Origin of the sequence: Roseibium aggregatum IAM 12614, assembly GCF_000168975.1 — a bacterium.
GTDB lineage: Bacteria > Pseudomonadota > Alphaproteobacteria > Rhizobiales > Stappiaceae > Roseibium > Roseibium aggregatum.
Map to the genome: position 1 here is coordinate 230,687 of NZ_AAUW01000001.1, position 224,441 is coordinate 455,127.

The window sequence follows — 224,441 nt, forward strand, 5'->3', positions numbered from 1 at the left end:
ATTCTCGGCGCGCTGACCATCTGGACGCTGTGGTCGGTGACAGAGATCTTCACCAACCGCCTGCCACCGGAATGGGCGACCCGCAGTTCCTTCATCCGGATGCTGCTGGTGGGCCTGCTTCTGCAAGTGGTGCTGCAACGTTTCCGGTCCGGGTTGCTGCCGGAAAAATCTCCTCCGGTGAAGTTCCGGCAGGAATAGCTGGATGGCCCGTCAGGTCAGGCGAGCGGTGGAAACACCGCCGTCTTCTTGACGGTGCCATAGACGAAACTGGTATCGATCGACGCAATGCCGCCGATCGGATGAATGCGACTGCGAATGAAAGTCTCATAGGCTTCAAGATCCGACACGACCACACGAAGCTGATAATCCATCGCACCGGTCAGGACGTGGCATTCCAGAACCTCCTCGATGGTCTGTATCCGGCTTTCGAACCGGCGCACATCCTCCTCGTTGTGCCGCTCCAGCCGGATGCGGACAAAGACCGTGATCGGCAGTCCGTAGGCGGCAGCGTCCACATCCACTGAAAACCCCTTGATAGCCCCGGAGGCTTCCAGGTTCCGCAACCGGCGCAGGCAGGGTGAGGGTGACAGATTGACCGCCTCCGCCAGGTCTTGATTGGTCATGCGGCCATCCCGCTGCAGGGCGCGGATGATCTGGCGGTCTTTCGTGTCCATTTTGCTCTCGATTGGCAGATTCTGCTAATTTGATAACTACCACTGATAGATTTCGAAATCTATAGCCCTCGAAGTTGGATCATATTGCTCAGGCTGAAATCAGGGAGACAGCCATGAGTGCCTACAAGGGTTTTGCCAGCCGCGCGATCCACCTCGCTTACAATCCGCATGATAACGAGGGTTCGCTGACACCGCCGCTGCATCTGACCTCAACTTTCGTATTCGAGACGGCCGAGGCCGGGGGCGAGATGTTTGCCGGCGAGCGGGCAGGGCACATCTACAGCCGCATTTCCAACCCGACGCTGAATCTGCTGGAGCGCCGCATCGCGGATCTGGAAGGAGCGGAGGCAGGTCTCGCCCTGTCGTCCGGCATGGGCGCTATCACATCGACCCTTTGGACGCTCGTGGCACCGGGGGACGAGATCATCGTCGATGAAACCCTCTACGGCTGCACCTTTGTCTATATGCGCCATGGCCTGACCAAGTTCGGCATCAAGATCACCCATGTGGACCTGACCGACCCGGAAAACCTGCGCAGCGTCATTTCCGACAAGACCCGCGTTGTCTATTTCGAGACCCCGGCCAACCCGAACATGCGCCTTGTCGACATCAGCCACGTTTCGGAAATTGCCCATGAAGCTGGCGCCACGGTGATCGTCGACAACACCTATGCCACGCCCTATCTGACGCGCCCGATCGAACTCGGCGCCGACCTCGTTCTGCATTCGGCCACCAAGTATCTGGGCGGTCATGGCGACGTCGTCGCCGGTCTCGTTGCCGGACGGGCCGAACAGATCCAGGAAATCCGCCTTGTCGGCATGAAGGATATGACCGGCGCCGTGATGGCCCCGTTCAACGCCATGCTGATCCTGCGCGGCCTGAAGACTCTAGCCCTGCGCATGGACCGGCACTGTGCTTCTGCCCAGAAAGTCGCCGAGTGGCTGGAAGCCCACCCCGCGGTGTCAAAGGTCTATTTCCCGGGCCTTGAAAGCTATGAGCAGCACGAACTGGCAAAAAGGCAGATGAGCCAGCCGGGTGGCATGATCGCCTTCGAACTGAAGGGCGGTCTGGAAGCCGGTATTTCCATGATGAATGGCCTGAAGATGATCCAGCGGGCCGTGTCCCTGGGCGATGCCGAAACGCTGATCCAGCACCCGGCCTCCATGACCCATTCCACCTACACCCTGGAAGAACGCGCTGCCCACGGCATCAGCGACGGTCTCGTGCGCCTGTCCGTTGGGTTGGAAGACCTCGAAGACATCCTGGAAGACATGGCGCAGGCAATGCCGCAGGTTCCTGTTGCGGCGGCGGCCTGAACTCAGTCAACGCCCAAGTCTTTCCGCGGACCTCCAGATCCTCTCCTCCTCTCAACCTCATCCTGAGACAGCGCTTCGCGCTTCCTCAGGATGAGGGAGTTGGGGAGGCGAAGGAATGGTGAAGGAGAGGGAATGAGGGGGACGTGAGCTGAGGGCATGAGCAAGTGACAGGGTCGGCGGCCGGCCCAGATCACGGCGTCCGCGCGACGCCGGACTTGACGCGTCTCAGCGGAATGGAGCTTTCGATATTGGCGACACCCGGCACCTTGGTGAGTTTCCCGGTCAGGAAGGTCTCGAAGGCCGCGAGCCCGGTAGTTGCCACGCGCAGGAGATAGTCCCGGTTACCGGTCATCAGCCAGCAGTCGACGACTTCCGGAAACGCCTGAATGGCAGCTTCGAACTGGTCCAGCGTGACGTCGATCTGCTTGTCGAGTTGCACGGACACAAAAACCGAGACCTCGTAGCCGAGCTTCACCTCGTCGATCAGAGCGCAATATCCGGTCACGATGCCGCGCTCTTCCAGGTGCCGCAGGCGGCGGGCGGCCGGGGTCGCGCTCAGGCCGATACGCTCGGAAAGATCCTGAATCGATATTCTGCCATTCTGGCGCAGTTCTCGCAGGATCTGGATATCAAATGTGTCGAGCGTGTCGGAAATCGCCAAGAGAGGCTCCATTCTTGGTGGAAGTCACCAAGACTTAACCGAAAAGATTAGGAAATAGCAAGAAACCGGTTCTTGTCCGAAGCTAGAGTAACGTCGAGTACGCATTTAACGGGAACGCCTCCATGAGCACCGAGCACCTGAAGACCATCGAACAGCGCCTGCTGTGGCTGTCACACTGGATGATCCACCACGCCAACCACATCCGTCCGAAAGTGGATGGCATCAAGATCGGTGGGCATCAGGCAAGTTCGGCTTCCATGGTTTCCATCATGACGGCGCTCTATTTCTCGGTGCTGCGGCCGGAAGACCGGGTCGCGGTCAAGCCGCATGCCTCGCCGATCTTTCATGCGATCCAGTATCTGATGGGCAATCAGACGCGTGAGAAGATGGAAAACTTCCGGGGCTACGGCGGCGTCCAGTCCTATCCTTCGCGCACCAAGGATATCGATGATGTCGATTTCTCCACCGGTTCGGTTGGGCTCGGCGTCGCGATTACCTCCTTCGCCTCGCTGGTCCAGGACTACATCGCCGCCAAAAGCTGGTCCGGCGATAAACCGCTTGGCCGCATGATCGCGCTGGTCGGCGATGCTGAACTGGACGAAGGCAATGTCTACGAAGCCCTGCAGGAGGGCTGGAAGAACGACCTCAGGAACTGCTGGTGGATCATCGACTATAACCGTCAGTCGCTCGACGGCATTGTTCGCGAGGGGCTCTTCGACCGTGTCGAGAAGATCTTCGATGCCTTCGGCTGGCAGGTGGTCCGGATCAAATACGGTGCCTTGCAGCGCGCAGCCTTTGCCGAACCCGGTGGCGACAAGCTGCGCCAGTGGATCGACGATTGCTCCAATCAGGAATATTCCGCGCTCACCTTCATGGGGGGCGCCGTCTGGCGCAAACGCCTGATGGATGATCTGGGCGACCAGGGCGATGTCACCGCGCTGATCGACCGCCGCTCGGACGACGAACTGGCGGATCTCATGGAAAATCTCGGCGGCAACTGTACCGAGACCATGGCGGAGGCCTTTGGCGCCATCGATCATGACAAGCCGACCTGCTTCCTTGCCTACACCATCAAGGGCTGGGGCACGCCGATTGCAGGTCACAAGGACAATCACGGCGGCCTGATGAACAAGTCCCAGATGGCCGCGTGGCAAAAGCACATGGGTGTTGTCGAAGGAGAGGAATGGGAGCCGTTTGCGACCGTTCAGGACGTTGGCGCGCTGAAAGCGTTTCTGGATCAGGTACCCTTCTTTGCCAAAGGCACGCGCCGCTTCTCTGATGACAAGATCGCCGTGCCTGCCATCGAGATCGCCTCGGACCGGGATATTTCCACCCAGATGGCCTTCGGCAAGGTGCTGGACGACCTTTCCAAGGGCGACAGCAAGCTGGCAGAGCGCATCGTCACCACGTCGCCGGATGTCACCGGCACGACCAACCTCGGGCCCTGGGTTAACCGTCGCAAGCTCTTTGCCCGCAAGGCAATGGCCGACGCCTTCATCGAACACCGGATCCCGTCGACCGCGAAATGGGAGTTCACGCCGGAAGGCCAGCATATCGAACTTGGCATCGCCGAGATGAACCTGTTCCTACTGCTGGGAGCTGCCGGTCTTTCTCATTCGCTCTTCGGCGAACGGCTGATCCCCATCGGCACGGTCTATGATCCCTTCGTCTGCCGCGGCCTCGATGCCCTCAACTATGCCTGTTATCAGGATGCCCGCTTCATGATTGTCGGCACACCGTCAGGCGTCACCCTGTCGCCGGAAGGCGGTGCGCACCAGTCCATCGGCACGCCGCTGATCGGCATGAGCCAGGACGGACTGGCCGCATTCGAACCGGCCTTTGCCGACGAACTTGCCGTGATCATGGAGTGGGCCTTCGACTATCTGCAGCGGGATGGCGAGGGCGATCCGGATGAACGAACCTGGCTGCGCGACGAGACCGGCGGCTCGGTCTATCTGCGCCTGTCGACCAACCCGATCGAACAACCTGTCAAACGGGCGGACGATGCCTTCCGCCAGGGCGCCATCGACGGTGCCTACTGGCTGCGCAAACCGGGGCCCAATTGCGAAGTGGTGATTGCCTATCAGGGTGTCGTGGCTCCTGAAGCCATCAAGGCGGCAGGAGAACTCGCCGGCAACCGGCGCGATGTCGGCGTTCTGGCCGTCACCTCCGCCGACCGCCTCAACGCCGGATGGACAGCAGCACAAAGGGCACGGTCCCGCGGCAATGCAACGGCCAGATCTCATATCGAGCTGCTTCTGGGAGATCTGCCAAGCCACTGCAAGCTGATCACCGTGATCGACGGCCATCCCGCGACGCTCGCCTGGCTCGGTGGTGTCGCCGGTCACCAGACCATCCCGCTCGGTGTCGAACATTTCGGCCAGACGGGCACGATCGGCGATCTTTACCGGCACTTCGGCGTCGACGCGGCCTCGATCATAGAGAAGGTGAATGGACTGACCCCGGGGCGGCGGGTTTAGAGCGCTTGGTCAGTCACCGACGGCTGTATGATACCGAAGCCAGCGCCAGACTATGATGTCACCCCGGGCGACCGAAGGGAGACCCGGGGCCCACTCATTTCCAGAACGTGGGCGAATGACAATCACTTTTGAAAAGACGCGGGCTTCAGCAAGCGGCACTGCGAATGGACCCCGGATCAGCGCTTCGCTTGTCCGGGGTGACGCCGTAGCAAGGTGTTCAAAGTCATTCAGCGGACAGGCCGGGTAGCCGTCGCTGCAGCACCGGGACGGATTGTACCAGATTCAACTACACTCAGCCTCATCCTGAGGAAGCGCGCAAGCGCTGTCTCGAAGGATGGGCCGCTTGCTCCGAATAGCTGGCTTATCCTTTGAGAGAGGCCTATCGACCTTCCTCAGCACGAGGGTGAGAATTAATCCGCCCTCTCGAGATAAACCCGCTCCGCATTCCCACCTAGAACGGCCAGCCGTTCTGCTTCATCAAGGTCACTCAGCAACACATCGGTGATCCCGATCCAGTCCTCATAGGAGCAGGCGAGGGTAGAGACCGGCCAGTCGCTGCCCCAGATCAGACGGTGCGGACCAAAGGTGTCCAGCAGGTGGGCCACATAGGGGCGCAAGGTCTCTGTGGTCCAATCTGAGCCGGCTTCGGTCACGAGGCCAGAAAGCTTGCAGAAGGCTGAAGTTTCCCGCGCAATGGCGGCCATGTCCTCTGCCCAGCCGTTCATCCGGCCATCCGCGATATGCGGTTTGGAGCCATGGTCGACGACGATGCGCATGTCCGGATGTCGATCTGCGATTGTCAAAAGGTTCGGCAGATGCTGTGGCAGGGTGAGGGCATCGAAAACGAGGTCATGCTCGATAAGCGCTTGATATGCGGGCATAAGGTCCGGGCGCAGCATCCAGTCGGGATCTTCGATGTCCTGGATCATCGGCCTGAGCCCGACCAGCTTCGGGTTGCCAGCCAGATCGGCAATCTGGTCCGGCGCTTCTGCCGCCTCGAAATCCACCCAGCCGACAACGCCCTTGATGAAGTCGTTCTCATCGGCAAGGTCCAGCATATAGCGGGTTTCCGCCACGGTCGGCGCCGCCTGGACCAGGATCGTGCCCTCAATCCCGAACCGGTCAAGATACGGTGTGAGGTCGATCGGGCCGAAATCGCGATAGATCAGTTCGAGGTCCGGCGTCAGCCAGCCATAGTCGCCACGGTCAAGGGCCCAGAAATGCTGATGTGCATCCAGTCTCATGGTTCGATAATGCCCTTGGTCAGGATGATGTTGCCGTAAAGACGGGTTTCCCCTGTCTGAACCACGGCGAAGGCACTGCTGGCCGCTTCATAGAAGGCGTGACGCTCAAGCGTTTCGATCTGCGCAGGTTTGTCGGCGGTGCCGTCGATGATGGTCTGAAACTCGGCAACGATCTCGGGCACCGCATCGGGATCGCCGACCACCTGCATCGTCCTGGCGGGCGCCGGAACGAAAGTGTCGAGCGGCATTACCGACAGGATCGCCTTCAGCGTGTCGGTTGCCGATATGCCGTCGAGGCGAACACAATCGGGGCCGGAGCTTTCCGCCGGAAAGTTGGCGTCGACAATGGCAATCTCGTCGCCGTGGCCCATGGCTCTGAGGGCATAAAGCAGCGAAGGGCTCAGGATGGGGGGAAGGTTACGCAACATGGCTGGTCTCGCTCGGCAAGGGGGCATCGGGACGGATCAGCTTGGCGGACCTGAGGTCCGACCAGAGCGCTGCCGGAATATCGGTGTGTAGAAGCGCGATATTGGCTTCCACCTCGGCAGCGTTCACCGCGCCGGGGATGACGGTTTTCACGCTTGGATGCCCAAGCACGAATTGCAGGGCGGCCGCGATCAAAGGGACCGAGTGGTTCCGGCAAACCTCCTCGATCTTGCGCACGCGCTCCAGGATCTCCTCCGGCGCATCGGCATAATTGTATTTCGCACCGGGAACGGCGCCCGTTGCCAGAATGCCGGAATTATAGGGCCCGCCCAGAATGATGCCCACATCGCGCTGTTCGCAAAGCGGCAGGAAGCTCTCAAGGGCGTCCTGTTCGAGAAGCGTGTAGCGGCCGGCCAGCAGGAAACAGTCGAAATCGGCAAGGCCCAGCAGCTTCTGGCACACCTGCCATTCATTCACCCCGGCGCCGATGGCGGCAATCTCACCGGCCTCTTTCAACTCGGTCAGGGCCTTGTAGCCGCCAAGATCGAAGAGTTCGCGAACGCGTGCATCGCTTGCTTCCTGAGAGCCTTGAGAAAAGGCGCAGACATCATGCACGAAAAGGATGTCCGCATTGGCGACCTCCAGCCGCTGTCGGCTTGCCTCGTAGCTGCGCATGACGCCGTAGTAGCTGTAGTCGAAGACGATCCGTTTCTGCGGAACGTCGACAAAGGCTTCCGGTGTGACTTCATGCGGCTCGCAGTCCAGCAGCAGGCGACCGATCTTGGTCGAAAGCTGGATGTTGCCACGGCCGAAGCGTTTGATTGCAACACCGAAGCGCATTTCCGAACGGCCGAGGCCATACTGCGGTGCCGTATCAAAGTAGCGGATGCCGTTGTCAAAGGCCGCCTGCAACGCGGCCTGGGCATCGTCTTCAGAGACCTTGCGATAAAGATTGCCGAGCGGCGCGCCGCCGAAACCCATCTCCGTCAGGTCGATGGGTCTTGCGGTTCTGCCGTTCAGCCGCTGTGTTTTCAAGGCGGTCATGTGTTTCCTTTGGACATTTCCCCGGGGTCGGATTGATTTTGCGCCGCATGACCTGCGGTCTTGTGTCGGGCCGAAGGGCCAGGTGTCAGTCGAACAGATCCGGTCTGGTTTCGGCGAGCGGTTCCAGACGGCTGACAAGTTCACTCAGGTGCTTTTTCATGGCCTGTCGGGCCCGTTCCGGATCGCGGTCGCGGATCGCCTCGACGATGACCCGGTGTTCGTCATAGGCCTCAAAGGCACGGCCGCGCATGGGCAGCAGCAATTGCCGCGCCCGGTTCACCTGCACCCAGCCGGTGGCGGCAAGCGTGTTGAGTTTCGGATACCCGGTGAACGAGAAGATGAGCTCGTGCATATGCTCGTCCTCCCGATAAAACCCGGCTTCATCGTGGTCTTCCAGGCAAAGGGCCTGAAGGCGCATGTTGCGGTTCAACTCAAGAAGCTGTTCCTCGGTCCGCTCAGAGGCGACTTTTGATACCGCCGCCAGTTCAATCGCTTCCCGAAGAAACGCACCTTCACGAATTTCGGACATTGAAAACTTGGTGACGCGCGACCCTGACTGGGGAATGACCTCCACCAGACCTTCGCCGGCCAACCGGGTGATGGCTTCCGTCACGGGGGAGCGGGAGACGCCGAGCTGATCGCAGATGACCTGCTTCTTGAGCGGAGTTCCCGGCGGCAGGTCCATGGCGAGGATGGCGGTGCGCAGGGCCTCGTAGACACGCTGCGCCAGCGAACCGGACAGTTTGCCGATGTCGGGCAGGGTGATCTCGGGAAAGTCTTGTTCGCTGTTCAGGGACATTGTCAACTCGATTAGAATGCTAACATGTTAGTTGACACAGTTGCCCTGTCAAGCTAATCGTGAAGAAAGACCGGCCAGATCGGCATTCCTTCTCAGGCGTCCTGAGCGAAGTGAAAAGCCGATATTCGTCAAAAGGTTGCGTGAGCCCAAGTCATCTATTGATGGCAGGGTGGACCGACCAAGCCGGCCGTAGCGGGGAGACAGACGTGTTGCAACCACATGCCAATTCAATCCTTCTGAATGCCGATGACAACGTGGTCATCGCCCTTCAGGACATTGCGGCCGGCGCCAGCGTTTCCCACGTCGAAGGGCCCATTCCCGGACAGATCCTGCGCGGCCACAAGATTGCCTGCAAACCGATCTCGGCTGGCGAAAACGTCATCCGTTACGGCCAGATCATCGGCCAGGCGAAAGCTGACATCCGGCCGGGAGAGCATGTGCATGTGCATAACCTTGGCATGGGTGAGCACAGCCAGGACTATCAGCACGCCGAAGCCTCCGTTCCCCTGGAGCCGGTAACTGAAGAGCGCACCTTTCTCGGCTACCGCCGTCAGACGGGGCGCGCCGGTACGCGCAATTATATCGGGATCCTGACCTCGGTGAACTGCTCCGGTTCCGTCGCGAAGTTCATTGCGGAGGCTGCAGAAAAGTCCGGTTTGCTGGAAGAGTTTCCGAATGTGGATGGGATCGTTCCCATCGTTCACGGCACCGGTTGCGGCATGTCCGGCAAGGACGAAGGCTATGCAACCCTGTTCCGGACCCTTTCCGGTTATGCCCAGCATCCGAATTTCGCAGCCATCCTGCTGATTGGTCTCGGTTGCGAGGTCATGCAGATTGCCGACCTCATCGGTGACCGCAAGATCCGCCCGGATGGCGATCTGCGCTATATGACCATTCAGCAGACAGGCGGCACGCGCAAGACCATCGAGGCTGGGCTGAAGGAATTGCGGGCGCTTGCCGAACTTGCCAACAAGGCCGAGCGCACACCGGTGCCGGTCTCTGAAATCACCGTCGGCATGCAGTGCGGCGGTTCGGACGGATATTCCGGCATCACGGCCAATCCGGCCCTCGGGATCGCATCCGATCTTCTGGTCCGTCACGGCGGCACCACCATCCTGTCCGAAACGTCGGAGATCTACGGCGCGGAACATCTTCTCACCCGGCGAGCCGTGTCTGTCGATGTCGGCAGGAAGCTGATCGAGCGCGTGCGCTGGTGGGAAGACTACACAGCCCGCAATGGCGGCGAGATGGACAACAATCCGTCCCCAGGCAACAAGCGCGGCGGCTTGACGACTATCCTGGAAAAGTCGCTCGGTGCGGCTGCCAAGGGCGGCTCCGCGCCATTGGTTGACGTCTACAAGTTTGCGGAACCGATCGACAAGAAGGGCTTTGTCTTCATGGACAGCCCTGGCTTCGATCCGTGCTCGGTGACCGGCCAGATCGCCTCCGGTGCCAACATCATTGTCTTCACGACCGGGCGCGGTTCCGTCTCGGGTTACATGCCGACACCTTGCATCAAGCTTGCCACCAACAGCGAGATGTATGGCCGTATGTCGGAAGACATGGACATCAATTGCGGTGACATCATCTCCGAAAACGTCAGCCTGGAAGCCAAGGGTGAGGAGATCTTCGAAATGATCATTACCGTCGCCTCGGGCAAACAATCCAAGAGTGAGGAACTCGGCTTCGGCGGTGTTGAATTCGTGCCGTGGCAGATCGGTGCGGTGATGTAATCGCATCCATAAGATGTGAAAAAATACGCGGGCCTTCAGGAGGATTTCAGTGCGCTTGAAAGATAAAACAATTTTGGTGACAGCGGCCGGGCAGGGCATTGGCCGTGCAAGCGCGATTGCCTGCGCCAGAGAAGGCGCGAAGGTTTATGCGGCCGACATCAACGAGGAAGCGCTGTCGACGCTTCCCACGGGGTGCCCCGGTATCGAGATCCACAAACTGGACGTTTGCGACCGCGCGGCCATCGACGCCCTGGCAGCCGAATTGCCTGCGCTCGATGGCCTCTTCAATTGTGCGGGCTTTGTTCATAACGGCACGGTTCTTGACATCAGCGAAGACGACTGGGCCTTCAGCTTCGAGCTGAACGTCACCTCCATGTACCGCATGACCCAGGCTTTCCTGCCGGGTATGCGCGAACGGGCCAAGGCCACCGGAACCGCTTCGATCCTGAACATGGCGTCAATGGCATCGTCCATCAAAGGCTTTCCGATGCGCACCGCCTATGGTGCCACCAAGGCGGCCGTGATTGGCCTCACCAAGGGTGTCGCGGCAGACTTCGTGAAGGAAGGCATCCGCTGCAACGCGCTGTGCCCGGGCACCGTCGACACCCCGTCCTTGCGCGGACGCATCGCCTCTGCGCCTGATCCCGTGGAAGCGGAGAAAAACTTCATTGCCCGGCAGCCCATGGGCCGTCTGGCGACCGTCGACGACATGACGCCGATGGTCGTCTACCTGCTGTCTGACGAGAGCCGGTTCGTTTCCGGTCAGGCACTTCTGGTCGACGGAGGTGTCACCATCTGACGGTGGCCCCTTTGTCGCGGTTTGGGAGGATCGCGCCATGACAAATCTGGTGAGGATGACGGGGATCGAAAAACGCTTCCCCGGCGTGCATGCCCTCAAGAATGTCAGCTTCGACCTGAACAGCGGTGAAGTGCACGCGCTGATGGGAGAAAACGGCGCCGGCAAGTCGACGCTGATGAAGATCCTGTCCGGCATTTACCCAAAGGACGGCGGTGAACTGCTGGTCAACGGCCAGGCGGTCGAGATCGACGGCCCCAGAGCCGCGCAGGCGCTCGGCATCGGCATCATTCACCAGGAACTCAGCCTGATGAACGACCTGACGGTTGCCCAGAACATCTTCATCGGCCGGGAACCGCGCAAGCGTTTCGGCCGTCTGGACGAGGTGGCGCTCAATGCCGGGGCGCTTGAGATCTTCAAGTCGATGAACCTGAAGATGAACCCGAAGACGATTGTCGGCGAACTGACCATTGCGCGCCAGCAGATGGTCGAGATCGCCAAGGCGCTGTCCTACCGCTCCCGCGTTCTCATCATGGACGAGCCGACTGCCGCACTGAATGACGCGGAAATCGCCGAACTCTTCACCATCATCCGCCGCCTGAAGGCCGATGGTGTCGGTATCATCTACATCAGCCACAAGATGGACGAACTGAAGCAGATCGCCGACCGGGTGACGGTCATGCGCGATGGCGCCTATGTCGGAACGGTCGATGCGGCGGAAACGCCCGTTTCCAAGATCATTTCCATGATGGTTGGCCGGGAGTTGACCAGCGAAGCCATCGTCATCCCTGATCTGTCCAATGCGGAGACCGTGCTGGATGTGCGCGGGCTGAACCGGGGCCGCGAGATCCGCGATGTCAGCTTTTCCGTCAAGAAGGGCGAGATCCTGGGTTTCGCCGGGTTGATGGGCGCCGGGCGGACGGAAGTGGCGCGTGCCATTTTCGGCGCAGACCCGCGCGACAGCGGCGAAATCCGGGTTCACGGCACGCCCCGCTCGATATCGAAACCCTCCGACGCGGTGCGCGCAGGGATCGGGTATCTCTCCGAGGACCGCAAGCATTTTGGCCTTGCCACCGGCATGGATGTGCGCACCAACGTGGCGCTGGCCAGTCTGGACCGTTTTTCCAGCCGGTTCGGTGTCCTGCGTGAAGACGCCATGCGCCAGACTGCGCAGGACTATATCGCCAAGCTGGAAATCCGCACGCCGTCCGACAGGCAGGAAGTCCGGCTGCTCTCCGGCGGCAACCAGCAGAAGGTCGTCATCGCCAAATGGCTTTACCGGGATTGCGACATCCTGATCTTCGATGAGCCGACCCGTGGCATCGACGTCGGCGCCAAGTCGGAAATCTACAAACTGCTGAAAGCATTGGCGAATGAGGGCAGGGCGATCATCGTCATATCCTCGGAATTGCCTGAAATCATGCGGCTCAGCCATCGCATCGCCGTCATGTGCGAAGGGCGGCTGACCGGCATCCTGCCGGGAGGTGAAAGCACCACCCAGGAAGACATCATGCACCTGGCGACGCTTCGGGCGCCATCCATGCAGCCAGAAGGATACCAGCAATGACCGCCGTCAATCCGTCCTCTTCGCCGTCGCTCGTTGCACGTCTGATCGAGACCGGGGCGCACCAGAAATTGCTGGCCTTCGCCAGCCTGGTTCTTTTGCTGATCGGCTTCTCGATCGCATCGCCCAACTTCATGCAGACCTCCAACATGATCGCCATCCTTCAGGCGACCTCCGTCAATGGCGTGCTGGCGGTTGCGGCAACCCTGGTAATCATCACGGGCGGTATCGATCTGTCCGTTGGAACCTTGATGACATTCTGTGCGGTGATAGCAGGCGTCGTGCTGACAAATCTCGGCATGCCGTTGCCGCTTGGCGTGATTGCCGCCATTGCAACGGGGGCTCTCTGCGGCCTGTGTTCGGGCACCTTCATTGCAAAAATGAAAATCCCGCCCTTTATCGCGACACTCGGCATGATGCTGATCCTGAAAGGCCTGTCGCTGGTGATTTCCGGAACCCGGCCGATCTATTTCAACGACACGCCGGGCTTCGACCTGATTTCCCGCGGTTCGCTGATTGGTGACATTTTTCCGGCTCTGCCGATCCCGAACGGGGTTCTGATCCTGTTCCTGGTGGCCGGGGCCGCATCCTACATTCTCGGCCGCACGGTTCTTGGCCGCTATACCTTCGCGCTGGGCTCCAACGAAGAGGCGGTCCGCCTGTCCGGCGTCAACACCGATTTCTGGAAGATGTCGGTCTACGCCCTGGCTGGCTCCATCTGCGGCATCGCCGGCATCCTGATCGCATCGCGCCTCAACTCTGCCCAGCCTGCGCTCGGCCTGGGGTATGAGCTGGAAGCCATCGCGGCTGTCGTGATCGGTGGCACATCGCTGTCCGGCGGCCGCGGCACGGTTCTGGGCACCTTGATCGGAGCGCTGATCATGGCTGTCCTGACCAACGGTTTGCGCGTCCTGTCCGTCGCCCAGGAGTGGCAGACGGTGGTGACCGGCGCAATCATCATCCTGGCCGTTTACGCGGACATGGTGCGCAGGCGCAAAGCCTGAGTGAAACCACAAGAGGGCGACAATGCCCCGACTATCGGACCTTCCGTCCGTTTCTACCAAAGGAGAGGAATATGCTGAACAGACGTACTCTTATCGGAGCCGCAAGCGCAGCCGCTCTGATGCTTTCGGGTAACTTCGCCTTCGCCCAGGAGACCTACATTCCGCTGATCTCCAAGGGCTTCCAGCACCAGTTCTGGCAGGCCGTGAAGGCCGGTGCAGATCAGGCCGCCTCGGAAATGGGCGTTACGATCACCTTCGAAGGCCCGGACAACGAGACCATGGTCGACCGCCAGATCGACATGCTGGCCGCTGCGCTCGCCAAGAACCCGACGGCTATCGGCTTCGCGGCTCTCGACAGCCAGGCGGCCATTCCGCTGCTGAAGCAGGCTCAGGAAAAGGGCATCCCGGTCATCGCTTTTGACAGCGGTGTCGACAGTGACATTCCGGTGTCGACCGCATCCACCGACAACATCGCAGCCGCCGCTCTGGCCGCAGATAAGATGGCCGATCTGATCGGCGGAGCTGGCCAGGTCGCCGTCGTGGCACATGACCAGACCAGCCGAACCGGCATCGACCGCGTGGATGGTTTTGTCAACCAGATGAAGGCGAAGCACCCGGATATCGAGGTGGTGACCGTTCAGTACGGTGGCGGCGACCATCTGAAGTCGACCGAACTCACCAAGGCCATCCTGACGGCCAACCCGGACCTGAAGGGCATCTTCGGTGCCAATGAAGGCTCGGCCCTGGGTGTCGTCAACGGTGTCTCCGAAATGGGCAAGTCCGACGTCGTCATCATCGGTTATGACAGCGGCAAGGCCCAGAAGGATGCCATCCGCAATGGCGTCATGGCGGGTGCGATCACCCAGAACCCGGTCGGTATCGGCTACGAGACCGTGAAAGCGGCGCTTGAAGCCTCTCAGGGCAAGGAAGTTCCCGCCCACATCGATACCGGCTTCTACTACTACGACAAGTCCAACATTGACGATCCGAAGATCGCTGCTGTCTTGTACGACTGATCGATTTTGTCGTAACCAAACCCATCGAGCCCGGTTGCATCTGCGACCGGGCTCCAACCATGCAAGGACGATCCTTTATGAAATTGCTGAGATATGGCGCGCCGGGACAGGAAAAACCCGGTGTTCTCGATGCCGACAACCGTGTTCGTGACCTGTCTTCCGTTGTCGCGGATATTTCCGGCGATGCTCTGCTGCCTGAAAGCATTCAGCGCCTTCAGGGGCTTGATGTCGCTTCTCTGCCGCTGGTTGAAGGAACACCCCAGCAGGATCTGCGCGTCGGACCTTGTGTCGGCAACATTGGCAAGTTCATTTGCATCGGCCTCAACTACGCCGACCACGCTGCCGAATCCGGCATGGACGTTCCGCCGGAACCGGTGGTCTTCAACAAGTGGACCTCAGCCGTCGTTGGTCCCGATGATGACGTGAAGATCCCGCGCGGATCGCAGAAGACCGACTGGGAAGTCGAGCTCGGCGTCGTGATCGGCAAGGGTGGTGCCTATATCGAGGAAGCCGATGCGATGAGCCATGTCGCCGGCTTCTGCGTCGTCAACGATGTGTCCGAACGCGAATTCCAGATCGAACGCTCCGGCACCTGGGACAAGGGCAAGGGCTGCGATACCTTCGGCCCGATCGGCCCCTGGCTGGTGACGCCGGATGAAGTCGGCAACTTCGACGATCTCGGCATGTGGCTGGAAGTCGACGGCAAGCGCTACCAGAACGGTTCCACCAAGACCATGGTCTACCGCGTGCCCTTCCTGATTTCCTATCTCAGCCGCTTCATGAGCCTGCAGCCGGGAGACGTCATCTCCACCGGCACGCCTCCGGGCGTCGGCATGGGCCAGAAGCCGCCGGTCTATCTGAAGGGCGGCGAAGTCATGACACTGGGCGTCGACAAGCTGGGCAGCCAGACCCAGAAGGTCACCAAGGCCTGATCCCTCAGGCTTCACCACGTAGAGTTACGGCCGAATGCGGTAACGCGTTCGGCCGTCGGCGTATGTTGGCACGGCCCAGGTCAAAACGCCTGAAGCCGGGCAGGTGGCAGCCCGCTATTGTCCGGAAAGCCTGGACAACAGCACGGCAACGCTTTTGACCTGAAACTTCTTCAGGAGCCTTGCCCGCACGTCCTCGACAGTTCTGGGGGAAAGATTCAGCACGCGCCCCATTTCCTTGCTGGTCTGGCCCTGGGACAGGAGCAGCAGAACGTCGCGCTCGCGCGGTGTCAGTTTCGGACCCGCGGCTGCATTGTCGATCAGGGCGAAACTCAGGACGATCCGCGCCAGCGGTGTTTCCGGCGTCAGGGTGCGGGCCCGGAACCGGCACCAGATCGGCGTTCCATCGGAACGCCGCATCAGCCGTTCGTCCGTATAGGGCAGCGACCGGCGCAGGGGCTCCAGACCGATGTCGCGAATCTGGTGGAACTCCTGGTCCGTGCCGTAAAGCAGCCGGAAACTCTGGCCGATCAACTGATCCTTCTTGAACCCGAACATCTCCACGAATGTCTGGTTGCAGGCGCGGATGATGCGGTTCTCGGTCAGCGCAAGGCCCATGGGGGCATTTTCAAAAGCGAGTTGGTCGAGGTCTTCCATGGTTCACCGTGTTCCTACGGTATTGGCACCGTAGATTGACGGTAGCATAGTTCTCGCCTGATTTTCCAACGGGAGGTGGGACAGGATGGCGCTTGCAGACGATCTGATCCGTGAAATTGACGGAAGACGCGAAGATCTGATCGCGCTGACGCAGGACCTTCTGCGTATTCCCACGCTCAACCCTCCCGGCGAGAACTACCGGGAAATCTGCGACTATCTTCAGAAGCGACTGTCCAGGTCCGGTTTCGACATCGAACTGATCCGGGCCCACGGCACACCGGGCGACAGCGACAGATATCCGCGCTGGAACATCATCGCGCGCCGCGATGGCGACCGCCCCGGCGAATGCGTGCATTTCAACAGTCATATCGATGTGGTCGACGTTGGCCACGGCTGGACGAAAGATCCCTTCGGTGGAGAACTCATCGACGGCAAGATCTATGGCCGGGGTGCCTGCGACATGAAGGGCGGCCTTGCCGCCAGCATCGTCGCGGCCGAGGCTTTCCTGGCGGTCTGCCCGGATTTCGCCGGGGCCATCGAGATCAGCGGCACGGCGGACGAGGAATCAGGTGGCTACGGCGGCGTCGCCTATCTCGCAGGCAAGGGCTACTTCAGCCCGGACCGGGTTCAGCATGTCATCATTCCCGAACCGCTCAACAAGGACCGTATCTGCCTCGGTCACAGAGGCGTCTGGTGGGCGGAACTGGAAACCTTCGGGGAGATCGCCCATGGCTCGATGCCGTTCCTCGGTGATTGCGCCGTCCGGCACATGGGCGCGGTGATCGACGAAATGGAGCAGAGCCTGTTTCCGGCGCTTGCGCAAAAGCGAACCGAAATGCCTGTGGTCCCGGAAGGGGCCAAGCAGTCTACGCTCAACATCAATTCCATCCACGGTGGCCAGTCGGAAGGTGAAGCGGATTTCACCGGCCTTCCGAGCCCCTGCGTGCCGGACAGTTGCCGGATGGTGATCGACCGCCGGTTCCTGCTGGAGGAAAACATCGACGACGTGCAGGCGGAAGTTCTGGAAGTGCTGAAGACGGTCGAAGGCCGGCGCGACAAGTTCCGCTATGACCTGCGCGAATTGCACAGGGTGCTGCCGACCATGACGGAAAAGGACGCACCCGTCGTGCGGACCGTCGCCAAGGCGATTGCCGAGACCATGGGCCGTGAAGCGGAGTATGTCGTCAGTCCGGGCACATACGACCAGAAGCACATCGACCGCATCGGTAAACTGAAAAATTGCATCGCCTATGGCCCGGGCATTCTGGATCTGGCACATAAACCGGACGAATATGTGGGAGTGGATGACATGCTCGATTCTGCGAAGGTGATGGGCCGTTCGCTGATCGAGCTGTTGGCAAGGCCTTGCGAAAGCAGCCTCAATAAAGGGGGAAGTCATGCGTTTGCGTAAGTTTGGATTGGGTCTGGTCAGTGCTTTGGCACTGGCAGCGAGCATGGGAGTGGCCCATGCAAAGAGCGATATCGTGGTGGCCATGCAACTGGAACCGCCTCATCTGGACCCGACTGGTGCCGCTGCGGGCGCGATTGATTCCGTTCTTTATTCCAACGTCTTCGAAGGGCTGACCCGCTTCGGCCCCGATGGCTCGGTCAACCCGGGCCTTGCCGAAAGCTGGGAGATTTCCGAGGACGGCAAGACCTACACCTTCAAGCTGCATGAAGGCGTGAAATTTCATGATGGATCGGATCTGACGGCAGACGACGTCAAGTTCAGTCTGGATCGTGCACGCGCCGACGATAGCCAGAACGCGCAAAAGGCGCTGTTCACCGGCATCGAAACCGTCGAAGTGGTTGATCCGCTGACCGTGAAAGTGACGCTCAAGGAGCCGAACGGCAGTTTCCTGTTCAACATGGCCTGGGGCGATGCGGTTATCGTCGCGCCGGAATCCATCGGCGATATCAAGAGTAAGCCAATCGGCACGGGTGCCTTCAAGTTCACCAACTGGGTGCAGGGCGACCGTATCGATCTGGAAAAGAACGCCGATTACTGGGGTGAACCGGCGAAGCTCGACAAGGTCACCTTCAAGTTCATTTCCGATCCGACGGCGGCCTTTGCTGCCGTGATGGCGGAAGACGTCAATGCTTTTGTCGGTTTTCCGGCACCGGAAAACCTGCCGCAGTTCGAAGCCGATTCCCGCTTCCAGGTGCTGGTCGGCTCGACCGAAGGCGAGACCATTCTTGCCGCCAACAACAAGCTGCCGCCGCTCGACAACATCAAGGTGCGTGAGGCGATTGCCCATGCGGTTGACCGGCAGGCGATCATCGATGGCGCCATGTTCGGCTACGGCACGCCGATCGGCACCCATTTCGCGCCGCATAGTCCTGATTACGTCGATCTGACGGCGAACAGCCAGTACGATCCGGAACTTGCCAAGAAGCTGCTGGCCGAGGCCGGTTACGCGGAGGGGTTCACCACCACGCTCAAGCTGCCGCCGCCTTCCTACGCCCGCCGTGGCGGGGAGATCATCGCGGCACAGCTGCGCGCTGTCGGCATCGAAACCGAGATCAGCAATCTGGAATGGGCGCAGTGGCTGGAACAGGTGTTCAAGGGCAAGGATTTTGGCCTGACGATCGTCAGCCATACCGAGCCGATGGATATCGGCATCTATGCCCGGCCGGACTACTATTTCCAGTATGACAATGCGGACTTCCAGAAGCTCTTTGCCGATCTGACGGCGGAGGACGATCCGGAAAAACGGTCAGTCTTGTTGAAACAGGCCCAGGAGATGATCTCCAAGGATTACGTCAACACCTACCTGTTCCAGCTCGCGTTCCCGACCATCGCCGATGCCAAGATCAAGGGCCTCTGGGAAAACCAGCCGACCCAGGCAACGGACCTGACGGCGGTCTACTGGGAAGACTGATCCGAACTGCACAGAAGATGCCCGCGCCGGGTGTGCGGGCATCTTTCATCCCTCCTTTCCTTTTGACGGTATCTGACTGCCGATAGGCACGCGACGCGTTCATGCTGCAATATTTCCTGAAACGCCTTCTGTCTCTGGGGCTCAGCCTCGTGGCTGCGTCGGTGGTGATCTTCCTGGCTCTTGAAGTGGTGCCCGGTGACCCGGCATCCTACATGCTTGGCCTCAACGCTCAAGAAGACACGCTGGCCGCGCTGCGACAGGAGCTGGGCCTCGGCGGCAGTCTTTTTGAGCGCTACGCAACCTGGGCCGGGGGGCTTCTCGTCGGCGATTTCGGAACGTCTTACACCTACCGAACGCCGGTCGCCGGCATGATTGCCGACCGGCTCTGGGTGTCCTTGCCGCTGGCGCTTTATGCCCTGGTCCTGAGCACGTTGATTGCCTTTCCGGCCGGCATTTGGGCTGCCTCGCGCCGGGGCTCCCATGCCGATGGCGCCGTCATGGGTGTCACTCAGCTCGGCATTGCCATTCCCAATTTCTGGTTCGCGATGCTGATGGTGCTGGTCTTCGCCATCAATCTGCGCTGGTTTTCCGCCGGCGGGTTTCCGGGCTGGGACGCTGGCTTCTTCGTGGCCCTGAAGGCGCTGACCCTGCCGGCCATTGCACTCGCGCTGCCACAGGCAAGCATTCTGACACGGGTCATGCGCTCCAGCCTGCTCGACACGCTGGGAGAGGATTTCATCCGCACGGCCCGGGCCAAGGGGCTCAGCAAAGGGCAGGCGCTCTGGCGCCATGCAGTGCGCAACGCGCTCATTCCAGTGCTGACCATCCTCGGGCTGCAATTCTCCTTCCTGCTGGCGGGGGCCATCATCATTGAGAACGTCTTCTTCCTGCCGGGGCTCGGCAGACTGGTCTTCCAGTCAATCAGCGCGCGCGATCTGATCGTGGTCGAAAGCGTCGTGATGCTGCTGGTGTTTGCAGTGATCGTCGTCAACTTTACCGTCGACATGGCCTATGCTTGGGTCGATCCGAGATTGCGGAGGCGCCGTTGATGAGCCTCCTGTTCCACAGCCGCACCCTGCTTCCGGGCGCCGTTTTGACGCTTCTGTTCACGGCTGCCGCGCTGATCAGCCTCGTTTGGGTGCCGTATGACACGACGGTGGTGGATATCGCCAACCGGATGAAGCCGCCAAGCTGGCTGCATCCCTTCGGCACCGATCAGTTCGGGCGGGATATTCTCAGCATGATCATGGTGGGCGCGCGCACCTCCATCGCCGTTGCGCTGGTGGCCGTCGGCATCGGCATGGCCGTCGGTGTCCCGCTTGGTCTTGCCGCTGCTGCCAGAAAAGGTGGTCTGATGGACGAGATCATCATGCGCGCCAATGACCTGGTATTTGCGTTCCCGAGCCTTCTGATCGCGGTCATGATCACCGCCGTCTTCGGTGCATCGGCGCTCAACGCCATCATTGCCATCGGCATCTTCAACATCCCGGTGTTCGCGCGCCTGACGCGAGGCGCTGCACTGTCGCTCTGGAACCGGGAGTACATTCTGGCAGCTCGGGTGGCGGGCAAGGGCTCGGCGCGCATCTCGCTGGAACATATCCTGCCCAACGTCGCCAATCTCCTGATCGTTCAGGGCACGATCCAGTTCTCACTCGGCATTCTGGCCGAGGCCGGCCTCAGCTATGTCGGTCTTGGCGCGCAGCCTCCCACTGCAAGTTGGGGCCGTATGCTGGCCGACAGCCAGACAATGATATCGCTTGCGCCCCATCTGGCGCTGTTTCCGGGCCTTGCCATCCTGTTGACTGTCCTCGGTCTGAACCTGCTGGGCGATGGCCTGCGTGACAGTCTCGACCCGAAACTCAGGAGAGCCCGCACATGAGCCGCTCCGAAACCGGCCTCCTTTCGATACAGGACCTGTCGCTTTCCATTCATGGGCTGCCGATCCTGAAGAACGTTTCCATGGACGTGGCGCCGGGCCGCATTCTGGGCGTCATCGGCGAGAGCGGCTCGGGCAAGTCGATCACGGCCTTTTCCGTGCTGCAACTGTTGCCGGGAGGTGCGTCCTGCACTGGGTCGATCACCCTGTCCGGCAAGGACATCCTTTCGCTCAGCGAGGCCGAATTATGCGGTCTGCGCGGGAGGGACGTCGGCATGGTCTTCCAGGAGCCCATGACCGCGCTCAACCCGCTGAAGACCATTGGCGATCAGGTAGCCGAGACGATCCTGATCCACGAGCGTGTTTCGAAAGCCGAAGCGATGGTGCGGGCAGCCGATGCCCTGCGCCGGGCGGAGCTGCCGCAGGAGCGGTTCCCGCTCAGCCGGTATCCGCACGAACTCTCCGGCGGTCAGCGGCAGAGGGTGGTCATCGCCATGGCGATTGCGCTGCGGCCCAAACTCCTGATTGCCGATGAACCGACCACGGCGCTGGATGTCACCACCCAGGCACAGATCCTGGATCTTCTGAAGCGTCTTGTCGCCGAGGGCGGCATGGGCCTGGTGCTGATCAGTCACGATCTCGCCGTCGTGGCCGATCTTGCCGACGATCTGGTTATCATGCGCCAGGGCGAGGTGGTCGAAAGCGGCCCGGCGAAAGCGCTCTTCGGCAATCTGCAACACCCTTATTCGCGCGCACTGCTGGAAGCCTCGGCCCATGTGCCGGAACGCCGCCAGGAGGTGCTGGACCTGCCTCTGCTGCAGGTGCGCGAAGTCGTGCGCGATTATACCGGGCACACACATGGCTGGTGGGGCAAGACCACGCAGTTTCGAGCCGTTGACGGTGTCAGCTTCGAGATCCGCAAAGGCGAAAGCCTTGGTCTTGTCGGCGAATCCGGTTGCGGAAAATCCACGCTTACGCGGGCGATCCTCGGCCTTGAGGAGGTGCAGGGCGGCGAGATCCTGTTCGACGGCCTGCCGGTCTTCACCCATCACCATGCCAACCAGATCGTGCGCCGGCGCATGCAGGTGGTGTTCCAGGATCCCTATGGCAGCTTCAATCCGCGCTGGAAGGTGGACAGGCTGATCACCGAACCGTTCCATCTGCTTGCTAACCCGCCCAAGGGGGCCGAGCGCGACAGGGCCATTGCCGAAGCTCTTGAAAGCGTCGGATTGAGCGCGGCCGATGCCCAAAAGTACATTCACGAATTTTCCGGCGGCCAGCGGCAGCGCATCGCGATCGCGCGCGCCCTCATCATCAAGCCCGACCTGATCATTCTGGACGAAGCGGTCTCGGCGCTGGATGTGTCCGTCCGTGCCCAGGTGCTGGATCTTCTGGCGGACCTGGCCGGAAGATTTGGCCTGACATACCTCTTCATCAGCCACGATCTCAGCGTGGTCCGCTCGATCACCGACCGGGTGCTGGTGATGAAATCCGGCAAGATCGTTGAGGAAGGTCCGACGAACACCGTCTTCGACCGGCCCAGCCACCCATACACACAACAACTTGTTGCCGCCGCGCCGGTTCTGCCGGCCGGTATCGCTTGAGGGAGAAGCTCATGACACAGGAACTGGACCTTTGGTTCGATCCGGCCAAGTGCCTGATCGGCGGAAAATGGGTGGCCCCTGTGGGAGGCGGCGAACTGCCGCTGAACGATCCGTCGACCGGTGCACGCATCGGGGCGATTGCCCGCGGCGGGGCGGAGGATATTGAAGCTGCGGTCGAGGCGGCGGAAGCTGCCATGGCGGGGGAGTGGGGCCGGACAAACGCTGCCGAACGCGGCCGGTTTCTGTTTCGCCTGCGCGAACTGGTGCTGGAAAAGGTCGACCATCTGGCGCGGATCGAATCCATCGACGTCGGCAAGCCGCTGAAACAGGCACGCGCCGATGCCGTCGCACTTGCCCGCTATCTGGAATTTTATGGCGGGGCAGCCGACAAGCTTCACGGCGAAACCATTCCGTATCTCGACGGCTACACGGTCTACACCTTGCGCGAACCGCATGGCGTCACGGGACATATCGTGCCGTGGAATTACCCGATGCAGATCATCGGCCGATCTGTCGGCGCAGCCTTGGCAACGGGCAATGCCTGTGTGCTGAAACCGGCGGAAGATGCCTGCCTGACAGCGCTCGCCTTTGCGGATCTCGCCCGTCAGGCCGGTCTGCCGGAAGGGGCGTTGAATGTGGTTCCGGGGCTCGGGGCCGAAGCCGGTGCAGCCCTGACGGCTCATCCGCGCGTCCACCACATCTCCTTCACCGGGTCGGTCGCGACCGGCGTTCAGGTGCAGATGGCAGCGGCAAGAAATGTTGTGCCGGTCACGCTGGAACTCGGCGGCAAGTCGCCTCAGCTTGTGTTCGAGGATGCCGATCTCGACGCTGCCCTGCCGTTCCTTGTGAATGCGGGCATTCAGAACGCCGGGCAGACCTGCTCGGCGTCCTCACGCATACTGGTGCACAAGTCTGTCCTGGACCAGGTGACCGAACGCATGGCGGCTCGCTATGGGGCGCTGAAGGTCGGACCGGCACTCAACGATCTTGATGTCGGGCCGCTGATCTCGTCAAAGCAGAAGGGCATCGTCTCGAGTTTTCTGGACCGGGGCGCAGATCTTCAAAAGGTGGCGGAAGGTGCCCTGCAGGACGCTCCGGACGGCGGAAACTACGTCTGCCCGACCCTCTTTGCCGGCGTTTCACCCGGCCACGTGCTGGCGCGGGATGAGATCTTCGGTCCGGTGCAGGTGATCATTCCCTTTGACGACGAGGACGAAGCCATCGCCATTGCCAATGGCACGGACTACGGCCTCGTCGCGAGCCTTTGGACCCGCGACGGAGCGCGCCAGATGCGGCTCGCCAGGAAGATCCGCACCGGCCAGGTCTTCATCAACAACTACGGTGCCGGTGGCGGTGTCGAACTGCCGTTCGGCGGCATGGGCAAATCCGGCCACGGCCGGGAAAAAGGCTTCGAGGCACTCTACGGCTTCACCACGCTGAAGACCGTGGCAGCGTTTCACGGGTAATGGGCCGGGATGCTCCGGTTCGTTGCGCCAAAAGAACAATCGAATGTAGCTCCCCGGTCCCGGCTCGCGTTTCGCTTGGCCGGGATGACGCTGGAGAGCATGGAACCAAGATCGGGAGGTTTGCATGAGACTTGAAGGAAAGAAGGCGATTGTCACGGGCGGGGCCTCGGGCTTTGGCGCTGGGATCGTGCGCAAGTTCGCGGCAGAAGGCGCCAAGGTGATGGTCGCCGACCTGAACCTGGAGCTTGCCGAGGAAATTGCCGCTGAAGTCGGCGGTCTGGCCATCAAGGCGGACGTCTCCAGCAACGACAGTGTCAGCCACATGGCCGACGTTGCCTCGTCTCTTCTCGGCAGCGTTGACATTCTGGTCAACAATGCAGGCATCACGCATCTGCCGAAGCCGATGCAGGAGGTCACCGAAGAAGAGTTTGACCGGGTGATGGCGGTCAATTGCAAGTCGGTCTATCTGACGGCCAAGCACTTCGTTCCGGCCATGACGGAAGCCGGCAAGGGCGCAATCCTGAATGTTGCCTCCACCGCAGGCCTCAGCCCGCGTCCGCGGCTCAACTGGTACAACGCCTCCAAGGGGTGGATGATCACCGCGACGAAGACAATGGCCGTGGAACTGGCTCCTTCGGGTGTTCGGGTGAACGCAATCTGCCCAGTGGCCGGCGAGACGCCGCTCCTGAAAAGCTTCATGGGGGAAGACACGCCTGAAATACGGGCCAAGTTCCTGTCCACCATTCCCATCGGCCGCTTTTCCACGCCCGAAGACATGGGCAACGCCGCCTGTTTCCTGTGCTCGGACGAGGCAGGCATGATCACGGGCGTTGCGATGGAAGTCGACGGCGGTCGCTGCATCTGAGGATTGATCAGCCTCGGCCGGATCCTGTATCGGCATGTCCCAACAGACTTGCGCGACATCGAGACGGCTGAAGGAAGACAATATCATGAAGCGATACACCGGAGGCTGCCTGTGCGGAAACGTCAGGTTTGTGGCAGAGGGCGAACCGTATCGGGTCGGCCTTTGCCATTGTCTCGACTGCCGCAAGCATCACGGGGCTTTGTTTCACGCCTCGGCTGTGTTTCCGCAGGATGCCGTAACGGTTGAAGGCCAGACAGAGGCTTATCAGGGGCGGTCTTTCTGCCCGCGCTGCGGCTCGTCGGTCTTTTCCCAGTCCGGCGACGAAATGGAACTGCATCTGGGTGCGCTCGATGCCCCTGATCAGTTGACGCCGACCTATGAACTCTGGACCGTCCGCCGCGAAGCCTGGTTGCCGGAGTTTCCGATTTCCCGACACTACGAGCGTGACAGGGAAAACGAGGGCCGCGAGGAGTAGGGCGCGCTCCAGGTTCAAAGACTTCCGCGCAGCCCTCCGGTGTCTACCCGGGCGAGCATCGCGAGACCGGGTGTCTACGCATTTTCAGAGCGGCCGAGTTTTCAAGAAATACTGACGCGATCAAACCCGGGCTTGGTGCTGGTTGGATAGTGAGCAGGCGCAGATCCGGGGTGCGCTTGTCCTGGGTAACACCCTTTGAAACGACGAAGCCTGTAACTTTCGCGCATTATGATTTCCAGTTTATGCATCCGTGAATGACTGCGTCTCACGTGTTCGGCGGGATGCGGGAGCACCGGATTCGATCCTCTTTAGTGCCGCCGGAACGCTCTCAGACAAATTTTTCTCACGTTTAAATTCAGGCGAAAGACGCTGAAATCGCTTGCTAATTTTACGCATGAAATGAATGCATTCAAAAAAATGAAACGTTTCATATTGACGTCCCATTTCGACCGTGCTTTCAATTATCGAGCCTGATAGCGCCCTTGGAATGGCGTGAGAGGTGCAGCCTTTTTGGGAGGAAAATCATGAAGTTATTGAAAATCGCTGTTGCGGCAGCGACAGGCCTCGCTTTGCTCGGTGGAACCGCTCTCGCTGATGACAAGCCGGTGGTTGGCCTGATCATGAAATCGTTGGCCAACGAGTTCTTTCAGAACATGATGGTGGGTGCAGAAGAGCATCAGAAGCGCCGTGGCGACTATGAGCTCAAGGCCGTTGGCATGCAGAACGAGACCGACTTTGAATCCCAGATCAATGCGGTCGAGAACTTCATCACGCAGGGCGTCGACGCCATCGTGGTTGCGCCTGCCGACAGCCGCGCCATGGTCCGTCCGCTGAAAAAGGCGATGGAAGCCGGTATCGTCGTGGTGAACTTCGACGTGGCGCTTGATGAAGAAGCCAAGAAACAGCAGGGCGTTGAGCTGGCCTTCGTCGGACCGGACAACCGGGGCGGCGCCAAGCTTGCCGGCGACGCTCTCGGCAAGAAGCTGGGCGAGGGCGGCAACGTCGTCATCATCGAAGGCAACCCGGGTGCGGACAACGCCACGCAGCGCCGTCTGGGCTTTGAAGATTCCGTTGCCGAATACAAGCTCGACCTGCTCGACAGCCGGACCGCGCATTGGGAAACCGAAGAAGCCAACCAGGTCTTCGCCACCATGCTGACGGCTCATCCCGACATTCAGGGCGTGATGGCAGCCAATGATTCCATGGCCATCGGCGTTGTGAAGGCCCTGGAAAGCGCTGGCCGCACCGACATCGAAGTGGTCGGTTTCGACAATATTCCCGCTGTCGGTCCGATGATCGAAGACGGCCGGATGCTGGCAACCGTCGATCAGTTCGGCACCGACATGGCGGCCAATGCCATCGACATGGCGCTCGACGTCGTTTCGACCGGTGAACAGCTTCAGGGCTGGGTCAAGACCCCGATCGAATTGGTGACTGCGAAGTAAGCAGTCTCAAGAACGCTCCCGCCCGGTCAGCTTTAGGGCGGGAGCTGTTTATCCATCAAAAAAACGACTGGACGCACCATGGCAGCAGCATCGCTTGCCGCAGCGCCCGCCGCTGCACCGGACCGGGCTTTCCTGACGGTCGAGGGTCTGAAGAAGCATTTCGGTGGCGTCAAGGCGCTGGACGGGGTCAGCTTTTCGCTTGATGAAGGCGAGGTCCATGCGCTCGTTGGGGAAAACGGCGCGGGAAAATCGACCCTCATCAAGATCCTTTCCGGCGTGTTTCCCTACGATGCCGGGCAGATTGTCCTGGCGGGTGAGGCGTATCGGCCTTTGAGCCCGCATGACGCCAAGGATCACGGCGTCCAGGTGGTTCATCAGGAATTCAACCTGCTGGAACATCTCACCATCGCCGAAAACATCTCCATCGAGCAATTGCCGAAGAACAGCTTCGGTCTTCTGGACCGCAAGGAAATGAACCGGCGTGCCCGCAAGGCCCTGGATGCAATCGGCCTGACGGATGTGGACGTCACCGCGCCGGTGCGCTCTCTCGGGATTGCCCATCGCCAGCTTGTCGAAATTGCCCGGGCGCTTCAGTCTAAAAGCCGGATCCTGATCCTGGACGAACCGACAGCAACCCTGACGGAACGCGAGACCAAGCGTCTGTTCGACATCGTCGCCGGCATCAAGGCAGACGGCGTCACCGTTGTCTTCGTCTCCCACCATCTCGATGAAGTCTTCGCCATTTGCGACCGGGTCACGGTGTTTCGAAACGGCAAGACCATTGCGACCGATCTCATCAGCGAGACCACCCCGGAAGGGGTAGTGCAGCGGATGGTGGGGCGCAAACTGGCAGCCGAGCAGGAAGAACACCCCGATCGCCATGCCCTGGGCGAAAGTGCGCTGCGGCTGGAGAACCTTGTGACCGCCGCAAATCCCGGATCCACCGGAGTTTCGCTTGACCTGCGCTACGGCGAGATCGTCGGGATCTCCGGACTCGTCGGCGCTGGCCGCACGGAGATCCTGCGCGGCATCTTCGGCATCGATCCGCCGCAATCCGGCAAGATCTTTCGCGATGGTGCGGAAGTGCGTTTCAAGGGCCCGCGCGATGCCATCGCTGCCGGGATCGGATTTGTCACCGAAGACCGCAAGGACGAAGGCCTCATTCTGGGAATGCCCATTGCTGCGAATATCTCGCTGGCGAACATGGGGTCCGTTTCCCGTTCTGGGCTATTGAAGCTGGCGGAGGAAACGCGCCAGGCCGTTGCAAGCGCTGCCCGGCTCACCCTCAAATACGGCCGCACCTCGGACCCCGCCTCAAGCCTGTCCGGCGGCAACCAGCAAAAGGTTGTTCTGGCCAAATGGCTGGCGCGCAATCCGAAGGTTCTGCTGCTCGACGAGCCGACACGCGGTGTCGACGTTGGCGCCAAGGCGGAAATCTACGCCATCCTGAAGGACCTTGCCCGCGAAGGTGTGGCTCTGCTTGTGGTCTCTTCGGAAATGCCGGAGCTGATGACGCTGGCCGACCGCATTCTGGTGCTTGCCGAACATGAGATCCAGGGCGAAGTGAAACGCCCGGATTTCTCTGAAGAAAACATCCTGAAACTGGCCTACGGGCAAACGCCGGGCGCCGGGGAAAACGACAAATGACAACCGAAACCTTGAGTGAAACGGCTGCCGCAGCGCCGAAGTTCTCCATCCGGACGGTGCTGCACAATGCCGGGATCGGTCTGGCCCTCTTGGCGCTGATCGTCTTTTTCTCGCTCTTCACCGAGCACTTTCTGACGCCGAACAACATCACCAACATCCTGACCCAGATCACCATCAATCTGGTACTGGCCGTCGGCATGACGTTCGTGATCCTGATCGGCGGCATCGATCTGTCCGTCGGGTCTGTGATGGCCTTTGCTGCTGTTGTTGCCGGCAAGGCGATTACATTGCCCGGCTTCGGCCCGGCGGAAGCCATCGCGCTTGCTGTTGTCGCGGCCACGCTGACCGGCGTCTTCTGCGGCTTTCTGAACGGTGCCATCAGCGCCTACTGGTCGCTGCCGTCCTTCATCATCACGCTCGGCATGTTGAACATTGCCCGCGGCGCGGCACTGCAGGTGTCCGAAGCTCAGACGATCTATTCTTTCCCGTTCGCCTTCGAGGAATTCGGATCCGCCATGATCTACGGCGTGCCGGTGGTGTTCCTGGTGGCGCTGGTTCTGGTGTTCATCGCCTGGTTCGTGCTGAATTTCACGGTCTTCGGCCGCTTGATCTACGGCATCGGCAACAACGAGGAAGCCGTCCGGCTCGCCGGTCATTCGGTGGCCCGCTACAAGATTGCGGCCTTCACCATCTGCGGTCTGACGGCCGGTATTGCCGCCGTCGTCTATATGGCGCGTCTCAATATCTCCAGCCCGATTGCCGGTATCGGCTTTGAACTCAACGCCATTGCCGCCGTCATCATCGGGGGCACCAGCCTCAGCGGCGGGCGGGGATCTGTCATCGGCACGCTGCTGGGCGCCTTCATCATCGGTGTTCTCGCAAACGGTCTCATCCTGATCGGCCTCAGCGACTTCATGCGCCAGATGATCACCGGCGTCGTCATCATCGTTGCCGTCATCCTCGACTACTACCGTGCAAAGTACGCCGCCAAATGAAACGCACAGCCCTGTTGAACCGCCACCTGAGTGCGCTTGTTGCCTCTCTCGGGCATATGGACGAAATCGTGGTTGCCGATGCAGGCCTGCCCGTGCCTGCCGGGGTGAGTGTCATTGATCTGGCGGTCACGCCTGGCGTGCCCACCTTCCGGGAATTGCTTGCCGCGCTGCAATCCGAACTCGTGATCGAAGGGGCCGTCTGGGCTGAGGAAGCATCTGACGAACTTTCTTCCCTGATGCAGCGCGAAGTGGATTTCTGGGCGTCGGAAACAGGCAAGGAGATCACCGTTTCAAGGCTGTCGCACGAGGCTTTCAAGCACCGGACGCAAAAGGCCAGGGCCGTGATCCGCACCGGCGAGGTTACCCCCTACGCCAACATCATTCTTATCAGCGGAGTTGCGTTTTGACGTCCGTTACCGTTGTCGGCAGCATCAATATCGACCTCACCAGCTATCTCGACCGCTGGCCGAAGATCGGTGAGACCATCTCCGTTCGCGAAACCGTCACCTCGCTGGGCGGGAAAGGGGCAAATCAGGCCGTCGCCGCCGCCCGGTTGGGCGCAGATGTCAATTTCATCGGGTCCGTCGGCAAAGATGGTTTTGGTGCGGAAGCCGCAGCAGCTCTGCGGCCTGAAGGGGTTGCGACCCTGCTGGAGGAAATGCCGGAAACGGCAACCGGTCTCGCGTTCATCGATGTCGGCCCGGACGGGCAGAACGTTATCCGACTTTCCGCCGGGGCCAACGGCCGGTTGTCGCCGGATGCGGTTTCAAAATATGCAGATATCCTCCGCCAAAGCCGTGTGCTGCTGCTTCAGAACGAAATCAGCCTGGAAACATCGCTGGCAGCCGCGCGGCTAGCCCGCGAGGCTGGCGCGCTGGTGATCATGGACCCAGCACCCGCACCAGAGCCGGCCTGGCCCACTGACGTGCTGACTGCCTTCGACATTCTGACGCCAAACGCGGGCGAGGCTGGTGGCCTTTTGGGAACTGAACCTCGATCGCTGGCAGAGGCGCGCGAGGCAGCCGGTGCCTTGCAGAATCTCGGTTTGCGCGGTGCCATCGTCACCATGGGGGCGGACGGTGTGGCCTGGTCCGTCGACGGCAGCTCGGGCGCCTTGCCGGCCCCGAAGGTGCACAGCATCGATACGGTTGCCGCCGGCGATTGTTTCAATGGCGCATTTGCCGCCTGGATGGCTATAAACAAGCCGATAGAAGAGGCAATTGCATTCGCCATGCAGGCGGCAGCCCTGGCGACCACCCGCAAGGGAGCGGCTGCTTCACTGCCGCGTCTGGACGAGTTGGAGGCATTCCCCGTCCAGCGGATCGCCTGAATGAATTCAATTGCTTGATCCTGTCATCGAGGAGTGGTTCAAGGAAGGCATCGCCTGGGGCGCGGGGAGACACGCAAGACATGCCAACAATCAAAGACGTTGCACGCAAAGCCGGTGTGTCCGTTGGTACTGTCTCGCGCGTTCTGTCGAAAAATGAAACGGTCAAGCAGCCGCTGAAGGAACGCGTGCTCGCGGCGATGCGGGAGCTGGACTACAAACCCAACCTTGCCGCCCGGGCTCTGCGCACCAACAGCATCGACGTGATCGGCCTTGTGGTGCCGGATATCACCAACCCGTTCTTTTCCCAACTTGCCAAGAACATCGAAATGGAAGCCGCAAAACGGGGCCACTCCGTGATGTTGGCCAACTCTCATGATGATGCGGATGCCGAGCAGACGCAGATCACGGCTCTGCTCGACAGGGCCGTGTGCGGGGTTATCGTCGTGGCGACATCCGATGGCGGCCAGACACACAAGGCCGATGTCCCGATTGTCTCTCTCGACCGCCGGTTCGGACCCTATCCGCTTGTCGCGACCGATCATTTTGACGGTTCGGCGAAGATTGCCGATCATCTCGTCGGCCTCGGCCATCGCCGGATCGCCTATATCGCCGGCCCGCAATCCATGGAAGTCGCGCGCCAGAGGCAGGAGGGCTTCGTTGCCCGGATCAGGGCCCTGTCGACACCGGATGATCCGATCACGCTCACTGTTCACGAAGGCCATTTCGATTACGACAGCGGCGAGGACATCGGCCGGGAAATCCTGAAAGACACCTCAAGCGAGACCCGCCCCACCGCCATTGCCGCTGCCAGCGACCAGCAGGCCATCGGCGTCCTGCGCTGCGCCCGCGACCTGAAGATTGCCATTCCGGCGGATCTGTCCGTCACCGGGTTCGATGACATCGCACTGGCAGCTCTCGTCGTCCCGCGTCTCACCACCTTGCGTCAGCCCATCGAGCAACTGGCAAAATGTGCGGTTGAACGGATCTTTGCGGGTGAAGCGGCAGCCGACGAAGCCATCGCCGGGGAGATCGTGGTGCGGGAATCGACAGGGAAGGTCTCAGCCTCCTGACAGGCGATCGATGCGACCAGACCGCAGGGTTGCCAGACCCGATAGCCGGACTGAAGATCGTTGCATTTATTTATTTCAAGCTTGAAATTTTAGGCTTGAAATAAATACGTCCCTGTGGTTCGCTGAAGCATACCACAGCAGGGGAGTTTCGTATGCGGATTGCTTGTCTGGGCGGAGGACCTGCCGGTCTCTATTTCGCCATCTCGATGAAACTGCGAGACCCGTCCCACGAGATCGACGTGATCGAGCGCAACCGCGCCGACGATACGTTCGGCTGGGGCGTGGTGTTGTCCGACGAGACCTTGCAGAATCTTGCCGTCAACGACCCCGTGAGTGCCAAGGCCATCGGTGAGAACTTCGCCTATTGGGACGACATCGCCCTGCATATGCGCGGAGAGCGTCTTGTCTCCACCGGGCATGGTTTCTGCGGCATCGGTCGCATGAAATTGCTGCTGCTCCTTCAGGAGCGCGCCCGCGAGCTCGGCATCAACCTGAAATTCGAAACCGAGGTCGACAGCGCCGAGGACTACCGCAAGGACTACGATCTTGTGGTTGCCAGCGACGGTCTGAATTCCAAGACCCGGACTCTCTATCAGGACACCTTCAAGCCGGATATCGACCAGCGCCTGTGCCAGTTTGTCTGGCTCGGAACACATCAGAAATTTGCTGACGCCTTCACCTTCATCTTCGAGGAAACCGAGCACGGCTGGGTCTGGGCGCACGCCTACCAGTTCGACGACGAGACGGCGACCTTCATCGTCGAATGCACGCAGGAAACCTTCGATGCTTTCGGCTTCGGCCAGATGAGCCAGGAAGAAAGCATCCGGACCTGCGAGGAGATCTTCAAGGATCACCTTGGCGGCCATCCGCTGATGACCAATGCCAAACACATCCGGGGCTCCGCCTGGATCCGGTTCCCGCGCGTCCTTTGCGAGAAGTGGAGCCATGAGAATGTGGTGCTGCTTGGCGATGCCGCCGCAACCGCGCATTTCTCCATCGGTTCCGGCACCAAACTTGCTTTTGAATCGGCGATCGCTCTAGCGGAATATCTGCATACCGAGCCGGACATGGCCGCTGCCTTCAAGCGTTACGAGGAAGACCGGCGACTGGAAGTGCTTCGCCTCCAGTCGGCAGCACGCAACTCGCTGGAATGGTTCGAGCATGTCGAGCGGTATCTCCATCTCGATCCGGTCCAGTTCAACTACTCCATGTTGACCCGGTCCCAGCGCATCAGCCACGAAAACCTGCGGCTGCGCGACCCGAAGTGGCTGGAGTCTGCCGAACGCTGGTTCATGAGTCAGGCGGGCGTGTCGCCGAACTCGCCTGTGCGTGCACCGATGTTCACGCCGTTCAAGCTGCGTGAAATGGAGCTGAAGAACCGCATCGTCGTCTCGCCGATGGCCCAGTACAAGGCCGTTGATGGCGCACCGACCGACTGGCACATGGTCCATTACGCCGAGCGTGCCAAGGGCGGTGCAGGTCTCGTCTTTGTCGAGATGACCTGCGTCAGCGCCGAAGGCCGGATCACACCGGGTTGCCCGGGGCTCTATGCGCCCGAACACGAGGCGGCCTGGAAACGGCTGACCGATTTCGTGCATGCCGAAACCGACGCCAAGATCTGTTGCCAGATCGGCCATTCCGGCCGGAAGGGCTCAACGCGGATTGGCTGGGAAGGCATGGACAAGCCTCTTCATGACGGCAACTGGGACCTTGTTTCCGCATCCGCCATTCCCTGGTCGGAGGGCAACGCGGTGCCGCGCGAAATCACGCTGGCCGAGATGGACGAGATCAAGGCTCAGTTCGTCTCTGCTGCAGAAATGGCCGAGCGGGCCGGCTTCGACATGATCGAGCTGCATGCCGCCCACGGCTATCTGCTGTCGTCGTTCATTTCGCCGGTTTCCAACGCCCGGACGGATGAATACGGCGGATCGCTGGACAACCGGATGCGCTGGCCGCTGGAAGTCTTCAATGCCATGCGGGCCGTCTGGCCCGAGCACAAGCCGATGTCGGTGCGCATTTCCGCCTGCGACTGGGTGGGCGAGGAAGGCATCACGCCGGACGACGCGGTCGAGATCGCCCGCCGCTTCCGGGCTGCCGGTGTCGATCTGGTCGACGTTTCCGCCGGTCAGACAACGCCGAAGGCACGTCCGGTCTATGGCCGCATGTTCCAGACGCCGTTCTCCGACCGCATCCGCAACGAAGGCGGGCTGCCGACCATGGCTGTCGGCAACATCTATGAGGCAGACCACGCCAACTCGATCCTGATGGCAGGCCGTGCGGATCTTGTGGCCGTCGGCCGTCCGCATCTGGCGGATCCCTACTGGACGCTGCATGAGGCTGCCAAGATCGGTGACCGCAACGCCACGGATTGGCCGCTGCCCTATCTTGCCGGCCGCGACCAGATGTGGCGTCTGGCCGACCGGGAAGCGGAGATGCTGAAGGTATGAGCGTCGAAGGCCGCCATATCCTCGTGACCGGTGGCGGAAGCGGCGTCGGTGCCGCTTGTGCCCACCTCTTCGCCGACAAAGGCGCGAAGATCACCATTTTCGGCAGGACGGAAGCAAGCCTGGCTGAGCAGAAGCTGCCCTATCAGGTCTGCGATGTCACCGACGCGCAGGCCGTTCAGGCAGCCGTCGACGCAGCCCGGCAGATGAACGGCCCGGTGGATGTGGTGATCGCCAACGCCGGGGCTGCCAGCAGCAAGCCTTTTGCCCGTACCACGGCGGAAGATTTTCAGGCCATGCTGGCGGTCAATCTCTTCGGCGTGTCCAATGTCTGGCAGGCAGTCCTGCCAGACATGAAGGCAAACGGGTGGGGCCGGATGATCGCGATTGCCTCCACCGCCGGTCTGCGCGGTTATCCCTATGTGAGCGCCTATAGCGCCGCCAAACACGCGGTTGTCGGTCTGACACGCTCTCTGGCACGCGAGCTGGCCAGAACCGGCATCACGGTCAATGCCATTTGCCCGGGCTTCATCGAGACACCTCTGTTGCAGCGCTCCATCGACACGATCGTCGAAAAGACCGGCATGAGCCGGGAAGCTGCGGCGGACAGCCTGAAAGCGGATAATCCACAGGGACGGTTCATCCAGGTTTCGGAAGTTGCCGAAGCCGCTCTCTATCTGTGTTCTGATGGCGCTGTGTCCGTAAACGGTCACGCGCTGACACTTTCGGGAGGGGAACTGTGATGGCGGAAACTGCAGCAAAACAGGAAGCCTTGTCCAAGACGCGCCTGCGTCTGTGGCTAAAGCTTTTGAAATCCGTCAATGGCATTGAGGCCGAGATCCGCCGGAACCTGCGTGACCAGCATGGCACGACGCTGCCGCGGTTCGACGTCATGTCCGCGTTGGCCCGCTTTCCCGATGGCCTGAAAATGTCGGAATTGTCGACGTTTCTGAAGGTGTCAAACGGCAATGTCACCGGCATCGTCGACAAGCTGACTGAAGATGGCCTGGTTCTGCGCGTTGCCGTTCCGGGTGACCGGCGAGCCCAGGTGGCCCGGCTGACGCCCAAGGGCAAAGCCGCCTTCGAGGAACTGGCCGCCAATCATGAAACCTGGATCGACGAACTGCTCGAAGGCTGGGCAGCGGAAGATATCGCTGCGCTTTCGAGCCGGCTCGATCTGGTCCTGAAACGTCAAAGCCAAGAGGAGAGTGGCAATGCGAAGTGACGTGACGCATTTCAAATGTGAGATCGCGAACGGCATTGCGCGCATCGCGCTCGACCGGCCGGAACGAAAGAACCCGCTTACCTTCGAAAGCTACGCCGAATTGCGCGACTGGTTCCGGGATCTCGTTTATGCAGACGATGTTCATGTAGTGGTGATCCTGCCGAACGGAGGCAACTTCAGCTCCGGCGGTGATGTGCACGACATCATCGGCCCGCTGACGAAAATGAACATGAAGGAGCTCTTGGCCTTCACCCGCATGACGGGCGATCTGGTGAAAGCCATGCTCAATTGCGGCAAGCCGATCATTTCGGCGGTGGACGGCATCTGTGCCGGCGCCGGTGCGATCATGGCCATGGCCTCCGATCTGCGTGTTGCGACACCGGAGGCCAAGGTTGCCTTCCTGTTCAACAGGGTCGGCCTTGCCGGTTGCGACATGGGCGCCTGCGCGATCCTGCCACGGATCATCGGCCAGGGCCGGGCGGCGGAGCTGCTTTATCTCGGCCGTTCGATGAAGGCCGAGGAAGGTCATGCCTGGGGGTTCTTCAATGCGGTGGTCCCGGCGGATGAGCTGGACCAGGCAGCCATGGATATGGCCGGCCGCATTGTTTCCGGTCCGACCTTCGCCAATTCCATGACCAAGACCATGCTGGCACAGGAATGGTCCATGGGGCTGGATCAGGCCATCGAAGCGGAAGCACAGGCCCAGGCAATCTGCATGCAGGGCAATGACTTCCGCAGGGCTTACGAAGCTTTCGTCAAGAAAGAAAAGCCGGTGTTCGAGGGCGATTGATGTCGGATAAATCTTTTCTCCGCTGGCCGTTCTTCGAAGACCAGCACTGGAAACTTGCCGAGGATTTGGAGATATGGGCAGGTGCACATCTGGCTGATGTCGATCACACGGATACGGACGCAGCCTGCCGTCATCTGGTGACGGCCCTGGGCGACGCAGGGTTTTTGAAGCATAGCGGCGCGCCGGATGGCAAGCTGGATGTGCGCAGCCTCTGCCTCATCCGCGAAACGCTGGCCCGTCATGATGGTCTTGCCGACTTTGCCTTCGCCATGCAGGGCCTTGGCACCGGCGCCATCTCCCTGTTCGGCACGGACGAACAGAAAGCCGAGTGGCTGCCGCTCACGCGCAGCGGCAAGGCGATCTCCGCCTTCGCCTTGACCGAACCTCAATCCGGCTCGGACGTTGCAAACTCGACCATGACCGCCACCGACGATGGCGATGCCTATGTGCTCGACGGCGAAAAGACCTGGATTTCCAACGGCGGTATCGCCGATGTCTATACGCTCTTTGCAAGAACCGGCGAAGCACCCGGCGCAAAGGGCCTGTCCGCTTTCATCGTGACGCCAGACCTTAAGGGTTTCGAGGTCGTCGAACGACTGGAAACAATCGCGCCCCATCCGCTTGCCACGCTGCGTTTCACCGGCTGCCGCGTTCCCAAGAAGAACATGATCAGCACGCCGGGTGCAGGCTTCAGAATTGCCATGTCGGTTCTGGATATCTTCCGCTCGACAGTCGCCGCCGCTGCCCTGGGCTTTGCCCGCCGGGCGCTGGACGAGGCGCTTTCCCGGGTCACGACGCGTGAAATCCAGGGCTCGCCTCTGTTCGATCTGCAACTGGTGCAGGGGCATATCGCTGACATGGCGCTCGATGTCGATGCCGCAGCCCTTCTGATTTATCGCGCTGCCTGGACCAAGGATAGCGGCGCTCCTCGCGTGACGCGCGAAGCTGCCATGGCGAAACTCTTTGCCACCGATCAGGCGCAGAAAGTCATCGACAAGGCCGTGCAGCTTCACGGCGGCGACGGCGTCCGTTCGGGCACGCAGGTCGAAAAGCTCTACCGTGAAATCCGTGCCCTACGCATCTACGAGGGTGCGTCGGACGTCCAGAAAATCATCATCGCGCGCCAGACCCTTGGCGCCTTTCAGGGAGACTGATGCATGCTTGGTCCCTCCGCACATGTCGATACATTCACCCGGGACAACCTGCCACCGGAAGAGAGCTGGCCCGACTTCCTGCTGGATGATTTTCAGTATCCCGAACGTCTTAATGCAGGCGTGGAACTGACCGACAGGATGGTCGAGAAGGGGCTGGGAGATCACACCGCCCTGATCGGCAATGGCCGTCGCCGCACCTATAAGGAACTTGCGGACTGGACCAACCGCCTGGCCAATGCACTGACCGAGGATCTGGGTGTGAAACCGGGCAACCGGGTTCTGATCCGGTCCGCCAACAATCCGGCCATGGTCGCCTGTTGGCTCGCCGCCACCAAGGCCGGCGCGGTTGTCGTCAACACCATGCCCATGCTGCGCGCCGGTGAACTTTCCAAGATCGTCGACAAGGCCGAAATCGAGTTCGCACTCTGCGACACGCGCCTCATGGACGAGATGGTCACCTGCGCAAAGAACTCGTCCTTCCTGAAGAAGGTCGTCGGCTTCGATGGCACATCGAACCACGACGCGGAACTGGACCGGCTCGCGCTGGAAAAATCCGTGCTTTACGACGCCGTGCCGACTGGACGAGACGATGTCGCCCTCTTGGGGTTCACCTCCGGCTCCACCGGCACGCCCAAGGCGACGATGCACTTCCACCGGGATCTGCTGATCATTGCCGACGCCTATGCCAAAGAGGTTCTGGGCGTCACGCCGGATGATGTCTTTGTCGGCTCGCCCCCCTTGGCGTTCACATTTGGTCTGGGCGGACTTGCGATCTTCCCGCTGAGGTTCGGCGCTGCGGCAACGCTTCTGGAAGCTGCGACACCGCCGAACATGATCGAGATCATCGAGAAATATAAGGCAACCGTCTGCTTCACCGCGCCGACCGCTTACCGGGTGATGCTGCAGGCCATGGAGGAGGGCGCTGACCTTTCCTCGCTGCGTGCCGCGGTTTCCGCGGGCGAAACCCTGCCGGCTCCCGTTTATGAGGCATGGATGGCCAAAACGGGCAAGCCGATGCTGGACGGGATCGGCTCGACGGAGATGCTGCATATCTTCATCTCCAACCGCTTCGACGATCACAAACCTGCCTGTACCGGCAAGCCGGTGTCAGGATACGAAGTCAGAATTCTCGACCAGGACGGCAACGATGTTCCGCCCGGCGAAGTGGGGCGTCTTGCCGTGCGCGGCCCAACAGGGTGCCGCTATCTGGCAGACGACCGCCAGAGCCAGTACGTGATGGATGGCTGGAACATCACCGGTGACAGTTTCTCCATGAGCGAGGACGGCCATCTGCACTTTGCCGCCCGCAACGACGACATGATCATTTCCGCCGGCTACAACATCGCCGGCCCTGAAGTGGAGGCAGCGCTGCTTGCGCATCCGGCGGTTCAGGAATGTGCGGTCATCGGTGCACCCGATGAGGAGCGTGGCTCGATTGTTCAGGCCCATGTGGTTCTCGTGGCCGGACAGGAAGCGTCGGATGAGCTTTCCAAGATACTGAAAGACCACGTCAAAGCGACGATCGCCCCCTACAAGTATCCGCGGTCGATCATTTTTACGGATGCCTTGCCGAAAACGGAAACCGGCAAGATTCAGCGCTTCCGGTTGCGTCCGGACGCCTGACCAGATCCTCGCGTGGGGCACGCGGGAAAACAAGACGACAAGCCCCTTGCCGACCGTGCCGGAAAAACGAAGCACGGCGGTACAAACTATAAAAACCAACGGGAACAGATGGTCACAAGACCAAGAGGAGCAGCATATGAAATTTGTAACATTGGCGGCGGCAGCCGCGCTGGCAATCGGCCTTGGCAGTGCGAACGCGGAACCGGTCAAGGTCGGTATGATAACGACGCTGTCCGGTGGCGGCGCTGGCCTTGGCATCGACGTGCGCGACGGCTTCATGCTTGCGGTCAAGCAGGCAGGCAACAAGGATCTGGAAGTGGTGATCGAGGACGATCAGCAGAAACCGGACATCGCCGTGCAACTGGCCGACAAGATGATCCAGTCCGAAAAGGTCGATGTCCTGACCGGCATCATCTGGTCGAACCTGGCCATGGCCGTGGTGCCATCCGCAACCGCGCAGGGCAAGTTCTACCTGTCGCCGAACGCAGGCCCGTCCGCACTGGCCGGCAAGGGTTGCCACCCGAACTATTTCAACGTCGCCTGGCAGAACGACAATCTGCATGAAGCCGCCGGCGCCTATGCCAATTTCGAAGGCCTGAAAAACAGTTTCCTGCTTGCGCCGAACTACCCGGCCGGCCAGGACGCGCTGACCGGCTATAAGCGCATGTACAAGGGCGAATTGGCAGGCGAGATCTACACCAAACTGGGTCAGACCGACTATGCGGCCGAAATTGCCCAGATCCGTGCCTCTGGCGCCGACAGTGTCTACTTCTTCCTGCCGGGCGGCATGGGGATCTCCTTCCTGAAGCAGTACAAGGATTCCGGTGTTGACCTTCCGGTGATCGGACCTGCTTTCTCCTTCGATCAGGGCATCCTGCAGGCTGTTGGCGATGCGGCTCTCGGTGTCAAGAACACCAGCCAGTGGAGCAAGGACATCGACACTCCGGCCAACAAGGCCTTTGTCGAGAGCTTCCAGGCCGAATATGGCCGCCTGCCGTCGCTTTATGCCTCTCAGGGCTTCGACACGGCCAACCTTCTTCTGTCGGCCATGGCCAAGGCAGATGTAAAGGATGCCGATGCGTTCCGCGCCGCCCTGGAAGAAGCTGATTTCGCTTCCACCCGTGGCGGCTTCAAGTTTGGCCCCAACCATCATCCGATTCAGGACATCTACGTCCGCGAAGTGATCAAGGAAGGGGACGTCTACACCAACAAGATCATCGGCAAGGCGCTTACCAGCCACGCCGATGCCTACTGGTCCGAGTGCAGCATGTAAGGTATTGACCCAAACGCCGGTGCGGGAAGCTGCACCGGCAAAAGGGGCGGGGTACTCATGTCACTGATATTGCTCATAGAGCAGGTCCTCAACGGCCTGCAATTCGGCATCATGCTGTTTCTGATGGCTGCCGGGCTAACCTTGATCTTCGGCGTCATGGGGTTGATCAACCTTGCCCATGGTTCGCTTTACATGATCGGGGCTTTCTGTGCGGCGGCTGTCGCGGCTGCCACCGGATCATTTCTGTTGGGCCTCGTGGCGGCACTTGCCGGTGCCGCCATCGCGGGCGCCCTGGTCGAACTGCTGGTCATCCGCCGGCTTTATACCAAGGACCATCTGGATCAGGTGCTGGCGACTTTCGCGCTGATCCTGATCTTTTCCGAAGGCACGCGCTGGATCTTCGGCTCCTTTCCGCTGTTTCTGGATGTGCCTGACTTCCTGTCCGGCCCGGTCACGCTTCCCGGCGGAATTGAATATCCGCTTTACCGCTTGGCGTTGATCGCTGTCGGTCTTGCCGTCGCGCTAGGGCTCTGGCTGCTGATTTCCAGAACGCGTCTCGGCGTGCAGATCAGGGCAGGGGAGAATGACCGCGAGATGATCGCAGCCCTCGGCATCGATATTGCCCGGCTCTACACCATCGTCTTCGCCCTTGGCGCGGCGCTGGCAGGGCTGGCCGGTGCGCTGGTTGGCGCTATCCAGTCGGTGCAGGTCGGCATGGGGGAGCCGGTGCTGATCCTGGCCTTCGTCGTCATCGTCATCGGCGGTATCGGCTCCATCAAGGGCGCGCTTGTCGGCGCAATCCTTGTCGGGCTGACCGATACGCTCGGCGGTATCTTCCTGCCGGAGATCCTGAAGCTCTTTCTCGATCCGTCGACTGCCACCTCCGTTGGCTCCTCGCTCGCCTCCATGGCGATCTACATCCTCATGGCTGCGGTGCTGATCCTGCGTCCTGCCGGTCTGTTCGGAGCGCGCGCATGATCCGGGAACGTTATCTCAATGCGCTGACACTGGCGCTCTTCGTCGCGATCCCCTTCTGGGCGATCACGGCCGATGAACCCTTCACCATCACTCTTATGACGCGGGCCGTTGTCTTCGCCATCGCGGCCGTCGGCCTCAACATCGCACTCGGCCTTGGCGGACTGGTCAGTCTCGGCCATGCGGTCTTCTTCGGCCTGGGTGGCTACGCCATGGGCATTCTGGCCTACCATGCCCAGAACTACACCCCGCTCACAGAATGGCCTTTCCTGATCGAAGGCACGAAGTCCATGCCGTTGATCTGGCTTGTGGCGGTAATCGTGTCTTCCCTGGCAGCGCTGGTGATCGGCATCCTGTCTCTCAGGACGGCAGGGGTCTATTTCATCATGATCACCCTGGCCTTTGGCCAGATGTTCTTCTTCTTTGCCATTTCCTGGGCGGAATATGGCGGTGAGGACGGACTGTCGATCTACGTTCGAAACGGGTTTCCGGGTCTGAACACGCTGGATCCGATCCAGTTCTACGGTCTTTGCCTGGGGCTGCTCTGCCTTGTGCTGCTGTTTGCATGGCGGCTGTCGGGATCTCCCTTCGGCCTCGCTCTCAATGCTGCCAGGCAGGTGCCCGTTCGTGTGGAAACCGCGGGTCTGGATCCGGTTCGGCTCAAGCTTGTTGCCTTCGTCGTCTCCGGTGCCATCACCGGACTTGCCGGAGCTTTGTTTGCAGACCTGAACCGCTTCGTCAGCCCGACAATGTTCAGCTGGCAGACCAGCGGCGAGATCATGATCTTCATCATTATCGGTGGGGTCGGTCGTCTGTTCGGGCCTGTGGTCGGTGCGCTGGTCTTCGTTGCGCTGGAACACTGGCTCGGGGCCCTGAGCGATTTCTGGCACATCTATCTGGGACTGTTGCTTCTGGTCATCGTGCTCTTCGGCAAGGGCGGACTGATCGGAATGCTCTGCGGACGGGAGGCTGTTCATGACTGACGCTGTTCTGCAGACAAGCGGCATCTCCAAGAGCTTCGGTGCCTTGCGTGCCAGCCGTGACATTTCCATCGACCTGAAACCCGGAGAGATCCACGCGATCATCGGCCCCAACGGTGCCGGCAAGTCCACCCTGATTGGGCAGATCTGCGGGACATTGCGGCCGGACTCCGGTTCGGTCCACCTGCTCGGCAAGGACGTGACGCACCAGCCGACGCGGGCCCGGGCACGCGCAGGCCTGGGGCGAACGTTCCAGATCTCCTCGTTGGCCATGGAAGACACGGTTCTTCAGAACGTGCTGCTTGGTGCTCTGGGTGCCAGCGGCCGGCCCTGGCGGTTCTTCACAAATGTGGTCAAGGACACCTCCTTGCGCGAAACCGCAGAGGAAGCGCTTGCCCGTGTCGGCCTGATCGACCAGGCGCGCATGCGCACGGCCGAGCTCAGCCACGGCCAGCGCCGCCAGTTGGAAGTTGCCGTTGCGCTGACACAGAAGCCGCAGGCGCTCGTCATGGACGAGCCCATGGCGGGCATGGGTTCCGAAGGCTCCAAGCTGCTGACCGGCTTTCTCGATCAGCTCCGGCACGAAGCGCCGATCCTGCTCGTCGAGCACGACATGGACGCGGTCTTCTCGCTGGCCGACCGCATCAGCGTGCTGGTTTATGGCGAAGTAATTGCCACCGGCACGGTCGATGAAATCCGTGCCAATGCGGCCGTCAAGGAAGCTTACCTGGGAGACGAAGCATGAGCAGTCTTCTGACACTGTCCAATGTGACCGCCTCCTACGGCGCCAGCCAGGCGCTGTTTGGCGTCGATCTGGAAATCGGCGAAGGCGAAGTGCTGGCTCTGCTCGGCCGCAATGGCATGGGCAAGTCGACCACGGTCAAATGCATCTGCCGGATGCTTGCCGCGCAAGGCTCGCTGGTTTTCGACGGGCACGACCTTGCCCGACTGCCGAGCCACAAGGCGGCCAGGTTGGGCCTTGGTCTCGTGCCGGAAGGGCGGCGCTGTTTCGGGTCGTTGAGTGTTCAGGAAAACCTGACCGCGGCGGCTCGGCGCGGTGACTGGACCTTCGAGCGCGTGATCGCGATGTTTCCGCGGCTTGGCGAACGGCGCGGTCAGCGGGCGGGATCGCTCTCCGGCGGCGAGCAGCAGATGCTCGCCATTGGCCGTGCTCTGATGACCAATCCGAAGCTCTTGATCCTGGACGAAGCGACCGAGGGTCTGGCTCCGGTAATCCGCCAGGAAATCTGGGCCGTGATCCGCAAGTTGAAGGCGGAAACAGGCCTTGCGATTCTCGTCATCGACAAGTCGATCAAGGAACTGCGCCAGGTGTGCGACCGGGCGACGATCCTGGAACGCGGCACGTCCGTGTGGACGGGCGGCATCGACGCGCTGACGGACGACGTCACCGCCAAATACATCGGGGTTTGAGGAATGTTCCGGTTCGAGCAACCCATCTTGTTCAAGCATTGCGATCCGGCGGGCATCGTTTTCTATCCCCGCTATTTCGAGATGATGAGCGATTGCGTCGAAGCCTTTTTCGACAAGGTCGTCGAATGGCCCTTCAAGGACATTCATAAGGTGGGAGCCGTGCCGACCGCTGAAATCCGCACACGTTTCTTGGCTCCCAGCCGGTTGGGTGACCATCTGGTCTTCAACCTGAAACTGACCACGGTTGGCCGCACGAGTTGCGGCATAGAAATCTCTGCGGATTGCGAGGGCGAAGCGCGCTTCCAGACCGAGCTTACCCTCGTCAACGTGGATGGCGGCGGCAAGCCGCAAGCATGGCCGGAACAGGTCAAACAACGATTACTGGACCAGTCGGCGTTCGCCTGAAGGTGGATTGGTTCGCAGGCAGGAAACGATCAGCCTTGAGAGGGTCAATCCAGTCGGATTGATCATTGCTGATCCGGAAGACAAGGAAAGTCAGGATCGATGACGGTCAAAAGCATTCAACCCGACGGCTGGGCCCCGGCAAAAGGCTATGCAAACGGCATGCTGACAGCGGGCAAGACGCTCCACATCGGTGGTCAGATTGGCTGGAACAAGGACCAGGTCTTCGAGAGCCATGACTTCGTCGGCCAGATGGAACAGACGCTCGCCAACATCGTGGCCATCGTCGAGGCCGCTGGCGGCGCCGTGACCGACATTGCCCGCCTGACGTGGTTCATCACCGACAAGCGCGAATACCTCGCCCGCCAGAGGGAAGTCGGCGAAGCCTATCGCCGGGTGATGGGCCGGCATTTCCCGGCCATGTCCGTCGTCGTCGTCGCCGGTCTCATCGAAGACGAAGCACTGATTGAAATCGAGGCGACCGCCCAGGTCGGCTGACACTCAAAATATTCCTGATGGGGCAATCAGCAGCCCGGCACCCTGTGCCGGGCTTTTTGTTTTGGTGGCCGGTAAAGCAGGGCCGGCGTCTTTCCGAAAGAAACGCAGCGAAGATCTGGCATCGGATACAGAAATAATCGTGAGCCACGACTGCGTCTCCACCTGGCTTTGCAGCACCCCCATCCCGGCTCGTGCGTTGATCGGCCATTAGGGCAGTGCAGAGGTGAAACGGGTTCGTTGGAGCTGTGAATAATCGGTCACAATAAAAATGAAGAAGTGAAAACATGGACTTGAGGATGAGTTTACGTGGTCGGAAAATTATGTCTGACAAAGTATTTACAATGTCAGACAAAGTGCTAACGTTAGATACCAAACAAGCAGGGGCGACATCTGTCCATGGCGGAAAATGCAGAACAGCCTAAACTGGAAGCGGTCCCCGGATCGGCGCGAGAGCCGCTGGATGTGCCGCGTGCCCTGATCAGCCTGATCGAGCAGGAAGGTCTCAAGGTCGGGGATCGACTGCCGCCGGAACTGGAGCTGGTGCGCCGCCTCGGCTTTGGCCGGTCGACCATTCGCGAGACGCTCAAGACCTGGGAAAGCATGGGTGTTGTCAGCCGCAACAAAGGGGCTGGCACGCGGCTCATAGCGGAAATATCAACGAACACACTGCGTGTGGCCCTGACCATCAAACACGAGGCCGAAAGCCTCTTGCGCACGCAACAGGTTCGCCGGCCTCTGGAAATCGAGTCGGTGCGCATCGCAACGAGATCCGCAACACCCGAGCAGCGGCGCATTATCAATGCCCGTGCGGCCGAACTGTTGGCAGTTTACGAGGCTGGTGAGGACTGGCGCCCGGCAGACCATCGATTTCACAACGCCATTCACGATGCGACCGGCAATCCCCTGTTCAGCCAATTCATTGAACAGATCCAGAAAGCTTTTCACGACATTTACGATGCGCCGTTCGGCAAACCGCATCTCGGCCAGGACACCATTCCACTGCACCGCCCGCTTGCTGATGCAATCATCGCCGGCGACGAGGACAAGGCTGCGGAACTGACCGGGATGATCATCGACATGGTCTGTGCCGAAACCCAGAAGATTTCAGAGGAACACGATGGCTGACACTATGCCGGGTGGATATTCGATAGAGACACTGCTGACGGCAGCCGCCGAGAGCGGAGGCGCAGTGGCCCCGCCAATCGTACAGACGTCTCTCTTCACCTTCGAAAATTACCAGGCTTTCGAAGACCGTATGTCGGGTCGCTCGAATGAGCCGCTCTACACCCGGGTTCAAAACCCCACGGTGGCGGCTTTTGAAAAGCTGATGGCACAGGCGGAGGAAGGCGAGGCTGCGGTCGGTTTTGCCTCCGGCATGGCCGCGATTTCCTCAACCATTCTTGCCTTCGTCAAACCAGGCGACCGCATTGCCTGCATCGAACATGTCTATCCGGATGCCTACCGCCTGTTGGAGCGCATGTTGAGGCCCTTCGGTGTCGGCGTCAGCTATCACTCAGTCGAAGAGTTCCAGACAGATCCGGACCTGCTCAAGGGCGTGAAGCTCGCCTATCTGGAAAGTCCGACTTCCATCGTTTTCAAGACGCTGGATCTCGGGCTCGTTGCCTCTCATGCAAAGAAGCACGGCACGATAACGGTGGTCGACAATTCCTGGGCAACGCCGCTGTTCCAGCGCCCGCTGACCCTCGGCATCGATATTGTGCTGCATTCGGCTTCCAAATACCTGTCCGGCCATTCCGACACCGTTGCCGGTGTGGTGGTTGCCAGCCGGAACCTGATCGACGCCATCCGGGATCTGACACTGCCGTTGCTCGGCGGCAAGCTGGCGCCTTTCGAGGCCTTTCTGCTGACACGCGGCCTGCGCACGCTCGGGCCGCGGATGCGCCAGCATCAGGCAACCGCAAACCTCTTTGTCGACCGCTTGTCGAACCATCCGCATGTCAGTGTGGTGCATTCGCCCGGCCCGAACATCGTGCCCGGCCTGACCGGCCGCTCGGGCCTGTTGTCCGTTGCGCTGAACGACAACGTCGATATCCCGAACCTTGCCGACAGTTTGAAGCTGTTTCGCCTTGGGGTGAGCTGGGGTGGTTTCGAAAGCCTGATCCTGCCGACGCGGATCGGCCTCAACCAGGCGGGCGAGAAGAATTCAATGCAACGCTTTGGCGTCTCCGACCGGATCGTACGCCTCAGCCTGGGGTTGGAGGACCCCAACGATCTTTGGGCCGATTTCGATGCGGCCCTGAGCAAAAGCGCCCGGACATAAGACGGCGTATTTCAAACCAAACCTGAAAGAAGCGGAGTTGAACGATGAGGGGATTGATAGGAGCAATTAGCGCTTTGGCGTTTCTGGCCGGCTCGGCAGCGAGCGCGGAAACCCTGAAGCTGGTGGAAGTGATCACCAGCCCGGAGCGCACGGAAGTGCTGCAGAAGCAAGTGGATGCCTTCGAAGCTGCCAACCCGGGTACGGAAGTCGAAATCGTCTCGCTGCCCTGGGGCCAGGCCTTTGAAAAGCTGGCAACCATGGTTGCCGGTGGCGACATTCCGGACGTCGTTGAAATGCCGGACCGCTGGGCGGGCATCTACAAGGACCGGCTGGTTGACCTCAATGACAAGATCGCAGGCTGGGAATATGGCGGCACGCTGACCCAGAAGACCCTGGACATGGGCCGTCAGACCGATGGCAAGACCGCCCGGTTGATCCCGTACGGCTTCTATCTGCGCGCCATGTTCTACAATAAGAAACTGCTGGCGGAAGCCGGTGTTGAAAATCCGCCGAGCACGATGGCGGAATTCATGGATGCGGCCAAGGCCGTGTCCGAGCTGGACGGAAAATACGGATATTGTCTGCGTGGCGGACCTGGTGGGCTCAACGGCTGGATCATGATGGCCGCCACCATGAACGGAGACAACACCTTCTTTGACGCGGACGGCAAGAGCACGCTCAACCAGCCGGGCTCCGTCGAAGGCATCCAGTTCCTGATCGACATGTACCAGAATGGCTATGCCCCGAAGGATTCGGTGAGCTGGGGCTTCAACGAGATCGTGGCCGGCTTCTATTCGGGAACCTGCGCGTTCCTTGATCAGGACCCGGACGCTTTGATCGCGGTTGCCGAGCGTATGGCACCGGAAGACTTCGCAGTGGTGCCGATGCCTGTCGGTCCGGCCGGAAAAGCCTTCCCGACCATCGGTTTCGCCGGCTGGGCCATCTTCGACACGACCAGCAACGAAGATCTTTCGTGGAAGCTGATCTCGCATCTGTCCAGTCCGGAAGCCAACAAGGAATGGGCAAAGCGCGTTGGCGTTATCCCGATCCACGAAGGTGCCGAGCAGGATCCGTACTTCAAGACCGAGCAATTCAAAGGTTGGTTCGACACGCTGAACGGCGATCAGTACATCCCGACGGTGATGCCGACTTACCTTGAGCAGTTCGGTTACTTCGCGGATTCCATTGCTCTTGAATCCAGTCAGGAAGCCTTGCTCGGTGATCTCACCGCGCAGGAACTGGCCGATAAATGGGCAGAGTTCCTGACGGAAGAATATGGCCGCTGGAAAGCTGCGCAATGACCATGATCGACACTGTCGAGCCCGGGAAAAAATCCCGGGCTCGGCCCTCCTTTTACTTTCGCTATATGGTGGAGCCGTATCTCTACCTGACCCCGGCAATCGTGCTGATTGCCCTGGTGATGCTGGTGCCGCTGGTGATCGGCATTTCCTATGCCTTTCAGGCCGTCAACCTGCTGCGCCCGTTCCAGTCGGGCTGGGTCGGTTTGGCCAATTTCGAAGCGTTGTGGTCGGACCGGAAGTTCTGGCTGGCGCTCACCAACACCTTCTGGTGGACTCTCGGGTCGATTTTCTTCCAGTTCTTCCTGGGTCTTGGCCTTGCGATGCTTCTGAACACCCAGTTCCACGGCAAGCGCATTGTCCAGGCACTTGTGTTCCTGCCCTGGGCCGTTCCGACCTTTCTGTCGGCGCTCACCTGGGCCTGGCTCTTCAACCCGACCATCGGGCCGCTGCCGCACTGGCTGGCTGCGCTCGGCATCCTGTCCGAGCCGTTCAACATCCTGGGCGACAAGAACCTTGCCATGTGGGGGCCTGTGACCGCCAACGTCTGGTTCGGTATTCCGTTCTTTGCCATCACGCTGCTGGCGGCGCTGCAGTCCATTCCGGGCGAGCTCTACGAGGCTGCGGAAATCGACGGCGCGACCGCCTGGCAGTCCTTCACCAAGATTACCCTGCCGTTCCTGGCGCCGATGATCGCAATCACCGTCATGCTGAGGACGATCTGGATCGCGAACTTCGCCGATCTCATCTTCGTCATGACCGGCGGCGGACCTGCAAACTCGACGCAGATCCTGTCGACCTACATTTTCACAACCGCCTTCCGGAAACTCGATTTCGGCTATGCCTCCGCAATCGCGGTCGCGCTCCTGGGCCTGCTGCTGATCTATGCGGCAATCCTGCTGGTGCTGCGCCGGAAACTGGTCAAGATCTGAGGTGCTTCCATGAGTGCCCTTCGTAAAAGCTCGCCTCTGGCGGTCACGGGGAAATATCTGGCGCTTGGGTTTTACATCGCCTTTGCGCTGTTTCCGCTCTACTGGCTCGTCAAGATCGCGATCACGCCGGACAAGCTGATCTTCACCGAAGGAACGGCGCTGTTTCCGAGCGAGTTTACCTTCGAGAATTTCCAGACCGTTCTGATCGCGACGGACTTCCTGTCCTATTTCAAGAACAGCGTGATCGTTTCCGTCGGCACTGCGGCCATCACCACGGCCATCGCCGCGGCTGCCGGATACGCCTTCTCGCGGTTCGCGTTCCGCGGCAAACGCGTGATCATCGCCTTGATGCTGATCACCCAGATGTTTCCGCTGCTGATGATCATTGCGCCGATCTACAAGATCGTTGCCGCGGTCGGTCTGCTGAACTCGCTCACCAGCCTGATCATCGTCTACACGGCCTTCAACATCCCCTTTGCCACCTTCCTGATGCAGTCTTTCTTCGACGGCATTCCGAAGGACCTGGAAGAGGCCGGCATGATCGACGGCTGCACCCGTTTCGAAGCGCTGAGAAAGATCATCTTGCCGCTGACGCTGCCGGGGCTGGGTGCGACCCTCGGGTTCGTCTTCACCGCGGCGTGGAGCGAGCTGCTCTTCGCCCTCATGCTGATCAACTCCAACGACACGATGACCTTCCCGGTCGGGCTTCTGACGTTCGTTTCGAAGTTTTCTGTCGACTGGGGGCAGATGATGGCGGCCGGCGTGCTTGCCCTCGTGCCATCCTGCCTGTTCTTCATCTTCATCCAGCGCTATCTGGTCCAGGGGCTCACCTCTGGTGCCGTCAAAGGGTAGGAGACCCAGACCATGGCTCGTATTGAACTCAGGAACATCGCCAAGGCCTACGGTTCCGTCGAGGTGATGCGCGATATCAACCTCACCATCGATGATGGCGAATTCATCGTGCTGGTCGGCCCGTCCGGCTGCGGCAAGTCCACGTTGCTGCGCATGATCGCCGGACTTGAGCCGATTTCCGGCGGTGACTTCACCGTCGACGGCAAACGCATGAACGAAGTGCCGCCCCGCGACCGCGACATGGCCATGGTGTTCCAGTCCTATGCGCTTTACCCGCATATGGATGTTGCCAGGAACATGGGCTTCTCGCTGGAAATCCGCAAAGCGGCCAACGATGTGCGTGTGAGCAAGGTGCAGGAAGCGGCCAGGACACTTGGCCTGAGCAAGCTGACGGAACGCCTGCCGAAGCAGCTTTCAGGCGGACAGCGCCAGCGCGTTGCCATGGGCCGGGCCATCGTGCGCGACCCCAGCGCATTCCTGTTCGATGAACCGCTGTCCAACCTCGATGCCGCACTGCGTGTCGAGATGCGCCTGGAGATCGCCCGGCTGCACCAGCGGCTAAAGGCAACGATGATCTATGTGACCCACGATCAGGTGGAAGCCCTGACGCTGGCCGACCGGATCGTGGTCCTGAATGCCGGCGACATCCAGCAGGTCGGCACGCCGCTGGAGCTCTACGACACGCCGGCCAACAAGTTCGTTGCCCAGTTCATCGGGTCTCCGACCATGAACATCCTGGATATCGAACCGAAGGACGGCCGGCTTTCGCTGAAGAACGGCGCGAGCCTCGGTCTCGGTCTGACAAACGCTCAGGTGGGTGCGCGGGAGTTGGGGGTTCGTCCGGAGCATCTCAACATCGTTGGCCCGGAAGAGGCGCATATTTCAGGAACCGCCGAACTGGTCGAACACCTCGGCTCCGACACCAATATTCACGCCAATGTGCCGGGTATCGGTCAGGTGCTGGTACGCGAGCACGGTCATTTTGCGCTCAAATCCGGAGATCCGGTTGGCATCGCGCTGGATCTTGAAAAGGCACATCTGTTCGATGCGGACGGTCGCCGTCTGGCTGCCTGACGGCAAGTCTAGCTGACGCGTGCCAGACTATGGATCAGCGTTGCCGGCATCGCGGAGGTGTCGGCACATAGACCAGCAGAGCGAACGCCTCGATCAGCATTTTCTTGCCTCGACACTGTTCAGGGCTATTTCTGTTCAGCGGAAAAAACGTATTGAGAGCATGTGTTTATACCAGGCAGGTGAGGCGGGGGCTCCAGAGGTTGCTCGCCAGGCAACCACGACAATCTGGCGGACAAGACAGTCCAGGCCAGGGCAGAGGCAGTTGATCAGGCCATAAATGAGCCGGTCTTTTTCAAAAGGCAGCCGCAGAGGGCACTTCTGGCTCGTTTTGGCGGGACTTAAAGGTGTCGTAATGATACCTTTAAGCCGAAAATCCAGAAAAAATAACTCCAATATAATACCAATAGTCCTCCCAATGGTATGATTTCGTGGTCAAAAAATGATTTACACGAATTCAAACTAATAGGTCGACAAGTGGTATCAAATAGGTATTATATACGGCGAGCAGGAGGGCTGATGCTCTCCGGCGCATGTTGTTCTGTATCTGGCGGTAAAACAAAAACGTGAAAGGCAGCGGCAGGTCCCATTAGGGCGGGCCGGGCCAGGAAGCGGGATAGTCTCCAGCGCCGTGAGCGAACAACATGGAACGTCCAGCAATGGATGGAACTTTTCGGAGGTGTCTTATGAAACGCAATATTCTCGCTCTGGCGATGGCCAGCACTGCGCTCTTTACGTCCGCGGCTTTTGCCGAAGACGTCACGCTGACGATTGAAAGCTGGCGCAACGACGATCTGACGCTGTGGCAGGAAAAGATCATTCCGGCTTTCGAAGCCTCGCATCCCGGCATCAAGCTGAAATTCACCCCGTCCGCGCCGACGGAATACAATGCCGCGCTGAACTCCAAGCTCGATGCCGGCTCCGCGGGTGACCTGATCACCTGCCGCCCGTTCGACGCGTCCCTGGCGCTTTATGAGGCCGGACACCTGGCGGATCTGTCCGGCATGGACGCCATGGACAACTTCTCCGACGTGGCAAAGGCCGCGTGGCAGACCGATGACGCTTCGGCAAGCTTCTGCGTTCCGATGGCGGCCGTGATCCACGGCTTCATCTACAACAAGGACGCGTTCAGCGAGTTGGGCATCGAAGTCCCGACGACCGAGGAAGAGTTCTTCGCCGCACTCGACAAGATCAAGGAAGACGGCTCCTACATCCCGATGGCCATGGGCACCAATGACCAGTGGGAAGCAGCCACCATGGGCTACAACAACATCGGCCCGAACTATTGGAAGGGCGAGGAAGGCCGCAAGGCTCTGATCGCAGGCGAGCAGAAACTCACCGACGAGCAGTGGGTCGCTCCTTACGCCACGCTGGCAAAGTGGGCACCTTACCTGGGTGACGGTTATGAGGCACAGACCTATCCGGACAGCCAGAACCTGTTCACACTCGGCCGCGCTGCGATCTATCCGGCCGGTAGCTGGGAAATCTCCGGTTTCAATACGCAAGCCGATTTCGAAATGGGCGCTTTCAAGCCGCCGGTCCGCAATGCCGGCGATAAATGCTACATCTCCGATCACACCGATATCGGCATCGGCATGAACGCCAAGACCGAGCATCCCGAACAGGCCAAGGAATTCCTGGCATGGGTGGCGTCTCCGGAATTTGCCACCATCTTCGGCAACGCTCTGCCGGGCTTCTTCCCGCTGTCCAAGACACCTGTTGAGCTGGAAGATCCGCTGGCGAAGGAATTCGCAAGCTGGCGCGGCGAATGCGAAAGCACCATCCGGTCCACCTACCAGATCCTCTCTCGCGGTACGCCGAACCTTGAAAACGAAACCTGGGGTGCATCCGCTGCGGCCATCAAGGGCACGGAAACCCCAGAGGCTCTCGGTAAGAAGCTGCAGGACGGCCTGGCAAGCTGGTACGAGCCGCAGAAGTAATCTGCACAAATGACAAATGGTTCCCGGGGCGGCATTCGTATCGCCCGGGAACTTTATTCCCGGACAGGTTTTGGCTTGCCCCAGGAACGTCTGTATCCCGGACAGGCCAGAGGCTTGCCCCAGGAAAGTCTGTATCCCGGACAAGCCAGAGGCTTGCCCCAGGAAAGTCTGTATCCCGGACAAGCCAGAGGCTTGCCCCAGGAAAGTCTGTATCCCGGACAAGCCAAAGGCTTGCCCGGGGCATTTGACCGGAGCTTCTTATGAGCAGGCCTCGCTTCCGCTGGCATATCGTCGTGTTTCTGGCCCCGGCGGTCCTTGTCTACACGGCCGTGATGATCTTTCCCCTTTTCAACACGCTTCGCCTTGCCCTTTACAGCAAGGTCGATAAGGAGCGCGTCTTCGTGGGGTTGCAGAATTTCATCACGCTTCTTGGCGATCCGCTCTGGTCGGATCAGTTCTGGAACGCGCTGGGGAACAATTTCTGGTTCTTCCTCATTCATATGCTGGTTCAGAACCCCATCGGCATCGCCCTGGCGGCCATTCTGAGCCATCCGCGGCTTCGGTTCGCGGCCTTCTATCGCTCGGTGATCTTCATCCCGACGATCCTGTCCTTCGTGATTGTGGGTTTTGCGTGGAAGCTGATCCTGTCACCGATCTGGGGCATTGCGCCTACCATGCTGGATGCCGTCGGCCTGAAATCGCTGTTCGCACCCTGGCTCGGCAAGGAAGAATACGCATTGACCGCGCTGTCACTCATTTCGGTCTGGCAGTTCGTGGGCATTCCGATGATGCTCATCTACGCGGCGCTTCTGTCCATTCCCGAAGAGATCCTGGAAGCTGGCGAGATCGACGGCATCACCGGCATGTCGGCCTTCTGGAAAATCAAGCTGCCGCTGATCCTGCCGTCCATCGGTATCATTTCGATCCTGACCTTCGTCGGCAATTTCAACGCGTTTGACTTGATCTACACGGCGCAGGGGGCGCTGGCCGGACCGGATTTCTCGACCGATATTCTCGGTACCTTCATGTATCGCACGTTCTTCGGGTTCCAGCTTCAGCTGGGCGATCCCTACATGGGCTCGGCAATTGCCAGCGCCATGTTCGCGATCATCCTGATCGGCGTCTGTCTCTACCTCTTCGGCATCCAGACCCGGATGCGCAGATATCAGCTGTAAGGGAGGTCGTCACATGAACAAGGCGCGTACCAACCCGCTCAACACCGCCGCCATGCATGGCGCCCTGATCCTCTACACGCTGATCGCGCTGTTCCCGGTCTTCGTGATCCTGATCAACAGCTTCAAGTCGCGAAAGGCGATCTTCCGCGAACCGCTGGCGCTGCCTGATGCCGACAGCTTCTCGATGATCGGCTATCAGACGGTCATGAAGCAGGGGGATTTTTTCCTCTATTTCCAGAACTCCATGATCGTCACCGTGGTTTCGCTGACCTTCATCCTGCTCTTCGGGGCAATGGCGGCCTTCGCCCTCAGCGAATACCGCTTCAAGGGCAACATGCTGATGGGCCTTTATCTGGCGCTCGGCATCATGATCCCGATCCGGATCGGCACCGTGGCCATTCTGGAAATGATGGTCGCCACCGGCCTGGTCAATTCGCTGATGGCGCTGATCCTGGTCTATACGGCACAGGGTCTGCCGTTGGCTGTCTTCATCCTGAGCGAATTCATGCGGCAGGTCTCGGACGATCTGAAGAACGCCGGACGTATCGACGGACTGTCGGAATACACGATCTTCTTCCGCCTCGTGCTGCCGCTTGTGCGTCCGGCAATGGCGACGGTTGCCGTCTTCAACATGATCCCGATCTGGAACGATCTGTGGTTCCCGCTGATCCTGGCCCCGGCTGAAGAAACCAAGACGCTGACCCTGGGCAGTCAGGTGTTCATCGGCCAGTTCGTCACCGACTGGAACGCGGTCCTGTCCGCTCTTTCCATGGCGATCCTGCCGGTTCTCATTCTTTACGTCATCTTCTCGCGCCAGCTCATCCGCGGCATTACCTCGGGAGCAGTCAAATGATCCGGGTTCTGATCGTCGGCCTCGGCAACATGGGGCTTTCCCACGCCCTGGCGCACCACAAGCATGAAGATGCCGAGATAGTCGGCCTCGTCAACCGCTCCGGGCAGGTAACGCATCCGGACCTTGCCGGCTATCCGGTCTTCACGGATTACGCACAGGCGCTGGAAACGACCAAACCGGCTCTGGTGGTGATCTCCACCTATTCCGACACCCATGCGGACTACGCTGTCGCGGCGATGCAGGCAGGGGCCCATGTCTTTGTCGAAAAACCGCTTGCGACCACCGTGGCCGATGCCACGCGGGTGGTCGACTGCGCAAAGGAAACCGGCCGCAAGCTCGCGGTCGGCTATATCCTGCGGCATCACCCCTCCTGGGTTCGGTTGATCGAGGAGGCGAGGGAGCTTGGCGGGCCATATGTCTTCCGCATGAACCTCAATCAACAGAGCACCGGCGCAGAGTGGGAAACCCACAAGGCCTTGATGCAGACGACAGCGCCTATCGTTGATTGCGGTGTCCATTATGTCGATGTCTGGTGCCAGATTACCGACGCCGAACCCGTGAAGGTTCACGGCATGGGGCTTCGGCTTTCCGACGAAATCGGCCCGGACATGTATAACTACGGCCAGTTTCAGGTCTTCTTCGACGATGGCTCGGTCGGCTGGTACGAAGCCGGCTGGGGACCGATGATGTCTGAGACGGCCTTCTTCGTGAAGGATGTCGTCTCGCCGGCTGGTTCCGTTTCGATTGTCGAGGACGACAAGGGCGCATCCGCCGATGTTGACGGCCACACGCGGGTCGGCGGGCTTCTGGTCCATCGCCCGGAAGGGGACCGGCGCATCGACCTGCCGGGCGAACCCGGCCATCAGGAACTTTGCGATGCCGAGCAGGCTTTCATGCTGCGCGCAATCTCAGAAAACATTGATCTCAGCCGGCACATGCAGGATGCCGTCCGGTCGCTGGCGATTTGCCTAGCTGCCGACGAGAGCATCCGCACCGGTCACTCAGTCATGCTAAAGGAGCTAACGCCATGACGGCGCTAACCCTGACCAACGTCAACAAGTCATTCGGCAATGTCCATGTCCTGAAGGACATCAATCTTGAGGTGGAAGACGGCGAGTTTGTCGTCTTCGTCGGGCCGTCCGGATGTGGCAAATCCACCTTGTTGCGCGTGATCGCGGGACTGGAGGACGTTTCCTCCGGCGAGGTCAGCATCGGCGGGGAGATCGTGAACACGACGCCGCCGTCCAGGCGCGGCATTGCCATGGTGTTCCAGAGCTACGCGCTTTATCCGCATCTGAACGTGCGCAACAACATGACCCTCGCGCTCAAGCAGGAAAAGCAGAGCAAGCAGGTGATCGAGCAGCGCGTTGCTGAGGCAACCCGCATGCTGAACCTTGAGGACTATCTCGACCGCTATCCGTCGGAACTCTCCGGCGGCCAGCGCCAGCGCGTCGCCATCGGCCGGGCGATCGTGCGTCATCCGAAACTGTTCCTCTTCGACGAACCGCTGTCGAACCTGGATGCGGCGCTGCGCATGAACACAAGGCTGGAAATCGCCAATCTGCACCAGCAGCTCAAGACCTCGATGATCTATGTGACCCATGATCAGTCCGAAGCCATGACGCTGGCCGACAAGATCGTGGTTCTCCGCGCTGGCCGCGTCGAGCAGGTCGGCAGCCCGATGGAGCTTTACAACAACCCGGTCAACCAGTTCGTGGCAGGGTTCCTCGGCTCACCGGCCATGAATTTCATGCCTGCAAGCCTGATCAGCGAAGGCGATACCCGCACGTTGGGTGTGCGTCCGGAAGACCTGTTCCAGAGCGACCAGGGACAACTCAAGGCGTCCGTGCAGCATGTGGAGCAGCTTGGCGGCGACACCAATGTGATTGCAAAGGTGAAAGACCACCAGATCACCGCACGCCTCTTCGGTCAGCACGACATCAAGCCAGGCGCCGAGTTGAGCTTCGGGATCGCGGAAGGCAAGTCGTTCTATTTCGACAAGGACGGTGCCCGGCTTCGCGGATAGGACGCTTCTTTTGAAAACAACGCAAAGGCCATCTGGAGATATTCAGGTGGCCTTTGTTTTCAGGGGCCGTCATTCCGGACAAGTGAGGCAAAGCCGAACGCCGATCCGGAAGCCAGACATATTCGTGCCAACGGCACACCGACTTGAATGAGCAACGGTGTTCGCTGCGCTCACGCTGATATCCGGGTTCCGGATCTGCGCGCAACTTGTGTTGCGCTTGTCAGGAATGAAGGTGAGGGAGGGGGGCTTGGCTTGAACCAGATTGCCCAATCAAAAAAGCCGCCCCGGTTGTCCGGGACGGCTCTTCGTTTTCCTGGGCCTCGATCTTAGCCGATCTGGGTGAGCAGCTTGTCGAGGCTGGCCTTGGCGTCGCCGTAGAACATCCGCGTGTTCTCCTTGTAGAACAGCGGGTTCTCGATGCCGGAGTAACCCGTTCCCTGGCCGCGCTTGGAAACGAAGACCTGCTTCGCCTTCCAGACTTCCAGAACGGGCATGCCGGCGATCGGTGAGTTGGGGTCTTCCTGGGCCGCCGGGTTGACGATGTCGTTGGAGCCGATGACGATCACGACATCCGTTGACGGGAAGTCCTCGTTGATCTCGTCCATTTCCAGAACGATGTCGTACGGAACCTTGGCTTCGGCCAGGAGCACGTTCATGTGCCCGGGCAGGCGGCCTGCGACCGGGTGGATCGCAAAGCGCACTTCCTTGCCCTTGGCCCGCAGACGTTTGGTCAGCTCGCTGACCGACTGCTGCGCCTGGGCCACCGCCATGCCGTAGCCCGGAACGATGATGACGCTGTCGGCATCTTCAAGCGCTGCAACGACACCGTCGCTGTCGATGGCGATCTGCTCGCCTTCCACTTCCATGGCCGGGCCGGTGGTGTTGCCGAAGCCGCCGAGGATGACGGAGACGAACGACCGGTTCATCGCCTTGCACATGATGTAGGACAGGATCGCACCGGACGAACCGACAAGCGCACCGACGACGATCAGCAGATCGTTGCCGAGCGAGAAGCCAATGGCGGCCGCGGCCCAGCCCGAATAGGAGTTCAGCATCGACACCACAACCGGCATGTCGGCGCCGCCGATGCCCATGATCAGGTGGTAACCGATGAAGAAAGCCAGCAGCGTCATCAGGATCAGCGTCCAGATGCCGGCACCGTTCAGGAACAGAAGCAGCAGGATGACACTGAGCGCTGCCGCACTGGCGTTCAGCATGTGGCCGCCCGGCAGCTTTTCTGCCTTGGAGGTCACCTTGCCGGCCAGCTTGCCGAAAGCGACGACGGAGCCGGTAAAGGTCACGGCACCGATGAAGACACCGAGGAACACCTCGACCTTCAGGATCGACTGTTCGATCGGCGTCTTGTGCGCCAGGATCGCGGCAAAGCCTTCAAGCGCATTGCGTTCTTCTTCGCCCATCGCCAGCACGTTGCCGAGTTCGATATAGGCATTGTAGCCGACGAAGACGGCGGCCAGACCCACAAGCGAGTGCATGGCTGCGACGAGCTGGGGCATTTCGGTCATCTGGACGCGCTGCGCCACGAAATAACCGATGATCCCGCCTGCGGCGATCAGGATGAGGGACAGTAGCCAAAGGCCGGAGCCAGGTCCGATCAGGGTGGCGACAACGGCCAGTCCCATGCCGGCGATGCCATACCAGATCGCGCGCTTGGCGCTTTCCTGACCGGAAAGGCCGCCCAGGGACAGGATGAACAGAACAGCCGCAACAACGTAAACGGCGGTTGTGAAACCGAATTCCATCTGCCGGCCTCCTTAGGATTTCTGGAACATGGCGAGCATGCGCCGGGTGACGAGGAAACCGCCGAAGATGTTGATCCCGGCCATGAAGACGGACAGACCTGCCAGCAGGATGACCAGGAAGGATCCTGATCCGATCTGCATCAGCGCGCCGAGGATGATGATCGACGAGATTGCGTTGGTGACAGCCATCAGCGGCGTGTGCAGCGAGTGGCTGACATTCCAGATGACCTGGAAACCGACAAAGACGGACAACACGAAGACGATGAAGTGCTGCATGAAGCTGGCCGGGGCGATGAGACCCACCAGCAGCAACAGCAAGCCGCCGACTGCCAGCAGGGTCACCTGCTGTTTCGTCTGCGCCTTGAAGGCGGCAGCTTCCTGCGCGCGCTTTTCCTCCGGCGTCAGCTCCTTCGGCTTCTCCTTCGATTTTGCCGCAATTGCCTGCACCTTTGGAGGTGGCGGCGGGAAGGTGATCTCACCGTCATAGGTCACGGTCGCGCCACGGATGACGTCGTCTTCCATGTTGTGAACGATCTGACCGTCCTTTTCAGGGGTCAGGTCAGTCAGCATGTGGCGAATGTTGGTGGCATAAAGCGTGGAAGATTGAGCCGCCATGCGCGACGGGAAGTCCGTGTAGCCAATGATGGTCACGCCGTTCTCTGTGACGACCTTCTCGTCCTTGACCGTTCCATCCACGTTGCCGCCGCGCTCGGCCGCAAGGTCGACGATCACCGAACCCGGCTTCATTGCCTTGACCATGTCATCCAGCCAGAGCTTCGGTGCTTCCCGGTTGGGGATCAGGGCCGTGGTGATGACAATGTCCATCTCCGGCGCCAGTTCACGGAACTTGGCAAGCTGGGCTTCGCGGAATTCCGGCGAGGAGACGCTGGCGTAACCGCCGGTCGCGGCGCCATCCTGCTGTTCTTCCTCAAAATCCAGGTAGACGAATTGCGCCCCCATGGATTCGACCTGTTCGGCCACTTCCGGGCGAACGTCAAACGCATAGGTTATTGCGCCAAGCGACGTGGAGGTGCCGATGGCTGCAAGGCCTGCGACGCCTGCGCCGACAATCAGCACCTTGGCCGGCGGAACCTTGCCCGCAGCGGTGATCTGGCCGGTAAAGAAGCGGCCGAAATTGTTGCCGGCCTCGATGACGGCCCGGTAGCCAGCGATGTTGGCCATGGAGCTGAGAGCATCCATCTTCTGGGCACGCGAGATACGCGGCACCATTTCCATGGCAATGACGTTGGCGCCCGATTCCTTCGCTTTTTCCAGCCCATCGGCGTTGCTGCCGGGATTGAAGAAGGAAATCAGGGTCTTGTCCTTCGTCAGATAGCCCAATTCCTTGTCGTCCGGTTGCCGGACCTTGGTCACGATGTCCGAATTTTTCCAGAGGGTTGCGGCAGTCTTGACGATTTCGACACCGGCTTCTTCATAAGCCTGGTCGGAAAATCCGGCGGCGGTTCCGGCTCCGCTTTGCACAAGGCAGGTGAAGCCGAGCTTCTGCAACTGCTTTGCGGATTCGGGTGTCATCGCCACGCGGTTCTCCCCGGGGAAGGTTTCCTTTGGTGTGCCGATCTTTAGGGCTTCTGGCATACGTCTCTCCAGCAAGTGTCGAGGAAATGGCCTGTGGTGAGGTCAAGTTGGCCGGTTCGGCGAACAAGCTCCCCCCGTGCGCCCTGTCCCTCACAAACGTGCTGCGAATTTAGAAACGAAAATTTTACTTATGACAAGGTGTCTTCCGACTGAATTTGGAGGGTATTACCGCACTGCACAGTCAGAGCAGCGCGATATAAATTTCACGGGATTTACAAAATAGGGGTATCGGAAACTGTGTCAGAGGGTATTCCGGAGTCGGAATACTCAAAAAGCGCCGGGAAATAGTAAATTTTCCCGGTCGCCTGCAATATCCAGCCTCTTTGACCCAAAACGGGGCGTGTAAAAATTCCGGCGGCGGTTCCTGGGGACAGACCCTCCGCTAAACGAAATTTTATTCTGCAGCCGGGTCCAGGGCCACTTTGGCATCCAGATCCGCGGCATCGTGACGCTCTGGAAGCTGCTCGTGATCTTCGCCCCAGGTCCGGTTCACCTTGCGCCCGCGACCAACTGCCGGGCGTGCATCGACCTTCTCGGCCCAGGCCAGAAGGTTCTTGTATTCGTGAACAGACAGGAACTCCGCAGCATCATAGGCGCGGCCGAGCACCATTCCGCCATACCAGGGGAAGATCGCCATGTCGGCGATGGTGTAATCGTCGCCGGCGATATAGGGACGTTCAGCCAGAGCCTTGTCCAGAACGTCGAGCTGACGCTTGGCCTCCATCGCAAAACGGTCGATGGGGTACTGGTACTTTTCCGGCGCATACGCGTAGAAATGGCCGAAGCCGCCGCCAAGATAGGGGGCGGATCCCATCTGCCAGAAAAGCCAGTTCAGCGTTTCGGTGCGCTTGGCCGGGTCCTTGGGCAGGAACTCGCCGAACTTCTCGGCCAGATACAGCAGGATGGAGCCGGATTCGAACACGCGTGTCGGAGTTTCGGTCGAGTGGTCGACAAGGGCCGGGATCTTGGAGTTCGGGTTGGCTTCCACGAAGCCGCTGGAGAACTGGTCGCCTTCGTTGATCTTGATCAGCCAGGCGTCGTATTCGGCGCCTTTGTAGCCGAGCGCCAGCAGCTCTTCGAGCATCACCGTCACCTTGACGCCGTTCGGGGTCGCCAGGGAATAAAGCTGAAGCGGATGCTTGCCGACGGGCCGGTCCTTTTCATGGGTCGCACCTGAAACGGGCCGGTTGATGTTGGCAAACTGGCCGCCGCTTGGCTGTTCCCAGGTCCAGACTTTGGGCGGGGTGTAGGTCGGGTCACTCATAAGGCAAGTCTCCGGAACGGGTCGTGCGATTAACGGAAGCTAAGAACAGAACAATGGTCGGTGTGATCCATCGCAATCTTACGATTAGATAGGCGGCAATCGCAGGATTGCCTAGGGCCGTTTTTAGGGCAAGGGTAAATAATTGCGTCGCTGCAGCCCGCTTGGAAATCTCGTTGCAGCAGAAAACGATGTTGAGGTTTTCTGTTCTGAGCATCCCGGAAAAGTTGGGATGCGTTTTCGCCATCGACCCGTTATCGTATTTCGGGCATTCTTTTGGAACTGCAATCGGAATGGCCGTTGGTCCGGCAAGTGATCATCGGCAAAATCCGGATACATGACACATGACGAGCAGCATTGGAGACGTATTCGGGAGGTCGGCAAGAACAAGAAAAGGAATGCGGACATCCCGTCTTGAATTTCATCACGTTTAGGGAGGACGACATGAATTTGAGGCCTGATCCGAGTTTTTATCCGACACCGCGCATGGCGATGGAAGCGCCGGTTGAAAAACTGGCTTTCACCCTGATGCTCAGTCCCGATTTCTCGCAGCCCGATGGCCTGGCCGTCGTCAATGTCGATCCGCAAAGCCCGGACTACGGCAAGATCGTGCACTCCGTCTTCATGCCGAACAAGGGCGACGAATTCCACCATTTCGGCTGGAACGCCTGTTCCTCGGCCCTGTCGCCCTTGACGGGTCATGCCTTTCTCGAACGCCGCTATCTGATCATTCCGGGTATCCGGTCGTCGCGTATTTACATCATTGATGTAAAAGAGCCGCTGCAGGCGAAAATTCACAAGATCATCGAACCGGAAGAAGTCTTCGCCAAGACAGGCTATTCCCGCCCGCACACCATCCATTGCGGACCGGAGGGGATCTATGTCTCCACCCTTGGCGGCAGCGGTGCTGACGGCACCGACGGGCCTCCGGGCATTTTCATCATGGACTGCGAGACCTTCGACATTCTCGGCCGGTACGAAATGGATCGCGGCATCCAGGACAAGCACTATGATTTCTGGTGGAACCTGCCGCGCGACTACATGGTGTCTTCCGAATGGGGGCTGCCGCCGCAATTTGAAAACGGGCTTGTCGCGGAAGATCTTCTATCTAACAAGTATGGCCACAAGCTGCATTTCTGGGATCTTCGCGGGCGCAGAAACATCCAGACCATCGATCTCGGCGAAAACCACCAGATGGCCCTCGAGGTCCGTCCCGCCCACGATCCGGCCAAACAGTATGGCTTTTGCGGGGTTGTCGTCGACACCACCAACCTGCAGGGGGCGATCTTCACCTGGTGGCGCAAGGACGATGGCTCGTTTGAAGCCAAGAAGACCATCACCATAGACCCGCAGCCTGCCGACCCGGCAGACCTGCCTGAACTCCTGAAGGGCTTTTCCGCGGTTCCGCCGCTGGTGACCGACATCGACCTCAGCCTTGACGACAAATATCTCTATGTTGCCTGCTGGGGCACGGGCGAGATGCACCAGTATGATGTCTCCGACCCGATGAAACCGACGCTTGCGGGCAAGGTCAAGATCGGCGGCATTGTGAAAAAGACCAAACATCCGAACGGCAAGACCTTCGGCTATGGACCTCAGATGGTCGAGATCAGCCGGGACGGCCAGCGCGTCTACTGGACAAATTCCCTCTATTCCACCTGGGACGATCAGTTCTATCCCGGAGAGGGCGGGGCAGCGATGGTGATGGCCCGCGTGGCGGCCGGCGGCGGTTTGACGCTCGATCCGGATTTCTGGGTCGAGTTTCCAAAGGGATACCGCTCGCATCAGATCCGCCTTGAAGGCGGTGACTGCTCGACCGACAGTTTCTGCTTCCCGTCGGTCTAGGTTTTGGATGAGGCAAGTGTGACGGCTCTTTGGTGGGCCGTCATTGCATCGGGGCTCTATCATGGCCTGAACCCTGGCATGGGATGGCCTCTGGCGGTGTCGGCTGCCTTGATGGAGCAGCGTGCGCTGGCCCTGCCGCGTGCGCTGGTCCTGCTTGCCACCGGGCATCTGGCGGCAATGCTGGTCATTCTGCTGCCCTTTTCGGCGATGGCAGCGCTGGTCAACCTGGAACGGGAAATCCGCATTGGGGCCGCTTGTCTGGTGATCGGCATGGGGCTTTACCTGCTGATCGTCGATCGACATCCGCGCTTTCTGGCCCGGATCTCACCGGCGAAACTTGGCCTCTGGTCCTTTCTGGTGGCGATTGCCCATGGTGCGGGCCTTATGCTGGTGCCGATCTATCTGGGCATCTGCGCGATGGAGCAGGAGGCGGGCCACGCAGCCGCAAGCACACTCATGGGTGCGGATCTCAGGATGGCGTTGCTGGTCGCCGCGGTTCACACGCTCGCAATGGCGCTTGCCGGTGGTCTTCTTGCCGTCGGCGTCTATTTCTGGCTGGGCCTGCGCTTTCTGCAAAAGGCGTGGTTCAATCTGGACCGGGTCTGGGCCGCCAGCCTTGTTCTTGTCGGTGTGTTTGCTCTGGTCCTCGCGCTCAGGAGCTGACCAATATGACTTCCTAGGTCAGCAGATGCGCTTCGAACGGAAACCGGGACAGGGTCTCAATGCCGGTTTCGGTGATCAGGACCTGCTGTTCCAGCTTCACGCCTTCCTTCGCGCCTTCCTCGCCAATGAAGCTTTCAACACAAAGCGTCATGCCTGGCTCCACGATGCCGTCATAGCCGGCATCCGGAAAATCGCCGTGGTGATAGAGATAAGGGTATTCGCCGGTCATGCCGCAGCCATGGGCGGACAGGTAGTAACGGTGGGCATAGTAGCGCTCGGGGATGTTCCACGCCCGGTCGGCATAATCACGGAAGCTCATGCCGGGCTTGAGGATGCCCATGTTGTGGTGAACCTGCTCATAGGCAACCTTGTAAAGCTCGCGCTGGGTGTTTGTCGGCCGATCCGGACCTGAATGGAAGGTGCGGGAAAAGTCAGCGTAGTAACCATGGCAGCCGACGACATCCGTATCGAGGGCAATCAGCTCGTTTGCGCCGATGACATTGTCCGATGTTTCCTGGAACCACGGGTTGGTGCGCGCGCCAGCGTTCAGGAGCCGCGTTTCGACATAGTCGCCGTTCTGTTCGATGATCGATTTATGCAGCACCGACCAGAGTTCAGCCTCTGTCAGCCCGGGGCGGATTGCCTCTCGCAGCTTGCCGACGCCAATCTCTGTGGCACGCAGGGACGCTATCACGCATTTCATTTCTTCCGATGACTTGATTGCGCGCGCCATCTCTACGGGATGCTGCGCGTCGACCACGTTCAGACCGGCTTCTTTCAGCGCAATAGCAGTTCCCGCATTGAGCCGTTCCAACCCCACCGTAGCGTGCTTGAGGCCCGTCAGGTCATGGATCGTGTCTGCCATCTCCGTTGCCCAGGCGCGCTCCCGCTCGGCAATGTGAGGGCCGGCGGCGACGAAGCTTGCGGTTTTCGACGGACGGACTTCATCGACGGTTTCATACCCCTGGCCAAGATGAAGGCAGCCGGTGAATTCGAACAGGATGGAGCGGTTCTGGGTCAACAGCAGGTAGCGCGACGGTGCGTTGCGCATGGAAAACACCTGCATGTTCCGTGTGCCGGTCGCGTAGCGGATATTGACCGGATCTGACAGGATCACCGCATCTACATTATATTCGGCCATCTTCTGCCGTACCCGTTGTTGCCGATAGGTGCGCACGGCCACCAGGTCGACCCCTTCCACCTCGGGGGGGCGGTCGAGCTGCGACAGACCCTGAAGGTCACTGCGCTCCGCGTGCCAGTCCAGTTCCGCCATCTGTCATCGTCTCCAGTTCAACTAAATGGAATATTGAACAGACCCCGGTTCTTTGAAAGGTTGGAAAAAATCGGATCATTCGATAACCTGATGTAATGCAAGCCTATCGTAAATCACTTCCGCCGCTCGACACATTGGTATTCTTCGAAGCCGCCATGCGTCATCTGAATTTTACGGAAGCCGCCGATGAGCTGTTCGTGACTCAGGCTGCGGTTTCCAAACGCATCCGTCAGCTGGAAGACTGGCTGGGCGTTGACCTGTTCGAGCGGTCGGGCCGCAGGCTTCAACCAACTGAAGCCGGGGCCTATCTGGCAGAGAAAACCGGCATGACGCTGGATTATCTGACGCAGGCGCTGAGTGCGCTGAAGGTGCCAGAAAGGCCCATCGTGCGGATCGCATCAGTGACGGCACTTGCCGCCTTCTGGCTCCAGCCGAAACTCAAGGACTTTGCGCTGTCCGAAGAAGCCTGCCTGTTCAATCTGGCAACCGCAGACGATCTGGGAGACCTGTTGAAGCCCGAGCATGACCTTGTCATCCTGCACGGAGACGGCCGGTTTCCAGGCTGGCACTCGGAGCTGCTGTTTCAGGAGGCTCTGACACCCGTGGGGGCGCCGGAGATTATAGAATTCCTGCGGTCGGGAGGAGACGGTAAGCCATCATCGCTTCTTAACTATCCGCGTCTGGCACCGAACTGGATCGACTGGGCAGGCTGGATCCAGCGCACAGGAAGAACGGACCTGAAGGATTGGCCTGTTCACATGTGTGCAAGCTACAACCAGTCCATAGGGCGGGCGTTGAAGGGGCGGGGGATCGCGCTTGGCGCCTTGCCGTTATTGCGGGAAGAGATTTCCTCTGGACGGCTCGTGCCACTGGATGGCGCTACGCTCAAGACGGGACTGGGCTATTTCATCGCCTGGCCGAACAAGCGACCGCTCGGCACAGACGCAGAGCGGCTGAAAACCGCGCTTCTGTCAGGTGACTGAGGGTTTAGTCACGCACCACATAGACCGAGCACTTTGAGTGACGCACCACCCGGGCTGCGTTGGGCCCAAGCAGGAATTCACTCAGATGCGGCTGGTGAGCCCCGATGACGATAAGATCCGCCCCGATCTTCTTCGCCACTTCCAGGATTTCCTCGTAAATCGAGCCGGTCGCGACCAGGTGCCGGATTTGGCTGTTTCTCTCGGCCCCCAGAATGCTTGAGACCTTCTCGACCAGCTTCTTCTGGGTTTCCACCACCATCTGGCCCTGGAAGTTCTCATCGAAGTAGGACGCGACAAGATTGATGCCGGCGCTCGGAACAACGGTGATCACATCGAGCTGGGCATCGTCCAGACGGGCAAGTTTGTCGGCCGTCTGCAACACCATGGTGTCGTTGTCTTGCTGGATGTCGATAGCGCACAGGATTGATTTGGTCATGCCGCTACTCCTTCTTCACGGGTGGTCCGGCCTGCGCGGGCGCGCTGCAGCAGATAGACGAGGACAAGAAGCAGAATCCCCGGAATATAGATCAGTTCCTTGGGCAATTGATCCGCTTCGAGCCGTGCTTCCTTCACGACCACCGGTTCATCACCATAGAAGTCGAACGTGCCAAGCTGGTCGAAGTAAGGCGTTCCCGGGAAGGGTTCTTCCAACTTCAGAACGCCATCTTCCTCGATGGTGGTCAGGCCGAGCGCCTGCAATCTTGCTTCCCCGCCGTCTTCGGTCCCGGGCGCGATCGCGATGCGTGTTTCCATCGTGTTGCCGGTGTCGAAGTCCGGGCCACTCAGAACCAGACGAATTTCGCTTCCTGCCGGTGCATCGCCAACCGCCTGGACGAAATGATCCGGTGGGACGATTTCAAACGGAGGCTGAATCCGGTTCATGAAGAAATCCGGACGGAACAGAATGAAGGCGATGAGTACCAGGGCGACGCTTTCGTAAATCCTGTTCTTGGTCAGGAAGTAGCCCATCGTGCCGGCGGTAAACACCAGGATCGCTATCGTTGCCATGATGAAGACGAGTATGCCCTGGGTCACTGTCACATCGATCAAGAGAAGATCGGTGTTGAAAATGAAGACGAAAGGCAGGGCGACGGTCCGCAGGGAATAGAAGAATGCGGTGAACCCCGTCTTGATCGCATCGCCTCCCGACACCGCTGCCGCGGCAAAGGAGGCTAGCCCCACAGGTGGCGTCACATCCGCCATGATGCCGAAATAGAAGACGAACAGGTGCACGGCAATCAGCGGAACGATCAGTCCGGATTGCGCACCGAGTTCGACCACCACACCGGCCATTAGTGAAGACACAACGATGTAGTTGGCCGTTGTCGGCAGGCCCATGCCCAGCACCAGCGACAGAATGCCGACGAAAACCAGCATCAGCACAAGATTGCCGCCGGATACGAACTCGACGAGATCCGCCATCACCTGGCCGATACCGGTCAGGGTCACCGTGCCGACGATAATGCCGGCCGTTGCGGTCGCAAGACCGATGCCGATCATGTTGCGCGCGCCGTCGATCATGCCGTGACCGAGGTCAACGACACCTGCCTTGAAGGCTTCGACGGTCTCGTTCTCGCCCCGGAACATCGCCTTGATCGGCCGCTGGGTCAGGAGGATAGCGAAGAGAAGTGCCGTTGCCCAGAAGGCGGAAAGGCCCGGCGACTTCTGTTCAATCATCAGGAAGTAGACCAGAACGACAATCGGTAGCAGGTAGTAAAGCCCGGCCTTGTAGATCTGCGAGATATCCGGAAGCGTGATTTCCTTGGCGTTGGGATCGTCCGGATGAAGATCATCGACGCTCGCGGCCAGTTTCAGAAGGGCGAGATAGGCAACGAAAACCAGCAGAGCGAGAATCCAGGAAGCGCCTTCCGGCACCAGGGCGACAATCCAGCCGACAGGGTATTGCACGCCGTAACATAGTGCGGCAAAGGCGGCGAAAAACACGAACATGCCGATGATCGTACGCAGGGTTGAAACGGTCTTGTGCCCGATGGTGGGCATGTTCCGCTTAACGGCTTCCAGGTGCACGATATAGACCAGCGCGATGTAGGAGATCACGGCCGGCAGAAATGCGTGAGTGATCACGTCGACATAGGAAATGCCGACATATTCGACCATCAGGAAGGCCGCAGCGCCCATCACCGGTGGCATGATCTGGCCGTTCACGGAAGACGCGACCTCAACGGAGCCTGCCTGCTCGGACGTGAAGCCCACCCGCTTCATCAGCGGAATGGTGAATGTGCCCGTGGTGACGACATTCGCGATGGACGAGCCGGAAATGAGGCCGGTTGCGGCAGAGCCAACGACGGCAGCCTTGGCTGGACCGCCCTTCAGGTGACCAAGCGCCCCGAAGGCCATCTTGATGAAGTAGTTGCCCGCACCAGCCTTATCTAGCAAGGCACCAAACAGCACGAACAGGAAGACGAACTTGGTGGAGACCCCGAGCGCGATGCCGAAGACACCTTCCGAAGTGATCCACATGTGGCTCATCGCCTTTTGAAGCGAAGCGCCCTTCCAGCGGATGACCTCCGGGACCCATTCGGAAGAGCCGAAGAAGACGTAGAGCAGGAAAACGGTTGCGACGATGGCCATGGCCGGGCCGAGCGCCCGTCGTGCGGCTTCGAACAGAACGACGATGCCGGCAAGCGCAAACCACTTGTCGGTGTCGTCCGCGAGCCCGCCGTTGGCAACGATCTTGTCGTAGAAGAAGAAACCGTAGAGCGAAATGAAGGCGCCGAAAATCGCAAGGGCCCAATCCTGAATCGGAACGCGGTGTCTCGGGCTGCTCGAGAGCGCCGGGTATGCCATGAATGCCAGGAACATCGCGAAGGCCAGATGAACCTGGCGGCTGTTGTTGATGATGTCCGACGGCAGCACGTAGTAGACGATGGGCGATGCGAGCAGAACCTGGAAACAGGACCAGATCAGCGCTACGGTGGCGATCATGATCCCGACGGATCCCGCGGGGTTTCTCGACCCGGAATCGGAGGAGGCTACGAGTTCCTGAAGTTCCGCTTCGGATAGTCCCTGTCGTTGGTCCCGTCCGTTCGGCTGGTTCTGTTCAGACATGAAGTTCCCCCCGGTCTTCCGGCTGAAGCGCAACGGCAGTGTTGCGCGAGGCTGGCACCCGAAAGCCACGCAGGCCGTGGCATCTGTCAATTCTTTCAAGAAAAGCCTTGGCCCGCGTGTTGGTCAATGGGCCGCAGCAGAGAAACGGGCCCGGAAAAGATCCGGACCCGCATTGCGTGAAAGGGCTTAGTTGATCCAGCCCTGTTCCTTGTAGTACTTCGCAGCACCCGGATGCAGCGGCGCGGACAGGCCGTCCTTCACCATTTCTTCCGGCTTCAGGTTTGCAAACGCAGGGTGCAGCTTCTTGAAGGCATCGAAGTTCTCGAACACCGACTTGACCAGCGTATAGACGACTTCATCGTCCACCTTTGCGGAGGTGATGAAGGTTGCGCCGACACCGAAGGTGGTGACGTCTTCGTCATTGCCCCGGTACATGCCGCCCGGAATGGTGGCCTTGCGGTAGTAGCTGTTGTCTGCGATCAGCTTGTCGACAACCTCGCCATCCACGTTCACGAGTTTGGAATCGCACGCGGTCGTGGCTTCCTGAATGGAACCGGACGGGTGACCGACCGTGTAGACCATCGCATCGATCTGGTTGTCGCACAGGGCTGCAGACTGTTCCGCGGCTTTCAGCTCAGTTGCCTGGGCGAAGTCATCCGTGGACCAGCCCATGGCTTCCATCAGAACTTCCATGGTGCCGCGCTGACCGGACCCCGGGTTGCCGATGTTGACGCGCTTCCCTTTCAGGTCCTCGAAGGACATGACGCCGCTATCGGCACGGGCAACGACGGTGAACGGCTCCGGATGCACGGAAAAGACGGCGCGCAGGTCCTCAAACGGGCCTTTTTCCTCGAACTGGGAGGTGCCGTTATAAGCATGGTACTGCCAATCGGACTGGGCAACACCGAACTCCAGCTCGCCTTCGCGCACCGTGTTGATGTTGTAGACGGACCCGCCGGTGGATTCCACGGAGCAGCGGATGCCGTGATCCTTCCGGCCCTTGTTGACCAGCCGGCAGATGGCTCCGCCCGTCGGATAATATACGCCAGTCACACCACCGGTGCCGATGGTGATGAATTGCTCTGCAGAGGCTGCGCCGGTGAATGCGATGCTGGTCGCCAGAACGGCGCCCGCAAGGTTCAGTTTCATCATCATTTGACTTGGCTTCCCTTTGTTTCAATTCTTATGTCCGGCATGGCGATCCACGCTAGACGTTTTCAAATTCGTCGAGCAGACGATTGTGTCTGTCGACCTCCTGGATCCGGGCTTCCGCCTCGGCTCCGGCCCGCGCAACCAGCATGCCTGTGATGGTCTCGATAAGCACAAGCGTGGCTGCGTAAGACGAGAAAAAGTGAGGGCTTTCAGTGCGTTGTATGAAGTGGTAGGTCGCGAATTGCAATCCCGGAAAGGCGTGGCTGTCGGTCAGGACAATCACCTGTGCACCATTTCCTGCCGCCACTTCGGCCGCGCGCACCGAACGGTGGGCATAAGGGTGTTTGGAGAGGACGACGACGGTGTCGTCCGAGGTAATGCCGGCAAGCGTGCTGCCCAGTGTTGCGCCATTGCGCCCGGCGACAATCCACCTGTCGTCGAACCACTTGGCCAGATAGGCGAAATAGTCGGTAAAACCTGCTGAGGCGAGGGCGCCGATCAGGATGATCTTCCGGGACTGGCTGAGCCGGTCGACGGCGGCATCAAGGACCGCCGGATCGATGTCGTCCACCAGCGCCTTGATGTTGTCGATACAGGCGGAAACCTGGCGCGGCAGCAAAGGCTGGTCGGCATCGGAGCGGAGCTTCCGGGCCTTGTCCTGAAACGTGTCCCGCCCGCGATGGCTCAATTCGTTCCGGGCCTGCTCGCGCAGGGCTTCGTAATCGGAAAAGCCCAAGGCTCTGGCAAGCCTTGTGTAGCTTGCCGGCGAAACGCCACTGGCCGATGCGACCGAGCGCAGGCTGCGGGTGGCGATTTCAACCTGATTTTCTGCGATATAGTCCGCCGCCGTCCGCAAAGCATCGCTCAATTCGGCATAATTGGCCGAAATGGCGGTGCGCAGATGGGGCGGCGAAATGGTTTCCATCCGGTTACTGTTCCATTTGTTTTTTGCATTGTCAATTTGTGAAACAAATGTTTCGCACCGAGAGCCGCCTGTGCTCTGCGGTCGTAATATCTGGCTGTTTTTCGGCAGTCCCGGGTCTCGTCAGAAGCTAGAAGCTATTGCCGCAAAAGACGGACTCGGCGCGGCAGATCCCGGAAAAAGCTCAGATCCACCCTGATGAGAATACATGCATAAATTGATTTTATGAAAGAATATGCATCTCAAGGTTTTGTTGACGTTGGCGATGGCAAGTCCGACAGCGGAAGGTCTGGTCTTGAGGCCCAAACACCGAACACCGCGGCGCCCGCCTTGGGCGACCACATGATTTTCCGGGTGTCCAAGGCAGAGCCAACAAGACCCTGGCCGTTTTCAACGCCCAGATCGAATAGGTTTTCAGGCAAAGGCGCTGCTTCGGTCGTGGGCGAGGCTTCCCAGCGGATGCCTCGCCCGTTTGTTTGCTCCGTCCGGCCTATGCGGCTTGCAGCGTATAGACGGAGAACCAGTCGTTCTCGTCGCTGTCGACATCGGTAATCTGCCAGCCGCCTTCACGGGCGATGCCTTCAAAAGCGTCCTCGCTGTATTTGTGCGAGTTTTCTGTGTGGATCGTCTCGCCCTTTGCAAAATCGATGGTTTCACCGGCGATGGAGACCGTCTGCTGGGTAAGGCTTTCCAGGTGCATTTCAATCCGGCTTTCGCTCACATTCCAGATGGCCTTGTGCGCGAAAGCAACGAGATCGAAATTGCCGTCCAGTTCCCGGTTGATCCGCTGCAGAAGATTCTGGTTGAAGGCTGCCGTGATGCCTGCCGGATCGTCATAGGCTTCTTGCAGGACCTTGGCGTCCTTCGGCCGGTCGACGCCGATAATCAGGCTGGCCTCCGGCATGGCGGAACGAATGTTCGAAAGCAGCGCCGCTGCCTCTGTCTTTTCGAAGTTTCCGATCGTGGAGCCGGGAAAGAAGATCAGCACGGGCAATTCCGGCAGCAGCGGAAGCTGTCCGAAGGGCTGCGTGAAATCGGCGGCGACTGGAATGACCGCCAGAGACGGGTAGGCACGGCGCACCCGTTCTGCGGCAGCTTTCAGGTGGTTGGCCGAGATGTCGACCGGCATATAGACGGACAGATCCGGAAAGGCGTCCAGCAGCAGATCTGTCTTGCGGCTCGATCCGCTGCCCAGTTCCACCATCGCACCGCGTGCACCGGGAAGGCGGCGGTATTTCTTTGCGTTTTTCGCCAGGATCGAAATCTCGGTGCGGGTCGGATAATAGGCGTCCAGTTCGGTAATCGCTTCGAACAGATGTGAGCCCACATCGTCATAGAGCCACTTGCTGCTGATGACCTTCCGGTCTTTCAACAGCCCGGCAAGAATGTCGTCTCGAAACAAATCTGCCTGCGACTCAGGGGATACATGCTTGGTCATCATTGATCTCCTGCCAGCCTCAGGCCGAGCATCTGCCAGCGTTGGTGTGGATAGAAGAACGTGCGGTAGGAGGCCCGCATCTGTTCCTTCGGCGTTGCACAGGACCCGCCGCGCAGCACCATCTGGTTGACCATGAACTTGCCATTGTATTCGCCAATGGCCCCCTCGGGCGGTCTGAAGCCGGGATAGGGACTGAAAGCACTGCTGGTCCATTGCCAGACGTCCCCCCAGAGGCCAGGCCTGCGGCCAACCGGCAGAAACGCTCCGCTTTCCAGAAAATTGCCGTCGATGCGGGTTGGTTCTGCCGCGGCTTCCCACTCGGCTTCCGTCGGCAATCTGTGTCCCGCCCAACGGGCAAAGGCGTCTGCTTCGTAGTAGCTGACATGAACAACCGGTGCTGCAAGATCGACCGGGCGAGGGCCCTGCAAGGTGAAGGTCCACCACTGATCGTCCTGTTGCCACCAGTAAAGAGGGCTGTCCCAGTCGTTCTTTTCCCGAACTGCCCAGCCATCCATCAGCCAAAGCGTCTGGTTGGTGTATCCGGCGTCTTCCATGAAGGCGATCCATTCGCCGTTGGTGACAGGACGATCCGCCAGCCGGTAGGGCTCCAGCCAGACCTTGTGACGCGGGCCTTCGCAGTCATAGGCAAAGCCGGTCCCTTGATGGCCGATTTCAAGAAGACCGCCGTCATAGGACACCCACTTGGCATCTTCTACCGCGCTGACCGGAGCCGGTTTTGCTTCGACATAGGCAGGCAGCAGGGGATTGAAGGAAAAGGCGTGCAGAAGATCGGTTACCAGCAGTTCCTGATGCTGCATTTCATGGTGGCAGCCGAGGGTAATCAGCTCTTCAAGCTTGTCCTGCTCCAGGGAAAAGGCGTTGCGGGCCAATCCTTCGAGCAGGGCGTCTTCCACATGGGAGCGATATTCCAGCACATTGGCTGCGCTCGGCCGCGAAAGCAGACCTCGTTTTGACCGGGTGTGCCTCGGACCTGCCTGCACATAATAGGAATTGAACAGGACAGCGAAGCGATCGTCTCGCGGCCGATAGCTGGGCAGCGAAGGCTTCAGGATGAATTCTTCGAAAAACCAGGTGGTGTGAGCCAGGTGCCATTTCGGCGGACTGGCATCTTCCATGGATTGCAGCCCCATGTCCTCAGGAGAGAGTGGTGCGGTGAGCGCGAGTGTTTGTGCCCTGACCTGATCGAACAGGTCCGTAATGTCGGAACGCGGTGCTTCCTGCATCCGCTCATCCAGCAAAGTCATATCTATCCCTCCACGCGGGAACCGGCTGCTGAGCCTCCAGCCGAACCTGTGTCTGCCACCAAGCGGTCTCTAGATAGGCAGCGAACGAGGCATTCCAATGCCGAAAATCGCACCCACCCTGTGCATAAATGCGCGATCAAAGCTGTTGGTTGCGTGGCATTGACCAAAAAGAACATTGTTTCAGTTATTCATCATTTGATGGGTGAATGTTTATAAAGTCACCAAGTCGTTGAAGGTGATGGCGTTTTTTCGGTTTGCGATCGCGCGGGTTAGGTGCCGCTGCCTGCAAGCATCCTAAATGAGACCTACTGACAGTGAGTGTCAGGAGTTGCCGCAACCGCGCTTCACATTGATGTGAGACAGAACGAATTCGCAGCGCTGCTGCCTCTGAAACGTCTCAAAGCGTTTGTGAGCCCTCGTGTTCAAAAGCGCTTTCCATCTGCATTCAAATGACCTTGACGAAATTGGACAGTCGTCCTAAATGTTGTCTAGGGCAATTGTCCTATAGGCGTGTGCGGGAAAGCAGGAGGAGGCAAATATGGTGGCGGCAGTTGAAACAAGGCGTCAGATCGTCGATGCGGCGGACAGCCTTTTCTATGCGCAGGGGTTCGCGCAAACGTCCTTTGCCGACATTGCCGCAGCGGTCAAAATCTCGCGCGGCAATTTCTATTACCACTTCAAGACCAAGGACGAGATCCTGGAGGCGGTCATCGACAAGCGGCTGTCGGATCGCAGAAAGCTGCTCGCCAAATGGGACGAGACGGCAGACGGCGCGAAGAAACGGATCGAATGTTTTATCCGGATCGTTATCGTCAATCAGGCAAAGATCATGGCGTACGGCTGTCCTGTCGGCACGCTGACAACGGAACTCGCCAAGGTCGATCACCCCTCCAGAGAGAGGGCAAATGAGATCATGGTTCTGTTCGGCGACTGGCTCGAGCGCCAGTTTCGCGAACTCGGTTGTGGCGAAAGCTCCCGTGACAATGCCTTGCATGTCCTTGGCTGGAGCCAGGGCGTTGCGACACTCGCCCAGGCCTTCAAGGACAAAGCCTATGTCGAGCGCGAGGTTTCCAAGATCCTGACCTGGCTGGACGGCATCACAGCCGGGCCGGAGCAGAAACACAGCCAGTAAATCCCCTTTGCCTTTCACATGAACTTACATGGAGACGGAAATGTTTGTCGTTACACTGACTTTTGCAGACAAAACGCGGGCAGGCGAACTGATGGAAGCGCACAAGGCCTGGATCCAGCGTGGGTTTGAGGAGGGATATTTCCTGATGGTTGGCAGTTTGCAGCCGAACCGGGGCGGCGGGATTCTCGCTCACGGCACCAGCCTGGCAAAACTCGAAAGCTTTGTTGCCGAGGATCCCTTCGTCGCAGAAGGCGTCGTGACACCCGAAATACTGGAAATTACGCCCGCACGGCTGGCTGATCGTCTGGAGTTTCTGGCGGCCTGACCACCAGGCCAATCGCAGGAAGGTGTTCATGCAGGGGCGAGGCTGGTTGCCAGCGGCAAGCTTTTGGTGGCACATCGGTAACGCCAGTCAATCGATGGACACGGGGCGGCGCTCGCTGGCAGCATGGCTCCGGGAGGATGCCACATGCTCGAACTCAAGGGATCCATTCCCGCCCTTGTCACGCCGTTCAGGGACGGAAGTATCGACATCGAAGCACTGGAACGTCTTGTTGAGTGGCACATAGCCGAGGGAAGCGACGGGCTGGTTGCTGTCGGGACGACCGGTGAGAGCCCGACTGTCTCCAAGATCGAGCACAAGGACATCATCAAACGTGTCGTCGACATCGTGGCAGGGCGCATTCCGGTTATCGCCGGCACGGGCTCCAACGCGACGGCACAATCCCTCGACATGCTTCAGCATGCTGAAGCCGTCGGCGCAGACGCAGCGCTGGTGGTGACGCCCTACTACAACAAGCCGAACCAGGCGGGCCTGCTCAGCCACTACAAGGTCCTTCACGACAACAGCGCGATCCCTATCATCCTCTACAACATTCCCGGGCGTTGCGTGATCGATATCCTGCCGGAAACCATGGCCGAAATGGCGCGCTGGCCGCGGATCATCGGCGTCAAGGATGCCACCGGCAGCATGGAGCGGGTCAGCAAGCAACGGGCCTTGTGCGGCAAGGCGTTTCTACAGTTCAGTGCCGAAGACGCCGCTGCGCTGGGCTTCAATGCCCACGGCGGGCGAGGATGTATCTCAGTGACCGCAAATGTGGCACCCGGCCTTTGCGCGGAATTCCAGAGCGCATCGCTTGCCGAAGATCTCGGCCTTGCCCGGGACTATCAGGACCGATTGTTGCCACTGCATTCGGCGATGTTCCTGGAGCCGCCGGCTGCTTGCGCCAAATACGCCCTGTCCAGACTGGGCCTTTGCAGGGAAGATGTCCGCCTGCCGCTGACCCCGGTTACCGAGGCAACACGCAGCGAAATCGACAAGGCGATGGAAGTCGCCGGTCTTCTCTAGGGCATTTGCTCGTTTGCCTGTCCTCTCACTGGGCTGAATTCACATTATCAGAGGTTCGTCACGCTCGAGCGGCATGGCTCTTTTCGCGCCGTGCCGCGCAGAGTGCCGTTATTTGACAGCGCCGCTCGCCAGCACCAACGCCTCCGACGACTACAGCGATCCGGTTTCCTGGCCGGTCTTTGTGCCCGGGATCACGTCATGTTGCCCGAAGCTGTGGTTTAATGGCTCCCCAGCCTGCGACTGATGAGGTGTCTTGCACCCGGTAGGAGAGCATCATGGGTTCCGGAAACGTCAACACCGACGTGTTGAACTGGCTTGCGATCATTGCCGGTTTTCTGGCCGTCCTCGCGTTTGATGTTGTCCATGACCGCCAGCCGCTCGCAAACAGGCCGATCAACAGCAATCACGGCTCCATCATGATGTATGTTGTCTGGCAGGCAGCCATTGCTGTTCTTCTGTCGGCAACATTGCTGGGACTGCTTTTTGCCGCCTACAGGTATCTGCCGGACGGTTTTTCCGGCCTTTTGCCCTGGATCTCTGCCGCCGTCTCTTTCGTAGCCGGCTGCGCCTATGCATGGGTTGCCGTGCTGCGTGCAAGGGACGCGGGAAGGGGGCATGCGGTCGCTCTTCTGGGCATCATTCCCATCGGCAATCTGTTTCTGATTTTTCTGCCGCCACGCGAGGCGCCAGAGCGGCCTCGCTACACACCTTCATCGAAGATTGCACGTATCCTCGTGGGCGTTCTTGCCGTCGCCGTCTTCATGTCTCTTGGGCAGATCAATTCTCTGGCAGGAGGGGAGTTGATCCGATTGCGTGTCGAGCGGATCGCAGAGCGGAGCAGCTTCACCGCACAAGCCATGCCGCCCACGGGATTGGTTGGTGCCGTGAACTTTGAGGGTGCGGACATCGACCCGCAGTACAAGGCGATCTATTTCACCTATCGATTGCCGGAGCCCCAGTCCAGCGCGAAGGATCTGGAGGAGTGGTTGGAGACAACCATGAAGCCTGCCTCAATGGACGCGGTCTGCGCGGAAATGATCGTAACCATCGCCGGCTGGCATATCTGGTACGAATATTACGACGGTGATGATCGCGAAGTCGCTGAAATTGGTATTTCCAGGCGAGATTGCAGGGAACGGAAACTGCAGGGGAGTGGTGGTTGAAGGCAGATTTTGCGTAAACACCGCCTGGCTTCGGAAGCGCCCCTGTTTGGGGCGCTTCTTTTTTGTTCAAGCTATGGTGAGGCTTACTGAACGCGCGGATAAAGTGTCTCGATTTCACCGAGATCGCTATTGCCTTCCAGCCGGTCAAGCTCCGGCTTCCACGGGCTGGCGACGGCCGGGGCGTTCAGCATGGCCAGCGCCTTGCCGGCGGATGCCGGGATCACCTGGGTCAGCGCTTCCATGACGATGCGCAGGCTGTCCAGCGTCACGTAGATCACCGTCTGGCAGCGCTCACGGGTCTCTTCGTTCTTGATCAGATCCCAGGGAGCCTGCTCGGCGAAGTAGTTGTTCATCTCGTCGGCGACGGTGATGATCGACTGCACGCGAGCCGGTATTTCAGCCAGGTTGATCCATTCGCCCATGCCCTTGGTCGCCTCGAGCACGGACTTGCGGATTGCTTCATCCTCGGGTGACAGAGGGCCGGGGGCAGGCAGTTTGCCGTCGAAGCGGGCCTTGGAGAACTTTGCCGCACGCGACAGCAGGTTGCCGATCTTGTTGCCCAGTTCCGTGTTGTAGGACTGGGTGATGAAGTCGACCGAAATCTGGCTGTCGCTGTCCGCACGCATGTGCCGGGCGAGGTACCAGCGCAAGGCGTCGACGCCCAGCTTCTCGATCACCTCGATCGGATCGACGACGTTGCCGATGGACTTCGACATCTTCACGCCGCCCGCACCAACCCAGTGGCTGTGGACGGACAGTTTCTTCGGCAGCGGCAGACCAGCGGCCATCAGCATGATCGGCCAGTAGACCCCATGCGGCTTGAGAATATCCTTGCCGATCAGATGCTCGCATTCCGCCCACCAGCTTTCGTAGCCTTCTTCCGGCCAGTTGATGTTGGTGAGGTAGTTCGCCAACGCATCGAACCAGACATAGGTCACGAACTCGGTGTCGAACGGCAGTTCGATACCAAGGGTCACACGGGCTTTCGGCCGGGAGATGCAGAGATCTTCCAGCGGCTCGGACAGCATCTGCTTCAGTTCGTTCTTGAACGCTTCGGGTTGAACGAAATCCGGGTTGTCGGCAATGTGCTGCAGAAGACGCGCGCGGAACGGCTCCATCTTCAGGAAGTAGTTGGTCTCTTCGGTCTGCTCCACCTTCATCGTCGGGTGCAGCGGACACTGACCATCTTCGGTCAGATCGGATTCCTTCTTGAACTCTTCACAGCCCTTGCAGTAGGTGCCGGTGTAGTTCTTCTTGACGATCAGATCCTTGTCGAAGATCGACTGCTCCATTCCGGCAACGGCCGTCTTGTGGCCTTCGCGGCTGGTACGCACGAAATAGTCGTAAGCCACATCCAGCCGGTCGAAGACGGCCCGGAATTCCGCGCAGCGCATGTCGAGGTAGTCCTCAACGGACATGCCTTCTTTTTCCGCAGCTTCCTGGTTCTTCTGCCCATGCTCGTCCACGCCGGTGGACAGCATCATGTCATACCCCAGCGCCTGCCGGTTGCGTTTCAGGATATCGGCCATCACGGACGTGAAGGCGTGACCGATATGCGGAGAACCGTTGACGTAGTAGATCGGGGTGGTGATGTAGCTTTTCATCCAAACGCTTTCGAAATGTTTGGGCGGAAACAAGTCCGGTCCGGCTTGTCCCGGCGTATTTGCCGTTCCGCCAAAAGAGGTGCGAGCTATATTCCATACTCGCCCGCACAAGAAAAGCCCCGGCCCTTGAAAAGAACCGGGGTTTCACGTGCTGATATGGGGTGCCGGAAGGCCGATGAGAAGATCAGCCGATCAACCAGATCCCGCCGATGACGAAGAGCGCCAGAAACGCCGTTTGTGTGACAAGCATCCAGATGGCCGGACCACCGACTTCCAGAAGTTTCGGGATCGAGGTTTTCATGCCCACAGCCGCAATTGCCGCCAGCAGCGCCCAGCGGGAAACATGACCGGCGGCTTCCTTGGCAACTTCCGGAATGAAGCCGAATGAATTGAGTGCTGCAAGCACAAGAAAGGCCACGACAAACGCCGGCATGATCGGCGGACGGGCGCTGCCCGGTTCCGAACTCTTGCGCAGGATGAGTGCGGCCACCAGCACGATAGGGGCCAGCATGGTGACGCGGATCAGCTTCACCAGCGTCGACAGGTCTCCGGTTTCTTCGGAGATCGAAAAACCAGCACCCACGACCTGGGCCACGTCATGGATTGTGCCACCGAGAAAGACGCCGGTCGCGTCCATTGATAGGCCGAGGGAGGAGGTGAGGATCGGATAGAAAATCATCGCCAGCGTGGACAGGACAGTCACGGTAATCACCGTGAAGGCAAGATCGCGTTCGGCATGCTCGCGCTTGGGCAGGATCGAGCCGATGGCCATGGCTGCCGAAGCGCCGCAAATGGCGACGGCTCCGCCGGTCAGGAATGAAAACAACCTGTCCCGGCCGAACAACCCGCCGATCAGCAGCGAAAAACCGATGGTGGCCAGAACGCCGAGGATAACAAGCAGCAGAAACGGCAGGCCCAACTGCTGCACCATTTCCACGCTGATGCGCACACCGAGCAGGGCAACACCGATACGCAGCAACGTGCGGGCTGCAAAGGCGATGCCTTCGCCCGTGCGCTGTTCCTCCGACAGGAAGTTCAGCGGCATGCCAAGCAGGATGGCCATCAGCATGGCCGGCGCACCGTAATGCTCATTGAGGAACTGCGCGGCGATGGCGACAAGCCCGGCGATCGCAATACCCGGGAACAGGCGGCTTGCCTGGTCTTTCAATGGACTAACCATAAAAAGCTCTAAATCCTTGTTGATGTTTACCGGTCGACCGGAAGGCCGCTCGGGACAGTGGCAGGAATGCCGAAGGGCGGAGACGTGACAGACTGCGAGCCGGTCAGGCTTTTCAGGAAAGCCACCAGATCGGCAATCTCCGCATTCGAAAGGGAGAGAGGTTCAATATCCCTGAAACGGGCCTGGCGCGCCATCTCACGAGCGTCATTCCAGACCACGAAATCGATGGCTTCCAGCCACGGTGCCTGAGGAAGGGCTGCGGTTTCCGGCTTCCAGGCCTTCAGCATCCCGTCGGGGTCGAGGTGATGCCGGATGATCCCTTCCAGTGTGGGATAAGCGCCATTGTGCCCGTAAGGGGCCGTCAGCTCGACGTTCCGCAGCATCGGGGTCCGGAACCCGTAGGCATCTTCAAGGCGGTCGGTCTCGCCCATCACCCCGACATCGCGGACCATCGGATCAAAGCTGCGCGTGCGGCCCGGGCCGAAGGGCGGAAGGCCCAGGGCGTGGAACTTCTGATCGCTGAGCAGTTTGCCCGAGTGACACGAGGAGCATCCGGCTTTGCCGTAGAAAAGTTCAAGACCGCGCTTCTGGGCCGGACCGAGAGCGGTTTCATCTCCGCCGAGATACGCGTCGAATGGGCTGTCGAAGCTCTGCCATTCGACCGCCTGAAAAGCCGCCAGCGCGTTGGCGATTTCAACGATCGTGACCTCTTCGGGGGCGTCGATATGGTCGAACGCCTCAACAAACAGGCGGCCATATTCGGGAATGATGCGGACCCGTTTGGCCAGGATCGGCCAGGCATTGTCGATGCGGTCGTAAATGGCTCCCGCGACTTCGTTTTCCTTCGGGTTGCCAGCCATCTCGAATTGGGCCGTTACCGGAAAGACGGCCTGGGCTGCGAGCAGGGAATTGAAACCCGTGGGCAGCCATTCTTCGGCCGGCGAATTGAAGCCGTTCTCGAAGGTGTCGGCAATCGACAGACGGCCGTCGTGAAACAAGACGTGAAGCTCTTTTGCCCCCAAATTCCAGAGACCTGGAGCGTTTCGCGGAATCCGTTTCTTAATGCGGCTGTCGCCGGTTCCGGCACTCCGCTGCAGCCCCAGTCCTTCGCCACCTTCGCCGATGCCCAGCGACAACCGGTCACCTGTGCCAAGGCTCGGATGGTGGCATGTGGCGCAGGCAATATTCCTGTTGCCTGAGAGGATCTTGTCGTAAAAAAGCAACTGGCCGAGCGCTGCCTGCTTGCTGTCGAAGGCGATGAAGTCGTCCTGTTTCAGAGGCGGTGGCAGTTCGGCGGAAACAGCCGGTGCCGACAGGCCGAACATCAGAGGGAGCAATCGCAAGATATGAAGACCACGCTGACCGCCGCTCTTCTCGCCTTTGGGCTTTGCACGGCTTCTGCTCAGGCCGAAATCGAAGCCGCGCGCGACCTGATGGAGGCCAATCGATACGAAGAAGCGATGAAGGAACTCTGGCCCGCCGCCCGCTCTGGCAACGCGGATGCGGAAGAACTGATCGGTGTGATGTACGCCATGGGGCTGGGTGTCGAGCGCGACGACCAGCGGGCGTTCGAGTGGTATCTCAGAAGCGCGATGAAGGGCCATCCCGGAGCCCAGTCCGGCGTCGGCTGGTACTATGAGGTCGGCCGGGGCATGCCCGCGCCGGATCTCGTACGGGCTTACATGTGGTACACGCTCTCTGCCATCGGGGGAGACCCCGACGCCGCTATCTCTCTGGAAGAGGTGGTCAAGAAGATGACCAAAGACGAGATTGAGAAGGCGCATATCCTGGTCGGCGATTACAAGGTCTGGATGTATCCGTTCAATTGAAGGTCTGTTCTAGCCGGGACGCCAGGAGATGCCGTCGCGGCGCAGCGGCAGAATGTGTCACGCCCCGCTTGAGCAGGGCGTGACACGGTGTTTCGTCAATTCAGATCGGCAGAGCGATCGGCGTTGATATCGGCTTCGGCCGCAGCCACGGCTTCTTCCAGAGCGCCGAAGATCTCGCCGCCACGTCCGACATTACCCTTGAACCAGTCATAGACCGGCGCGGCAGCTTCCTTGAAGGCTGCCTTTTCTTCAGGGGTCGGAACGTAGAGATCGCCGCCGCCGGCCACGAAGTCCTCATAGGCCTTGATCGACTTGCGCTTCGGCGAGGCGAAGGTTGCCTGCTGAAGGGCATAGAAACCATCTACCACGACACGGCGAAGGTCTTCAGGCATCGACATGAACTTCTCGTTGTTCATCCACCACAGGGCGCCCATGTAGGCGTGCCCGTCCAGGGTGACATACTGAAGACCGGCATCGGGGAACTTCATGCCCATGATGTCGGTGATGCCGTTCTTGGAACCTTCGACAACGCCGGTCTGCAGCGAGGTGAACAGTTCCGGCCACGGGATCGGCGTCGGAGCAGCACCAAGCGCCTTGACCAGTTCCTGCGGCAGGTCGGCCACCACGGTGCGAATCTTCAGGCCCTTCAGGTCTTCCGGCTTGGCGACGCGGTGCTTGGTGTTGGCGAAGTTGCGCCAGCCGCCGGTGTTGCCAATGGTCATCAGGCGGATGGTGTCGCCGGAATCTTCCAGCGCCATGGTGCGCATGGTGCGGGTGAATTCGCCGGACAGGACATGCTCGGCAATCCGGTCGTCGCTCATCATGTAGGGCAGGTCGAGAACCTGCACATACGGGAAGATGCCCGCTGCACCGCCGGAGGTGGAGATGTAGATGTCGATGGCACCGTCGGAAATGCCCTGAAGGCATTCGGCGCCGTTGGAGCAAAGCTGCGTGCCGATGAACAGTTCGACCTCGATGGCACCGTTGGAGGCGGCTTCAACGAAGTTCTTGAAAACGACGAGGCCGTCGTAGTCTTCGTCGTTTTCGTTCGAATTGGCGGTTGCGCGCAGCGTGTAGTCCGCGGCAAGCGCGCTCAGCGACGATCCGGCTAGCATCGCCGCGACGGTGAGCGTTTTCAGTGCAGTTTTGAGCATTAGGTTCCTCCCTTTGAAAAGCTCAGGATCAGTTGGCAAATCCGGTCAGACGCGGGATCGTCATCGAAAGTGCCGGAATGTAGGTGATCAGGAAGATCACCGCGATTTCCACCGCCAGAAACGGCAGGATGGCCTTGGCAATGGTTTCAACCCGTTCTCTTGAAACCGAAGCCGCAACGAAGAGCACCAGACCCATTGGCGGTGTCGCCAGACCGATGGTCAGGTTGACGCTCATGATGATGGCGAAATGGATCGGATCGACGCCCAGGTTGGCGAAGATCGGTCCGAGGATCGGCCCGAGAATGATGATCGCCGGGCCTGCGTCCAGGAACATGCCGACCACGAACAGCAGCAGGTTGATCAGGAACAGCAGGATCAGCGGGTTTTCCGACAGGGTCAGGACGAACTCCGCCATGATTTCGGGCGCATGGCTGAGGCTGACGACGGTCTTGAAGGCCATCGCGGCACCGACCAGCAGCAGCACCACTGCAGAGGTTATGCCGGCCCTGTTCAGGACACCCGGGATCTCGGACACCTTGATGGAGTGCAGAACGAAGAAACCGATAACGAGCGCATAGGCAACCGCGACCGCTGCCGCTTCCGTCGGCGTGAAGACACCCAGCAGAATACCGCCGAGAATGATGATCGGCGTTTGCAACGGAGCGACGGCCTTCTTGCACACGACCCGGAAATCCGGCGAGACGGCACTTCTGAGGCTCCAGAGAAGCATGTGGGAGACCACCAGGAAGACCGCGAACAGGATGAAGGAAGTCGTGGTGGAAAGAGGCGCGAACCCGGTCAGGCCTATCAAGAGATCCGCGAGTACCGTGAACAGGGCGGCCAGGTTTGCCCGCAGTACGATGAAGGAGAACCAGTATTCCACCGGTGCCAGGGTTTGGCCGGGGCTGACGATCCTCTGCGCTTTTGGCAGATCGTATTTGTTGGCCATGAACTTGACCATGAGCATCAGGCCGATACCGACCATGACGCCGGGGACGATACCTGCCAGGAACAGCGCGGCAACACTCTCTCCCATCACGTAGGCATAGATGATCATGATGCCCGACGGCGGAATGATCGGGCCGATGACGGAACTTGCCGCGGTGATTGCAGCAGCAAAACGCCTTGTGTAGCCCTGCTTCTCCATGGCCGGGATCAGCATCGACCCGAGGGCGGAGGTGTCGGCAACGGCAGACCCGGAGAGACCGGCAAACAGCATCGACGACAGGATGTTCACATGGGCAAGGCCGCCGCGCAGATGTCCCATCAATGCCTGGCTGAATTCAACCAGCCGCATGGTGATGCCGCCCTTGTTCATCAGCTCGCCTGCGAGCATGAAGAACGGAATCGCCATCAGAGGAAAACTGTCCATGCCGTTGTAGACGTTGCGGTAAAGCAGCGTGATGTCTTTTTCCTGCCCGTTCAGCCAAAGCAGCAGGCCAGGGGCCGCCAGAAGGCCGAAGAAGACCGGCAGTCCGATCAGCAGGAAAACGAGGAAGACGGGAAGGAACCAGATCAGCATCAGTCAGCTCCTGCCATGTCGGGGTCGGGAATGACCGGCATGCGGTCGACACCACCAAAACTGGCGATGATATTGCGCAGGATCAGTTCGATGTTGACGAGCGTCAGCAGGAAGACCCCGACGAGGATGGACGCCATCATCCAGCTTCGCGGCACACGGATCCATTCGCTGAAGGAGAGATTGGCCGGTACGTAGAGGGAGGCGGTCGCGAAACGGCCACCGAAGCCTGTGACCTCGGAAAATCCGATCTTCAGGGCAACGACGAGCACCAGGAGCGAAATCAGCAGAAGGAGCAGCGAAATGACGCTGCCCACGATGCGAGGCAGGGAATGGGTGAACATGTCGATGGCAACGAAACCGCCTCTTCGGAACGCGGTTGGCGCCATCAGTCCGGTCATCCAGAGCATACAGAAACGGGCTGCTTCGTCCGGCCAGGGCAGGGCATTATTGAAGACATAGCGGAACACGACCTGAACCAGGATCGCGATCACCATCAGAGCCACGGCAACGATGCCGATGCCCCGGCCAATTCGCAACAGCAGCGAATTGACGAAGTCGAGCGGTGCAAGAACCGCCAGCAAAATGCCCATCCGGGCTCCTCCCTGGACCAACTGGTTACCATGTGCGCGAACATGAGAACCGGAAAGCTGATCTTGTTTAAAGTAGCGAAGCGGTCTTCTGCGATCTCCTGAAACAGAAGGCCCGTCACGTTCCTCCACGACGGGCCGGTTGCCGCCCCGTTTCCCGCCCTTACCTTGGAGCGATTTGTCCGAGTTTGCCTGCATAAAATGTCAGGGCTTCTCCCGAGCGCATCTCGGCCTGCAGAACCTGGCCGAGAACGATCAGATGATCGCCGCCCTCATAGGCGGTGAACCGCTTGCACTCGAAACGGGCGAGGCAGTTCTCGATCAGGGGCACACCGTTGCCGTCGATCGTGTAGGTGAGCTGATCGAAGGCATGGGCGTTGCGCACGAAACCGTTGCAGACTTCGGCCTGTTCGTGGCTCAAGACGTGAATGGCGTAATGCTCGGCCGTTTCGAAGTAGCGGAACCTGCGCGATCCCTTGTCCGGCATCCACAGGACCAGCGGCGGTTCCAGGGAGACGGACGAAAAACTGTTTGCGGTAATGCCGACAGGGCCGTCGGCCGATCCGGTTGTCACCACGGTGACACCGGTGGCAAACCGGCCGAATGCATCGCGTAACAGGCGAGTGTTGTCGGCGTCCGGTTCGAAGGTCACGGTATGATTGGCATTCTGCATGGTCATCATGGCACCTCTGTTCCAAGCGCCGCCTCGTAAAGGCGGTACCAGGTTTCACGATCCAGGCTGACTTTCAGCGCATCGGAGATCTTGGCGATGCGCTCCAGATTGTTCGTGCCCATGACCGGTAACAGCTGTGCCGGATGAGCCAGCAGGAACGCAACCGCGACTGCGGACCGGTCGACACCGGCCTGCGCGGCGATGTCATCCATTACGGCGCCCAGCTTTCCGCTTTCGGAAATCAGCGACCCGCCGCCGAGGGGCGACCACGCCATCAGCTTGGTGCCAAGGCGTTGGTGAAAGGCCAGATCGCCATTGGTGAAGGGAGAGATTTCCTTCAGCGAGATCTCGATCTGGTTGGTGACAAGCCGGTTCGACATGGCCGACTGCAGCAGTTCCCAGTCCCAGGGGCGGAAGTTGGAGACGCCGACGTTGCGCACCTTGCCGCTCTTGACCAGGTCGTCGAGCGCGGTCCCGGTCTCGTGATGGTCCATCAGCGGATCCGGACGATGGATCAGCAGCAGATCAATGGTCTCGATGCCCATATCTTGGAGAGACATCTCGACCGATTTTTCGATATGGGCCCGGGAGGTGTCGTAATGTTTCACCTTGGCATCGGTATACCGCCCGGCCGGCGCGACGATGTCGCATTTGGTGACGATTTCCATCTGGCCGCGCAGGGACGGATTGGCCTTCAGCGCACCTCCCAATACAGCTTCCGCCGTGTATCCACCGTAGATGTCTGCCTGGTCGAACGTGGTTATGCCCTGGTCGAGACAGGTCTGGATTTTCCGCTCCACATGAGCGGGCGACGTATCGCTGTCGTCGCCGATGCGCCACATGCCATAGATCAGGCGGGAGAATTCAAGAGTGTCGGAAAGTTTCACGCGATCCATTAGCGGCGCACTCCTTTGCCGAGCGGCGTTGCCGGGGTTTCAGCCGGGACACGGCCATAGGCGTGCGGCAGGGAACAGGTCTTCAGGTTGGACAGAACCCGCGATCCGAAATGCTTGGCTTCTTCCAGATGCGGATAGCCGGAGAAGATGAAGGCGCGGATACCCATCTTCTGATAGGCCTCGATCTTGGACATCACCTGATCGGTTGAGCCGACCAGCGCTGCCCCGCAGCCGGATCTTGCCCGGCCGACACCTGTCCACAGGTTCGGTTCGATGTAGCCGAATTCATCGGCAATCTCGCGGTTCTTGGCCTGATGACTGACCCCAAGAGACCTGGCGTCGAGAGCCCGCTCGCGGATGGCCGTTCCCTGGGTGTCATCAAGTTTGGAGACGATGTAGTCCGCGTATTCCTGCGCTTCCTTCTCCGTGTCGCGCACGATCATGTGCACACGCAGGCCGTAGTCGAGGGTGCGGTCGTATTTTTCGGCAACCGCGTTGACCGCCTTCATGCGGCCTTCCAGCTCCTCAACCTTTTCCGGCCACATCAGATAGACATCGCAGTGCTGGCCACACAGGTCCAGCGCATCGGGGGAATAGCCGCCGAAATAGAGCAGGGGACCACCGGTCTGATAGGGACGCACCGGATCCGTGGTCAGGCCTTTGAAGTTGTAGATCTGGCCTTCGTAGTTGATTTCGTCCTGGGTCCAGGCCTGCTTGAGGATTTCCACCACTTCCCGCGAGCGCTGGTAGCGGTAGCTGCTGTCGGCCTGCTCGCCCGGAAAGTCGGACGAGATGATGTTGACCGTCAACCGGCCTTCCAGCATGTGGTCCAGCGTGGCAATGGTCCGTGCCAGCATGATCGGCTGCATCTCGCCGCAGCGGACGGCCGCAAGCAGGTTGATCTTGTCTGTGATCGGCGCGCAGCCGGCCACGAAGGACAATGTATCCTGGCCGACCTGATAGGACGATGGGCACAGGATGTTGCGGAAGCCCTGCTGCTCGGCAGTCTTTACGATGGAAGAGCAATGCTCCCAGGAGGAGCGCAGGTGGCCTTCGGGTACGCCCAGAAACTGGTAGTCGTCGGAACACAATGCGGCGAACCAGGATACCTCCGCTGCATCGAGATCCGGTGACGTGACTGGGATTACGGTCATGAAGTGCCTCCCTTGGACCATCTTTTCGAATAGCGAAACACGAGATCGCCGAATGAGGCGCGGTTGAGGTTTCGCTATTTTCGTTTGTTTTCGAATGGCTTCATTTAGCGTTCGATTTCTTCTTGCATATCACCCGGTTTGATGTAAATCAATAGTGTATCAATTTTGAAAACGAGACCCTCGAACCACCATGCCAACCGCCTCGCAATCCTCGACCGCGCTGCCGTTATACGTGCAGATAAGCGAGCTTTTGATCAGGGATATTGCGGCTGGACGGCTGATCGACGGTGAACGCTTGCCGCCGGAACGGGAGATGGCGGAGGAGCTCGGCATCTCCATCGGCACCCTGCGCAAGGCGCTTGCCGACCTTACGCAAAAAGGCTTACTCGAGCGGATCCAGGGGTCGGGAAACTACATACGCCAGGGCGGCACGCATGAAAGCGTCTACGCCATGTTCCGCCTGGAGCTTCTCACGGGCGGTGGTTTGCCGAGGGCAGACATTCTTGACGTGCAGCGCATGGTCAAGCCTGACGACCTGCCGCTCTTCGGTACCAGCGCGGAAGGCACCCGCATCCGGCGTTTGAGGTTTCTCAACGATGTGATGATCGCGGTGGAGGAAATCTGGCTGGACGGGGACGCCGGCTTCGTCCGCCGCGAACTCCTGTCCGATTCTCTCTACCGCTTTTACCAGAAACACCTGGGGTTCTGGATCGTGCGTGCGGAAGACCGGGTCACCATCGGCGCGCTGCCGGACTGGACACCCGAGATCTTTCAGAAGACGGCGGGAACACTCACAGGGTTTATTGAACGGTTCAGTTGGGCGGATCGGCCCAAGCCGGTCGAATATTCGCGAACCTGGTTCGATACGGACCGGGCGCATTACGTGCAGCGTTTGAAATAGGTGGACAGGGAATGCCACCGAGCATGGAGGACTGAATGCCTGCAAGGGTAAGATATGGCGTCATTGGCTGCGGAATGATGGGGCAGGAGCACCTGCGCAACATTGCGCTGCTGCCGGACACCGAAGTTGCAGTGATCTTCGAGCCGGACGCCGGAATGGCGGAAGAGGCGGCAAGATTTGCGCCGGGAGCGCGGTTTGCCGGTTCCATTTCGGAGTTGCTGGACGTTGAAGAGCTCGACTGCATCCTGATTGCCAGCCCGAACCACTGCCACGTGCCGCAGATGGAAGAAATCCGCCGCAAGCGACCGCTGCCGATTCTCGTGGAAAAGCCGCTCTTCACCGATCCGAAGGACGTTGCCGAGCTGGAGGCTTTCAAGGCGTCCTATCCTGCGCCTGTGTGGGTGGCGATGGAATATCGCTACATGCCACCGATCGCAGCGCTGATTGAACAGGCGGAAACAGCCACCGGCGGCATCAAGATGCTGACCATTCGCGAGCACCGCTTTCCCTTCCTCGACAAGGTAGGTGCCTGGAACCGGTTCAACCGGTATTCGGGTGGGACATTCGTAGAGAAATGCTGCCATTTCTTCGACCTCATGCGGCTGATCATGAAATGCGAACCCGTCCGCGTGATGGCCTCCGCCGGCCAGGATGCGAACCACAAGGACGAGATCTACAACGGCGAGCAGCCGGATATCCTCGATAATGGCTATGTGATTGTCGACTTTGAAAACGGTGCCCGGGCCATGCTCGAACTCTGCATGTTCGCCGAAGGCGCCCGATATCAGGAAGAGGTTTCGGCCGTCGGACCGGAAGGCAAGATCGAAGCCTTCGTGCCGGGCCCCGGCCGCTTCTGGCCCGAACACCTCGGCGAGCCGCCAGTGCCCCAGCTTGTCGTGTCGCCGCGGCATCCCAAGGGGCCGCGGCAGATCGACATTCCGGTCGATCCGCTGCTCCTCCACGCAGGCGACCATAACGGCTCAACCTTCTACCAGCACGAAGGTTTCGTTGCAGTGGTGCGCGGTGAAAAGCCGGCACCTGAAGTGACGCTGGAAGATGGATGGCGGGCCGTCGAAATGGGGCTGGCGGCGCAGCAGTCCGCCCGCACAGGGCAGGCCGTCACGCTGCGGGCTCAGACGCTTTCTTCCGTCGCCTGCTAAAAACCTGGTTTTCCTCTGGAGGCCTGGCCGGTGCGATGTGTCGTGCCGGCCTTTTTGATTTGTGCCGGGCATGAGGCCATGGCCTACCAGCGTTCCTTCGGCAACAGGGACTGAACGTTGTTGGAACTGAAGCCGTCCCGTCCGCGGCGCAGGTTGATGGCCCGGATCGGTACCTTGTATTCTCGCCCCGTGTCCGTCGTTTTGGACTGCTGCTTGCGGTAGGCGAAATTGTCCGGCACGTTCCTGTGGTTCTGCACCAGGACGCAAAACACGTCGTAGCGGCCGTTGACGTCGATGTCCCGGCGCGCTCCCTGAGCGACGATCACCTGCATATGGCGGGTGAACGCCTTGTCGAAAAGCAGAAAGTTGCAGTAGGGCTCGCTGCCGTTGGGTGTCCGCGTGCTTTCGCAATAAAAGATCTCTGCCCAGGCCTTCTGCGGAGCGGCAGGCGGGAAAGCGCCGATCGAGATGATCCCTGCAAGAACGGCTGGCAGAGCGTAGCGCTTTAACATTCCCATAAACTCCTGGTCGAAATGCAGTTTCTTTCAACGTGATCTTGCGGATAGAATATCACTCCACGTAAGATTTAATGGTGACGACCCTCACAGGGAATAGGCGTTGCCACGATTTTTAGTTTGCTTCGGGGCCGAGCAGGTTCCGGAGCGCGCGGGCAGAAACATGCACCGACATCGGCAGAGCTGGCCGAACCAGCCCCTGGGAGGTCCAAATGCGTAAGTCACTTTCCGTTCTTCTGTCTTCAACGCTGATTTTGCAAACAGTTTTCATCAATGGCGTGCTTGCCGCGCCAGCCCTGACGACCGCCAACGTCAATTTCAGGCAAGGACCGGGAACGAACTTCGGTTCACTGGGAACCGTGCCCTCCGGTACGCAGGTTGAAATGGAAAACTGCGACGACAGCGGCGCGTGGTGCTCGATCAGCTACAACGGCCAGAACGGCTTCGTCAGCGGTCAGTATCTGCAGCTCAGCGAACCGGAACAGACGACAGGCTGGCCCCGGTCCTTCCAGACCGATGCCGGAGCGACACTGGTGCTCTACCAGCCGCAGTTTACCGAGTGGGACAACTTCAAGACGCTGAAGGCGCTCGTGGCTGCGGAATACATCAAGGACAAGGATACCAAGCCGGTGTTCGGTGTGATCGGCGTCAGCGGCGTGACCGTGGCCGACCCCGACAAGAGCGAAGTGGACATCAACCAGATCCAGGTGACGGAGCTGGATTTTTCAGCTCTGGACCGGCAGTCCCTTACGGATCTGTCCCTCCAGGTCGGCAAGATTCTGCCGACCGGAACTATCACCGTGAAGGAAGACCGGATTACCGCCGGTCTTGCCGAATACAAGCGCATGGACGATGTCCAGGGCCTGAATTCGGAAGCACCGCCGATTTTCATCTCCACCGAGCCGTCCATTCTCGTCCAGACCGAGGGCGCTCCCATTTTTGCGCCGGTCAAGGGCGACCAGGGGCTCAGCTTCGTGGTCAACAGCAACTGGGACATTCTGAAAATCGACGAGAGCGGCGAGCTTTATCTTCGCGACGAAAAGTCCTGGATGAAAACCACGGATGTGTCGGCCGGTTGGCAAGCGGTCGACAAGTTGCCGGATCTGATCGGCTCTCTGCCCGATGATGACAACTGGAAGGAAACCAGGGAAGCGATCCCAGGGGAGCCCTTTGCCGACAACGCGCCGCCGAAGGTGATCTATTCCGACAAACCGGCCGAGATGATCGTCTTTGACGGTGAGCCTGCGCTGGAGCCGGTGGAAGGCACCGATCTGGAATGGGCCTCCAACACCGACAGCGATGTCTTCTTCCTGAAATCCACGTCCACCTGGTACATTCTCGTGTCAGGACGCTGGTTCAAGTCTGACTCGCTTCAAGGGCCATGGACCTTTACGACGCCAGACATGCCGTCCGATTTCCAGAACCTGCCGGAAGACGCGCCTTACTATTCCGTCCGCTCATCCATTCCGGGCACTTCGGAGGCCTCTCAGGCCCGGTTGAAGGCCAGCATTCCGACCACCGCCCGCGTCGAGGTCGGTTCCGTCAGCGCGGATGTTTCCTACGCGGGGGACCCGGAATTTGAAAAGATCGACGGCACGTCGATGTCCTACGCGGTCAATACCAGCGACCAGGTGATCCAAGTCGGCGCGAAATACTACGTGCTGCAGGACGGTGTCTGGTTCGTCGGCGACAGCCCACAGGGACCCTTTGCCGTCGCAACGGCCGTACCGGACGAGATCTACACCATTCCGCCGTCTTCCCCGGTCTACAACACCACCTATGTGCGCATCTATGACAGCGAGCCGGGAGCGGTCTGGTACGGTTATACGATGGGCTATCTGGCCGGGTTCCTGTCCTGGGGCGTCTTCGTTTATGGCACCGGATATTATTACCGGCCCTGGTACCGCCCGGGTCTGCGTCCGATCTATTTTCCGCGCCCGGTGACCTATGGCATCGGCGCCTTCTATAACCCGGTCCGGGGCACCTTCGGACGCTATGGTTACGCCTATGGCCCGCTGCGCGGCATTGCCGGAGGCGGCATCTACAATCCTCGTACCGGCGGTTACATCCGCGGTGCCGCTATCAGCGGGCCGCGCGGCAGTGCCGGCTTCATCAGCGCCTACAATCCGCGCACCGGCAACCGGGTCGTGGTTGGCGGAGCAAGGGGCATTTACGGTTCCTGGGGCGGCAAGGTGGTGAGCGGGCCGGAATGGTCGCGCACGCGTGATCTTCAGGCGGGCGCCGTTCAGCGCTGGAAAAAGGACGGCAATCTCGGCCAGGTGGCAAACCTTGACCGCCGGGGCGATGTTTTTGCCGGCCGGGATGGAAGCGTTTATCGCCGCGATGGCGAAAAATGGCAGAAGTTCGAAGGCGGCCGCTGGGGAGAGGTAGCTGCTCCCTCCCGCGACGCAATCCAGGACCGTGTCGGGGATATTGGTGCCGGACTGGCAGGTGGCGCAATCGGCGCGGGCGCAGGAGCCGCCCTTGCCAACAGGCCGTTGGGCGACAAGGTTCAGAACCGTCCCAACATTCAGCGCCCGACCAACCTGCCTGCAGGCCAGCGTCCGAATGTTGAACGCCCCAACGTCCAACGCCCGAACGTGCAAAGGCCAAATGCGCAACGACCGGCGGAACGTCCCAATGTACAGAAGCCGAATGTGCAGCGTCCAAACGTGCAGCGGCCCAGTGTCCAGCGGCCGAACGTCCAGAAGCCGAATGTGCAACGCCCGGCGACCCGCCCTGCCACACGTCCGGCGGCGCGTCCCCAGGCACCGGCGCATCTGAGCCGTGACCAGCGGGCCAGAACGGCCGGCAACCGGCAGGTCAATCGTCAGCGCAATGTCCAGCAATCACGCCCGCAGGCGCGGGTACAGCGTCCCAGCGGCGGCGGTAGTGTGCGCAGGGGAGGCGGCGGGCGCCGCCGTTGATGCTGGCTAAATCGGAAGATCGCGGGCATCCGCGATCGATTCCATGGTCATGTACGACGTGACCGTATCCAGGTCGACCTTCTCGATCAGGCGCTGATACACCCGGTCGAAGGCATTCATGTCTTCGGCCACCACTTTCAGCATGTAGTCGTAGTCGCCGGCAATCCGGTAGAAATCGATCACATTCGCAATGGCCACGACTTCACCCCGGAACCTTTCCAGCCACTCCTTGGAATGGTGCCGGGTCCGGATCATCACGAAGACGGTGAGGTTCAGCCCAAGCCGGGCCGGATCCAGACGGACCGTGTGCCCTTCGATCAAACCGCTGTCATAGAGCGTTTTCAACCGACGCCAGCACGCGTTCTGGGAAAGACCAACCTTGTCTGCAAGGTCTCTTTGCGACAGACGGGCGTCCCGTTGAAGGGCACGTAACAGCGCACGGTCAATATGATCGAATTTTTTCTCCATCTTCGATCAAATGACACAAAATATGAAACAAGACAATTGAATAAGGTGAAGAAATCCCATTGGTAGTGGTCGTATGATCCGGAAAAGTCGTTTCGGAGCACATGATGACCCACAAAACTGGTACGGCACTCGATCATTTCGTCGATGATCTGAAAGCCCCGGATCTGATCTCCCGCCTGCGGGCGGGATTGATCGGCGAGGGGACATCCATTTCCGGCCCGTTCGGTGAACGGGAGCTCATCTATGCCGACTACGTTGCCTCCGGACGGGCCCTGCGCCAGATCGAGGAATTCGTTCTGGAAGAAATCCTGCCGGTCTACGCGAACAGCCACACGGAAGCGTCCTACTGCGGCAGTGCCATGACGCGGATGCGCGAGGCGGCACGGTCTGAAATCGCACGCATCTGCGGGGCTGATGAGGGGTATGCGACGGTCTTCTGCGGCTCTGGCGCAACCGCGGGGCTCAACAGGCTGGTACATCTTCTTGGCGTTTCCGCTGCTGCTGAGCGCGGTGAGGAGCCGCTCGTCGTCATCGGACCCTATGAGCATCACTCCGACATTCTTCCCTGGCGGGAAAGCGGAGCCGAGGTCGTTGAGGTAGACGAAGCGGCGACGGGAGGTCCCGATCTTGCCGAATTGGAAGAGGTGCTGCGCGCCGCGGGCCCCGGCCGATTGATCGTCGGTGCGTTCTCGATGATGTCCAACGTCACCGGCATCGTCACCGACGACGAAGCGGTCACGCGTCTCTTGAAGCGCTACGGCGCTCTCAGCGTCTGGGACTGCGCCGGCTCGGGTCCTTATCTGCCGATCGACATGAAAGCCGGGACGGATGTCCAGAAGGACGCCGTCGTCGTCTCGCCGCACAAGTTCATCGGCGGGCCTGCTGCCTCCGGTGTCATGATCGTGCGCAAGGCGGCGGTCAGCAAGGCGACCCCGGTCTTTCCGGGGGGCGGTACCGTTCGTTTCGTCTCGCCCTGGGCTCATGACTACTCCGGCAACCTTTCCGCCCGTGAGGAAGCTGGAACGCCGAACGTCATTGGCGACATCCGTGCGGCCCTGGTCTTTCTGGTCAAGGAAGCCATCGGGCAAAGGTTGATGGACGAGCGGAATGCCGCCTGGCGGGCCAGGGCGCTGGCCGTCTGGCGCGACAATCCGGCAATTGAAATTCTCGGCAATGACAACGCCCGTCACGTGCTGCCGGTGTTCTCGTTCCGGGTGCGGGATCTGGAACGCGGCGGTTATGTCCACCAGCAGCTTGTCACCCGTATGCTCTCGGACCTTTATGGCATCCAGGCCCGCGGCGGTTGCGCCTGCGCGGGGCCTTACGCCCACCGGCTGCTTGATATCGGCCCGGAACAGTCCGAAGCGCTGCGTTCCGGCATTCTTTCCGGTGAAGAACTGAAGAAACCCGGCTGGACACGGCTCAATTTTTCGGTGCTCATGACAGTAGACAAGGCGGACAGGATCATTGCCGCTGTCGAAGATCTGGCGCTGCATCCCTATCCGGCCGCGGACTATTACGCGTGCGACCAAGCCACGGCCCGGTTCAAGGCGATGCAAGACGCCGCTTGAAGGACACCAAGTCGACATGTGCCGCTGGGCTGCCTGGAGCGGAGCTCCGAAGTATCTGGAAGAAGTCATCTGCGATCCGGCGCATTCGCTGATCGACCAGAGCCGTAACGCACTTTCCTGCAAGACATCCGTCAATGCCGACGGGTTCGGCGTCGCCTGGTATGGCGACCGGGAAACGCCCTGCGTCTACAAGGACGTACGGCCGGCCTGGTCGGATCCGAATCTGTTGCAGATTGCCAAGCACATACGCTCGCGCCACTTCCTGGCGCATGTGCGCGCGTCTACCGGAACAGCGACCACGCGGGACAACTGCCACCCGTTCACGTTTCAACGCTGGACCTTCATGCACAACGGTCAGGTTGGCGGCTACGACAAGGTGCGCCGCCGCCTCGACAATATGATCCCGGACGATCTCTACCGCGACCGCATCGGCGGCACCGACAGCGAAAGCCTGTTTCTGGTCGCGCTCGCCTATGGCCTCAATCAGCACCCGCGCGCGGCCATGGCCAGAGCGGTGTTCGAGGCTGAAGCTCTTTCGAAATACGCCGGCACGACGCCGCACATGCGTTTTGCCGCTGGCTGGTCGGATGGCGAAACGCTCTTTGCCGCCCGCTATGCGTCGGACAATCTGGCACCGACGCTCTATTACCGCGTCTATGACGACGGCGTGATGGTGGTGTCAGAGCCGCTGGACGAAGCACGCGGCTGCTGGATGGAGGTCCCGCAGGGCCAGATGATCGAGGTGAGGGACGGCCAGGTGAAACAGGTCGCCTTCCTGAGCGAAGAGCAACTCGTCGATGCCTGATCTGACCGGATCGAAGGTCCGGTCAGGCGGAGCTGCGATATTGGACGGGGGCTCTTTGCCGAAAGGCTTCAGGCCGGACTTTCGACCCAGTGCCAGGCAATGTCGATTTCGTCCCGGTCGAAGTGTTTTTCCTGAATGCCGAGCATCTTTGCGAACGTTGCGTCAATCGCAATAAGGGCGGCCAGCAACTTGCTGTCCGTCACGATGGCGATTTTGTTGAGATGCTGCATGTTGGCCAGCACCCATCTGATGTCCTCCTTGGCAGCCTCGAAGGATACGCCGACATGATCGCCCAGAACGACCAGCACGCTGATCTTGCCCTGTTCCTCGATCAGTTCTTCGGCCTTGGCGATCAGGCTCTTTTCCTGATCGACATCGACTTTTCCGGAAATTTCGACCCCGAGAACGGCACCCTGGCTGCGGGGCAGGATTGTGTACATGCTGCTTCCTCCGGCAGTGTGTGACTGGCACATCGGCAAGCGTAAACCCAATCGCGGCAAATAAGAACCTGCCTGACCGTGCCGGAAGATTGTTCGGTAAGTAACGAGGGTGTCCAAGCCGGAAATGAGGAGGGCGTTCAGGCGCTTTCCCGGCCCGCGTCCTCCATCAAGGCCCTTGTCAAACCATCGACCTTGTCCCGGATCTGGCGCGTAAGGGGGCTGCAATCGGTGCGATCAACGCCGTAACCCAGGTTGAAAGCGTAAAACGAGGCCTCCTGCCGCGGCATCAGAACGTGCTGAAGCATGGTTTCCAGCTTGTCGAACGCCTTGGCAATTCGCGCCTCCGCCGTTACTGCCGCAGCATATTCATCCCAAAGGGAAAGCAGCTCTTCAGCGATGTCTGCCGGCAGTGGTTCGCACAGGGTCAGAAAGTCCCGCCGTTCCCGTTCCTGACGGTTGTCGCCGGGCGTCTGGAGAGGAGCAGGAACATCTCCCGAAATGGCTTCGCCGAGATCATGCACCAGAGCCAGTTTCAGGAGTTTGAGCAAGTCGATGTCTTTCAGCTCCGGTTCGAAAAGAACAACCATCAAGGCGAGCCGCCAGCTGTGTTCGGCTGTGCTTTCGGGCCGACCGTTGGCGGTCGTCCCCGAGCGAAGCGTGTCTTTAAGCTGCTCGGCAGATTGCAGAAACTCCAGCAGACCGGTCAGTCTGGCCGATGAGATTTCCGGAAGAACGAGGGAAGGGGCAGTGTTCGTCATGGTGCCAGATTAGGACGGGTCACCGGGGCGGGCGATGTTCCGCATAATTTATGCGCCAGCAATACACGCCGGCTCACGCGCCTGGCAGCTCCTCCCGGACAAGGCGGGCAAACCGCCCGTCCGACAGCGGCAGGCGCGAAATCCGGATGGTGCTTTCCGGAATGGTCATTTCCGGAAAGTCGACATGTTCCGTCCTGTAGACAATGTCCGGGGCATCCGGCTCGAACCAGCCATAGTCAGCCAGCCGGTGCTCGGTTGCCCTTATGCCTTCGGACGCAAAGCGCCACAGGGGACGGTTGAGAAACTCGCTCACCGGGGCGCGCCATTCACAGGCGCGCGGGGCGGACATGGCCAGCAGCCTGTGTGTCAGGTCGCAGACCAGATGCACGGGAACAGCGGATCGGGACACGAGATCGAGTAGGGCATTGTCGGCAGCACTCTGCGGACGGGCACGGAGCAAGCGGGTGATTTTCGCCCGGTCGTTGTTGTCTGGCCGGGCCTTGCCGCTCTCCCAGCGCGAAATCCGCGTCTGCGAAACGCCGAGCTCAAGCGCCAGGGCTTCCTGTTTAACCCGGTTCAGCACGCGCCAGCGCCGGAGTGACGGGCCAAGACTGCTTTCAAGAACGGCGGTTTCTGTTCGCATGCGACGAGTGTAACGTGTCCTTGGCATTTTGGGCAGCAGGAAACGGCGGCACGGCCACTTGCGGCCGCGCCTCTTTAAAAGTCAGGCTTAGCGGTATTTCTCGATGAATTCGTCGATGGACAACTTGCGAAAGTCCGGAAGCCGTTGCTTCAGCTCGTCATGGTTCCAGTCCCACCAGGAAATATCGATCAGGGCCTGTTCCTGTTGTTTTGTGAAACGCCGTTTGATTTCTTTGGCGGCCACTCCACCCACAACGGTATAGGGCGCAACATCCTTGGAAACGACGGCCCCGGCAGCGACAATCGCCCCCGTGCCGATGGAAACGCCGGCAAGCACCGTCGCATTGTGGCCGATCCAAACGTCGTGGCCGATGGTCACCCAATCGTCCTTGCGCCACTGGAAGAAGTCCGTGTCGTCGTCGCCAAGGTCATAGGCAGCCGCGCGATAGGTGAAATGGTGCTGGGAGGCGCGCCAGGTTGCGTGGTTGCCCGGGTTAATGCGCACGCGCCGGGCGATGGAGCAGAACTTGCCGATGGTCGACCAGACGACATCGCCTTCCTGCACGATATAGGAATAGTCCCCCATGTTGCTTTCGCGCATTTCCGTGCGTGCACCGACCTCGGTCCAGATACCAAGATCACAGTTCAACACCCTGGCATCCGGATGAATGTTCGGGGCTTCGCTCAAGGCGGGCTTCTGGGTCGGCGCGGACATTTGGTCTCCATCGATAGTGGTAGGGACAGCAGAGCCGCCTTTTAGCCGTGCCAGTGTCGTCCGTCATGACGCTTTGATGACGTTGAGGTGACTTCCTTGTCTTTTTTCACACGCGTCTCCCCAAGCGAAAATGACCGCGGGCAGGTGGATGCTGTCATTTTGAGCACGGATTTCTGAGCTGATTTTAGCCAGGCAAATGGAATGACGATTGCTCCCGGAAAGTGCTGAGAGACTTGCGGAATCCCTGGCTCGGACAGTCGATTAGTCTATGGCCAGGGCGGGGATGTCATTGATTTGTCATAAAATTTTAGGCTTCCCGTCAAAGGAGTGTCATTTTTCTGTAATCGTCCGGTGGCTCTTGTCGCGCAGCACAAAGAACACAACGGACAGGGCTGACGCGTGATTCAATTTCAGGAAGTCACCAAGACCTTCGGGTCTCGGACCGCGGTCAACAAAGTAACTTTTAATATCGAAAAACCGCAGATGGTCGGGATCATCGGCCGGTCCGGTGCCGGCAAGTCCACGCTGCTGCGCATGATCAACCGGCTGACGCCTGCAAGCTCCGGGCAGATCCTGTTCGAGGGCCGGGACATTCTCGGTCTGAAGGGCGGTATGATGCGCCGCTGGCAGCGCGATTGCGCCATGGTGTTCCAGCAGTTCAACCTGGTTCCGCGTCTGGATGTGGTGACCAACGTTATGCTGGGCCGTCTCAACGGTCACGGCACCTTGAAAAGCCTCTTCAACATCTTCAGCCAGGAAGACGTCAATTCCGCGCTCGCTGCGCTCGACAGGCTGGGCATTGCCCAGGAAGCCACCAAACGGGCCGAGGAACTGTCCGGCGGTCAGCAGCAGCGCGTTGCCATTGCCCGCGCCCTGATGCAGGACCCGCACATGATCCTTGCGGACGAGCCGATTGCCTCGCTTGATCCGATGAATGCCAAGATCGTCATGGATGCGCTGCGCGAAATTCATGAGCGCGACAACAAGATCGTCATCTGCAATCTGCACACGCTCGACACCGCACGGACCTATTGCGACCGGGTGATTGGCATGCGCGACGGTTTCCTCGTGTTCGACGGGGCTCCGGAAGCGCTGACCACGGCTGTCGCACGCGAAATCTACGGTGCCGATGAAAGCTTTAACGAGGCGGCGACGTCCACCGCCATCGATGCCGGCCAGTCCGGTTCCAGAGAATCCGCCGGTGCGATGACCCCGGCGGCAGCAGCGGTCTGACCCGCCTGCGCACCCGCTTAACGTCATCAATATTGAGAACTCTCGGGGAGTGTCCCAAATGAAACTCGTTGCTAAAGTTGCTGCGCTTGCTGCCGTCAGCATGATCGCCCTGAACGCTTCTGTTGCCGGTGCAGCGGAAATCACGGAATTCCGTATCGGCCTGCTCGGCGGCGAAAACGCTTCCGACCGTCTGCGTGCCAACGAATGCCTGCGCGAAAAGACCGAGGAACTGCTCGGCGTTCCCACAAAGCTGTTCGCTCCGGCTGACTATAACGGCGTTATCGAAGGCCTGCTGGGCGGTAACCTCGACATGGCGTGGCTCGGCGCTTCCGGCTATGCAAAAGTCTTCCTGACCGACCCGGAAGCCGTTGAGCCGGTTCTGGTCAAGGTCAACAACGATGGCAGCTACGGCTACTATTCCATCGGCTTTGCCCGCGTCGACAGCGAGATCAATTCCCTTGAAGACATGAAGGGCAAGACCTTCGGCTTCGGTGATCCGAACTCCACGTCCGGCTACCTGATCCCGTCCATCGAAATCCCGAAACTCGGTTACTCCATGAAGCCGGGCGAGTATTTCTCCGACGTCGTCTTCACCGGCGGTCACGAGCAGACCATCGTTGCCGTGTTCAACGGCGACATCGCTGCCGGTGTGACCTGGGCTGACGGTCTCGGCGAATGGGAAGACGGCTACAACTCCGGTGCGCTGCGCAAGGCAACCGACGCCGGTCTGGTCGACATGACAGAGATCAAGGAAATCTGGCGTTCGCCGGTGATCCCGGAAGGCCCGGTTGTTCTGTCCAAGGAGCTGCCGGACGACGTCAAGGCGAAGATGACCGAACTGATGGCCAACCTCGTCAAGGAAGACCAGGAATGCGCCTATGGTGTCATGGCCGGTGAAGCACGCGGCTTCGAGCCGATCACCCATGAAGCTTACGAGTCGATCGTCGCTGCCCGCAAGGCAAAGAGCGAATAATCGCCGACTTCGAACTCTGCGCGGGCCGGTTTCCGGCCCGCGTTCTGTCCTGAGGACCGGTAACGGGCCTCAACACCGCCCGAAGGGCCTGGGCTCGGCAGGGTTTAGCCTGCACCGCCACCCCGCTCCGGTTGAAGCGAGCATCAAGTAAAGGTTCCAAACAATGGCTGTTGCCGCACTCGAGCAGGAAATCCTGTCCATGCGCAAACGCCGCCAGCTCTATTCTTTGATAGGGCTGTTGCTGGTCGTCGCGGTTCTGGTCTCCGGATATTCGAAATCCAATGCGATGAATTCCGGCGGATTCATTCAGGGCCTGTCCAAGTTCTTCGACTATCCGGGCGAAATCGTCGTTGAAGCCTTTGACGCCGGCCCGGCCTTTTTCTCGCTGATACTGCAGTTCGTTCCGGCCATGCTGGAAACCTTGAACATTGCCGCGGTTGCGACCCTTCTCGGCGGCGCGATGGCAGTGGTGCTGGCCATGGCCTCAACGCGCAATGTCGATAGCTGGGGACCGCTGATCCCGGTCGTGCGCCGCATCATGGACATCACGCGCGCCTTTCCCGAGCTGATCATTGCCCTGTTCCTAATCTTCGTGCTCGGCTCCAGTCCGGTGCCGGCCATGATCGCGGTTGCCTTTCACACTGCCGGTGCGCTTGGCAAACTCTTTTCCGAAGTGAACGACAACATCGACCGAAAGCCCATCGAGGGCCTGTCGGCCTGCGGGGCCAGTTGGCTGCAGCGCATCCGCTTTGCGGTGCTGCCCCAGGTCGCCCCGAACTATCTCAGCTATTTCCTGCTGCGACTGGAGATCAACGTGCGGGCTTCGGCCATTCTCGGCTTCGTCGGCGCCGGGGGTATCGGCCAGGAGCTGCGCCGCACCATCGGCTGGGGCAAGGGCGCGGGCGACGAAACCGCCGCGATCTTTGTCCTTCTGTTCATAACCATCATGGCCATCGACCAGCTTTCGTCCTATCTGCGCGGCAAGCTGGTCGGCACCGGCCGGGCGCATTGAGGGGATTTCTCATGACCGTCGATACGCTCGAAACTCCCGTCACCCAGGCTTTGGTCTGGAGCAAGGTCCGCCAGCGGGCGCTGATCACCGTGGCCGTACCCCTCGCGATCCTCACCTACCTCGTCTACACGTGGTTTGCTTTCGGCGTGCCGGACCTGCTGTCCCGTGCCCAGCCGGAGCGGGCCTTGATCCTGGCAACCGATTCCGTTGCCTACAAGGTGCACGTCACCAAAGATTTCCGGCGTAACGAGTTCGAAGTCGCAATCGAAGGCGAGCGCACCGCCACTTACGACAATGCGAAAGTGCCCGAGTGGGTTCAGCTCAACGGCGAAAACGGCGTGGTCGACCTCGGCGACGGTTACCGGGTCGAGATCGACGGCAGGACGGCTCTATTCACCATCCCCGGCTATGGGGTGGTGGAGGGCACCGCGACTGCCAAGGGCGTCGAAACGGTTCTGCCGGAAGGGCCGGCTCCCGACTGGATCAAGGTCGACCCGCGCAAGCTTGACGTTCGCCCGACGCTTGACCGGCGCCTGCAGATCACCAAGACGAAGATCGAGGTCCACAACTACTTCGGCGGCTGGGAAAACTTCTGGTTTCCGTTCCGCTCGCCGCTTTACGGCATGTCCTTCAGTCAGCTTTATGCGCTTGCGCTGAGTTCCGATCGCATGGACCCGGACACGTCGAACCTCTGGTTCATCGTCGACGAGTTTCTGGAAAACCCCGACTGGCAGCACGGCAAGGTGTTCACTGCCTTGTTCGAGACCATCATGATGGCCGTGCTCGGCACGCTTACAGCCGCGTTCTTCGGTCTGCCGCTGGCGTTTCTGGCCGCGCGCAACTTTACGCCGTCGAAACTGCTTCGGTTCGGAACCCGCCGCATCTTCGATTTCCTGCGTGGCATCGACATGCTGATCTGGTCGCTGATCTTCATTCGCGCGTTCGGCCTTGGACCGCTCACCGGGGCGCTGGCAATCGCCTTCACCGATACCGGCTCGCTCGGCAAGCTGTTTTCCGAAGCGCTGGAGAACATCGACAACAAGCAGGTTGAGGGCGTGAGGGCGACCGGCGCCAACCAGATCCAGCGGTATCGCTACGGGGTCATCCCGCAGATCCTGCCGGTTTTCGTCTCCCAGGTGCTTTACTACCTGGAATCCAACACCCGGTCAGCCACGGTTATCGGCGCACTCGGGGCAGGGGGCATCGGTCTCCTGCTGGTCGAAACCATGAAGACCTCGCGTGATTGGGAAAACACCAGCTACATCATCATCCTGACCATTGTCGTGGTGATCCTGATGGACCAGACGTCCGGCTGGCTGCGCCGGAAGCTGATCGAAGGCAAATAGAGCCTTCGAACCTGAAAAAGAGACGACCCGGCCCGGCGAGGGGCCGGGTTCGTCTTGATAACTCCCGCTCCCCCCTTTTTGCCGCATTTATGTCGCGCTAGCGTGGCAGCGTTCGGAAACTGCTTCGAAGCTGCGGAGGGGCCTGTGCATCAGGGCATGCGAAATCACATTGTGAATGTTGCGTTTGGAACCGGTCTGTCGATGATGGCCATGACGGGATCGGCTTTTGCCATCGAAAGCTGCGTGGCCTCCCTGAAAAAGCAGGCGGTTGCCGCCGGTGTCCGTCCGGACATAGCCGAAAGCATGTTGTCGGGCGTAACCTTCGACGAGAAAGTCATCCGCTTTTCGACGTCCCAACCCGAACACAAGACCGAAATCTGGGACTACATGGCTTTTCTGGTCGATACGCAGCGCATCCAGGATGGCAAGGCCAACCTGAAAAAGCACAGCAGCACGCTTTCCTCCATCGAAAAGAGATACGGGGTCGATCGGCACGTGGTCCTGGCCGTCTGGGGCATCGAGAGCGACTACGGCAATTTCCGTGGCGATTTCTACACCCCGCACGCGCTTGCAAATCTGGTCTGCGCCGGCAAGCGTCGCCAGAAGTATTTCCAGGGCGAACTGATCAAGACCATGCAGATCGCCTCGCGCGGCGATGTTCCGGCCAAGGATTTTGTCGGTTCCTGGGCAGGAGCCTTTGGTCAGACCCAGTTCATGCCGAGCACCTACAACAGCCTTGCCGTCGACTTTGATGGCGATGGACGCAAGGATCTGGTGAACTCTGTTCCCGATGCGCTGGCGTCAACGGCGAACTTCCTGAAAAACGCCGGCTGGAGCAACAGCCGGCCCTGGGGGTACGAAGTCAAGGCACCGAAGAGCTACAGCGGCCCGTCGGGCCTGAAGAACTACTCCTCCCTGTCAACCTGGGCCAAACGGGGCTTCACCAAAATCGACGGTGGCGGTCTTTCCGGCAATCTGGATGCAGCCCTGATCCAGCCGGCAGGGGCGGGCGGTCCGTCCTTCCTGGTGACGCGCAACTTCCGGGCGCTTCGCTCCTATAATGCGTCGACCTCCTACGGTCTGGCGATTGCCCTGTTGTCGGAGCTCGTGTCCGGGGGGGACCCGTTCAAGACCCCCTGGCCGACGGATAACCCGGGCCTTTCCCGTGCGCAGCGCGTGGAGTTGCAGAAGCTCCTCAATCGCAATGGCTTCAATGTCGGTGAACCGGATGGAAAGGTCGGCCCGGCCACACGTGAAGGCATCCGCAAGGCCGAGGCGCGCCATGGCCTGCCGGTGACGGGCCGTCCGTCGTGGAACGTCTATACGGCGCTTGGCGGAAAATAGCGGCAAGGGGTTCTTGCCCGCTCTTGCCGGTAACAGGTTTGGTTTTCGGGTCAGGAAGCGTTGGCACCCTGTGGCAACGAAACATCCAGGCTGGAATGGAGGCAACTCCTGTTCCGGCCAGTTTTCTTTGCCTGATACATGGCTTCATCCGCGTTCCTGAGCAGCTCATATTCCAGGTCAGGTCCGTTGGGCTGAACCGCGACCCCGACGCTCGCACCGACTGTCCTGTCCTCGGAACCCTCGATTGAAATCGGCAGGTTGATCTCGCGGACGATCTCCTCGGCCAGGGTTGAAAGGCTGTCGGCACCAATGCGCCGCGTCGACAGGATAAGAAACTCGTCCCCGCCCATCCGGACAATCGTCTCGTCCTCGTGCAGCAGATCCGACAGCCGGGTGGCGATCGCCTTGATGACCTGATCTCCGACTGAATGGCCGTAATGATCGTTGACGCTCTTGAACCGGTCCAGATCGATCAGAATGGCGGCGATTTTCACGCCCGGAGCCATGCCGGTTCTGGTCGTTTCGAAGAATTTCGACATCATCCGGCGGTTGCCGATACCTGTCAGGGCATCATGCAGGGCATTGAACTCGATCCGGGCGTTGAGTTCCCGCAAGCTGGTATTGGCTTCCTGCAGTTCCGCATTCAGGGTTTCGGTTCTGGTGCGCAGTTCCCGCTCGTAATCGGCCTTGCTGTGCGCCAGCCGAAATTCCATGCGGTTGCGAAAGTCGTTGCTCTGACGTTCCGTTTCCTCAGTAAACATCTTTTTCTGAAGGGTCACATAGGCCTTCAGATAGTCCAGTGCGCTGCGATGCTCTTCCAGAGCTTCATGGGTCTGGGAAAGCTTCAGGTAGAAGCTCCGCATCCAGTGGTTATAGTCGGCGCCCACCGCATTCAGAAGACCGTTTTCCAGTTCTGCCCGCGCTTCATCAAAGCGTTTTTCTTCAAAAAGGCTCAAACCCAGCACGTAATAGAGGTGGCAGGCGACCCGTTGGTCCTGGCTGAACTGAGATGCCGCAAGGCCCTTGGCGGCGCATCTGCGCGCTTCTTCCAGCGCACCTGCTTCCACCAGCGCGGCCCCCAGAACCTCGTAGGCGTAAGGCAGATTTACGGCGTTGCGATGCTCGAGCGCATCTGCCAGGCAGGCCTTCGCCGCGTCAACGGCGGCTTCAACGGTGCCGCAGCGCAATTCGGTTCGCGACAGGGTTTGCAGGATGTGAGAGCGTTCATAGACAAGGCCCAGCCGATCGGCGATGGACATGGCTTCCTGCAGCTTGGACTGTGCCTTTTCATAGTCGTGATAATAGGCGCACATGTTGGCGAGCACGGTCAGCGGTTCGATGCCGGCAGGGCCATGAGCCCCGGCGCCCAGGATTTCAAGGCTTTCCCCCAGAATTGCGTCGGCCTTGCTCAGTTCACCGAGGCTGTAGACGCAGACCGATTTGATCACCAGAAGTTCGGACCAGCCTTCCGGATCCTGCTTCGGATCCATCATCGAAAAGGCCTCGTCGGCAAGCTTTGCCGCCGCATCGAAATGACCGGACCAGCGCTCCAGCCAGGCAAGATTGAACTGAAGCGGACGGTTGCCGGGATCCGGTGTCGGGTCCTGTTGCAGGGCGTCATACAAAAGGCGCTTGCAGAACGCCGGATTACGCCATCGAAGGGCCCAGCTTCGCTCTTGCAGTTCCTTCAGGTGCGCCTCCATCAACGGTAGCTTTTAAAAAACACCAAGTCTGATCATAGGCATATTTCCGTAAACGCGGCGGAAATTCATTTGGATAAGCCATAGATTTGTTGCGTTGCGAAAAACAACAGCGCAATATATTGGTGAAATTCTGGAGGTTTAGGCATGTCCGGGCGGATATTGACTGTTGCACAGCAAAAAGGCGGGTCAGGGAAAACCACCCTTGCGGCTCACCTTGCCGTTGCGCTTGCCAAACACTCCGGTGAACCGGTGGCGATCCTCGACGTGGATCCGCAAGGGTCCCTGGGAACCTGGTTCGAGGCAAGGGAAGACAGCCTGGGCGAAGACAATACCGGCCTTGAGTTCCGGACAGCTTCCGGGTGGGGTGCAAGGCGCGAGGCCCGCTCGCTCGCCAAGTCTCATGGCTATGTGATTATCGATACACCGCCCAAGACCGACAGCGATGCCAAGCCGGCCATCGATGCGGCGGACTTCGTGATTGTTCCGATCCAGCCGACACCGGTCGATCTGTGGGCAACGTCGCAGACCATCGAGATGGCCGCGCGGGAAGACACGCCCGCACTGCTGGTGCTGAACCGCGTGCCGCCCCGCGCTTCCCTGACAGGCGAAATGGCCGAGGCCATAGCAGCCTCCGGCTATGACGCGCTCAATGCGCGCCTCGGCAACCGGACCGTTTTTGCTTCCGCTATGGGCAAGGGATGCGCCGTGACCGAGGATGCACCGTCCAGCAAGGCAGCCCAGGAAATTGCGTTGCTGATAGAGGAGCTGGTCGGCAGGATCGGCTAAGGTCTCAAGGCGCGGAAACGCATCAAATATAGCTTGTTTTGAGGCATTGATAACACCGCTGAAGACCAATCCGGTCAAATCCGAATGACATGAAAATGGCGTCGCTGCATTTCGTCAGCCTGCTTGACCGGGCATAAAGCCTGCACCGGGAAACGCTCCCGACTCGGTCCGTCATTTCTCTTGCCATTTCGTTTTCATTTACGGAGCGACGCCCTAGCGTCAGCAGAGTTCACTCTAAAATCTTTTTTGCCTTGTCCTTGTCACGATCCGGTGCCTTGATAGGGGAAATTATAGGCCCCGGAGGATTGGCCATGTTCGTTTTTTCGATTGTTTCCCAAAGGCTTTCCATGAATTTCAAGCATCGCTTCAAGACGGCCGCGAAGACCACGCTGCTTGCTGTGGCAACCGCAGGCATGGCCGGTATCATGGCCACATCCGCAGGTGCGCAGGACCGGCGAATAGTCACCATCGATGATGCCGATTTTTTCGGCGGTGACTATCGCACCGTGAAAGATGTCGATCTGGATGGCTGCAAGTCCGTCTGCCTGGGCGACTCGCAATGCCGCGCCTTCACCTTCAACACCTCCGCAGGCTGGTGTTTTCTGAAAACCGACCACGGCGAATTGCAGAGCTTTGCCGGTGCTGTCGCCGGCCGCGTCGTCGAGGTAAAAGCACCGCGCGCCGACCAGAGCGCAGACCGCAAGGCCGAGCTGGTTTTTGTTCCCAAGTCTCAGTTGGAAAGCGCACAGACCTATTCCCTGAGCATTGCAAATTCGGTGCGCCCCAATGGCCAGACGGCAGACCAGTTGCGTCGGAGCGGTCAGGACGCCCTCGGCGCGCGAAACGGTGCGCTTGCCGAAGCTGACTTCCTCCAACTGATCAAGCTGGAACCGGGTGAGTTCGATGCCTGGACCCAGCTCGCCACGGCGTTGATGCTGCAGGATCCTGATAGCTGGGAGGAAAGGGAAACCAAACGCAAGAACGCGGTTTCCGCCTCGATCAATGCCTATCTGCGCTCGGTGAGTGCACCTGAACGTGCCTTGGCGCTGGAAATACTGGGCCGCTCGCTGATCCGCAGCAGCGAATACAAGACTGCGATCAAGGCCTTGCGGGCATCGCTGGTGGCTGAGGAAAACTCCAGTGTCCGCCGCCAGTATGCGGATCTTGTGGCCGAACATGGCTTCCGGATCGTCGATCACGAAGTGGATTCTGACAGTGCGTCCCCGCGCATCTGTCTGGTCTTTTCTCAAAAACTGCCGCTCGGCCAGGACATGAGCCCTTATGTCAGCGTAAGCGGCGAGGGCACCTTTGCAATCGAGTCGGAAGGCAACCAGATCTGTGCCGACGGGCTCAAGCATGGTGGCCGCTACCAGATCACAGCGCGCAGCGGCCTGCCGGCCGCCGATGGCGAGAAACTGGAAAAGACCGCCGACCTGACAGTCTATGTCAAGGATCGCTCGCCGTCTGTCAGCTTTCTGAGCCGCTCCTACGTTCTTCCCGCCGGTGGCGACCCCACCATTCCGATAGTTTCCGTAAACACCTCGGAAGTCGAAACCTCGATCTACCGGATCGGCAACCGCTCCATCGCAGATATCCTGCGTGACAACCGCTTCCTGCGGCAGCTCGACAGTTGGCGGGCAGACCAGATCGAGGACGAATTGGGCGAGAAGGTCTGGTCGGGGATCGTCGAGACCGGCAACGACCTCAACCAGGACATCACCACCGCCATACCGATTTCCGAAACCGGCATCGAGCTGAAGCCGGGTGTCTATGCCATGACCGCGCGCTCCAAGCTGGATCAGCAGAACCGCTGGGGCACCCTCGCGACCCAATGGTTCCTGGTGTCCGATCTTGGTCTGACGGCCCTGTCGGGCGACAACGGCATTTCGGCCAACATTCGCTCTCTGACGAGCGCCGAAGCCCTGGAAGGCGTGACCGTGCGCCTTTTGGCCGTCAACAACGACATTGTGGGGGAAACCGTCAGCAACGCAGAAGGCTTTGCGGATTTTGCCGTTGGCCTCACACGTGGCCGGGGCGGTCAGGCACCCGGTATTCTGGTCGCGGAAACGTCCGAGGGCGACTATTCCTTCCTCGACCTGCGCAAGCCTGCGTTCGATCTTTCCGACCGCGGTGTCGAAGGCCGCGCAGCACCGGGGCCGCTCGACGTTTTTGCCTGGACGGATCGCGGTATCTACAAGGCCGGCGAAACCGTGCACGCACAGGCACTGCTGCGCAACGCAAGTGCAACCGCGCAGGAAGACTTCCCGCTCACCTTCATCTTCAACCGCCCCGACGGGGTCGAGCACGCCCGCTTTACCGTGAACGACGGCGGGCTCGGCAGCCATCTTCAGGATGTGACGCTGACTGCGTCCGCGCAACAGGGCATCTGGTCCTGGCAGGTCTTTGCCGATCCGAAGGGAAGGGCGCTCACCGAACAGACCTTCCTGGTGGAAGACTATCAGCCCGAGCGTGTCGATTTTGACCTGAAGACCGATGCGAAGGCCTTTAACCGCACCGGACCGACAGCGGTTTCCCTGGATGCCAAATATCTCTACGGTTCGCCGGCGAGCGGCCAGGCGCTGGAAGGCGATGTCATCGTAAGGCCCATCCGTACGCTTGAAGCCCATCCTGGCTATCAGTTCGGCATTGCCGATGCGGATGCCTATTCACAGCGCGGGTCTCTGTCGTCCGGCCTGAAGACCGACGACGACGGCAAGCTCACCTTTGACGTCTTCATGCCCGACCTTCCCGAAACGACCATGCTTTATACCGGCGAGCTGATTGCACGCCTTGTGGAAGCAGGTGGCCGTTACGTGGAACGGGATCTGGATCTGCCCGTTGCCATCGACGGACCGCGCATTGGCGTGAAGCCGGCCTTCGACGACGGTGGTGTCGACGAAGGCGGCCCGGCAGACTTCTCAGTGATCGTCATCGATGAGGACGGCAAGGAGATGGATGCGGCCGATATCGGCTGGACCCTGTCCAAGGTCGACCGGCGGTATCAGTGGTACCGTTATGACGGCAACTGGTCCTACGAACCGATCACCACGACCCGCCGCGTCGCCACCGGCACCTTGCAGGTGAGCGCCGGGCAGCCGGCACAGCTTTCCCTTCCGGTGGAATGGGGCGAGTACCGTCTCGATGTCGAAGGCAACGGAACGCTGCAGACATCGACACGCGTCACCTTCAACGCCGGCTGGTATTCCGCCGATGCGTCGTCCGATACACCTGATTATCTGGACGTTGGTCTCGACAAGACCAGCTACCGGCCGGGTGACACGGCCAAGCTGCGCCTGAAGCCGCAGATGGCCGGGATTGCCGTGGTCAATGTCGTTTCCGGCGGGCTGCTGGCCAGCAAGACCGTTGAAGTGGCTACCGAGGAAACCGAGGTCGAGATACCGGTCAGTGACGACTGGGGGGCAGGGGCCTATATCACGGCAAGCCTCTACCGTCCCATGGACCTGGACCAGAAGCGGATGCCGTCACGCGCCGTGGGCCTGTCCTGGCTGCAGGTCGATCCGGGTGACCGGGCGCTTGACGTGGAATTGTCGGCACCGAGCAGGATCCTGCCCGAGACGACACTGGACGTGCCGGTGAAACTTGCGAACCTGAAAGCGGGAGAGCAGGCCTATCTGACGGTTGCTGCCGTCGATGTCGGTATCCTGAACCTCACCGGGTTCAAGACACCCGATCCCGAGAAATGGTACTTCGGCCAGCGGCGCCTTGGCACTGATTTTCGTGATCTCTATGGCCAGTTGATCGACCGAATGGCCGGTACCCGCGGGCGGGTCCGATCCGGAGGAGATGCCGCAGGCATGCGGCTCGATGCACCCCCACCAGACGAAGAACCGCTTGCCCTTTTCTCCGGACTGGTGACCGTTGGTGACAACGGCGAAGCGACGGTCTCCTTCGATATCCCGGCCTTCAATGGCGCTGTCAAACTGATGGCGGTTGCCTGGACAAAGGACGGTGTCGGTTCTGCCGATCAGGAAGTGGAAGTGCGTTCACCGGTCGTGATGACGGCAAGTGCACCAGCCTTCCTGGCACCTGGCGACCAATCGCGCATCGCGCTGGAGATCGACAACGTCGACGGCCCGTCGGGCGCTTATACTCTCGACGTCTCCGTGGCGGATGGACTTCGCCTGGAAGGCGGCAGCGCGGATCAGTCGCGCACGCTTGATCTGGAAAACGGCAAGAAGGAAATGGTTCTTCTGGCTGTTTCGGCAGAAGACATGCTGACCAGGGCAGAAGTCGTGGCGTCTCTCACCGGGCCCCAGGGCGAAGTCTTCGTCAAGCGTTTCAGCCTCGAGGTTGAAGATACCCAGCCCGAAGTCGTCCGTCAGTCCAGCTTCTCGCTGGCGTCGGGCGACAGTCTCTCGGTGGATGCGGATACGTTCGATGGCCTGCGTGCGGACACGGTCGATATCACCCTGTCTGCGGGCGGCGCGGCAAGTATCGATGTCGCTGGCCTTCTGGCGGCACTTGACCGTTATCCCTATGGCTGCACCGAGCAGACGACCAGCCGTGCCCTGCCGCTGCTTTATCTCAGCGAAGTTGCGGAGGCTGCCGGCCTGGGTGGTGACAGCGCCATTCGGGAACGGGTGGTCAAGGCGATTGCCAGGATCCTGTCGAACCAGTCCTCTTCCGGTGATTTTGGTCTCTGGAACAGCTATGGCGGCGGTGACACCTGGCTGAACGCCTATGTCACCGACTTCCTGACGCGCGCTCGCGAGAAAGGCTATCTGGTTCCCGACCTCGCGTTCACCTCGGCGCTGGACAATCTGGAAAACAGATTGGCCTATTCGTCCGACTTCCAGGATGGCGGCGAGGACATCGCCTATGCGCTTTATGTGCTGGCCCGCAACGGCCGCGCCTCGATGGGCGACCTTCGCTACTACCTGGATGCCAAGCTGCAGAACTTCGCAACACCGCTCGCCAAGGCACAGGTTGCCGCGGGGCTTGCCCTTTATGGCGAGCGTGAGCGGGCGGCCACCGGTTTCCGCGCGGCACTTGCCGCCTTGCCGAAGGAAGCTCCGCAGTATTACCGCGACGACTATGGCTCAGTCCTGCGCGACAGCGCCGGCGTGACGGACTATGTCGTTTCGGCATCCATGGACGACAGTCTGAAGACAGACGCCATCGACTTCCTGAAAACGGCCCAGGCCAACAAGCCATACCGGTCGACACAGGACATGGCCTGGCTGCTTCTGGCTGCCAATGCGCTCAACGAATCCGCGCAGGACGCGAAGATCTCCGTTCGTGGTGAAGTGACACCGGGGCGTCTGGCCTGGTCGCTTGCCGGCAGCGAAGTCACGGGGTTCCCGGCGGAGGTGAAGAACAACGGTGACACCGCAACGGAGCTTCTCGTTTCCGTCGCCGGTCAGCCGCTGGTACCTGAACCTGCCGGTGGTAAGGACTATGCTGTCGAGCGGACGGTCTACGACCTGGACGGCAACCCGATCGACCCAACCGCTGTTCCGGTCAATACCCGGCTTGCCGTTGTCGTGACCGTGCGGGCCCTGACGGATCATCCGGGCCGGCTTATGGTGGTCGACCGCTTGCCTGCCGGTCTCGCGATCGACAATCCACGGCTTGTGCGGTCCGGTGATCTCGGCGGCCTTTCGTTCCTTGATACGATCGATCAGCCCGAGCATTCGGCCTTTTACAAGGACCGTTTCGAAGTGGCTGTCGACCAGACCCGTTGGAGCAGCAAGGAACTGACCTTCGCCTATCTTGCAAGGGCGGCAACGCCGGGGGACTATACGCATCCGCCGGCGTCGGTCGAGGACATGTATCGTCCGGACCGGCGCGCCATCACGGCAACCGGCAGGTTGGTTGTTCTCGGGCCGACGCGGTAAGGCCGGACGATGAAGACACTGGCGCGGCGGGACTGGCAAATGACCCGGCGGTGGCTGGCTGCCGCCGGTCTTGGCGCTGCCGCGCTGTCGCTTTGCCTGTTTGCAAAGGTGGGGCACGACTACGCGTCGCTGCCGGTTCCGCCACGTGTTGCAGATCTGTCGTTGTCGGTCGTCGTTCTCGACCGGAACGACCGCCTTTTGCGCGCCTTCACCAGCCACGACGACAAGTGGCGCTTGCCGGTGGAATTGGCCGAAATCGATCCGCTTTATTTCCGGATGCTGCTGGCCTTCGAGGACAAGCGGTTTTTCGAACATGGCGGGTTCGATCCGCGGGCGTTGATTCGCTCCGCCCTGCAAAGTCTCAGGAACGGCCGTATCGTCTCAGGCGGGTCGACGCTCACCATGCAGGTTGCACGTCTGCTGGAAGAGCAGCCGACAAAGTCGCTTCAGCGCAAATATGAGCAATTGCTTCGAGCCATTCAGCTTGAGGCGGCATTCTCGAAAGAAGACATCCTGCGCCTCTATGCGTTGCGGGCTCCCTTCGGAGGCAATCTGGAAGGTGTGCGCGCGGCAAGCCTGACCTGGTTCGGCAAGGAGCCGGGCCGTCTCACACCTGCGGAAACCGCGTTGCTGGTGGCGTTGCCGCAAAGTCCGGAGGCCCGGCGGCCAGATCGTTTTCCCGAACGCGCGCGCGAAGCCCGAAACCGGGTGCTGCGCCGGGCAGCGGCCGCCGGTGTTCTAAGCAGGGAAGAGGCGGCTTCGGCTGCGGCCGAGCCGGTCAGGTCCGTCCGCTACGCAATGCCGTTCCTGGCACCGCATGAAAGCCGGCAGGCACGTGCCGATTCGCCTCAATCGCCCGTCCACCGGTTGACCATCGACCTTGAGCTTCAGCGCGCGCTCGAAGCGTTGGCCAGGCGCAAGAGCGAGACGATGCCTGCGCCCGTCTCTCTGGCAATCCTGGTGGCGGATCACCAGAGCGGGGACATTCTGGCAAGCGTCGGCGCGCCCGACCTGCTCGATACCCGCCGCCAGGGGCATGTCGACATGACCCGCGCCACACGTTCGCCGGGTTCAACGCTGAAACCGTTCATCTACGGCCTTGCCTTTGAAGAAGGTATCGGTCTGCCGGAAAGCTTCATTGAAGATCGGGCAACCAACATCGGCGGATACCAGCCGACGAATTTCGACCAGTCCTACCAGGGGACGGTCACCTTGCGCGAAGCGCTGCAGTTGTCGCTGAATACACCGGCCGTGAAACTGTTGGAAGCAGTGGGGCCCGCGCGGCTGATTGCGCGCCTGAAACGGGCCGGTGCCAATCCCGTCATGGAAAAAGGCATCGCACCGGGTCTTGCCATCAGCCTTGGCGGTCTCGGACTGTCCCTGCGGGATCTGACCCAGGCCTACGCGGCAATGGCGCGCGGGGGCGAGCCGGTCGCTCTGTCGGTCTGCCGCGCGGATTGCGGAGGGGACAGGCCGCCGGTGTCCTCAGCCCGTGTCCTGTCTGAAAAAGCCTCCTGGCTGGTTGGCGACATTCTGTCTGGATTGCCGCAACCGCAAAGCGCCGAAACGCACCATGTCGCCTACAAGACCGGCACGGCCTACGGCTACCGGGATGCCTGGGCGGTCGGTTATGACGGACGGTATGTGGTGGCGATCTGGTCGGGACGCCCGGACGGCACGCCTGTTCCCGGGGCGACGGGTGCTTCTGTCGCGGTTCCGGTTCTCTTCGAGACATTTCAGATCCTGGGGCCGGACAGGGTTCCGCTCCCCGACGGTCCGGCGGAAGCCATGGGTTTTGCCGGGCGGCAGGTTCCCGAACCGCTTCGCTTTGTTCGCTTGCCGCAAAACCGCGGCACCATGCGCACAGGCGACACCTTGCAGATTTCCTATCCACCGGACGGTGCGGAACTTGATCTGGGATTCGCACAAGACAGCACATCGAACCAGGCGTCGCAGCCTCTTGTGGTCAAGTTCAAGGGTGGCGCCGGGCCGTATTCCTTCCTGGTCAACGGCCACCCCCTTCACACCGGCCAGCGGGAGCGGCAACTGATCTGGCAGCCGGACACACCCGGTTTTGCGGATGTGACCGTGCTCGATGCCAATGGAAACAGTGCCGGAATAACCGTACTTCTGCGTTAGGGGACATTGATCATGCCCCAAGGATCACTCGGTTTACTGGAGTGGTGAAATGATCTCCGCCGAAGGGAATGAGGTAGGCGAGGCGGCTTTACTGCTTCAGCCGACGAATCTCTATCAAACGCGTTGTTTCATCCAGTCACCGCGAATCTTTCTGATTCAGAATGAGCTGCAAAGCATGTGGAAGACGAGATTCGATTTACGTATTCGGGTTTCAAAGGTTTTTCTACACTCGTCTGAGTGGTGCCTAGCCTTCCCAAAGGGAAGCGTGTGAATTTCTTTGTTATTTCTCGACTATTTCGTTAAAAGAGAATAAATAAAGAAAAAATGAAAAACATCACTGATGTATACAATTCAAAACTTGAAGTATGTGGTGATTTTTGTTTTGAATTTATCTCAGATTTCGGTTGTCTTATTTTTTTCTTTGTTGTGTTACGCCGAAAAGGGCGTGAGGTCTGCCTCACGTATCCGTGAGTTTTGCAGAGTTTTCCTGGGGTGATTGCTTTTGTATTCCCTTGGGTAATGAAAAACGGGTTGCAAAACAGCATGTTGCAGAAAAAACACACAGATACCTGACTATGCTTCCCCAAGGCAGTTTGGGCTTGCTGTGCCACGTCGAGTTTGGTTCTTAGCTTCTGCGACGGCGAGTAATCGCCAGTAAAAACGGTTCTGACTTTTCTGCTGAATTGTTTTTGTACGAAATCGCGGGGATGGAGCCCGCCGGTCCTTGAGGGTCAGGTTCGGTTCCAATGAAAATTGACTTTTGGAGGTCAGATATGAAACTCAAGAGCTTGATGCTCGGCGCTGCAGCTGCTGCTGCTGCCACCACCGCACAGGCAGCCGATCTTCCGGTTGCTCCGGAGCCGGTTGATTACGTTCGCGTCTGTGACGCTTACGGCGCACGCTTCTACTACATCCCGGGCACCGAAACCTGCCTCCGCGTTGGCGGCCGTGTTCGTACCCAGGTAACCGTCAACAACACGCTGGACAACGGCGCATGGGGCAACCGTGATTCTGACGGCTACTCCTGGCTGTCTCGCGGCTACCTGTACCTGGACGCTCGCACCGCAACCGAATTCGGTACCCTGCGTGCATACGTCTCCATGTACTCCACCGTTACGAACGCTGCTGGTTCCGCAACGCTCGACAACGCTTACATCCAGTGGGGCGGCCTGACGGCTGGTCTTCTGACCTCGAACTTCGACATCTTCACCGGTCAGACGTTCATGGGTGTTGTTAGCCGTAACTGGTCCGACCAGACGGTCAACCAGATCGCTTACACCGCAGCTTTCGGCAACGGCTTCTCCGCTACGATCGCTCTGGAAGATCGTTCGCATCGTGAAGTTGGCACCTACGGCGGCACGCGTGCACCGGACCTGGTCGCTGCTCTCGGCGTTTCCCAGGGCTGGGGTTCTGCACAGCTGTCCGGTGCTCTGCACCAGGTTTACCCGGATCGTGCAAACGCACACCAGACCGGCGCAACCAACAACGGTGCTGACGATTCCCTGGGTTGGGCAATCGGCGGTGGCGTAGCCATCAACCTGCCGATGCTGAACTCCGGTTCCAACATCTTCTTCCAGGGCTTCTACGCAGACGGCGCTCTGTCCTACATCGGCGCAGGCAGCACCGTTGGCGGCGTAGCAGTCTCCGATTACGGCCCGACCAGCGGCACCTCCACCGGCTACTCCCTGTCGGCTGGTGCTTACATCCAGGCAACTTCCACGATCGGTCTGGCACTTGACGGTTCCTACATGGACATCGATCAGCCGAACGGCGCAACCGATCTGTCCCGTTGGGCAATCGACGGTTCCGTACAGTGGGAGCCGGTCTCTGGCTTCGTAATGGGTGCTGACGTTGGTTATGCCAACACCGACCCGGACAACGCATCTGACGTTGACGAACTCCTCTTCGGTGTTCGTATGCAGCGCACCTTCTAATCATCTGATTAGATTTCTGGCTGTGATCCTCTGAACTCCAGTCAGTCTCGCGGCCCGGCAGGCTTCAATCTGCCGGGCCGTCCCCATTTTGATTCCCCGAGAATCTGCATGGGAAGAGGCTCCTGGCCTCCCGGTCAAAGGCCGGTCAGATCGGCGTTTTTGCCGAGAATCCTAACAGTTCCTAAATTTCCCATCTGTTTTTGTGACATTCGCGCAACACCGGTTTTTGAAAACAGCCGCTGCGGTAGGTCAGAACCGTATTCTGTGTTGAACCGGGAAATTGGATGCGTATGGTCATCCTTGCGAGCGGCTTCGAGCCGCACTGATTTGTCTGCCTCGGACGTCCAACCTCCGGTCGGTGACAAACTCAGAAACAATTCGCGGGGACAATGGCGCTTTTCTTTGGTGCCAATTGAAATGACTGATTGGAGGTCAGATATGAAACTCAAGAGCTTGATGCTCGGCGCTGCAGCAGCTGCTGCTGCCACCACCGCACAGGCAGCCGATCTTCCGGTTGCTCCGGAGCCGGTTGATTACGTTCGCGTCTGTGACGCTTACGGCGCACGCTTCTACTACATCCCGGGCACCGAAACCTGCCTCCGCGTTGGCGGCCGTGTTCGTACCCAGGTGATCGTCAACAACACGCTGGACAACGGCGCATGGGGCAACCGTGATTCTGACGGCTACTCCTGGCTGTCTCGCGGCTACCTGTACCTGGACGCTCGCACCGCAACCGAATTCGGTACCCTGCGTGCATACGTCTCCATGTACTCCACCGTTACGAACGCTGTCGGCTCTGCAACGCTCGACAACGCTTACATCCAGTGGGGCGGCCTGACAGCTGGTCTTCTGACCTCGAACTTCGACATCTTCACCGGTCAGGCGTTCATGGGTGTTGTTAGCCGTAACTGGTCCGACCAGACGGTCAACCAGATCGCTTACACCGCAGCTTTCGGCAACGGCTTCTCCGCTACGATCGCTCTGGAAGATCGTTCGCATCGTGAGGTTGGCACCTACGGCGGCACGCGTGCACCGGACCTGGTCGCTGCTCTCGGCGTTTCCCAGGGCTGGGGTTCTGCACAGCTGTCCGGTGCTCTGCACCAGGTTTACCCGGATCGTGCAAACGCACACCAGACCGGCGCAACCAACAACGGTGCTGACGATTCCTTCGGCTGGGCAATCGGCGGTGGCGTAGCCATCAACCTGCCGATGGCTTCTCCGGGCTCCAACATCTTCTTCCAGGGCTTCTACGCAGACGGCGCTCTGTCCTACATCGGCGCAAGCAGCACCGTTGGCGGCGTAGCAGTCTCCGATTACGGCCCGACCAGCGGCACCTCCACCGGCTACTCCCTGTCGGCTGGTGCTTACATCCAGGCAACTTCCACGATCGGTCTGGCACTTGACGGTTCCTACATGGACATCGATCAGCCGACTGGCGCAACCGACCTGACCCGTTGGGCAATCGACGGTTCCGTACAGTGGGAGCCGGTCTCTGGCTTCGTAATGGGTGCTGACGTTGGTTACGCCAACACCGACCCGAGCAACGCGTCTGACGTTGACGAACTCCTCTTCGGTGTTCGTATGCAGCGCACCTTCTAATCAACCCTCACTCGAGGTTTGATGGAAAACCCGGCGGAAACGCCGGGTTTTCTTTTGTCTTGTCGAGGCTTAAAAGTCTGCAAAGAGCTGCGCATATTGTGTTGCCCAAGCTCAGAAGCTCAGAAGCTCAGACGCGCACACACCGGGCCGTCTGATCAGGGTCAGACGGTTTTCAGAAATTCCGAGATCGTTTTATGCGTCTCGCCATCCCACAGAACCGGGGCATGTCCCTGGCCGGGAACGGTTTTCAACGCCGCGTTGGGGTGAGACTCCATCATGCGGCGGCAGGTGTCCGGGCTCAGCAGATCGGAATGTTCTCCGCGAAGAACCAGAACCGGCCTGTCGGACAGCTTTTCATAGAGTGGCCAAAGATCAGGCGTCGGCGTGGAATCATCCAGGCTTGCCAATTGATGGGCGAGGGCGGGATCATAGTCCATCACCACATGGCCATCGCGTTCCGATGCTAGCTGGTGGGCCAGTCTGAGCCAGTCGGCCTTGACGAAACCTGGAAACTGATAACCGAGCGTATGTTCGAGCTTGGCCGCGATCTCCTCATGGGAGTCGTTTTTCATGTGATGGCCAAGTGTCGCCGCAATCCGGTGGATCGCGCGCATCTCGATATGCGGACCGATATCATTTAAGATCACGGCGGCCATTCGGGACGCCGGATAGCGCAAGCCCATGGCAAGGGCATGCAAGCCGCCACGTGACGTTCCAAGTACGGCAAATCGGTCCAGGTTCAACTTTGCTATGGCAGCGTCGATGTCCTTGTCTTCAACGGTCAGCGCGTAATTTCGCCAGTCAGGATCCCAGTCGCTCTTGCCGCGCCCCCTGTAATCGAGAGCGATGACCCTGTGGCCGCAGCATTGAAGAAAATGGGCAATCTCATTGAAATCTCGCGTGTTTCGCGAAAGCCCTGGCAGGCAAAGAACTGGAACGGGAGGCGTTGCGCTTTTGGGCGCAGCCTTTGCCGCCGGCCACTCGCGCCCGGAAAGGGTCAGGCCGTCGGGACTTTGCCAGGTAAACTCGACCACCGGGGGAGCTGGGGCAGTGTCGGCGTTGACAAGCGCTTCTTGTGGCGCAGAAGCCATGGGTGTCTCCCGTTACGTTTCCATCCAAAAGTTGTTTTTTCAAAGATAGAGTGGAATGCGCAGGGCTGCCAATAGGAAGACTTCTTATCCGGGTTTGAAAAGAAGGGGGCAGGTGTCGCTCGAAGAACGCAGTTGAGGCAAGAAAAGTCGAAAAGCAGCAGTTCTATGGCGTTGGAACCATTGCTCCTTGTTCAGCAGATGAGTATGTTGCGCCTCCATCTGAAACAGATACCCTTCCGCCCGTCGGAACCGCGACAATCATCCAAGAGGAAACCGAGATGTTTAAAGGTTCAATTCCAGCGCTGATTACCCCGTTCAAGGACGGAGCGCTTGATGAGAAACGGTTTCAGGAGTTTGTCGACTGGCAGATCGCCGAAGGCTCATCCGGTCTCGTGCCCGTGGGAACAACCGGCGAAAGCCCGACGCTGACGCACGACGAACACAAGCGGGTGGTGGAGCTGTGCGTGGAAGCGGCTGCCGGCCGCGTTCCCGTCATGGCGGGCGCAGGCTCCAACAACACGATCGAGGCAATCGACTTCGCTCAGCACGCCGAAAAGGCTGGCGCTGACGCCTTGCTGGTCGTGACGCCCTACTACAACAAGCCGAACCAGGCCGGGATGAAGGCACACTTCAAGGCCGTCAACGATGCGGTCGGTATTCCGATCTTCATCTACAACATTCCGGGCCGGTCGATTGTCGACATGCTGCCGGAAACGATGGCCGAGCTGTTTGAAACCTGCGAGAACATCAAGGGCGTCAAGGATGCGACTGCCGACATGGCCAAGGCGAGCCGTCAGCGCCATCTGTGTGGTCCGGATTTCGTTCAGCTTTCCGGTGAAGACATCTCCGCGCTTGCCTTCAACGCACATGGCGGTGTCGGCTGCATCTCCGTGACCGCCAATGTGGCGCCTCGCCTTTGTGCCGAGTTCCAGGCTGCCACGCTTGCCGGTGACTACAAGAAGGCACTTGAGTATCAGGATCGTCTGGCACCGCTTCACCGGGCCATGTTCCTGGAGCCGAGCCCGGGCGGCGCAAAATACGCGCTTTCCCTGCTTGGCAAGGTGGATGAAGAGCTTCGGCTGCCGCTGCTGCCGGTGACCGAGGCCGCACAGGCCGAAATTCGCGCTGCGATGGCGCATGCCGGACTGATCAACTGATCGGAATAGGAATGGCGCTTGCCGCCGGGAACTGACGTTCGTCTCGATTGTTTGCCTGTTCGAGACGAACTCAAATCCATGGCACAGACGCCGGAAGGATAAAAATGGCTCCGAGAAAAGGGGGCGATCCGGGGCGGACCATCATTTCCGACAACCGGAAAGCCAGGTTCAATTACGAGATTGAAGATACGCTGGAAGCAGGCATCGAGCTGAAAGGCACCGAGGTCAAGTCTCTGCGCAATGGCAAGGCGAACATCGCCGAATCTTACGCTGCCGAGCATCAGGGCGAGATCTGGATCTACAACGTCTATATTCCGGAATACCTGCAGGCCAACCGGTTCAACCACGAGCCGCGCCGTCCGCGCAAGTTGCTGTTGCACAAGCGCGAAATCGGCAAGCTCGCAGGTGCCGTCCAGAAGGAAGGCAAGACGATTGTTCCGCTCAAGCTCTATTTCAACGAGCAGGGCCGGGCAAAGCTCGAACTGGCACTGGCCCGCGGGAAAAAGCTGCACGACAAGCGCGAGACCGAAAAGAAGCGCGATTGGCAGCGGGAAAAGTCCCGTTTGATGAAGAACTTCAGCTAACTGCCGCTATCCACAGCAACACCGCACGACAATTCCATGACTGTGCGTAACCTGTTGAAGACTTGCGCATAACGTGTGGATGGGCTGTGCAGTTCCTGTGGGTAGTGAAACCGCCTGTCCCGCACTTTTCCCGTGGATTGCCTGTGACCGTTTGCAGCGAAACTGTCTCGCCTGGCCGGTTCAAGACCTAAGCCGTCAAACCTTCCAGAATGTCCCGTTTCCAGTCGGGAATGGGGCAGGGCCTGCGTGTTTCGCGGTTCACGTGGACATGCACAAAGCGGCCGTGTGCCGCTGTTGTCTCGGCTTCGCCGGCAAACAATCCGACCCGGAAAACCACTGATGTTGAGCCGAGTTTCTCCACTTTGAGCCCTGCGGAAACGACAGAGGGAAAGGTGAGTTCGGCAAAGTAATGGCAGCCGGTTTCCACCACCAGAAAGATCTCGGGGCTGCTGAGTGGGTCGAGCAATTTCTTTTCAACGTACCAGCTGTTAACGGCCGTGTCGAAAAAGCTCAAATACTGCACATTGTTGACGTGCCCATAAATGTCCACATCCATCCACCTTGTGGGGATATGTAGAAAAGCTTTGAAGTCGGACCGTTTTAAAGGTTGCGGTCTGGCTGCTTGTGGAGGAGCTGTGAAATTCATAGGGCCGCCTTGTAGATGTCAAACGCGTCCATTTCGCCAAGTTCCCGCGGATTGTTGACCAGAAGGCGGGTCTGTTTCATGGCGTCGCTTGCCATTTTGGGCAGGTCCGCCTCGCTGATGCCGACATCACGCAAGCGTGTCTGAAGTCCCAGTTTTGCGGCGAGGTCCGCCAGGTGTTCTGCGAACAGGTCAGAGCGCGCCCTGGCATCGCTGACCTCGGCAAGTGCCGGGAAGACAATTGGGGCAATCTCGGCATAAGTTTCTGAGGCAACTGTATTATTGAACTTCAGAACATGCGGCAGCACCAGCGCGTTGGACAACCCGTGCGGCACGTGAAATGTGCCGCCGATGGGGTAGGCGAGCGCATGAACCGCAGCCACCGGCGAATTGGCGAACGCCATGCCGGCAAGCATGGATCCCAGCAGCATGGCACCGCGCGCGTCCTTGTCGGCAGGTGTGAACACCGCCTTTTCGATATTGGCGCCCAGCAGCTTCAAGGCTTCAACGGCAAGGGTCCTCGAAACGGGATTGTTGTTCGCGGATTTCGAGGCGTAGCCTTCAATGGCATGGACCATCGCGTCAATGCCGGTCGCCGCTGTTACCGGCCCCGGCAGGCCAAGGGTCAGCAGAGGGTCGAGGATCGCAAGATCGGGCAGCAGGAAAGGGGAAACGACGCCACGCTTTTCTTCCTCTCCGACCGTGATGATCGAAATCGGAGTGACCTCCGATCCGGTTCCTGCGGTTGTCGGAACAAGGATCAGTGGCAAACGCGGGCCCTTGGCATTTCCGATACCCCAGGCATCGTCCAGTTCCTCGTTGCTTCCCAGAAGAAGCGCGACCAGCTTGGCGACATCCAGCGACGAGCCGCCACCGAACCCGATGACGGATGTTGCCCCGTGAGCGCGGGCCGCATCCACGGCTGCATCGACGAGTGATCGCGGCGGATCGGCGACGACGTCGCTGAACCTGGCCAATTCATGTCCGGCATCAGCCAGCGCAACCTCGCTGGACGCCTGCAGCCCAAGGGAAACAATGCCCGGATCGGTAACGAGAAAGGGGCGGGGCCCCAGAAAAGAAGCTGCGTGGCTTGCCAGGTTCGCGGCCGCTCCATTCTCGAAGACGATGCGCTGACTGGTGTTGAACGTGAACGCCCCTATCATATGTCCTCCCGGGTTCTGTTTGCCCAAGAGTGCCCGGAAAAGACATGCGCAGTCGAGTGGAGATTGATCAGACTTTTGATGAAGGCGGGGAGGGCAGAACAGTCCATGGCTCTGCCCCTTGAGGGCTTCGCAGGGTGGGCAAACCGCTGAAAGGTCTCCCTTGGCGGCAGGAGGCCGCTGCGCCGGCCGCTCAGGCGTGCATCTTCGCGCCTTTTGAAACCTTGTCCGCGACCTTCTTGTCCGCATGAAAGGCAATGCCGACAACGTTCGCGTCGTCCGGACCAAAGCGTGCAAACACCTCCCGGTTTGCGCTGTCGTGGCCCGTCGTGAACATTTCCTCGATGTAGAGGCTTGCCGGAACCGAACGGTCCAGCGTGCGCTGGTGTATCTTGCCGAGTGTTTGCGCATCGGCGCTCAGGACGATGATCGGCTGAACACTCATCGGGTGATAGACATTGGCTGCCGCGTCGCTATAGGGTTCGCCGATTATGCCGGGCTTTGCCGCGGCAACGCCGGTCGACAGGAATGCCGTCACATTCAGCTTCTGCCAGACAGCGAGATCTTCTCGGACAACAACGACGAATTTGGTTTCGAACATGACTTTCAACTCCACGCGGGGATTTCATCCAGAAAGGGAAGAGCAGGATCTAGCTGAGCTGAAGCCGGGTGGTCTTGAACGTTTGTGCGCTGGTGAAGCGGACAGGATCCACGTTGCACCACCGGAACAGGGGATCGAGCGCATTGAGGCCCGGTTTCACGGCAACGGCTTTGCGCCGCACCGGCACGACACTTACGCCATCGGTTTGACCATCATCGGTGTTCAGACCTTCAGCTATCGCGGTGAGAAACGGGCTTCGCTGCCGGGACAGGTGATCGTCATTCATCCGGACGAACTGCATGATGGCGGTGCGGGAACCGAGCGCGGGCTCCGCTATCGCATGATCTACATTCCGCCGGAGTTGATCAGTGAAACGCTGGCTGTCTCAGGCAACCCGCGCCTGCCGTTTATCAGCTCACCGGTCCTCTCGGATGCTGGCTTCAGGAAAGATCTGGCGGATGCCCTGTCCGACATCGATTGCGAGATGGGCGACTTCCGGCGAGACTGTCTGGTGACGGATCTGGCCGCTTGCCTGGCCCGTCACGCCGATGCTCGCAAGGCAGGTGCCGCTTCGTTGAACTGGCCGTCCCTGAAGGCTTGCGCTGATTACTTGAGAGAAGGCTGCGCCGAGCAGATCAGCATGGAAGAACTGGAGGATCTGGCGCAGATGGACAGGTTTTCCCTGTCGAGGCAGTTTCGCGATGTCTTTGGAACGAGCCCGCACCGGTATCTCGTCATGCGGCGTCTGGAGAGGGCCAAGACGGAGTTGCATCAGGGAGCGTCCCTTGCCGATGCGGCCTTTGCCAGTGGCTTTTCCGATCAAAGTCATCTGACCCGTCACTTCAAGCGCACATTCGGGATGACGCCCGGTCACTGGCGGCGGCTTTGCGCCGCCAGCATGGCTTAGCTCGGTCACGAAAAGGACCGCGTTATCGCCTTAGAGCTTGCTCGGTCCAAACTTGTTCGACCGAGGGAAACCTGTCGGGGGGAGGCGGCCGGCCTGGCCACGTTCGCCGCGCCAGTCGGCAAGCTCGTCCAGCGACCGGGTGAAGCTGCGGCCGGAACTGTCGGTCCAGGTCAGGCCGTCTTCGCCCTTGAAGACGCGAATGTCCGAAATGTTGCCATCCCGGTAGCGCTGCAGGCGAACACCTCGGCCACGGCCCATCTGCGGGATCTGCACCAGCGGGAACACCAGAAGTTTCCTGTTCTCGCCAATGATGGCCACGTGATCGCCGGATGCCTCCACGCAGATCGAGGCTTCGGCCGGTGCGCTGAGGTTCAGCACCTGCTTGCCCTTGCGGGTGTTGGCAACGACGTCGTCCTCGCTGACGACAAAACCACGCGCTTCGGTGGTCGCCAGCAGCAGGTTGCGCCCGGGCTTGTGAACGAAGGCGTTCACCACATCCTGCGCCTCGTCCATTTCCACCATCAGGCGGATCGGCTCGCCATGGCCGCGCCCGCCCGGCAGGCGGTCCGCGCCCAGCGTGAAGAACTTGCCGCCGGTGGAGAACAGCAGGATTTTGTCCGTCGTCTCCGCATGCAGCGACAGCTTCAGCTTGTCGCCCTGCTTGAAAACGACGCCGGAAAGGTCTGTCTGATGACCCTTCATTGCCCGGATCCAGCCCTTTTCGGAGATGATGACGGTGATCGGTTCCTTTTCGATCATTGCCTGCTGGATATCGATCAGATCCGTTTCCGGGGCTTCGGACTTGTCGGTCCGGCGTTTGCCGATTTCGGTTTCAGGGCCGTAGACCTTGGAGATATCCGCAATCTCCTTTGAGATCTTGGTCCACTGGCGCGCATCAGAACCGAGCAGCTTGGTCAGATCGTCTTTTTCAGCCGACAGCTTGTCGTGCTCCTTGCGGATTTCCATTTCTTCCAGCTTGCGCAACGACCGCAGGCGCATGTTGAGGATGGCTTCCGCCTGAACATCCGACAGCTCGAATGTCTGCATCAGCTCGGCTTTGGGTTCGTCCTCTTCGCGGATGATGCGGATAACCTCGTCCAGGTTCAGATAGGCAACGAGATAGCCTTCCAGAACTTCCAGACGGTGGTTGATCTGGCCGAGCCGGTATTCGGACCGCCGGATCAACACTTCCTTGCGGTGATCGAGCCACTCGCGCAGAACCTGCTTCAGGCCCATCACCATAGGCACCTTGCCCATGGACAGGACGTTCATGTTCAAGGAGAACCTGTTTTCCAGGTCCGTCAGCTTGAACAGGGACTCCATCAGGATATTGGCGTCGACGTTGCGCGAACGCGGCACCAGAACGATGCGGATGTCTTCTGCAGATTCATCGCGGACATCGTCCAGAAGCGGCAGTTTGCGGGCCGTCAGCAGTTCGGCGATCTTCTCGATCAGCCGCGACTTCTGCACCTGATAGGGGATCTCCGTGACGACAATCGCCCACTGCCCGCGACCGAGGTCTTCCACTTCCCAACGGGCACGAACGCGGAAACTGCCGCGTCCGGTTTCATAGGCTTCGCGAATGGAGCCCTGATCCGACACCAGAAGGCCGCCGGTCGGGAAATCCGGGCCCTTGATGTACTCCAGCAGTTCGCCGGTTTCCGCATTCGGGTTCTTGATCAGGTGCTGGCACGCCTCGCAAAGCTCGAACGCATTGTGCGGCGGAATGGAGGTCGCCATGCCAACGGCGATGCCCGACGAACCGTTGCCGAGAAGGTTCGGGAAACCGCCCGGCAGAACGATCGGTTCCTTGTCCTCACCGTCATAGGTCTCGCGAAAATCGACGGCATTTTCGTCCAAGCCATCCAGCAGGCGCTTGGCGGTGTCGGTCATGCGAGCTTCGGTGTAACGCATGGCCGCTGCGTTATCGCCGTCAACGTTGCCGAAGTTGCCCTGGCCGTCGATCAGCGGATAGCGCTGCGCAAAGTCCTGGGCAAGACGGACAAGGGCATCGTAAACCGCCTGGTCGCCATGCGGATGGTATTTACCGATAACGTCACCAACAACGCGGGCACATTTCTTGAAGCCGGACCCCGGGTCCAGTTTCAAAAGGCGCATCGCGTAAAGCAGGCGTCTGTGCACCGGTTTCAAACCGTCGCGCACATCCGGCAAGGCCCTGTGCATGATGGTCGACAAGGCATAGGCCAGATAGCGCTCTTCCAGCGCATTCTTGAGATTGATGCTCTCAATGCCGCTTGGCGGCGGTGTCGTCTCTTTTCCCATGAATATCTGCTAACCTGTTCGGCGCGCGGGTTCAATTCGCTTGCACACGGAAAGGGCCGGGACTGGCCGATTTTCAACGGAAATCGGTAGGGTTGGGGAAGGCGTGGCCGGCGATGGCTGGCGAAGAAATCTATTGCAGCTGTTCCCGGTTGTCTTTTGCAGGCAAACCCGAAATCATCAATGCAATGGTGAGCAGGCGCTTGAAGCCCGGCAAGACCTTTTTCGTTCGGAGAATGAACCAGTGATAAAATTGACCTTTGCGGCAAGCGGTCTTGCTTCCGCACTCCTGCTCTTTTCTTCATGGGCCGCCTTCGCGCAATCCGAACCATGGAACACGCCCTACGATCCCTACTTCGACCGGGCGGAATTGGCACCCGAGTACAAGGTTTTGCCCGATGGAACCGAGATCCGGAAAGTGATGCTTCCGGGCGATGTTCTGCTGGAGATGGAACGCAAGGACGGCAAAATAAAGATCGCCACCTTTGATCAAAGCGGCCATGGCGCGGTGCTCTGCGCCAAGGGGATCTATCAATTGGTGCGGGCAGCGCTCGATACCTGTCAGGACGTTGAAAACGAACGCGTATCGCGTCTTGTGGACGAAGCGCTTGACCGGATGGATCATTTCATTCTCGCCAATTCGATCGAGCCCGTTACGATGAGCCAACTGCAGGAGCGCGATCAGACGAGGCTCAGGAAACTCCGCAACGATCTGATCGGACCGGATGCATCTGGACAGTTGAAAAGCTGCAAGGCGGACGTTCCCGAGCACGTGCAATTCCCTGCGCGTCTGGTGTCTGAGTTTGACAAAACCTCGGACGAGGAGTTCACGGCGAGGGTCGATGACCTGCTGTCAGTTCCGCGCCTACCGGCAATGAATCCGTGTCTTTAGGACAAGAAGCCTCCACAAGAACCGCGGACTTGCCGATGACGACGCGAGCCGGGCGATCCTGGCTTTGACGGAAACCGGCATCCGCCTGTCCCTCGATGATTTCGGCACCGGGTATTCAAGCCTCACTCATGTCCACAAGCTGCCGCTCGATTGCATCAAGGTCGATCGCAGTTTCGTCCACGGTATTCGGCCGAATACAGCAGGATATGGCATCGTCAAATCCCTGTTGGCCCTCAGCCGGGACATGGGCATTGCCTGCGTTGTGGAAGGTGTTGAAACCGAGGAAGAACTGTCGATCCTCAAAAGCCTCGGCACAAGCGAAGTGCAGGGCTACCTGTTTTCCAGGCCGCTTTCAGAAGCGGATCTTGGACGTCTGTTCGCCAAGGGCATGACCCTGTCGAGCAGCACCGTCACGCCGGACATTTCTCCCGCTGCTCAGAAAACCGCACAGGCAGGATGAAGACACGCCGCGGGAAAACCTTCGGTTGCGAGAAAGAGTTGTGAGAATCAGCTTCACCCTTTAGCGGATCGTCAGGTTTTTTCGATCACGCAGGCAACCGCGTGAGGTCTTTCAAGGTGGTGCATGACTTCCAGACGCAAATCTTTTCGTTGGCTTATCGTCGTTTTGGTGGCGCTGGCTCTTGCTGCTGTAGTGGTGTCCTGGAACGATTTTTACCTGCTGCGCCTGAAAACCTATTCCATTCCTTCAAGCAACATGCGTCCGACCCTGGAGGTCGGTGAAGTTGTTCTTGCGACAAAAATCTTCCCCTCAATGGGCGAGCACTATGAGCCAGTCCGCGGAGACGTAATCGTTTTCACCATCGCCGCCAAAAGAGCGAACGATTTTCTGAAAAGGGTCATCGGCTTGCCTGGCGAGCGCATACGGCTTCAGGACGGCGTGGTGCTGATCAATGATGTGCCTGTTCCACGTCAGGCCCTTGCAGACTATCGCTACGAGGATCCAGACGGCTCAGAGAACTCTGCTCCGCGATTCAGGGAAACTTTGCCGAACGGCAGAAGTTACGAAGTTCTGGATCTCGATCCGCAAGGAGAAATGGACACGACAAGAGAATATGTCGTGCCCGACGGTCATCTGTTTGTAATGGGCGACAATCGGGACAATTCGGTCGACAGCCGTTACACGGATTACATCGGATATGTACCGCTGAGTGGGGTCTCCGCTGTCGTTGAGACGATCCTTCTTCGCAAGGGCGAGAGCAGTTCGCTTTGGCAGCCGGTGCAGCCGGAAGCAAATTAGGCGTGTTTCTGGAGTTTCAGAAATTCCAGGGAAATTCGGTTCGGTAACGCTTTTCAAGGGCGGTGAGCACCTGGTTTCGTGTGCCGCCGTCCCTGGTGCCATGTTCCTGCAGGTATCTGTTCAGAAAAAAGCTTGTCAGGTCGAAGCCTTGGGTGACATCGGCCCAGGTCAGCTCACTGCCGGCCTGCCGTTGCCCGTCAAGAAGAAAGCCGGGCAGGGGAAGTAGGCGGTCATGATAGGGCAGGCCGGCTTCCCGGCAGACCGCACGGGCGGATTTTGGTGAGACGTAGGCAAGGTCTTCGTTGCTGCCTGTGGCGGCGCAGGACGAAAGATCGAGACCGATGCCGAGGTCGCGCAAGACCTCAAGCTCGAAGCGGATCAGAAGCGCGGCTGCCGCGTCCGAAGCCTCCAGATGGTCCAGAACCACGGTCAGCGCATTGAACAATCTCGGGTAGGTATGTCTTTCGGGCAGGAGACGGAGCAGAAAGGCCAGATGCTGAAGCGCCGCCAGACCGAGACTGCTGGTCATGAGGTCACCCGCCCGCAAGGTTTCCGGCTCTATGTGAAACTGGCCGAGATGGTCGGAAAGACGCGCCTTCCAGGTGAGGGTTAGCTCGTTGCCAGGCTGCAGGACAGGCCGGTGCCGCCGGGAACGGCCACCACGCACAAGGCCGAGGTGGCGGCCATGATCCAGCGTCATGGCCTCCAGAATGACATCGTTTTCGCCGTGTTTGCGGGTGGTCAGCACCACGCCGCGTCCGCTCCATTCCAAGGGCCGTTTCCCGTTTCACATCTGGCCGGGAGTTTGGCGGATTCGGGGATCCGCGCAAATTATTTCGGAAATTCGAGCCCCATTTCCCGGTAACGCTCCGGATCGTCCGCCCAGTTCTCCCGGACCTTCACGAACAGGAACAGATGGACGGGAGCTTCGATGATTTCCGAAAGCTCTTCGCGGGCTGCCTGCGAAATTGCCTTGATTGTCTGGCCCCGTTTGCCGAGCACGATGGATTTCTGGCTGTCCCGTTCCACGTAGATGGTCTGCTCGATCCGTGCCGATCCATCCTTGCGGGCCTGCCATTGTTCCGTCTCCACGGTGGAGATGTAGGGCAGTTCCTCATGCAGGCGCTCGAACAGCTTTTCGCGGGTGATTTCAGCCGCAAGAATGCGCAAGGGCAGGTCCGACGGCTGGTCTTCCGGAAAGAGCCAGGGGCCGTCAGGAACCTTGGACGCGAAATAGTCCAGAATGGTCTGGGTTCCGTCGCCAGTCAGAGCGGACACCATGAAGGTCTCTTCAAACCGGACGAATTCGTTGATCTTCTGCGCAAGCTGAAGGAGCTTTTCGCGCTTGGCGACATCGGTCTTGTTGAGGATCAGAACCTTGGGTGCCTGCTGGCTGGAAAGCCGTTTGAGGATGTTTTCCACTTCCTCGGTCAGGCCTTTGCGGGCATCGACCAGAAGCGCGATCAGATCGGCATCGCGGGCACCACCCCAGGCAGTGTCGACCATGGCGCGATCAAGCCGGCGCTTGGGTTTGAAGATGCCCGGCGTGTCAATGAACACCAGCTGAGCCGCCCCATGCATGGCAACGCCGCGCACGATCGTACGTGTGGTCTGCACCTTGTGTGTGACGATGGATACCTTGGTGCCGACAAGCTGATTGATCAGCGTCGATTTGCCGGCGTTGGGCGCGCCTATCAGGGCAATGAAACCTGCCTTGGTGTCGGCCGGCATCTCCGGCAACGGCGCGGGAAGCGGCATGTCGAAACGGCCGGTCGGGGCCTGAAAGCCGTTGTCATCGTCCTCGTCCATCGGACCGCCGTTGGTGGTGTCGTCGCTCAACCTGTTCTATTCCTTCCACACGCCTTCCCGGCGCAGCACGGCCTCTGCCGCATTCTGTTCTGCAATTCGTTTGGAGCCACCCTTGCCTTCGCCCGGAGGCAACCCCTGAACGGTGACCGACACGGTAAAATTCGGAGCGTGGTCCGGTCCGTCCCGGCTGGTGACATCGTATCGCGGCGTCGGCAGGCTCTTGGACTGTGCCCACTCCTGCAACGTTGTCTTGGCATCGCGCAGCGGACCCGACCAGGATAGCATACGCGGCTCCCAAAGGCGCGTGATGAAACTTTCGGCCGCTTCGAAGCCGCCATCCAGGTAGATCGCTGCGATAACGGATTCGCAGATGTCGGCGAGAAGGGCGGTTTTCTTGCGGCCACCTGTCTGCGCTTCTGCAAGGCCGATGCGCATTGCATCGCCGACACCCAGTTCCTGCGCGATTTCCGCACACGTCTCGCGCTTGACCATATGGTTGAAGCGACGGGCCAGTTCACCTTCGTCTGCCCGGGGAAAATGCTTGTGCAGCATGGAGGCAATCACGAGGCCGAGAACACGGTCACCAAGAAACTCGAGACGCTGATAACTTCCCGCAACCGTTTCGGACGGGGGCAGGGCGCTGGCATGGGTCAGCGCGACCCGCAACAGCTCCAGGTCACGGAACTCGTATTGCAGCGCGTTTTTCAGGGCCGAAATCGGCCCTGGTTGATGAAGTTGTCTTTTCATGCTGCCTGCTTCGGCGACGTACCGCCAAAGCCCCGGTTAGAGTGTCCGGCCAATCCGTTCCCAACGAACGCTCCACGGCCACGACCAGATATGCCAGGCTGGCGTTCCTTCCTTGACGGAGAAGAACAGGATTTCGGCACGGCCCATGAAGTTTTCGAACGGAACGTAGCCGACCCTGTCCAGATAGCGGCTGTCGACAGAGTTGTCGCGGTTGTCGCCCATCATGAAGAAATGGCCTTCAGGCACCTTGTACTCGCGGGTGTTGTCCTTCTCTCCGCGTGTCGTCAGGTCCAGGGTTTCGTAGGAAACGCCGTTCGGCAGGGTTTCCCGATAGCGCGGCACCCGGCGCACGAGACCAGAGGGCGATTGTTCGATGTAGTCGTCGATCCGCTCGCGTTTGACCGGTTCGCCGTTGATCTGCACCACGCCCTCGATGACCTGGATGGTATCGCCCGGCAGGCCGATCACGCGCTTGATGTAGTCCACGGACGTATCGGTCGGCAGCTTGAAAACGGCGACATCTCCCCGCTCTGGCTCGGCGGACCAGATACGGCCGCTGAAGGGGCCCAGGCCGAAGGGGAAGGAAAAGCGTGAGTATCCGTAGCTGTATTTGGAGACGAACAGATAGTCGCCAACTAGCAAGGTGTCCTTCATCGAGCCGGACGGAATGTTGAACGGCTGGAACAGGAATGTTCGCACGATCAGGGCAAGCAACAACGCCTGGACAATAACCTTGATGGTTTCGGCAAGGCCGCTGTCCTTATCCTTCTTGTTTTCCGTCACGCTCATCTTGTCCCTTGATCAAATTTGTCCGGCGTTCTGTTCGGCACCGCCGTTCACAGCCGGACTCTTATCCGCTAGCGCCTGCCGACGCAATGAGAGGAAGGCCCATAAGACAGGGCTTTCAGGGGGAATCCGCCTTTTGTGGCTCGGGCCAGTCGGCCGGCCAGGCTGAAATAACGACAAAGGCCTGCGCCAGTGGGTAGTCGTCCGTAATTGTGAGATCGATGGTGGTCCTGAAACCGGAGGGCACCATCGCCTGCAATCGCTCCGCGGCGCCGCCGGTCAGGGCGATGGTCGGCTTCCCGGACGGCAGGTTTACGACGCCCATCTCGCGCCAGGCGACACCCATGCGAATACCGCTGCCAAGTGCCTTCGAGCAGGCTTCCTTGGCCGCGAAACGTTTTGCATAGGAAGCAGCGCGTTCGGCGCGTCTGTCCGATTTGGTTCGCTCAATTTCGGTAAAGACCCGGTTGGTGAAGCGCTCTCCGAACCTCTCGAGAGTTTTCTCGATCCGGCGGATGTCAATCAGATCGCTGCCTATTCCAAGGATCATGCCCTGCTTTCCAGGTTGCGGCGGGATGGAGACCGTGTTCGCACACTAGTTGGACCGGCCGGCCGTGAAAATCAAGCGCTGCCGTCTTCTTCCACGGTGTTGCCCGGGGCGGGAAACAACCGGCCATGTTTGCCAGCGCCCTTGCCGGCGAGTTTGTTCCTGCGCCGTCGCTGATAGACCTCGACACTCTTGTAAACGATCACGTAGGACACCGTTCCGACGATAAGACCGAGTGGAACAGCACCGATGAACATCGGCTTGAGCATTGGCCACAGTGCGTCGAGCGACTTTGCGAAAAGGCCATTTTGAAACTGCTGGTGGACCTGGTGGGGGTCGGCCTTCGGCGCCCGCCCGTAGAGTATCCATTGCCCCAGTTTGAAGGTGAAAGCCCAGATGAACGGGAACGTCAAAGGATTGCCGACGGATGTTCCCAGCGCGGCAGCGATCAGGTTGCCGCGTACCAGGTAGGCGATCCCGAATGCCGTCAGGAAGTGGAAGCCGACCAGGGGTGTGCAGGAGGCAAAGGCTCCCGCGGCGAAGCCCAGGGCAATTGCGTGGGGGGTCGCGGTCAGGCGCAGGACACGCTTGCCGAAATAACGGGTTGAGCGTGCCCAACTGTTCCGGGGCCAAACGGCGACACGCAGCCGCTCGATCCTTGTTGGCCTATTTCTCCGGCGAAACAGCATGGTCTAAGGTACGATCCCGTGTTTTTCGTTCAGCTCAATCCGCGGCTGCCCGGCTTGACTGCAGGCAGGGCGGCCAGTTCCGGCGGCAGGTTATCCGGTTCATAGGCCGGAACCTTGTATTCTGCCAGCGCAATTACCGGTACGGAGGCGTCAGCCTCGCCACCGGAGCGGTCGATCAGGCAGGCTACACCCAGGACTTCAGCACCAAGAGCTTTCAACGAGGTTACCGTTTCGCGGCTGGAAAGGCCGGTTGTAACGATATCCTCTACAACAATGACCCGGGCACCTTGCGGCATTTCGAAGCGCCGCAGGCGAAATTCACCATCTTCCCGCTCCACCCACATGGCAGGAACGTTGAGGTGGCGGGCGGTTTCGTAACCTGGAATGAGGCCCCCGAGCGCCGGGGAGACGATGTAATCGATCCTGCCAAGACCGGAGGCGCGGATCTTTTCGGCAAGCGCCTTGCAGAGCTTTTCCGTCTTGTCCGGATACATGAACACGCGTGCCTTCTGCAGGAAGACCGGGCTGCGCAGACCGGAGGTCAGAATGAAGTGGCCTTCCAGAAAGGCTCCGGCCTCACGGAACACGGCCAGAACTTCATCGCGTGTCATTATCAGATCCCCTCAAAATTCTTCGGCGGCTGAGCGCCTGCCCATTTTCAATCGGTATTGTTGTCCACTCGAAAGCGGCTTGGTCCTTTTTGTGGCGGCCACCTCTGGCAGCCTAACCATTCACACGGCTGACGCTGGAAACATTCGGCTTGCTTCGAAGCTGATTTATGATCCTGTTCAGGTGTTTCAGATCCCAGACTTCCAGATCGATGATCATCTGGTGGAAGTCCGAGGCGCGCTGCATCATCTTGACGTTGTCGATATTGCCGCTGTTTTCGCCGATCACCTGCGCGATGGTTGCCAGGGAACCGGGCTCGTTTGCAGCCGAAATGTCCAGGCGCGCAGGGAACCGTTCCGGATTGTTGACGTCGATGTCCCAGCGAACGTCGACCCAGCGCTCCGTCTGGTCGTCGAATTCCTTCAGGGACGGCGATTGTATCGGATAGATGGTCAGTCCCTCGGACGGGGTCAAGATGCCGACGATACGGTCGCCGGGAACGGCCCCGCCATCTGGCGCGAAAGTGACCGGAATGTCGCCGGACAGGCCGCGGATCGGCAGGGCAGGACCTTCTTCGGCTTCGCCATTGGCGTTGGCGGCCGCCTTGTCTGCATCCAGTTCCCCTGGCGGAATGCGGAACTTCAGGCCATGGCCCTGCTTCAGGCCGAACCAGCCTTCTTCCAGCGGTGGGCCGGAAATGGCCACGCGCTCGTCCTGATAATCCGGATGGGCCGATTTCAGAACCAGTTGTGCCGAAAGATCACCGCGCCCGACCGCAGCCAGCAAATCTGCGACGCTGGCCTGGTGCAGAAGATCGAGAATGGCTTCCAGAAGATCTTCCGAATAGGCCTTGTCCGCTCTGGCGAAAGCACGCTTCAGAATGTGTTCGCCAAGGGCTCCATACTGCTTGCGCACGGATTCCCTGGTGGCGCGGCGGATCGCGGCACGAGCCTTGCCTGTGACGGCAATCGCTTCCCAGGCCGGCGGCGGCGTTTGCGCGGGCGAACGGATGATTTCGACTTCATCGCCGTTATGCAGCTCGGTCACCAGCGGCATGATCTTGCCGTTGATCTTGCAGCCGACGCAGGTGTTGCCGATGCCGGTATGAACCGCATAGGCAAAATCGATCGGCGTCGCGCCGCGGGGCAGGGCGATCAAGCGGCCTTTGGGGGTGAAGCAGAAGACCTGGTCGTGGAAGAGTTCCAGCTTGGTATTTTCCAGAAATTCTTCCGGCGTGTCCCCCTGGGCCAGCAACTCGGTGGTCCTGCGCAGCCATTCAAAGGCTCGGCAGTCTTCCGTGTGGCGTGCAATGTTGCGCCCGCCGAATTCGCCGTCCTTGTAGAGCGCATGCGCGGCGATACCGTATTCCGCGACCCGGTCCATGGCGATGGTGCGGATCTGCAGCTCCACGCGTTGGCGCGATGGCCCGACGATGGTGGTATGGATCGACTTGTAGTCGTTCTGCTTGGGCGTGGAGATATAGTCCTTGAACCGGCCGGGAACGGTGGGCCAGGTCGTATGAATCACACCCAGAACGCGATAGCAGGCCTCCACGGTGCCGACTGTGACGCGGAACCCGTAGATGTCGGAAAGCTGCTCGAAGCCGATGGCCTTGCGCTGCATCTTGCGGAAGATCGAGTAGGGACGTTTTTCACGGCCCTTCACCACGGCGGCCATGCCCCGCTCGCTGAGACGCTCCGTCAGCGTTGTCTCGATGTCCAGGATCAGGTCGCGGTTGCGCTCGCGCAGATCGACCAGACGGTCGGTGATGGTTTCATAGGCTTCGGGGTTGAGCGTGTGGAAGGCGATGTCTTCCAGCTCCTCGCGCATGTCGTGCATGCCCATGCGCCCGGCGAGCGGCGCATAGATTTCCATCGTTTCTTCGGCAATCCGCCCGCGCTTGTGCTCCGGCATATGGTGGAGCGTACGCATGTTGTGCAAACGGTCCGCCAGTTTGACCAGAAGCACACGGACGTCATCGGCAATGGCAAGCAGAAGTTTGCGGAAGTTTTCGGCCTGCTTGGCTTTCTGCGAGACCAGGTCCAGTCGCTTGATCTTGGTCAGACCCTCGACCAGCTTGCCGATTTCCTCACCGAACAGGGAGTCGATCTCGGCACGGGTCGCATCGGTGTCCTCGATCGTGTCATGCAGCAGGGCGACGGCAATTGTTGCGTCGTCCAGGCGCAGGTCCGTGAGGATCGCGGCAACTTCGAGCGGATGAGAAAAGTAGGGGTCGCCGGACGCACGGGTTTGGGAGCCGTGTTTCTGCATGGCATAGACGTAGGCCTTGTTGAGCAAGGCCTCGTCGGCGTCCGGATTGTAGCGCGTAACCCGTTCAACGAGTTCGTATTGACGCATCATGGCCGCAACCGACCCTGGCAAACGGCTGAGACATCAGCGGGACAGACAAAAGCCGTCGGAAGCGCCGGGGTATTCCCGCCGCGCTTCAGACGAACTTGTGAACTCAAATCAGACGTCGTCGGTCCGCTCCGGCGGTACGAGGCCTTCCAGGCCACGCAGCAGGTCTTCTTCGGACATGCGGTCGAACTCGACAGCGCTGTCGTCAACATTGTTGACCTGCGTCATCTGATGCTGGTTGGAGGACGGAACCATCGGCACGGCATCGGCCTCCGGCTCATCCACTTCCACATATTTCTGCAGAGAGTGGATCAGGTCCTCTTTCATGTCTTCCGGGCTGACGGTCTGCTCGGCAATCTCGCGCAGCGCAACAACGGGGTTCTTGTCGTTGTCACGATCAATGGTCAGCGGCGAGCCGCTTGAGATCATACGAGCGCGATGCGCAGCAAGCAGCACCAGCTCAAACCGGTTTTCGACCTTGTCGATGCAGTCCTCGACGGTCACGCGCGCCATTCGACGTCTCCATAGGCTTAAGGAACTTGAAGAACCAGCGTATAGTGTTCACGTTTCCAAAAAGCAACCCCTTGTCAGATTTGAGAGGCGCAACCCAGTTCCCGGAACGCACAGACAAAAAATCCGATGTTTTTTTGCCTGATTTCGCGCGCCCTATTCGCTTTTGCATTGCGGCGCTCCAATATAATGGTGTAGGCCACTAGTAACGGTCGTTTTCAGAATCAGAAGGCCGTTGACAAAACAAAATGATAAGCTGTGTGACGCCACGGAATACGCGGTAAACTTACAGCAAAATATATGTCGCCTTATAGCGTGCGCCTGGAATTCGGTCGCGGGAAACCAGTTCCTCCTACGCAACATTGCAAGAGCGGCGTGTATGACTCGGAAAGGTTTCAAATAAGATGTTTGACGCTCGAGAAAAAGTTGCTTTGTTCATTGATGGAGCGAACTTGTACTCAACGGCCAAGGCAATTGGCTTTGATATCGACTACAAACGTTTGCTGAAAGAGTTCCAGGGACAGGCGTATCTGCTGCGTGCGTATTATTACACTGCGTTGATCGAAGATCAGGAATACTCCTCCATACGTCCGCTGATCGACTGGCTCGACTACAACGGTTACAAGGTCATTACCAAGCCTGTGAAGGAATTCGTCGATAGCGCCGGCCGCCGCAAGGTGAAGGGCAACATGGACATCGAGCTTGCCGTGGATGCCATGGAACTGGTTGAATCCGTCGACCATGTGGTCCTGTTCTCCGGTGACGGCGACTTCCGCTCCCTCGTTGAGGCCCTGCAACGCAAGGGCCGCAAGGTGAGTGTGGTTTCAACGCTGAAGACCCAGCCGCCGATGATCGCCGACGACTTGCGTCGTCAGGCTGACCATTTCATCGATCTGGCGAGCCTTGCAAACAAGATCGGCCGGGATCCGTCCGAACGTCCTGCCCGCCCGCAAACGCCTGCGCATGTCGATGAAGACGACGAGGACGACGACTACTGAGGCCGAACCGGGCAATGTCCGAGCGTATTTCAGATAGCTGGCCGGTTGACCCTCCGCCGGACTGCCCGGCCTGTCCGCGCCTCGTCGCCCTGCGCGAGGAGCTGAAGGTTACCTATCCAGACTGGCACAATGCACCAGTGCCATCATTCGGTGATGCGTCTCCGCGCCTTCTGATCATCGGTCTGGCGCCGGGAATGAAGGGGGCCAATTGCACGGGCCGGCCTTTCACGGGCGACTACGCCGGGGATCTTCTGTACCAGACCATGATCGAGTTCGGTTTTGCCGAAGGAACGTATCTGGCCCGACCGGACGACGGGTTGCGGCTGAAAGATGCGATGATCACCAATGCGGTGCGCTGCCTGCCGCCACAGAACAAGCCGACCGGCGCCGAAATCAAGACGTGCCGCCCCTATCTCCTGTCGACGCTTGACGCCAATCCATCGATCAAGGCTGTGCTTGCGCTCGGCCGCATTGCGCATGAAACCTTCCTGACGGCGCTCGATCAGCGCAGGGCATCCTTCGCCTTTGCACATGGCGCACAGCACGAGCTGCCCGGAACGGGACTGACGCTTTTCGACAGCTATCACTGCTCGCGCTACAACACCAACACCGGCCGCCTAACCGAAGAAATGTTCCACTCGGTCTTCAGGCAGATCCGCGCGTTCATTCCCTGAACGGGCTAATGCCTTCGGTGAAGTATGCGCCGATCGGTTTTGCTGGAAAATAAGATCCTGGGAAAGCCGCAGGCAGTGGCCACACTTTCTGCCTCATATTGAACAAGCACGAAGTGCTGTCGCCAGGGATGAACCACTTACTTCTGCGTATGCCGCCCATCCTTCGATACAACGCTGACGCGCTTACTCAGGATGAGGGGTGAGGTGAGAAAGGTAGTTCTGCAGCCGTAAAGCTCTGAGCCATGCATCGGGCACCCGGCCGAACCATGCCGCCCGCCGTCATTCTTCCGAATGCGGTGCCTTTTGATAGGCTTCCGCGTCGACAACCAGCCAGCCATTGGGGCCGAGATGTTCCTGCGGCTTGAAGCGGGCCTTGTAGGCCATCTTCTGAGAGCCGTTGACCCAGTATCCCAGGTAAACGTAAGGCAGGTTCATCTTACGGGCGCGCTCGATGTGATCGAGGATCATATAGGTGCCGAGAGGCGTCTTGGCGTATTCGGGATCGTAGAAGGAATAGACCATCGACAATCCGTCCGAAAGCTGATCGGAAAGGGCGACGCCCAGCAACGGGCCTTCGCCCGCTCCGGTGATGAAGCTGTTCGGGCCGCGTTGCCGGTATTCCAGAACCAGCGTTTCGACATGGGTGTCTTCAACCATCATGGCATAGTCGAGAACACTCATTTCCGTCATGCCACCATTCTCGTGCCGGGCCTGCAGATAGTCACGGAAGAGATCGTATTGTTCGGCTGACGGGCTGGGTGGAAGGCGGGCGCCGACGATGTCGGATCCGGATTTCCAGACGCGCTTGAAGGATTTGCTCCACTTGAAATCGTCAACGCGCACGCGAACCGAGATACAGGCCTGGCACCGTTCGCAGGCCGGGCGGTAGGCGATGTTCTGGCTGCGCCGGAAACCGCCCTGCGTGAGCACCTCGTTGAGCGCGGGAGCGCCATGGCCGACAAGATGGGTAAAGACCTTGCGCTCTTGTTTTCCCTCAAGATAGGGGCAGGGTGCGGGTGCAGTAAGATAGAACTGCGGATGATCTGTGGGGTGCCGTGTCACCGTTTTGTCCCGCGAAACCTTTTGATTTGTTCTCTATTCCGGGTCCTATAGTCCGTAATACCATGGCGCGACCAGTGAGAAGGTCAACCATAAAATAAGCGCAAGCGGGGTACCAGCCCGCACAAAGTCGTTGAACTTGTAGTGACCCGGACCCATGACGATCAGGTTGGTCTGATAGCCGATAGGGGTCGCGAAGGACGAGTTGGCCGCGATGATCAGGCAGACGACAAAGGCTTCCGGGCTCGCGCCGATCTGGTTTGCCAGATTGATCGCAATCGGAGTGAACAGAACGGCGGCCGCGTTGTTCGACAGGAAGTTCGTCAGGATCATCACGATAAAGAACAGCGCTGACAGCATCACGGTTGGCGATGCTCCGGCCAGCAGGTGAACAAGCCCGGTGGCAATGGCATTTGCCCCGCCGGTTCCCTCCAGCGCAACGGCGGCGGCCAGCGAGGCCCCCACCAGCATGAAGATGCGGCTGTCGATGGCGCGCATGGCCTGCCGGATGTTGAGACAGCCCGAAACGATCATGGCGAACGTACCGGCGACGGCCGTGGTGACAATGGGGACGAGACCGCTGGCAGCCAGCGCAACCACAAAGGCAAAGATCACGAGCGCCCGTGGCGCGTAACGCTTGCGCGGCACCTCGGCCATCGACCAGTCCAGCAGCAGAACGTCGCGATTGCCGCGCAGGCGCGCGATCGCCTCCTCGCTGCCGGCCACAAGAAGCACGTCGCCGGCTTCCAGGCGGATGTCGTTCATGGCCATGCGCGGCATGCGGCTGCGACGCTGGATGCCCATCACCAGGCAGCCTGTGTCCGTGTAGAAGCCCGACTGGGGCAGGGTGCGGCCCATCAGGCGGGAGGCAGGAGCCACCACCGTTTCCGCAAGGCTGATCGTGCCGGCAGGGGCCGGTGTCTCGCGGCCTGAGCCGTTGGTATCGGAATCGGCCTCCATCAGCGGCTGCCTGCGGGCCAGCGCATTGGCAAGGGCGGCGCGCGTTGCAGCCACGATCACCGTGTCGCCGGGCGACAGCACAACGTTTTCAAACGGGGGCAGAATGGGCTTCTGGCCACGCTGAACCAGCCGTACAGTCATGTCCTTCAGTTTCGGGAACATGCCGGACACGGATTCAACACCTACCAGCGGGTGACCGTAGGTGATTTCGATCTGGGCGATGAACTGCTTTCCGGAAGAGCTCTGGAACTCTTCCGCCATGGTTTTGCGCACCGGAAGCAGTTTGGGCATGATGAACAGCACGTAGATCGAGCCGACGCCGGCCATGATCAGCCCGATGGGTGTGAAGCTGAAGAAGGTCAGCCGCAGATCTGAGCTCTGCGCCGCGAAATTCGCCACCAGCAGATTGGTCGATGAACCGATCAGCGTCGTCATGCCGCCAAGAATTGCCAGGAAGGACAGCGGCATCAGAACACGGGCCGGGGACTGGCCTACCGTTGCAGCAACGGCTGTCAGGATCGGCAGGAACATCACGACGACGGGGGTATTGTTCAAGAACGCGCTGAGCGCGGCGACGGTCAACAGAACCGGGATCGCGGCTCGCAGCGAGCGCCCCCGCGTCATCTTCACGATGGCCTTGGCCGGTGCTTCCAGGGCGTCGGTCTGGAACAGGCCCTGGCCGATGATCAGCAGACAAATAACCGTAATCAGCGCGGGGTTGGAAAAGCCGGACAGGAAGTCGCCGGTGCTGATGAGAGAACCGTCCGGCCTCTCAACCGGAAACAGCGAAAAGATGACAATGAAGGCGGAAACGGACCCAAGGGCGATTGTTTCGATCGCATAACGCTCAAGGGCGTACAGGACGACAGTGGACGCGATCACCACGAAGGTCAGCGCCATCGCAATATCAACTGAGTGCATTCACCTGCCCAAAGCCATCTTGGCCAATTTCACGAAGCAACACTCTAAAGCAGGCGGTCCCGGCAATGGAAGAGCCTTAAGATAATATTGCCGTTGATATATTCCCCTTACCAAATGACACTTCTAAAGTTCGTCTGCCGATAATGCGATTTGGCCGGAAGAACGGGAACCCTTGATGACAAGCCGCGTTGAAAAAGTCATGAGTTCAGAAAATCCAAGTTCGCCGCCGTCTGCCAGACATCTTCCCTTGCTGGTCTTGTTTCTGGCCATCGTTCTGGGGGCTGGCATCACGATCGGCATCCTGAACACGCCGGGGGCCTGGTACGAAGCTCTCAGAAAGCCGCCGTTCAATCCGCCAAACTGGGTTTTCGCGCCAGTCTGGACAATACTTTACGTGATGATTGCGATTGCGGGCTGGCGGACGTACCTGCGTGGGGGCAACAGCCGCATCATGCAGATCTGGTACGGGCAGATGATCCTCAACTGGGTCTGGTCGCCGCTCTTTTTCACGCTCCACTACATGTGGACGGCCTTGGGCGTCATCACTGTGATGCTCTACCTGATCCTGAATTTTATCGGCGGAAACTGGCGCGCGGACCGTTTGTCTGCGCTGCTGTTCATTCCCTACGCGCTGTGGACAGGCTTTGCTGGCCTGTTGAACTTGTCGCTCGCGCTCTTGAACTGACGTTACGCCTGCACGCGCGCATGTTCCTGATGGTAGGCGGAGTTGATCACCACTGTTCCGAGGATAAGGTCGTGCAGCAGGCGCTTGCGGTCGGAGAATAGGGACACCAGCAGAACCAGTGGCGTCAGCAGAGAGACCGAGAACCAGAACAGGATGACATGGACGGCTGCCAGAAGCGGGTAGGGCTTGGCGCCATACCAGAGGCGCATTTCCAGCCCCATCGCGCGCATGCCCAGAGTTGATGCCTGCGGGCCGCCAAGCGTGAAGGCGACATAGAGCAGAGCGACCGCGGTGGGCAGAATGCCATAAAGCAGGAAGCCGAGGCCGAGAGTGAACACGCCCAGGAAGAACACAACGATGCCGGCGGCAAAGGTGAACAGCGTGATCACGATCAGATCAATACAGAAGGCGAAGATGCGCCGGCTGCGCACACCGGAAAACAGCTCCGGATTGCTCACAGGATCGAAGACATCCTGACGGGCATAGTCGGAGGTGGTTTCTGCAGACATGGCGCGGCTCCCTTAGGTTCGATGATCAACATGTGGTGATTGGGAGCGGGTTTCGCAATTATCTGCCGGTAGCCCCAAGCTTGTCTGCGTGCCATCTGCACTCCTGCCGATCCTTCAGGTCCGATCTGACAGTTCAACCTGCGATGAAATTGAGGTGTCCATTGACTTTGAAAAATGGAAAAGCCGGGGTCCGCCTCAGTCCATCCGCTCGCCGATTTCCAGATAACGCACCACGAAGGCACGTTCGCGCAGTGCGGCGACGATGCGCTCGCCATGCGGACGGTCGAAAGCCTCGAAAGTGACATCCAGCGTCGCGCCCTTGGCGGGAACATTCAGGAACAGGCGGTGGTGTTCCACATCAACCACGTTGCCCTGCATGTCGCCGATGACGGTCGCGATTTCACCGAGTACGCCCGGCCGGTCCGGCGTATCGATCCGGATCGACACCAGTTTGCCGTCGCGGGCAAGTTCGCGAACCACGATTTTTGACAGCAGTCTCGGATCGATGTTCCCGCCACACAGGACCAGGCCAACCCTTTTGCCGGCGAAGCGCTCTGGATCTGTCAGCAACGCCGCAAGACCGGCTGCGCCTGCGCCCTCGGCAATGGTCCGCTGCAAGGTCAGATAGGCGTTGATCGCCCGCTCGATGCTGCTTTCAGAAACAAGCAAGATGTCATCGACGGCCCTTTTGACGACTTCCGTTGTCAGAATGCCGATGTCGCGCACCGCAATGCCTTCGGCGATGGTCGCACCCTCGCAGCGTACGTCCTTGCCATAGAAAGCGCCCCACATGCCGGGGTAAAGCGTTGTCTCGACGCCGATCACTTCAACGGAAGGCTTGAGAGCCTTTGCCGCCGTTGCAATGCCCGCGATCAGCCCGCCACCGCCGATCGGGACGACGAGCATATCGAGGTCCGGCTGCTGTGCCAGCATTTCAATGCCGATGGTGCCCTGGCCGTGAATGACATGAGCATCATCGTAAGGATGCACCCAGACGAGATTGTTCTGTTCGGCCAGCCTGTCGGCTTCTTCCTTTGCCTCAGCCAGCGTGTTTCCGGCCAGCACGACCTCGGCGCCATGGTTCCGGGTTGCGGAAATCTTCACGAAAGGCGTCAGGACCGGCATGACGATGGTCGCCGGTATGCCGAGACGTCCGGCATGATAGGCAACGCCCTGCGCGTGGTTGCCGGCCGAGACCGCGATGACGCCACGCTTCTTTTCATCCACCGTCAGGCTTGAGAGTTTCACCAGCGCGCCGCGTTCCTTGAAGGCACCGGTGACCTGCATGTTTTCGTATTTTACAAAGACATCCGCCCCGGTGAGCTGCGAAAGCCGCGGCGCAGGCAGGCACGGGGTCTCGATCACGGCGCCTTTCAAAAGCGCGGCCGCCTCCTGAACCTTGTCGAATGTCACCTCGTCAGCGCGGCTGGCCTCGGCAGAGGTCATTTCCCGCCTGCCAGCATCTCGGCCACCTTGGGGGCGAAGTAGGTCAGGATGCCGTCGGCTCCGGCGCGCTTGAAGGCAAGCAGGCTTTCCAGCATTGCTTTGTCGCCGTCCAGCCAGCCGTTAGCGGCGGCCGCCTTGATCATCGCGTATTCGCCGGACACCTGATAGGCGTAGGTCGGAACCTGGAATTCGTCCTTGATCCGGCGGACGATGTCGAGATAGGGCATGCCCGGCTTCACCATCACCATGTCAGCGCCTTCCGCAATATCCAGTTCTGCTTCTCGCAGAGCCTCGTCGGTGTTGGCCGGGTCCATCTGGTAGGTGCGCTTGTCGCCGATCAACGTGCCGGACGAACCGACAGCATCGCGGAACGGGCCATAGAAGGCAGAGGCGTATTTGGCCGAATAGGCCATGATCTGCGTTCCACGGTGACCTTGAGAATCGAGAGCCTGGCGAATGGCGCCGATGCGGCCGTCCATCATGTCAGACGGAGCGATTACATCCGCGCCCGCTTCCGCCTGCACCAGAGCCTGCCGGCAAAGTTGATCGACAGTTTCGTCGTTCAGGATCGTCTCCCCCTCCATCAGTCCGTCATGGCCGTGGCTGGTGTAGGGGTCGAGCGCGACGTCGGTCATCAGGCCGAGGTTCAGTCTTTCCGCCTTGATGGCGCGCAAGGCGCGGCAGGTCAGGTTCTCCGGATTGAGCGCCTCGGACCCGGTTTCGTCGCGCAGACCAGGATCGGTATAGGGAAACAGCGCCAGTGCCGGAATATTCAGCTTTGCCGCCTTCTCTGCCTCGCGCACGGCTTCGTCCACCGAAAGCCGCACGACATCCGGCATCGACGGGACCGACTGGCGGATATTCTCGCCATCCACCAGGAAGATCGGCCAGATCAGGTCATCGACCGTGAGATTGTTTTCGCGCACCAGACGGCGCGACCAGTCACTCTGGCGGTTGCGGCGCATACGGGTGCCGGCCAGGAGCGTGTCCATGTGGTCGGAGGTGATCTGCGGGAGGGGAGATTTTGACGGCATGGGCCCTGTCTGTTCGCTAATCGACGTTGGAAGGCGTATTCTGATCGAAGTGATCCGCCAATCTATCACGCAGATTGACGCAATCAAACATTCTGGAAAATAACTGAATTTAATATAGAAAAAGAGATTGTTTGACGTTTGCGTCAAATATGCTTTAGTGCTGCCGCGAAGTCAGGGCGCAGACCTTTTTGGAGGAGGAATCGCGCCGCCACCGCTTGAGGGAGGATAACCCGTGGACTTTTCACTGAACGAAGATCAGCGCGCCTTTCAGGACATGGCTGCAAGCTTTTCGCGGGAAGAACTGGCACCTTTTGCCAAGGAGTGGGACGAGGAAAGCCATTTCCCGATCCCCACGCTACGCAAGGCGGCAGAGCTGGGTTTCGGCGGCATCTATGTGAAAGAGGACGTCGGCGGCTCCGCACTCACCAGGCTGGATGCGACACTGATCTTCGAGGAATTGTCCAAGGGCTGCACGTCGACGGCGGCATATATCGCCATTCACAACATGGTTGCCTGGATCATCGATACGTACGGGTCGGAAGACCTGCGTCAGAAGTATCTGCCACAGCTTTGCACCATGGACCTGCTCACCAGTTACTGCCTGACCGAACCGGGTTCCGGGTCGGATGCAGCGAGCCTGCGCACCAGTGCCAGGGATGATGGCGACCATTATATCCTGAACGGCTCCAAGGCATTCATCTCCGGCGGCGGCGTCAGCGATCTCTATGCGGTCATGGTCCGCACGGGCGGCGAGGGGCCTTCCGGAGTTTCCTGTCTTCTGGTCGAAAAGGGGACCCCGGGTCTCAGCTTCGGCGCCAACGAGGTGAAGCTTGGCTGGAAAAGCCAGCCGACGGCCCAGGTCAACTTTCAGGACTGCCGGGTGCCCAAGTCGAACCTCATCGGGTCGGAAGGGCAGGGCTTCAAGATCGCCATGGCAGCGCTCGACGGTGGCCGTCTCAACATCGGCGCCTGTTCGATGGGGGCAGCTCAAGCCTGTCTCGACCACGCCCTGGCTTATGTGCAGGAGCGCAAGCAGTTCGGACGCCCGATAGCCGACTTCCAGGCGCTCCAGTTCCGCCTCGCGGATATGGCGACCGAACTGGAAGCAGCCCGCCTGCTGTTGCACAAGGCAGCTTCCGCGGTGGACGCGAAATCTCATGACGCGACCAAACTCGCCGCCATGGCCAAGCGGCTTGCCACTGACACGGGCTTCAAGGTGGTCAACGAAGCGCTGCAGCTTCATGGAGGCTACGGCTATCTGCGAGACTATCCGATCGAGCGCTATTTCCGCGATGTGCGGGTGCACCAGATTCTGGAAGGCACCAACGAGATCATGCGATTGATCATTGCGCGGCAGCTCTTGAAGGACTGATCGAGTTTTCCGATCCATTCCGTTGAAACGACTCTTCTTTTTGCGAGGCTCCAGTGAGCGACGAGATTCTTTTCCAGAAGCGTGGCAAGGCCGGATTTGTCATTTTGAACAGGCCCAAGGCGCTGAATGCGATCAATCATGCCATGGTTCGCGCCATGGCCGAGCAATTGACGCGCTGGGGGGAAGACCCGGAAATCGCACACGTCGTCGTCACGGGTGCCGGCGACAAGGCCTTTTGCGCAGGGGGCGACATTCGCAGCATCTACGATGCACGCATGAGCGGCCAGACGGAGGGACTGAGTGCCTTTTTCCGCGATGAGTATATTCTCAACGCTCAGATCAAGGCCTATCCGAAGCCTTACATTGCGCTTATCAACGGGATCGTCATGGGCGGCGGTGTCGGGGTGTCGGTTCATGGCAGCCATCGGATCGGTACTGAAAAGACGCTGTTTGCGATGCCCGAAACCGGGATCGGTTTTTTTCCGGACGTCGGCGGAACGTACTTCCTGCCGCGCATGCCCCGCAGCAGCGGCATATATTGTGCGCTCAGCTCAGGCAGGCTGAAGCAGGGCGACGCCCTGGCTACCGGTGTGCTGACCCACGCTGTTTCGGAAGCATCCCTTGAGGACCTGGAACGGGATCTGGAGACCGCGGACGATATCGGCGCCGTGCTTGCTCCCTATCTCGTTACGCCGGAGAAGGGGCCCGTGTCGGAAAATCTTGATGCGATCGGCGAAGCATTTTCGGCTTCCTCTGTGGAAGACATCCTGTCTCGCCTGGATACGTCGGACGCGGACTTTGCCGGAAAGACCGCGGCCGCCATCCGGCAAAAGTCGCCGACGAGTGTCCTGATCGCTTTTGAGCAAATGAAACGAGGCGGCCAGCTTTCCTTCAACGAATGCATCAAGCTTGAGTATCGCATCGTGTCCCGCATTCTGCAGGGGACAGAGTTTTACGAAGGCATACGCGCAGTGCTGGTCGACAAGGATCAGGCACCCAAATGGTCGCCTTCCCAGTTTAGCCAAGTGGACAGCGCCGAGCTGGCGTCGTATTTCGAGGAACCTGCTGACGGAGACCTGCCGCTCAGCTAAGCCTCTTCTGACCCGGACGTGACATGATTACCAGCTTTCAGGACCTGATCGATTCCCGCCCGCCCTGGAGCACGCTGCTGATCTGGTACCTGCGCGGCATCGCGATCATTCTCATTGGTGGCGGCATGATCTACTGGGCGCGCATCATTGGCATTGTCGAATGGCGGGGCCTGTGGTTCTGGGACATGCCCGTGACCATGCAGGGGGCAATTATCTTTTTCGCGGTTCTGGATCTGGTGGCTGCGACAGGCCTTTGGCTGACCGTGTCGTGGGGCACGGTCATGTGGATCTTCCGCTGTGTGTGCCAGATCGTCATGCACACCGCCTTTTCCGATCTCTACGGGCGACGTCCCTATGAGATCGCATTCTATCTGCTGACAATTGCGATCTACGCCGCGCTGGCTTTCCTGATGGACAGGGAAAACAAGGCCAATGCTGTCTGACGGCAGTTGAATCAGTTTTTGAAGAGGCTGGAACAGTGGTTCAAGACGGCCAGCCAACAGATTCAAAACCAACATGAAATCTCTCTGGGAGGAAACCATCATGAGCACTATCGGATTTATCGGCCTCGGCAACATGGGTGGACCGATGGCGATCAATCTCGTCAAGGCCGGGCACAGGGTCCTTGGCTTCGATCTCTCCGATAAGGCGATGGCGGCGCACGAGGCGGAAGGCGGTGAAAAGGCCGCCGGAGTTGCCGACCTGGCCGCCGCTGCCGATGTGATCGTCACCATGCTACCGGCCGGCAAGCATGTCCGCCAGATCTATGAAGGCGAGGGCGGCATTCTGGAGAACGCCAAGCCCGGCATTCTCATGATCGATTCCTCCACGATTGACGTCGACAGCGCCCGAGCGGTCAGCGCGGCGGCGGAGGCCAAGGGCATGAAGATGGTCGACGCGCCGGTCTCCGGCGGTGTTGCCGGCGCTGCCGGTGGCACCTTGACCTTCATGGTCGGCGGATCGGTGGAGGCGTTTGAAGCAGCCAAGACCTATCTCGACATCATGGGCAAGACCATCGTTCATGCAGGCGATGCGGGAACCGGTCAGGCGGCGAAGATCTGCAACAACATGATCCTCGGCATTTCCATGATCGCCGTCTCGGAGGCATTCGTGCTTGCCGAGAAGCTGGGTCTCGACAAGCAGAAGTTGTTCGATATCTCATCGACGGCCTCCGGCCAGTGCTGGTCCCTGACATCCTACTGCCCGGTGCCGGGGCCGCTGCCGTCCTCGCCGGCGAACCGGGATTATCAACCTGGGTTTGCAGCCGCGATGATGCTCAAGGATTTAAAACTTGCTCAGGAGGCAGCAAATTCGGCAGGCGCGGCAACGCCTTTGGGCGCGGAAGCCGCGGCGCTCTACTCTCTCTTCTGTAACTCGGGTGGCGAAACCCAGGATTTCTCAGGGATTGTGAAGTTCCTGCGTGGAACATCATGAACAACAAGTTAAAGGGAAGTCTAAAACGGCCCTGAGAAGTTAACGGATGATTCAGCGTGTCTCTTAAGCGGATTTTAGAATCGCTCGGTTAGATTGCGAAACAAGGCGGGAAAATATCCGTCGAAAGACAGGTACTATAAGAGGCGCAATCACATGATCACCGCAAGTAGGGCAGTCGACGCTGTTGCACAGAATGAAGGGGAAGAGCTTGAGATCAAGCCGCTTTACCTGGAAGCTCTGACACTCGTTGAGAGACTGCATCGGCGTCTGCTCGACGTCATCAAGGACGAATTCGACCGTATGGGCCGGTCCGACGTGAACAGTGTGCAGGCCCTGCTGCTGTTCAACATCGGCGACAGCGAACTGACGGCAGGTGAGCTGCGGACACGCGGCTACTACCTGGGGTCGAATGTCTCCTACAACCTGAAGAAGCTGGTCGAGACCGGTTACATCCACCATCAGCGTTCGCGCATGGACCGCCGGTCCGTCCGTGTCAGCCTGACGGAAAAAGGACGGGAAGTGGCCAAGATCGTGAACGATCTTTACGAGCGTCACATGCTGTCCGTGGAACAGGTCGGCGAAATCGGCCCGCAGGACTTCGTGGCACTGAACAAGTCCCTGCGCCGCCTGGAGCGGTTCTGGACCGACCAGATTCTGTACCGCCTGTAAGACTTTCGCGGCACATTCAGATGACAAGGCACCGCCCCTCGGGCGGTGCTTTCTGTTTTTGAGCCAGAAGTTATCGACCTCACGCAAATTTGCACGGTGAAGAGTCCCGTGCGGTAGAGAAACGAAGCTATGGTTGGCCGACTTTCACCTGTTCGCGAAAATTTGACATCTTGTGGTCACATTGAAATGGCTTTGTGCGGTGCTCCTGAAACCGAGATGGTTAAAAAATCAAGCGATTTGTTAACTCCCTTCCGCTAGGACTGGGAGCAGGAACCGCCGGGGTGGTCCCATTGTGTTGGTCTGACCCCGAGTACATGAAGAAAATTTGCGCAGAATTGCGCTGCAACATGGGGTCGGCGATGAACCTTTTATCCGGATCGTTCAGGATAAAGCGTCACTGGAAGTGGACTGCTGGAAAAACGCTCAAGAGCATGATCATGCTTGGCGTGGCGATGCCGGCCATGGTTGCAACTGCTGCCCAGGCACAGACGGCCCCGATGACATTCGCGCAGAACCAGCAGGTTGAATGGGCGGATAATTTCGACATCGCGACAGACCACATCACCGAAGTTAAGTCTTCCGCCCCGACGTTGTCGCCCCAGACGGCTGACTACATCGCCGCGGCCATCGACCGATATCAGCGCATCGTCCAGGCTGGTGGCTGGGGAACCGTCTCCACAGGTGGCAAGGCGCTTCGCATCGGTGCCAAGGATCCGCGCGTTGTCGAACTGCGCCGCCGATTGATGGTGTCTGGCGATCTGGAACAACAGGCAGGCCTGTCCGACACGTTTGATTCCTATGTGGACGCAGGTCTGCGACGCTTTCAGCTTCGTCACGGTCTGATTCCGGACGGCGTGATGGGCGACAGCACCGTGACCGCATTGAACATTCCGGCCGACGTCCGTCTTCGTCAGCTCGAAACCAACATGATCCGCATGCGATCCATGTCCGGTTTCCTGGGTGATCGTTACGTGATGGTCAACATTCCGGCTGCAGAGATCGAGGCCGTCGAAAACGGCATGGTCCGCTCGCGCCACACGGCTGTCGTTGGCAAGATCGACCGCCAGACGCCGATCCTCAACAGCAAGATTTACGAGCTGAACTTCAATCCGTACTGGACGGTGCCGAAGTCGATCATCCGCAAGGACCTGATCCCGAAGATGAAAGAGGATCCGCAATATCTTGCGAAGAACAACATCCGCATCTTCGATTGGAGCAACAACGAGCTGACCTGGCAGCAGATCGATTGGAACACCGACGAGGCGACCCAGTACCGGTTTACCCAGGATCCCGGTTCTGAAAACTCGCTCGGTTCGGTGCGCATCAACTTCCATAACAAGCACCAGGTCTATCTGCACGACACGCCGTCCAAGACCCTGTTCGGCGAAGCGAACCGGTTCCACTCTTCCGGCTGTGTGCGCGTTCAGAACGTGCGTGAGCTGGTGACCTGGCTGTTGCAGTCGACCACTCCGGACTGGGATCGCGGCCGTGTCGACGGCGTCATCCGCACCGGTGAGCGGGAAGATGTGAAGCTGAAATCGCAGATACCGCTTTATCTCACCTATATCACCGCCTGGGCGAACGCCGACGGCGTGGTGCATTTCCGGGATGATATCTACGACCGCGACGATCTCTACGGAACGGGTGAGCAGGCGCGCCTTTAAGCGGTGCTCAGCATTCTGCAATTCTTTCTTGTCATGAAACGCCGGTCTTGATCAGGCCGGCGTTTCATGGATTCTAGCTCCATTCGCACACCTGTTCGAGGACTGGTGGCTGAATCGGGAGAACGGCAATGAGTCGCGACGAGCGGCGTGGTGAAATCTATCTTGAGTTCCGGCCGATCGGCCAACAGGTCAAGGTCACTGCCATCGACGCGGAAACGGGTCTTGAAGTGTCTGTTTTCGGCCCGGCTTCTGCCGCGCAGGAAGATCTCAAGCGTCTTGCAGTCCGCAAGCTTCAACGCCGCCTCGAACAGGAAGCCCTGACCGCACAGGACAGGCCTGACCCGACCCTTTATTGATGGGTCGTCTCAATCAGCAGCTACTGCAATCGATTACAACGAACAAGCTATCCATTTAAAACGTTTCAACAAAAACCGCGCTGCAATTCATTTTGCGGCAACTGAGTCAGTTCGCGGCAACGTATATCTTAGGTTCACGCCGAATTGACAACGTGAAACGCCTCTACGGTTACAAATGTAACCTGTACGGGCGCCATAATATTTCCTGTTCCGGACTACGAAGACTTAATTTCTGAAAGATCTGTCACCTGTGTCGTTTTCCAGGCTCGACGCGTCGGTATGCCCCTTGGTTATGGCCGGGGGGTGTGTTAATTCCTCGCCTCACACAGGCATGACGGTCGATTGCGTCCCTCAGGACATTGGCCGCCGATGCTCCTGATCTATCAAAAGAACACAAGGATGGCGCTATGTCTTTGATGGAAAGCTCCGATCAGTCCCTGCAGTCCGGTTTCTTCACCCGCAGCCTCGCTGAGGTCGATCCGGATATCTTCGACACGATCGGCAAGGAACTCGGCCGTCAGCAGCATGAAATCGAGCTGATTGCTTCAGAAAACATCGTGTCCCGCGCTGTGCTGGAAGCACAGGGCTCTATCTTCACCAACAAATATGCCGAAGGCTATCCGGGCAAGCGCTACTATGGTGGCTGCGAATTTGCGGATATTGCCGAAACGCTGGCAATCGAGCGCGCGAAAGAACTGTTCGGCTGCCAGTTTGCCAACGTTCAGCCGAATTCCGGCAGCCAGATGAACCAGGCCGTGTTCCTGGCGCTGCTGCAGCCGGGCGACACCTTCATGGGCCTGGACCTGAATTCCGGTGGTCACCTGACCCACGGTTCTCCGGTCAACATGTCCGGCAAGTGGTTCAACGTCGTCTCCTATGGTGTGCGTGAAGACGATCATCTGCTTGACATGGATGAGGTCGAGCGCCTTGCCAACGAACACAAGCCCAAGCTGATCCTTGCTGGCGGCACCGCCTATTCCCGTATCTGGGACTGGAAGCGGTTCCGCGAAATCGCCGACAGCATCGGCGCTTATCTGATGGTCGACATGGCGCATATCGCCGGTCTGGTTGCAGGTGGCGTTCACCCGTCGCCGGTGCCGCACGCTCACGTCGTTACCACCACCACCCACAAGTCCCTGCGCGGTCCGCGTGGCGGCATGATCCTCAGCAACGACGAAGCGATTGCCAAGAAGATCAATTCTGCGGTGTTCCCGGGTCTTCAGGGGGGCCCGCTGATGCACGTGATCGCTGCCAAGGCCGTTGCCTTCAAGGAAGCGCTGCAGCCGGAATTCAAGGCTTATGCCCGCGCCGTTCAGGAAAACGCCAAGGTTTTGGCCGAAGTCCTGAAAGAGCAGGGTCTGGACATCGTTTCCGGTGGCACCGACAACCACCTGATGCTGGTGGACCTGCGTCCGAAGAACGCCACCGGCAAGGTGGCCGAAAAGTCTCTCGGCCGTGCCAGCATCACCTGCAACAAGAACGGCATCCCGTTCGACCCGGAAAAGCCGTTTGTCACGTCCGGCGTGCGTCTCGGCACCCCGGCAGCGACCACCCGCGGTTTCGGCGTTGCGGAATTCCGCGAAGTCGGCCTGCTGATCACGGAAGTGTTGGACGGTTTGAAGGCCGCAAACAGTGAAGAGGGCAACGCGGCAGTTGAAGCGGCGGTCAAAGCCAAGGTAGAAGCACTGACGGCCCGGTTCCCGATCTACGGGGGCTAATCGCGGGCTCGGTCAGGAGCTTTAAGACATGAGATGTCCGTTTTGCGGGGGCGAGGAAACCCAGGTCAAGGATTCCCGCCCGACCGAGGACAATACAGCCATCCGCCGCCGCAGGATCTGCAATACCTGCGGCGGCCGGTTCACCACTTTCGAGCGCGTGCAGTTGCGCGAGCTCCTGGTGCTTAAACGCTCCGGACGCCGCGTTCCCTTCGACAGGGAAAAGCTGATGCGGTCTGTGCAGATTGCGGTGCGCAAGCGGCCGGTGGATCCGGACAAGATCGAACGCATGGTTTCCGGCATCGTTCGCCAGCTTGAAAGCTCGGGCGAAACGGAAATCACGGCGGAAACCATCGGCAATCACGTCATGGAAGGCCTCAAGGGCATCGATGACGTCGCTTATGTCCGCTTCGCCTCCGTCTACAAGAATTTCCGCGAGGCGAAGGATTTCGAAGCTCTTCTCGATGAGCTGAGCGATCCCGACGGACATCCGCTCAAGAACTCCTGACCCGCAGTATCCGGTTTTACATGTCCGAGCTTTCCAATCTTGATGCCCGTTTCATGGCGGCCGCCGAGCGCCTTACCCGTCGTGGCCTGGGCCGGGTGTGGCCCAATCCGTCCGTTGCCGCCCTCATCGTCCGTTTCGAAGACGGTGCTGCCGTTGTCGCGGGCAGGGGTGTCACCTCGCGTCCCGGCATGGCGCATGCGGAAGTCAACGCCCTGAACCAGGCGGGGGAAAAGGCGCAAGGGGCGACCTGCTATGTCACCCTGGAGCCATGCTCCCACTATGGCCGAACACCGCCATGCGCCAAGGCATTGATCGAAGCCGGTGTGAAACGTGTTGTCGTTGGCATGCTCGACCCCAATCCGCGCGTCGCTGGCCGGGGCGTTGGCATGCTGCGCGAAGCGGGAATCGAGGTGGTGGTGGGCGTGCGCGAGAAAGCCATGCAGGCGCTCTACCGAGGCTTTACATACAGGCAACTGAAACAGCGTCCGGTGGTGTTCCTGAAACTTGCGGTGTCCCGGGACGGATTTATCGGCCGGGCGGGCGAAGGGCAGGTCAAGATTTCCGGGCCCTTGTCGATGCGAAAGGTTCACGGATATCGCGCTGAATGCGATGCGATTCTGGTCGGATCCGGTACGGCACTTGCCGATGACCCTCAGCTCACCTGTCGACTGCCGGGCCTGGCCGATCGCTCGCCTGTGCGTGTCATCATCGACCGGTGCGCCCGGTTGTCACTGACCTCCAAACTGGTGCAAACCTGCGTGGACGTGCCGGTCTGGCTTGTCTGCAGCAACACTGCGGATGCAGACAAGATTGCGGATCTGGCAGCCGCAGGCGTCAACGTCATACGGGTACCGGCGGAAGAGACCGGCATAAAACCATCCGTCATCCTCAGCGCGCTGGCGACACGCGGCATAACGCGGGTCATGGTGGAAGGCGGCTCCCGCCTGGCATCGTCTTTTCTCGCGGCAGATCTGGTGGACGACCTGTGCGTCGTGACCGGGGATATCGTAATCGGCGAAGGCGGTATACCAGCTCTGCACGGTCTCGACCTTGCAGATGTTCTCAAAAACCCCAAATTCGAGCGGGTCGACGCCGGCCGGTTCGGTCCCGACAGTTTTGTTTATCTCAGACGGCGCGGAGCCTGACATGTTCACCGGAATTGTGACCGACCTTGGCGAGATTCTCGCTATCGACAAGATCCCCGCCGGGATGCGGACGCGGATTCGCACCGCCTACGATACCGAAAGCTTCGACATCGGCGCTTCGATTTCCTGCGCGGGCGTCTGCCACACGGTGACGGCCAAGGACAATGGCTCCAACGGCAACTGGTTCGAGGTGGAATCAGCCGCCGAAACCCTGGCCCTCACCAACGTCGCGGCGTGGAAAGTGGGACAGAAACTCAATCTGGAACGTTCGCTGACGATGGGCGCCGAACTGGGCGGACATCTGGTCCTGGGTCATGTCGACGGACTGGCGACGGTGACCAAACGGGAAGATCATCCGGATTCGGTCTATTTCCAGTTCGAGGCACCGGCGGAAGCCGCCCCGTTCATTGCCAAAAAGGGCTCGGTCGCGCTCGATGGCACATCCCTGACAGTGAATGAGGTCGACGGCCTGCTGTTTTCCGTCTTCCTGATCCCGCACACTCTGGAGGTCACCACATGGTCGGACCGGCAGGTCGGCGACAAGATCAACCTGGAAGTGGATATGATGGCCCGCTACGCCGCCCGCCTTGCGGAATTCTCCAAGACCGGATAGGTGACGTCCCAACACCTTCGAAAAGAGCTAATATCATTTACCGCCTTAACCACGGGACGAACTCGTCACCGGGATGTCGCGGTCCTTTACGAATGAGACTGGACAAACCGGGGCAGACGTGGTTCCTGTCGCGGCCTTACATAGGAACGAAAACCCATGAGCGCTGCACCGAAACTTCTGATCATCGAAGCCCGTTTCTACGAGGATCTGGCTGATGCGCTCGCTGAGGGCGCGATCAAGACCATCGAGGCTGCCGGCGCAAGCTATGACCGGATCGCCGTGCCGGGCGTGCTGGAAATCCCGGCCGCCCTGTCCATGGCTCTGACGGCAATGGAAAATGACGGCGTGCTCTATGATGGCTTCGTTCTGCTGGGTGTCGTCATCCGCGGCGAAACCACCCATTACGACATTGTTGCCAATGAATCGAACCGGGTGATCATGGATTTGATCGTCGATGCGGATCTGGCTGTCGGAAATGGTATCCTGACCGTTGAAAACGGTGAGCAGGCATGGGCCCGCGCGAAGGTGGACGACAAGGACAAAGGCGGTGCGGCTGCCCGTGCTGCCCTCGACATGATCGCCCTGCGCGAGCGTCTTGGAGTATAAGAAGAATGACCGGAAAGGCCGACCCGGAAAAACCGGCTGGAAAAACTGTGCGTCCCGCCAACAAACGCGGCGTGGCACGCCTTGCCGCCGTTCAGGCTCTTTATCAGATGGACGTGGGCGGTGCGCCGCTGACCAGTGTGGTCAGCGAATTCACCGCCTTTCGCCTCGGCAAGGAAATCGACGGCGAGCAGTACCGTGAAGCCGATGAGCAATGGTTCAAGCAGATCCTTGCCGGTGTTGTGGAAGACCAGAAGTTTCTGGACCCCTACATCCACACCGCGCTGGCTGAAGACTGGCCCCTGAAACGGATCGACAGTCTGCTGCGGGCAATCCTGCGCTCCGGTTCCTACGAACTGCTGCGCCGCAAGGACGTGCCGGCCAAGGTGATCATTTCGGAGTATATCGACGTCGCGAAGGCCTTTTTCGAAGACGACGAGCCGGGCCTTGTGAACGGCGTCCTCGACCGTCTTGCGCATGAATTGCGCGGTGGCGAACTTGAGGAAAAGAAAACGGACGGCGCCTCCTGATCATGGACGCTGACCGGCCAGGCGAATTCGAGCTGATCCGGCGTTTCTTTGCCCCTCTGGCAAAAGACCCGGGCAGCCTCGGTCTGACCGACGATGCCGCGGTGCTGACACCACATCAGGGCTATGACCTCGTTCTGACAAAGGACGTGCTGGCGGCCGATATTCATTTCTTCGCTGAAGATGCACCGGAGGCAATCGCTGCCAAGGCCTTGAGAGTCAATCTTTCGGACCTGGCCGCGAAGGGGGCCCGCCCGCGCGGCTATCTGATGGGTCTGTCCTTGCCGTCGGACTGGACGGTCGACTGGCTGGAGCGGTTCTGCAACGGGCTTGCTGCCGACCAGGCAGCCTATGATTTCCATCTCTATGGCGGTGACACTGTTCGCTCCGGCAACGGACTGCAGGTGTCGATCACCGCAATTGGCGAGGTTGAAACCGGCAAGGCAGTCCGGCGTTCCGGCGCGCAGCCCGGAGACCTCCTGTTTGTCACCGGCACCATTGGCGACGCTGCAGCCGGTCTCCAGGCGCGTCTTAACCCTGACTTCTGCCGCGATCACGATCTGACCGAGAGCGAAGAAGGGCATATTCTGGACCGCTACCTGCTGCCGCGACCCTGTACCCGGCTTGCCGGGGCAGTAGCCGATTATGCTTCGGCTGCGATGGATGTTTCCGATGGCCTGATTGCCGACTGTGCCCATATGGCCAAGGCTTCGGCACTGGAACTGACGATCGACCTGGACCTTGTTCCACTGTCACAAGCGCTCACCCATCTCAAGATCAAGGCCCCCGAGGACTTCGCCCGTTGCCTGAACGGCGGCGACGATTACGAAATCCTGATGGCAGTGCCGCAGGAGCGCTCCGATACCCTTCGCCGGGTCGCCCACCTGGCGGGGTGTCCTGTCACACAGATCGGTTATGCGCGGGCAGGAGAGGCCGGGCTTCGGCTTGTGGACGCCGGTCAGCCCGTCGACTACGGCCGTTTCGCGGGCTTCAGCCACTTTTGAGCATCGCCACGGACGGTCTTGAGAATTTACCAGGCTGATGCAGTACGGTCCGGGATCCAGGTAATGACCGTTCCTCCCACGTGTTCACCGTCCATAAAATCGCCAGCCTGAATACCTGCAATCCTTAGAAACCTGGAATTTGGAGTTCTTGCAGGATCCATGACTTGGATACCGGCGTCCGATCCGGTTACTCCCGCTCCCCACATGACCACGACATGTCCGACGCGACCTCTTTCGCGAAAGACACCGAGAAGCAACGGGCCGTGCTGCTGCAGCCTGCTGGCACATATTTCGGCATAGAAATTCTCGAAGGGTTCCTCAATCGGTGTCAGTCCAAGTCGGTCTTGCCATTGGGTCTGGCCAAGGGGAATCCGAAGTGCGCCACCGAAGGGGTTGGGTACATTGATGCCAAGCCGCTGCACGGTAATGGGGGTGGCCCCTCCCAGGGCAATGAGCCGGTTCAGAATGTTGACCTGGTTACGGTTGGTGAGCGTAGGCCGTGTTTCCAGCCAGCTCTCCGAGGACGCAGCCCAGCATCTCATTGAAAGCCCCTGGGTGACATCGCGTGGACGAGGTGCCAACGTCGCGATTTCCCGTTTGAACAGGACCGCGTTTGTAAATTCGCCGACGACACCGTCGACATAAAGAAAGAAGTCTTTTTGAAGCTGTATTACAGCTTCCTTGGTATTTTTCCCATAATCGCCGTCCGGTATGAGCGGTTTTCGGCCTTCGTCCTTGAAAAATTTATTGAGTTCTTTTTGTATTCTTTCTACGTGGCTGCCTTTGCTGCCGTATTGCGCAATAATACGTCCCATGACAGGTACTCCTTGGAGTGTATCCGCAGATAAATTCTTGTAAGCAAAATCGAGTTCCTAAAATTGGCCGGTCGACCACCGCTATCGGTGACCGTCGCCTCTGTTTCCCTGATGCGATCTTGGGTTGCTCAAGGCTGTTACGCCTTTGTCAGTTGGCGTTCCAGTCGAGGATTTCCCTGAAGGATGACTATCGCTAAAATTGAACCGCTTCGATGATGCACATCACGTTTTTGCGGCTTCCGCTTAGGTAGAGTGGCATGTCAGCATGCCGGTAGTTTTCTGGTTGGTCGCCAGTTACAAATGAAACTTCCGGTCTTTCCCGCTCAGGCCTCGGCGTGGTATGTGCGATGCAAACTTATGCCTTCCTGAAAGTATCCGAATGACCGTGACAACCCCCGATAGCTTTGTCGACGACAGTCTGGCAAAACGAAACGCGCTGCTTCTGGCTCTGGCCCAGGCTATTGGCGGGGCCTCCGCGTCGATCGTGATCGCAACGGCGCCGCTGGTCGGGTATTCGATGCTGGATACGGACAAGTCACTGGCAACCTTGCCGGTCTCGGCCATGGTCCTGGGAACCGCTTTCGGAACCATACCTGCGGGCATGATCATGCGCCGCTATGGCCGCCGCACCGGCTTCATGGGCGCGGCGCTTCTCGGCGCCACAGCGGGGCTGCTGGCAGCCTTCGCGGTTTTTCAGGATGCGTTTTTGCTGTTCGCGCTCGGGTGCTGCATCAGCGGTTTTGCCGGCGCGTTCGTTCAGCAATACCGCTTTGCGGCGGCCGATACCGCAAGTGACGCCTTCAAGCCCAAGGCGATCTCATGGGTGCTCGCAGGGGGTGTTCTGGCCGGTGTCGTCGGTCCGCAAACGGTTATCGCAACCAAGGACCTGTTCTCGCCGATCCTGTTTGCCGGCACCTATCTGGCGCAGGCGGGGTTGTCACTGATTGCATTCTTCCTGGTGGCATTCCTTAGAATTCCCAAGCCGAAACGGCAAAGCCATGCCCAGGCGGGCGGGCGTCCGCTGCTTCAGATCATGACGCAGCGCCGTTTCATTGTCGCCGCTGCCTGCGGTATCTGCTCCTACGCACTCATGAGCATGGTGATGACCGCAACACCGCTGGCCATGATCGGTTGCGGTCTGTCGCAGAACGACGCCACGCTTGGCATTCAGTGGCATGTTCTGGCCATGTTCGGTCCAAGCTTCTTCACCGGGAACCTCATCACCCGCTTCGGCAAGGAGAGGATTGTGTCCATCGGTCTGTTGCTGCTGGCCGGGTGTTCGACGGTTGCGCTGATGGGGGTAGACCTTGCCAATTTCTGGATTGCGCTGATCCTGCTCGGCCTCGGCTGGAATTTCGGTTTCATCGGCGCCACCGCGATGCTGACGGACACCTACCGGCCCGAGGAGCGGAACCTGGTGCAGGCGGTCAATGATTTCCTGGTTTTCGGCTTCGTTGCCGCTGCCTCTTTCTCGTCGGGTGCACTTTTGAATGTTTATGGCTGGGACACTGTCACCACCCTGGTGTTTCCGTTTGTGGTGCTGTGCATCGGCTTGCTTGTATGGCTTGCAGTTGCGGAAAGAAGAGCAGATACAACCTCTTAAAGTACCTTCGAAAATCCATTTCGTCAGCGCAGCATAAATACTGCGTTGCACCAAAAAATAACGCAACGGAAGTTTTGAATTAAACCATGTGAGAGCTTGACGAGGCGCTCCGCTTTGCTGCTATCGTGACCTTCCCTCACGTCGAGGAATTGGTGTGTAGGGCCGTCAGGCGGCAAAAAACGACAAGAAAATCAGTCCGCCGCAGCTTTGGGAGGAAGTATGATCGAGCTTGTCGTCATCATTTGTGGCCTCTTGTCCATTGCCTATGGGGCGTGGGCTATCCAGTCCGTTATGGCAGCGGATGCAGGGAACGCGCGTATGCAGGAGATCGCCGAGGCGATCCAGGAAGGGGCTAGCGCTTATCTCAATCGTCAATATACGACTATCGCCATTGTGGGGGCCGTTGTTTTCGTGCTCGCCTGGCTACTGCTGTCCGGCACCGCGGCAATCGGATTTGCCATCGGCGCCATCCTCTCGGGAGCTGCCGGTTACATCGGCATGATGGTTTCCGTCCGGGCCAATGTACGCACCGCCCAGGCGGCCAGCCAAAGCCTCGGGGCAGGGCTGGAGATTGCGTTCAAGGCCGGTGCTGTCACCGGCCTTTTGGTTGCCGGCCTGGCCTTGCTTGGCGTTGCCGTCTATTTCGCCATTCTCACCGGAATGATGGGCTATGACCCGACGGACCGGACCGTGATTGACGCGCTGGTCGCGCTTGGCTTCGGGGCGTCTCTGATTTCCATCTTCGCACGACTCGGCGGCGGTATCTTCACCAAGGGGGCAGATGTCGGCGGCGACCTGGTCGGCAAGGTCGAAGCCGGAATTCCGGAGGACGATCCGCGTAATCCGGCCACCATTGCCGATAACGTCGGTGACAATGTCGGCGACTGTGCAGGAATGGCGGCCGACCTGTTCGAAACCTACGCGGTGACGGTCGTCGCGACCATGGTTCTGGCGTCGATCTTCTTCACCAGCAGCCAGGCCATCGACCTTATGCATCTGCCGTTGCTGATTGGTGCAAGCTGCGTGGTGACGTCCATCATCGGCACGTTCTTCGTCAAGCTCGGCAGCAACAACTCGATCATGGGGGCACTTTACAAGGGCTTCATCGCCACAGCGGTCCTGTCCGCGGTTGCCCTTGCGATCATCATCTTCGGCTGGATCGGTGCGGGCACCGAGTTCACCACGTCGGGCGGAACGACCTTCACCGGGTTCGATCTGTTCGTCTGCGGTCTCGTGGGGCTGGTGGTGACCGGTCTGATCATCTGGGTGACCGAATACTACACCGGCACCGAGTACCGCCCGGTCAGGTCCATTGCCCAGGCGTCGGTTACCGGCCATGGCACGAACGTCATCCAGGGTCTGGCCGTCTCGCTGGAAGCAACAGCCTTGCCGGCGTTGATCATCATCGCTGGTATCCTGGTGACGCATGCCTTCGCGGGCCTCTTCGGCATCGCGATTGCAGTCACGACCATGCTGGCGCTGGCGGGCATGGTGGTGGCACTGGATGCTTTCGGTCCGGTGACGGACAATGCCGGCGGGATTGCCGAAATGGCCGATCTTCCGGCAGAAGTGCGCACCACCACGGACGCGCTCGATGCGGTCGGCAACACCACCAAGGCGGTCACCAAGGGCTATGCCATCGGGTCCGCGGGCCTGGGGGCGCTGGTGCTGTTTGCGGCCTATACGGAAGACCTGAAGTTCTTCTCCAGCAGAGCTGAAGAAGGCTCGATCTTCTACGGCATCGACGTGAGTACGCTGTTCACACTGTCCAACCCCTATGTGGTCGCGGGTCTCCTGTTCGGCGGCTTGTTGCCCTATCTCTTCGGCGGTATTTCCATGACCGCCGTCGGCAGGGCGGCCGGTGCGGTGGTGGAAGAAGTCCGCCGCCAGTTCAAGGAAAAGCCCGGCATCATGCAGGGGACGGAGCGGCCGGATTACGGCCGGGCGGTGGATATGCTCACAAAGGCGGCGATCCGGGAGATGATCATCCCCTCGCTGCTGCCGGTGCTGTCGCCCATCGTGGTGTTCTTTCTGGTCAAGGCCGTGGCAACACCGGCGGACGCCTTTGCCGCGCTCGGGGCCATGCTGCTCGGTGTCATCGTGACGGGGCTCTTCGTGGCGATTTCCATGACCGCCGGTGGCGGGGCATGGGACAACGCCAAGAAGTCCTTTGAAGACGGTTTCACCGACAAGGATGGCGTAACTCACCATAAGGGCAGCGAGGCGCACAAGGCCTCGGTGACAGGCGATACGGTGGGCGATCCCTATAAGGACACTGCCGGTCCGGCTGTGAACCCGATGATCAAGATCACCAACATTGTGGCCTTGCTGCTGCTGGCGATCCTGGCGCATTGACGCTGCAAAAATAAAAAAGCCCCGGCCACATTGGCCGGGGCTTTTTGCATTGGACTACAGCTTTTGGCTTAGAGGCCGAGGCTCGGGTTGGTCGCGCCGCGCAGGATCTGCGTCAGGAAGCCGTAGTCGGCGCCGCCGGTACGGGTCTTGCGCGTGACGATGTCGACGATCTTGCCGTCTTCCAGCGAGTAGTTGCCGAGATCCTGAACGTACCCGTCCTTGTCGAAGTAAACCGCGACCACGCGCTGCTCGACGATATCCGGAGCCATGAAGGCGGTCGTGGCGGTTTTCTGGGAGATGTAATAATAGGCGTCGCCGTTGAGGCTGGACGTGGTCGACGGGGTTCCCAGAACGAGCTCAACCTGTTCGCGGCTGGAGCCGACCTGAACCTGGTTCAGCATGTCGCTGGTGATGACATGTCCGTGCGTATAGGTGGATGTAAAACAGCCGCCGAGCGGTAAGGTGACCAGAAGCGGAAGGATCAGGGCGCTTGCCTTGAAGTTCATCTAAGAATTCCCGTTTCGCCAGAGCGGTCTGGCTGCTCTTGAATTTCGTTGCTTGGCAAAGTCACTATCGTGGGATAGGGCACAAGGCAACACCTGACTTAAAAGGAGACGCCATGCTGTTTGGCCTGTTCCGCCGTCGGACCCGCGATGCCGAGCACAAGGTCTATTGTGAAATCGTGGCTCAAGCACGGCAGCCAGTCTTTTACACGGACTTTCATGTGCCCGATAGTGTCGATGGCCGTTTTGACATGATCGTGGCCCATGCAGTGCTGTATTTCCGCAGGATGCGCGGGGAGGGAAAGCGGGTCTCCCAATTCACGCAGAACGTCTTCGATCTGTTCTTTCAGGACATGGATGCCTCCTTGCGCGAAATGGGCGTCAGCGACACGCGCGTTCCCAAGAAGGTGAAAGTCATGGGCGAGGCTTTTTATGGCCGTGCCGATGCCTATATTCCGGCGATCGAAACAAAAAGCGTTGATGAGCTGGCGGACGCAATCGGCCGCAACATCTATCCCGATGCGCCGGAACCGGTCGCGCAGAAGCGTTTGGCGTATTATATGCTGGAAACAGCCGAAAGCCTCGAGGGGCAGACGGTGGAAGCACTGATGAACGGGAGCATCGTCTGGCCCGACCCTGAAAAATTCAAGGCATTGCCGGTCTGAGAGCCAAGCCGGCGGTGTAAAAGGCCGCGACAAAGGTGCCAAGGTAAGAACAAGAATGACAAAAGAAACTTTCCCCTATTCGTACAAGGTCAACGCCGCCCGCGTTGTCGACAAGGACGAACGCGTCACTGTCACTCCGGATGAGGCATCGCTCAAGGCCATCGCAAAGACGTATGAGCTAGATGGCATTCGCGACCTCAAGGCGGATTTCCTGCTGAAGCCATATCGCAAGGCGGGACTGCGTGTCGTCGGTCCGCTGACGGGAACGTTGGAGCAGACGTGTGTGGTCTCGCTGGAACCGTTCGAAAGCAAGCTGAAGATCGATGTCGACCGCACCTTCGAACCCCAGTCCAGTCGCCCGCGCAAGGCCAGCGACCTCAACGAAGATGGCGAGATTGAAATCGACCTGGAAACGCTCGACCCGCCCGATGTCATTCTGGACGGTGTTCTCGACCTGGGTGCCGTGATCTGCGAGGAACTGGCTCTGACGCTTGACCCGTTCCCGCGCAAGCCGGGCGTGGAGTTCGAAGGCGGTGATGGCGAGGACGAGAGCGCTGGTGAGGAGCCTGAGGCCAAACCGTCGCCTTTCGCCGCACTGCAGGCGCTCAAGGATCAGACGGATAGCTGATATCCATTGTATTTACAGTTGCCCGAACGATATGGACTGGGTCTTCATGCAGGTTTTCAACGTCAGAACTCTTCGCGAACAGGAAAACGGTTGTCAGTCTTGCCAAAACCGTTATGTTCGCGCCCGTTCTAGGCCCTTGCCGGACCTGCAGAACTTTGTCTGGAAGCACCGCTCGGTGCTGTTCTTGGTAGCGAAACGTCAAAAGACCTTCTAGATGGCGAAAACTATTCCGATTTCTCTGGATGCCATGGGTGGCGATCATGGGGCTGACGTCGTCATTCCCGGGGCGGAAATCGCGCTTGTCCGTCATCCCGACATCCGCTTTCTGTTGTTCGGTAACGAAAAGGTCGTGCTGCCCCTCCTGGAGAAGTATCCAAGGGTTCGCGACGCTTCGACCTTCCACCATTGCGACGTCTCCATTGCCATGGACACCAAGCCAAGCCAGGCGCTGCGCCAGGGTCGCTGGCGCTCGTCCATGTGGCGGTCCATCGAAGCCGTGAAGACGGGCGAGGCTTCCGTGGCCGTTTCCGCCGGGAACACTGGCGCGCTCATGGCCATGTCGAAGTTCTGCCTGCGGACGATGGCCAATATCGAACGACCGGCCATCGCGGCCATCTGGCCGACCATGCGCGGCGAGTCCGTCGTGCTTGATGTCGGTGCGACGATTGGCGCCGACGCCCAGCAGCTCATCGACTTCGCCATTCTCGGCGGCGCCATGGCGCGGGCCCTGTTTGGCGTTCAAAAGCCAAGCGTCGGCCTGCTGAACATTGGCGTGGAAGAGGTCAAGGGTCTGGAAGAGGTACGCACCGCCGGCCGGCTCCTGCGCGAAACGCCGCTGCGGTCGCTGCATTATGCCGGTTTCGTGGAGGGCGACGACCTTGGCAAAGGCACGGTCGATGTCGTGGTGACCGAAGGCTTTGCCGGTAACATTGCGCTCAAAACCGCGGAAGGAACCGCCAAACAGATCGGCAGTTACTTGCGTTCGGCCATGAATCGGACCTTTATGTCCAAAATCGGCTATCTCTTCGCCAAAGGCGCCTTTGATCTGCTGCGCGAGAAAATGGACCCGCGCAAGGTCAACGGCGGCGTGTTCCTGGGACTGAACGGCATCGTGATCAAAAGTCACGGCGGGACCGATGCCGAGGGTTATGCCTCGGCCATCGACCTTGCCTACGACATGGTCAAAAACGAACTGACACACAAGATCGCCCAGGATCTTGTGCATTATCATCGCGGCCGCTTCGCTGAAGCCGCGCCGACATCGGAAGGTGATTTGTGAGCGTAATCCGTTCCACCGTAACCGGCTGCGGAAGTTTCCTGCCGGAAAAAATCCTGACCAATGACGATCTTTCCAAGATGGTCGATACGTCTGACGAATGGATCGTTCAGCGCACTGGTATCCAGCAGCGGCACGTTGCCGGCGAAGGCCAGGTGACCTCGGACCTTGCCCTGGAAGCCGCCAGGCGGGCGCTGGAAAGCGCCGGCAGGGACGCTCAGGAGATCGACACCATCATTCTGGCGACCGCCACACCGGACAACACCTTTCCGGCAACGGCTGTCACTGTCCAGGCCAATCTGGGCATCTATCACGGGGCTGCATTCGATGTGCATGCCGTCTGCTCCGGCTTTGTCTACGCTCTGACGACCGCTGATGCCTATATCCGGGCCGGCCTTTCCAAGCGTTGCCTGGTCATCGGTGCGGAGACGTTCTCGCGTATTCTCGACTGGACCGACCGGACGACCTGCGTTCTCTTCGGTGATGGCGCCGGTGCTGTCGTCGTTGAAGCCGGCGAAGGTGAAGGCACCACGGCCGACCGTGGTGTTCTGACATCTCATCTGCGCTCAGACGGCCGCCACAAGGAAAAGCTCTTCGTCGACGGCGGCCCGTCCTCGACCCAGACTGTGGGCCATCTCCGGATGGAGGGCCGCGAAGTCTACAAGCACGCTGTTGGCATGATCACCGACGTGATTGAAGATGCCTACAAGGCCACGGGCACCACATCGGACGACCTCGACTGGTTCATTCCGCACCAGGCCAACAAGCGCATCATCGATGCCAGCGCGAAGAAACTCGGGATCGCGCCGGAGAAGGTCGTGACGACCGTTCAGCTTCACGGCAACACCTCCGCTGCGTCCATTCCGCTTGCCCTGGACACAGCCGTCAGGGACGGGCGTGTCAAAAAGAACGATCTCGTCATGCTGGAAGCAATGGGCGGTGGATTTACCTGGGGCTCCGTCCTGCTGCGCTGGTAAGCCACGACTTTCTTCTTACGACAAATCTGACTTCGACCAAGACTTCCGGTTGACCGGCCCGCCGCAACGCCGTACCGTATGGCCTTGCATCTGAGTTCTTGTGCAAAATCAGCCAGATGATGGCGTCGTTGAGGAGGGGTTATGGGCAATCGGACTATTACCCGCGCTGATCTGTGTGAGGCCGTTTATCAGAAGGTGGGTCTGTCTCGGACCGAATCTTCTGAATTGGTCGAACGTGTTCTTTCTGAAATTTCCGACTGTCTTGTGACAGGAGAATCAGTAAAATTATCAAGCTTTGGGTCTTTCGTGGTCCGCTCCAAGGGGGAGCGTATCGGCCGCAATCCAAAGACCGGCGAGGAAGTACCTATTTCACCGCGCCGTGTGATGGTGTTCAAACCGTCCAACGTCTTGAAACAGCGGATCAATGATGCGCTGACAGGGCAGGCCAGCAAATAGTAAGAAAACAATAAGACCGGATGAGCTCGCAGGAAAAAAGCCCCGACGCCTTTCGTACCATCAGCGAAGTCGCAGAAGATCTGGATCTGCCGCAGCACGTGCTGCGTTTCTGGGAAACACGCTTCTCGCAGATCAAGCCGCTGAAGCGGGGTGGCGGCCGGCGGTACTACCGTCCGGACGATGTCGAGCTTCTGAAGGGCATCCGCCATCTGCTTTACGGTGAAGGCTACACGATCAAGGGCGTGCAGCGCATCCTGAAGGAGCAGGGGCCACGTTTCGTCATGCAGATCAGGCATGAGGACATGACGGCCCTGCAGGCGGTTGCAGCGTCTGAACCGGTTCCTGCGGAGCCGGCTCCCGCACCGGTGGCGGTTTCCCACAATGGCCAGCATGAAAGCCACAACGGCCCGCTGCCGAATGGTGTGCTGGCCGATGATGAACCCGAGCCAGCTTCAGCCCACAGTCATGGTCACTTCAGTATCCTCGGCCGTCTGCGCGGAGAAAAACCGGCGCAGGGCGCAGGGTCTCACTCGTCCGTGACCAAGGAAGACATCCGCCGCCTTCAAGCGACCCTTTTTGAATTGCTGGAATGCAAGCGCACCCTGGATCAGGCGCGCTGACGGCTGAACGTCGCCTTACCGGTCTGCCTTGCGCTTGAACAGCTTCGCCAGGAAGCCCGGTCCTTTGCCTGCTTTCCCTGAAGAATCGTTCGAAACCTGCGCCTGCTTGGCGAATTCACGCAATTCAGCAACCGACATGCGCTTTGTCGACGCAGAAACCTTTCGGGCAGCACCAGTGTCTTCCGGCCGAAAGGGGGGCGTGGTGATGGTCTCATCAACATGGGGCACGGTCGAAGGCGGAACGGTCTGAGAAGCTCTGGTGTAAGCCGGTATCGCTGCTGACTGCTCAGTCTGATCCAGTTCCGACATTTCCTGCTCGAGAGTTTCTTCATCCCGGATTTCAGCCGTCTCCGGAATCGGCGTTTCTTCCTTCATCTCCTGCAAGCGTTCCAGGATAGCCGCGTCCACCGGATCGTCAGGGTCCAGCCCGGCGTCTTCACTGTCCATGGCGAGGGGGACGGTCTCTTTGCTCTCGACGTCATTGTACTCGTACATCGCAGGCACGTATTCGCGGACAATGCCGTAGTTGGGATTGTGGACGACCTTGAGTTCGATCGCGCTCAGCCCGTCATCGTCTTCGTCGTGATAGATCACCTGGATCTTCTCGTTTTCATCACGGCCGAAGACGTCTCCGTCTTCGATCATGTCGCCGCTTTTGCGTGTGACCTTCGCAAAGGCGACGATGATCTCTGCAAGATATTCGGGAGGCAAGCTGCAAGGCAGGACTTTTACCCGGTAACCGGTCAGCCACTCGGCCCCGATTCCCTCCATGCCGATCAGCCGCTCGCCGGTTTCCGGATCCTGTTGCGCGACAGGGTTGGGCAACAGATAGAGATCGTCGTAATTCGAAGCACGGGCGAGCGCCGAGAAGGCGTCCGGTTTCAGCAAGAAACGGCTTGGCACCCAAAACACGGCATCCGGCTGTGATCTTTCCACGATGATCGCCGTGATCAACCTGGCGATCTCCATCGCCTGCAAGGTTTCTTCCACCTCACAGAAGGCAATGTTTTCCGCACCGGAAAATGTCTTCAGGTTTTCGGGAAGCGCATCCGTCGGAATGACGCTCTTTCTGACCGAAATCTGCGTACACGCTGCAATATCGTAGATCAGGTCGGTCGCCTCCGGAAAGGCGGTCCGCGCATAGTAGGTCTCGAGTGCAACGTCTATCAGCGGCGTGTGTTCGAAAGGTCCGGACTGTGTGACAAGGATATGGAACTTGCCGCACAAGAAGCGTTTGTCGATCTCGTCCGACGTGTTCAGCAACTGGCAGGCGCTCTGCGGTACACCCACCTTTTCTGCTACCGCGAGAATGACAGCCTTGATCTCTTCACCGTCAAGCGGCTGGTAGCGCTTGTAGAGAACCTGGGAATCGACGCTTGGAAGCGGGTGCGTTTTCAATTTCAAGACCACACGTGATTGGCGGAAACAGACCACAGGTTAGGCAACTTTGGTGAAAAAGGCATTATCGCCCACGTCATTTCAGTTGCCGTAACCGGGTCTCCTGTTCACTCCAGCCCGAGGCAGGACGCGTAGAAGCTAGTGGTTGCGGGCCAATCGGAGAAGATGCCCTTGACGCCGACCTGACGCGCCAGCACGTCGACAACCTCATAAAGCTTGCCGTCGCCGTCGATGGCGTCGTTGACGGTCTGATAGTACCAGCCTCCGCCAGACGACAACGGGCCGGATCGTTCCAGGCTCCAGGCAATCAGCTCAAGACCCGCTTCCCTGGCGGCCTTGGCATAGGCTGAGGGAACGATCTTGCCGTCTTCCTGGGCGAGGAGAGCGAAGAGCGGCGGCGCGAGATAGTTGACGCCCATCGCTTTCAACTCGGCCATGGAAGGGGAGAAGGTTTCCGGATTCGCGGGATCGATATCGCGGCGGCCTTCCAGGTAAATGGCCTGCTTGCCGTAGTCCGGTTCGTTTTCGATCCAGTAGAGAACGTCCTCGAGGTTGAAGGATTGAGGATAGACGTCTTCTGGCGGAATGCCTGCGGCCTTGTAGTCATCGATCAGCTTTTGGGCGTAGGCGGCCTGGGTGAAGCCGTCAAACGGCATCTCGACTTCGGGAGCTTTCAGTTCGGGAGTGAACTTCACACCAAGATCCTTGAAAAGACGGATCGAGGCCTCGTGGGTCATCAGCGTTCCCGTGCCCGCATAAAGTTCGGTGCGCCAGGGGGCTGTGCCTTTCTGGTAGGCTTCAGGGGTTGTTGCGGACTTGTCCGCGCTGTCCATCTTGCCCTGCAACGACTTGAATTCGGCAAGGGTCAGATCGCTTGTCCGGCAGTCGGCCGATGCGGGCGTGTCACCGGAGGCCGCCGTGAAGGTCTGCGTGCATTTGCTGGCAAGATCGGTCGTCAGAATGTTGGTGGTCGTGTGCAGATCATTCTGGGAATGCCGGCAGACCAGTTCCTTGTCCTTGGTGAAGGTGACGTCGCATTCCAGGATGCCGGCTCCCATCAGCGCAGCGGCGCGATAGCCTTCCTCGGTATGTTCGGGAAACTGCAAGGGAGCACCGCGATGGCTGATCGAAAACTGCGTGCGCTTCGCGGGTTTGCCGATGCAGGCCGTCAATGTGTCCTTCAACGCACCGTCCGCCATCTGGGAAACGAGATAGGCTGGACGGGGTCCAAGTTCGACGGTGTCCGCTTGGGCAGGAAAGGCGGCGCACAGCCCGGTCAGGCAGAAAAGAACTGGTTTGAGGCGCATGAGGTATCCAATGGCTTTGTGGAAAGAAGGGAATTAACTAGCGGCACGCAGGGCAGGAACAAGTGCAGCACCGCCAACTAGGCGGGCTGCCAGGTAAGTCTGAGCGATTCCGGGCCTCTCACCGACAGGCCGCGTTTGTAGGAGACGTTGTCTTGTGCAAGGTCAATCGACTTGAACCTTCTGAGCAGCGTTGAAAAAATGATGTCCATGTCCAGCCGTGCAAGGTGGTTGCCGAGGCAGAAATGCGCGCCGCGGCCGAAGGCAATGTGCCAATTGGGCGACCTGCCGGCATCGAAGCGGTCGGCGTCGGGAAACTGGGCCGGGTCACGGTTGGCTGCTCCATAGAGGACGCCGAATTTCGTGCCGCGCGGATAGTCGTCGCCGCAAACCGTCATGTCTTCGGTAGAGTAGCGATGGAAGAAGGGCAGGGGCGATTCATACCGGAACATCTCCTGTACCGCCGTTTTCATCAGCGACGGGTCCTGGCGCAGACGCTGCAACTCATCCGGAAATTTCAACAGCGCATGCATGCCGCTGCCGAGAACATCGATGGTCGAACCGTGACCGGCCATCAGGATCAGCATGGCGGTCGAGATGAATTCGTCCTCGTTCATCTGACCGGCCCGTTCCGCCTCTATCATCAGTGACAGAAGGTCGTCCTTCGGGGAACGTTCGCGCTCTGCCTTCAGACTTTGCAGATAGAGGTAGAACTCGGTCGTATTGCGTTCGGCAAGTTCCTTGCGCGCGTCCGTCCGGTCGATGTCGAAATACTGGACGATGTTCTCCGACCAGACACGCAGTTGCGGGCAGTCCTCGTCGGGTACGCCGAGAACACGGCCGATGATATGTCCCGGAACGTGAGCCGCGAGATCTTCGATAAAGTCGATTTCGCTCCGGTCCGCCAGACTGTCGAACAGACGATCGACATAAGCCTGGATGTCGTCGCGCAGCTTGCCGACCATCACCGGCGTAAACAGCTTGAACACCTGCTTGCGCAGCCGGTCATGAATCTCTCCGTCGCTGTCCAGCAGCGAGAACTGCACGAAGCGCGAATGATGCGGCATGTCGTGCCAGTTCTGGGCTCGTTTCAGGGCCGCGATTTCCTCCGCATCGGCAATGTGGTCCATGGACCTGACCATCTTGCCGTTTTGCACGATTTCCGAAACGTCATCGAACCGCGCGGCCAGCCAGATGTCGAAATCCTCGAAGTAAGTCAAACCCTTGCGTCCGCGCAGCGCGGCGTAGAACGGGTAGGGGTCTTGCGCGAAGGCATCCGACAATGGGGCGAAGGAAAGGTCTGTGGACGGGCTCATGAAGGGCTCTTGAGGTCGGTTTGGATGGGGTAGAATTGTGATTCTTGGCAGGGTCGAAGATTTGGCTGGCCAAGTGCAAGCGAAAAGCGGGAGCTATGGGCCATTTTTGTGGTCTTTGGGAAAGTTATCCCAAGCCAGACCTTTAGCTCCTGGGGATTGTGAGGAAATGACATTTCTGACGATATCGGCAAAGGGCTCGAAATCTTAACAATTTCTAAACGCGGGCCGGCAGGCCTGCTTGCACAAACCAGCAGAACCGTGTGTGCGTGGGGCCGTAATGCGTGTGCCAAAGGCTTTCAATGACGAGTATCAAACCTTCTTGCGGGAGACGGGCCTGGACAATCCCAATCCGCAAGCTCTCCTCATGGAACTTGCCTCGCTTTCGATGGAAGTCTACCTGAAGGAAATCGCCTGGCTTTCCGAGTTCATCGGCAAGATCGAACGCGCCAAAAAGGCCGCTGCGTAATGGTAAGGGTCCACACCCTGGCCAGTTTACGTTATTTCCGACACCTACTTCACAAACACCAAAACATCCCACCGGAGATTGTAAGCGTCTCCGGTGCAATTTTGATGACGAGCGGCACGCCTTGAAGCATACTCTGACGGTATACCGTGCGGAGCAGCTGTGTCAGGTCCATCAGTCAGTTCTCCACCACCAGGGAAATCCTGAAGTTCGAGGGCGCCAACAAAGCGGCCTACTGGCGAAAATTCGCCCTGCTGCTGTCGCTTGCCGTGATCATCGCTACGATGGGACTTCTGCGAAATTCAGGCGCCGTGGTGATTGCGGCCATGCTTGTCGCTCCCCTGATGACGCCGATCCTCGGTATTGCCTCATCTATCGTCATGGGATGGGTCGGCAGAGCGCTGTTCCTTATACTCACGGTCTGGCTGGCGGCGGGGGCCAGTATCATCATCTCATGGCTGATTGTCTGGATAGCCGATGCCCCTTCGACATTGTTGCTTCCGGATGAGGTGCTGAGCCGGAGCAACCCTGGTGCGGAAGACATGGTCGTCGCGCTGGCGGCCGGTATCGCGGGTGCCTATGTCCAGATACGGAAGTCGGAAATCAGTCTGCTGCCCGGTGCGGCCATTGGCGTTTCGCTGGTTCCGCCGCTTGCGGCGGCCGGTATCCTGCTTTACTTAGGCGAACAGGAAGCGGCCTATGAGGCAACGCTGCTCTTTGCCACCAATTTCGGTGCGATCATCTTCTCTGCCAGCATTGTCTATATTGTCCTTGGCCCACGGGAGCGTGGTCTTCCGCAAGGCGCATCGGGGCGTCAAGTTTACCCTCGGCATGGCGGTAACGCTGGCCTTCCTGACCGTCGTTCTGGTCCAGCTGCTGGCAGCGACTTACCTGCGTTACATCGAAACCGGAACAGATGCCATCCTGGCACAACGTACCAAGGAATGGGCAGGGGACACCCCTGTCGAGATCATCCGGGTGGATGTGCACGCGCGCACCAAGATTGCGGAGATCTGGGTTCTTCTCGATCTGCCATCGGACGCGCAGTACAAGATCGGTTCTCTTGATGACTTCCTGCCGGCAGCGATGAAGGAGCATCCCTTCAGGAAAGCCGCCCGCGACGTTCTGGGAGAAGACGACAAGGTGGTCGTCAGGTATCAGACACGTATCGCCTGGCAGGTGGATCTCGCAACGGAAGCGATTGATGTCGCGCCTTCGGTCGATGCCGTGCAGGAGGATTGACGAGCACTACAAAATAAAACCCCGCCGAAAAGGCGGGGTTTTGAACAACTGCGTGTCCGGTTCGGTCCTAGGCAGTTGCCAGCAGTGCCCGGCTGGCGAGATAGGCAGCTTTGGCCGGCACCGAAAGCCATGCCTTCGCCTGGGCAACGCGTTCGGGCGTATAGTGATGCTCTTCATCAAGCATGTTGAGGGTGCCCACCAGCGTATCGCCCAGAACGACAGGCAGGTTGATGACCGAGCCGCAGCCGAGGCGGCCGATCAGTTCGTAGTCCGGAAACACGCTCGCGATGTCGGCAAGCGTATTGGCAACGAAGCTCTGCCGGTCCTTGTGCACGGTTTCGAACCAGCGGTCATAGGTAATCTGCTTGGTGCCGGAAACCGGATAGTCTTCCGGATGCGAGGTGTAGGAGCGCTGTGCCAGCCCGGTTGTCATGTCTGCTGTCATGAAGGTGAACAGCTTCGCGCCGATGGTTGCCCGTGTCAGGTTCATGAGAGCTTCAAACGCGGCGTCGGAAGTGGTTGCGATGGACAAGGCATGGTCAAACGTGGCCAAAGGGCCGGAAAAATCGGTCATCTATCGAATTCTCGAGCAAATATGGTTGAGGGTCAGGCGGATTGCAGAGTGCCGCCGCTGGCGGCATAGAGTTCGCGGGAATAAGGCTCGGACAGCCGGCCCGACTTGAGGGCGTCGACACCGGCAATCTCCACCACGCGGCCATAGCGCATGACGGCCAAACGGTCGCACAGGAACGAGACCACGGGCAGGTTGTGAGTGACCATAAGATAGGTCAGCCCCTGTTCGCGCCGCAGTTTCTTCAAGAGGTTCAGGATTTCCGCCTGCACGGAAACGTCCAGCGCGGACGTTGGTTCGTCCAGCAGCAGCACCCGTGGTTCCAGCATCAAGGCGCGCGCGATGGCAACGCGTTGGCGCTGACCGCCGGAAAGCTGATGCGGAAAGCGGAAGCGGAACCGCTGGTCCAGGCCGACTGCGGCCAGCATGTCCTTGACCCGGCTGTCCCGTCCGCCAATGCCATGAATGGCCAGCGGTTCGGCAAGGCAGGTGTCTACGGTCTTGCGCGGATGCAGCGAGCCATAGGGGTCCTGAAACACCATCTGGCAGGTTTCGGCGAAGGCCCGGTCCGGGGCATGGCCGCGGGCCTTGCCCTCAACGCTGATGGTTCCTGTCCAGTCAGGAGCCAGTCCGGAAATCGCTTTCAGGATCGTCGATTTGCCGGAGCCGGATTCCCCGACAAGTGCAAAGCTCTCCCCTTCGGCAACATCAAAGGTGACATCATGAACCACGGCCGTGTCGCCATAGCTGATGGAGAGATTTTCCAGATGGATAGCGGTATTGGTCATGTTCCGGCTCCCGTGGTCCAGGTGCTGCGGTCCAGAACGGGCAGCTCATCGCGATCTTCATCCATGCGCGGCATCGCCGCGATCAGGCCGCGGGTGTAGGGGTGCTTTGCCTTGTGCAAGTCGCTCGCCTTGCATTGCTCGACGATTTCGCCGCTGTTCATCACCAGAATACGATCGCAATAACGGGACACCAGATTGAGGTCGTGGCTGATCAGGATCAGCCCCATGCCCTTGCCGGTGACCAGATCGTCGATGATGTCGAGCACCTGGGCCTGCACGGAAACGTCGAGTGCGGAGGTCGGTTCGTCGGCGATCAGCAGATCCGGTTCAGGGATAAGCATCATGGCGATCATGATGCGCTGGCCCATCCCGCCGGAAACCTCATGCGGATAAAGATCGGCGACACGGGACGGTTCGTTGATGCGAACCGCTTCCAGCATTGCCAGCACCCGTTCCTTCAGCTCCCGGCGTGGCAGCTTCTTGTGGGTGACGAGGGCTTCGGCGATCTGCTCGCCGACGGTCATGACCGGGTTCAGCGAGAATTTCGGGTCCTGCATGACCATGGAAATGCGGGCCCCGCGCAGATCGCGCATCTGGCGTTCGCTGCGGCTGAGCAGGTCGATGCCGTCGAAGGTCATGCGTCGGGCAGCGACCTTGCCGGGTTTGCGGATCAGGCGCAGGATCGCCCGGCCGGTCATGGATTTGCCGGAGCCGGATTCGCCCACGATCCCCAGCCGTTCGCGGCCAAGCGTGAACGAAATGCCCTTGACCACATCGACCGGGCCGCGCGCTGTCGGGAAGGTGACGGTCAGGCCGTCAATCTCGAGAAGGGGCGCGCTCATTGCTTGTCTCCCTGTTTGGGATCGAGCACGTCGCGCAGGCCGTCACCGAGGAAACAGAAGCCGAGGCTCACCAGGATGATGGCAAAACCCGGCATGGTGGCGACCCACCATTGGTCGAGAATGAAGTTGCGTCCACGCGAGATCATCGCGCCCCATTCCGGCAGGGGCGGCTGCGCACCCAGGCCGAGAAAGCCGAGACCGGCCGCCGTCAGGATGATGCCGGCCATGTCCAGTGTGACGCGAATGATGGTGGAGGATGCACAGAGCGGCAGCACGTGGCGCAGGATGACGCGCGCGGATGACGCCCCCTGCAGGCGTACGGCGGCAATGAACTCCGCATCGCGGAAGGTGATCGTTTCCGCGCGGGCGATACGCGCGTAGGCGGGCCACGCGGTGATCGCGATGGCGATGATCGCGTTTTCGATACCGGGTCCAAGGGCCGCCACGAAGGCAAGCGCAAGGATCAGTTTCGGCATGGACAGGAAGATATCGGTCACGCCCATGAGCACCCGGTCTGTCCAGCCGCCGAAATATCCGGAGATCGCACCGACAATGAGGCCGATGGGAGCGGCAATGACGGCCACCATGGTGACGATCATCAACGTGATCCGTGCCCCGTAGACCACCCGGGAATAGATGTCCCGGCCCAGCTCGTCGGTGCCCATCCAGTGAGCTGCGGATGGAGGCATCAAGCGGTTGGCCAGATCCTGGCCGATGGGAGAATAGGGGGCGAGCAGGGGCGCGAAGATCGCCATCACGATCAGCACCAGAATGATGAAGCCACCCACCACGGCAAGCGGATTGCGCAGCAGCGCTGCAAACACACGCCAGGCGCGGCCAAGGTATGCCTGCAGGCGTGAAGAGGGACTGTCGTCGAGAAGCCAGTCGATCATTTGCGGGCCCTCGGATCGAGAATGCGGTAAAGCACGTCGGAAATCTTGTTGATGAGGATGAAGACGGCACCAATGACAAGGGTCGCGCCAAGCACGGCGTTCATGTCGGCATTGAGCAGGGCATTGGTCAGATAGTTGCCGATACCGGGCCAGGAGAACACGGTCTCGATCATCACCGATCCTTCCAGGAGCGCGGCATAGGACAGGCCGATCACGGTGATGAGCTGAATACGGATCGGATAGAACGCGTGGCGCCAGATGACGCGGCGTTCCGGCACGCCTTTTACCCGCGCAGTGGTCACATATTCATGGCCAAGCTGGTCGAGCATGAAGGAGCGGGTCATGCGGGCGATATAAGCAAGGCTGAAGAACCCGAGGATCGATGCCGGCAGCATCAGGTGATCGAGCGCGTTCCAGAAGATGTCCCACTCACCGGCGACGAGGCTGTCGATCAGGTAAAGTCCGGTAACAGGATCGACGATGCCGTCATAGAAGATGTCGATCCGGCCCGGGCCGGCAACCCAACCAAGGCCAGCGTAGAACACCGCCAGGCCCACCAGACCAAGCCAGAAAGCGGGAACGGAATAACCCAGAAGTCCGAGCACGCGGATCAACTGGTCGACCCAGCTTCCCTGACGCGTTGCTGCCAATACCCCCATTGGCACGCCAAGCAGAACGCCGATCAGGATGCCGATGGTTGCCATTTCCAGGGTGGCGGGAAAGAAGCGCGCCAGATCTTCAGTGACGGGCCGTCCGGTGGAAATCGACGTGCCGAGATTTCCGGTGAAGACATCGCCCACATAGGAGAAAAACTGGATGATCAGCGGACGGTCGAGCCCCATCGCCTGCCGCGCGGCCTCATAAACCTCGTTCGAAGCCCTGTCGCCGACAACCGCCAGCACCGGATCGATCGGCACCACGCGGCCGATGAAGAACGTGATCGCAAGCAGGCCGAGAAACGTTGCAGCCGTCACGACGCAAAAGCGCAGCACCGCGGCGGCGCTGCCCAGAAGCTGGCTCGTCAACAGGCCTTCCCGCGCGTCGGTCGCACTTTCAGAGGGCTCAAAAGACATGCCGGTATCGGCGTATCGCCGTTCCCTGTTCAACCGGTTTCTTCAAGTCGGCTCTCCACGCTTGTGTGACTCAATTTCTGAAGCTGGGCTTTCAGGTTGTTGTTTTTAAACAGTTTTGAGAAAGCGCCTCAGGTGGGTTCGTTTCAAAGCTGCCTAAAAAAGTTCTTGGAGCATACAAAAAAATCTGGTTACATCAAAAAAATTTTGATGGGAGTAAAAATCTTTGAGCAGTTCGACGGCACGTGCCGCCTCCGATGTCGACACAAAGGTTGGTGCGCTGATCCGGGCGCGGCGGCGGCAATTGGGTCTGACACTGCAACAACTGGGCGACGCTTCGAACCTGTCGGTCGGCTATCTCAGCCAGGTCGAGCGTGACCATGCCACACCGACACTCGGTTCTCTGGCTGGCATTGCCCGGGCACTCGGCGTTGGGCTGGACTATTTCGTTGCCCAGCCGCGTGCCCAGGACGCGCTCACCCGCGCCGCGACACGTCCCAATTTCTCCATTTCCGGTTCCGCGGTCAGCTATGAGCGGCTGGCCACCGAGTTTCCGGGAAACCAGCTTTCCTCCTTCATCCTCACGGTGCCGCCTGGATATGCTTCCGAAACGGTGAGCCATGAGGGTGAGGAGCTGATCTACATCCTGGAAGGATCCATCACCCAGTATCTCGACGGGGTGGCGATGGTGATGACCGCTGGCGACAGCCTGCATTACCGGGGAAACACCCCCCATGCCTGGTCCAACCCGAACGACGCGCCGGCGAAGATCCTGTGGACCGGCACCCTGACGATTTTCAACGCCGGTGACGAGAAAACCAGCCGTATCGAGCTGGTGTCGCCGGACAAGAATGCGGTGAAGGCATCGCCTGGCCGCACCAAGAACAAGAACAAATCCTAACCCCTGACAGACGGAGACGAAGGAATGAAGCTTTTAAGGACCGCACTTCTGGCGGCCACCCTGGCACTGCCGATTGCGCAACCTGCCAGTGCCGCGACGCCGGACAACATTCTGGTTGTGGCGCAGAATATCGATGACATTGTCGCCATTGATCCGGCACAGGCCTACGAGTTTTCCTCCGGCGAACTCGTGACAAACGTCTATGACCGACTGGTGCAATACGATGCCGAAGACCCGACGGTTCTGGCACCGGGCCTTGCGGCCGAATGGCAGGCCGACGCTGACGCCAAGACCATCACCTTCACCCTGCGCGATGGTGCGAAATTCCATTCCGGTAATCCGGTTCGTGCGGAAGACGTCGTGTTTTCCTTCGCACGCGTCATCAAGCTGAACCTCACCCCGGCTTTCATCCTGGCCCAGCTCGGCTGGACGGCGGAAAATGTCGAGGACATGGTTGCGGCGGACGGCAACAAGGTCATCGTCAAATACGAAGGTGATTTCTCGCCGGCTTTCGCCCTCAACGTCCTGGCAGCCCGCCCGGCTTCCATCGTCGATGAAAAGACGGTGATGGAGCATGAAGAAGACGGCGACATGGGCAACAAGTGGCTCAATGCCAACTCTGCCGGTTCTGGTCCTTTCGAACTGCAGACCTACCGCCCGAGCGAACTGGTGCGGTACAAATCCAACGCCGATTACTTCAAGGGCGCTCCGAAGGTTGAAGGTGTCATCATCCGTCACGTTGCCGAAGCTGCCACCCAGCAGCTTCTGCTGCAGTCTGGCGATGTCGACATGGCCCGTAACCTGACGCCGGACCAGATTGCCGGTATGGAAGGCGACACCGTCAAGGTGGAAACCTATCCGCAGGCCGCGGTCCACTTCTTGTCCTTCAACCAGAAGAAGGACGTTCTGCAGCCTGAAGCGGTGTGGGACGCGGCGCGTTACCTCGTCAACTACAAGGGCATGACCGACAGCTTCCTGAAGGGCCAGATGGAAATCCATCAGGCTTTCTGGCCGAAGGGCTTCCCGGGATCCTATGACGAAACGCCTTACACCTATGCCCCTGAAAAGGCCAAGCAGATCCTGGCGGATGCGGGCATCGAGACGCCGATCACGGTAACCCTCGACGTGATCAACTCCACACCGTTCACGGATATGGCCCAGTCGCTGCAGGCAAGCTTTGCCGAAGCCGGCATCAACTTCGACATCATCCCGGGCACCGGTTCGCAGGTCATCACCAAGTACCGCGAGCGCAGCCACGAGGCGATGCTGCTGTACTGGGGCCCGGACTTCATGGACCCGCACTCCAACGCCAAGGCCTTTGCCTATAACAGCGACAACTCCGACGACAACTACCAGGCAACCACCACATGGCGGAATGCCTGGGCTGTTCCGGCAGAGATGAACGACATGACCAAGGCAGCGCTGGCCGAGAGCGATCCGGAAAAACGCAACGAGATGTATGTCGAATTGCAGAAGGAAGTTCAGGCCAAATCGCCGATCGTCATCATGTTCCAGGCAGCCTATCAGGTCGCCATGGACCAGAAGGTCGAAGGCTACGTCAACGGTGCCACCTCCGACTTTGTCTACTATCGTCTTGTGACGAAGAACCGACGCGAAAGATCAAGCCGTCCCGGTCTCCGGGGCGGCTTTTTGTTTCTTGCAGCCGGTCACCGATTGACCAATCTTTCCGGAGTTTCCTGAAATGTCTTCCCTTTCCGATCAGCGCCTTGCCGCCCTGCGCGATCGCATGTCCGCGACCGGGACCGACCTCGTGGCCATTGGTCCTTCCAGTCACATGATGTATCTGGCCGGTCTCGACCCCCATGGCGATGAGCGACCGGTGATGCTGCTGGTTTCGAAAAGCCATGCCGGCTTCCTGATGCCGGCGCTCAATGTCGACAGCTCGCGCCAGAAGACAAACTTGCCCTTCTTCCCCTGGCGCGACGACGACGGCCCCGATGCCGCGCTCGCCATGCTGCTGGCAGCTTCCGGTCTTCCCGAAACGCCGAGTGTCGTTATCGACGAGACCATGCGCGCTGATTTCGCCTTGCTGTTGCTGGATGCCCTTCCGGGCGCTTCGCGCCGGTTTACCGGCGACACGGTCGGTTTCCTGCGCGCCCGAAAGGAAGAGGACGAATACCGGCGTCTCAAAGCCAGTGCCGTTCTGAATGACGCAGCTGCCATGGCTGGTTTCGATGCGCTGAAACCGGGCATTACCGAACTTGAGATCGCTGCCGTCATCCGCGACGTCTACAAGCAGGCTGGCGCAACGCCGGTTTTCACCTCGGTCTGCTTCGGCGGTAATGGGGCTTTCCCGCATCATCACACCGGCGAAACGCAATTGAAAGACGGCGATGCCGTGCTGATCGATACCGGCGGCCGACTTGAGGAATACCCGTCCGACATGACCCGGGTCGGTTTCTTCGGTACGCCGACAGAGGAATTTGAAAAAGTCCACGCGATTGTGGAAAAGGCCGTGGAGGCAGCTCTTGCGGCGGCAAAGCCGGGTGTTGCTGCGAAATCAATCGACAAGGCCGCCCGGGATGTCATTTCAGCGGCAGGCTATGGCGAGTTTTTTACACACCGCACAGGCCACGGCCTTGGAATAGACATACATGAGCCTCCATATCTGACGGCGACTTCCGAAACCGTGCTCGACGAGGGCATGGTGTTTTCAATCGAACCTGGAATTTACCTTCCCGGTCAATTCGGCCTGCGTCTTGAGGAAATCGTGATCCTGCGCGCCGATGGACCGGAGACCCTCTCCGACTTGCCGCGCACCGCGGTGGTGAGGTAAAGGCCCTTCAATAGGCGGGCACGAAGCTGTTTCGGGTACGGGGTCGGATTGCCGCTCCTTCGTAAGGGAAGGGGCACGAAAATCTTGTAAGGGTTTGCGGGAGGCCTGCTTTGAAGCGGGACTTTCGCGAAGCCTGACCGCGAAGCCGAAACGGATTCATGCTTGAAGTAATTGAACTGGACATTCCCGAAGTCAGAATTCTCTGCCCGAAGCGGCATGGTGACAGCCGTGGTTTCTTTTCCGAAACCTACAACAAGGCTCTGCTGAGCGACGCCGGAATAGACATCGATTTCATACAGGACAATCACGCCTATTCCGCGGAAAAGGGAACGGTTCGCGGGCTGCATTACCAGATGCCGCCCTTCGCACAGGACAAGCTGGTGCGGGTTGTGCGCGGCGCGATACTGGATGTTGCTGTCGATCTGCGGGTGGGGTCTCCGACCTACGGCCAGCATGTGTCGTCGGTCATCTCCGCTGAAAATGGAAAGCAGATCCTGGTTCCCACAGGGTTTGCCCACGGACTGGTGACGCTGGAGCCGCACACCGAGGTTCTTTACAAGGTGTCGCAATACTACGCCCCGGAGCACGACCGGGGCATCTTGTGGAACGATCCCGAACTCGCCATCGATTGGGGTCTGGCTGAAGCCGATGCCGTCCTCTCGCCAAAAGACCGAAAATTGCCAAGGCTTGCCGAAGTCGCCGCCTGTTTTTCTTACCCGGAGGCAGCGGAAGCATGAAGGTTCTCGTTACGGGTGGTGCCGGCTTTATCGGATCCGCGGTCGTGCGAAAGCTGGTGTCGCAGCAGCTTGCGGGCGTCGTAACAGTCGACGCCCTGACCTATGCCGGTAACATGGCATCACTCGCGCCAGTTTTGGATACGCGACAGCACCGCTTTGTGAAGGCTGACATACGCGACGGTGCCGCAATGGCCAGTCTCCTGGAAAAGGAAGCGCCTGACGCGGTGATGCATCTGGCCGCCGAAAGCCATGTCGACCGGTCAATAGACGGCCCGGCTGCCTTTATCGATACAAACATCGTGGGAACCTGCACCTTGCTGGAAGCGGTGCGAGGATATTGGTCCGGCTTGCCACTGCCACGCAAGGAAGCGTTCCGGTTTCATCATGTGTCCACGGATGAGGTCTATGGCAGTCTCGGCCCGTCGGGCGCCTTCAAGGAAACAACCGCATACGCACCGAATTCGCCTTATAGCGCCTCAAAGGCTGCGTCGGATCATCTGGTCAGGGCTTGGCACCATACCTATGGGCTGCCGGTGGTCACCACCAATTGCTCCAACAACTACGGGCCTTATCAGTTTCCCGAAAAGCTGATCCCCTTGATGATCCTGAACGGGCTTGAGGACAAACCGCTGCCGGTTTACGGCGCGGGTGCCAACATCCGGGACTGGCTTCATGTCGAAGATCATGCGGACGCCTTGTGGCTGGTGCTGACGCGCGGCGTGCCGGGGCAGGTCTACAATATCGGCGGTGACGCCGAGCGGCGGAACATCGACGTTGTGTACCTGATCTGCGATCTGCTGGATGAGCTGGTGCCTTCTGGCAAATCTCGGCACGAATTGATCACCTTCGTGACCGACCGACCCGGCCATGATGCACGTTACGCCATGGACATTTCCCGGATTACTGCCGAGCTGGGCTGGCGGCCCAGCCATTCCTTTGAAAGCGGATTGCGCCAGACGGTCGACTGGTATCTTGCCAATCGCAGTTGGTGGGAAGCAGTTCGCACCGGCCGCTATGCCGGCAACAGGCTGGGGCTTGGTGCCAATGGTGTTTCAAGTGCATCTGCTGGTGCCCCATGACGCGCATACTGCTCACCGGCGCGAACGGCCAGCTTGGCTATGAAGTCGCCAGGAAAGGCCGGGAAATGGGGCTCGATCTGGCGGCACTCGACAGATCGCAACTGGATATTACAGACCGCGCGGCCGTTGCGGATGTCGTGCAGCAGATTGCCCCCGATCTGATCATCAATACGGCCGCCTACACCGCCGTCGATCGCGCCGAAACCGACAGTCAGGCGGCCTTTGCGGTCAATCGTGACGGACCACGCAATCTTGCGGAAGCTGCGCAAAAGCACGGATCGGTGCTGATACATTTTTCGACGGACTACGTCTTCGACGGGTCACAACCTCATGCTTATGTCGAACAGGATGAAGTCGGCCCCATTGGCGTATACGGCGAAAGCAAGGAGGCGGGAGAAGCCGCCATCCGCGCAGTCACTGAGCGTCACCTGATCCTGCGCACGTCCTGGGTCTACGGCGTTCATGGCGCCAATTTTGTTCGCACGATGCTGAGGCTCGCGCAGGAGAGGGCGCACATTCGTGTTGTCAACGATCAGAGCGGGTGTCCGACCTATGCTGCGGATCTGGCGGAAGTCGTGCTGCGACTGGCCGAACGGGTCCTGAACGGGCAGCTTCAACAAGACGGCTACGGGACATTTCACTGTGCCGGTCAGGGCCAGGTGACCTGGCATGGGTTTGCGGACAAGATTTTCCAGCTTGCCGGCGAGCGGTTCGGCAAAAAGCCTGAGCTGATTGCCATTCCAGGCTCCGAATTTCCCTCGCGCGCCAGGCGGCCGGCAAACTCGGCACTGGATTGCTCAAAACTGGCGCGGGTTCACGGGCTTGCCTTGAGACAGTGGCAAGAAGCATTGTCGGACATGCTGGACCATCTGGATCGAAATGCCTGATTTTACTTAAGCACTTGGACGGAATTGGAGTTGGCAAATGAAAGGCATCGTACTCGCGGGGGGAAGCGGAACGCGTCTTTTCCCGGTTACCAGATGCATCTCCAAGCAACTGCTGCCTGTCTACGACAAGCCGATGATCTACTATCCATTGAGCGTCCTGATGCTTGCGGGGATAAGAGATCTGCTGATCATCACGACACCGCGGGATGCAGCCGCCTTTCAGAGCCTTCTGGAAGACGGTGCGCAATGGGGCGTCAATATCAGTTATGCCGTTCAGCCCGAGCCGGCGGGCATCGCGCAGGCGTTCCTGATCGCTGAGGACTTTCTCGCGGGGCAGGAATGTGCCCTCATCCTGGGGGACAATCTCTATTATGGCCACGGTCTGACGGACATTCTCGCGCGGGCGTCTGAACGAAAGTCCGGAGCGACCCTGTTCGCCTATGAAGTCGCCCAGCCGGAGCGCTATGGCGTCATTTCTCTCGACCCCTCCGGAAAACCGTCTTCGATAGAAGAAAAGCCGAAATCCCCGCGCTCTTCCTGGGCCGTGACAGGACTTTACTTCTACGACAAGGACGTTGCCGCCATCGCCTCCGACATCCGTCCAAGTGCACGGGGTGAACTGGAAATCACGGATGTGAATGCCCGGTATCTGGAACGTGGGGACCTCCATGTCGAACAACTTGGCCGCGGATTTGCGTGGTTCGATATGGGAACGCACGACAGTCTCATCGAGTCCGCAACCTTCGTCCAGGCCATCGAAAAAAGACAGGGGCATCGCATCGCCGTGCCGGAAGAAATTGCATTCAAGAACGGCTGGATTACTGTGAACGATCTGGAGCGCCTGAGCGAAGACTATTCCAACAGCGGGTATGGCAGTTATTTGCTGAAGATCGCGCAGGCAACATAGCGGCACCAGATCCGGCTTCTTCTTTCGCCGGCTTGGTGCGCCGATTAGTTTAGTTTCTTGCGGAATTTGAAGGATTATTATTTATGACAGTCCTTCGCCGGATTACCCAGGTTTTCGGATCTCCTTATACTTTCGGGGCTGCTTGCTGGTGGTATCTTTTGGGCAAGAGGGTACGTGCACAGAACAGATTTCGTGCAGTCTTCAGCAGCAATATCGTCCAGGCATATAATGATCGCATTGCGAATGCCGTCTGCATGGCTCAGGCAAAGCTGACTGACGAGGAAATTGCGGGCATTCGCAAGGAAATTGAGGGTTGGGACGAAAAGCCCCTCATTTCCATCGTCATGCCGGTCTATAATTCTGACGGAGAGCAGCTTGGAGCCGCAGTTGAATCCGTCAGGCAGCAGATTTATCAGGACTGGGAACTCTGCATAGCGGACGATTGTTCGACTGTGCCGCAGGTCCGCACGATCCTTGAAGCTGTTGCGGCTGAGGACAGGCGCATCAAACTCGTCTTCAGAAACACAAACGGCCATATCTGCGCGGCATCAAACTCAGCTCTTGAACTTGCTGAAGGCCCATTTGTTGCCTTCATGGATCATGACGACCCGGAAACCCAGTTGATCATAGATCTCGTACAAGGCGTGTGAGGCGACTACGATGGTTTCGGCTGCCGTTGATAGCATCTTGTGCTGTCCATTGCGGAGGCCAAGCAACCGCTCCCGGTAATTTTCGGGAAGGGACAGGTCGTGCTCTGCGGCTCAGAGATTGTCATCGATCACATAGTAGAGCCGCTTGTTCTTCTCGCCTAAAAGACGCTGGACGACAGCAGGATGATCCCGCCGGCAAACGACGATGGCCCTGCGGGTTGAAAACGAGTTGATGCCCTCACGACGCAAGCCGCTTTCACGATTTGAGTTCAGGAAATAGATGTCTGTTGTAGGAATGGTTTTGAATGAGGAGTGCATATTGCGAGCAAAGAGGCTGTAGCAATAATATAAATCTTCTGAAGACCTTATTGGTAATTTTTCGGATATTTTCATAAAGAAAATTGCTCGAAAGATCGGGTTGAAATACTGTAGCTCAATATCACGCGAGACTTCATAGATTGTCGCTGATTTTTTTCGGGCGCCGCAAGATGAAATTCAATGTCACTATAGGTAAGTTTACCCATGGTGAGCCGTGCACCGCAAGCAACTCCGGGAGGCGAAAGCTCTCCGCGGCAAAACTTATGCGAGAATATTTTGATCCAGAACCGATACGCCCAAGGCAAGGCTGAAAAACAGCCGCCACTCGTTCTGCAATTAACAAATTATATGGGGAAGTTGGTGTTGGTCGGGCAGGCCGGATTTGAACCGACGACCCCTTCACCCCCAGTGAAGTGCGCTACCAGGCTGCGCTACTGCCCGAACGGACCCTACCTAGCTTGTTCGCATGACAAGCGCAAGCAGGTTATTGCGCTTGGGCAGGGGCTTTTCCAGACTTCTGTAACTTCCGGCCATTGACCGCGCCGACGTACGCCGCGGAGCGGCCGTGACCCAGCTTTTCCGCGGCAATCAGCCCCCATGCGAGGCCGTAGAGCATGTACATGTGCCGCCAGTGATCCGTGTCGATGATCGCGGAGAGGATCAGATGCGCCGTAAAAACGGCAAAGACGCTCTGTGTGAAAGCCGTCCACGGGCGTGATTTGAACAGGAGCGGCGCCAGGGCGCAGAACGTCCAGAGGGCCATCAGAATATAGATCGAGCCGCCAAGCCAGCCGTAGGTGGTGTAGCCCTTCAGATAGACGTTGTGCTCGTCCTCCGGGAAATACTTGTTGAATTCCAGCGGACCAAGACCGAGCGGATGGTCCATCACCATCTGAAACCCGAGCGAATATCGAGCGAAACGGCCAAGGCGGGCGCCATCGTAGGATTGCACGAGCTTTGCGCGTTCGGCGAACATGTCGGCAACCGTGTCAACGGAGAGCGCTGCGCCTATCAGTGCCAGGACGGCAAGAATGCCGATTGCACCGAGCAGCACGAGGCGTGCCCGGCGGGGGCCGGGTTTTTCGGTGACAAGCGCCAGAAAATAAATGAGCAGAACCGATGCCAGCAGAACACCCCAGGCACCGCGCGAGAAACTCAAGAAGACGCCAAGCATCAAAATGGCGAGCGGCACCAGCAGATGCAGGTTGTGCAGGACAGACTGGCGCAGCAGCTTCTGGATCAGGAGCACGGTCGGTAGCACAAGAAACGGGCCGAACACGTTGGGGTCCTGGAAGGTGCCGCGGGCTCGATCGTAGAGCGTGAAATAGGATGCGCCCGGGAAGAGGTGGAAATATCCGGCGATCCCGATGGCCGCCACCAGCACGGCACTGGCGATATAGCCGCTCTGGATGACCCGGAACCGCCCGGGGTCTTCCGCGATGATGGCGGCATAAAATATGGCTGTGACCGCCAGAAAGCCGGAAACGGCGATGTACATCACCGCATCGCCCATTTCCTTGGCCATCGGAATGGAGGCAATTCCGCCGGCGATATAAAGCATCAGGCAGATGATCAGTGGACCGAACTCTCGCCGAAGCTTGAGGCCGCAGGCAAGCCAGACGACCAGAAGAAGCGCCATATAAAGTTCGTAGGGCGCCGGTTCCTCAATCACGAAACCCGAGAGAAAGGCAGCAAGCCAAAGCGAACCGTTGCCCAGACTTTTGGCCTGAAGACCGATGGGCGCGCGCGCATGGGGCGTGCCGCCGAAAGGTTCGGTCGCAAGGCTCAATAAGCGTTCTCCGTATTGAAAAGTCGAAATGGTGTTTGAAGAAGGATCTTCAGGTCAAACAGGATCGACCAGTTCTCGATATAGTAGACGTCGCACTCCACACGCTTCTGGATTTTTTCCGGCGTGTCGACTTCACCGCGCCAGCCGTTGATCTGGGCATATCCGGTCACGCCGGGTTTCACCTTGTGCCGCGCGAAATAACCGTCGACGACGTCGTCCCAGGTCTTGTTGTCGGTGTGGGCGTTGACCGCATGCGGGCGAGGGCCGACAAGCGACAGGCTGCCGCCCAGAACGTTGAAAAGCTGGGGCAGTTCGTCAATCGAAGTCTTGCGGATGAACCGCCCGACCCGGGTGACGCGCGGATCGCCCTTTGTAACCACTTTCTTTGCGTCCGGATCGGCCATTTCCGTATACATGGATCGGAATTTCAGAACTTCGATGATCTCGTTGTTGAAACCATAACGCTTCTGCCTGAACAGGACCGGCCCCTTGCTTTCCAGCTTCACGGCGATGGCTGCCGCGATCATGACCGGGAACAGCATGATGAGAGCCAGTGAACCGAAGACCAGGTCGAAGATGCGTTTGGCCACCATGTCCCAGTCGGCAATCGGCTTTTCGACAACATCGACAAAGGGAACCGTGCCGATGAAGCTGGATCCGCGGTTACGGAAGCGAACCTTGTCCGTGTGGGCCGAAAGCCGGATGTCGACCGGCAGGACCCACAGTTTTTTCAAAAGCTCCAGCACCCTTTTCTCTGCGCGCAAGGGAATGCAGACAATGAGCATGTCAATGCGTGCAAGCCTTGCGAACTCCACAAGGGCGCTGATGTTACCGAGTTTCGGATATCCGGCCACGACTGGTGGTGAACGGTCGTTGTTCCGGTCGTCGAAAATACCGCAAATACGGATGTCGTTGTCTGGCTGAGCTTCCAGATCGTGGATCAGTTCCTGGGCGGCCGTGCCGCCGCCGACAATGATCGCACGCCTTTCCAGGCGGCCCGATTTCATCCAGTGGCGCACCAGCCGGAAGACAACGAACCGCGACAGGCAAAGTCCCGTCAGACTTGTGGCGAACCACGCGCCAATCCAGGCTTCAGAAAGCTCGGCGCCAACACTTGTCGTGGTGCGCAGAAGCGCGAACATGGCAAACACAAGGGTCCAGCCGGCAGCTACGCGCCCGATCTGCGACAGACCCTGGCGCATGACCGGTACCTGATAGAGATCGGCCGCCTGAAAAAAAGCGAGCGCGAACAGGAGGGCGGCGCTGGTGATAAAAAGATTGCCAAGTCCGAAGCCGGCGGCTTCCGGACTGCTAAAGCTCGCGACAAGGGCTGTCCCGGCAATAAGCAATACATCCGTCAGGCGCACCATGCCCGTAAGAACGGTTGCAGACAGGCCTTTTCCGCCAAGACCCTGTGCAATTTCAAAGGCTTCGGCTGAAAGGCTGCTGTTGGCGGCAGACAGAACCTTGATGTTGCTTTGTCCGGTCGTGCCTTGAACGGAGTGTCTGAGATGCTGTTCCAGCCGGTTGCCAAGACCGGATACACCGCCCGGAACAGGCTTCGGTTCAAATGGATCTGTAGGTTTTAAAACTGGACTTCTCATTATTGATTGCTCGATCTGGCAAGAACAGTCTGCGCACGGCTTACGGCAGAGACACTTTCAACCTTGGTGGATGTCGAGCTGTCGGTCGGAGCGATGCCCTGGATTTCCTGATAGAGGGTCGTAATTCTGTCGTTCATCAGGTCGACCGAGAATGTTTCGGCAAGACAGCTGCGCAGTTTTTTCGCCTGCTTTGCCATCTCGGCCGGATCGGCGAGGGCTTCTTCCATGGCAACGGTCAGTTTGCCGATATGGCCCGGCGCCACCAGGCGATTGACATAGCGGCCGAATATTTCCGGAATGCCTCCGACCCGTGTTGCGATCAGCGGCCGCTCGGCGGCCACGGTCTCCAGAATGATGTAGGGCATGGCTTCCGCACGCGAGGGAACAACAACGGTTCTCGCAAGTTTGAAAGCCTCCCGGGCGGGCAGGGCGCCGTGGAACGTAATTGAACCTTCCAGCCCCAGCTTTTTGACCATGTTTCGATAGCGCTCTTCATCCGGGCCTTCGCCGACGATATGAGCCTTGGGCGCGATGCCGGTTTTCAGGCGAATGTTGTAAAGCGCCTCGATGAACAGGTCAGGCCCCTTCAGATCCCGCAGCATGCCGATATAGAGAAAATCGGCGGCCTCATTATTGACGGGAACCGGTTGGAATTCCTCTGTCGTCAGCCCGTTGTAAACGATCCGCGACCGTGCTGTCGGGTGACCGACCTTGCTTTCATAAGCCGCGGCTTCATAGTCGGAGACGAAGATCAGCCCGTCAGTCATCCGGCCCAGGAGCCGTTCCAGCATGTGATAAACACGGCCTTCGAACCGGTTGGGGTCGTAATGCAGGCTGCCGCCGTGCGGGCAATAGACCCGGGCGGTTTTCTGGCCTCGCAGCCGCAGCACAGTGCCGATCAGGCGCGCATAGGCCCCGCCTTTGGCACCATGTCCATGCAGGATGTCGGGGTTGAGATCCCGAATATGTCTGTAGAGAGAAACAGTCGCCGTCAGATCCTGAACGGTTAGCTGACGTTGCATGGGAAAGCGTGCAAGGCCGAGAGAAAGCTTCGGCTTCAGCTCTTCAAGAAGTTTATTGTCGAACGCACTGCCCGTGTTGCTGTCGCATACGAGCCCGACATCGTGTCCCGCTTCCGACTGGCAGATGGCCAGATCACGGATGTGGCGGAAGATACCGCCGATAGGCGAGCGTACGCAATGCACGATCCGCATAGGGGGCGTTGTCATAATGCATTATCCCTGTTTCAACCCCCAGGTTTCTTTTTGAACCTGTGGGGCACTGAGACTGCATCCTAACAAAGGGTGGTGAGTCCACTGTTAACTTGGCGAAGCCCTAAAAATAACGCTCGCGGACGTAAATTGTGTCACCAGGACGCACCGGGTCCGAAATAGGAACACGGCCGTTTAGAATTTCACCGTTGAGCTGGCGGGTGATATCCACATTGGATTGAAGCGCCCGCGAGCTGAATCCACCCGCTGTTGCGATGGCATTTTGAACGGTCATGCCGGCAACGTAGTTGTACTGGCCCGCATTTTGCACTTCACCCATGACGAAGATCGGGCGGTAGGTATCGACCTCCACCGAGACGTCCGGATCGCGGATATAACCCTGGCGCAGCTTGGCTGCGATTTCGGCTGCCAATCCTTGCTGGGTCTTGCCGCGCGCAGCAACGCTGCCGACCAGAGGGAAGGAAATATATCCTGCCTGATCAACAACATAGGTATTGGACAGGTCATCCTGGCCGAACACAATAATGCGCAGCTTATCGCTTGAGTCCAACCGGTAAGGCTGGGTCAGTGTTTCGTGAAACGCTGTCGGCGGCTGTCTGTACCCGCTGCATGCAGCAAGGCCCAGGCACAGGCCCAGGACAACAAGCGCTCTCGTTCGCATCAACGACTCTCCTACAATTCGGAGACAGGATCGCGCTTTATGGTTAATTGAGGGTGAAGAGCACAAAAGACATGCTGGAGCCCCTGTCAAATTTGCGCATGCATTAATTAACAGGGCTGCCTGGGAGACTGTACCCAGCTTAACCGAACGCTTACCATAATTCGACATAGTTTGCCGGTATTTTGGAGTTTCAATCGATGAATGCTGAACGGCAGACACATTCCGAAGACGATATGGCGCTGGATCTGGGTGGTCTGTTGCGGACGATCGCCCGATCTCTGGGCTGGCTGTTGCCGCTCACGCTTTTCGTAACCGTTGCCGTCTTTCTGGGGCTCCAGTTTGTTGCGCCCAAATACAAGGGCGAAGCGCGGCTCATTATTGAAAGCACGGACAATTTGCCCGGTGCCTCGCGAGGGCAGGAGGAGGAGCGGGCCCTGCTGGACAGCGAAGGTGTTGTCAGCCAGGTGCAGCTTCTCAAGTCCGCTGACCTGGCGCGTCGCGTTGCGAGCAAGCTCAACCTTGCTGCAATTCCCGAATTCGATGCCAATGACGACGGCAGCCTTGTGAACCTTCTGTTGTCTCTGGTCGGGCTCGGCACCGAGACGGAAGGCAACAGCCAGGAGGAAAGGGTCCTCAAACACTATTACAAGAACCTGGAAATCTACCGGCTGGAAGGCTCCCGCGTCATCGCGGTCGATTACACGGCCGAAAGCCCGGTTCTGGCTGCCAAGGTAGCCAATACGATTGTCGATGAATATCTGTCGGTTCAGTCCAGCGCCAAACGTCAGACGACCGAGCAGGCCTCAGCCGCTCTGGAACCCCAGATTGTCGAACTTCGCAGGGAGGTTCAGGCCGCCCGTCAGGCAGTGTCTGATTTCCGCGCCCGCGCCGACCTTCTGATTGGTGCCGACAATATCCCGCTTAATCAGCAGCAGCTTGCCGAAACGAGCACGGCTTACTCCGACGCCCAGTCCGCCAAAGCCGAGTCGCAGGCAAAAGCCGATCTCATTCGCGAACTGTTGAATTCGGGCGCTTCGCTTGAAACTGCCAGCGATGTTCTGAATTCCGCTCTCATTCAGCGCCTTCGCGAGCGACAGGTCGAAATTCAGTCGAACATTGCCGAACTCTCCATCACGCTGCTGCCCAACCATCCTCAACTGAAGGCTTTGCAGTCTCAGCTTGGCGACTATGACCGGCAACTCCGGTCGGAAGCGCGCAAGATCCTGCAGGGTCTGGAAAACGATGCCAAGGTGGCAGACCAACGCGCGAAGGCGCTTGGAGAACGCCTCGACGAGTTGAAAACGGCGGCCGCGAAGTCCAACGCCGACCAGGCGCGCCTCGCGGAACTGGAACGGGGGGCCAATGCCAAGGCAGCCCAACTTGATCAGTTGCTTTTAAGTTATCAGGAAGCCGATTCCCGCTTGCGGGCACAGGTTCTGCCCGCCGATGCCAGGATCATCTCCCGGGCCAGTGTGCCGGTCGAACCGGCTTCGCCCAAAATCCTTGCCAGCACAATCATCGCCGCACTTGTGACCTTCATTCTGGGGTGCGCCTTTGTGCTCATGCGTGAATTCCTGAACGGCAACGCGCTCTACCGAATGCAGGATGGCACTTCTGCGGGACAGCGCGTTGCACCGCATATGGAAGACCGCCCGCAGAGCGGACCTGACGAGTTCATGCGAGGTGAAAACCCTGGCTGGGGAGGGGGCTATGGTCAGACCGTCGCCAGTTACAGGATTGAACCTGGTGAATGGGGCAAATCCGATACGCTTCGCGCAGCAGAACCGGACCTGCCTGAGAGCATAGAGAGCAAGGAAAGCATTGAAAGCATCCGGGAACCTGCCGAAGAAGCAGGTTCTGGGCAAACGCCGGAGTCACAAACCGGGCCACAACCCGAGCCATCGGAAAAAACCGTGCGATCAAAAAGACGCGTCGGGCTTCTGTCCGGCAAGTTTCTTAGGCGCAAAACAAAGACCGGCGATGATCAGGAGGGCAATCCAGATCGGGTGGGTGACATGCGGGGCTCAAAGGACCCCGATGCGGATGCTCCGGAAGCGGACGTGACGGCAGTCGCTGCTGTCGCGGCAACAAAAACCGGCAGACGTGACAAGCGTGAAGAACAACTGAAGACGACGCATGCGGACGATGTCGAAGCGGCAGGACGCGTCGTTGTTCTGAGTGTCGATGACGAAGCCCTGTCTCACGAACTCGCATTCGACCTGATCCGGAAGGCCGCAGGACGCGGCAAGTCCTCGCTCATCATGGAGGTCTTCCCCGACCAGTCCAACCCGAAGGGCGCGGAAGGGTTTTCGGACATCGTCGCCGGGTCTGCTCCCTTCGCCAAGGTGGTCTACAGGGATGCAGGGTCGAAGGCGCATATCATCGAGGCGGGCCGGGTCGAGATCACGGACGAGATGGTGAATTCGGAGCGTTTCAAACTGGCTCTTGAAGCAATCAAGTCGACATATGAAACCGTCGTCGTTGATCTTGGCGCGATTGATGGATCGCTGGCAAGTGCCCGCATGTTGAGCTTCGCGGACAGGGTCCTGATCGCCGCGTCCGCCCCCGATCACAGTCACGAGCTGCAAAGCGCGGCGAATCTTCTGGCGCACAACACAGGAGCCAAGGTGGAAGTCGTGATAGCAGGTGGTGCCGGTCCGGGGCCTCGGCAAAACGGCGATGGCCACGCCGCCTGAAGGTGGGGCCCACACTGGCGGGCAGGCGCTTTACTCAGCTGCGTTGACTGAAGTCTGCTTTCCACTTTCGCAGACGCCGGATCAGCGGCCAGAGGGTTGCTGAATTGCGCAGATGGGCCTTGGTTTTCAACCGCGCAGCCTCCAGGCGCAAGCGTAACGCCCCCTTCCAGCTTATCGCGAGCAGACTGTCCTTGAGCAACACAGGCTCCGCCCAGTCGGTCTTGTAACGTTCTTCCCCAAGGCCGAGATCAAGTGTGTCGAGCGTTGGGTCCATACAGGCCCGTTCGATGATTTCCTTGATCAGCACCAGACCAGGGCTGTTGGGCAACATGTCGTCGTGGGCAACGCTGTTGCTGTAAGCGTAAAGGGTCTTTCCATGTTCGGCGCACAGATAGGTTGCCCGGATGTGACCTCCCGCTTCTAGGTACCAAAGATCGAGCGGATGACTGGCCTCACCCTTCATGTCGGTGGTTGCGTTGAGCCCTAGCGCGCTGGAGAGAAACGTCCTGGCCGGGGCTTGCGAGAAGGCATTGGGGATGCCCGCCGCTTTCGCTCTGACGGCGCGTTGTTCGAAAAAGGCGTCCAGGCCGCGTTGCCTGTCTGCGCGGTCAACGGCCTTGGCAACCCGGTAGTCGCCAGCGTCACGCAGATGCCGCTCCTTGCGCAGAAGGTTCTTGCGTGCCGACTTGCTGTGTGTGGCGTTGAACAGTTGACCGAAATCGGCGGGCAGGGCGCAGGCAAAAACAGGGCTCGGGCTTGGTGTTGCACTCTCCAAGACCAGCGGATGGCCGCGTCCGTGCCAATTGTCTGGAATGTTTTCCAGTTTCAGGAGATCTGCCCCGGTCTGCCGGCAGGCGGAAGACAGCAGGTCTTGCATCTCTGCCGGAGTGACCTTGCCATAGAAATCGGCATTCCAGAGCCCGGTATTCTGGTTGCCGTTCTGGTGACCTAGAAATGTCAGGGTGGACGTGCCGGCGGACCTTTCCAGTTGCAGAGGCAGGATGACGACGGGCTCACCCTGATGTCGGGCGACGACGACTACCGGGGTGCAATTCAAGCTCCTGCCAATCGTTTCGAACCAGCAGCAAAGCCAGGAGGGGGACTGGTACGGATTGCTGTGCGGCACACTCATTAGTTGTTGCCAGTCGGCCAGTGCTTCGCTAAGCCTCGTGAATATGGACAATTCAAGATCGGCGCTGACCATGGTGCTCACCTCACAACCGCGCGCATGGTGAACAGGCTGAAACGGCTTTTGAAAATTGGATAAACCATTTTGAACGAACATAAAGGACACACTGGACGCCGCGCTGGCAGATCGAGCTAAGTCTCGATAGATTTAGCAATAATTGTTAAAGAAACCGTGCCTAACTGGCACATTCTAGCAAAGTGGACATCTCGGCCACATGGGCATGCGGCAAAAAACGATTACACGCGCATTCAGTGTGCTGAAGGGAACAGGGCTTGGCCGTATGCTGGCGCCGTTTACCCAGGGCTGCGGTGCCGTGTTTATGATGCACCACGTCCGGCCGCCACGTCTTGATGCTTTTCAGCCGAACCGTCATCTGGAGATCACGCCCGAGTTTCTGAAACTTGCGATCGAGCGGATCCGCGCCAACGGTTATGAAATCATCTCCATGGACGAAGCCGTCGACCTGCTCAAGTCCGGTTACGGGCATCGCCGCTATGCGGTTCTGACATTCGACGACGGCTATCGGGACAATCTGACTGTCGCCTATCCGGTCCTGAAGGAACTGGATGCCCCTTTCACGGTGTTCGTCACCACCGGATTGATCGACCGCACCAGTGAGCTGTGGTGGCTCGCCCTGGAGCAGATCATCGCGGAAAACGAGGAAGTGGTCTTCACCGAAGCGGACGATACTGCCGGTATCCCGTGCAGAACCCTGGCGGAAAAGAACGCGTGTTTCGATAAGATCGTCGATCATCTGACGCTGGAAGTCGGCGAACTGGATCAGCGCAAGATCATTCGGGCGCTTGCCGAAAGATACGGCGTTGATCTGCAAGCTCTTGCGGACGCGCAGATGATGACCTGGGACGAGACGCGCCAACTGGCTGGCGATCCGCTGGTGACCATCGGTGCACACAGCCACAATCATTTCGCCATGGCGCGGCTGGACGCGGACGCTGCCTGTAAAGACGTGAGCAAGGGGCTGGAACGGCTCGAGGAAGAGCTTGGGCGCCGGCCGAAGCACTTTGCCTATCCGTATGGAAAATCACACGCGGTCTCTCAGCGCGATGCGGATATTTTGCGGGAGATCGGTTTTGCTTCGTCTGTAACGACGCTTCCCGGGGTGCTGCAATCCATCAACGCACGTGACTTGATGATGTTGCCGCGCGTCTCGCTGAATGGGCGTTTTCAGGACCCTGCAGTCATCGACCAGTATCTGACAGGCGCACCTTTCGCGCTGTACCGGGCCGCCCGGTGGGCCGCCAACGGTTTTGGCGTCAGGTCCGGTTTTTCCCGCCTCTTTCCATCCACCAGATAATCGCCCCCGCAGGGATCACCCAGGCCAGGCCGGCGATGCCGAAGTAGATGAAGCGGACCGTGTTGGAGGACTGCTGCAGGGTCATGTCGCCGATCACCATCGCGATGAGCGCGTAGACCACCACGAAAACAACCAGCAGCACCATGCCGATAAACTTGCGAAACGAGGGAACCATTGTCAGGCGTGTCCGTAATGCGTGAGTGAAGCCGCGATGAGGGACCTTTTGCCGCAAAACGTCCCGGACCGCTTGCCGTCTTGCTTCTGCACCTATATCTCCGCAAGCCAAAGGTCAAACTCACGATAAACATTTCCGGAAGCGGGTCATGATTGCAGTTGCAGAAGGTGTGAAGAGCGAACAGATGCTTCCGGCCAGATTGCAAAAGGTGAGGCAGAACAGGGCTCTCATCCGATGGTGGCTTTACTGCGTGTGTGCGCTGATCCTGGCCATGGTCGTTGTCGGCGGAGCAACGCGGCTGACCGAATCCGGCCTGTCGATTACCGAGTGGAAGCCCATTCACGGTGTCATTCCTCCGCTCAGCGAAGCCGAGTGGGAAGAAGAGCTGGAAAAATACCGGCAAATTCCTGAATACCAGCTCATCAACAAGGGCATGAGCCTGGAGGAATTCAAATTCATCTTCTGGTGGGAATGGGCACATCGGCTGCTTGGCCGCTTCATCGGTGTCGCGTTCTTTGTGCCAATGGTGGCGTTCTGGGCGACCGGAAGGATCGAGCCCTGGCTGAAACCCAGATTGCTTGTCGGCCTTGCGCTTGGCGGCCTGCAGGGGTTCGTCGGCTGGTGGATGGTGGCGTCCGGACTGGTCGACCGTGTGGATGTCAGCCAGTACCGGCTGGCAACCCATCTGACGCTCGCACTGTTCATTTTTGCCTATCTTTTCTGGATCGCAAGGCGGCTCACACCGCTGCCAGAACCTGAGAGCGTAGAACAGGAGCGTCTCGCCGGGCTGGGGAAACTGGTCCTTTGCCTGGTCTTTGTCCAGATTTTCCTGGGCGGTCTCGTCGCCGGGTTGAACGCCGGTTTGACCTTCAACACCTGGCCACTGATGGATGGCCAATTCATCCCACGCGGCATGTTGGCCATTCAGCCGATCTGGCTGAACTTTTTCGAAAACGTGATGACGGTCCAGTTCCAGCACCGCATGATGGCCTACGTTCTGGTGTTCACCGGTGTTGCGCTGGCCTGGGCGACGTTCCGGGTGAGCCGGCGCAAGGAACTGCGCCGGGCAGGTGCTCATGTCGGTGGGTTCGTGCTGCTTCAGGCACTCTTTGGCATTCTGACACTGCTGTGGCACGTGCCGCTGTCCATCGCCCTGGTGCATCAGGGCTTCGCGGTCATCGTCCTGGCGGCTGCGGTCGACTATGTGGCCGTGCTGAAAGGCCCGTTTGCCATCCGCACCTAGGCTCTGGAAAAGGTACGTTTACGCGGAAACAGGCTGGGGTGAGGAAACTCCTTACTCCACGCTTTATGTTCCTCCATTGTCATCCCGACCAAGCGAAGCACGCGCCTGGATCGGGGAGGAACAGGGCTGAGTATGTTCGTGAAATCAGTTGAGCCGCAGTGGTTCGCCGACCCCCGATTTTCGTTTCACCTAAGGCCTTGAGGACTGACCGGGAATGGAGACCACAAAAAAGCCCGCCAATCGGCGGGCTTTTTGTTTTTTAGGTTGTTGCTTCTTATCCGGCGAGCGCCTGATCGAGATCGGCGATGATGTCATCGACGTCTTCCAGCCCGACCGAGATACGCACCACATCCGGGCCTGCTCCGGCAGCAGTCTTTTGTTCGTCCGAGAGCTGGCGGTGCGTCGTGGACGCGGGATGGATGATGAGGCTGCGCGTGTCGCCGATGTTGGCCAGGTGCGAGAACAGCTCCACCTTGCTGACCAGTGCCACGCCCGCATCGTACCCGCCTTCCACGCCGAAGGTGAAGACCGCGCCTGCACCCTTGGGCATGTACTTCTGCTGCAGGTCGTGGTGCTTGTCCTCCGGCAGAGCTGCGTAGGACACCCATTTCACCTTGTCATGGGCTGCAAGATGAAGCGCGACTTTCTTGGCGTTGTCCGAATGACGCTGCATACGCAGAGGCAGGGTTTCGATGCCTGTCAGAATCATGAAGGCGTTGAAGGGAGAAATTGCGGGGCCGAGATCGCGCAGGCCAAGCACACGGCAGGCGATGGCGAAGGCAAAATTGCCGAAGGTCTCGTGCAGAACAATGCCCTGGTACTCCGGCCGCGGCTGGGACAGCAGCGGATAGTTGCCGCTGGCAGACCAGTCGAAGCTCCCACCGTCGACGATAATCCCGCCCATGGAATTGCCGTGGCCACCCATGAACTTGGTCAGCGAGTGCAGAACGATATCCGCACCGTGTTCGATCGGGCGGCACAGGTAAGGCGTTGCCATGGTGTTGTCGACTACAAGCGGCACACCCTTGGCCTTTGCGATTTTCGCAATTGCCTCGATGTCGACAACGATGCCGCCCGGATTGGCGAGGCTCTCGATGAAGATTGCGCGTGTGCTGTCGTCAATGGCAGCTTCAAAGGACGACATGTCGGCCGGATCGGCCCACTTCACGCCCCAGCCGAAGCTTTTGAAAGAATGTTTGAGCTGGTTGATCGATCCGCCATAGAGCTTGTTGGCAGCCACGATGTTGTCGCCCGGCTGCATCAAGCTGTGGAAGCACAGGAGCTGCGCTGAATGGCCGGAAGCCGTTGCAAGCGCGGCGGTGCCACCTTCAAGCGCTGCAACACGCTCTTCCAGAACGGCTGTCGTCGGGTTGGTGATCCGGGTGTAGATGTTGCCGAAAGCCTGCAGACCGAACAGGGAAGCGGCATGATCGACATCATCGAAGACGAAAGAAGTGGTCTGGTAAATCGGCGTCGCCCGTGCGCCTGTCGATGGATCCGGCGCTGCGCCAGCGTGAATCGCAAGAGTGGAAAAACCCGGAATATTTTCGCTCATAAAAGACCTCCCTGTTGGATTGGCGGCCAGTTTGACCGAAGCCGCAGGACAGGTCAAAGAACGATTTTGCGGTTTTGTAAGCTAAAGGAAATTAAGTTTGTCAAAGCTTTAGGCTGAATTGGCCTGGGTCGACACCGGCCGCACCATGGCGAAAGTCCCTAATGGTGGGAACGGGTGTTGCGGTTCTCCAGCTTTACGCCGAAATAGACACCGAACAGCAAAGCGGCCGCCAGAAGCGGCAGGCCCCAGGCCAGAAAGGTCATATCTCCGAGGACAGCAAACAACGCGGCCTCCCTCGCGTTTCAGAAATGCCAATACGAGGGATAAAGTTAACGATGTCTTATGGATGAAGCGCAAAGAAATTCGCCGGTATTCGGGGCAAATTGAGTGAAAGCTCTTATAAATAGAAATTAAAATTTTCAGATTTCGTCGGACGGAACGCCTTTCGAGCGTTTGGCATCGCGGGCTTTGCCCGCAGCCGTTTTCTGCAGATATATCAGCACCGCAATACAGACGACGAAAGCGACAGTCGCCAGCCCGAAAATCATCACCCATGCCCTCTTGAAGCTGCCTTCAAAGGCGGATACCCGCCGGAAAGCAGACCAAAGCCTCACCCCGATCGGGTGACTATAGCAGAAACATGCAGGGCTTTGCAGCAAGAGTGCATACATTGCCCCCGACTTAACCGCCACTTTGTTCCCGCTCGCCGGAACCGGCTTGCTCGCGTGTCCAGGTTTCGTCGCGATGGGCGAAGGGCGAGCCGTGTTCGGCTCTGTTCACGAAGGCAAACAGCAGCAGGGCGACCAGACCCGCCATGGCCATGAGAACCCACTCGAATGCGGTAAACAAGGTCGGGTCCTGGGTCATGCTGCCTCACGCTGCTGATGCCATCCGGTTGAGTATCCGGGACGCCCGGATCTCGGTCAACGAGCTACCGGGCGGGCGTTGTGCGAAGCTGGTGTGTCGGGGAAATCAGCTTTCTTTTTTCCCGGAAAGCCCACGATGCTGGAACCCGGATTTCAGGGCAGGGCGCTTGGAGGAAAGCGTTCTGGAATTTACGCCTGCCCAGCCGATTTCGCCGGACAAGCGGCCGTATTCGATCTTCGGACAGCGGTCCATCACCATCTTGATACCGGCTGCTTCCGCACGCGCCGCAGCCTCGTCATGGCGGACGGTCAGTTGCATCCAGATGACCTTGGGCAGCTTTCCGCTGGCAATCACTTCGTCAACGATTGCGCCGGCAGCTTCGGAATTGCGAAATATATCGATCATGTCCGGCACTGCAGGCAATTCGTCCAGAGACGCATAGACCTTCTGACCCAGGATCTCCTTGCCCGCCTGACCCGGATTGATGGGCCACACTTCGTATCCCTTGGACAAAAGATACTTCAGCACAAAATAGGACGGCCGAACGTTGTTGGCACTCGCGCCGACCATGGCGACGGTTTTCACTTCGTCGAGAATGCCCTTGATATAGGCGTCCGCATAAGTGTCGTGATTCATGGAATGGAGATCCTCAGATTTGACGGGCTATCCAATGCGAAATGCCGCCGGGCCGCAAGGGGCCTTGTGCCGCATTCCGGTCTTCCTCGAAGAATTGTGAAACGGTGACGGCCGGGTCAGTTACCGGCAAAGCCTCAGGCCAGCTTTGCCGCCTGATCCTTTCTGAGTTCCTTGCGGATCATCAGCTTCAATCCGGACCAGGTTTCGTCGACCGCACAAACCTTGACGTCCACAAGGCCCATCGGCAGGCAGAGTTCGCGAATGGTATCTTCGGTGATATCGGTTGGAACCTTGCTGGCCTTTTTCGGCCAGGACACCCAGATCATGCCGTTGGGGGCCAGCAAGTCCCGAAGGGCTGCCAGATGGCCGGCGAGATCCACCCGTTCGGTGATAAACACATGTGCGCAATCAAGAGCAGGCTCGGGCGCGGCAAGAAGGACCACGCCAGGTTCTTGTATCTGCAGCAAGGTGGAAATGTCTTCCGGCATCTGGTGACGCCAGCAAACCATTCCGGGTTTCAGTCCAAGTTTTGCGGACAGCGGACGTCCGGAGTAACCGGCTTCAGGCATATGTTATCCTTGATGCCTCGAAGCGGCAGGCCGGATCAGCTGTCTGTCCATTCAGGTTTGCGTTTCTGCAGAAAGGCGTTGATGCCTTCTTCCGCGTCCCGGGCCATCATGTTCTCCACCATGGTTTGTGCTGCAAAATCATAGGCATCCGACAGTGGCATTTCCAACTGACGGTAGAAGGCTTCCTTGCCGATCTTCAGCGTCTTGGAGGACTTGGAAGCAATCGATTCAGCGTATTTCTGAACGACCTGCTCCAGGTAGTCGCGCGGGACGATGCGGTTGATCAGGCCGAAATCCTTGGCCGTGGACGCATCTATGCTTTCGCCGGTCAAAAGCATTTCCATGGCCTGCTTTGGCGCGACATTGCGCGACAGCGCGACCATGGGCGTGGAGCAGAAGAGGCCGATATTGACGCCAGGCGTGCAGAAGGTGGCCGTGTCGGTGGCAATGGCAAGATCGCAGGAGGCAACCAGCTGGCAGCCGGCTGCGGTTGCAACGCCCGTCACCACGGCAATCACCGGCTTGGGCAGGCGTACGATCTGCTGCATCAGGTCCGAACACTGACGCATGATCCGCTCATAGGTGGCCTTGCCGCCGTCTGCTTCTGCGCGGGCGGCTGTCAGTTCCTTCAGGTCGTGCCCCGCACAGAACACCTTGCCCTCCGCACCGAGCAGGACAACACGCACGGCGGGGTCTTCACCGGCTTTGCGCAACTCGCCGGCAAGAGCGGTCATCATCTCGCTCGACAGCGCATTCATCCGCTCCGGCCGCTGCATCACGATCCGGTAGACGCCTTCATGAAGAAGCGTTGCGAGCATCGGCTTCTGGATCTCGTCATTTGCGGCGGTTTCAGACATGGAACGCTCCTTCAGGGTTGGCTTTGCTGTTGTTATAGCCGAGGCGGGCACGGCGGCGAAAGTGTCCCTTCGGCTGGTGACGGCCTCCGATCACAGATGGTTTATCTGACGAAGCGTCAAGTTGCTGGCGGTTCCTCCGGTTTCGGCTATCCTTTCGGCATGTGGAGGCTTTCCAAAGTCCGCTCGCTTGCTGGCGCAGCCGCTTTGCTGCTGGCGTCTCTTGGTCCCGCGCTCGCGCAGGAACAGGTCGACGTCGCTCTGGTTCTGGCGGTCGACGTGTCGCGCTCCATGTCCCCGGAAGAACTCCAGATCCAGCGGCGCGGCTATGCCGCTGCCATCGCCAGTCCGGAGGTGGTCCGGGCAATCGGCTATGGTGCTCACGGTCGGATCGCTCTCATGATGTTTGAATGGGCCAATGAAAGCCACGCGCGTGAGATTGTCGGGTGGTCGGTGATTGAGAATGCGGAGGACGCTGAGGCGTTTGCCGACAAGGTTCTGGCAGACAACACCTACGGGCAGAGGCGAACCTCGATTTCCGGCGCGATCTGGCATGCCTCGGCCTTGCTTGCCGACGCCCCGTTCAAGGCGGACCGGCGGGTGATCGACATTTCCGGGGATGGTCCCAACAACCAGGGAGCACCCGTGGTGCAGGCCCGCGATGCCGCGGTGGAGGCCGGGCTGGTGATCAACGGATTGCCGCTGATGACCACCGGAGGCATGGGCTTCCAGTTCAATATTCCGGATCTTGACGTCTATTATCAACGCTGTGTCATCGGCGGACCCGCCAGCTTCGTCATTCCGGTGAACGACTGGGAACAGTTTCCCGAAGCCGTCCGCCGCAAACTCATTCTGGAGATCGGCGGTGTCAAACCGCCCGAGCCGCAAGTCATCCCGGCCCAATTCACCTTCGAGGAACCTTACGATTGCCTCGTGGGCGAAAAGATCTGGCGGCGCATGCGCGAGCAGTATTTCTGGGATCAGTAGCGGCAAATCCGGTCTGCCGCCGTATCGTGCTTGCCGGCTTTTGCGTTCAGACCGTCAGCCCCGGCGCCGCCTCCGCCTGCGTTCTCCACCGGCTGCATCCGAACCGGCGTCGGCCTCCTTGCGCTCCGGCAACTCGACGGCCGCCCGGAGGTTGGGGAAGGGATCGACCTTGTTGGGCAGGGCCATGGCATTGACGAAATGCTCCTGGAACTTCGGCTCCAGCGCCGTCTCGATCTTTTCGATATCCCGCACGGTCTGTTCGATCTCGCGTCTGTAGCCCCGGTTGAGCAGCGCCATGCGCGCGCCTGTGCCGGCTGCGTTGCCGACGCCGGAGACACCTTCCAGCGGGCAATCGGGAATGAGCCCAAGGATCATTGCGTATTTGGGGTCGATATAGCTGCCGAAGGCACCGGCCAGACGAATGCGGTCCAGATCATAGGTGCCAAGTTTGTCCTGCAGCAGTTTGACGCCGGCATAAAGCGCGCCCTTGGCAAGCTGGATGGCGCGAATGTCCGTCTGCAGGATCGAGATTTCGATCCCTTCGCTGGCAACCAGATACGAGAACGTCCGGCCGGTGGATTGAACGCGCGATGTCCGCCCCGCCATCGAGCCATTGATCACGCCATCTTCGGTGATGAGCCCGGCTAGATACATCTCGGCAACCGCCTCGATGATGCCCGAGCCGCAGATGCCGGTGACGCCGACAGTGTCGACCTTTTCGGCAAAACCTTCTTCGTCCGACCATTCGTCGACGCCGATCACCTTGAAGCGCGGCTCGAGCGTTTCCTTGTCGATGCGGATGCGTTCGATAGCGCCGGGTGCAGCGCGCTGGCCGGAGGAGATCTCAGCGCCTTCGAACGCGGGGCCGGTGGGAGAAGAAGCTGCCAGCAGCCGGTTCTTGTTGCCCAGCACGATTTCCGCATTGGTGCCGACATCCACAAGCAGTGTTATCTCGTCAAGCTTGTACGGGCTTTCTGCAAGCGTTGCAGCCGCCGCATCGGCGCCGACATGTCCGGCGATGCAGGGCAGCATGTAGACACGGGCTCCCGGGTTCAGTTCAAGGCCCAGATCGCGCGCGTTCAGCACCATGGCATCGGAAGCCGCCAGTGCAAAGGGAGCGCCGCCAAGCTCCACCGGATCGATGCCGAGGAACAGATGATGCATCACCGGGTTGCCGACAAAGGTCGCGTCGAGCACATCGGAACGTTCCGCCCCGACATCACCGACCAGCTTGCCGATCAGCGCGTTGATGGCATCGCGCACGGCCTTTGTCAGATCCGGCAGTTTCGACGGGTTCATCTGCACATAGGACACCCGCGACATCAGGTCTTCGCCGAAGCGGATCTGCGGGTTGGATGTGCCGGCAGAGGAAACCGTGCGGCCGTTCTGCAGGTTGCACAGATGGGCGGCGATGGTGGTGGAGCCGATATCGACCGCAAGACCGTAGACCGCGGGCTTTTCACCGGGCCAGAGCGCCACCAGCGTTGGCAGGACGCCTCTGTCCTCGTGGATGGCGGCAGTTACCTGCCAATTGCCCTTGCGCAAGGTCGTCTGCACACTCGTCAGCAGGATCGGGTCGATTGTGAGGTCGGCAATTCCGGTCTTGGCAATCAGGGCTTCGCGCAGCCGGTCAACGTCTCCGCGCGGCGTCTCCATATCTGGTTCGGCAATCGCAACGGATACCAGCGAGATCGCGCTGTCGGCTTCGATGTTGCGAGCCTCTGCGCGTTTGCGCACGACCTGGCGGTTGGTCTGTGCATCGGTCGGAACATCGACGACAAGGTCGCCCAGGATCTTTGCCTGGCAGGAAAGCCGCCTGTCCGCAGGAAGTTTGCGCAAGGTCGCATAGCGGGTTTCCGCTTCGGTGGCGCCTTCCAGGTTCTCCGCTGCGCTTGTCAGGTTTTCCTTGGTAAAAGTGCCCTCGGAAATCGTGATCTGGCAGCGCCCGCAGATCCCGCGCCCGCCACAGACCGATTCCACATAGACCCCGAGAGAGCGGGCTGCATCCAGCAGCGGTGTGCCGACGGGAAAGGTTCCCCGGCGCCCACTTGGCTGGAAAACGACTTTGGCGTGTTTGACTGTTTCGGTCATGGCTGCGGTTCTTGCGCTATCAGTTTTGTAAACTCTGCGGGGATATCCCCCGACCCGTAACCTCTCTCGGTGAAAGGGAGGCGGCTTTGGGCTGTACCTGTCGTAACGAAGTCATCCTGACGACGACTTCGGCTCTTGCGGATTGAAACGTGCCCCTGGACACGCAAAACCCCTCCCCCTTGTGGGGAGGGGATTGGGGTGGGGGTCCCATCCTGAATTTGGTGAAAAGCCACCCCGTTTGCGGAGGGGAGAGAACCGCAAACTGTTATGTCTTAAAGCTCAGCCTGCCGAGCGGCGGGCTGCGCGGCCTCCTCGGCGCCGGCCGCCAGCGGACGCTCCGCCTTCGGATGGTGCCGCCACAGCACCGGGAGCCGCCGGTTGGTGGTCGCGATAGGCCATGATCCATTCCTGGCAATTGGGGTCGGCACCGTTGAGCACGTTGGCAGCACGCACGGCTTCCATTTCCTGGGGGCGGCACGGATTCATGATCGCGGACGTCATGCCGGCGCCGATGACCATCGGAATGAAGCCGGCATTGATGCCGTGGCGATGCGGCAGGCCAAAGGAAATGTTGGAAAGACCACAGGTGGTGTTGACCTTCAGTTCCTCACGCAGTCGGCGCAGCAGACGGAACACCTGCTGACCGGCCGTTCCCATGGCACCGATCGGCATGACCAGCGGGTCCACGACAATGTCGTGCGCGGGAATGCCATAGTCGGCTGCGCGCTGGACAATCTTCCTGGCCACCTCGAAGCGTACGTCCGGGTCTTCCGAAATGCCGGTCTCGTCGTTGGAGATCGCCACAACCGGCACGTTGTATTTCTTGATGAGAGGCAGGATCGCTTCCAGCTTCTCTTCCTCACCGGTCACGGAGTTGACCAGTGGGCGGCCCTTGGCAACCGCAAGGCCTGCCTCGATGGCGGCCGTCACCGATGAATCGATAGACAAGGGAACGTCGACAAGCTCTTGAACAATCTCCAGAGTTTTGACGAGAAGCGGCGGTTCGGTCTCGTTCGGATTGACCGCAGTCACGCCGGCGTTGACATCGAGCATCGTCGCGCCCGCGGCCACCTGGGCCAGGGCATCGGCCTTGACGGTTTCGAAGTTGCCTTCGGCCATTTCCGCCGCCAGCTTCTTGCGGCCGGTCGGATTGATCCGCTCGCCGATCACGCAGAAGGGCTGATCGAAACCAATGATGATTTCCTTGGTGGCGGAGGCGACAACAGTGCGGGTCATTTATGCGCTCTCATTGGCAGTCAGGATTGAAGACGAGGTCTGAAAAGACCAACTCCCGCGGCTTAGCAGCCACTCAGCGGTTTTCTGGATACCGCCGAAGGGATAGGCGTGAATCTGGGCCAACTGGGTGTCGGGCTGGCTGGTGACGCGGGTCTCCAGCGGATCGACCATCGTGTCCGGGTCGTAGCCCGAAAGCATGGAGACAACCGCACCGCCGCGTTTTTTCAGGAAGTTGAAGGAGTTTTCAACACCGGCAAAAGCGGCGTATTTCAACAGGGTCGTCATCTTGGCCGGACCGGCAACGCCGACATGAACCGGAAATTCGTTACCCCATTCGCGCAGCTCGTCCAGCCACAGGCTGACCCGGTGCGGATCGAAACCGAACTGGGTCACGATGCGGAACTCGGCATCGCTTTGGCGGGCGAGTTCGTGCTTGCGCTGCAGGAAGCTTTTGATCACCTCCGGCTTGATGTCCGGCGCGCCTTCGGGGTGCCCTGCAACGGCGATCTTCTGGATGCCGAGCTGGTCGAAGAGGCCTGTCTCCAGGAGAGCAACGGACGAGGTGAGGGGCCCTGCCTTTTCAGCTTCGCCCGCAATGGCCAGAACTTCGGTCACACCGGCTTCCTGGGTCAGCCGCGTGATGCGGCGCTCGAAGTCCTCGCGGCTGGCATAGCGGCGGGCTGCCATATGCGGAACGGCGGTCAGCCTGTTGTCGCGCAGGGTGCGGGCGGCATCGATGATCATGTCTTCCGAGCAGTTGCCCAGATCCGTGACATAGACCTGCGTGCCGGCTGGAATAAATTCCAGAAGCTCGGTCTTCTCGACCACCTGCTTGGGAGACATTTCGGTAGAGGCGGGAAGCCGCCCATTGGCCAACAGGCGCTGATCAGTCATGTTCCGAGCCTCCATTTGCGAGCAGGGTTTTCAGTCTCTCTTTCGGATAGGCAGAGACCAGGTCGGTCAGGGCCGCGTCCGCTTCCGTTTCCAGGTCGTCCGAGACGGACACGGGGTCGGTCCGGCGCCACTCCGCCATGTAGGCGTCGCTGTCCTTCGCACCGATCCGCATCGCACAGGCGTCAATGGCTTCCATGAACATTGCCGGCAGCTCCCGTCGGGCGGATTTACGCCCCTGTTTCACCAGGATCTGTGCCGGGATGTCCCGCCAATAAACGATGATTTTCTGCGCCATTCTCGGAACTTCCTCCTGAGAAACATAATTGCCGGAAGCTTGCTGACCCAGGACGCCTGATACCGGCATCATCACGTGAAAAACCGACTTGTCCGGATGCTATTTTGCGACGCTCAGTCCGCCGGGCCCTTGCCCAGAAACGGCTGGAGCAATCCATACCCCGTCCGGCGCATTTCAAACGGCAGGCCGAGCCTGTCCGCAGCGCGCCGTGCTGCATCCTCAAGTGCCGGATCATCGGTCTGTGCGAGGTAGAGAACGCGGGTGTAATGGGCGAAATACATGTCCCGCAGGTGCGGGTGCCAATCGAGGCCCAGCGGCTCGATGACCATGGTCTGGAAATGCCGGGCCAGGAAGTCGGTCAGATAGAAAGTGCCGAGCTGGTCGTCTTCCATCTGGTCGAATTCGTCTATGCCGGTGAAAAAGGCATAACAGTGCGCACCCTCGATTCGCCGCGTGCCGGTTTCCTCCAGCACCCTGTCGAGCAGGCCGCCAGTGCCGCAATCGCCATAGGCCACCAGAATGTCGGAGTAGGTGTCCGCGTTCTTCAGGATGGTCCGGCGGACTTCATCCGGGATCTTGTCCGGGGTGTTATGCAGCTTCGCCGGAAGGCAGGTGATATCGAGATGATCGAGGCGGTTCTTCTCGCGAATGGCGACGATCTCGCGCGCAAGAGCGCCGCAGGCAATAACAAGAACGCGGCCGACCTTGTCGTCCGCGCTCCCATCCGTCTCAACCGGAAAGAGAGGCTCGCCCACCAGCATTTCGGCAGCCTCCTTGAACATTGTCGTCAGCCCTTGTTGGCCAGCATGTTGTGGCGGCGTGCGATCAGATCTTTCGCCATTTCCACAGCAACGGCCGCGTCGCGGCAATAGCCATCCGCACCGACAGCTTCACCGAATTCCTCGTTCAGCGGCGCGCCGCCGACGAGCACGATATAATCGTCCCGGATGCCCTTGGCCTTCATTTCGTCGATGACGACCTTCATGTAAGGCATCGTGGTGGTCAGCAGGGCCGACATGCCGAGAATGTCCGGCTGGTGCTCTTCGATAGCAGCCAGATAGTTTTCGACAGGGTTGTTGATGCCGATGTCGATCACTTCAAAGCCGGCGCCTTCCATCATCATCGAGACGAGGTTCTTGCCGATGTCGTGGATGTCGCCCTTCACGGTGCCGATGACCATCTTGCCGACCTTCGGTGCGCCGGTCTCCGCCAGCAGCGGACGCAGGATGCTCATGCCGGCCTTCATGGCATTGGCCGAAAGAAGCACTTCAGGAACGAACAGGATGCCATCGCGGAAGTCGACGCCGACGATCCGCATGCCTTCGACCAGAGCCTTTGTCAGGATGTCGTAGGGAACCCAGCCGCGTTCCAGAAGAATGTTCACGGCATCCGTGATTTCTTCCTGAAGACCGTCGTAAAGGTCATCATGCATCTGCTCGACAAGTTCGTCGTCAGAGAGGGAGGCGAGATCGATATCGTCTTCGTCAGACATGGGTAGCTCCAACCAGGCGCAACAGGCCATCAACTTAGTGTAAAACCTTATGCCTCAAGCCGGATTCGCCGATATCTCCAAAGCGACACGGCTAGTCGTTTACGCGACAGGCAAATCAAGCCGTGCCATTCAGTGCCAATTTTGCGCACTGACGGGAAATGTTTGTAGCTGTCTAAACTTACGAGGCGTTGGCAGTATTGCCGCCTGAAAGCAGTCGCACCGCGTGCCACGCGCTGTCCACACGGGCGTCGATGTCGGTTTCCGGCAACTGTGGTAGCGCTCTGGTCACCAGCCGGATTTGAAGATCCCCGATCAGAAGAGACAGGTAGAGTTCGGCGGCCGCCGCCATTTCAATGTCTGCCAGAAATCCCTGGTCCTGCACTTGCGCGATAAGATCCTGCACGAGCGGCAGGACCGCGTTGCGGCCGCTTCTTGCAAGGGCTGCTCCGAGCGTGCCCGTGGTATCGGCAGCCGCCGCGCGGTTGAGAGCGATCGCTGCCGGGTTCGTCAGGACACCCAGCAGACTTCGGCCAAAGTGTTTCAGCGCCTGCTCCGGGGCAGAGGCGTTGCCCATACAGCTTTTCAGCGCCAGGCGGATGTCCTCGGCGTTGCGGTCCACCAGCGCCGCGAACAATCCGGTCTTGTCGCCATACCAACGGTAAAGTGTTTCATTTGAGGCCTTGGCTTTTCGGGCGACGGCCAGCATCGACATGTTGTCATAGCCTTCCTCAAGCAGCAGCTCGATCGCCGCCGTTTCAATGGCTGTTTTCCGTCTTTCTCTGGCTTCCGCCCGCATGCCGGTCTCTCCGTTGCTTGCCTGAAACCGTAATCAATGTTACGGAAAATACAATCCGTACACTAAATTACGGTCTTAGAGGCTGCGATGTATAGACTTGCACTTGGAACCGGTCTTCTGGCTGTGCTGTTTGCCGGGGCCATTTTCGGTTTCTTTTACGCCTGGATCTGCTCAACCATGTGGGGCCTAGACGCTGCAGATCCCCGCATTGCGATCGCGGCCATGCAGGCGATGAACGCCTCGGTTCGAAACGCGGTCTTTGCCCCCGCCTTCTTCGGCACGCCATTCGTTCTCGCGCTTGCCGGGGTGTTCAGCCTGATGTGCGCGCAACGCGCGGCGGGGGCCTCGTTTATCGCCGCTGCGCTCACCTACGCGCTCGGCGGGATGATGCTGACGGTTATGGTCAACGTGCCGATGAACCTGGAGCTTGCCGGTGCCACAATCCCAGAAGACCTGAATGATGCGGCTACGCTCTGGCGGTCCTATTCCGAGCCGTGGCAGATGTGGAACCAGACCCGGACACTCTTCTCAGGCCTCTCGTTGCTGCTGGCGGCAGTCGGTCTGGTTCTGCTCGGCCGAAATCCGCAGCGCTCTGCCTAGCCAAAATCTCAACTTTCTTCATGCATGGCTCAACCATGGCATCGACGCTGTTTCACCTACGCAAGCGCGGCCTTCGTTCGAGGCGATGTTTCGGCATGGATTGCAGGGGCGAGCCCTGCAATGACGGAGGAAGGGACGGGTTGGTACTTTCTATGATGGTGTATGCAATTTGGTGGCAGGCAAGCCGCTCCATCTTTGCCTTAATCTTCGTCATGCCATGGCTCGACCATGGCATCCATGCCGTTTGACTTCTTCTTGTGCAGCCTTCATTCGAGGCAATTTCACCGCTTGGTTCGCAAGGGATTGTCCTGCAATGATGCGGGGAGGGGGATTCACTCTGCCGCAGGCTAAGTGACTGTGAAGAGCGTGCCACGCAAAAAAGGCGGGTCCATAGACCCACCTTTCCTTTGGAAGTCAGCGTCAATCTCAAGTGATCAAAACAGTCCTTCGATCTGGCCGTTTTCGTCCAGCTTGATGTGGTTGGCTGACGGCACGCGCGGCAAGCCCGGCATTGTCATGATTTCCCCGCAGATCACCACGATGAAACCGGCACCCGCCGACAGCCGGACCTCGCGGACCGGCAGGCTGTGGCCGGTTGGCGCACCGCGAAGCTGGGGGTCGGTCGTGAAGGAATACTGGGTCTTGGCCATGCAGACCGGCAGATGACCGAAGCCGTCCGCTTCCCAGCGTCTGAGCTGGTCGCGCACCGACTTGTCCGCCAGCACTTCGTCGGCCCGGTAGATGCGCTTCGCGATGGTTTCGATCTTCTCGAAGAGAGACAGGCTGTCGTCGTAAAGCGGGGCGAACTGGGCTGCGCCGCTTTCGGCCAGAACTGCCACGCGGTTGGCAAGTTCCTCCGTTCCGGCTGAGCCGTTGGCCCAATGGGTCGCCAGGATCGCGTCCACGCGGTACTCGGCGCAGTAATCCTTGACCGCTTGAACTTCGGCGTCGGTATCTGCGGTGAAGTGGTTGATGGCAACAACCGCAGGCACGCCGAATTGCTTGATGTTTTCGATGTGGCGGCCAAGGTTTGCGCAACCCTTTTTGACGGCCTGGACGTTTTCGGTGCCGAGGTCTTCCTTGGCAACGCCGCCGTTCATTTTCAGAGCCTTGATGGTGGCGACGATCACCACGGCATCCGGGGTGAGGCCAGCCTTGCGGCATTTGATGTCGAAGAATTTCTCGGCGCCCAAATCTGCACCAAAGCCTGCTTCCGTCACCACATAGTCGGCCAGCTTCAAGGCCGTCTGGGTCGCGACCACAGAGTTGCAGCCGTGAGCGATGTTGGCGAACGGGCCGCCATGGATGAAGGCCGGATTATTTTCCAGTGTCTGAACCAGGTTCGGTTGCATTGCTTCTTTCAGCAGCACGGTCATGGCACCGTCCGCTTCCAGTTCCCGGGCGGTGATCGCCGTACGGTCACGCCGGTAGGCAACGATGATATCGCCAAGCCGCTTCTGCAGATCATCGAGATCAGTCGCCAGGCAAAGGATCGCCATGATTTCAGACGCAACCGTAATGTCGAACCCGGATTCGCGCGGGAAACCGTTGGCGATGCCGCCAAGCGAGCAGACGACGGAACGCAGCGCCCGATCGTTCATGTCGATGACACGGCGCCAGGCGACGCGGCGAATGTCGATGCCTAGTTCGTTGCCCCAGTAGATGTGGTTCTCGATCAAGGCGGCGAGCAGGTTGTGCGCGGAGGTGATGGCGTGGAAGTCGCCGGTGAAATGCAGGTTGATGTCTTCCATCGGCACGACCTGCGCATAGCCGCCACCGGCAGCGCCGCCCTTCATGCCGAAGCAGGGGCCAAGTGAAGGTTCGCGCAAGCAGATCATCGCGTTCTTGCCGATCCTGTTGAGACCGTCGCCAAGGCCGACTGTGGTGGTCGTCTTGCCTTCGCCGGCCGGGGTCGGGTTGATCGCGGTCACCAGGATAAGCTTGCCATTCTTGCGGCCGTTCAGGTTGGCAATGTACTCGGCGGAAATCTTGGCCTTGGTGCGCCCATAGGGCAGGAGAGAGTCTTCAGGAATATTCAGCCGCGAGCCGATTTCCTGAATAGGTTTCATCTTGGCTGCACGGGCAATTTCAATATCGCTGGCCATGGGGTCTCTCTCCGAAGCGTTTCCGAATTCTTGTTTTCCGGATGCGGTTATGCACCGCCCCAGCTTATGCGGGAACGCTATGGGAGAGGGCGGTGCAGCAAATGTTCCGAAAGCGACAGGATGCGCCCCGGAAGCGACGGCAGCTTAATCGGCGCGGTTGCGCAGCACTGTTACCAGAAAAACAAGCATGGTCAGAACCGCCAGAACGGAGCCGGCCTTGGCCATGATTTCCCCTTCTGCGTTGATCGCAAATACGATCCCCGGCACCAGCACAATGATGGTGAGAACCGACAAACCGTAGTGAATGAGAGCAAGGCGCGCGGCGGCCGCTTTTGGGGCAAGAGCGTAGTAAGCCCCGAAGACGGACATCATCACGAAACCGATGAGGTTCAGGTGCCCATGTGCAGGTGACAATGTGTGATCTGTGGTCGCTGACATGTGGATGCCCCACCCCATGCCGATCAGGGCAAAGAGTGCGGCCGTTGCAAAATAAAGACGCGGTATCGCTTTCATGTGTTCCCCCCGGAAGACAATGGCCATTTTTGCTTTTTTTGAACTGGCCGATGCGAAGCTAGCACGATTTGTGACAGTTGGATGACGGGAAAAGAAAATTGCAATATCTGGCGAAACGGATTTTAGTTCCGTCATGACAGATTCAGACATTCTTTCCCGCTTGCCGGCCCGCCTCAAGAAAGCGCGGCGCGCGCAGGGCCTGTCGCTTGAGGCGGTTGAAAAGCTCTCGGGCGTTTCCCGCTCCATGGTCAGCCAGATCGAGCGTGGAGAATCCAACCCGACCGTCGCGACCCTGCTCAATCTGACCAGAGCCCTGAATGTCGACTTTGCAGGTCTGCTGGGAGAGGAAACTGCTGAAGACCGGGTCGAGATCGTGCATGAACATCAGACCCCAGCGCTCGACAGGGCAGGGGATGGCTGCCGAATCCGCATCCTCTCGCCGCCGCAGGACACGGGCCGGTTCGAGATCTACGAGTTGATCTTCACCCAAGGCGGCAAGCTGGAGAGCAAACCCCACGAGCGCGGAACACGGGAACAACTGATAGCGGAAGACGGCCAGCTTGAAGTCACTTCGGGTGTCGCCAAAGGCGTCATCGGCAAGGGTGACACGGCCCGTTACGCCGCTGACGTGCCTCACTGCATTGCCGCGGTGGGCGGCCCGGCACGGGCGATCCTGATGGTGGTGAAGTTCTGAACGTAGCGAGCCACGCCATATCTCTTACCCAACCGGCAACGGAACGTCAGGCCATGTTTCCGTGACTTCTGCCTGGACCGGCCTGTCGAGATACGTCGTCAGCACCACATAGCTTCTGGTCGCCCTTACGCCCGGCAGGGCATAGACCTGGGCGAGGAAGCGTTCCATTGCATCGGCATTCGCCGTGCGCACTTTCAGGATGACACAGCAGTCGCCCGTGACCGAGTGGAGCTCCTCCACTTCCGGAAAGTCCCGCAGCTTCATCATGCGCTCGCTTTTGCCCCAGCCGCTGGCATCCACATGTACGAACGCCAGAAACGGTTTGCCGACGGCCATCGGGTCGATGGCGGCGTTGGTGGAGGAAATGGTACCGGACGCGATCATCCGCTTCACCCGGTCATGTACCGCTGGCGCCGAGAGCCCGACCTTGGTTCCGATCTCGGCATAGGTCTGCCGGGCGTTGCGCACCAGTTCGCCTAATATTCTTCGGTCGAAGGCGTCCACGGGGCGGCCAGAAGAGCTGTTTTTCTGAACGGTCTCTTTATTTGATTTCATTCGGTCAGATCCTTGTTGCGATGAATTCTGTTCGATCAGACAGTCATTTCCGGAAAGAAATTCGGCAAAAGGATCTTCAGCTTGATAGAGCGGACAATCAACCCGGGTGAGGGCATTTATCCGGCCACTCCCGACTATGTGCATGCACTCGAAGTGGCAGGTGCACATCGACAGCTATTCGTCAGTGGCACCATGGGGCTTGAGGCATCCGGGAAGGCCCCGGAAAGCCTCGAAGAACAGCTCGATCTGGTCTGGGCGAACCTGCGCCGGATCCTGACTGAGGCTGACATGACCACCGACAATATCGTGCGCGTCACAAGTTATCTGACAGATCCGGACATTGCCGAAAGGAACCAGGCGGCGCGCCTGAAGGCGCTGGGCGACCGGCGCGTGCCGACCACGGCCATTGTGGTCCAGACACTCGCACCAGACTGGCTGATCGAAATCGAGATCGTCGCGGCCGCCTAAGTGAAGCAGGAGCCAAGGCCAAATCAGGCGGCGGCAGGAGAGTGCAATGCAGTTCGATACGTATCTGATCTTTCTTGTCACGACAGCCGTCGTGGTTTTTTCGCCGGGGGCGGCTGCGGTTGCTGTCGCGTCTCAGGGCGCGGCGAACGGTGGTCGCAGGGCCTTCGGAGGTGTCCTTGGCATAGCGTCTGCCAATGCTGTCTATTTCGCATTGTCGGCAACTGGCATCGCCTCCTTGATCATCGCGTCCAACATGGTGTTCTCGGCAATCAAGTGGGCGGGTGTTGGATATCTCGTCTGGCTGGGGCTGACGGCGCTGTTCACGCCGGCCGGTGCCATCCGTGTCAAACGGGGAGGGCGGCAATCCAGCCTGAAGGCCCTGTTCGCCCAGGGGTTTGTGATCGAGTTCGCCAACCCGAAGGCACTGCTCTATTTCGCGGCCATTCTGCCCCAGTTCCTGAACATCGATAGTGCGATCCTGCCGCAAATCCTGATCATGGGCCTGACCACCTTCCTGATCGATCTGACCTCCTATACCGCTTATGCCTTCCTGGGAGATCTCCTGACCCAGGGTGGGGTGAAGAACTGGGTTGTAAACCTCGTCAACAAATGTGCCGGTGCTGCGTTGCTTTACGCCGGTTTTCGCATGGCGGGTGTCTCAGTTATGCGTTAGTATCTGCGGGTATTTCCTGGCCGGAAAGGCTGATGCGGCCGCCTGGATCTTGAAGAGAGATGGTTGCAAAAATCCGTGATACCGGAAAACGCATCTTTTATTCCGGACAAATATCCGGCATAGTGGAGGAAATATCCATTTTGCCGGAGGAAACCCTGTGTCCGATGCCTTTCTGTCGCATATCTCCGAGACGCTTAGAGAAATCGAAGCCGAAGGGCTCTACAAACGCGAGCGGTTGATTACCTCGCCGCAGGGCGGCTTGATTACGGTTGGCGGGCGTCAAGTCATTAACCTTTGTGCAAACAATTATCTGGGATTGGCCGATCATCCGGCCCTTGAGAAAGCTGCCCGCAACGCTCTGGAACCAAAGGGCTACGGCATGGCGTCTGTACGCTTCATTTGCGGAACCCAGGACATTCACCGCCAGCTTGAACAGCGTCTGGCCGAGTTTCTCGGCAAGGACGACTCCATTCTGTTCGCGGCCTGTTTCGATGCAAATGGCGGCTTGTTCGAGCCGCTGCTCGGTCCTGAGGACGCGATCATATCGGACGCGCTCAATCACGCCTCGATCATTGACGGCATTCGCCTGTGCAAGGCCCAGCGCTATCGCTACGCCAATTCCGATATGGCGGAACTGGAAGCGAAGCTGAAGGAAGCCCGAGCCGCCGGTGCACGTCATATCATGATCGCGACCGACGGCGTCTTCTCGATGGACGGCTATCTGGCCAACCTGCCGGGGGTGACCGAACTTGCCAGGCAATATGATGCCGTCGTGATGGTCGACGATTGCCACGCGACCGGTTTCATGGGGCCGAAGGGCGAGGGCACGCCGGCGCATTTCGGGGTTGATGTCGACATCCTGACAGGAACGCTCGGCAAGGCGCTTGGCGGCGGCATCGGCGGCTATATTGCCGGGCCCCAGCCGGTCATCGATCTGCTGCGACAGCGGGCAAGGCCCTATCTCTTTTCCAATTCTCTGCCGCCGGCTGTGGTCATGAGCGGGCTGGAAGCCATACGCCTGGTGGAAGAAGGCGACGAGCTGCGCAGGAACCTCTTCGAAAACGCCAACTATTGGCGAGCAGGCCTGGAAGCGCTCGGCTTCACACTTCTGCCGGGCGAGCATCCCATCATTCCGGTGATGCTGGGCGAGGCAAAGCTGGCTCAGGAAATGGCGGCAAAGCTATTTGAAGAAGGGGTCTATGTCTCCGGTTTCTTCTTTCCTGTCGTGCCGCGCGGTCAGGCCCGCATCCGCACGCAGATGAATGCAGCCCTGACCCGGTCCGATCTGGACCGCGCACTGGAAGCCTTTGAAAAGGCCGGCAAGGCGACGGGGGTCCTGTCATGAGCAGCAACGAAATGAAGGCGCTGTCGAAGTCCGAGCCCAGGGAAGGTCTCTGGATGACCCGTGCGCCGGTGCCGGAAATAGGTCCGGACGACGTTCTCATCAAGATCCACAAGACCGGCATTTGCGGCACGGATATTCATATCTGGAACTGGGACGACTGGGCGGCGAAGACCGTTCCCGTTCCGATGATCACCGGTCACGAATTCGCGGGCGAAATTGTCGAAATCGGCAAGAATGTCACCGACCTTGAAATCGGCCAGCGCTGCTCCGGCGAGGGTCACCTGATTGGACGGCACTCGCGGCAGTCTCGGGCGGGCAAGTTTCATCTGGATCCGGAAACCCGCGGCATTGGCGTCAACGAGCAGGGTGCTTTTGCCGAATATCTGCGCCTGCCTGCGTTCAATGTTGTGCTGTTACCGGATGAGATCGACGATGAGATCGGTGCCATTCTCGACCCGCTCGGCAACGCGGTTCATACCGCGCTCAGTTTCGATCTGGTCGGTGAGGACGTGCTGATTACCGGGGCAGGGCCGATCGGCATCATGGCCGCAGCCGTTGCCCGCCATGTCGGTGCACGCAACGTCGTCATCACTGATATCAATCAGGCCCGTCTCGACCTGGCGACAAAGGTTGCCGATGTTGTGCCGGTCAACGTGGCCAGGGAAGATCTGAAAGGCATCGAAAAGAAGCTCGGCATGAAGGAAGGCTTTGATGTTGGCCTGGAAATGTCGGGCAGCCAGGTGGCGCTCGATCAGATGGTCGAGAACCTGGTGATGGGCGGCCGGATTGCGCTGCTTGGCATACCTCCCGGAAAATCGCCGGTGGACTGGTCGCGCATCGTCTTCAAGGCGATCACCATCAAGGGCGTCTACGGCCGCGAAATTTTCGAAACCTGGTACAAGATGATTGCCATGCTGCAGAACGGGCTCGACGTGCGCAATGTCATCACGCACCGGTTTGGTGTCGATGATTTCGAAAAGGGTTTTGCTGCCATGAAGTCCGGCGAAGCCGGCAAGGTGGTGCTTAGCTGGACGTAAGTAGCTTGCGGACGACGCGCAGTTCATCCGGTCCATTTGTAATCGCGTGACGCTGGATCGCGCTCGATCAGGTCGGGGGCGATCTATTCGTGTGCGTTATTCTTGCCGCAGGCGTCTCTTTGCTTCAGGCGAACCCGGATTTCTGCGGCAAACCCATCTTTTTCAGGATCATCACCACCGGGCAAAGACCGGTGAAAGAGGCCTGGACGAGATGGGCTCCAAGAATTCCGGTGAGCCATAACCAGTTGAGATTGACGTAGACAGCCAGCAAAACTGACGCGACGATCAGCAGGCCGACCACGAGAAGAATGGCGCGTTCGACGGTCATCGTGCTCTCCCATGTTTCAGTCATTCGAAACCGGAAAATTATGCGCGCATTTCACCTGGTTGAACAGGTGTTCATTTCCGGCGAAACAGATCGCTGAACGCGGGTTTTGCTGACGCAATCGCGGCACTTTCCTGATTGTGAAATGAATAATACTCATTTGGAGCATTATCTCTCTTGCTAATGCTCCAAATGAGTATTAGGTGTTGTGTAGCCGAGGAGTTCGGCAGCATTCCAATAATTCGAGGGAGTCTCGAATGTCCAAATATCACTACGGCGTTTTTGTCGGCCGTTTTCAGCCGCTGCATACGGGCCATGAGGCCGTCATCAGAGCTGCGCTGAACGAAGTCGATACGCTGATCGTGCTGATTGGGTCTTCCGGTCAGGCACGGACCCCGCGAAACCCTTTCACCTGCACCGAACGCGAAGAGATGTTCGCCAAGGTGTTCAAGCACGAGCTGACGACCGGTCGTTTGATCCTGAAGCCTGTTTCGGATCATCCCTATTCGGACGCGGCCTGGTGTGCCGAGGTCCAGCGGGCCGTCAATGAAACCGTGCTCGCCCATTATAACAAGGGTGGCATCGTTCTGCATGGCTTGCAGGACATCAGGATAGCTCTCGCGGGCTACGGCAAGGACCGCACGAGCTATTATCTGAAGCTGTTTCCCGAGTGGGGCAATGTGCAGTTGGCCAGCCAATACGGCACTTTCTCGTCGACAGACGTGCGCAGGCAGTTGTTCCAGCGCATCCCGGTCGTCTCCCGGTCGGTTCTGTCTGACGGCGTGGCGGAGTGGCTGGAAGGCTTCGTCATGACGGAAACCTTTCGCGCGCTTCTGGAAGAGGCCGAGTATCTGGAAGCCTATCCCAGGCAATGGGGCAGGGGGCCGTTCGTGACGGTCGATGCCGTTGTCATCCAGTCCGGCAACATTCTTCTGGTCGAGCGCGGCCAGGCACCCGGCAAGGGATTATTGGCTCTGCCAGGCGGGTTCCTTGATCCCAGCGAAAGCATCAAGGATGCCGCAATCCGCGAGTTGAAGGAGGAAACCGCGATCAGCGACCACAAGGGAGAAATTCCCCCGGCCATGCTGGCGTCCTTCATCGACGGCACCAAGACAAGGGTCTTCGACCATCCCGACCGGTCGCTGCGTGGCCGCATCGTCACCCACGCATTTCTGTTTCGCCTGCCGGAACGGCGCGAACTGTTTTCCGTTTCTGGTGGGGACGATGCTCGGTCAGCCAATTGGCATCGCCTGGGAGATCTGGAGCCCGAGCAGTTCTTCGAAGATCACTGGTCCATCATCCAATTGATGGCGGACCTGTAACAGCGCCTGCGGGGGAGGCCCGCAGACAATCGCATCTGTCACGTGAGGAGTTCACAATGACAAATCCACTTCTGGCGACCGACAGCTACAAGCAGTCGCACTTCAAGCAGTATCCGCCCGAGGCCCGCAGGATCTCGGCCTATCTGGAAGCAAGGCCCAATCCGTTTTCGGATAGCGTCCTGTTCTTCGGGCTGCAATCTTACCTGAAGGACGTGCTTCTGAGGCCTATTACGGCAACGGACATCGAGGCGGCTGCCCGTATCTGTGCGGCCCATGGCGTTCCGTTCAACCGGGAAGGCTGGGAACAGATCCTGACGGATCACGGCGGCCTGTTTCCGCTGGAGATCAAGGCTCTGCCGGAAGGAACACTGGCACCGAGCGGTGTGCCGCTTGTACAGGTGGAAAACACCGACGAGCGCATGCCCTGGCTGACGACCTGGGTGGAAACCGCCTTGTTGCGGTCGGTCTGGTATCCGTCGACGGTCGCGACACTCTCCTTCAAGTGCAAGGAGATCCTGTATCGCGGTCTTCTGGAAACCTCTGAGGATCCAGCCGGACAGATCCCTTTCAAACTGCATGATTTCGGCGCGCGCGGGGTTTCCTCTGCCGAAAGCGCCGCACTTGGCGGCATGGCCCATCTGGTGAATTTCTCGGGCACCGACACCATGGAAGCTCTGGAAGCTGCCATGACCTGGTACGGTGCGGATGTGGCGGGTTATTCGATCCCCGCCGCGGAACACTCGACCATGACCAGTTGGGGACAGGAGCGGGAAATCGACGCCTACCGGAACATGCTGGTGCAATTTGGCCGGCCCAATGCGCTGGTGGCGGTCGTTTCCGACAGCTACGACCTTGGCAATGCTGTCGAGCACCTGTGGTGCGGCCGGTTGAAGGATGAGGTGCTCGCCTCGGGCACGACGGTCGTCATCCGCCCGGATTCCGGAGATCCCGTCGAAATGCCGCTGAAGGTCATGGAGACCCTTTGGCAGCACTACGGCGGCTCGGAAAACAGCAAGGGCGCACGTGTGTTGCATCCGTCGGTTCGTGTCATTCAGGGGGATGGCATGAAGCTCGATACCATCAGGCAACTGGTGGAAGAGCTGGTGCGTCGCAAATGGTCCGTCGACAACATTGCCGTCGGCATGGGCGGTGGTCTGTTGCAACAGGTCAACCGGGATACGATGCGCTTTGCGATGAAGGCAAATGCCATGAAAACCGCGGACGGCACCTGGCGTGATGTCTCCAAGACCCCGGTCACCGATCCCGGCAAGGCCTCCAAGGCCGGGCGGCAGGCGACGGTTCTCGAAAACGGTGTGCTGACCGCAATTCGTCTCGAGGAACTCGGTGGCAGAACCGACCAGTTGCAGACGGTCTACCGCAATGGTGCACTGGTGAAGGACTGGACCTTTGATGAGGTCCGCGAGCGGTCCCATCAGCATCTGCTGGAGAGGGTCGCAAGCTGACCTCTTGATTGCCCAGGAGGCTGGCCGGGGGAACTCGGCCGGTCATTGAGCCAAAGACGCGGACGGTCCATACCCTAAAGGGCCGTCCGTTGCCAGTCCGGCTCGTAGGTGATGTCGGAAACGCCGGCAAAGCGGGCAGTGCGTTCAAGCTCCGCCTGAAGCTTGACCTCACGGCCCTTCGAGGCTCTGATGCCTTGCTCTGGCCAATAGGCCCGAACGTGAAGCCTGTCCTCGCTTCTCAGCGCCTTCATGTCGATCCGCCCGATCAAACGGTCGCCCTCCAGGACCGGGAAGACATAATAGCCGTATTGGCGCTTTGGCTCTGGAACGAAGATCTCTATCCGGTAGGAGAAGCCGAAAAGCCGTTCGGCACGCTTGCGGTCACGCAGCGCCGGGTCGAAGGGGGACAGGATACGCACGCGCGAAGGTGGCTCGGGAAGCGCATCAAGGGTGTTGAGCGTTTCCGGATAGGCGAAGACTTTCCGCCAGGATCCGTCGACACATTCAACTTCAATCTCGGCAATCGTACCCTCGGCCAGTGCCGCCGTGCACCAGTCCTTGGCTTCCTGGGGCGTGATCAGGTCCCAGAAGGCTGCAATCTCGCCGGAGGTCGCGAAACCAAGCCGGTCGAGGGCGGCGCGGGCTGCCCAGTCCGTCGTTTCATCGAAATCATGTGCGGCGTTAAGGTGCTGCACTGGAATGACCCGTTCCGTGAGGTCATAGACTTTCTGAAATCCGTTCCGGCCGGAAACCGACAGTTCGCCAGTGCGCCATAGAAATTCGAGTGCTGCCTTCGAAGGGTGCCATTCCCACCAGCCGCCACTGCTGCGTTCTTCGTCTTCACCGACAGTTGCAGACGTGACCGGACCATGGTCGCTGATCCGTTTGAGTATCTCGTCGAATTTCCGTTCGAACTCGTTCTGGTGCCAGTTGCGCCATCTGTTGATGAGGTTTTCCTTGTCCCGGCTGAACCTTAGGCGCCAATGCCGGAAGAACTCGGTCGGTATGACAGACGCATCATGGGTCCAATGCTCGAACAGATGCCGGTCACGCTCGGTGAGAAGTTTGAGGTTCTTCTCCTTGTAGGCAGGTCGTCTGGCAGCCAGGATCATGTGGTGGGCGCGGGCGACGGTGTTGATGCTGTCGATCTGGACGAAACCGAGCTGGTCTATGACAGCGGCAAGATCATCACCCTTTCCGCTTCCCTTGGGGGCGGAGGCAAGGCCGTGTCTTTCCAGGAAGAGGTGCCGTGCGAGACGATTCGGCAGCCGGGGCAGGGAGGAGACATTCATGAAACGAAGCTAGCATCTTCCCCGGATCAAAAAAACGGTCGCCAAGCGGTATTGTCAATTTTGTCGATGCGAATGATGCAGCTGGTCGGAATGATTTCGTAAATACAACGCAGGTACACGTAAAACGTGTTTTTTTGATTGACCGATTAGTCAAAAGAAGTTTCACTCGATTGCCTGGCTTCAACCGAGGCGTTGTTCGAGCGGTCAAAATGAGAGTTTTCAATCGATTAGGAAGGCGATTGTTCATCACGGCTCTGGCGTATGCGGCTTTGTCGCTGGCGCCTGCGAGCTCTGCGGACACAGATGGCTGCTCAAAGGTCAAGCTCAACGGATCAAGCGTCTGGTACCCGGTCTCCATGCGCGAGCAAGCGGACGGCAGTCTCAAGGGCGTGTTTCCAGACCTTGCCACGGAAGTCTTTACCGCCTTGGGCGTGCCGCTGATGGTTGGCCCGGAGCTTCCGTGGAAACGGCTTTTGACATTGCTGGAGCATGGGCAGATCGACATTCTCGCCGGGGCGTATCTGACCGATGAAAGGCTCGCAAAGTACGGTGTCAGTCAGCCGGTGATGCAGGAAGAGGTCGGTGTCATCATCCGGTCCAATCTCGGTGTCCGCCCGCAATCACTGAAAGACCTTGCAGGACTGAGAGGCGTTGCACCGTTCGGGGCTTCATTTGGCG

At 59.4% G+C, this 224,441-nt stretch carries 213 protein-coding genes, 1 tRNA gene and 1 pseudogene (2 of these 215 running past the window's edge); 125 read left to right on the plus strand and 90 right to left on the minus strand.

What is annotated here, in order from left to right; all coding sequences use genetic code 11:
- Positions 1-198 carry the final stretch of a branched-chain amino acid ABC transporter permease gene (locus tag SIAM614_RS01055; RefSeq protein ID WP_006931363.1) on the plus strand. It extends 753 nt beyond the left edge of the window, so only the last 198 of its 951 coding nucleotides appear in the window; its start codon lies beyond the left edge, outside the window; its stop codon occupies positions 196-198.
- A 17-nt stretch (positions 199-215) separates the two neighbouring features.
- Here SIAM614_RS01055 and SIAM614_RS01060 read toward each other — a convergent pair whose 3' ends face one another.
- Positions 216-674, minus strand: coding sequence for an Lrp/AsnC family transcriptional regulator (locus tag SIAM614_RS01060; RefSeq protein WP_006931364.1), 459 nt, complete (start codon positions 672-674; stop codon positions 216-218).
- 113 nt (positions 675-787) lie between these two features.
- Here SIAM614_RS01060 and SIAM614_RS01065 point away from each other — a divergent pair, with 113 nt between their 5' ends.
- Complete coding sequence (locus tag SIAM614_RS01065; RefSeq protein WP_040438705.1) at positions 788-1,990, plus strand: methionine gamma-lyase; 1,203 nt, start codon at positions 788-790, stop codon at positions 1,988-1,990.
- Between the two features lie 190 nt (positions 1,991-2,180).
- On the opposite strand, the gene SIAM614_RS01070 is transcribed toward SIAM614_RS01065, so the two are convergent.
- Positions 2,181-2,663: an Lrp/AsnC family transcriptional regulator gene (locus SIAM614_RS01070; protein ID WP_006931367.1), complete on the minus strand. Its 483-nt coding sequence runs from the start codon at positions 2,661-2,663 to the stop codon at positions 2,181-2,183.
- A gap of 110 nt (positions 2,664-2,773) precedes the next feature.
- Between SIAM614_RS01070 and SIAM614_RS01075 the strand changes: the two genes are divergently transcribed.
- Positions 2,774-5,131: a 1-deoxy-D-xylulose-5-phosphate synthase N-terminal domain-containing protein gene (locus tag SIAM614_RS01075; RefSeq protein ID WP_006931368.1), complete on the plus strand. Its 2,358-nt coding sequence runs from the start codon at positions 2,774-2,776 to the stop codon at positions 5,129-5,131.
- Between the two features lie 410 nt (positions 5,132-5,541).
- Here the strand turns inward: SIAM614_RS01075 and SIAM614_RS01080 are convergent, their stop codons facing one another.
- The 4 genes from SIAM614_RS01080 to SIAM614_RS01095 form a co-directional block, all read right to left on the minus strand.
- Entirely contained in the window at positions 5,542-6,375 is an 834-nt protein-coding gene (locus tag SIAM614_RS01080; RefSeq protein ID WP_006931369.1) for an amidohydrolase family protein, read from the minus strand.
- Positions 6,372-6,803 (minus strand): RbsD/FucU family protein, encoded by a 432-nt coding sequence (locus tag SIAM614_RS01085; RefSeq protein ID WP_040438708.1) that lies wholly within the window; start codon positions 6,801-6,803, stop codon positions 6,372-6,374. Before SIAM614_RS01085 ends, SIAM614_RS01080 begins: the two co-directional genes overlap by 4 nt.
- Positions 6,793-7,845, minus strand: a complete 1,053-nt coding sequence (locus SIAM614_RS01090; RefSeq protein ID WP_006931371.1) for an aldo/keto reductase — start codon at positions 7,843-7,845, stop codon at positions 6,793-6,795. Before SIAM614_RS01090 ends, SIAM614_RS01085 begins: the two co-directional genes overlap by 11 nt.
- Before the next feature lie 85 nt (positions 7,846-7,930).
- On the minus strand, positions 7,931-8,644 hold the full coding sequence (locus SIAM614_RS01095; protein WP_006931372.1) for a GntR family transcriptional regulator: 714 nt from the start codon (positions 8,642-8,644) through the stop codon (positions 7,931-7,933).
- Positions 8,645-8,850: 206 nt separating this feature from the next.
- Here SIAM614_RS01095 and SIAM614_RS01100 point away from each other — a divergent pair, with 206 nt between their 5' ends.
- The 6 genes from SIAM614_RS01100 (at position 8,851) to SIAM614_RS01125 (ending at position 15,689) form a co-directional block, all read left to right on the plus strand.
- Complete coding sequence (locus SIAM614_RS01100; protein ID WP_006931373.1) at positions 8,851-10,377, plus strand: UxaA family hydrolase; 1,527 nt, start codon at positions 8,851-8,853, stop codon at positions 10,375-10,377.
- Between the two features lie 43 nt (positions 10,378-10,420).
- A complete protein-coding gene (locus SIAM614_RS01105; protein WP_198137242.1) occupies positions 10,421-11,176 on the plus strand; it encodes an SDR family oxidoreductase in 756 nt (251 codons plus the stop codon).
- Positions 11,177-11,213: 37 nt separating this feature from the next.
- Positions 11,214-12,740: a sugar ABC transporter ATP-binding protein gene (locus SIAM614_RS01110; RefSeq protein WP_006931375.1), complete on the plus strand. Its 1,527-nt coding sequence runs from the start codon at positions 11,214-11,216 to the stop codon at positions 12,738-12,740.
- A complete protein-coding gene (locus SIAM614_RS01115; protein WP_006931376.1) occupies positions 12,737-13,741 on the plus strand; it encodes an ABC transporter permease in 1,005 nt (334 codons plus the stop codon). Before SIAM614_RS01110 ends, SIAM614_RS01115 begins: the two co-directional genes overlap by 4 nt.
- A 71-nt stretch (positions 13,742-13,812) precedes the next feature.
- A complete protein-coding gene (locus SIAM614_RS01120; protein ID WP_006931377.1) occupies positions 13,813-14,757 on the plus strand; it encodes an ABC transporter substrate-binding protein in 945 nt (314 codons plus the stop codon).
- Between the two features lie 77 nt (positions 14,758-14,834).
- Positions 14,835-15,689 (plus strand): fumarylacetoacetate hydrolase family protein, encoded by an 855-nt coding sequence (locus tag SIAM614_RS01125; protein ID WP_006931378.1) that lies wholly within the window; start codon positions 14,835-14,837, stop codon positions 15,687-15,689.
- 114 nt (positions 15,690-15,803) lie between these two features.
- Here SIAM614_RS01125 and SIAM614_RS32850 read toward each other — a convergent pair whose 3' ends face one another.
- Positions 15,804-16,343, minus strand: coding sequence for a PAS and helix-turn-helix domain-containing protein (locus tag SIAM614_RS32850; RefSeq protein WP_040438712.1), 540 nt, complete (start codon positions 16,341-16,343; stop codon positions 15,804-15,806).
- A gap of 85 nt (positions 16,344-16,428) precedes the next feature.
- Here SIAM614_RS32850 and SIAM614_RS01135 point away from each other — a divergent pair, with 85 nt between their 5' ends.
- From SIAM614_RS01135 to SIAM614_RS01320, 38 genes are all read left to right on the plus strand, one after another.
- Complete coding sequence (locus SIAM614_RS01135) at positions 16,429-17,754, plus strand: acetylornithine deacetylase/succinyl-diaminopimelate desuccinylase family protein (protein ID WP_006931380.1); 1,326 nt, start codon at positions 16,429-16,431, stop codon at positions 17,752-17,754.
- A complete protein-coding gene (locus SIAM614_RS01140) occupies positions 17,741-19,225 on the plus strand; it encodes an ABC transporter substrate-binding protein (RefSeq protein ID WP_040438714.1) in 1,485 nt (494 codons plus the stop codon). The genes SIAM614_RS01135 and SIAM614_RS01140 overlap by 14 nt, the downstream gene beginning before the upstream one ends.
- A 101-nt stretch (positions 19,226-19,326) precedes the next feature.
- A complete protein-coding gene (locus SIAM614_RS01145) occupies positions 19,327-20,274 on the plus strand; it encodes an ABC transporter permease (protein ID WP_006931382.1) in 948 nt (315 codons plus the stop codon).
- Positions 20,274-21,104 (plus strand): ABC transporter permease, encoded by an 831-nt coding sequence (locus tag SIAM614_RS01150; protein WP_006931383.1) that lies wholly within the window; start codon positions 20,274-20,276, stop codon positions 21,102-21,104. The genes SIAM614_RS01145 and SIAM614_RS01150 overlap by 1 nt, the downstream gene beginning before the upstream one ends.
- Complete coding sequence (locus SIAM614_RS01155; protein WP_006931384.1) at positions 21,101-22,705, plus strand: ABC transporter ATP-binding protein; 1,605 nt, start codon at positions 21,101-21,103, stop codon at positions 22,703-22,705. The genes SIAM614_RS01150 and SIAM614_RS01155 overlap by 4 nt, the downstream gene beginning before the upstream one ends.
- Positions 22,706-22,716: 11 nt before the next feature.
- Entirely contained in the window at positions 22,717-24,171 is a 1,455-nt protein-coding gene (locus tag SIAM614_RS01160) for an aldehyde dehydrogenase family protein (RefSeq protein ID WP_006931385.1), read from the plus strand.
- Between the two features lie 124 nt (positions 24,172-24,295).
- Positions 24,296-25,036 carry an SDR family oxidoreductase gene (locus tag SIAM614_RS01165; RefSeq protein ID WP_006931386.1) on the plus strand — a complete coding sequence of 247 codons (741 nt, stop codon included), beginning with the start codon at positions 24,296-24,298 and terminating at the stop codon, positions 25,034-25,036.
- A gap of 85 nt (positions 25,037-25,121) precedes the next feature.
- Positions 25,122-25,511 (plus strand): GFA family protein, encoded by a 390-nt coding sequence (locus SIAM614_RS01170; protein ID WP_006931387.1) that lies wholly within the window; start codon positions 25,122-25,124, stop codon positions 25,509-25,511.
- Between the two features lie 524 nt (positions 25,512-26,035).
- Positions 26,036-26,956, plus strand: a complete 921-nt coding sequence (locus SIAM614_RS01175) for a sugar ABC transporter substrate-binding protein (protein ID WP_040438718.1) — start codon at positions 26,036-26,038, stop codon at positions 26,954-26,956.
- Positions 26,957-27,034: 78 nt separating this feature from the next.
- Positions 27,035-28,603 carry a sugar ABC transporter ATP-binding protein gene (locus tag SIAM614_RS01180; protein ID WP_006931389.1) on the plus strand — a complete coding sequence of 523 codons (1,569 nt, stop codon included), beginning with the start codon at positions 27,035-27,037 and terminating at the stop codon, positions 28,601-28,603.
- Positions 28,600-29,598 carry an ABC transporter permease gene (locus tag SIAM614_RS01185; protein ID WP_006931390.1) on the plus strand — a complete coding sequence of 333 codons (999 nt, stop codon included), beginning with the start codon at positions 28,600-28,602 and terminating at the stop codon, positions 29,596-29,598. Before SIAM614_RS01180 ends, SIAM614_RS01185 begins: the two co-directional genes overlap by 4 nt.
- Entirely contained in the window at positions 29,595-30,005 is a 411-nt protein-coding gene (rbsD, locus tag SIAM614_RS01190) for a D-ribose pyranase (RefSeq protein ID WP_006931391.1), read from the plus strand. The genes SIAM614_RS01185 and rbsD overlap by 4 nt, the downstream gene beginning before the upstream one ends.
- Positions 30,002-30,928 (plus strand): ribokinase, encoded by a 927-nt coding sequence (gene rbsK, locus SIAM614_RS01195; RefSeq protein WP_006931392.1) that lies wholly within the window; start codon positions 30,002-30,004, stop codon positions 30,926-30,928. Before rbsD ends, rbsK begins: the two co-directional genes overlap by 4 nt.
- Positions 30,929-31,008: 80 nt before the next feature.
- Positions 31,009-31,998 (plus strand): LacI family DNA-binding transcriptional regulator, encoded by a 990-nt coding sequence (locus tag SIAM614_RS01200; RefSeq protein WP_006931394.1) that lies wholly within the window; start codon positions 31,009-31,011, stop codon positions 31,996-31,998.
- Between the two features lie 152 nt (positions 31,999-32,150).
- A complete protein-coding gene (locus tag SIAM614_RS01205) occupies positions 32,151-34,445 on the plus strand; it encodes a bifunctional salicylyl-CoA 5-hydroxylase/oxidoreductase (RefSeq protein WP_006931397.1) in 2,295 nt (764 codons plus the stop codon).
- The gene (locus SIAM614_RS01210; protein ID WP_006931400.1) at positions 34,442-35,185 is read left to right on the plus strand and encodes an SDR family NAD(P)-dependent oxidoreductase; all 744 of its coding nucleotides are present in this window, start codon (positions 34,442-34,444) and stop codon (positions 35,183-35,185) included. Before SIAM614_RS01205 ends, SIAM614_RS01210 begins: the two co-directional genes overlap by 4 nt.
- Entirely contained in the window at positions 35,185-35,667 is a 483-nt protein-coding gene (locus SIAM614_RS01215; RefSeq protein ID WP_006931402.1) for a MarR family winged helix-turn-helix transcriptional regulator, read from the plus strand. Before SIAM614_RS01210 ends, SIAM614_RS01215 begins: the two co-directional genes overlap by 1 nt.
- Entirely contained in the window at positions 35,657-36,457 is an 801-nt protein-coding gene (locus SIAM614_RS01220; RefSeq protein WP_006931403.1) for an enoyl-CoA hydratase family protein, read from the plus strand. Before SIAM614_RS01215 ends, SIAM614_RS01220 begins: the two co-directional genes overlap by 11 nt.
- Positions 36,457-37,611, plus strand: coding sequence for an acyl-CoA dehydrogenase family protein (locus SIAM614_RS01225; RefSeq protein WP_006931404.1), 1,155 nt, complete (start codon positions 36,457-36,459; stop codon positions 37,609-37,611). Before SIAM614_RS01220 ends, SIAM614_RS01225 begins: the two co-directional genes overlap by 1 nt.
- Before the next feature lie 3 nt (positions 37,612-37,614).
- Entirely contained in the window at positions 37,615-39,234 is a 1,620-nt protein-coding gene (locus SIAM614_RS01230) for a benzoate-CoA ligase family protein (protein ID WP_006931405.1), read from the plus strand.
- A 136-nt stretch (positions 39,235-39,370) separates the two neighbouring features.
- Positions 39,371-40,507: an ABC transporter substrate-binding protein gene (locus tag SIAM614_RS01235; protein ID WP_040438721.1), complete on the plus strand. Its 1,137-nt coding sequence runs from the start codon at positions 39,371-39,373 to the stop codon at positions 40,505-40,507.
- Positions 40,508-40,564: 57 nt separating this feature from the next.
- A complete protein-coding gene (locus SIAM614_RS01240) occupies positions 40,565-41,485 on the plus strand; it encodes a branched-chain amino acid ABC transporter permease (protein WP_006931407.1) in 921 nt (306 codons plus the stop codon).
- The gene (locus SIAM614_RS01245; protein ID WP_006931408.1) at positions 41,482-42,465 is read left to right on the plus strand and encodes a branched-chain amino acid ABC transporter permease; all 984 of its coding nucleotides are present in this window, start codon (positions 41,482-41,484) and stop codon (positions 42,463-42,465) included. The genes SIAM614_RS01240 and SIAM614_RS01245 overlap by 4 nt, the downstream gene beginning before the upstream one ends.
- Complete coding sequence (locus tag SIAM614_RS01250) at positions 42,458-43,207, plus strand: ABC transporter ATP-binding protein (protein ID WP_006931409.1); 750 nt, start codon at positions 42,458-42,460, stop codon at positions 43,205-43,207. The genes SIAM614_RS01245 and SIAM614_RS01250 overlap by 8 nt, the downstream gene beginning before the upstream one ends.
- A complete protein-coding gene (locus SIAM614_RS01255) occupies positions 43,204-43,893 on the plus strand; it encodes an ABC transporter ATP-binding protein (protein ID WP_006931410.1) in 690 nt (229 codons plus the stop codon). The genes SIAM614_RS01250 and SIAM614_RS01255 overlap by 4 nt, the downstream gene beginning before the upstream one ends.
- Before the next feature lie 3 nt (positions 43,894-43,896).
- Positions 43,897-44,298, plus strand: a complete 402-nt coding sequence (locus SIAM614_RS01260; protein ID WP_006931411.1) for an acyl-CoA thioesterase — start codon at positions 43,897-43,899, stop codon at positions 44,296-44,298.
- Between the two features lie 99 nt (positions 44,299-44,397).
- The gene (locus tag SIAM614_RS01265) at positions 44,398-44,793 is read left to right on the plus strand and encodes a RidA family protein (protein ID WP_006931412.1); all 396 of its coding nucleotides are present in this window, start codon (positions 44,398-44,400) and stop codon (positions 44,791-44,793) included.
- Between the two features lie 396 nt (positions 44,794-45,189).
- A complete protein-coding gene (locus tag SIAM614_RS01270) occupies positions 45,190-45,918 on the plus strand; it encodes a FadR/GntR family transcriptional regulator (RefSeq protein ID WP_006931413.1) in 729 nt (242 codons plus the stop codon).
- Positions 45,911-47,074 (plus strand): aminotransferase class I/II-fold pyridoxal phosphate-dependent enzyme, encoded by a 1,164-nt coding sequence (locus SIAM614_RS01275; RefSeq protein ID WP_229597926.1) that lies wholly within the window; start codon positions 45,911-45,913, stop codon positions 47,072-47,074. The genes SIAM614_RS01270 and SIAM614_RS01275 overlap by 8 nt, the downstream gene beginning before the upstream one ends.
- Positions 47,075-47,118: 44 nt before the next feature.
- Positions 47,119-48,375, plus strand: a complete 1,257-nt coding sequence (locus SIAM614_RS01280; protein WP_040438726.1) for an ABC transporter substrate-binding protein — start codon at positions 47,119-47,121, stop codon at positions 48,373-48,375.
- The gene (locus tag SIAM614_RS01285; protein WP_006931416.1) at positions 48,372-49,304 is read left to right on the plus strand and encodes a carbohydrate ABC transporter permease; all 933 of its coding nucleotides are present in this window, start codon (positions 48,372-48,374) and stop codon (positions 49,302-49,304) included. The genes SIAM614_RS01280 and SIAM614_RS01285 overlap by 4 nt, the downstream gene beginning before the upstream one ends.
- Positions 49,305-49,313: 9 nt before the next feature.
- Positions 49,314-50,156, plus strand: coding sequence for a carbohydrate ABC transporter permease (locus tag SIAM614_RS01290; RefSeq protein WP_006931417.1), 843 nt, complete (start codon positions 49,314-49,316; stop codon positions 50,154-50,156).
- A 12-nt stretch (positions 50,157-50,168) separates the two neighbouring features.
- Positions 50,169-51,230: an ABC transporter ATP-binding protein gene (locus SIAM614_RS01295; protein WP_006931418.1), complete on the plus strand. Its 1,062-nt coding sequence runs from the start codon at positions 50,169-50,171 to the stop codon at positions 51,228-51,230.
- Between the two features lie 683 nt (positions 51,231-51,913).
- Positions 51,914-53,167 carry an ABC transporter substrate-binding protein gene (locus SIAM614_RS01300; protein ID WP_006931419.1) on the plus strand — a complete coding sequence of 418 codons (1,254 nt, stop codon included), beginning with the start codon at positions 51,914-51,916 and terminating at the stop codon, positions 53,165-53,167.
- Positions 53,168-53,427: 260 nt separating this feature from the next.
- Positions 53,428-54,342 carry a carbohydrate ABC transporter permease gene (locus tag SIAM614_RS01305; protein WP_006931420.1) on the plus strand — a complete coding sequence of 305 codons (915 nt, stop codon included), beginning with the start codon at positions 53,428-53,430 and terminating at the stop codon, positions 54,340-54,342.
- 13 nt (positions 54,343-54,355) lie between these two features.
- On the plus strand, positions 54,356-55,195 hold the full coding sequence (locus SIAM614_RS01310; RefSeq protein WP_006931421.1) for a carbohydrate ABC transporter permease: 840 nt from the start codon (positions 54,356-54,358) through the stop codon (positions 55,193-55,195).
- Positions 55,192-56,226, plus strand: coding sequence for a Gfo/Idh/MocA family protein (locus tag SIAM614_RS01315; protein WP_006931422.1), 1,035 nt, complete (start codon positions 55,192-55,194; stop codon positions 56,224-56,226). The genes SIAM614_RS01310 and SIAM614_RS01315 overlap by 4 nt, the downstream gene beginning before the upstream one ends.
- Positions 56,223-57,221: an ABC transporter ATP-binding protein gene (locus tag SIAM614_RS01320; protein WP_006931423.1), complete on the plus strand. Its 999-nt coding sequence runs from the start codon at positions 56,223-56,225 to the stop codon at positions 57,219-57,221. The genes SIAM614_RS01315 and SIAM614_RS01320 overlap by 4 nt, the downstream gene beginning before the upstream one ends.
- 326 nt (positions 57,222-57,547) lie before the next feature.
- On the opposite strand, the gene SIAM614_RS01325 is transcribed toward SIAM614_RS01320, so the two are convergent.
- The 4 genes from SIAM614_RS01325 to SIAM614_RS31830 all read right to left on the minus strand — a co-directional run bounded on the left by SIAM614_RS01325 (position 57,548) and on the right by SIAM614_RS31830 (position 62,085).
- A complete protein-coding gene (locus SIAM614_RS01325) occupies positions 57,548-58,981 on the minus strand; it encodes an NAD(P)(+) transhydrogenase (Re/Si-specific) subunit beta (RefSeq protein WP_006931424.1) in 1,434 nt (477 codons plus the stop codon).
- Between the two features lie 12 nt (positions 58,982-58,993).
- Positions 58,994-60,577 carry a Re/Si-specific NAD(P)(+) transhydrogenase subunit alpha gene (locus SIAM614_RS01330; RefSeq protein ID WP_006931425.1) on the minus strand — a complete coding sequence of 528 codons (1,584 nt, stop codon included), beginning with the start codon at positions 60,575-60,577 and terminating at the stop codon, positions 58,994-58,996.
- 394 nt (positions 60,578-60,971) lie between these two features.
- The gene (gene yghU, locus SIAM614_RS01335) at positions 60,972-61,841 is read right to left on the minus strand and encodes a glutathione-dependent disulfide-bond oxidoreductase (protein WP_006931426.1); all 870 of its coding nucleotides are present in this window, start codon (positions 61,839-61,841) and stop codon (positions 60,972-60,974) included.
- Positions 61,834-62,085: a hypothetical protein gene (locus tag SIAM614_RS31830; protein WP_157139614.1), complete on the minus strand. Its 252-nt coding sequence runs from the start codon at positions 62,083-62,085 to the stop codon at positions 61,834-61,836. Before SIAM614_RS31830 ends, yghU begins: the two co-directional genes overlap by 8 nt.
- A 197-nt stretch (positions 62,086-62,282) precedes the next feature.
- Between SIAM614_RS31830 and SIAM614_RS01340 the strand changes: the two genes are divergently transcribed.
- Both SIAM614_RS01340 and SIAM614_RS01345 read left to right on the plus strand, forming a co-directional pair.
- A complete protein-coding gene (locus SIAM614_RS01340; protein ID WP_040438731.1) occupies positions 62,283-63,683 on the plus strand; it encodes a selenium-binding protein SBP56-related protein in 1,401 nt (466 codons plus the stop codon).
- A gap of 78 nt (positions 63,684-63,761) precedes the next feature.
- Entirely contained in the window at positions 63,762-64,346 is a 585-nt protein-coding gene (locus tag SIAM614_RS01345) for a hypothetical protein (RefSeq protein ID WP_006931428.1), read from the plus strand.
- Positions 64,347-64,359: 13 nt separating this feature from the next.
- Here the strand turns inward: SIAM614_RS01345 and SIAM614_RS01350 are convergent, their stop codons facing one another.
- Positions 64,360-65,619: a M24 family metallopeptidase gene (locus tag SIAM614_RS01350; protein ID WP_006931429.1), complete on the minus strand. Its 1,260-nt coding sequence runs from the start codon at positions 65,617-65,619 to the stop codon at positions 64,360-64,362.
- Between the two features lie 95 nt (positions 65,620-65,714).
- Between SIAM614_RS01350 and SIAM614_RS01355 the strand changes: the two genes are divergently transcribed.
- Entirely contained in the window at positions 65,715-66,602 is an 888-nt protein-coding gene (locus tag SIAM614_RS01355) for a LysR family transcriptional regulator (RefSeq protein WP_006931430.1), read from the plus strand.
- A 4-nt stretch (positions 66,603-66,606) separates the two neighbouring features.
- On the opposite strand, the gene SIAM614_RS01360 is transcribed toward SIAM614_RS01355, so the two are convergent.
- The 6 genes from SIAM614_RS01360 to egtB all read right to left on the minus strand — a co-directional run bounded on the left by SIAM614_RS01360 (position 66,607) and on the right by egtB (position 74,448).
- On the minus strand, positions 66,607-67,038 hold the full coding sequence (locus tag SIAM614_RS01360; protein WP_006931431.1) for a universal stress protein: 432 nt from the start codon (positions 67,036-67,038) through the stop codon (positions 66,607-66,609).
- Positions 67,035-69,671, minus strand: a complete 2,637-nt coding sequence (locus tag SIAM614_RS01365) for a TRAP transporter permease (protein ID WP_040438737.1) — start codon at positions 69,669-69,671, stop codon at positions 67,035-67,037. The genes SIAM614_RS01360 and SIAM614_RS01365 overlap by 4 nt, the downstream gene beginning before the upstream one ends.
- Positions 69,672-69,857: 186 nt before the next feature.
- On the minus strand, positions 69,858-70,826 hold the full coding sequence (locus SIAM614_RS01370) for a TAXI family TRAP transporter solute-binding subunit (RefSeq protein WP_006931434.1): 969 nt from the start codon (positions 70,824-70,826) through the stop codon (positions 69,858-69,860).
- Positions 70,827-70,878: 52 nt separating this feature from the next.
- Entirely contained in the window at positions 70,879-71,748 is an 870-nt protein-coding gene (locus SIAM614_RS01375; RefSeq protein ID WP_006931435.1) for a MurR/RpiR family transcriptional regulator, read from the minus strand.
- Positions 71,749-72,235: 487 nt separating this feature from the next.
- The gene (gene egtD / locus SIAM614_RS01380; protein WP_040438903.1) at positions 72,236-73,183 is read right to left on the minus strand and encodes an L-histidine N(alpha)-methyltransferase; all 948 of its coding nucleotides are present in this window, start codon (positions 73,181-73,183) and stop codon (positions 72,236-72,238) included.
- Positions 73,183-74,448, minus strand: a complete 1,266-nt coding sequence (egtB, locus tag SIAM614_RS01385; RefSeq protein ID WP_208983867.1) for an ergothioneine biosynthesis protein EgtB — start codon at positions 74,446-74,448, stop codon at positions 73,183-73,185. The genes egtD and egtB overlap by 1 nt, the downstream gene beginning before the upstream one ends.
- 538 nt (positions 74,449-74,986) lie before the next feature.
- Here egtB and SIAM614_RS01390 point away from each other — a divergent pair.
- The 4 genes from SIAM614_RS01390 (at position 74,987) to SIAM614_RS01405 (ending at position 78,091) form a co-directional block, all read left to right on the plus strand.
- Complete coding sequence (locus tag SIAM614_RS01390; protein WP_006931438.1) at positions 74,987-75,580, plus strand: TetR/AcrR family transcriptional regulator; 594 nt, start codon at positions 74,987-74,989, stop codon at positions 75,578-75,580.
- Positions 75,581-75,620: 40 nt separating this feature from the next.
- Complete coding sequence (locus tag SIAM614_RS01395) at positions 75,621-75,905, plus strand: YciI family protein (RefSeq protein WP_040438740.1); 285 nt, start codon at positions 75,621-75,623, stop codon at positions 75,903-75,905.
- Between the two features lie 144 nt (positions 75,906-76,049).
- Positions 76,050-76,928 carry a 4-hydroxy-tetrahydrodipicolinate synthase gene (gene dapA, locus SIAM614_RS01400; protein ID WP_006931440.1) on the plus strand — a complete coding sequence of 293 codons (879 nt, stop codon included), beginning with the start codon at positions 76,050-76,052 and terminating at the stop codon, positions 76,926-76,928.
- 275 nt (positions 76,929-77,203) lie between these two features.
- Positions 77,204-78,091, plus strand: a complete 888-nt coding sequence (locus tag SIAM614_RS01405) for a hypothetical protein (protein ID WP_006931441.1) — start codon at positions 77,204-77,206, stop codon at positions 78,089-78,091.
- 83 nt (positions 78,092-78,174) lie between these two features.
- Here the strand turns inward: SIAM614_RS01405 and metG are convergent, their stop codons facing one another.
- The 3 genes from metG to SIAM614_RS01420 all read right to left on the minus strand — a co-directional run bounded on the left by metG (position 78,175) and on the right by SIAM614_RS01420 (position 82,218).
- Positions 78,175-79,695, minus strand: a complete 1,521-nt coding sequence (metG, locus tag SIAM614_RS01410; RefSeq protein ID WP_040438906.1) for a methionine--tRNA ligase — start codon at positions 79,693-79,695, stop codon at positions 78,175-78,177.
- Positions 79,696-79,879: 184 nt separating this feature from the next.
- Positions 79,880-80,875 carry a YeiH family protein gene (locus SIAM614_RS01415; protein WP_040438742.1) on the minus strand — a complete coding sequence of 332 codons (996 nt, stop codon included), beginning with the start codon at positions 80,873-80,875 and terminating at the stop codon, positions 79,880-79,882.
- A 26-nt stretch (positions 80,876-80,901) separates the two neighbouring features.
- Entirely contained in the window at positions 80,902-82,218 is a 1,317-nt protein-coding gene (locus tag SIAM614_RS01420) for a cytochrome-c peroxidase (RefSeq protein ID WP_229597927.1), read from the minus strand.
- Between the two features lie 3 nt (positions 82,219-82,221).
- Here SIAM614_RS01420 and SIAM614_RS01425 point away from each other — a divergent pair, with 3 nt between their 5' ends.
- Positions 82,222-82,704 (plus strand): tetratricopeptide repeat protein, encoded by a 483-nt coding sequence (locus SIAM614_RS01425; RefSeq protein ID WP_006931445.1) that lies wholly within the window; start codon positions 82,222-82,224, stop codon positions 82,702-82,704.
- 95 nt (positions 82,705-82,799) lie between these two features.
- On the opposite strand, the gene SIAM614_RS01430 is transcribed toward SIAM614_RS01425, so the two are convergent.
- The 6 genes from SIAM614_RS01430 to SIAM614_RS01455 form a co-directional block, all read right to left on the minus strand.
- On the minus strand, positions 82,800-83,858 hold the full coding sequence (locus tag SIAM614_RS01430; RefSeq protein ID WP_006931446.1) for a TRAP transporter substrate-binding protein: 1,059 nt from the start codon (positions 83,856-83,858) through the stop codon (positions 82,800-82,802).
- A 28-nt stretch (positions 83,859-83,886) separates the two neighbouring features.
- Positions 83,887-85,380: a TRAP transporter large permease gene (locus SIAM614_RS01435; protein ID WP_006931447.1), complete on the minus strand. Its 1,494-nt coding sequence runs from the start codon at positions 85,378-85,380 to the stop codon at positions 83,887-83,889.
- Positions 85,380-85,970 (minus strand): TRAP transporter small permease, encoded by a 591-nt coding sequence (locus SIAM614_RS01440; protein ID WP_006931448.1) that lies wholly within the window; start codon positions 85,968-85,970, stop codon positions 85,380-85,382. Before SIAM614_RS01440 ends, SIAM614_RS01435 begins: the two co-directional genes overlap by 1 nt.
- A gap of 160 nt (positions 85,971-86,130) precedes the next feature.
- On the minus strand, positions 86,131-86,646 hold the full coding sequence (locus SIAM614_RS01445) for a flavin reductase family protein (RefSeq protein ID WP_040438908.1): 516 nt from the start codon (positions 86,644-86,646) through the stop codon (positions 86,131-86,133).
- Positions 86,646-87,536, minus strand: a complete 891-nt coding sequence (locus tag SIAM614_RS01450) for an aldo/keto reductase (protein WP_006931450.1) — start codon at positions 87,534-87,536, stop codon at positions 86,646-86,648. The genes SIAM614_RS01445 and SIAM614_RS01450 overlap by 1 nt, the downstream gene beginning before the upstream one ends.
- Complete coding sequence (locus tag SIAM614_RS01455; RefSeq protein WP_006931451.1) at positions 87,536-88,690, minus strand: LLM class flavin-dependent oxidoreductase; 1,155 nt, start codon at positions 88,688-88,690, stop codon at positions 87,536-87,538. Before SIAM614_RS01455 ends, SIAM614_RS01450 begins: the two co-directional genes overlap by 1 nt.
- Before the next feature lie 190 nt (positions 88,691-88,880).
- On the opposite strand from SIAM614_RS01455, the gene SIAM614_RS01460 reads away from it, so the two are divergent.
- Together SIAM614_RS01460 and SIAM614_RS01465 are read left to right on the plus strand one after the other, a co-directional pair.
- Positions 88,881-89,591, plus strand: a complete 711-nt coding sequence (locus SIAM614_RS01460; protein ID WP_006931452.1) for a GntR family transcriptional regulator — start codon at positions 88,881-88,883, stop codon at positions 89,589-89,591.
- A 35-nt stretch (positions 89,592-89,626) separates the two neighbouring features.
- Complete coding sequence (locus SIAM614_RS01465; RefSeq protein WP_040438747.1) at positions 89,627-90,751, plus strand: Gfo/Idh/MocA family protein; 1,125 nt, start codon at positions 89,627-89,629, stop codon at positions 90,749-90,751.
- Positions 90,752-90,834: 83 nt separating this feature from the next.
- On the opposite strand, the gene SIAM614_RS01470 is transcribed toward SIAM614_RS01465, so the two are convergent.
- On the minus strand, positions 90,835-91,263 hold the full coding sequence (locus tag SIAM614_RS01470; RefSeq protein WP_006931454.1) for a hypothetical protein: 429 nt from the start codon (positions 91,261-91,263) through the stop codon (positions 90,835-90,837).
- A 215-nt stretch (positions 91,264-91,478) separates the two neighbouring features.
- Between SIAM614_RS01470 and SIAM614_RS01475 the strand changes: the two genes are divergently transcribed.
- On the plus strand, positions 91,479-94,193 hold the full coding sequence (locus tag SIAM614_RS01475) for an SH3 domain-containing protein (RefSeq protein WP_006931455.1): 2,715 nt from the start codon (positions 91,479-91,481) through the stop codon (positions 94,191-94,193).
- Positions 94,194-94,199: 6 nt separating this feature from the next.
- On the opposite strand, the gene SIAM614_RS01480 is transcribed toward SIAM614_RS01475, so the two are convergent.
- Positions 94,200-94,661 (minus strand): Lrp/AsnC family transcriptional regulator, encoded by a 462-nt coding sequence (locus SIAM614_RS01480; protein WP_006931456.1) that lies wholly within the window; start codon positions 94,659-94,661, stop codon positions 94,200-94,202.
- A 101-nt stretch (positions 94,662-94,762) separates the two neighbouring features.
- Between SIAM614_RS01480 and SIAM614_RS01485 the strand changes: the two genes are divergently transcribed.
- Positions 94,763-96,232, plus strand: coding sequence for an aminotransferase class V-fold PLP-dependent enzyme (locus SIAM614_RS01485; protein ID WP_006931457.1), 1,470 nt, complete (start codon positions 94,763-94,765; stop codon positions 96,230-96,232).
- Between the two features lie 16 nt (positions 96,233-96,248).
- Complete coding sequence (locus SIAM614_RS01490) at positions 96,249-97,037, plus strand: class II glutamine amidotransferase (protein WP_006931458.1); 789 nt, start codon at positions 96,249-96,251, stop codon at positions 97,035-97,037.
- Between the two features lie 68 nt (positions 97,038-97,105).
- On the opposite strand, the gene SIAM614_RS01495 is transcribed toward SIAM614_RS01490, so the two are convergent.
- The 4 genes from SIAM614_RS01495 to SIAM614_RS01510 all read right to left on the minus strand — a co-directional run bounded on the left by SIAM614_RS01495 (position 97,106) and on the right by SIAM614_RS01510 (position 99,592).
- Positions 97,106-97,477 carry a SpoIIAA family protein gene (locus SIAM614_RS01495; protein WP_006931459.1) on the minus strand — a complete coding sequence of 124 codons (372 nt, stop codon included), beginning with the start codon at positions 97,475-97,477 and terminating at the stop codon, positions 97,106-97,108.
- A 137-nt stretch (positions 97,478-97,614) separates the two neighbouring features.
- Positions 97,615-98,235, minus strand: coding sequence for an HD domain-containing protein (locus SIAM614_RS01500; RefSeq protein ID WP_006931460.1), 621 nt, complete (start codon positions 98,233-98,235; stop codon positions 97,615-97,617).
- Positions 98,236-98,308: 73 nt separating this feature from the next.
- Positions 98,309-98,878, minus strand: a complete 570-nt coding sequence (locus SIAM614_RS01505) for a helix-turn-helix domain-containing protein (protein WP_006931461.1) — start codon at positions 98,876-98,878, stop codon at positions 98,309-98,311.
- An 87-nt stretch (positions 98,879-98,965) separates the two neighbouring features.
- Positions 98,966-99,592 (minus strand): DapH/DapD/GlmU-related protein, encoded by a 627-nt coding sequence (locus SIAM614_RS01510; protein WP_006931464.1) that lies wholly within the window; start codon positions 99,590-99,592, stop codon positions 98,966-98,968.
- A gap of 399 nt (positions 99,593-99,991) precedes the next feature.
- Here SIAM614_RS01510 and phnC point away from each other — a divergent pair, with 399 nt between their 5' ends.
- From phnC to SIAM614_RS01535, 5 genes are all read left to right on the plus strand, one after another.
- Positions 99,992-100,825, plus strand: coding sequence for a phosphonate ABC transporter ATP-binding protein (gene phnC, locus SIAM614_RS01515; protein ID WP_006931465.1), 834 nt, complete (start codon positions 99,992-99,994; stop codon positions 100,823-100,825).
- Between the two features lie 58 nt (positions 100,826-100,883).
- Positions 100,884-101,798, plus strand: a complete 915-nt coding sequence (phnD, locus tag SIAM614_RS01520) for a phosphonate ABC transporter substrate-binding protein (RefSeq protein ID WP_006931467.1) — start codon at positions 100,884-100,886, stop codon at positions 101,796-101,798.
- Between the two features lie 163 nt (positions 101,799-101,961).
- Entirely contained in the window at positions 101,962-102,810 is an 849-nt protein-coding gene (gene phnE / locus SIAM614_RS01525) for a phosphonate ABC transporter, permease protein PhnE (RefSeq protein WP_006931469.1), read from the plus strand.
- 11 nt (positions 102,811-102,821) lie between these two features.
- Complete coding sequence (gene phnE, locus SIAM614_RS01530) at positions 102,822-104,156, plus strand: phosphonate ABC transporter, permease protein PhnE (RefSeq protein ID WP_006931471.1); 1,335 nt, start codon at positions 102,822-102,824, stop codon at positions 104,154-104,156.
- A 156-nt stretch (positions 104,157-104,312) separates the two neighbouring features.
- Positions 104,313-105,500 carry a lytic murein transglycosylase gene (locus tag SIAM614_RS01535; RefSeq protein WP_040438752.1) on the plus strand — a complete coding sequence of 396 codons (1,188 nt, stop codon included), beginning with the start codon at positions 104,313-104,315 and terminating at the stop codon, positions 105,498-105,500.
- Between the two features lie 50 nt (positions 105,501-105,550).
- Here the strand turns inward: SIAM614_RS01535 and SIAM614_RS30405 are convergent, their stop codons facing one another.
- On the minus strand, positions 105,551-107,203 hold the full coding sequence (locus tag SIAM614_RS30405) for a diguanylate cyclase (RefSeq protein ID WP_006931475.1): 1,653 nt from the start codon (positions 107,201-107,203) through the stop codon (positions 105,551-105,553).
- Between the two features lie 144 nt (positions 107,204-107,347).
- On the opposite strand from SIAM614_RS30405, the gene parA reads away from it, so the two are divergent.
- The 5 genes from parA to SIAM614_RS01565 all read left to right on the plus strand — a co-directional run bounded on the left by parA (position 107,348) and on the right by SIAM614_RS01565 (position 119,519).
- Entirely contained in the window at positions 107,348-107,989 is a 642-nt protein-coding gene (gene parA / locus SIAM614_RS01545; RefSeq protein WP_006931476.1) for a ParA family partition ATPase, read from the plus strand.
- Positions 107,990-108,300: 311 nt separating this feature from the next.
- The gene (locus SIAM614_RS01550; protein WP_006931478.1) at positions 108,301-113,847 is read left to right on the plus strand and encodes an alpha-2-macroglobulin family protein; all 5,547 of its coding nucleotides are present in this window, start codon (positions 108,301-108,303) and stop codon (positions 113,845-113,847) included.
- Positions 113,848-113,886: 39 nt separating this feature from the next.
- Complete coding sequence (pbpC, locus tag SIAM614_RS01555) at positions 113,887-115,986, plus strand: penicillin-binding protein 1C (RefSeq protein WP_198137235.1); 2,100 nt, start codon at positions 113,887-113,889, stop codon at positions 115,984-115,986.
- A gap of 773 nt (positions 115,987-116,759) precedes the next feature.
- Positions 116,760-117,920, plus strand: coding sequence for a porin (locus SIAM614_RS01560; protein WP_006931481.1), 1,161 nt, complete (start codon positions 116,760-116,762; stop codon positions 117,918-117,920).
- 438 nt (positions 117,921-118,358) lie between these two features.
- On the plus strand, positions 118,359-119,519 hold the full coding sequence (locus SIAM614_RS01565) for a porin (protein ID WP_006931484.1): 1,161 nt from the start codon (positions 118,359-118,361) through the stop codon (positions 119,517-119,519).
- Between the two features lie 161 nt (positions 119,520-119,680).
- Here the strand turns inward: SIAM614_RS01565 and SIAM614_RS01570 are convergent, their stop codons facing one another.
- Entirely contained in the window at positions 119,681-120,610 is a 930-nt protein-coding gene (locus SIAM614_RS01570; protein WP_006931486.1) for an alpha/beta fold hydrolase, read from the minus strand.
- 278 nt (positions 120,611-120,888) lie between these two features.
- Here SIAM614_RS01570 and dapA (SIAM614_RS01575) point away from each other — a divergent pair, with 278 nt between their 5' ends.
- Together dapA (SIAM614_RS01575) and smpB are read left to right on the plus strand one after the other, a co-directional pair.
- Entirely contained in the window at positions 120,889-121,767 is an 879-nt protein-coding gene (gene dapA, locus SIAM614_RS01575; protein ID WP_006931489.1) for a 4-hydroxy-tetrahydrodipicolinate synthase, read from the plus strand.
- A gap of 104 nt (positions 121,768-121,871) precedes the next feature.
- The gene (smpB, locus tag SIAM614_RS01580; protein WP_006931491.1) at positions 121,872-122,351 is read left to right on the plus strand and encodes an SsrA-binding protein SmpB; all 480 of its coding nucleotides are present in this window, start codon (positions 121,872-121,874) and stop codon (positions 122,349-122,351) included.
- A gap of 187 nt (positions 122,352-122,538) precedes the next feature.
- Here smpB and SIAM614_RS01585 read toward each other — a convergent pair whose 3' ends face one another.
- The 3 genes from SIAM614_RS01585 to SIAM614_RS01595 form a co-directional block, all read right to left on the minus strand.
- Positions 122,539-122,997: an acyl-CoA thioesterase gene (locus SIAM614_RS01585; RefSeq protein ID WP_040438754.1), complete on the minus strand. Its 459-nt coding sequence runs from the start codon at positions 122,995-122,997 to the stop codon at positions 122,539-122,541.
- Complete coding sequence (locus SIAM614_RS01590) at positions 122,994-124,157, minus strand: iron-containing alcohol dehydrogenase (protein ID WP_006931495.1); 1,164 nt, start codon at positions 124,155-124,157, stop codon at positions 122,994-122,996. The genes SIAM614_RS01585 and SIAM614_RS01590 overlap by 4 nt, the downstream gene beginning before the upstream one ends.
- Before the next feature lie 190 nt (positions 124,158-124,347).
- Positions 124,348-124,755 carry a DUF2000 family protein gene (locus SIAM614_RS01595; RefSeq protein ID WP_006931499.1) on the minus strand — a complete coding sequence of 136 codons (408 nt, stop codon included), beginning with the start codon at positions 124,753-124,755 and terminating at the stop codon, positions 124,348-124,350.
- Here SIAM614_RS01595 and SIAM614_RS01600 point away from each other — a divergent pair.
- Entirely contained in the window at positions 124,754-125,662 is a 909-nt protein-coding gene (locus SIAM614_RS01600; protein WP_006931501.1) for an AraC family transcriptional regulator, read from the plus strand. The two genes, SIAM614_RS01595 and SIAM614_RS01600, sit on opposite strands and share 2 nt — an antisense overlap.
- Positions 125,663-125,692: 30 nt before the next feature.
- On the opposite strand, the gene parC is transcribed toward SIAM614_RS01600, so the two are convergent.
- Complete coding sequence (gene parC, locus SIAM614_RS01605) at positions 125,693-127,945, minus strand: DNA topoisomerase IV subunit A (RefSeq protein WP_006931503.1); 2,253 nt, start codon at positions 127,943-127,945, stop codon at positions 125,693-125,695.
- A 103-nt stretch (positions 127,946-128,048) separates the two neighbouring features.
- Here parC and SIAM614_RS01610 point away from each other — a divergent pair, with 103 nt between their 5' ends.
- The 3 genes from SIAM614_RS01610 to lepB (SIAM614_RS01620) all read left to right on the plus strand — a co-directional run bounded on the left by SIAM614_RS01610 (position 128,049) and on the right by lepB (SIAM614_RS01620) (position 130,092).
- Positions 128,049-128,834: a hypothetical protein gene (locus tag SIAM614_RS01610; RefSeq protein WP_157139616.1), complete on the plus strand. Its 786-nt coding sequence runs from the start codon at positions 128,049-128,051 to the stop codon at positions 128,832-128,834.
- A complete protein-coding gene (locus SIAM614_RS01615) occupies positions 128,821-129,294 on the plus strand; it encodes an EAL domain-containing protein (protein ID WP_081455169.1) in 474 nt (157 codons plus the stop codon). Before SIAM614_RS01610 ends, SIAM614_RS01615 begins: the two co-directional genes overlap by 14 nt.
- Before the next feature lie 123 nt (positions 129,295-129,417).
- The gene (lepB, locus tag SIAM614_RS01620) at positions 129,418-130,092 is read left to right on the plus strand and encodes a signal peptidase I (RefSeq protein ID WP_050789301.1); all 675 of its coding nucleotides are present in this window, start codon (positions 129,418-129,420) and stop codon (positions 130,090-130,092) included.
- A gap of 16 nt (positions 130,093-130,108) precedes the next feature.
- Here lepB (SIAM614_RS01620) and recO read toward each other — a convergent pair whose 3' ends face one another.
- The 9 genes from recO to rpoZ form a co-directional block, all read right to left on the minus strand.
- Entirely contained in the window at positions 130,109-130,864 is a 756-nt protein-coding gene (recO, locus tag SIAM614_RS01625; protein WP_006931513.1) for a DNA repair protein RecO, read from the minus strand.
- Between the two features lie 59 nt (positions 130,865-130,923).
- Positions 130,924-131,850 (minus strand): GTPase Era, encoded by a 927-nt coding sequence (era, locus tag SIAM614_RS01630; protein ID WP_208983874.1) that lies wholly within the window; start codon positions 131,848-131,850, stop codon positions 130,924-130,926.
- A gap of 87 nt (positions 131,851-131,937) precedes the next feature.
- On the minus strand, positions 131,938-132,648 hold the full coding sequence (rnc, locus tag SIAM614_RS01635; RefSeq protein WP_006931522.1) for a ribonuclease III: 711 nt from the start codon (positions 132,646-132,648) through the stop codon (positions 131,938-131,940).
- Positions 132,649-132,684: 36 nt separating this feature from the next.
- Entirely contained in the window at positions 132,685-133,437 is a 753-nt protein-coding gene (gene lepB / locus SIAM614_RS01640) for a signal peptidase I (protein WP_006931524.1), read from the minus strand.
- A 115-nt stretch (positions 133,438-133,552) separates the two neighbouring features.
- Positions 133,553-133,984, minus strand: coding sequence for a holo-ACP synthase (acpS, locus tag SIAM614_RS01645; RefSeq protein ID WP_006931526.1), 432 nt, complete (start codon positions 133,982-133,984; stop codon positions 133,553-133,555).
- Between the two features lie 71 nt (positions 133,985-134,055).
- Complete coding sequence (locus SIAM614_RS01650; RefSeq protein WP_006931528.1) at positions 134,056-134,670, minus strand: DUF2062 domain-containing protein; 615 nt, start codon at positions 134,668-134,670, stop codon at positions 134,056-134,058.
- A 29-nt stretch (positions 134,671-134,699) separates the two neighbouring features.
- On the minus strand, positions 134,700-135,281 hold the full coding sequence (pyrE, locus tag SIAM614_RS01655) for an orotate phosphoribosyltransferase (RefSeq protein WP_006931529.1): 582 nt from the start codon (positions 135,279-135,281) through the stop codon (positions 134,700-134,702).
- A gap of 112 nt (positions 135,282-135,393) precedes the next feature.
- Complete coding sequence (locus tag SIAM614_RS01660) at positions 135,394-137,640, minus strand: RelA/SpoT family protein (RefSeq protein WP_006931530.1); 2,247 nt, start codon at positions 137,638-137,640, stop codon at positions 135,394-135,396.
- Positions 137,641-137,748: 108 nt separating this feature from the next.
- Positions 137,749-138,150 carry a DNA-directed RNA polymerase subunit omega gene (gene rpoZ, locus SIAM614_RS01665; RefSeq protein ID WP_006931531.1) on the minus strand — a complete coding sequence of 134 codons (402 nt, stop codon included), beginning with the start codon at positions 138,148-138,150 and terminating at the stop codon, positions 137,749-137,751.
- Positions 138,151-138,551: 401 nt separating this feature from the next.
- Between rpoZ and SIAM614_RS01670 the strand changes: the two genes are divergently transcribed.
- Positions 138,552-139,145: a LabA-like NYN domain-containing protein gene (locus SIAM614_RS01670; protein WP_040438758.1), complete on the plus strand. Its 594-nt coding sequence runs from the start codon at positions 138,552-138,554 to the stop codon at positions 139,143-139,145.
- A 14-nt stretch (positions 139,146-139,159) separates the two neighbouring features.
- The gene (locus tag SIAM614_RS01675; protein ID WP_006931533.1) at positions 139,160-139,819 is read left to right on the plus strand and encodes a uracil-DNA glycosylase; all 660 of its coding nucleotides are present in this window, start codon (positions 139,160-139,162) and stop codon (positions 139,817-139,819) included.
- Between the two features lie 279 nt (positions 139,820-140,098).
- Here SIAM614_RS01675 and SIAM614_RS01680 read toward each other — a convergent pair whose 3' ends face one another.
- Both SIAM614_RS01680 and SIAM614_RS01685 read right to left on the minus strand, forming a co-directional pair.
- Complete coding sequence (locus SIAM614_RS01680) at positions 140,099-140,881, minus strand: arginyltransferase (protein WP_006931534.1); 783 nt, start codon at positions 140,879-140,881, stop codon at positions 140,099-140,101.
- 45 nt (positions 140,882-140,926) lie between these two features.
- A complete protein-coding gene (locus SIAM614_RS01685; RefSeq protein ID WP_040438761.1) occupies positions 140,927-142,759 on the minus strand; it encodes an SLC13 family permease in 1,833 nt (610 codons plus the stop codon).
- A 199-nt stretch (positions 142,760-142,958) separates the two neighbouring features.
- Between SIAM614_RS01685 and SIAM614_RS01690 the strand changes: the two genes are divergently transcribed.
- Positions 142,959-143,444, plus strand: coding sequence for a TspO/MBR family protein (locus tag SIAM614_RS01690; RefSeq protein ID WP_157139617.1), 486 nt, complete (start codon positions 142,959-142,961; stop codon positions 143,442-143,444).
- A 2-nt stretch (positions 143,445-143,446) separates the two neighbouring features.
- Here SIAM614_RS01690 and SIAM614_RS01695 read toward each other — a convergent pair whose 3' ends face one another.
- The 3 genes from SIAM614_RS01695 to hemB all read right to left on the minus strand — a co-directional run bounded on the left by SIAM614_RS01695 (position 143,447) and on the right by hemB (position 146,391).
- The gene (locus SIAM614_RS01695; protein ID WP_006931538.1) at positions 143,447-143,953 is read right to left on the minus strand and encodes an RDD family protein; all 507 of its coding nucleotides are present in this window, start codon (positions 143,951-143,953) and stop codon (positions 143,447-143,449) included.
- Positions 143,954-144,148: 195 nt separating this feature from the next.
- Positions 144,149-145,399, minus strand: coding sequence for a threonine ammonia-lyase (locus SIAM614_RS01700; protein ID WP_006931540.1), 1,251 nt, complete (start codon positions 145,397-145,399; stop codon positions 144,149-144,151).
- Positions 145,396-146,391 (minus strand): porphobilinogen synthase, encoded by a 996-nt coding sequence (hemB, locus tag SIAM614_RS01705; RefSeq protein ID WP_050789302.1) that lies wholly within the window; start codon positions 146,389-146,391, stop codon positions 145,396-145,398. Before hemB ends, SIAM614_RS01700 begins: the two co-directional genes overlap by 4 nt.
- Positions 146,392-146,665: 274 nt before the next feature.
- On the opposite strand from hemB, the gene SIAM614_RS01710 reads away from it, so the two are divergent.
- The 14 genes from SIAM614_RS01710 (at position 146,666) to thiL (ending at position 159,134) form a co-directional block, all read left to right on the plus strand.
- The gene (locus tag SIAM614_RS01710; RefSeq protein WP_006931548.1) at positions 146,666-147,805 is read left to right on the plus strand and encodes an isobutyryl-CoA dehydrogenase; all 1,140 of its coding nucleotides are present in this window, start codon (positions 146,666-146,668) and stop codon (positions 147,803-147,805) included.
- Between the two features lie 53 nt (positions 147,806-147,858).
- The gene (locus SIAM614_RS01715; protein ID WP_006931549.1) at positions 147,859-148,896 is read left to right on the plus strand and encodes an enoyl-CoA hydratase/isomerase family protein; all 1,038 of its coding nucleotides are present in this window, start codon (positions 147,859-147,861) and stop codon (positions 148,894-148,896) included.
- Positions 148,897-148,919: 23 nt separating this feature from the next.
- Complete coding sequence (locus SIAM614_RS01720) at positions 148,920-149,339, plus strand: DUF6163 family protein (protein WP_006931550.1); 420 nt, start codon at positions 148,920-148,922, stop codon at positions 149,337-149,339.
- A gap of 100 nt (positions 149,340-149,439) precedes the next feature.
- Complete coding sequence (gene mmsB, locus SIAM614_RS01725; RefSeq protein WP_040438925.1) at positions 149,440-150,330, plus strand: 3-hydroxyisobutyrate dehydrogenase; 891 nt, start codon at positions 149,440-149,442, stop codon at positions 150,328-150,330.
- Positions 150,331-150,483: 153 nt separating this feature from the next.
- Positions 150,484-150,999 (plus strand): transcriptional regulator LdtR, encoded by a 516-nt coding sequence (ldtR, locus tag SIAM614_RS01730; RefSeq protein WP_006931552.1) that lies wholly within the window; start codon positions 150,484-150,486, stop codon positions 150,997-150,999.
- A 359-nt stretch (positions 151,000-151,358) separates the two neighbouring features.
- A complete protein-coding gene (locus tag SIAM614_RS01735) occupies positions 151,359-152,663 on the plus strand; it encodes a L,D-transpeptidase family protein (RefSeq protein ID WP_006931553.1) in 1,305 nt (434 codons plus the stop codon).
- Between the two features lie 128 nt (positions 152,664-152,791).
- The gene (locus SIAM614_RS01740) at positions 152,792-153,019 is read left to right on the plus strand and encodes a DUF6898 family protein (protein WP_006931554.1); all 228 of its coding nucleotides are present in this window, start codon (positions 152,792-152,794) and stop codon (positions 153,017-153,019) included.
- 416 nt (positions 153,020-153,435) lie between these two features.
- The gene (gene glyA / locus SIAM614_RS01745) at positions 153,436-154,737 is read left to right on the plus strand and encodes a serine hydroxymethyltransferase (protein WP_407636303.1); all 1,302 of its coding nucleotides are present in this window, start codon (positions 153,436-153,438) and stop codon (positions 154,735-154,737) included.
- Positions 154,738-154,765: 28 nt separating this feature from the next.
- Positions 154,766-155,242 carry a transcriptional regulator NrdR gene (gene nrdR, locus SIAM614_RS01750; RefSeq protein ID WP_006931560.1) on the plus strand — a complete coding sequence of 159 codons (477 nt, stop codon included), beginning with the start codon at positions 154,766-154,768 and terminating at the stop codon, positions 155,240-155,242.
- Between the two features lie 20 nt (positions 155,243-155,262).
- A complete protein-coding gene (gene ribD / locus SIAM614_RS01755; RefSeq protein WP_006931561.1) occupies positions 155,263-156,387 on the plus strand; it encodes a bifunctional diaminohydroxyphosphoribosylaminopyrimidine deaminase/5-amino-6-(5-phosphoribosylamino)uracil reductase RibD in 1,125 nt (374 codons plus the stop codon).
- A gap of 1 nt (position 156,388) precedes the next feature.
- Positions 156,389-157,000, plus strand: coding sequence for a riboflavin synthase (locus tag SIAM614_RS01760; protein ID WP_006931563.1), 612 nt, complete (start codon positions 156,389-156,391; stop codon positions 156,998-157,000).
- 156 nt (positions 157,001-157,156) lie between these two features.
- Positions 157,157-157,606, plus strand: a complete 450-nt coding sequence (gene ribH / locus SIAM614_RS01765) for a 6,7-dimethyl-8-ribityllumazine synthase (RefSeq protein ID WP_006931564.1) — start codon at positions 157,157-157,159, stop codon at positions 157,604-157,606.
- Between the two features lie 5 nt (positions 157,607-157,611).
- Positions 157,612-158,133 (plus strand): transcription antitermination factor NusB, encoded by a 522-nt coding sequence (nusB, locus tag SIAM614_RS01770; protein WP_006931565.1) that lies wholly within the window; start codon positions 157,612-157,614, stop codon positions 158,131-158,133.
- Positions 158,134-158,135: 2 nt separating this feature from the next.
- Positions 158,136-159,134: a thiamine-phosphate kinase gene (gene thiL, locus SIAM614_RS01775; protein WP_006931566.1), complete on the plus strand. Its 999-nt coding sequence runs from the start codon at positions 158,136-158,138 to the stop codon at positions 159,132-159,134.
- A gap of 26 nt (positions 159,135-159,160) precedes the next feature.
- Here the strand turns inward: thiL and SIAM614_RS01780 are convergent, their stop codons facing one another.
- The gene (locus tag SIAM614_RS01780; protein WP_006931567.1) at positions 159,161-159,949 is read right to left on the minus strand and encodes a peptidoglycan-binding protein; all 789 of its coding nucleotides are present in this window, start codon (positions 159,947-159,949) and stop codon (positions 159,161-159,163) included.
- 379 nt (positions 159,950-160,328) lie between these two features.
- Here SIAM614_RS01780 and SIAM614_RS01785 point away from each other — a divergent pair, with 379 nt between their 5' ends.
- Both SIAM614_RS01785 and SIAM614_RS01790 read left to right on the plus strand, forming a co-directional pair.
- A complete protein-coding gene (locus SIAM614_RS01785) occupies positions 160,329-161,552 on the plus strand; it encodes an MFS transporter (protein WP_006931568.1) in 1,224 nt (407 codons plus the stop codon).
- A 219-nt stretch (positions 161,553-161,771) separates the two neighbouring features.
- Entirely contained in the window at positions 161,772-163,907 is a 2,136-nt protein-coding gene (locus tag SIAM614_RS01790) for a sodium-translocating pyrophosphatase (protein WP_006931569.1), read from the plus strand.
- A gap of 68 nt (positions 163,908-163,975) precedes the next feature.
- Here SIAM614_RS01790 and SIAM614_RS01795 read toward each other — a convergent pair whose 3' ends face one another.
- Positions 163,976-164,413: an outer membrane protein assembly factor BamE gene (locus tag SIAM614_RS01795; protein WP_006931570.1), complete on the minus strand. Its 438-nt coding sequence runs from the start codon at positions 164,411-164,413 to the stop codon at positions 163,976-163,978.
- A gap of 113 nt (positions 164,414-164,526) precedes the next feature.
- Between SIAM614_RS01795 and SIAM614_RS01800 the strand changes: the two genes are divergently transcribed.
- The 6 genes from SIAM614_RS01800 (at position 164,527) to SIAM614_RS01825 (ending at position 169,032) form a co-directional block, all read left to right on the plus strand.
- Positions 164,527-165,075: a ubiquinol-cytochrome C chaperone family protein gene (locus SIAM614_RS01800; protein WP_040438764.1), complete on the plus strand. Its 549-nt coding sequence runs from the start codon at positions 164,527-164,529 to the stop codon at positions 165,073-165,075.
- Positions 165,076-165,130: 55 nt separating this feature from the next.
- Positions 165,131-165,703, plus strand: a complete 573-nt coding sequence (locus tag SIAM614_RS01805; RefSeq protein WP_006931573.1) for a YceD family protein — start codon at positions 165,131-165,133, stop codon at positions 165,701-165,703.
- 214 nt (positions 165,704-165,917) lie between these two features.
- Positions 165,918-166,982 (plus strand): phosphate acyltransferase PlsX, encoded by a 1,065-nt coding sequence (gene plsX, locus SIAM614_RS01810; RefSeq protein WP_006931575.1) that lies wholly within the window; start codon positions 165,918-165,920, stop codon positions 166,980-166,982.
- A complete protein-coding gene (locus tag SIAM614_RS01815) occupies positions 166,979-167,956 on the plus strand; it encodes a beta-ketoacyl-ACP synthase III (RefSeq protein WP_006931576.1) in 978 nt (325 codons plus the stop codon). The genes plsX and SIAM614_RS01815 overlap by 4 nt, the downstream gene beginning before the upstream one ends.
- 141 nt (positions 167,957-168,097) lie before the next feature.
- A complete protein-coding gene (locus tag SIAM614_RS01820; protein WP_023003819.1) occupies positions 168,098-168,412 on the plus strand; it encodes an integration host factor subunit alpha in 315 nt (104 codons plus the stop codon).
- Between the two features lie 20 nt (positions 168,413-168,432).
- A complete protein-coding gene (locus SIAM614_RS01825) occupies positions 168,433-169,032 on the plus strand; it encodes a MerR family transcriptional regulator (protein ID WP_006931578.1) in 600 nt (199 codons plus the stop codon).
- 15 nt (positions 169,033-169,047) lie between these two features.
- Here SIAM614_RS01825 and SIAM614_RS01830 read toward each other — a convergent pair whose 3' ends face one another.
- The 3 genes from SIAM614_RS01830 to SIAM614_RS01840 form a co-directional block, all read right to left on the minus strand.
- Positions 169,048-170,436 (minus strand): hypothetical protein, encoded by a 1,389-nt coding sequence (locus SIAM614_RS01830; protein WP_157139618.1) that lies wholly within the window; start codon positions 170,434-170,436, stop codon positions 169,048-169,050.
- Positions 170,437-170,537: 101 nt separating this feature from the next.
- Entirely contained in the window at positions 170,538-171,737 is a 1,200-nt protein-coding gene (locus SIAM614_RS01835) for a glycerophosphodiester phosphodiesterase family protein (protein WP_006931580.1), read from the minus strand.
- Between the two features lie 77 nt (positions 171,738-171,814).
- On the minus strand, positions 171,815-173,050 hold the full coding sequence (locus tag SIAM614_RS01840; RefSeq protein WP_006931581.1) for a cytochrome P450: 1,236 nt from the start codon (positions 173,048-173,050) through the stop codon (positions 171,815-171,817).
- Positions 173,051-173,327: 277 nt separating this feature from the next.
- Here SIAM614_RS01840 and SIAM614_RS01845 point away from each other — a divergent pair, with 277 nt between their 5' ends.
- From SIAM614_RS01845 to SIAM614_RS32855, 3 genes and pseudogenes are all read left to right on the plus strand, one after another.
- Positions 173,328-173,516, plus strand: a complete 189-nt coding sequence (locus SIAM614_RS01845; protein ID WP_006931582.1) for a hypothetical protein — start codon at positions 173,328-173,330, stop codon at positions 173,514-173,516.
- A 323-nt stretch (positions 173,517-173,839) separates the two neighbouring features.
- A pseudogene (locus SIAM614_RS33495) lies at positions 173,840-174,247 on the plus strand (DUF389 domain-containing protein); the annotation flags it as partial.
- A 52-nt stretch (positions 174,248-174,299) separates the two neighbouring features.
- The gene (locus tag SIAM614_RS32855) at positions 174,300-174,755 is read left to right on the plus strand and encodes a hypothetical protein (protein WP_229597928.1); all 456 of its coding nucleotides are present in this window, start codon (positions 174,300-174,302) and stop codon (positions 174,753-174,755) included.
- A gap of 67 nt (positions 174,756-174,822) precedes the next feature.
- On the opposite strand, the gene SIAM614_RS01860 is transcribed toward SIAM614_RS32855, so the two are convergent.
- Genes SIAM614_RS01860 through SIAM614_RS01880 form a run of 5 tightly spaced genes read right to left on the minus strand, consistent with a single transcriptional unit; the run spans position 174,823 to position 178,922 of the window.
- The gene (locus SIAM614_RS01860; RefSeq protein WP_006931585.1) at positions 174,823-175,329 is read right to left on the minus strand and encodes a GAF domain-containing protein; all 507 of its coding nucleotides are present in this window, start codon (positions 175,327-175,329) and stop codon (positions 174,823-174,825) included.
- A gap of 32 nt (positions 175,330-175,361) precedes the next feature.
- Positions 175,362-176,114, minus strand: a complete 753-nt coding sequence (locus tag SIAM614_RS01865; protein WP_006931586.1) for an ABC transporter ATP-binding protein — start codon at positions 176,112-176,114, stop codon at positions 175,362-175,364.
- A complete protein-coding gene (locus tag SIAM614_RS01870) occupies positions 176,111-176,956 on the minus strand; it encodes an ABC transporter ATP-binding protein (RefSeq protein WP_006931587.1) in 846 nt (281 codons plus the stop codon). The genes SIAM614_RS01865 and SIAM614_RS01870 overlap by 4 nt, the downstream gene beginning before the upstream one ends.
- A complete protein-coding gene (locus tag SIAM614_RS01875; protein ID WP_006931590.1) occupies positions 176,953-177,849 on the minus strand; it encodes an ABC transporter permease in 897 nt (298 codons plus the stop codon). The genes SIAM614_RS01870 and SIAM614_RS01875 overlap by 4 nt, the downstream gene beginning before the upstream one ends.
- Positions 177,846-178,922 (minus strand): ABC transporter permease, encoded by a 1,077-nt coding sequence (locus SIAM614_RS01880; RefSeq protein WP_050789307.1) that lies wholly within the window; start codon positions 178,920-178,922, stop codon positions 177,846-177,848. Before SIAM614_RS01880 ends, SIAM614_RS01875 begins: the two co-directional genes overlap by 4 nt.
- A gap of 223 nt (positions 178,923-179,145) precedes the next feature.
- Here SIAM614_RS01880 and SIAM614_RS01885 point away from each other — a divergent pair, with 223 nt between their 5' ends.
- From SIAM614_RS01885 to SIAM614_RS01920, 8 genes are all read left to right on the plus strand, one after another.
- Complete coding sequence (locus SIAM614_RS01885) at positions 179,146-179,820, plus strand: cupin domain-containing protein (RefSeq protein WP_006931594.1); 675 nt, start codon at positions 179,146-179,148, stop codon at positions 179,818-179,820.
- 24 nt (positions 179,821-179,844) lie between these two features.
- Positions 179,845-181,521, plus strand: a complete 1,677-nt coding sequence (locus SIAM614_RS01890) for an ABC transporter substrate-binding protein (protein WP_006931598.1) — start codon at positions 179,845-179,847, stop codon at positions 181,519-181,521.
- Position 181,522: 1 nt separating this feature from the next.
- A complete protein-coding gene (locus tag SIAM614_RS01895) occupies positions 181,523-182,617 on the plus strand; it encodes a M24 family metallopeptidase (protein ID WP_006931600.1) in 1,095 nt (364 codons plus the stop codon).
- A 158-nt stretch (positions 182,618-182,775) separates the two neighbouring features.
- Positions 182,776-183,354, plus strand: coding sequence for a dTDP-4-dehydrorhamnose 3,5-epimerase (rfbC, locus tag SIAM614_RS01900; RefSeq protein WP_006931602.1), 579 nt, complete (start codon positions 182,776-182,778; stop codon positions 183,352-183,354).
- Positions 183,351-184,433: a dTDP-glucose 4,6-dehydratase gene (rfbB, locus tag SIAM614_RS01905; protein ID WP_006931604.1), complete on the plus strand. Its 1,083-nt coding sequence runs from the start codon at positions 183,351-183,353 to the stop codon at positions 184,431-184,433. The genes rfbC and rfbB overlap by 4 nt, the downstream gene beginning before the upstream one ends.
- Entirely contained in the window at positions 184,430-185,320 is an 891-nt protein-coding gene (gene rfbD / locus SIAM614_RS01910) for a dTDP-4-dehydrorhamnose reductase (RefSeq protein ID WP_006931606.1), read from the plus strand. The genes rfbB and rfbD overlap by 4 nt, the downstream gene beginning before the upstream one ends.
- A 37-nt stretch (positions 185,321-185,357) precedes the next feature.
- Entirely contained in the window at positions 185,358-186,227 is an 870-nt protein-coding gene (rfbA, locus tag SIAM614_RS01915; RefSeq protein ID WP_006931608.1) for a glucose-1-phosphate thymidylyltransferase RfbA, read from the plus strand.
- 254 nt (positions 186,228-186,481) lie between these two features.
- A complete protein-coding gene (locus SIAM614_RS01920) occupies positions 186,482-186,877 on the plus strand; it encodes a glycosyltransferase (RefSeq protein WP_040438778.1) in 396 nt (131 codons plus the stop codon).
- Between the two features lie 111 nt (positions 186,878-186,988).
- Here SIAM614_RS01920 and SIAM614_RS01925 read toward each other — a convergent pair whose 3' ends face one another.
- The 6 genes from SIAM614_RS01925 to SIAM614_RS01950 form a co-directional block, all read right to left on the minus strand.
- Complete coding sequence (locus SIAM614_RS01925) at positions 186,989-187,270, minus strand: hypothetical protein (protein ID WP_157139620.1); 282 nt, start codon at positions 187,268-187,270, stop codon at positions 186,989-186,991.
- Between the two features lie 289 nt (positions 187,271-187,559).
- A tRNA-Pro gene (locus tag SIAM614_RS01930) sits at positions 187,560-187,636 on the minus strand.
- 43 nt (positions 187,637-187,679) lie between these two features.
- Positions 187,680-188,984: an O-antigen ligase family protein gene (locus tag SIAM614_RS01935; protein WP_006931613.1), complete on the minus strand. Its 1,305-nt coding sequence runs from the start codon at positions 188,982-188,984 to the stop codon at positions 187,680-187,682.
- On the minus strand, positions 188,981-190,588 hold the full coding sequence (locus tag SIAM614_RS01940; protein ID WP_006931615.1) for an undecaprenyl-phosphate glucose phosphotransferase: 1,608 nt from the start codon (positions 190,586-190,588) through the stop codon (positions 188,981-188,983). Before SIAM614_RS01940 ends, SIAM614_RS01935 begins: the two co-directional genes overlap by 4 nt.
- Complete coding sequence (locus SIAM614_RS01945; RefSeq protein WP_040438782.1) at positions 190,588-191,817, minus strand: glycosyltransferase; 1,230 nt, start codon at positions 191,815-191,817, stop codon at positions 190,588-190,590. The genes SIAM614_RS01940 and SIAM614_RS01945 overlap by 1 nt, the downstream gene beginning before the upstream one ends.
- A gap of 106 nt (positions 191,818-191,923) precedes the next feature.
- Complete coding sequence (locus tag SIAM614_RS01950; protein ID WP_040438785.1) at positions 191,924-192,481, minus strand: polysaccharide biosynthesis/export family protein; 558 nt, start codon at positions 192,479-192,481, stop codon at positions 191,924-191,926.
- Positions 192,482-192,678: 197 nt separating this feature from the next.
- Here SIAM614_RS01950 and SIAM614_RS01955 point away from each other — a divergent pair, with 197 nt between their 5' ends.
- The gene (locus SIAM614_RS01955; RefSeq protein WP_006931620.1) at positions 192,679-195,177 is read left to right on the plus strand and encodes an exopolysaccharide transport family protein; all 2,499 of its coding nucleotides are present in this window, start codon (positions 192,679-192,681) and stop codon (positions 195,175-195,177) included.
- A 34-nt stretch (positions 195,178-195,211) separates the two neighbouring features.
- Here the strand turns inward: SIAM614_RS01955 and SIAM614_RS01960 are convergent, their stop codons facing one another.
- Positions 195,212-196,234, minus strand: a complete 1,023-nt coding sequence (locus SIAM614_RS01960; RefSeq protein WP_157139621.1) for a GNAT family N-acetyltransferase — start codon at positions 196,232-196,234, stop codon at positions 195,212-195,214.
- A gap of 352 nt (positions 196,235-196,586) precedes the next feature.
- On the opposite strand from SIAM614_RS01960, the gene SIAM614_RS01965 reads away from it, so the two are divergent.
- A complete protein-coding gene (locus SIAM614_RS01965) occupies positions 196,587-197,681 on the plus strand; it encodes a polysaccharide deacetylase family protein (protein ID WP_208983868.1) in 1,095 nt (364 codons plus the stop codon).
- Here SIAM614_RS01965 and SIAM614_RS01970 read toward each other — a convergent pair.
- A complete protein-coding gene (locus SIAM614_RS01970; protein ID WP_006931629.1) occupies positions 197,641-197,856 on the minus strand; it encodes a DUF2842 domain-containing protein in 216 nt (71 codons plus the stop codon). The two genes, SIAM614_RS01965 and SIAM614_RS01970, sit on opposite strands and share 41 nt — an antisense overlap.
- Before the next feature lie 148 nt (positions 197,857-198,004).
- On the opposite strand from SIAM614_RS01970, the gene SIAM614_RS01975 reads away from it, so the two are divergent.
- Entirely contained in the window at positions 198,005-199,099 is a 1,095-nt protein-coding gene (locus tag SIAM614_RS01975; protein ID WP_006931630.1) for a COX15/CtaA family protein, read from the plus strand.
- Between the two features lie 274 nt (positions 199,100-199,373).
- Here SIAM614_RS01975 and SIAM614_RS01980 read toward each other — a convergent pair whose 3' ends face one another.
- The 7 genes from SIAM614_RS01980 to SIAM614_RS02000 all read right to left on the minus strand — a co-directional run bounded on the left by SIAM614_RS01980 (position 199,374) and on the right by SIAM614_RS02000 (position 203,583).
- A complete protein-coding gene (locus SIAM614_RS01980) occupies positions 199,374-200,654 on the minus strand; it encodes an O-acetylhomoserine aminocarboxypropyltransferase (protein ID WP_006931631.1) in 1,281 nt (426 codons plus the stop codon).
- Positions 200,655-200,812: 158 nt separating this feature from the next.
- Complete coding sequence (locus tag SIAM614_RS33275) at positions 200,813-200,938, minus strand: hypothetical protein (protein WP_267871933.1); 126 nt, start codon at positions 200,936-200,938, stop codon at positions 200,813-200,815.
- 135 nt (positions 200,939-201,073) lie between these two features.
- The gene (locus SIAM614_RS33280) at positions 201,074-201,205 is read right to left on the minus strand and encodes a hypothetical protein (RefSeq protein WP_267871934.1); all 132 of its coding nucleotides are present in this window, start codon (positions 201,203-201,205) and stop codon (positions 201,074-201,076) included.
- Between the two features lie 130 nt (positions 201,206-201,335).
- Positions 201,336-201,521, minus strand: a complete 186-nt coding sequence (locus SIAM614_RS01985; protein ID WP_006931637.1) for a hypothetical protein — start codon at positions 201,519-201,521, stop codon at positions 201,336-201,338.
- A 105-nt stretch (positions 201,522-201,626) separates the two neighbouring features.
- On the minus strand, positions 201,627-202,157 hold the full coding sequence (locus SIAM614_RS01990; RefSeq protein WP_006931638.1) for a CoA-binding protein: 531 nt from the start codon (positions 202,155-202,157) through the stop codon (positions 201,627-201,629).
- A 134-nt stretch (positions 202,158-202,291) separates the two neighbouring features.
- Complete coding sequence (locus SIAM614_RS01995) at positions 202,292-202,726, minus strand: DUF3052 family protein (RefSeq protein ID WP_006931639.1); 435 nt, start codon at positions 202,724-202,726, stop codon at positions 202,292-202,294.
- A gap of 35 nt (positions 202,727-202,761) precedes the next feature.
- Positions 202,762-203,583, minus strand: coding sequence for an enoyl-CoA hydratase (locus SIAM614_RS02000; RefSeq protein WP_006931640.1), 822 nt, complete (start codon positions 203,581-203,583; stop codon positions 202,762-202,764).
- 96 nt (positions 203,584-203,679) lie between these two features.
- On the opposite strand from SIAM614_RS02000, the gene SIAM614_RS02005 reads away from it, so the two are divergent.
- Positions 203,680-204,567 carry a DUF1194 domain-containing protein gene (locus SIAM614_RS02005; RefSeq protein WP_006931641.1) on the plus strand — a complete coding sequence of 296 codons (888 nt, stop codon included), beginning with the start codon at positions 203,680-203,682 and terminating at the stop codon, positions 204,565-204,567.
- A gap of 54 nt (positions 204,568-204,621) precedes the next feature.
- Here the strand turns inward: SIAM614_RS02005 and SIAM614_RS02010 are convergent, their stop codons facing one another.
- The 7 genes from SIAM614_RS02010 to SIAM614_RS02040 form a co-directional block, all read right to left on the minus strand.
- Positions 204,622-206,658 carry an ASKHA domain-containing protein gene (locus SIAM614_RS02010; protein ID WP_006931642.1) on the minus strand — a complete coding sequence of 679 codons (2,037 nt, stop codon included), beginning with the start codon at positions 206,656-206,658 and terminating at the stop codon, positions 204,622-204,624.
- 279 nt (positions 206,659-206,937) lie between these two features.
- The gene (locus SIAM614_RS02015; protein ID WP_006931643.1) at positions 206,938-207,894 is read right to left on the minus strand and encodes a methyltetrahydrofolate cobalamin methyltransferase; all 957 of its coding nucleotides are present in this window, start codon (positions 207,892-207,894) and stop codon (positions 206,938-206,940) included.
- Positions 207,895-208,788 (minus strand): methylenetetrahydrofolate reductase, encoded by an 894-nt coding sequence (locus SIAM614_RS02020; protein ID WP_006931646.1) that lies wholly within the window; start codon positions 208,786-208,788, stop codon positions 207,895-207,897. It abuts the gene before it with no gap.
- Positions 208,781-209,083: a virulence factor gene (locus tag SIAM614_RS02025; RefSeq protein WP_040438943.1), complete on the minus strand. Its 303-nt coding sequence runs from the start codon at positions 209,081-209,083 to the stop codon at positions 208,781-208,783. Before SIAM614_RS02025 ends, SIAM614_RS02020 begins: the two co-directional genes overlap by 8 nt.
- A 113-nt stretch (positions 209,084-209,196) precedes the next feature.
- Entirely contained in the window at positions 209,197-209,865 is a 669-nt protein-coding gene (locus SIAM614_RS02030; protein WP_006931651.1) for a DUF1638 domain-containing protein, read from the minus strand.
- Positions 209,866-209,870: 5 nt separating this feature from the next.
- The gene (locus SIAM614_RS02035) at positions 209,871-210,575 is read right to left on the minus strand and encodes a corrinoid protein (protein WP_006931653.1); all 705 of its coding nucleotides are present in this window, start codon (positions 210,573-210,575) and stop codon (positions 209,871-209,873) included.
- A 178-nt stretch (positions 210,576-210,753) separates the two neighbouring features.
- Positions 210,754-211,371 (minus strand): TetR/AcrR family transcriptional regulator, encoded by a 618-nt coding sequence (locus SIAM614_RS02040; RefSeq protein WP_006931655.1) that lies wholly within the window; start codon positions 211,369-211,371, stop codon positions 210,754-210,756.
- 87 nt (positions 211,372-211,458) lie between these two features.
- Here SIAM614_RS02040 and SIAM614_RS02045 point away from each other — a divergent pair, with 87 nt between their 5' ends.
- On the plus strand, positions 211,459-211,971 hold the full coding sequence (locus tag SIAM614_RS02045) for an anthrone oxygenase family protein (RefSeq protein ID WP_006931657.1): 513 nt from the start codon (positions 211,459-211,461) through the stop codon (positions 211,969-211,971).
- A gap of 434 nt (positions 211,972-212,405) precedes the next feature.
- Here the strand turns inward: SIAM614_RS02045 and SIAM614_RS02050 are convergent, their stop codons facing one another.
- Complete coding sequence (locus tag SIAM614_RS02050) at positions 212,406-214,076, minus strand: formate--tetrahydrofolate ligase (protein ID WP_006931662.1); 1,671 nt, start codon at positions 214,074-214,076, stop codon at positions 212,406-212,408.
- Between the two features lie 144 nt (positions 214,077-214,220).
- Positions 214,221-214,739, minus strand: a complete 519-nt coding sequence (locus SIAM614_RS02055) for a hypothetical protein (protein ID WP_229597929.1) — start codon at positions 214,737-214,739, stop codon at positions 214,221-214,223.
- Between SIAM614_RS02055 and SIAM614_RS02060 the strand changes: the two genes are divergently transcribed.
- Positions 214,723-215,283, plus strand: a complete 561-nt coding sequence (locus tag SIAM614_RS02060) for a helix-turn-helix domain-containing protein (protein WP_006931664.1) — start codon at positions 214,723-214,725, stop codon at positions 215,281-215,283. The genes SIAM614_RS02055 and SIAM614_RS02060 overlap by 17 nt on opposite strands.
- 24 nt (positions 215,284-215,307) lie before the next feature.
- Here SIAM614_RS02060 and SIAM614_RS02065 read toward each other — a convergent pair whose 3' ends face one another.
- Positions 215,308-215,838 carry an Lrp/AsnC family transcriptional regulator gene (locus SIAM614_RS02065; protein WP_006931665.1) on the minus strand — a complete coding sequence of 177 codons (531 nt, stop codon included), beginning with the start codon at positions 215,836-215,838 and terminating at the stop codon, positions 215,308-215,310.
- Between the two features lie 81 nt (positions 215,839-215,919).
- On the opposite strand from SIAM614_RS02065, the gene SIAM614_RS02070 reads away from it, so the two are divergent.
- The 4 genes from SIAM614_RS02070 to tdh all read left to right on the plus strand — a co-directional run bounded on the left by SIAM614_RS02070 (position 215,920) and on the right by tdh (position 219,361).
- Positions 215,920-216,306, plus strand: a complete 387-nt coding sequence (locus SIAM614_RS02070) for a RidA family protein (RefSeq protein ID WP_006931666.1) — start codon at positions 215,920-215,922, stop codon at positions 216,304-216,306.
- A gap of 46 nt (positions 216,307-216,352) precedes the next feature.
- A complete protein-coding gene (locus SIAM614_RS02075) occupies positions 216,353-216,979 on the plus strand; it encodes a LysE family translocator (RefSeq protein ID WP_006931667.1) in 627 nt (208 codons plus the stop codon).
- A gap of 157 nt (positions 216,980-217,136) precedes the next feature.
- Entirely contained in the window at positions 217,137-218,324 is a 1,188-nt protein-coding gene (locus SIAM614_RS02080; RefSeq protein ID WP_006931668.1) for a glycine C-acetyltransferase, read from the plus strand.
- The gene (gene tdh / locus SIAM614_RS02085; protein ID WP_040438789.1) at positions 218,321-219,361 is read left to right on the plus strand and encodes an L-threonine 3-dehydrogenase; all 1,041 of its coding nucleotides are present in this window, start codon (positions 218,321-218,323) and stop codon (positions 219,359-219,361) included. The genes SIAM614_RS02080 and tdh overlap by 4 nt, the downstream gene beginning before the upstream one ends.
- A gap of 124 nt (positions 219,362-219,485) precedes the next feature.
- Here tdh and SIAM614_RS02090 read toward each other — a convergent pair whose 3' ends face one another.
- On the minus strand, positions 219,486-219,689 hold the full coding sequence (locus SIAM614_RS02090) for a YgaP family membrane protein (protein WP_006931670.1): 204 nt from the start codon (positions 219,687-219,689) through the stop codon (positions 219,486-219,488).
- Positions 219,690-219,943: 254 nt separating this feature from the next.
- On the opposite strand from SIAM614_RS02090, the gene SIAM614_RS02095 reads away from it, so the two are divergent.
- Both SIAM614_RS02095 and SIAM614_RS02100 read left to right on the plus strand, forming a co-directional pair.
- Positions 219,944-221,008 (plus strand): NUDIX domain-containing protein, encoded by a 1,065-nt coding sequence (locus tag SIAM614_RS02095; RefSeq protein ID WP_006931671.1) that lies wholly within the window; start codon positions 219,944-219,946, stop codon positions 221,006-221,008.
- A gap of 56 nt (positions 221,009-221,064) precedes the next feature.
- Positions 221,065-222,471: a nicotinate phosphoribosyltransferase gene (locus SIAM614_RS02100; protein WP_006931672.1), complete on the plus strand. Its 1,407-nt coding sequence runs from the start codon at positions 221,065-221,067 to the stop codon at positions 222,469-222,471.
- A gap of 74 nt (positions 222,472-222,545) precedes the next feature.
- Here SIAM614_RS02100 and SIAM614_RS02105 read toward each other — a convergent pair whose 3' ends face one another.
- Complete coding sequence (locus SIAM614_RS02105; RefSeq protein WP_006931673.1) at positions 222,546-223,763, minus strand: winged helix-turn-helix domain-containing protein; 1,218 nt, start codon at positions 223,761-223,763, stop codon at positions 222,546-222,548.
- Between the two features lie 239 nt (positions 223,764-224,002).
- On the opposite strand from SIAM614_RS02105, the gene SIAM614_RS02110 reads away from it, so the two are divergent.
- A protein-coding gene (locus SIAM614_RS02110; RefSeq protein WP_006931674.1) for a substrate-binding periplasmic protein crosses the window boundary here: on the plus strand, positions 224,003-224,441 show its 5' portion. It continues 338 nt past the right edge of the window; 439 of the gene's 777 nt are visible here — the first part of the coding sequence; its start codon is at positions 224,003-224,005; its stop codon lies beyond the right edge, outside the window.

What these genes read in the sequence shown, in the direction of transcription:
- ribD (WP_006931561.1), top strand. Translation starts at nt 155,263, where the DNA reads ATGTCCGAGCTTTCCAATCTTGATGCCCGTTTCATGGCGGCCGCCGAG.
- SIAM614_RS31830 (WP_157139614.1), bottom strand. Translation starts at nt 62,085, where the DNA reads ATGGCGAAAACGCATCCCAACTTTTCCGGGATGCTCAGAACAGAAAAC.
- thiL (WP_006931566.1), top strand. Translation starts at nt 158,136, where the DNA reads ATGGACGCTGACCGGCCAGGCGAATTCGAGCTGATCCGGCGTTTCTTT.
- SIAM614_RS01825 (WP_006931578.1), top strand. Translation starts at nt 168,433, where the DNA reads ATGAGCTCGCAGGAAAAAAGCCCCGACGCCTTTCGTACCATCAGCGAA.
- SIAM614_RS32850 (WP_040438712.1), bottom strand. Translation starts at nt 16,343, where the DNA reads ATGGAAGACCTCGACCAACTCGCTTTTGAAAATGCCCCCATGGGCCTT.
- SIAM614_RS01150 (WP_006931383.1), top strand. Translation starts at nt 20,274, where the DNA reads ATGAGCCTCCTGTTCCACAGCCGCACCCTGCTTCCGGGCGCCGTTTTG.
- SIAM614_RS02090 (WP_006931670.1), bottom strand. Translation starts at nt 219,689, where the DNA reads ATGACCGTCGAACGCGCCATTCTTCTCGTGGTCGGCCTGCTGATCGTC.
- SIAM614_RS01500 (WP_006931460.1), bottom strand. Translation starts at nt 98,235, where the DNA reads ATGACGAACACTGCCCCTTCCCTCGTTCTTCCGGAAATCTCATCGGCC.
- SIAM614_RS02045 (WP_006931657.1), top strand. Translation starts at nt 211,459, where the DNA reads ATGTATAGACTTGCACTTGGAACCGGTCTTCTGGCTGTGCTGTTTGCC.
- SIAM614_RS01560 (WP_006931481.1), top strand. Translation starts at nt 116,760, where the DNA reads ATGAAACTCAAGAGCTTGATGCTCGGCGCTGCAGCTGCTGCTGCTGCC.
- era (WP_208983874.1), bottom strand. Translation starts at nt 131,850, where the DNA reads ATGCCGCTTCCCGCGCCGTTGCCGGAGATGCCGGCCGACACCAAGGCA.
- SIAM614_RS01305 (WP_006931420.1), top strand. Translation starts at nt 53,428, where the DNA reads ATGAGCAGGCCTCGCTTCCGCTGGCATATCGTCGTGTTTCTGGCCCCG.
- SIAM614_RS01165 (WP_006931386.1), top strand. Translation starts at nt 24,296, where the DNA reads ATGAGACTTGAAGGAAAGAAGGCGATTGTCACGGGCGGGGCCTCGGGC.
- SIAM614_RS01430 (WP_006931446.1), bottom strand. Translation starts at nt 83,858, where the DNA reads ATGCTCAAAACTGCACTGAAAACGCTCACCGTCGCGGCGATGCTAGCC.
- SIAM614_RS01950 (WP_040438785.1), bottom strand. Translation starts at nt 192,481, where the DNA reads ATGCGAACGAGAGCGCTTGTTGTCCTGGGCCTGTGCCTGGGCCTTGCT.
- SIAM614_RS01695 (WP_006931538.1), bottom strand. Translation starts at nt 143,953, where the DNA reads ATGTCTGCAGAAACCACCTCCGACTATGCCCGTCAGGATGTCTTCGAT.
- yghU (WP_006931426.1), bottom strand. Translation starts at nt 61,841, where the DNA reads ATGAGTGACCCGACCTACACCCCGCCCAAAGTCTGGACCTGGGAACAG.
- SIAM614_RS01185 (WP_006931390.1), top strand. Translation starts at nt 28,600, where the DNA reads ATGACAACCGAAACCTTGAGTGAAACGGCTGCCGCAGCGCCGAAGTTC.
- SIAM614_RS02005 (WP_006931641.1), top strand. Translation starts at nt 203,680, where the DNA reads ATGGTTTATCTGACGAAGCGTCAAGTTGCTGGCGGTTCCTCCGGTTTC.
- SIAM614_RS01565 (WP_006931484.1), top strand. Translation starts at nt 118,359, where the DNA reads ATGAAACTCAAGAGCTTGATGCTCGGCGCTGCAGCAGCTGCTGCTGCC.
- dapA (WP_006931440.1), top strand. Translation starts at nt 76,050, where the DNA reads ATGCTCGAACTCAAGGGATCCATTCCCGCCCTTGTCACGCCGTTCAGG.
- SIAM614_RS02105 (WP_006931673.1), bottom strand. Translation starts at nt 223,763, where the DNA reads ATGAATGTCTCCTCCCTGCCCCGGCTGCCGAATCGTCTCGCACGGCAC.
- SIAM614_RS01280 (WP_040438726.1), top strand. Translation starts at nt 47,119, where the DNA reads ATGAGGGGATTGATAGGAGCAATTAGCGCTTTGGCGTTTCTGGCCGGC.
- SIAM614_RS02060 (WP_006931664.1), top strand. Translation starts at nt 214,723, where the DNA reads ATGACAGATTCAGACATTCTTTCCCGCTTGCCGGCCCGCCTCAAGAAA.
- SIAM614_RS01920 (WP_040438778.1), top strand. Translation starts at nt 186,482, where the DNA reads ATGGCTCAGGCAAAGCTGACTGACGAGGAAATTGCGGGCATTCGCAAG.
- mmsB (WP_040438925.1), top strand. Translation starts at nt 149,440, where the DNA reads ATGAGCACTATCGGATTTATCGGCCTCGGCAACATGGGTGGACCGATG.
- SIAM614_RS01060 (WP_006931364.1), bottom strand. Translation starts at nt 674, where the DNA reads ATGGACACGAAAGACCGCCAGATCATCCGCGCCCTGCAGCGGGATGGC.
- SIAM614_RS01535 (WP_040438752.1), top strand. Translation starts at nt 104,313, where the DNA reads ATGCGAAATCACATTGTGAATGTTGCGTTTGGAACCGGTCTGTCGATG.
- SIAM614_RS02025 (WP_040438943.1), bottom strand. Translation starts at nt 209,083, where the DNA reads ATGGCGCAGAAAATCATCGTTTATTGGCGGGACATCCCGGCACAGATC.
- SIAM614_RS01140 (WP_040438714.1), top strand. Translation starts at nt 17,741, where the DNA reads ATGCGTTTGCGTAAGTTTGGATTGGGTCTGGTCAGTGCTTTGGCACTG.
- SIAM614_RS02065 (WP_006931665.1), bottom strand. Translation starts at nt 215,838, where the DNA reads ATGAAATCAAATAAAGAGACCGTTCAGAAAAACAGCTCTTCTGGCCGC.
- SIAM614_RS01450 (WP_006931450.1), bottom strand. Translation starts at nt 87,536, where the DNA reads ATGGATCGCGTGAAACTTTCCGACACTCTTGAATTCTCCCGCCTGATC.
- SIAM614_RS01445 (WP_040438908.1), bottom strand. Translation starts at nt 86,646, where the DNA reads ATGACCATGCAGAATGCCAATCATACCGTGACCTTCGAACCGGACGCC.
- SIAM614_RS01840 (WP_006931581.1), bottom strand. Translation starts at nt 173,050, where the DNA reads ATGAGCCCGTCCACAGACCTTTCCTTCGCCCCATTGTCGGATGCCTTC.
- SIAM614_RS01125 (WP_006931378.1), top strand. Translation starts at nt 14,835, where the DNA reads ATGAAATTGCTGAGATATGGCGCGCCGGGACAGGAAAAACCCGGTGTT.
- SIAM614_RS01360 (WP_006931431.1), bottom strand. Translation starts at nt 67,038, where the DNA reads ATGACCAAATCAATCCTGTGCGCTATCGACATCCAGCAAGACAACGAC.
- SIAM614_RS01365 (WP_040438737.1), bottom strand. Translation starts at nt 69,671, where the DNA reads ATGTCTGAACAGAACCAGCCGAACGGACGGGACCAACGACAGGGACTA.
- SIAM614_RS01880 (WP_050789307.1), bottom strand. Translation starts at nt 178,922, where the DNA reads ATGTCTTTTGAGCCCTCTGAAAGTGCGACCGACGCGCGGGAAGGCCTG.
- phnD (WP_006931467.1), top strand. Translation starts at nt 100,884, where the DNA reads ATGAAACTCGTTGCTAAAGTTGCTGCGCTTGCTGCCGTCAGCATGATC.
- SIAM614_RS01255 (WP_006931410.1), top strand. Translation starts at nt 43,204, where the DNA reads ATGAGCAGTCTTCTGACACTGTCCAATGTGACCGCCTCCTACGGCGCC.
- SIAM614_RS01340 (WP_040438731.1), top strand. Translation starts at nt 62,283, where the DNA reads ATGAATTTGAGGCCTGATCCGAGTTTTTATCCGACACCGCGCATGGCG.
- SIAM614_RS01160 (WP_006931385.1), top strand. Translation starts at nt 22,717, where the DNA reads ATGACACAGGAACTGGACCTTTGGTTCGATCCGGCCAAGTGCCTGATC.
- SIAM614_RS01065 (WP_040438705.1), top strand. Translation starts at nt 788, where the DNA reads ATGAGTGCCTACAAGGGTTTTGCCAGCCGCGCGATCCACCTCGCTTAC.
- SIAM614_RS02075 (WP_006931667.1), top strand. Translation starts at nt 216,353, where the DNA reads ATGCAGTTCGATACGTATCTGATCTTTCTTGTCACGACAGCCGTCGTG.
- SIAM614_RS02015 (WP_006931643.1), bottom strand. Translation starts at nt 207,894, where the DNA reads ATGACCCGCACTGTTGTCGCCTCCGCCACCAAGGAAATCATCATTGGT.
- SIAM614_RS01435 (WP_006931447.1), bottom strand. Translation starts at nt 85,380, where the DNA reads ATGCTGATCTGGTTCCTTCCCGTCTTCCTCGTTTTCCTGCTGATCGGA.
- SIAM614_RS01085 (WP_040438708.1), bottom strand. Translation starts at nt 6,803, where the DNA reads ATGTTGCGTAACCTTCCCCCCATCCTGAGCCCTTCGCTGCTTTATGCC.
- SIAM614_RS01835 (WP_006931580.1), bottom strand. Translation starts at nt 171,737, where the DNA reads ATGCGCCTCAAACCAGTTCTTTTCTGCCTGACCGGGCTGTGCGCCGCC.
- SIAM614_RS30405 (WP_006931475.1), bottom strand. Translation starts at nt 107,203, where the DNA reads ATGGAGGCGCACCTGAAGGAACTGCAAGAGCGAAGCTGGGCCCTTCGA.
- SIAM614_RS01510 (WP_006931464.1), bottom strand. Translation starts at nt 99,592, where the DNA reads ATGTCCGCGCCGACCCAGAAGCCCGCCTTGAGCGAAGCCCCGAACATT.
- parC (WP_006931503.1), bottom strand. Translation starts at nt 127,945, where the DNA reads ATGGGAAAAGAGACGACACCGCCGCCAAGCGGCATTGAGAGCATCAAT.
- SIAM614_RS01220 (WP_006931403.1), top strand. Translation starts at nt 35,657, where the DNA reads ATGCGAAGTGACGTGACGCATTTCAAATGTGAGATCGCGAACGGCATT.
- SIAM614_RS01425 (WP_006931445.1), top strand. Translation starts at nt 82,222, where the DNA reads ATGAAGACCACGCTGACCGCCGCTCTTCTCGCCTTTGGGCTTTGCACG.
- SIAM614_RS01300 (WP_006931419.1), top strand. Translation starts at nt 51,914, where the DNA reads ATGAAACGCAATATTCTCGCTCTGGCGATGGCCAGCACTGCGCTCTTT.
- SIAM614_RS01240 (WP_006931407.1), top strand. Translation starts at nt 40,565, where the DNA reads ATGTCACTGATATTGCTCATAGAGCAGGTCCTCAACGGCCTGCAATTC.
- SIAM614_RS01990 (WP_006931638.1), bottom strand. Translation starts at nt 202,157, where the DNA reads ATGAATCACGACACTTATGCGGACGCCTATATCAAGGGCATTCTCGAC.
- SIAM614_RS02000 (WP_006931640.1), bottom strand. Translation starts at nt 203,583, where the DNA reads ATGTCTGAAACCGCCGCAAATGACGAGATCCAGAAGCCGATGCTCGCA.
- SIAM614_RS01395 (WP_040438740.1), top strand. Translation starts at nt 75,621, where the DNA reads ATGTTTGTCGTTACACTGACTTTTGCAGACAAAACGCGGGCAGGCGAA.
- SIAM614_RS01155 (WP_006931384.1), top strand. Translation starts at nt 21,101, where the DNA reads ATGAGCCGCTCCGAAACCGGCCTCCTTTCGATACAGGACCTGTCGCTT.
- SIAM614_RS01460 (WP_006931452.1), top strand. Translation starts at nt 88,881, where the DNA reads ATGCCAACCGCCTCGCAATCCTCGACCGCGCTGCCGTTATACGTGCAG.
- SIAM614_RS01985 (WP_006931637.1), bottom strand. Translation starts at nt 201,521, where the DNA reads ATGACCCAGGACCCGACCTTGTTTACCGCATTCGAGTGGGTTCTCATG.
- SIAM614_RS01860 (WP_006931585.1), bottom strand. Translation starts at nt 175,329, where the DNA reads ATGACCGATTTTTCCGGCCCTTTGGCCACGTTTGACCATGCCTTGTCC.
- plsX (WP_006931575.1), top strand. Translation starts at nt 165,918, where the DNA reads ATGGCGAAAACTATTCCGATTTCTCTGGATGCCATGGGTGGCGATCAT.
- SIAM614_RS01585 (WP_040438754.1), bottom strand. Translation starts at nt 122,997, where the DNA reads ATGAATTTCACAGCTCCTCCACAAGCAGCCAGACCGCAACCTTTAAAA.
- SIAM614_RS01285 (WP_006931416.1), top strand. Translation starts at nt 48,372, where the DNA reads ATGACCATGATCGACACTGTCGAGCCCGGGAAAAAATCCCGGGCTCGG.
- SIAM614_RS01415 (WP_040438742.1), bottom strand. Translation starts at nt 80,875, where the DNA reads ATGGTTAGTCCATTGAAAGACCAGGCAAGCCGCCTGTTCCCGGGTATT.
- SIAM614_RS01170 (WP_006931387.1), top strand. Translation starts at nt 25,122, where the DNA reads ATGAAGCGATACACCGGAGGCTGCCTGTGCGGAAACGTCAGGTTTGTG.
- SIAM614_RS01590 (WP_006931495.1), bottom strand. Translation starts at nt 124,157, where the DNA reads ATGATAGGGGCGTTCACGTTCAACACCAGTCAGCGCATCGTCTTCGAG.
- SIAM614_RS01505 (WP_006931461.1), bottom strand. Translation starts at nt 98,878, where the DNA reads ATGCGAACAGAAACCGCCGTTCTTGAAAGCAGTCTTGGCCCGTCACTC.
- pyrE (WP_006931529.1), bottom strand. Translation starts at nt 135,281, where the DNA reads ATGACACGCGATGAAGTTCTGGCCGTGTTCCGTGAGGCCGGAGCCTTT.
- rfbA (WP_006931608.1), top strand. Translation starts at nt 185,358, where the DNA reads ATGAAAGGCATCGTACTCGCGGGGGGAAGCGGAACGCGTCTTTTCCCG.
- SIAM614_RS01390 (WP_006931438.1), top strand. Translation starts at nt 74,987, where the DNA reads ATGGTGGCGGCAGTTGAAACAAGGCGTCAGATCGTCGATGCGGCGGAC.
- SIAM614_RS01235 (WP_040438721.1), top strand. Translation starts at nt 39,371, where the DNA reads ATGAAATTTGTAACATTGGCGGCGGCAGCCGCGCTGGCAATCGGCCTT.
- SIAM614_RS01180 (WP_006931389.1), top strand. Translation starts at nt 27,035, where the DNA reads ATGGCAGCAGCATCGCTTGCCGCAGCGCCCGCCGCTGCACCGGACCGG.
- SIAM614_RS01800 (WP_040438764.1), top strand. Translation starts at nt 164,527, where the DNA reads ATGCTGTTTGGCCTGTTCCGCCGTCGGACCCGCGATGCCGAGCACAAG.
- tdh (WP_040438789.1), top strand. Translation starts at nt 218,321, where the DNA reads ATGAGCAGCAACGAAATGAAGGCGCTGTCGAAGTCCGAGCCCAGGGAA.
- SIAM614_RS01250 (WP_006931409.1), top strand. Translation starts at nt 42,458, where the DNA reads ATGACTGACGCTGTTCTGCAGACAAGCGGCATCTCCAAGAGCTTCGGT.
- SIAM614_RS01495 (WP_006931459.1), bottom strand. Translation starts at nt 97,477, where the DNA reads ATGTACACAATCCTGCCCCGCAGCCAGGGTGCCGTTCTCGGGGTCGAA.
- SIAM614_RS01805 (WP_006931573.1), top strand. Translation starts at nt 165,131, where the DNA reads ATGACAAAAGAAACTTTCCCCTATTCGTACAAGGTCAACGCCGCCCGC.
- SIAM614_RS02040 (WP_006931655.1), bottom strand. Translation starts at nt 211,371, where the DNA reads ATGCGGGCGGAAGCCAGAGAAAGACGGAAAACAGCCATTGAAACGGCG.
- SIAM614_RS01295 (WP_006931418.1), top strand. Translation starts at nt 50,169, where the DNA reads ATGGCTCGTATTGAACTCAGGAACATCGCCAAGGCCTACGGTTCCGTC.
- metG (WP_040438906.1), bottom strand. Translation starts at nt 79,695, where the DNA reads ATGAAAAGCTACATCACCACCCCGATCTACTACGTCAACGGTTCTCCG.
- SIAM614_RS01700 (WP_006931540.1), bottom strand. Translation starts at nt 145,399, where the DNA reads ATGACCTCTGCCGAGGCCAGCCGCGCTGACGAGGTGACATTCGACAAG.
- SIAM614_RS01925 (WP_157139620.1), bottom strand. Translation starts at nt 187,270, where the DNA reads ATGAAAATATCCGAAAAATTACCAATAAGGTCTTCAGAAGATTTATAT.
- egtD (WP_040438903.1), bottom strand. Translation starts at nt 73,183, where the DNA reads ATGACCAAGCATGTATCCCCTGAGTCGCAGGCAGATTTGTTTCGAGAC.
- nusB (WP_006931565.1), top strand. Translation starts at nt 157,612, where the DNA reads ATGACCGGAAAGGCCGACCCGGAAAAACCGGCTGGAAAAACTGTGCGT.
- SIAM614_RS01735 (WP_006931553.1), top strand. Translation starts at nt 151,359, where the DNA reads ATGAACCTTTTATCCGGATCGTTCAGGATAAAGCGTCACTGGAAGTGG.
- SIAM614_RS01720 (WP_006931550.1), top strand. Translation starts at nt 148,920, where the DNA reads ATGATTACCAGCTTTCAGGACCTGATCGATTCCCGCCCGCCCTGGAGC.
- SIAM614_RS01080 (WP_006931369.1), bottom strand. Translation starts at nt 6,375, where the DNA reads ATGAGACTGGATGCACATCAGCATTTCTGGGCCCTTGACCGTGGCGAC.
- hemB (WP_050789302.1), bottom strand. Translation starts at nt 146,391, where the DNA reads ATGGACACGCTCCTGGCCGGCACCCGTATGCGCCGCAACCGCCAGAGT.
- egtB (WP_208983867.1), bottom strand. Translation starts at nt 74,448, where the DNA reads ATGACTTTGCTGGATGAGCGGATGCAGGAAGCACCGCGTTCCGACATT.
- SIAM614_RS01090 (WP_006931371.1), bottom strand. Translation starts at nt 7,845, where the DNA reads ATGACCGCCTTGAAAACACAGCGGCTGAACGGCAGAACCGCAAGACCC.
- SIAM614_RS01980 (WP_006931631.1), bottom strand. Translation starts at nt 200,654, where the DNA reads ATGAGCGAAAATATTCCGGGTTTTTCCACTCTTGCGATTCACGCTGGC.
- lepB (WP_050789301.1), top strand. Translation starts at nt 129,418, where the DNA reads ATGACTTCCAGACGCAAATCTTTTCGTTGGCTTATCGTCGTTTTGGTG.
- phnE (WP_006931469.1), top strand. Translation starts at nt 101,962, where the DNA reads ATGGCTGTTGCCGCACTCGAGCAGGAAATCCTGTCCATGCGCAAACGC.
- SIAM614_RS01955 (WP_006931620.1), top strand. Translation starts at nt 192,679, where the DNA reads ATGAATGCTGAACGGCAGACACATTCCGAAGACGATATGGCGCTGGAT.
- SIAM614_RS01475 (WP_006931455.1), top strand. Translation starts at nt 91,479, where the DNA reads ATGCGTAAGTCACTTTCCGTTCTTCTGTCTTCAACGCTGATTTTGCAA.
- SIAM614_RS01490 (WP_006931458.1), top strand. Translation starts at nt 96,249, where the DNA reads ATGTGCCGCTGGGCTGCCTGGAGCGGAGCTCCGAAGTATCTGGAAGAA.
- SIAM614_RS01785 (WP_006931568.1), top strand. Translation starts at nt 160,329, where the DNA reads ATGACCGTGACAACCCCCGATAGCTTTGTCGACGACAGTCTGGCAAAA.
- SIAM614_RS01760 (WP_006931563.1), top strand. Translation starts at nt 156,389, where the DNA reads ATGTTCACCGGAATTGTGACCGACCTTGGCGAGATTCTCGCTATCGAC.
- lepB (WP_006931524.1), bottom strand. Translation starts at nt 133,437, where the DNA reads ATGAGCGTGACGGAAAACAAGAAGGATAAGGACAGCGGCCTTGCCGAA.
- SIAM614_RS01845 (WP_006931582.1), top strand. Translation starts at nt 173,328, where the DNA reads ATGCGTGTGCCAAAGGCTTTCAATGACGAGTATCAAACCTTCTTGCGG.
- SIAM614_RS01175 (WP_040438718.1), top strand. Translation starts at nt 26,036, where the DNA reads ATGAAGTTATTGAAAATCGCTGTTGCGGCAGCGACAGGCCTCGCTTTG.
- SIAM614_RS01075 (WP_006931368.1), top strand. Translation starts at nt 2,774, where the DNA reads ATGAGCACCGAGCACCTGAAGACCATCGAACAGCGCCTGCTGTGGCTG.
- SIAM614_RS02100 (WP_006931672.1), top strand. Translation starts at nt 221,065, where the DNA reads ATGACAAATCCACTTCTGGCGACCGACAGCTACAAGCAGTCGCACTTC.
- pbpC (WP_198137235.1), top strand. Translation starts at nt 113,887, where the DNA reads ATGACCCGGCGGTGGCTGGCTGCCGCCGGTCTTGGCGCTGCCGCGCTG.
- SIAM614_RS01470 (WP_006931454.1), bottom strand. Translation starts at nt 91,263, where the DNA reads ATGTTAAAGCGCTACGCTCTGCCAGCCGTTCTTGCAGGGATCATCTCG.
- SIAM614_RS01230 (WP_006931405.1), top strand. Translation starts at nt 37,615, where the DNA reads ATGCTTGGTCCCTCCGCACATGTCGATACATTCACCCGGGACAACCTG.
- SIAM614_RS01940 (WP_006931615.1), bottom strand. Translation starts at nt 190,588, where the DNA reads ATGAGAAGTCCAGTTTTAAAACCTACAGATCCATTTGAACCGAAGCCT.
- SIAM614_RS01945 (WP_040438782.1), bottom strand. Translation starts at nt 191,817, where the DNA reads ATGACAACGCCCCCTATGCGGATCGTGCATTGCGTACGCTCGCCTATC.
- SIAM614_RS01370 (WP_006931434.1), bottom strand. Translation starts at nt 70,826, where the DNA reads ATGATGATGAAACTGAACCTTGCGGGCGCCGTTCTGGCGACCAGCATC.
- SIAM614_RS01310 (WP_006931421.1), top strand. Translation starts at nt 54,356, where the DNA reads ATGAACAAGGCGCGTACCAACCCGCTCAACACCGCCGCCATGCATGGC.
- SIAM614_RS01200 (WP_006931394.1), top strand. Translation starts at nt 31,009, where the DNA reads ATGCCAACAATCAAAGACGTTGCACGCAAAGCCGGTGTGTCCGTTGGT.
- SIAM614_RS01455 (WP_006931451.1), bottom strand. Translation starts at nt 88,690, where the DNA reads ATGACCGTAATCCCAGTCACGTCACCGGATCTCGATGCAGCGGAGGTA.
- acpS (WP_006931526.1), bottom strand. Translation starts at nt 133,984, where the DNA reads ATGATCCTTGGAATAGGCAGCGATCTGATTGACATCCGCCGGATCGAG.
- SIAM614_RS01670 (WP_040438758.1), top strand. Translation starts at nt 138,552, where the DNA reads ATGTTTGACGCTCGAGAAAAAGTTGCTTTGTTCATTGATGGAGCGAAC.
- SIAM614_RS01550 (WP_006931478.1), top strand. Translation starts at nt 108,301, where the DNA reads ATGTTCGTTTTTTCGATTGTTTCCCAAAGGCTTTCCATGAATTTCAAG.
- SIAM614_RS02035 (WP_006931653.1), bottom strand. Translation starts at nt 210,575, where the DNA reads ATGTCTGACGAAGACGATATCGATCTCGCCTCCCTCTCTGACGACGAA.
- SIAM614_RS01600 (WP_006931501.1), top strand. Translation starts at nt 124,754, where the DNA reads ATGACTTTCAACTCCACGCGGGGATTTCATCCAGAAAGGGAAGAGCAG.
- SIAM614_RS01650 (WP_006931528.1), bottom strand. Translation starts at nt 134,670, where the DNA reads ATGCTGTTTCGCCGGAGAAATAGGCCAACAAGGATCGAGCGGCTGCGT.
- SIAM614_RS01245 (WP_006931408.1), top strand. Translation starts at nt 41,482, where the DNA reads ATGATCCGGGAACGTTATCTCAATGCGCTGACACTGGCGCTCTTCGTC.
- rfbD (WP_006931606.1), top strand. Translation starts at nt 184,430, where the DNA reads ATGACGCGCATACTGCTCACCGGCGCGAACGGCCAGCTTGGCTATGAA.
- SIAM614_RS01865 (WP_006931586.1), bottom strand. Translation starts at nt 176,114, where the DNA reads ATGACCAATACCGCTATCCATCTGGAAAATCTCTCCATCAGCTATGGC.
- nrdR (WP_006931560.1), top strand. Translation starts at nt 154,766, where the DNA reads ATGAGATGTCCGTTTTGCGGGGGCGAGGAAACCCAGGTCAAGGATTCC.
- smpB (WP_006931491.1), top strand. Translation starts at nt 121,872, where the DNA reads ATGGCTCCGAGAAAAGGGGGCGATCCGGGGCGGACCATCATTTCCGAC.
- SIAM614_RS02050 (WP_006931662.1), bottom strand. Translation starts at nt 214,076, where the DNA reads ATGGCCAGCGATATTGAAATTGCCCGTGCAGCCAAGATGAAACCTATT.
- SIAM614_RS01355 (WP_006931430.1), top strand. Translation starts at nt 65,715, where the DNA reads ATGCAAGCCTATCGTAAATCACTTCCGCCGCTCGACACATTGGTATTC.
- SIAM614_RS01480 (WP_006931456.1), bottom strand. Translation starts at nt 94,661, where the DNA reads ATGGAGAAAAAATTCGATCATATTGACCGTGCGCTGTTACGTGCCCTT.
- rnc (WP_006931522.1), bottom strand. Translation starts at nt 132,648, where the DNA reads ATGAAAAGACAACTTCATCAACCAGGGCCGATTTCGGCCCTGAAAAAC.
- SIAM614_RS01350 (WP_006931429.1), bottom strand. Translation starts at nt 65,619, where the DNA reads ATGGCGGAACTGGACTGGCACGCGGAGCGCAGTGACCTTCAGGGTCTG.
- rbsD (WP_006931391.1), top strand. Translation starts at nt 29,595, where the DNA reads ATGAAACGCACAGCCCTGTTGAACCGCCACCTGAGTGCGCTTGTTGCC.
- SIAM614_RS01225 (WP_006931404.1), top strand. Translation starts at nt 36,457, where the DNA reads ATGTCGGATAAATCTTTTCTCCGCTGGCCGTTCTTCGAAGACCAGCAC.
- SIAM614_RS01145 (WP_006931382.1), top strand. Translation starts at nt 19,327, where the DNA reads ATGCTGCAATATTTCCTGAAACGCCTTCTGTCTCTGGGGCTCAGCCTC.
- SIAM614_RS02030 (WP_006931651.1), bottom strand. Translation starts at nt 209,865, where the DNA reads ATGTTCAAGGAGGCTGCCGAAATGCTGGTGGGCGAGCCTCTCTTTCCG.
- SIAM614_RS01315 (WP_006931422.1), top strand. Translation starts at nt 55,192, where the DNA reads ATGATCCGGGTTCTGATCGTCGGCCTCGGCAACATGGGGCTTTCCCAC.
- SIAM614_RS01325 (WP_006931424.1), bottom strand. Translation starts at nt 58,981, where the DNA reads ATGGAATTCGGTTTCACAACCGCCGTTTACGTTGTTGCGGCTGTTCTG.
- SIAM614_RS01465 (WP_040438747.1), top strand. Translation starts at nt 89,627, where the DNA reads ATGCCTGCAAGGGTAAGATATGGCGTCATTGGCTGCGGAATGATGGGG.
- SIAM614_RS01660 (WP_006931530.1), bottom strand. Translation starts at nt 137,640, where the DNA reads ATGATGCGTCAATACGAACTCGTTGAACGGGTTACGCGCTACAATCCG.
- SIAM614_RS01270 (WP_006931413.1), top strand. Translation starts at nt 45,190, where the DNA reads ATGGCGGAAAATGCAGAACAGCCTAAACTGGAAGCGGTCCCCGGATCG.
- SIAM614_RS01405 (WP_006931441.1), top strand. Translation starts at nt 77,204, where the DNA reads ATGGGTTCCGGAAACGTCAACACCGACGTGTTGAACTGGCTTGCGATC.
- SIAM614_RS01870 (WP_006931587.1), bottom strand. Translation starts at nt 176,956, where the DNA reads ATGAGCGCGCCCCTTCTCGAGATTGACGGCCTGACCGTCACCTTCCCG.
- SIAM614_RS01875 (WP_006931590.1), bottom strand. Translation starts at nt 177,849, where the DNA reads ATGATCGACTGGCTTCTCGACGACAGTCCCTCTTCACGCCTGCAGGCA.
- SIAM614_RS01570 (WP_006931486.1), bottom strand. Translation starts at nt 120,610, where the DNA reads ATGGCTTCTGCGCCACAAGAAGCGCTTGTCAACGCCGACACTGCCCCA.
- SIAM614_RS01260 (WP_006931411.1), top strand. Translation starts at nt 43,897, where the DNA reads ATGTTCCGGTTCGAGCAACCCATCTTGTTCAAGCATTGCGATCCGGCG.
- SIAM614_RS01690 (WP_157139617.1), top strand. Translation starts at nt 142,959, where the DNA reads ATGAGTTCAGAAAATCCAAGTTCGCCGCCGTCTGCCAGACATCTTCCC.
- SIAM614_RS01995 (WP_006931639.1), bottom strand. Translation starts at nt 202,726, where the DNA reads ATGCCTGAAGCCGGTTACTCCGGACGTCCGCTGTCCGCAAAACTTGGA.
- dapA (WP_006931489.1), top strand. Translation starts at nt 120,889, where the DNA reads ATGTTTAAAGGTTCAATTCCAGCGCTGATTACCCCGTTCAAGGACGGA.
- SIAM614_RS01275 (WP_229597926.1), top strand. Translation starts at nt 45,911, where the DNA reads ATGGCTGACACTATGCCGGGTGGATATTCGATAGAGACACTGCTGACG.
- ldtR (WP_006931552.1), top strand. Translation starts at nt 150,484, where the DNA reads ATGATCACCGCAAGTAGGGCAGTCGACGCTGTTGCACAGAATGAAGGG.
- SIAM614_RS01290 (WP_006931417.1), top strand. Translation starts at nt 49,314, where the DNA reads ATGAGTGCCCTTCGTAAAAGCTCGCCTCTGGCGGTCACGGGGAAATAT.
- SIAM614_RS02055 (WP_229597929.1), bottom strand. Translation starts at nt 214,739, where the DNA reads ATGTCTGAATCTGTCATGACGGAACTAAAATCCGTTTCGCCAGATATT.
- SIAM614_RS01790 (WP_006931569.1), top strand. Translation starts at nt 161,772, where the DNA reads ATGATCGAGCTTGTCGTCATCATTTGTGGCCTCTTGTCCATTGCCTAT.
- SIAM614_RS01740 (WP_006931554.1), top strand. Translation starts at nt 152,792, where the DNA reads ATGAGTCGCGACGAGCGGCGTGGTGAAATCTATCTTGAGTTCCGGCCG.
- SIAM614_RS01135 (WP_006931380.1), top strand. Translation starts at nt 16,429, where the DNA reads ATGGCGCTTGCAGACGATCTGATCCGTGAAATTGACGGAAGACGCGAA.
- glyA (WP_407636303.1), top strand. Translation starts at nt 153,436, where the DNA reads ATGGAAAGCTCCGATCAGTCCCTGCAGTCCGGTTTCTTCACCCGCAGC.
- SIAM614_RS01095 (WP_006931372.1), bottom strand. Translation starts at nt 8,644, where the DNA reads ATGTCCCTGAACAGCGAACAAGACTTTCCCGAGATCACCCTGCCCGAC.
- SIAM614_RS01675 (WP_006931533.1), top strand. Translation starts at nt 139,160, where the DNA reads ATGTCCGAGCGTATTTCAGATAGCTGGCCGGTTGACCCTCCGCCGGAC.
- SIAM614_RS01115 (WP_006931376.1), top strand. Translation starts at nt 12,737, where the DNA reads ATGACCGCCGTCAATCCGTCCTCTTCGCCGTCGCTCGTTGCACGTCTG.
- SIAM614_RS02020 (WP_006931646.1), bottom strand. Translation starts at nt 208,788, where the DNA reads ATGACTGATCAGCGCCTGTTGGCCAATGGGCGGCTTCCCGCCTCTACC.
- rfbB (WP_006931604.1), top strand. Translation starts at nt 183,351, where the DNA reads ATGAAGGTTCTCGTTACGGGTGGTGCCGGCTTTATCGGATCCGCGGTC.
- SIAM614_RS01110 (WP_006931375.1), top strand. Translation starts at nt 11,214, where the DNA reads ATGACAAATCTGGTGAGGATGACGGGGATCGAAAAACGCTTCCCCGGC.
- SIAM614_RS01345 (WP_006931428.1), top strand. Translation starts at nt 63,762, where the DNA reads ATGGGATGGCCTCTGGCGGTGTCGGCTGCCTTGATGGAGCAGCGTGCG.
- rpoZ (WP_006931531.1), bottom strand. Translation starts at nt 138,150, where the DNA reads ATGGCGCGCGTGACCGTCGAGGACTGCATCGACAAGGTCGAAAACCGG.
- SIAM614_RS01330 (WP_006931425.1), bottom strand. Translation starts at nt 60,577, where the DNA reads ATGCCAGAAGCCCTAAAGATCGGCACACCAAAGGAAACCTTCCCCGGG.
- phnE (WP_006931471.1), top strand. Translation starts at nt 102,822, where the DNA reads ATGACCGTCGATACGCTCGAAACTCCCGTCACCCAGGCTTTGGTCTGG.
- SIAM614_RS01375 (WP_006931435.1), bottom strand. Translation starts at nt 71,748, where the DNA reads ATGGAAACCATTTCGCCGCCCCATCTGCGCACCGCCATTTCGGCCAAT.
- SIAM614_RS01795 (WP_006931570.1), bottom strand. Translation starts at nt 164,413, where the DNA reads ATGAACTTCAAGGCAAGCGCCCTGATCCTTCCGCTTCTGGTCACCTTA.
- rfbC (WP_006931602.1), top strand. Translation starts at nt 182,776, where the DNA reads ATGCTTGAAGTAATTGAACTGGACATTCCCGAAGTCAGAATTCTCTGC.
- SIAM614_RS01820 (WP_023003819.1), top strand. Translation starts at nt 168,098, where the DNA reads ATGGGCAATCGGACTATTACCCGCGCTGATCTGTGTGAGGCCGTTTAT.
- SIAM614_RS01485 (WP_006931457.1), top strand. Translation starts at nt 94,763, where the DNA reads ATGATGACCCACAAAACTGGTACGGCACTCGATCATTTCGTCGATGAT.
- SIAM614_RS01265 (WP_006931412.1), top strand. Translation starts at nt 44,398, where the DNA reads ATGACGGTCAAAAGCATTCAACCCGACGGCTGGGCCCCGGCAAAAGGC.
- parA (WP_006931476.1), top strand. Translation starts at nt 107,348, where the DNA reads ATGTCCGGGCGGATATTGACTGTTGCACAGCAAAAAGGCGGGTCAGGG.
- SIAM614_RS01070 (WP_006931367.1), bottom strand. Translation starts at nt 2,663, where the DNA reads ATGGAGCCTCTCTTGGCGATTTCCGACACGCTCGACACATTTGATATC.
- SIAM614_RS01210 (WP_006931400.1), top strand. Translation starts at nt 34,442, where the DNA reads ATGAGCGTCGAAGGCCGCCATATCCTCGTGACCGGTGGCGGAAGCGGC.
- SIAM614_RS01780 (WP_006931567.1), bottom strand. Translation starts at nt 159,949, where the DNA reads ATGGGACGTATTATTGCGCAATACGGCAGCAAAGGCAGCCACGTAGAA.
- SIAM614_RS01215 (WP_006931402.1), top strand. Translation starts at nt 35,185, where the DNA reads ATGGCGGAAACTGCAGCAAAACAGGAAGCCTTGTCCAAGACGCGCCTG.
- SIAM614_RS01595 (WP_006931499.1), bottom strand. Translation starts at nt 124,755, where the DNA reads ATGTTCGAAACCAAATTCGTCGTTGTTGTCCGAGAAGATCTCGCTGTC.
- SIAM614_RS01320 (WP_006931423.1), top strand. Translation starts at nt 56,223, where the DNA reads ATGACGGCGCTAACCCTGACCAACGTCAACAAGTCATTCGGCAATGTC.
- SIAM614_RS01890 (WP_006931598.1), top strand. Translation starts at nt 179,845, where the DNA reads ATGAAGCTTTTAAGGACCGCACTTCTGGCGGCCACCCTGGCACTGCCG.
- SIAM614_RS01440 (WP_006931448.1), bottom strand. Translation starts at nt 85,970, where the DNA reads ATGGGCATTTTGCTGGCGGTTCTTGCACCGCTCGACTTCGTCAATTCG.
- SIAM614_RS01965 (WP_208983868.1), top strand. Translation starts at nt 196,587, where the DNA reads ATGCGGCAAAAAACGATTACACGCGCATTCAGTGTGCTGAAGGGAACA.
- SIAM614_RS01205 (WP_006931397.1), top strand. Translation starts at nt 32,151, where the DNA reads ATGCGGATTGCTTGTCTGGGCGGAGGACCTGCCGGTCTCTATTTCGCC.
- SIAM614_RS02095 (WP_006931671.1), top strand. Translation starts at nt 219,944, where the DNA reads ATGTCCAAATATCACTACGGCGTTTTTGTCGGCCGTTTTCAGCCGCTG.
- SIAM614_RS02010 (WP_006931642.1), bottom strand. Translation starts at nt 206,658, where the DNA reads ATGACCGAAACAGTCAAACACGCCAAAGTCGTTTTCCAGCCAAGTGGG.
- SIAM614_RS01895 (WP_006931600.1), top strand. Translation starts at nt 181,523, where the DNA reads ATGTCTTCCCTTTCCGATCAGCGCCTTGCCGCCCTGCGCGATCGCATG.
- SIAM614_RS01685 (WP_040438761.1), bottom strand. Translation starts at nt 142,759, where the DNA reads ATGCACTCAGTTGATATTGCGATGGCGCTGACCTTCGTGGTGATCGCG.
- ribH (WP_006931564.1), top strand. Translation starts at nt 157,157, where the DNA reads ATGAGCGCTGCACCGAAACTTCTGATCATCGAAGCCCGTTTCTACGAG.
- SIAM614_RS01975 (WP_006931630.1), top strand. Translation starts at nt 198,005, where the DNA reads ATGATTGCAGTTGCAGAAGGTGTGAAGAGCGAACAGATGCTTCCGGCC.
- SIAM614_RS01970 (WP_006931629.1), bottom strand. Translation starts at nt 197,856, where the DNA reads ATGGTTCCCTCGTTTCGCAAGTTTATCGGCATGGTGCTGCTGGTTGTT.
- SIAM614_RS01120 (WP_006931377.1), top strand. Translation starts at nt 13,813, where the DNA reads ATGCTGAACAGACGTACTCTTATCGGAGCCGCAAGCGCAGCCGCTCTG.